238 protein-coding genes, 4 tRNA genes, 1 other RNA gene and 3 pseudogenes (2 of these 246 running past the window's edge) are annotated in these 216,061 nt (G+C 67.4%); 124 read left to right on the top strand and 122 right to left on the bottom strand.

Features of this window, described 5'->3' with window-relative positions; genetic code table 11:
• Positions 1-1,243, top strand: partial view of a polysaccharide deacetylase family protein gene (locus EOHIBHHM_RS08605; RefSeq protein ID WP_497256512.1) — the 3' portion only. It extends 56 nt beyond the left edge of the window; the window shows 1,243 of its 1,299 coding nt (coding positions 57-1,299); its start codon lies beyond the left edge, outside the window; the stop codon is at positions 1,241-1,243.
• Positions 1,244-1,252: 9 nt separating this feature from the next.
• On the opposite strand, the gene EOHIBHHM_RS08600 is transcribed toward EOHIBHHM_RS08605, so the two are convergent.
• From EOHIBHHM_RS08600 to sod, 3 genes are all read right to left on the bottom strand, one after another.
• Positions 1,253-2,071 (bottom strand): hypothetical protein, encoded by an 819-nt coding sequence (locus EOHIBHHM_RS08600; RefSeq protein WP_497256510.1) that lies wholly within the window; start codon positions 2,069-2,071, stop codon positions 1,253-1,255.
• An 81-nt stretch (positions 2,072-2,152) separates the two neighbouring features.
• Positions 2,153-2,281 carry a hypothetical protein gene (locus EOHIBHHM_RS08595; RefSeq protein ID WP_280141193.1) on the bottom strand — a complete coding sequence of 43 codons (129 nt, stop codon included), beginning with the start codon at positions 2,279-2,281 and terminating at the stop codon, positions 2,153-2,155.
• 175 nt (positions 2,282-2,456) lie between these two features.
• Positions 2,457-3,059, bottom strand: coding sequence for a superoxide dismutase [Mn] (gene sod, locus EOHIBHHM_RS08590; protein ID WP_497256508.1), 603 nt, complete (start codon positions 3,057-3,059; stop codon positions 2,457-2,459).
• Positions 3,060-3,257: 198 nt separating this feature from the next.
• Between sod and EOHIBHHM_RS08585 the strand changes: the two genes are divergently transcribed.
• From EOHIBHHM_RS08585 to EOHIBHHM_RS08575, 3 genes are all read left to right on the top strand, one after another.
• Entirely contained in the window at positions 3,258-3,758 is a 501-nt protein-coding gene (locus EOHIBHHM_RS08585; protein ID WP_497256506.1) for a DUF7282 domain-containing protein, read from the top strand.
• A gap of 174 nt (positions 3,759-3,932) precedes the next feature.
• Positions 3,933-4,541, top strand: coding sequence for a TetR/AcrR family transcriptional regulator (locus tag EOHIBHHM_RS08580; RefSeq protein ID WP_497256504.1), 609 nt, complete (start codon positions 3,933-3,935; stop codon positions 4,539-4,541).
• Positions 4,538-5,959, top strand: a complete 1,422-nt coding sequence (locus EOHIBHHM_RS08575; RefSeq protein WP_497256502.1) for an MATE family efflux transporter — start codon at positions 4,538-4,540, stop codon at positions 5,957-5,959. Before EOHIBHHM_RS08580 ends, EOHIBHHM_RS08575 begins: the two co-directional genes overlap by 4 nt.
• Before the next feature lie 7 nt (positions 5,960-5,966).
• On the opposite strand, the gene EOHIBHHM_RS08570 is transcribed toward EOHIBHHM_RS08575, so the two are convergent.
• Positions 5,967-6,278: a hypothetical protein gene (locus EOHIBHHM_RS08570; protein WP_497256500.1), complete on the bottom strand. Its 312-nt coding sequence runs from the start codon at positions 6,276-6,278 to the stop codon at positions 5,967-5,969.
• Positions 6,279-6,754: 476 nt separating this feature from the next.
• On the opposite strand from EOHIBHHM_RS08570, the gene EOHIBHHM_RS08565 reads away from it, so the two are divergent.
• Positions 6,755-7,096, top strand: a complete 342-nt coding sequence (locus tag EOHIBHHM_RS08565; protein ID WP_497256498.1) for a hypothetical protein — start codon at positions 6,755-6,757, stop codon at positions 7,094-7,096.
• A gap of 35 nt (positions 7,097-7,131) precedes the next feature.
• On the opposite strand, the gene EOHIBHHM_RS08560 is transcribed toward EOHIBHHM_RS08565, so the two are convergent.
• Positions 7,132-8,877, bottom strand: coding sequence for an ABC1 kinase family protein (locus tag EOHIBHHM_RS08560; RefSeq protein WP_497256496.1), 1,746 nt, complete (start codon positions 8,875-8,877; stop codon positions 7,132-7,134).
• A gap of 117 nt (positions 8,878-8,994) precedes the next feature.
• On the bottom strand, positions 8,995-9,429 hold the full coding sequence (locus EOHIBHHM_RS08555) for a response regulator (protein ID WP_497256494.1): 435 nt from the start codon (positions 9,427-9,429) through the stop codon (positions 8,995-8,997).
• 213 nt (positions 9,430-9,642) lie between these two features.
• Here EOHIBHHM_RS08555 and EOHIBHHM_RS08550 point away from each other — a divergent pair, with 213 nt between their 5' ends.
• From EOHIBHHM_RS08550 to EOHIBHHM_RS08530, 5 genes and pseudogenes are all read left to right on the top strand, one after another.
• Positions 9,643-10,680: an NADP-dependent oxidoreductase gene (locus tag EOHIBHHM_RS08550; RefSeq protein WP_497256492.1), complete on the top strand. Its 1,038-nt coding sequence runs from the start codon at positions 9,643-9,645 to the stop codon at positions 10,678-10,680.
• Positions 10,681-10,796: 116 nt separating this feature from the next.
• Positions 10,797-12,628 (top strand): annotated as a pseudogene (gene ggt / locus EOHIBHHM_RS08545) (gamma-glutamyltransferase).
• Positions 12,629-12,694: 66 nt separating this feature from the next.
• Positions 12,695-14,032, top strand: coding sequence for a M14 family zinc carboxypeptidase (locus EOHIBHHM_RS08540; protein WP_497256490.1), 1,338 nt, complete (start codon positions 12,695-12,697; stop codon positions 14,030-14,032).
• Positions 14,033-14,137: 105 nt separating this feature from the next.
• Positions 14,138-15,055 (top strand): DMT family transporter, encoded by a 918-nt coding sequence (locus EOHIBHHM_RS08535; RefSeq protein WP_497256488.1) that lies wholly within the window; start codon positions 14,138-14,140, stop codon positions 15,053-15,055.
• 131 nt (positions 15,056-15,186) lie between these two features.
• Positions 15,187-15,411, top strand: coding sequence for a DUF8147 domain-containing protein (locus EOHIBHHM_RS08530; protein ID WP_497256486.1), 225 nt, complete (start codon positions 15,187-15,189; stop codon positions 15,409-15,411).
• Here EOHIBHHM_RS08530 and EOHIBHHM_RS08525 read toward each other — a convergent pair.
• On the bottom strand, positions 15,354-15,962 hold the full coding sequence (locus EOHIBHHM_RS08525) for a SprT-like domain-containing protein (RefSeq protein ID WP_497256484.1): 609 nt from the start codon (positions 15,960-15,962) through the stop codon (positions 15,354-15,356). The genes EOHIBHHM_RS08530 and EOHIBHHM_RS08525 overlap by 58 nt on opposite strands.
• 101 nt (positions 15,963-16,063) lie before the next feature.
• Between EOHIBHHM_RS08525 and EOHIBHHM_RS08520 the strand changes: the two genes are divergently transcribed.
• Positions 16,064-16,357 carry a hypothetical protein gene (locus EOHIBHHM_RS08520; protein ID WP_497256482.1) on the top strand — a complete coding sequence of 98 codons (294 nt, stop codon included), beginning with the start codon at positions 16,064-16,066 and terminating at the stop codon, positions 16,355-16,357.
• A gap of 49 nt (positions 16,358-16,406) precedes the next feature.
• Here EOHIBHHM_RS08520 and EOHIBHHM_RS08515 read toward each other — a convergent pair.
• The 3 genes and pseudogenes from EOHIBHHM_RS08515 to EOHIBHHM_RS08505 all read right to left on the bottom strand — a co-directional run.
• A pseudogene (locus EOHIBHHM_RS08515) lies at positions 16,407-17,129 on the bottom strand (RNA-guided endonuclease TnpB family protein); the annotation flags it as partial.
• Between the two features lie 34 nt (positions 17,130-17,163).
• Positions 17,164-17,991, bottom strand: a complete 828-nt coding sequence (locus EOHIBHHM_RS08510) for an IS5 family transposase (RefSeq protein ID WP_497256480.1) — start codon at positions 17,989-17,991, stop codon at positions 17,164-17,166.
• A 78-nt stretch (positions 17,992-18,069) separates the two neighbouring features.
• Positions 18,070-18,690 (bottom strand): annotated as a pseudogene (locus EOHIBHHM_RS08505) (IS200/IS605 family transposon protein TnpB); the annotation flags it as partial.
• 53 nt (positions 18,691-18,743) lie between these two features.
• On the opposite strand from EOHIBHHM_RS08505, the gene EOHIBHHM_RS08500 reads away from it, so the two are divergent.
• Positions 18,744-18,881 (top strand): hypothetical protein, encoded by a 138-nt coding sequence (locus EOHIBHHM_RS08500; protein ID WP_497256478.1) that lies wholly within the window; start codon positions 18,744-18,746, stop codon positions 18,879-18,881.
• 187 nt (positions 18,882-19,068) lie between these two features.
• On the opposite strand, the gene EOHIBHHM_RS08495 is transcribed toward EOHIBHHM_RS08500, so the two are convergent.
• Positions 19,069-19,458 carry a hypothetical protein gene (locus EOHIBHHM_RS08495; protein ID WP_497256476.1) on the bottom strand — a complete coding sequence of 130 codons (390 nt, stop codon included), beginning with the start codon at positions 19,456-19,458 and terminating at the stop codon, positions 19,069-19,071.
• Positions 19,459-19,712: 254 nt separating this feature from the next.
• On the opposite strand from EOHIBHHM_RS08495, the gene EOHIBHHM_RS08490 reads away from it, so the two are divergent.
• Together EOHIBHHM_RS08490 and EOHIBHHM_RS08485 are read left to right on the top strand one after the other, a co-directional pair.
• Positions 19,713-21,809, top strand: coding sequence for a bacterio-opsin activator domain-containing protein (locus tag EOHIBHHM_RS08490; protein ID WP_497256474.1), 2,097 nt, complete (start codon positions 19,713-19,715; stop codon positions 21,807-21,809).
• Positions 21,810-22,096: 287 nt separating this feature from the next.
• Positions 22,097-22,243 carry a hypothetical protein gene (locus tag EOHIBHHM_RS08485; RefSeq protein ID WP_497256472.1) on the top strand — a complete coding sequence of 49 codons (147 nt, stop codon included), beginning with the start codon at positions 22,097-22,099 and terminating at the stop codon, positions 22,241-22,243.
• Between the two features lie 108 nt (positions 22,244-22,351).
• Here EOHIBHHM_RS08485 and EOHIBHHM_RS08480 read toward each other — a convergent pair whose 3' ends face one another.
• On the bottom strand, positions 22,352-22,651 hold the full coding sequence (locus EOHIBHHM_RS08480; RefSeq protein WP_497256470.1) for a hypothetical protein: 300 nt from the start codon (positions 22,649-22,651) through the stop codon (positions 22,352-22,354).
• A 17-nt stretch (positions 22,652-22,668) separates the two neighbouring features.
• Between EOHIBHHM_RS08480 and EOHIBHHM_RS08475 the strand changes: the two genes are divergently transcribed.
• Together EOHIBHHM_RS08475 and EOHIBHHM_RS08470 are read left to right on the top strand one after the other, a co-directional pair.
• Positions 22,669-22,812 carry a hypothetical protein gene (locus EOHIBHHM_RS08475; protein WP_497256468.1) on the top strand — a complete coding sequence of 48 codons (144 nt, stop codon included), beginning with the start codon at positions 22,669-22,671 and terminating at the stop codon, positions 22,810-22,812.
• 76 nt (positions 22,813-22,888) lie between these two features.
• Positions 22,889-23,341 carry a universal stress protein gene (locus EOHIBHHM_RS08470; protein ID WP_497256466.1) on the top strand — a complete coding sequence of 151 codons (453 nt, stop codon included), beginning with the start codon at positions 22,889-22,891 and terminating at the stop codon, positions 23,339-23,341.
• 30 nt (positions 23,342-23,371) lie between these two features.
• Here the strand turns inward: EOHIBHHM_RS08470 and nikR are convergent, their stop codons facing one another.
• The gene (gene nikR, locus EOHIBHHM_RS08465) at positions 23,372-23,782 is read right to left on the bottom strand and encodes a nickel-responsive transcriptional regulator NikR (protein WP_497256464.1); all 411 of its coding nucleotides are present in this window, start codon (positions 23,780-23,782) and stop codon (positions 23,372-23,374) included.
• Between the two features lie 112 nt (positions 23,783-23,894).
• Between nikR and EOHIBHHM_RS08460 the strand changes: the two genes are divergently transcribed.
• The 6 genes from EOHIBHHM_RS08460 to EOHIBHHM_RS08435 all read left to right on the top strand — a co-directional run bounded on the left by EOHIBHHM_RS08460 (position 23,895) and on the right by EOHIBHHM_RS08435 (position 27,828).
• The gene (locus tag EOHIBHHM_RS08460; protein ID WP_497256462.1) at positions 23,895-24,536 is read left to right on the top strand and encodes an energy-coupling factor ABC transporter permease; all 642 of its coding nucleotides are present in this window, start codon (positions 23,895-23,897) and stop codon (positions 24,534-24,536) included.
• Positions 24,533-24,844, top strand: coding sequence for a PDGLE domain-containing protein (locus EOHIBHHM_RS08455; protein ID WP_497256460.1), 312 nt, complete (start codon positions 24,533-24,535; stop codon positions 24,842-24,844). The genes EOHIBHHM_RS08460 and EOHIBHHM_RS08455 overlap by 4 nt, the downstream gene beginning before the upstream one ends.
• On the top strand, positions 24,841-25,662 hold the full coding sequence (gene cbiQ / locus EOHIBHHM_RS08450) for a cobalt ECF transporter T component CbiQ (RefSeq protein WP_497256458.1): 822 nt from the start codon (positions 24,841-24,843) through the stop codon (positions 25,660-25,662). Before EOHIBHHM_RS08455 ends, cbiQ begins: the two co-directional genes overlap by 4 nt.
• Entirely contained in the window at positions 25,659-26,480 is an 822-nt protein-coding gene (locus EOHIBHHM_RS08445; protein WP_497256456.1) for an energy-coupling factor ABC transporter ATP-binding protein, read from the top strand. Before cbiQ ends, EOHIBHHM_RS08445 begins: the two co-directional genes overlap by 4 nt.
• Positions 26,481-26,909: 429 nt before the next feature.
• Positions 26,910-27,614, top strand: coding sequence for a helix-turn-helix domain-containing protein (locus tag EOHIBHHM_RS08440; protein ID WP_497256454.1), 705 nt, complete (start codon positions 26,910-26,912; stop codon positions 27,612-27,614).
• A 52-nt stretch (positions 27,615-27,666) separates the two neighbouring features.
• Positions 27,667-27,828 carry an HVO_A0556 family zinc finger protein gene (locus EOHIBHHM_RS08435; RefSeq protein WP_497256452.1) on the top strand — a complete coding sequence of 54 codons (162 nt, stop codon included), beginning with the start codon at positions 27,667-27,669 and terminating at the stop codon, positions 27,826-27,828.
• Positions 27,829-27,894: 66 nt separating this feature from the next.
• Here the strand turns inward: EOHIBHHM_RS08435 and EOHIBHHM_RS08430 are convergent, their stop codons facing one another.
• Together EOHIBHHM_RS08430 and EOHIBHHM_RS08425 are read right to left on the bottom strand one after the other, a co-directional pair.
• Positions 27,895-28,218 (bottom strand): DUF8028 family protein, encoded by a 324-nt coding sequence (locus EOHIBHHM_RS08430; RefSeq protein WP_497256450.1) that lies wholly within the window; start codon positions 28,216-28,218, stop codon positions 27,895-27,897.
• 1 nt (position 28,219) lies between these two features.
• The gene (locus EOHIBHHM_RS08425) at positions 28,220-28,429 is read right to left on the bottom strand and encodes a hypothetical protein (RefSeq protein ID WP_497256448.1); all 210 of its coding nucleotides are present in this window, start codon (positions 28,427-28,429) and stop codon (positions 28,220-28,222) included.
• Positions 28,430-28,634: 205 nt separating this feature from the next.
• Here EOHIBHHM_RS08425 and EOHIBHHM_RS08420 point away from each other — a divergent pair, with 205 nt between their 5' ends.
• Positions 28,635-28,868 (top strand): DUF7120 family protein, encoded by a 234-nt coding sequence (locus EOHIBHHM_RS08420; RefSeq protein ID WP_089827511.1) that lies wholly within the window; start codon positions 28,635-28,637, stop codon positions 28,866-28,868.
• A gap of 1 nt (position 28,869) precedes the next feature.
• On the opposite strand, the gene EOHIBHHM_RS08415 is transcribed toward EOHIBHHM_RS08420, so the two are convergent.
• Positions 28,870-29,691 carry an undecaprenyl-diphosphate phosphatase gene (locus tag EOHIBHHM_RS08415; protein ID WP_497256446.1) on the bottom strand — a complete coding sequence of 274 codons (822 nt, stop codon included), beginning with the start codon at positions 29,689-29,691 and terminating at the stop codon, positions 28,870-28,872.
• Between the two features lie 20 nt (positions 29,692-29,711).
• Here EOHIBHHM_RS08415 and EOHIBHHM_RS08410 point away from each other — a divergent pair, with 20 nt between their 5' ends.
• Both EOHIBHHM_RS08410 and EOHIBHHM_RS08405 read left to right on the top strand, forming a co-directional pair.
• A complete protein-coding gene (locus tag EOHIBHHM_RS08410; RefSeq protein ID WP_497256444.1) occupies positions 29,712-30,485 on the top strand; it encodes a hypothetical protein in 774 nt (257 codons plus the stop codon).
• A 600-nt stretch (positions 30,486-31,085) separates the two neighbouring features.
• Positions 31,086-31,853 (top strand): DICT sensory domain-containing protein, encoded by a 768-nt coding sequence (locus EOHIBHHM_RS08405; protein ID WP_497256442.1) that lies wholly within the window; start codon positions 31,086-31,088, stop codon positions 31,851-31,853.
• Positions 31,854-32,101: 248 nt separating this feature from the next.
• Here EOHIBHHM_RS08405 and EOHIBHHM_RS08400 read toward each other — a convergent pair whose 3' ends face one another.
• Positions 32,102-33,061, bottom strand: a complete 960-nt coding sequence (locus EOHIBHHM_RS08400) for a transcription initiation factor IIB (RefSeq protein WP_497256440.1) — start codon at positions 33,059-33,061, stop codon at positions 32,102-32,104.
• Between the two features lie 145 nt (positions 33,062-33,206).
• Between EOHIBHHM_RS08400 and EOHIBHHM_RS08395 the strand changes: the two genes are divergently transcribed.
• Positions 33,207-33,992, top strand: a complete 786-nt coding sequence (locus EOHIBHHM_RS08395) for a DUF2270 domain-containing protein (protein ID WP_497256438.1) — start codon at positions 33,207-33,209, stop codon at positions 33,990-33,992.
• An 8-nt stretch (positions 33,993-34,000) separates the two neighbouring features.
• Here EOHIBHHM_RS08395 and EOHIBHHM_RS08390 read toward each other — a convergent pair whose 3' ends face one another.
• The gene (locus EOHIBHHM_RS08390) at positions 34,001-34,579 is read right to left on the bottom strand and encodes a histidine phosphatase family protein (protein ID WP_497256436.1); all 579 of its coding nucleotides are present in this window, start codon (positions 34,577-34,579) and stop codon (positions 34,001-34,003) included.
• Between EOHIBHHM_RS08390 and EOHIBHHM_RS08385 the strand changes: the two genes are divergently transcribed.
• Positions 34,572-34,703 (top strand): hypothetical protein, encoded by a 132-nt coding sequence (locus EOHIBHHM_RS08385; protein WP_497256434.1) that lies wholly within the window; start codon positions 34,572-34,574, stop codon positions 34,701-34,703. The genes EOHIBHHM_RS08390 and EOHIBHHM_RS08385 overlap by 8 nt on opposite strands.
• A 149-nt stretch (positions 34,704-34,852) precedes the next feature.
• Positions 34,853-35,041, top strand: a complete 189-nt coding sequence (locus EOHIBHHM_RS08380; protein ID WP_497256432.1) for a DUF7501 family protein — start codon at positions 34,853-34,855, stop codon at positions 35,039-35,041.
• A 63-nt stretch (positions 35,042-35,104) separates the two neighbouring features.
• Here EOHIBHHM_RS08380 and EOHIBHHM_RS08375 read toward each other — a convergent pair whose 3' ends face one another.
• Positions 35,105-35,890: an ABC transporter permease gene (locus EOHIBHHM_RS08375; protein ID WP_497256430.1), complete on the bottom strand. Its 786-nt coding sequence runs from the start codon at positions 35,888-35,890 to the stop codon at positions 35,105-35,107.
• Positions 35,887-36,837, bottom strand: coding sequence for an ABC transporter ATP-binding protein (locus tag EOHIBHHM_RS08370; RefSeq protein ID WP_497256428.1), 951 nt, complete (start codon positions 36,835-36,837; stop codon positions 35,887-35,889). The genes EOHIBHHM_RS08375 and EOHIBHHM_RS08370 overlap by 4 nt, the downstream gene beginning before the upstream one ends.
• A gap of 191 nt (positions 36,838-37,028) precedes the next feature.
• On the opposite strand from EOHIBHHM_RS08370, the gene EOHIBHHM_RS08365 reads away from it, so the two are divergent.
• Complete coding sequence (locus tag EOHIBHHM_RS08365) at positions 37,029-37,625, top strand: twin-arginine translocation signal domain-containing protein (RefSeq protein ID WP_497256426.1); 597 nt, start codon at positions 37,029-37,031, stop codon at positions 37,623-37,625.
• Positions 37,626-37,652: 27 nt separating this feature from the next.
• Here EOHIBHHM_RS08365 and EOHIBHHM_RS08360 read toward each other — a convergent pair whose 3' ends face one another.
• The 5 genes from EOHIBHHM_RS08360 to EOHIBHHM_RS08340 are packed head-to-tail and all read right to left on the bottom strand — an operon-like array spanning position 37,653 to position 43,433.
• A complete protein-coding gene (locus tag EOHIBHHM_RS08360; RefSeq protein ID WP_497256424.1) occupies positions 37,653-38,660 on the bottom strand; it encodes a hypothetical protein in 1,008 nt (335 codons plus the stop codon).
• Positions 38,661-38,666: 6 nt separating this feature from the next.
• The gene (gene pstB, locus EOHIBHHM_RS08355; RefSeq protein ID WP_497256422.1) at positions 38,667-39,578 is read right to left on the bottom strand and encodes a phosphate ABC transporter ATP-binding protein PstB; all 912 of its coding nucleotides are present in this window, start codon (positions 39,576-39,578) and stop codon (positions 38,667-38,669) included.
• The gene (pstA, locus tag EOHIBHHM_RS08350; protein ID WP_497256420.1) at positions 39,571-41,154 is read right to left on the bottom strand and encodes a phosphate ABC transporter permease PstA; all 1,584 of its coding nucleotides are present in this window, start codon (positions 41,152-41,154) and stop codon (positions 39,571-39,573) included. Before pstA ends, pstB begins: the two co-directional genes overlap by 8 nt.
• Positions 41,151-42,215: a phosphate ABC transporter permease subunit PstC gene (pstC, locus tag EOHIBHHM_RS08345; protein WP_497256418.1), complete on the bottom strand. Its 1,065-nt coding sequence runs from the start codon at positions 42,213-42,215 to the stop codon at positions 41,151-41,153. Before pstC ends, pstA begins: the two co-directional genes overlap by 4 nt.
• A gap of 60 nt (positions 42,216-42,275) precedes the next feature.
• Complete coding sequence (locus EOHIBHHM_RS08340) at positions 42,276-43,433, bottom strand: PstS family phosphate ABC transporter substrate-binding protein (protein ID WP_497256416.1); 1,158 nt, start codon at positions 43,431-43,433, stop codon at positions 42,276-42,278.
• A 335-nt stretch (positions 43,434-43,768) separates the two neighbouring features.
• Here EOHIBHHM_RS08340 and EOHIBHHM_RS08335 point away from each other — a divergent pair, with 335 nt between their 5' ends.
• From EOHIBHHM_RS08335 to EOHIBHHM_RS08325, 3 genes are all read left to right on the top strand, one after another.
• Entirely contained in the window at positions 43,769-43,906 is a 138-nt protein-coding gene (locus EOHIBHHM_RS08335; protein WP_170864908.1) for a hypothetical protein, read from the top strand.
• A 309-nt stretch (positions 43,907-44,215) separates the two neighbouring features.
• Entirely contained in the window at positions 44,216-44,527 is a 312-nt protein-coding gene (locus tag EOHIBHHM_RS08330) for a hypothetical protein (RefSeq protein ID WP_089827496.1), read from the top strand.
• Between the two features lie 114 nt (positions 44,528-44,641).
• Positions 44,642-44,836 carry a hypothetical protein gene (locus EOHIBHHM_RS08325; RefSeq protein WP_497256414.1) on the top strand — a complete coding sequence of 65 codons (195 nt, stop codon included), beginning with the start codon at positions 44,642-44,644 and terminating at the stop codon, positions 44,834-44,836.
• 40 nt (positions 44,837-44,876) lie between these two features.
• Here EOHIBHHM_RS08325 and EOHIBHHM_RS08320 read toward each other — a convergent pair whose 3' ends face one another.
• Entirely contained in the window at positions 44,877-45,926 is a 1,050-nt protein-coding gene (locus tag EOHIBHHM_RS08320) for a M48 family metalloprotease (protein ID WP_497256412.1), read from the bottom strand.
• A gap of 106 nt (positions 45,927-46,032) precedes the next feature.
• Between EOHIBHHM_RS08320 and EOHIBHHM_RS08315 the strand changes: the two genes are divergently transcribed.
• Positions 46,033-46,557 (top strand): DUF4112 domain-containing protein, encoded by a 525-nt coding sequence (locus EOHIBHHM_RS08315; RefSeq protein WP_497256410.1) that lies wholly within the window; start codon positions 46,033-46,035, stop codon positions 46,555-46,557.
• A gap of 1 nt (position 46,558) precedes the next feature.
• Here EOHIBHHM_RS08315 and EOHIBHHM_RS08310 read toward each other — a convergent pair whose 3' ends face one another.
• On the bottom strand, positions 46,559-47,602 hold the full coding sequence (locus tag EOHIBHHM_RS08310; RefSeq protein ID WP_497256408.1) for a DMT family transporter: 1,044 nt from the start codon (positions 47,600-47,602) through the stop codon (positions 46,559-46,561).
• Positions 47,603-47,778: 176 nt separating this feature from the next.
• On the bottom strand, positions 47,779-49,212 hold the full coding sequence (locus tag EOHIBHHM_RS08305; protein ID WP_497256406.1) for a PGF-pre-PGF domain-containing protein: 1,434 nt from the start codon (positions 49,210-49,212) through the stop codon (positions 47,779-47,781).
• 204 nt (positions 49,213-49,416) lie between these two features.
• On the opposite strand from EOHIBHHM_RS08305, the gene EOHIBHHM_RS08300 reads away from it, so the two are divergent.
• The 3 genes from EOHIBHHM_RS08300 to rnhB all read left to right on the top strand — a co-directional run bounded on the left by EOHIBHHM_RS08300 (position 49,417) and on the right by rnhB (position 51,646).
• Positions 49,417-50,703 carry a tRNA pseudouridine(54/55) synthase Pus10 gene (locus EOHIBHHM_RS08300; RefSeq protein WP_497256404.1) on the top strand — a complete coding sequence of 429 codons (1,287 nt, stop codon included), beginning with the start codon at positions 49,417-49,419 and terminating at the stop codon, positions 50,701-50,703.
• Positions 50,704-50,758: 55 nt separating this feature from the next.
• A complete protein-coding gene (locus EOHIBHHM_RS08295) occupies positions 50,759-50,881 on the top strand; it encodes a hypothetical protein (RefSeq protein ID WP_497256402.1) in 123 nt (40 codons plus the stop codon).
• 105 nt (positions 50,882-50,986) lie between these two features.
• Positions 50,987-51,646 carry a ribonuclease HII gene (gene rnhB / locus EOHIBHHM_RS08290; protein ID WP_497256400.1) on the top strand — a complete coding sequence of 220 codons (660 nt, stop codon included), beginning with the start codon at positions 50,987-50,989 and terminating at the stop codon, positions 51,644-51,646.
• Between the two features lies 1 nt (position 51,647).
• On the opposite strand, the gene EOHIBHHM_RS08285 is transcribed toward rnhB, so the two are convergent.
• From EOHIBHHM_RS08285 to secF, 5 genes are all read right to left on the bottom strand, one after another.
• On the bottom strand, positions 51,648-51,899 hold the full coding sequence (locus tag EOHIBHHM_RS08285) for a hypothetical protein (RefSeq protein ID WP_497256398.1): 252 nt from the start codon (positions 51,897-51,899) through the stop codon (positions 51,648-51,650).
• A gap of 80 nt (positions 51,900-51,979) precedes the next feature.
• Positions 51,980-52,219, bottom strand: a complete 240-nt coding sequence (locus tag EOHIBHHM_RS08280) for a DUF7511 domain-containing protein (protein ID WP_497256396.1) — start codon at positions 52,217-52,219, stop codon at positions 51,980-51,982.
• Between the two features lie 125 nt (positions 52,220-52,344).
• Entirely contained in the window at positions 52,345-52,632 is a 288-nt protein-coding gene (locus tag EOHIBHHM_RS08275) for a hypothetical protein (RefSeq protein ID WP_497256394.1), read from the bottom strand.
• 43 nt (positions 52,633-52,675) lie between these two features.
• Complete coding sequence (locus EOHIBHHM_RS08270) at positions 52,676-54,262, bottom strand: preprotein translocase subunit SecD (RefSeq protein ID WP_497256955.1); 1,587 nt, start codon at positions 54,260-54,262, stop codon at positions 52,676-52,678.
• Complete coding sequence (gene secF, locus EOHIBHHM_RS08265) at positions 54,262-55,167, bottom strand: protein translocase subunit SecF (protein ID WP_497256392.1); 906 nt, start codon at positions 55,165-55,167, stop codon at positions 54,262-54,264. Before secF ends, EOHIBHHM_RS08270 begins: the two co-directional genes overlap by 1 nt.
• A 187-nt stretch (positions 55,168-55,354) precedes the next feature.
• Between secF and EOHIBHHM_RS08260 the strand changes: the two genes are divergently transcribed.
• Positions 55,355-55,678 carry a DUF7968 family protein gene (locus EOHIBHHM_RS08260; protein WP_497256390.1) on the top strand — a complete coding sequence of 108 codons (324 nt, stop codon included), beginning with the start codon at positions 55,355-55,357 and terminating at the stop codon, positions 55,676-55,678.
• Positions 55,679-55,701: 23 nt separating this feature from the next.
• On the opposite strand, the gene EOHIBHHM_RS08255 is transcribed toward EOHIBHHM_RS08260, so the two are convergent.
• Positions 55,702-56,190 (bottom strand): DUF5812 family protein, encoded by a 489-nt coding sequence (locus EOHIBHHM_RS08255; protein WP_497256388.1) that lies wholly within the window; start codon positions 56,188-56,190, stop codon positions 55,702-55,704.
• A 141-nt stretch (positions 56,191-56,331) separates the two neighbouring features.
• Positions 56,332-56,874: a DUF8056 family protein gene (locus EOHIBHHM_RS08250; protein WP_497256386.1), complete on the bottom strand. Its 543-nt coding sequence runs from the start codon at positions 56,872-56,874 to the stop codon at positions 56,332-56,334.
• 142 nt (positions 56,875-57,016) lie between these two features.
• On the opposite strand from EOHIBHHM_RS08250, the gene EOHIBHHM_RS08245 reads away from it, so the two are divergent.
• Positions 57,017-58,303: a phosphoglucose isomerase-related protein gene (locus EOHIBHHM_RS08245; RefSeq protein WP_497256384.1), complete on the top strand. Its 1,287-nt coding sequence runs from the start codon at positions 57,017-57,019 to the stop codon at positions 58,301-58,303.
• Positions 58,304-58,347: 44 nt separating this feature from the next.
• On the opposite strand, the gene EOHIBHHM_RS08240 is transcribed toward EOHIBHHM_RS08245, so the two are convergent.
• Positions 58,348-58,635, bottom strand: coding sequence for a hypothetical protein (locus tag EOHIBHHM_RS08240; protein WP_497256382.1), 288 nt, complete (start codon positions 58,633-58,635; stop codon positions 58,348-58,350).
• A gap of 89 nt (positions 58,636-58,724) precedes the next feature.
• Positions 58,725-60,149 (bottom strand): FAD-binding oxidoreductase, encoded by a 1,425-nt coding sequence (locus tag EOHIBHHM_RS08235; RefSeq protein ID WP_497256953.1) that lies wholly within the window; start codon positions 60,147-60,149, stop codon positions 58,725-58,727.
• Positions 60,150-60,331: 182 nt separating this feature from the next.
• On the opposite strand from EOHIBHHM_RS08235, the gene EOHIBHHM_RS08230 reads away from it, so the two are divergent.
• On the top strand, positions 60,332-61,066 hold the full coding sequence (locus EOHIBHHM_RS08230) for a CPBP family intramembrane glutamic endopeptidase (protein ID WP_497256380.1): 735 nt from the start codon (positions 60,332-60,334) through the stop codon (positions 61,064-61,066).
• On the opposite strand, the gene EOHIBHHM_RS08225 is transcribed toward EOHIBHHM_RS08230, so the two are convergent.
• Genes EOHIBHHM_RS08225 through EOHIBHHM_RS08215 form a run of 3 tightly spaced genes read right to left on the bottom strand, consistent with a single transcriptional unit; the run spans position 61,063 to position 62,001 of the window.
• Positions 61,063-61,281, bottom strand: coding sequence for a hypothetical protein (locus EOHIBHHM_RS08225; protein ID WP_497256378.1), 219 nt, complete (start codon positions 61,279-61,281; stop codon positions 61,063-61,065). The genes EOHIBHHM_RS08230 and EOHIBHHM_RS08225 overlap by 4 nt on opposite strands.
• A gap of 7 nt (positions 61,282-61,288) precedes the next feature.
• Positions 61,289-61,747, bottom strand: a complete 459-nt coding sequence (locus tag EOHIBHHM_RS08220) for an NOB1 family endonuclease (protein ID WP_497256376.1) — start codon at positions 61,745-61,747, stop codon at positions 61,289-61,291.
• Positions 61,748-61,752: 5 nt separating this feature from the next.
• Positions 61,753-62,001, bottom strand: a complete 249-nt coding sequence (locus tag EOHIBHHM_RS08215; protein WP_497256374.1) for a PRC-barrel domain-containing protein — start codon at positions 61,999-62,001, stop codon at positions 61,753-61,755.
• A 167-nt stretch (positions 62,002-62,168) separates the two neighbouring features.
• Between EOHIBHHM_RS08215 and infB the strand changes: the two genes are divergently transcribed.
• Both infB and EOHIBHHM_RS08205 read left to right on the top strand, forming a co-directional pair.
• Positions 62,169-63,971 carry a translation initiation factor IF-2 gene (gene infB, locus EOHIBHHM_RS08210; RefSeq protein WP_497256372.1) on the top strand — a complete coding sequence of 601 codons (1,803 nt, stop codon included), beginning with the start codon at positions 62,169-62,171 and terminating at the stop codon, positions 63,969-63,971.
• Positions 63,972-64,131: 160 nt separating this feature from the next.
• A complete protein-coding gene (locus EOHIBHHM_RS08205) occupies positions 64,132-64,299 on the top strand; it encodes a DUF8015 family protein (protein WP_497256370.1) in 168 nt (55 codons plus the stop codon).
• A 134-nt stretch (positions 64,300-64,433) separates the two neighbouring features.
• On the opposite strand, the gene EOHIBHHM_RS08200 is transcribed toward EOHIBHHM_RS08205, so the two are convergent.
• From EOHIBHHM_RS08200 to EOHIBHHM_RS08185, 4 genes are all read right to left on the bottom strand, one after another.
• Entirely contained in the window at positions 64,434-64,817 is a 384-nt protein-coding gene (locus EOHIBHHM_RS08200) for a DUF5811 family protein (RefSeq protein ID WP_497256368.1), read from the bottom strand.
• Positions 64,818-64,894: 77 nt separating this feature from the next.
• Positions 64,895-65,365, bottom strand: coding sequence for a pyruvoyl-dependent arginine decarboxylase (locus EOHIBHHM_RS08195; protein ID WP_497256366.1), 471 nt, complete (start codon positions 65,363-65,365; stop codon positions 64,895-64,897).
• Positions 65,366-65,405: 40 nt separating this feature from the next.
• Positions 65,406-67,217, bottom strand: coding sequence for a site-2 protease family protein (locus EOHIBHHM_RS08190; RefSeq protein WP_497256364.1), 1,812 nt, complete (start codon positions 67,215-67,217; stop codon positions 65,406-65,408).
• A gap of 65 nt (positions 67,218-67,282) precedes the next feature.
• Positions 67,283-67,492, bottom strand: a complete 210-nt coding sequence (locus tag EOHIBHHM_RS08185; RefSeq protein WP_497256362.1) for a hypothetical protein — start codon at positions 67,490-67,492, stop codon at positions 67,283-67,285.
• A 159-nt stretch (positions 67,493-67,651) separates the two neighbouring features.
• Between EOHIBHHM_RS08185 and EOHIBHHM_RS08180 the strand changes: the two genes are divergently transcribed.
• Positions 67,652-68,203 (top strand): LURP-one-related family protein, encoded by a 552-nt coding sequence (locus EOHIBHHM_RS08180; RefSeq protein ID WP_497256360.1) that lies wholly within the window; start codon positions 67,652-67,654, stop codon positions 68,201-68,203.
• Between the two features lie 37 nt (positions 68,204-68,240).
• On the opposite strand, the gene lysS is transcribed toward EOHIBHHM_RS08180, so the two are convergent.
• Positions 68,241-69,929, bottom strand: a complete 1,689-nt coding sequence (lysS, locus tag EOHIBHHM_RS08175) for a lysine--tRNA ligase (protein WP_497256358.1) — start codon at positions 69,927-69,929, stop codon at positions 68,241-68,243.
• A complete protein-coding gene (gene pyrH, locus EOHIBHHM_RS08170) occupies positions 69,926-70,645 on the bottom strand; it encodes a UMP kinase (protein ID WP_497256356.1) in 720 nt (239 codons plus the stop codon). Before pyrH ends, lysS begins: the two co-directional genes overlap by 4 nt.
• Before the next feature lie 125 nt (positions 70,646-70,770).
• On the opposite strand from pyrH, the gene EOHIBHHM_RS08165 reads away from it, so the two are divergent.
• From EOHIBHHM_RS08165 to EOHIBHHM_RS08155, 3 genes are all read left to right on the top strand, one after another.
• Positions 70,771-71,565 carry a molybdopterin synthase gene (locus tag EOHIBHHM_RS08165; protein ID WP_497256354.1) on the top strand — a complete coding sequence of 265 codons (795 nt, stop codon included), beginning with the start codon at positions 70,771-70,773 and terminating at the stop codon, positions 71,563-71,565.
• Between the two features lie 328 nt (positions 71,566-71,893).
• On the top strand, positions 71,894-72,148 hold the full coding sequence (locus EOHIBHHM_RS08160; RefSeq protein WP_497256352.1) for a DUF7123 family protein: 255 nt from the start codon (positions 71,894-71,896) through the stop codon (positions 72,146-72,148).
• Positions 72,149-72,367: 219 nt separating this feature from the next.
• A complete protein-coding gene (locus EOHIBHHM_RS08155; protein ID WP_497256350.1) occupies positions 72,368-73,594 on the top strand; it encodes a site-2 protease family protein in 1,227 nt (408 codons plus the stop codon).
• On the opposite strand, the gene EOHIBHHM_RS08150 is transcribed toward EOHIBHHM_RS08155, so the two are convergent.
• Together EOHIBHHM_RS08150 and thiL are read right to left on the bottom strand one after the other, a co-directional pair.
• Positions 73,580-73,993: a hypothetical protein gene (locus EOHIBHHM_RS08150; RefSeq protein WP_497256348.1), complete on the bottom strand. Its 414-nt coding sequence runs from the start codon at positions 73,991-73,993 to the stop codon at positions 73,580-73,582. The two genes, EOHIBHHM_RS08155 and EOHIBHHM_RS08150, sit on opposite strands and share 15 nt — an antisense overlap.
• Positions 73,994-74,079: 86 nt before the next feature.
• Positions 74,080-74,970, bottom strand: a complete 891-nt coding sequence (gene thiL / locus EOHIBHHM_RS08145; protein WP_497256346.1) for a thiamine-phosphate kinase — start codon at positions 74,968-74,970, stop codon at positions 74,080-74,082.
• A gap of 139 nt (positions 74,971-75,109) precedes the next feature.
• Here thiL and EOHIBHHM_RS08140 point away from each other — a divergent pair, with 139 nt between their 5' ends.
• From EOHIBHHM_RS08140 to EOHIBHHM_RS08090, 11 genes are all read left to right on the top strand, one after another.
• Positions 75,110-76,147: a lysylphosphatidylglycerol synthase transmembrane domain-containing protein gene (locus tag EOHIBHHM_RS08140; RefSeq protein WP_497256344.1), complete on the top strand. Its 1,038-nt coding sequence runs from the start codon at positions 75,110-75,112 to the stop codon at positions 76,145-76,147.
• Positions 76,148-76,186: 39 nt separating this feature from the next.
• The gene (locus EOHIBHHM_RS08135; RefSeq protein ID WP_497256342.1) at positions 76,187-76,642 is read left to right on the top strand and encodes a 30S ribosomal protein S19e; all 456 of its coding nucleotides are present in this window, start codon (positions 76,187-76,189) and stop codon (positions 76,640-76,642) included.
• A gap of 96 nt (positions 76,643-76,738) precedes the next feature.
• Positions 76,739-77,092 carry a DNA-binding protein gene (locus tag EOHIBHHM_RS08130; RefSeq protein ID WP_497256340.1) on the top strand — a complete coding sequence of 118 codons (354 nt, stop codon included), beginning with the start codon at positions 76,739-76,741 and terminating at the stop codon, positions 77,090-77,092.
• A complete protein-coding gene (locus EOHIBHHM_RS08125) occupies positions 77,092-77,682 on the top strand; it encodes a DUF7411 family protein (RefSeq protein WP_497256338.1) in 591 nt (196 codons plus the stop codon). The genes EOHIBHHM_RS08130 and EOHIBHHM_RS08125 overlap by 1 nt, the downstream gene beginning before the upstream one ends.
• 120 nt (positions 77,683-77,802) lie before the next feature.
• Positions 77,803-78,684 (top strand): EamA family transporter, encoded by an 882-nt coding sequence (locus tag EOHIBHHM_RS08120; RefSeq protein ID WP_497256336.1) that lies wholly within the window; start codon positions 77,803-77,805, stop codon positions 78,682-78,684.
• Between the two features lie 156 nt (positions 78,685-78,840).
• The gene (hisS, locus tag EOHIBHHM_RS08115) at positions 78,841-80,139 is read left to right on the top strand and encodes a histidine--tRNA ligase (protein ID WP_497256334.1); all 1,299 of its coding nucleotides are present in this window, start codon (positions 78,841-78,843) and stop codon (positions 80,137-80,139) included.
• Between the two features lie 75 nt (positions 80,140-80,214).
• Positions 80,215-80,643, top strand: coding sequence for a universal stress protein (locus EOHIBHHM_RS08110; RefSeq protein WP_497256332.1), 429 nt, complete (start codon positions 80,215-80,217; stop codon positions 80,641-80,643).
• 48 nt (positions 80,644-80,691) lie between these two features.
• Complete coding sequence (locus tag EOHIBHHM_RS08105) at positions 80,692-81,129, top strand: universal stress protein (protein WP_497256330.1); 438 nt, start codon at positions 80,692-80,694, stop codon at positions 81,127-81,129.
• Between the two features lie 90 nt (positions 81,130-81,219).
• Positions 81,220-82,062 (top strand): tRNA pseudouridine(38-40) synthase TruA, encoded by an 843-nt coding sequence (gene truA / locus EOHIBHHM_RS08100; protein WP_497256328.1) that lies wholly within the window; start codon positions 81,220-81,222, stop codon positions 82,060-82,062.
• 269 nt (positions 82,063-82,331) lie between these two features.
• Positions 82,332-84,167: a hypothetical protein gene (locus EOHIBHHM_RS08095; protein ID WP_497256326.1), complete on the top strand. Its 1,836-nt coding sequence runs from the start codon at positions 82,332-82,334 to the stop codon at positions 84,165-84,167.
• Positions 84,168-84,615: 448 nt separating this feature from the next.
• Positions 84,616-86,616, top strand: a complete 2,001-nt coding sequence (locus tag EOHIBHHM_RS08090) for a hypothetical protein (protein ID WP_497256324.1) — start codon at positions 84,616-84,618, stop codon at positions 86,614-86,616.
• 81 nt (positions 86,617-86,697) lie between these two features.
• Here the strand turns inward: EOHIBHHM_RS08090 and EOHIBHHM_RS08085 are convergent, their stop codons facing one another.
• Entirely contained in the window at positions 86,698-88,047 is a 1,350-nt protein-coding gene (locus EOHIBHHM_RS08085; RefSeq protein ID WP_497256322.1) for a M20/M25/M40 family metallo-hydrolase, read from the bottom strand.
• A gap of 156 nt (positions 88,048-88,203) precedes the next feature.
• Here EOHIBHHM_RS08085 and pepF point away from each other — a divergent pair, with 156 nt between their 5' ends.
• The gene (gene pepF, locus EOHIBHHM_RS08080) at positions 88,204-90,006 is read left to right on the top strand and encodes an oligoendopeptidase F (protein WP_497256320.1); all 1,803 of its coding nucleotides are present in this window, start codon (positions 88,204-88,206) and stop codon (positions 90,004-90,006) included.
• A gap of 133 nt (positions 90,007-90,139) precedes the next feature.
• Positions 90,140-91,366, top strand: coding sequence for a proteasome-activating nucleotidase Pan2 (pan2, locus tag EOHIBHHM_RS08075; RefSeq protein WP_497256318.1), 1,227 nt, complete (start codon positions 90,140-90,142; stop codon positions 91,364-91,366).
• 21 nt (positions 91,367-91,387) lie between these two features.
• On the opposite strand, the gene EOHIBHHM_RS08070 is transcribed toward pan2, so the two are convergent.
• The 4 genes from EOHIBHHM_RS08070 to EOHIBHHM_RS08055 form a co-directional block, all read right to left on the bottom strand.
• Entirely contained in the window at positions 91,388-93,052 is a 1,665-nt protein-coding gene (locus EOHIBHHM_RS08070) for a bacterio-opsin activator domain-containing protein (protein ID WP_497256316.1), read from the bottom strand.
• Positions 93,053-93,202: 150 nt separating this feature from the next.
• On the bottom strand, positions 93,203-93,637 hold the full coding sequence (locus tag EOHIBHHM_RS08065; RefSeq protein WP_497256314.1) for a hypothetical protein: 435 nt from the start codon (positions 93,635-93,637) through the stop codon (positions 93,203-93,205).
• An 81-nt stretch (positions 93,638-93,718) separates the two neighbouring features.
• Entirely contained in the window at positions 93,719-94,240 is a 522-nt protein-coding gene (locus tag EOHIBHHM_RS08060) for a PadR family transcriptional regulator (RefSeq protein ID WP_497256312.1), read from the bottom strand.
• Between the two features lie 48 nt (positions 94,241-94,288).
• Positions 94,289-95,134, bottom strand: a complete 846-nt coding sequence (locus tag EOHIBHHM_RS08055; RefSeq protein ID WP_497256310.1) for a formate/nitrite transporter family protein — start codon at positions 95,132-95,134, stop codon at positions 94,289-94,291.
• A gap of 93 nt (positions 95,135-95,227) precedes the next feature.
• Here EOHIBHHM_RS08055 and EOHIBHHM_RS08050 point away from each other — a divergent pair, with 93 nt between their 5' ends.
• Complete coding sequence (locus tag EOHIBHHM_RS08050; protein ID WP_497256308.1) at positions 95,228-96,772, top strand: heme-binding protein; 1,545 nt, start codon at positions 95,228-95,230, stop codon at positions 96,770-96,772.
• A gap of 204 nt (positions 96,773-96,976) precedes the next feature.
• Positions 96,977-98,539 carry an outer membrane protein assembly factor BamB family protein gene (locus EOHIBHHM_RS08045; RefSeq protein WP_497256306.1) on the top strand — a complete coding sequence of 521 codons (1,563 nt, stop codon included), beginning with the start codon at positions 96,977-96,979 and terminating at the stop codon, positions 98,537-98,539.
• Here EOHIBHHM_RS08045 and EOHIBHHM_RS08040 read toward each other — a convergent pair whose 3' ends face one another.
• Together EOHIBHHM_RS08040 and EOHIBHHM_RS08035 are read right to left on the bottom strand one after the other, a co-directional pair.
• Complete coding sequence (locus tag EOHIBHHM_RS08040) at positions 98,540-98,728, bottom strand: hypothetical protein (protein ID WP_497256304.1); 189 nt, start codon at positions 98,726-98,728, stop codon at positions 98,540-98,542.
• Complete coding sequence (locus tag EOHIBHHM_RS08035) at positions 98,729-99,787, bottom strand: aldo/keto reductase (RefSeq protein WP_497256302.1); 1,059 nt, start codon at positions 99,785-99,787, stop codon at positions 98,729-98,731. It abuts the gene before it with no gap.
• Between the two features lie 178 nt (positions 99,788-99,965).
• Here EOHIBHHM_RS08035 and EOHIBHHM_RS08030 point away from each other — a divergent pair, with 178 nt between their 5' ends.
• The 4 genes from EOHIBHHM_RS08030 to EOHIBHHM_RS08015 all read left to right on the top strand — a co-directional run bounded on the left by EOHIBHHM_RS08030 (position 99,966) and on the right by EOHIBHHM_RS08015 (position 102,770).
• Positions 99,966-100,886, top strand: a complete 921-nt coding sequence (locus EOHIBHHM_RS08030; protein WP_497256300.1) for an acyltransferase — start codon at positions 99,966-99,968, stop codon at positions 100,884-100,886.
• Positions 100,887-101,037: 151 nt separating this feature from the next.
• Positions 101,038-101,352, top strand: a complete 315-nt coding sequence (locus EOHIBHHM_RS08025) for a zinc ribbon domain-containing protein (protein WP_497256298.1) — start codon at positions 101,038-101,040, stop codon at positions 101,350-101,352.
• Between the two features lie 54 nt (positions 101,353-101,406).
• Positions 101,407-102,135 (top strand): Nmad3 family putative nucleotide modification protein, encoded by a 729-nt coding sequence (locus EOHIBHHM_RS08020; protein ID WP_497256296.1) that lies wholly within the window; start codon positions 101,407-101,409, stop codon positions 102,133-102,135.
• A gap of 38 nt (positions 102,136-102,173) precedes the next feature.
• The gene (locus EOHIBHHM_RS08015) at positions 102,174-102,770 is read left to right on the top strand and encodes a hypothetical protein (RefSeq protein ID WP_497256294.1); all 597 of its coding nucleotides are present in this window, start codon (positions 102,174-102,176) and stop codon (positions 102,768-102,770) included.
• A 5-nt stretch (positions 102,771-102,775) separates the two neighbouring features.
• Here EOHIBHHM_RS08015 and EOHIBHHM_RS08010 read toward each other — a convergent pair whose 3' ends face one another.
• The 4 genes from EOHIBHHM_RS08010 to EOHIBHHM_RS07995 all read right to left on the bottom strand — a co-directional run bounded on the left by EOHIBHHM_RS08010 (position 102,776) and on the right by EOHIBHHM_RS07995 (position 104,383).
• Positions 102,776-103,324, bottom strand: a complete 549-nt coding sequence (locus EOHIBHHM_RS08010; protein WP_497256292.1) for a hypothetical protein — start codon at positions 103,322-103,324, stop codon at positions 102,776-102,778.
• Between the two features lie 45 nt (positions 103,325-103,369).
• A complete protein-coding gene (locus EOHIBHHM_RS08005) occupies positions 103,370-103,759 on the bottom strand; it encodes a secondary thiamine-phosphate synthase enzyme YjbQ (protein WP_497256290.1) in 390 nt (129 codons plus the stop codon).
• An 80-nt stretch (positions 103,760-103,839) separates the two neighbouring features.
• Positions 103,840-104,058 (bottom strand): hypothetical protein, encoded by a 219-nt coding sequence (locus EOHIBHHM_RS08000; RefSeq protein WP_497256288.1) that lies wholly within the window; start codon positions 104,056-104,058, stop codon positions 103,840-103,842.
• Between the two features lie 254 nt (positions 104,059-104,312).
• Positions 104,313-104,383: transfer RNA gene (locus EOHIBHHM_RS07995), tRNA-Gly, on the bottom strand.
• Between the two features lie 121 nt (positions 104,384-104,504).
• Here EOHIBHHM_RS07995 and EOHIBHHM_RS07990 point away from each other — a divergent pair.
• Complete coding sequence (locus EOHIBHHM_RS07990) at positions 104,505-105,338, top strand: NAD+ synthase (protein WP_497256286.1); 834 nt, start codon at positions 104,505-104,507, stop codon at positions 105,336-105,338.
• 14 nt (positions 105,339-105,352) lie between these two features.
• Here EOHIBHHM_RS07990 and EOHIBHHM_RS07985 read toward each other — a convergent pair whose 3' ends face one another.
• Complete coding sequence (locus EOHIBHHM_RS07985) at positions 105,353-106,051, bottom strand: enoyl-CoA hydratase/isomerase family protein (RefSeq protein ID WP_497256284.1); 699 nt, start codon at positions 106,049-106,051, stop codon at positions 105,353-105,355.
• A 60-nt stretch (positions 106,052-106,111) separates the two neighbouring features.
• Between EOHIBHHM_RS07985 and EOHIBHHM_RS07980 the strand changes: the two genes are divergently transcribed.
• A complete protein-coding gene (locus tag EOHIBHHM_RS07980; RefSeq protein WP_497256282.1) occupies positions 106,112-106,771 on the top strand; it encodes a DUF7114 family protein in 660 nt (219 codons plus the stop codon).
• Between the two features lie 170 nt (positions 106,772-106,941).
• A tRNA-Thr gene (locus EOHIBHHM_RS07975) sits at positions 106,942-107,013 on the top strand.
• Positions 107,014-107,104: 91 nt separating this feature from the next.
• Here EOHIBHHM_RS07975 and EOHIBHHM_RS07970 read toward each other — a convergent pair.
• Positions 107,105-107,500, bottom strand: coding sequence for a hypothetical protein (locus tag EOHIBHHM_RS07970; protein ID WP_497256280.1), 396 nt, complete (start codon positions 107,498-107,500; stop codon positions 107,105-107,107).
• 105 nt (positions 107,501-107,605) lie between these two features.
• Here EOHIBHHM_RS07970 and EOHIBHHM_RS07965 point away from each other — a divergent pair, with 105 nt between their 5' ends.
• The 4 genes from EOHIBHHM_RS07965 to EOHIBHHM_RS07950 all read left to right on the top strand — a co-directional run bounded on the left by EOHIBHHM_RS07965 (position 107,606) and on the right by EOHIBHHM_RS07950 (position 110,867).
• Positions 107,606-107,803 carry a DUF4177 domain-containing protein gene (locus tag EOHIBHHM_RS07965; protein ID WP_497256278.1) on the top strand — a complete coding sequence of 66 codons (198 nt, stop codon included), beginning with the start codon at positions 107,606-107,608 and terminating at the stop codon, positions 107,801-107,803.
• Positions 107,796-108,809 carry a DUF7972 family membrane protein gene (locus EOHIBHHM_RS07960; RefSeq protein ID WP_497256276.1) on the top strand — a complete coding sequence of 338 codons (1,014 nt, stop codon included), beginning with the start codon at positions 107,796-107,798 and terminating at the stop codon, positions 108,807-108,809. Before EOHIBHHM_RS07965 ends, EOHIBHHM_RS07960 begins: the two co-directional genes overlap by 8 nt.
• Before the next feature lie 89 nt (positions 108,810-108,898).
• On the top strand, positions 108,899-109,126 hold the full coding sequence (locus EOHIBHHM_RS07955) for a YgaP family membrane protein (RefSeq protein ID WP_497256274.1): 228 nt from the start codon (positions 108,899-108,901) through the stop codon (positions 109,124-109,126).
• A gap of 271 nt (positions 109,127-109,397) precedes the next feature.
• The gene (locus EOHIBHHM_RS07950) at positions 109,398-110,867 is read left to right on the top strand and encodes a sugar porter family MFS transporter (protein WP_497256272.1); all 1,470 of its coding nucleotides are present in this window, start codon (positions 109,398-109,400) and stop codon (positions 110,865-110,867) included.
• 71 nt (positions 110,868-110,938) lie between these two features.
• Here EOHIBHHM_RS07950 and EOHIBHHM_RS07945 read toward each other — a convergent pair whose 3' ends face one another.
• Entirely contained in the window at positions 110,939-111,550 is a 612-nt protein-coding gene (locus EOHIBHHM_RS07945) for a metal-dependent hydrolase (RefSeq protein WP_497256270.1), read from the bottom strand.
• 133 nt (positions 111,551-111,683) lie between these two features.
• Between EOHIBHHM_RS07945 and EOHIBHHM_RS07940 the strand changes: the two genes are divergently transcribed.
• The 3 genes from EOHIBHHM_RS07940 to EOHIBHHM_RS07930 all read left to right on the top strand — a co-directional run bounded on the left by EOHIBHHM_RS07940 (position 111,684) and on the right by EOHIBHHM_RS07930 (position 114,253).
• The gene (locus EOHIBHHM_RS07940) at positions 111,684-112,325 is read left to right on the top strand and encodes a DUF2238 domain-containing protein (RefSeq protein ID WP_497256268.1); all 642 of its coding nucleotides are present in this window, start codon (positions 111,684-111,686) and stop codon (positions 112,323-112,325) included.
• 68 nt (positions 112,326-112,393) lie between these two features.
• Entirely contained in the window at positions 112,394-113,050 is a 657-nt protein-coding gene (locus tag EOHIBHHM_RS07935; RefSeq protein ID WP_497256266.1) for a potassium channel family protein, read from the top strand.
• A gap of 345 nt (positions 113,051-113,395) precedes the next feature.
• A complete protein-coding gene (locus EOHIBHHM_RS07930; RefSeq protein ID WP_497256264.1) occupies positions 113,396-114,253 on the top strand; it encodes a dihydrodipicolinate synthase family protein in 858 nt (285 codons plus the stop codon).
• An 18-nt stretch (positions 114,254-114,271) separates the two neighbouring features.
• Here the strand turns inward: EOHIBHHM_RS07930 and EOHIBHHM_RS07925 are convergent, their stop codons facing one another.
• On the bottom strand, positions 114,272-114,961 hold the full coding sequence (locus EOHIBHHM_RS07925) for a TOBE domain-containing protein (protein ID WP_497256262.1): 690 nt from the start codon (positions 114,959-114,961) through the stop codon (positions 114,272-114,274).
• Between the two features lie 122 nt (positions 114,962-115,083).
• On the opposite strand from EOHIBHHM_RS07925, the gene EOHIBHHM_RS07920 reads away from it, so the two are divergent.
• The 5 genes from EOHIBHHM_RS07920 (at position 115,084) to EOHIBHHM_RS07900 (ending at position 119,345) form a co-directional block, all read left to right on the top strand.
• Entirely contained in the window at positions 115,084-116,199 is a 1,116-nt protein-coding gene (locus EOHIBHHM_RS07920) for an ABC transporter permease (protein ID WP_497256260.1), read from the top strand.
• Positions 116,196-117,200, top strand: a complete 1,005-nt coding sequence (locus tag EOHIBHHM_RS07915; protein WP_497256258.1) for an ABC transporter ATP-binding protein — start codon at positions 116,196-116,198, stop codon at positions 117,198-117,200. Before EOHIBHHM_RS07920 ends, EOHIBHHM_RS07915 begins: the two co-directional genes overlap by 4 nt.
• Positions 117,201-117,286: 86 nt before the next feature.
• The gene (locus EOHIBHHM_RS07910; RefSeq protein ID WP_497256256.1) at positions 117,287-118,369 is read left to right on the top strand and encodes a putative sulfate/molybdate transporter; all 1,083 of its coding nucleotides are present in this window, start codon (positions 117,287-117,289) and stop codon (positions 118,367-118,369) included.
• Between the two features lie 158 nt (positions 118,370-118,527).
• Positions 118,528-119,004, top strand: coding sequence for a PIN domain-containing protein (locus EOHIBHHM_RS07905; protein ID WP_497256254.1), 477 nt, complete (start codon positions 118,528-118,530; stop codon positions 119,002-119,004).
• A 170-nt stretch (positions 119,005-119,174) separates the two neighbouring features.
• A complete protein-coding gene (locus EOHIBHHM_RS07900) occupies positions 119,175-119,345 on the top strand; it encodes a hypothetical protein (protein ID WP_497256252.1) in 171 nt (56 codons plus the stop codon).
• 77 nt (positions 119,346-119,422) lie between these two features.
• Here the strand turns inward: EOHIBHHM_RS07900 and EOHIBHHM_RS07895 are convergent, their stop codons facing one another.
• From EOHIBHHM_RS07895 to EOHIBHHM_RS07855, 9 genes are all read right to left on the bottom strand, one after another.
• On the bottom strand, positions 119,423-120,052 hold the full coding sequence (locus EOHIBHHM_RS07895) for a non-canonical purine NTP pyrophosphatase (protein WP_497256250.1): 630 nt from the start codon (positions 120,050-120,052) through the stop codon (positions 119,423-119,425).
• 122 nt (positions 120,053-120,174) lie between these two features.
• On the bottom strand, positions 120,175-120,456 hold the full coding sequence (locus tag EOHIBHHM_RS07890; protein ID WP_497256248.1) for a DUF5808 domain-containing protein: 282 nt from the start codon (positions 120,454-120,456) through the stop codon (positions 120,175-120,177).
• A gap of 71 nt (positions 120,457-120,527) precedes the next feature.
• Positions 120,528-122,159 (bottom strand): bifunctional N(6)-L-threonylcarbamoyladenine synthase/serine/threonine protein kinase, encoded by a 1,632-nt coding sequence (locus tag EOHIBHHM_RS07885; protein WP_497256246.1) that lies wholly within the window; start codon positions 122,157-122,159, stop codon positions 120,528-120,530.
• 8 nt (positions 122,160-122,167) lie between these two features.
• Positions 122,168-122,488, bottom strand: coding sequence for a 30S ribosomal protein S24e (locus EOHIBHHM_RS07880; RefSeq protein WP_089825384.1), 321 nt, complete (start codon positions 122,486-122,488; stop codon positions 122,168-122,170).
• 233 nt (positions 122,489-122,721) lie between these two features.
• Entirely contained in the window at positions 122,722-123,255 is a 534-nt protein-coding gene (locus EOHIBHHM_RS07875) for a GTP-dependent dephospho-CoA kinase family protein (protein ID WP_497256244.1), read from the bottom strand.
• Positions 123,255-123,452 (bottom strand): transcription elongation factor subunit Spt4, encoded by a 198-nt coding sequence (spt4, locus tag EOHIBHHM_RS07870; RefSeq protein ID WP_497256242.1) that lies wholly within the window; start codon positions 123,450-123,452, stop codon positions 123,255-123,257. The genes EOHIBHHM_RS07875 and spt4 overlap by 1 nt, the downstream gene beginning before the upstream one ends.
• A 3-nt stretch (positions 123,453-123,455) precedes the next feature.
• Positions 123,456-124,025 carry a DNA-directed RNA polymerase gene (locus tag EOHIBHHM_RS07865; RefSeq protein ID WP_497256240.1) on the bottom strand — a complete coding sequence of 190 codons (570 nt, stop codon included), beginning with the start codon at positions 124,023-124,025 and terminating at the stop codon, positions 123,456-123,458.
• 9 nt (positions 124,026-124,034) lie between these two features.
• Positions 124,035-124,406, bottom strand: a complete 372-nt coding sequence (locus EOHIBHHM_RS07860) for a PIN domain-containing protein (protein ID WP_497256951.1) — start codon at positions 124,404-124,406, stop codon at positions 124,035-124,037.
• 15 nt (positions 124,407-124,421) lie between these two features.
• Positions 124,422-125,657, bottom strand: coding sequence for a translation initiation factor IF-2 subunit gamma (locus EOHIBHHM_RS07855; protein WP_497256238.1), 1,236 nt, complete (start codon positions 125,655-125,657; stop codon positions 124,422-124,424).
• Between the two features lie 250 nt (positions 125,658-125,907).
• Here EOHIBHHM_RS07855 and EOHIBHHM_RS07850 point away from each other — a divergent pair, with 250 nt between their 5' ends.
• Both EOHIBHHM_RS07850 and EOHIBHHM_RS07845 read left to right on the top strand, forming a co-directional pair.
• Positions 125,908-126,867, top strand: coding sequence for a DUF5787 family protein (locus EOHIBHHM_RS07850; RefSeq protein WP_497256236.1), 960 nt, complete (start codon positions 125,908-125,910; stop codon positions 126,865-126,867).
• A 66-nt stretch (positions 126,868-126,933) separates the two neighbouring features.
• On the top strand, positions 126,934-128,298 hold the full coding sequence (locus EOHIBHHM_RS07845; protein WP_497256234.1) for an aryl-sulfate sulfotransferase: 1,365 nt from the start codon (positions 126,934-126,936) through the stop codon (positions 128,296-128,298).
• A gap of 29 nt (positions 128,299-128,327) precedes the next feature.
• On the opposite strand, the gene EOHIBHHM_RS07840 is transcribed toward EOHIBHHM_RS07845, so the two are convergent.
• Positions 128,328-129,140 carry a manganese catalase family protein gene (locus tag EOHIBHHM_RS07840; RefSeq protein WP_497256232.1) on the bottom strand — a complete coding sequence of 271 codons (813 nt, stop codon included), beginning with the start codon at positions 129,138-129,140 and terminating at the stop codon, positions 128,328-128,330.
• A gap of 234 nt (positions 129,141-129,374) precedes the next feature.
• Between EOHIBHHM_RS07840 and EOHIBHHM_RS07835 the strand changes: the two genes are divergently transcribed.
• Positions 129,375-129,806 (top strand): hypothetical protein, encoded by a 432-nt coding sequence (locus EOHIBHHM_RS07835; RefSeq protein ID WP_497256230.1) that lies wholly within the window; start codon positions 129,375-129,377, stop codon positions 129,804-129,806.
• On the opposite strand, the gene EOHIBHHM_RS07830 is transcribed toward EOHIBHHM_RS07835, so the two are convergent.
• Positions 129,803-130,627 (bottom strand): MBL fold metallo-hydrolase, encoded by an 825-nt coding sequence (locus EOHIBHHM_RS07830; RefSeq protein WP_497256228.1) that lies wholly within the window; start codon positions 130,625-130,627, stop codon positions 129,803-129,805. The two genes, EOHIBHHM_RS07835 and EOHIBHHM_RS07830, sit on opposite strands and share 4 nt — an antisense overlap.
• Before the next feature lie 3 nt (positions 130,628-130,630).
• Positions 130,631-131,995 (bottom strand): ATP-binding protein, encoded by a 1,365-nt coding sequence (locus EOHIBHHM_RS07825; protein WP_497256226.1) that lies wholly within the window; start codon positions 131,993-131,995, stop codon positions 130,631-130,633.
• Between the two features lie 440 nt (positions 131,996-132,435).
• Here EOHIBHHM_RS07825 and nasA point away from each other — a divergent pair, with 440 nt between their 5' ends.
• The 7 genes from nasA (at position 132,436) to EOHIBHHM_RS07790 (ending at position 140,802) form a co-directional block, all read left to right on the top strand.
• Entirely contained in the window at positions 132,436-134,556 is a 2,121-nt protein-coding gene (nasA, locus tag EOHIBHHM_RS07820; protein ID WP_497256224.1) for an assimilatory nitrate reductase NasA, read from the top strand.
• A 2-nt stretch (positions 134,557-134,558) separates the two neighbouring features.
• Positions 134,559-135,857 carry an MFS transporter gene (locus EOHIBHHM_RS07815; protein ID WP_497256949.1) on the top strand — a complete coding sequence of 433 codons (1,299 nt, stop codon included), beginning with the start codon at positions 134,559-134,561 and terminating at the stop codon, positions 135,855-135,857.
• On the top strand, positions 135,850-136,482 hold the full coding sequence (gene mobA / locus EOHIBHHM_RS07810; RefSeq protein ID WP_497256222.1) for a molybdenum cofactor guanylyltransferase: 633 nt from the start codon (positions 135,850-135,852) through the stop codon (positions 136,480-136,482). Before EOHIBHHM_RS07815 ends, mobA begins: the two co-directional genes overlap by 8 nt.
• A gap of 387 nt (positions 136,483-136,869) precedes the next feature.
• Positions 136,870-138,627 (top strand): nitrite/sulfite reductase, encoded by a 1,758-nt coding sequence (locus EOHIBHHM_RS07805; RefSeq protein ID WP_497256220.1) that lies wholly within the window; start codon positions 136,870-136,872, stop codon positions 138,625-138,627.
• Positions 138,628-138,629: 2 nt separating this feature from the next.
• Positions 138,630-138,758, top strand: coding sequence for a hypothetical protein (locus tag EOHIBHHM_RS07800; RefSeq protein WP_497256218.1), 129 nt, complete (start codon positions 138,630-138,632; stop codon positions 138,756-138,758).
• 119 nt (positions 138,759-138,877) lie between these two features.
• Positions 138,878-140,011 (top strand): thiolase family protein, encoded by a 1,134-nt coding sequence (locus EOHIBHHM_RS07795; protein ID WP_497256216.1) that lies wholly within the window; start codon positions 138,878-138,880, stop codon positions 140,009-140,011.
• Between the two features lie 89 nt (positions 140,012-140,100).
• Positions 140,101-140,802 carry a hypothetical protein gene (locus EOHIBHHM_RS07790; RefSeq protein WP_497256214.1) on the top strand — a complete coding sequence of 234 codons (702 nt, stop codon included), beginning with the start codon at positions 140,101-140,103 and terminating at the stop codon, positions 140,800-140,802.
• 152 nt (positions 140,803-140,954) lie between these two features.
• Here EOHIBHHM_RS07790 and EOHIBHHM_RS07785 read toward each other — a convergent pair whose 3' ends face one another.
• The 4 genes from EOHIBHHM_RS07785 to EOHIBHHM_RS07770 all read right to left on the bottom strand — a co-directional run bounded on the left by EOHIBHHM_RS07785 (position 140,955) and on the right by EOHIBHHM_RS07770 (position 146,607).
• Positions 140,955-141,584: a cyclase family protein gene (locus EOHIBHHM_RS07785; protein WP_497256212.1), complete on the bottom strand. Its 630-nt coding sequence runs from the start codon at positions 141,582-141,584 to the stop codon at positions 140,955-140,957.
• Between the two features lie 46 nt (positions 141,585-141,630).
• On the bottom strand, positions 141,631-143,502 hold the full coding sequence (locus EOHIBHHM_RS07780) for a cation:proton antiporter domain-containing protein (RefSeq protein ID WP_497256210.1): 1,872 nt from the start codon (positions 143,500-143,502) through the stop codon (positions 141,631-141,633).
• A 135-nt stretch (positions 143,503-143,637) separates the two neighbouring features.
• A complete protein-coding gene (locus tag EOHIBHHM_RS07775) occupies positions 143,638-145,617 on the bottom strand; it encodes an AMP-dependent synthetase/ligase (protein WP_497256208.1) in 1,980 nt (659 codons plus the stop codon).
• A 72-nt stretch (positions 145,618-145,689) separates the two neighbouring features.
• Positions 145,690-146,607 (bottom strand): MBL fold metallo-hydrolase, encoded by a 918-nt coding sequence (locus EOHIBHHM_RS07770; protein ID WP_497256206.1) that lies wholly within the window; start codon positions 146,605-146,607, stop codon positions 145,690-145,692.
• A gap of 105 nt (positions 146,608-146,712) precedes the next feature.
• Between EOHIBHHM_RS07770 and EOHIBHHM_RS07765 the strand changes: the two genes are divergently transcribed.
• Complete coding sequence (locus EOHIBHHM_RS07765) at positions 146,713-146,958, top strand: DUF8599 family protein (protein WP_497256204.1); 246 nt, start codon at positions 146,713-146,715, stop codon at positions 146,956-146,958.
• Positions 146,959-147,070: 112 nt separating this feature from the next.
• Positions 147,071-148,657 (top strand): SLC13 family permease, encoded by a 1,587-nt coding sequence (locus EOHIBHHM_RS07760; protein WP_497256202.1) that lies wholly within the window; start codon positions 147,071-147,073, stop codon positions 148,655-148,657.
• A gap of 34 nt (positions 148,658-148,691) precedes the next feature.
• On the opposite strand, the gene EOHIBHHM_RS07755 is transcribed toward EOHIBHHM_RS07760, so the two are convergent.
• Entirely contained in the window at positions 148,692-149,534 is an 843-nt protein-coding gene (locus EOHIBHHM_RS07755) for an alpha/beta fold hydrolase (RefSeq protein ID WP_497256200.1), read from the bottom strand.
• A 107-nt stretch (positions 149,535-149,641) separates the two neighbouring features.
• Between EOHIBHHM_RS07755 and serS the strand changes: the two genes are divergently transcribed.
• Both serS and EOHIBHHM_RS07745 read left to right on the top strand, forming a co-directional pair.
• Complete coding sequence (gene serS / locus EOHIBHHM_RS07750; protein WP_497256198.1) at positions 149,642-151,024, top strand: serine--tRNA ligase; 1,383 nt, start codon at positions 149,642-149,644, stop codon at positions 151,022-151,024.
• Between the two features lie 76 nt (positions 151,025-151,100).
• Positions 151,101-151,469: a hypothetical protein gene (locus EOHIBHHM_RS07745; RefSeq protein WP_497256196.1), complete on the top strand. Its 369-nt coding sequence runs from the start codon at positions 151,101-151,103 to the stop codon at positions 151,467-151,469.
• Between the two features lie 4 nt (positions 151,470-151,473).
• On the opposite strand, the gene EOHIBHHM_RS07740 is transcribed toward EOHIBHHM_RS07745, so the two are convergent.
• A complete protein-coding gene (locus EOHIBHHM_RS07740; RefSeq protein WP_497256194.1) occupies positions 151,474-151,809 on the bottom strand; it encodes a nuclear transport factor 2 family protein in 336 nt (111 codons plus the stop codon).
• A gap of 80 nt (positions 151,810-151,889) precedes the next feature.
• Here EOHIBHHM_RS07740 and EOHIBHHM_RS07735 point away from each other — a divergent pair, with 80 nt between their 5' ends.
• Positions 151,890-152,384 (top strand): DUF367 family protein, encoded by a 495-nt coding sequence (locus EOHIBHHM_RS07735; protein WP_497256192.1) that lies wholly within the window; start codon positions 151,890-151,892, stop codon positions 152,382-152,384.
• Positions 152,385-152,386: 2 nt separating this feature from the next.
• Here EOHIBHHM_RS07735 and EOHIBHHM_RS07730 read toward each other — a convergent pair whose 3' ends face one another.
• Together EOHIBHHM_RS07730 and engB are read right to left on the bottom strand one after the other, a co-directional pair.
• Positions 152,387-152,749 carry a DUF5518 domain-containing protein gene (locus EOHIBHHM_RS07730; protein ID WP_497256190.1) on the bottom strand — a complete coding sequence of 121 codons (363 nt, stop codon included), beginning with the start codon at positions 152,747-152,749 and terminating at the stop codon, positions 152,387-152,389.
• 185 nt (positions 152,750-152,934) lie between these two features.
• The gene (gene engB, locus EOHIBHHM_RS07725) at positions 152,935-153,561 is read right to left on the bottom strand and encodes a GTP-binding protein EngB (RefSeq protein WP_497256188.1); all 627 of its coding nucleotides are present in this window, start codon (positions 153,559-153,561) and stop codon (positions 152,935-152,937) included.
• Positions 153,562-153,770: 209 nt separating this feature from the next.
• On the opposite strand from engB, the gene EOHIBHHM_RS07720 reads away from it, so the two are divergent.
• Together EOHIBHHM_RS07720 and EOHIBHHM_RS07715 are read left to right on the top strand one after the other, a co-directional pair.
• A complete protein-coding gene (locus EOHIBHHM_RS07720) occupies positions 153,771-154,487 on the top strand; it encodes a 5-formyltetrahydrofolate cyclo-ligase (RefSeq protein ID WP_497256186.1) in 717 nt (238 codons plus the stop codon).
• Between the two features lie 57 nt (positions 154,488-154,544).
• On the top strand, positions 154,545-155,849 hold the full coding sequence (locus EOHIBHHM_RS07715) for a TIGR00341 family protein (RefSeq protein WP_497256184.1): 1,305 nt from the start codon (positions 154,545-154,547) through the stop codon (positions 155,847-155,849).
• Positions 155,850-156,300: 451 nt separating this feature from the next.
• On the opposite strand, the gene EOHIBHHM_RS07710 is transcribed toward EOHIBHHM_RS07715, so the two are convergent.
• Positions 156,301-156,483, bottom strand: coding sequence for a hypothetical protein (locus EOHIBHHM_RS07710; RefSeq protein ID WP_497256182.1), 183 nt, complete (start codon positions 156,481-156,483; stop codon positions 156,301-156,303).
• A gap of 28 nt (positions 156,484-156,511) precedes the next feature.
• Here EOHIBHHM_RS07710 and EOHIBHHM_RS07705 point away from each other — a divergent pair, with 28 nt between their 5' ends.
• Complete coding sequence (locus EOHIBHHM_RS07705) at positions 156,512-157,273, top strand: SIMPL domain-containing protein (RefSeq protein WP_497256180.1); 762 nt, start codon at positions 156,512-156,514, stop codon at positions 157,271-157,273.
• A 158-nt stretch (positions 157,274-157,431) separates the two neighbouring features.
• Positions 157,432-157,611, top strand: coding sequence for a hypothetical protein (locus EOHIBHHM_RS07700; RefSeq protein ID WP_497256178.1), 180 nt, complete (start codon positions 157,432-157,434; stop codon positions 157,609-157,611).
• A gap of 4 nt (positions 157,612-157,615) precedes the next feature.
• Here the strand turns inward: EOHIBHHM_RS07700 and EOHIBHHM_RS07695 are convergent, their stop codons facing one another.
• The gene (locus EOHIBHHM_RS07695; RefSeq protein WP_497256176.1) at positions 157,616-158,590 is read right to left on the bottom strand and encodes an NOG1 family protein; all 975 of its coding nucleotides are present in this window, start codon (positions 158,588-158,590) and stop codon (positions 157,616-157,618) included.
• Between the two features lie 99 nt (positions 158,591-158,689).
• Complete coding sequence (gene ddh, locus EOHIBHHM_RS07690) at positions 158,690-159,616, bottom strand: D-2-hydroxyacid dehydrogenase (RefSeq protein WP_497256174.1); 927 nt, start codon at positions 159,614-159,616, stop codon at positions 158,690-158,692.
• A gap of 361 nt (positions 159,617-159,977) precedes the next feature.
• Here ddh and EOHIBHHM_RS07685 point away from each other — a divergent pair.
• Positions 159,978-160,066 (top strand) — tRNA-Gln (locus EOHIBHHM_RS07685).
• A 127-nt stretch (positions 160,067-160,193) separates the two neighbouring features.
• On the opposite strand, the gene EOHIBHHM_RS07680 is transcribed toward EOHIBHHM_RS07685, so the two are convergent.
• Positions 160,194-161,450, bottom strand: a complete 1,257-nt coding sequence (locus tag EOHIBHHM_RS07680; RefSeq protein WP_497256172.1) for an eIF2B alpha/beta/delta subunit family protein — start codon at positions 161,448-161,450, stop codon at positions 160,194-160,196.
• Positions 161,451-161,507: 57 nt separating this feature from the next.
• Here EOHIBHHM_RS07680 and EOHIBHHM_RS07675 point away from each other — a divergent pair, with 57 nt between their 5' ends.
• From EOHIBHHM_RS07675 to EOHIBHHM_RS07665, 3 genes are all read left to right on the top strand, one after another.
• Positions 161,508-162,002: a metallophosphoesterase family protein gene (locus EOHIBHHM_RS07675; protein ID WP_497256170.1), complete on the top strand. Its 495-nt coding sequence runs from the start codon at positions 161,508-161,510 to the stop codon at positions 162,000-162,002.
• 75 nt (positions 162,003-162,077) lie between these two features.
• Positions 162,078-162,833, top strand: a complete 756-nt coding sequence (locus EOHIBHHM_RS07670; protein WP_497256168.1) for a coenzyme F420-0:L-glutamate ligase — start codon at positions 162,078-162,080, stop codon at positions 162,831-162,833.
• Entirely contained in the window at positions 162,833-163,810 is a 978-nt protein-coding gene (locus EOHIBHHM_RS07665) for a 5,10-methylenetetrahydromethanopterin reductase (RefSeq protein ID WP_497256947.1), read from the top strand. Before EOHIBHHM_RS07670 ends, EOHIBHHM_RS07665 begins: the two co-directional genes overlap by 1 nt.
• Here EOHIBHHM_RS07665 and EOHIBHHM_RS07660 read toward each other — a convergent pair.
• Positions 163,773-164,012 (bottom strand): DUF8024 family protein, encoded by a 240-nt coding sequence (locus tag EOHIBHHM_RS07660; protein WP_497256166.1) that lies wholly within the window; start codon positions 164,010-164,012, stop codon positions 163,773-163,775. The two genes, EOHIBHHM_RS07665 and EOHIBHHM_RS07660, sit on opposite strands and share 38 nt — an antisense overlap.
• A gap of 148 nt (positions 164,013-164,160) precedes the next feature.
• Here EOHIBHHM_RS07660 and EOHIBHHM_RS07655 point away from each other — a divergent pair, with 148 nt between their 5' ends.
• Entirely contained in the window at positions 164,161-164,373 is a 213-nt protein-coding gene (locus EOHIBHHM_RS07655) for a DUF7573 domain-containing protein (protein ID WP_497256164.1), read from the top strand.
• On the opposite strand, the gene EOHIBHHM_RS07650 is transcribed toward EOHIBHHM_RS07655, so the two are convergent.
• From EOHIBHHM_RS07650 to mutS, 3 genes are all read right to left on the bottom strand, one after another.
• Positions 164,374-165,117, bottom strand: a complete 744-nt coding sequence (locus EOHIBHHM_RS07650) for a PspA/IM30 family protein (RefSeq protein ID WP_497256162.1) — start codon at positions 165,115-165,117, stop codon at positions 164,374-164,376.
• 68 nt (positions 165,118-165,185) lie between these two features.
• Entirely contained in the window at positions 165,186-166,838 is a 1,653-nt protein-coding gene (mutL, locus tag EOHIBHHM_RS07645) for a DNA mismatch repair endonuclease MutL (RefSeq protein WP_497256160.1), read from the bottom strand.
• Positions 166,828-169,602, bottom strand: coding sequence for a DNA mismatch repair protein MutS (mutS, locus tag EOHIBHHM_RS07640; protein WP_497256158.1), 2,775 nt, complete (start codon positions 169,600-169,602; stop codon positions 166,828-166,830). The genes mutL and mutS overlap by 11 nt, the downstream gene beginning before the upstream one ends.
• Before the next feature lie 224 nt (positions 169,603-169,826).
• Here mutS and EOHIBHHM_RS07635 point away from each other — a divergent pair, with 224 nt between their 5' ends.
• From EOHIBHHM_RS07635 to EOHIBHHM_RS07615, 5 genes are all read left to right on the top strand, one after another.
• A complete protein-coding gene (locus tag EOHIBHHM_RS07635) occupies positions 169,827-170,795 on the top strand; it encodes an AAA family ATPase (RefSeq protein WP_497256156.1) in 969 nt (322 codons plus the stop codon).
• Positions 170,792-171,802: a DUF58 domain-containing protein gene (locus EOHIBHHM_RS07630; RefSeq protein ID WP_497256154.1), complete on the top strand. Its 1,011-nt coding sequence runs from the start codon at positions 170,792-170,794 to the stop codon at positions 171,800-171,802. The genes EOHIBHHM_RS07635 and EOHIBHHM_RS07630 overlap by 4 nt, the downstream gene beginning before the upstream one ends.
• Entirely contained in the window at positions 171,799-174,075 is a 2,277-nt protein-coding gene (locus EOHIBHHM_RS07625) for a transglutaminase TgpA family protein (protein ID WP_497256152.1), read from the top strand. The genes EOHIBHHM_RS07630 and EOHIBHHM_RS07625 overlap by 4 nt, the downstream gene beginning before the upstream one ends.
• 88 nt (positions 174,076-174,163) lie before the next feature.
• The gene (gene yciH / locus EOHIBHHM_RS07620; protein WP_009733138.1) at positions 174,164-174,457 is read left to right on the top strand and encodes a stress response translation initiation inhibitor YciH; all 294 of its coding nucleotides are present in this window, start codon (positions 174,164-174,166) and stop codon (positions 174,455-174,457) included.
• 108 nt (positions 174,458-174,565) lie between these two features.
• A complete protein-coding gene (locus tag EOHIBHHM_RS07615; RefSeq protein WP_497256150.1) occupies positions 174,566-176,641 on the top strand; it encodes a glycyl aminopeptidase in 2,076 nt (691 codons plus the stop codon).
• 87 nt (positions 176,642-176,728) lie between these two features.
• Here EOHIBHHM_RS07615 and EOHIBHHM_RS07610 read toward each other — a convergent pair whose 3' ends face one another.
• The 3 genes from EOHIBHHM_RS07610 to EOHIBHHM_RS07600 are packed head-to-tail and all read right to left on the bottom strand — an operon-like array spanning position 176,729 to position 178,078.
• Entirely contained in the window at positions 176,729-177,088 is a 360-nt protein-coding gene (locus tag EOHIBHHM_RS07610; RefSeq protein WP_497256148.1) for a rhodanese-like domain-containing protein, read from the bottom strand.
• A 37-nt stretch (positions 177,089-177,125) separates the two neighbouring features.
• Positions 177,126-177,695: an NUDIX hydrolase gene (locus EOHIBHHM_RS07605; protein WP_497256146.1), complete on the bottom strand. Its 570-nt coding sequence runs from the start codon at positions 177,693-177,695 to the stop codon at positions 177,126-177,128.
• Positions 177,692-178,078 (bottom strand): hypothetical protein, encoded by a 387-nt coding sequence (locus EOHIBHHM_RS07600; protein ID WP_497256144.1) that lies wholly within the window; start codon positions 178,076-178,078, stop codon positions 177,692-177,694. The genes EOHIBHHM_RS07605 and EOHIBHHM_RS07600 overlap by 4 nt, the downstream gene beginning before the upstream one ends.
• A gap of 83 nt (positions 178,079-178,161) precedes the next feature.
• Here EOHIBHHM_RS07600 and EOHIBHHM_RS07595 point away from each other — a divergent pair, with 83 nt between their 5' ends.
• Entirely contained in the window at positions 178,162-178,317 is a 156-nt protein-coding gene (locus EOHIBHHM_RS07595) for a hypothetical protein (RefSeq protein ID WP_497256142.1), read from the top strand.
• Positions 178,318-178,391: 74 nt separating this feature from the next.
• Here EOHIBHHM_RS07595 and EOHIBHHM_RS07590 read toward each other — a convergent pair whose 3' ends face one another.
• From EOHIBHHM_RS07590 to rimI, 3 genes are read right to left on the bottom strand one after another with little or no spacing between them, the layout of a single operon-like run.
• Positions 178,392-178,814, bottom strand: a complete 423-nt coding sequence (locus EOHIBHHM_RS07590; RefSeq protein ID WP_497256140.1) for a DUF5809 family protein — start codon at positions 178,812-178,814, stop codon at positions 178,392-178,394.
• 54 nt (positions 178,815-178,868) lie between these two features.
• A complete protein-coding gene (locus EOHIBHHM_RS07585; RefSeq protein WP_497256138.1) occupies positions 178,869-179,267 on the bottom strand; it encodes a DUF5810 domain-containing protein in 399 nt (132 codons plus the stop codon).
• Positions 179,268-179,325: 58 nt separating this feature from the next.
• Complete coding sequence (rimI, locus tag EOHIBHHM_RS07580; protein WP_497256136.1) at positions 179,326-179,874, bottom strand: ribosomal protein S18-alanine N-acetyltransferase; 549 nt, start codon at positions 179,872-179,874, stop codon at positions 179,326-179,328.
• A 184-nt stretch (positions 179,875-180,058) separates the two neighbouring features.
• Here rimI and EOHIBHHM_RS07575 point away from each other — a divergent pair, with 184 nt between their 5' ends.
• A complete protein-coding gene (locus EOHIBHHM_RS07575; RefSeq protein WP_497256134.1) occupies positions 180,059-180,694 on the top strand; it encodes a DUF5828 family protein in 636 nt (211 codons plus the stop codon).
• Between the two features lie 72 nt (positions 180,695-180,766).
• Here the strand turns inward: EOHIBHHM_RS07575 and EOHIBHHM_RS07570 are convergent, their stop codons facing one another.
• Positions 180,767-182,740, bottom strand: coding sequence for an aconitate hydratase (locus EOHIBHHM_RS07570; RefSeq protein WP_497256132.1), 1,974 nt, complete (start codon positions 182,738-182,740; stop codon positions 180,767-180,769).
• Positions 182,741-182,899: 159 nt separating this feature from the next.
• Between EOHIBHHM_RS07570 and EOHIBHHM_RS07565 the strand changes: the two genes are divergently transcribed.
• From EOHIBHHM_RS07565 to EOHIBHHM_RS07555, 3 genes are all read left to right on the top strand, one after another.
• Entirely contained in the window at positions 182,900-183,397 is a 498-nt protein-coding gene (locus tag EOHIBHHM_RS07565; protein WP_497256130.1) for a deoxyuridine 5'-triphosphate nucleotidohydrolase, read from the top strand.
• Between the two features lie 126 nt (positions 183,398-183,523).
• The gene (locus tag EOHIBHHM_RS07560; protein ID WP_497256128.1) at positions 183,524-184,153 is read left to right on the top strand and encodes a DUF4397 domain-containing protein; all 630 of its coding nucleotides are present in this window, start codon (positions 183,524-183,526) and stop codon (positions 184,151-184,153) included.
• Between the two features lie 97 nt (positions 184,154-184,250).
• Entirely contained in the window at positions 184,251-184,430 is a 180-nt protein-coding gene (locus EOHIBHHM_RS07555) for a hypothetical protein (protein ID WP_497256126.1), read from the top strand.
• A 757-nt stretch (positions 184,431-185,187) separates the two neighbouring features.
• Here EOHIBHHM_RS07555 and EOHIBHHM_RS07550 read toward each other — a convergent pair.
• A tRNA-Lys gene (locus EOHIBHHM_RS07550) sits at positions 185,188-185,302 on the bottom strand.
• Positions 185,303-185,385: 83 nt separating this feature from the next.
• On the opposite strand from EOHIBHHM_RS07550, the gene EOHIBHHM_RS07545 reads away from it, so the two are divergent.
• Complete coding sequence (locus EOHIBHHM_RS07545; RefSeq protein WP_497256124.1) at positions 185,386-186,636, top strand: M20/M25/M40 family metallo-hydrolase; 1,251 nt, start codon at positions 185,386-185,388, stop codon at positions 186,634-186,636.
• On the opposite strand, the gene EOHIBHHM_RS07540 is transcribed toward EOHIBHHM_RS07545, so the two are convergent.
• Together EOHIBHHM_RS07540 and EOHIBHHM_RS07535 are read right to left on the bottom strand one after the other, a co-directional pair.
• Entirely contained in the window at positions 186,618-187,292 is a 675-nt protein-coding gene (locus EOHIBHHM_RS07540) for a DUF7119 family protein (RefSeq protein ID WP_497256122.1), read from the bottom strand. The two genes, EOHIBHHM_RS07545 and EOHIBHHM_RS07540, sit on opposite strands and share 19 nt — an antisense overlap.
• A 99-nt stretch (positions 187,293-187,391) precedes the next feature.
• On the bottom strand, positions 187,392-187,526 hold the full coding sequence (locus tag EOHIBHHM_RS07535; protein WP_497256120.1) for a DUF8595 family protein: 135 nt from the start codon (positions 187,524-187,526) through the stop codon (positions 187,392-187,394).
• A 312-nt stretch (positions 187,527-187,838) separates the two neighbouring features.
• Between EOHIBHHM_RS07535 and EOHIBHHM_RS07530 the strand changes: the two genes are divergently transcribed.
• Together EOHIBHHM_RS07530 and EOHIBHHM_RS07525 are read left to right on the top strand one after the other, a co-directional pair.
• Positions 187,839-188,162, top strand: a complete 324-nt coding sequence (locus EOHIBHHM_RS07530) for a DUF8134 family protein (protein ID WP_497256118.1) — start codon at positions 187,839-187,841, stop codon at positions 188,160-188,162.
• Between the two features lie 87 nt (positions 188,163-188,249).
• Positions 188,250-190,028 carry a nitrite/sulfite reductase gene (locus EOHIBHHM_RS07525; protein WP_497256116.1) on the top strand — a complete coding sequence of 593 codons (1,779 nt, stop codon included), beginning with the start codon at positions 188,250-188,252 and terminating at the stop codon, positions 190,026-190,028.
• A gap of 75 nt (positions 190,029-190,103) precedes the next feature.
• Here EOHIBHHM_RS07525 and EOHIBHHM_RS07520 read toward each other — a convergent pair whose 3' ends face one another.
• Both EOHIBHHM_RS07520 and EOHIBHHM_RS07515 read right to left on the bottom strand, forming a co-directional pair.
• On the bottom strand, positions 190,104-190,769 hold the full coding sequence (locus EOHIBHHM_RS07520) for a TIGR00266 family protein (protein WP_497256114.1): 666 nt from the start codon (positions 190,767-190,769) through the stop codon (positions 190,104-190,106).
• Positions 190,770-190,876: 107 nt separating this feature from the next.
• On the bottom strand, positions 190,877-191,179 hold the full coding sequence (locus tag EOHIBHHM_RS07515; protein ID WP_497256112.1) for a HalOD1 output domain-containing protein: 303 nt from the start codon (positions 191,177-191,179) through the stop codon (positions 190,877-190,879).
• A gap of 90 nt (positions 191,180-191,269) precedes the next feature.
• On the opposite strand from EOHIBHHM_RS07515, the gene EOHIBHHM_RS07510 reads away from it, so the two are divergent.
• A complete protein-coding gene (locus tag EOHIBHHM_RS07510; RefSeq protein WP_497256110.1) occupies positions 191,270-191,557 on the top strand; it encodes a DUF6360 family protein in 288 nt (95 codons plus the stop codon).
• 309 nt (positions 191,558-191,866) lie between these two features.
• Positions 191,867-192,814, top strand: a complete 948-nt coding sequence (locus EOHIBHHM_RS07505; protein WP_497256108.1) for a DMT family transporter — start codon at positions 191,867-191,869, stop codon at positions 192,812-192,814.
• A 41-nt stretch (positions 192,815-192,855) separates the two neighbouring features.
• On the opposite strand, the gene EOHIBHHM_RS07500 is transcribed toward EOHIBHHM_RS07505, so the two are convergent.
• The 7 genes from EOHIBHHM_RS07500 to EOHIBHHM_RS07470 all read right to left on the bottom strand — a co-directional run bounded on the left by EOHIBHHM_RS07500 (position 192,856) and on the right by EOHIBHHM_RS07470 (position 199,340).
• Complete coding sequence (locus EOHIBHHM_RS07500; protein ID WP_497256106.1) at positions 192,856-194,205, bottom strand: bifunctional metallophosphatase/5'-nucleotidase; 1,350 nt, start codon at positions 194,203-194,205, stop codon at positions 192,856-192,858.
• An 84-nt stretch (positions 194,206-194,289) separates the two neighbouring features.
• Positions 194,290-195,522 (bottom strand): MBL fold metallo-hydrolase, encoded by a 1,233-nt coding sequence (locus EOHIBHHM_RS07495; protein ID WP_497256104.1) that lies wholly within the window; start codon positions 195,520-195,522, stop codon positions 194,290-194,292.
• 58 nt (positions 195,523-195,580) lie between these two features.
• Positions 195,581-196,303, bottom strand: a complete 723-nt coding sequence (locus EOHIBHHM_RS07490; protein ID WP_497256102.1) for an SOUL family heme-binding protein — start codon at positions 196,301-196,303, stop codon at positions 195,581-195,583.
• Positions 196,304-196,340: 37 nt separating this feature from the next.
• Positions 196,341-196,637, bottom strand: a complete 297-nt coding sequence (locus tag EOHIBHHM_RS07485; protein ID WP_497256100.1) for a DUF8036 family membrane protein — start codon at positions 196,635-196,637, stop codon at positions 196,341-196,343.
• A 2-nt stretch (positions 196,638-196,639) separates the two neighbouring features.
• Positions 196,640-196,915, bottom strand: coding sequence for a winged helix-turn-helix domain-containing protein (locus EOHIBHHM_RS07480; protein WP_497256098.1), 276 nt, complete (start codon positions 196,913-196,915; stop codon positions 196,640-196,642).
• 43 nt (positions 196,916-196,958) lie between these two features.
• The gene (locus EOHIBHHM_RS07475; protein ID WP_497256096.1) at positions 196,959-198,488 is read right to left on the bottom strand and encodes a molybdopterin-dependent oxidoreductase; all 1,530 of its coding nucleotides are present in this window, start codon (positions 198,486-198,488) and stop codon (positions 196,959-196,961) included.
• Between the two features lie 9 nt (positions 198,489-198,497).
• A complete protein-coding gene (locus tag EOHIBHHM_RS07470) occupies positions 198,498-199,340 on the bottom strand; it encodes a spondin domain-containing protein (protein ID WP_497256094.1) in 843 nt (280 codons plus the stop codon).
• A gap of 148 nt (positions 199,341-199,488) precedes the next feature.
• Between EOHIBHHM_RS07470 and EOHIBHHM_RS07465 the strand changes: the two genes are divergently transcribed.
• Positions 199,489-199,788 (top strand): DUF8152 family protein, encoded by a 300-nt coding sequence (locus EOHIBHHM_RS07465; RefSeq protein ID WP_497256092.1) that lies wholly within the window; start codon positions 199,489-199,491, stop codon positions 199,786-199,788.
• A gap of 3 nt (positions 199,789-199,791) precedes the next feature.
• On the opposite strand, the gene EOHIBHHM_RS07460 is transcribed toward EOHIBHHM_RS07465, so the two are convergent.
• The 6 genes from EOHIBHHM_RS07460 to rnpB all read right to left on the bottom strand — a co-directional run bounded on the left by EOHIBHHM_RS07460 (position 199,792) and on the right by rnpB (position 206,379).
• Entirely contained in the window at positions 199,792-200,070 is a 279-nt protein-coding gene (locus tag EOHIBHHM_RS07460; RefSeq protein WP_497256945.1) for a WNWW family protein, read from the bottom strand.
• Between the two features lie 38 nt (positions 200,071-200,108).
• Positions 200,109-200,918, bottom strand: a complete 810-nt coding sequence (locus tag EOHIBHHM_RS07455; RefSeq protein ID WP_497256090.1) for a hypothetical protein — start codon at positions 200,916-200,918, stop codon at positions 200,109-200,111.
• A gap of 45 nt (positions 200,919-200,963) precedes the next feature.
• Complete coding sequence (locus EOHIBHHM_RS07450; protein ID WP_497256088.1) at positions 200,964-202,046, bottom strand: zinc metalloprotease; 1,083 nt, start codon at positions 202,044-202,046, stop codon at positions 200,964-200,966.
• Positions 202,047-202,136: 90 nt separating this feature from the next.
• Positions 202,137-203,093: a cation diffusion facilitator family transporter gene (locus tag EOHIBHHM_RS07445; protein ID WP_497256086.1), complete on the bottom strand. Its 957-nt coding sequence runs from the start codon at positions 203,091-203,093 to the stop codon at positions 202,137-202,139.
• A 9-nt stretch (positions 203,094-203,102) separates the two neighbouring features.
• Positions 203,103-205,832 carry a heavy metal translocating P-type ATPase gene (locus EOHIBHHM_RS07440; RefSeq protein WP_497256084.1) on the bottom strand — a complete coding sequence of 910 codons (2,730 nt, stop codon included), beginning with the start codon at positions 205,830-205,832 and terminating at the stop codon, positions 203,103-203,105.
• Positions 205,833-205,965: 133 nt separating this feature from the next.
• An RNA gene (gene rnpB / locus EOHIBHHM_RS07435) (RNase P RNA component) lies at positions 205,966-206,379 on the bottom strand.
• A gap of 123 nt (positions 206,380-206,502) precedes the next feature.
• Here rnpB and EOHIBHHM_RS07430 point away from each other — a divergent pair.
• Complete coding sequence (locus tag EOHIBHHM_RS07430) at positions 206,503-207,114, top strand: TIGR00296 family protein (RefSeq protein WP_497256082.1); 612 nt, start codon at positions 206,503-206,505, stop codon at positions 207,112-207,114.
• A gap of 74 nt (positions 207,115-207,188) precedes the next feature.
• Here the strand turns inward: EOHIBHHM_RS07430 and EOHIBHHM_RS07425 are convergent, their stop codons facing one another.
• From EOHIBHHM_RS07425 to EOHIBHHM_RS07410, 4 genes are all read right to left on the bottom strand, one after another.
• Positions 207,189-208,355 (bottom strand): nicotinate phosphoribosyltransferase, encoded by a 1,167-nt coding sequence (locus tag EOHIBHHM_RS07425; RefSeq protein ID WP_497256080.1) that lies wholly within the window; start codon positions 208,353-208,355, stop codon positions 207,189-207,191.
• Between the two features lie 101 nt (positions 208,356-208,456).
• Entirely contained in the window at positions 208,457-209,842 is a 1,386-nt protein-coding gene (locus EOHIBHHM_RS07420; protein WP_497256078.1) for an Hvo_1808 family surface protein, read from the bottom strand.
• 134 nt (positions 209,843-209,976) lie between these two features.
• On the bottom strand, positions 209,977-211,521 hold the full coding sequence (locus EOHIBHHM_RS07415) for an Hvo_1808 family surface protein (protein WP_497256076.1): 1,545 nt from the start codon (positions 211,519-211,521) through the stop codon (positions 209,977-209,979).
• A gap of 105 nt (positions 211,522-211,626) precedes the next feature.
• On the bottom strand, positions 211,627-213,147 hold the full coding sequence (locus tag EOHIBHHM_RS07410; RefSeq protein WP_497256074.1) for an Hvo_1808 family surface protein: 1,521 nt from the start codon (positions 213,145-213,147) through the stop codon (positions 211,627-211,629).
• Between the two features lie 153 nt (positions 213,148-213,300).
• Here EOHIBHHM_RS07410 and EOHIBHHM_RS07405 point away from each other — a divergent pair, with 153 nt between their 5' ends.
• Together EOHIBHHM_RS07405 and EOHIBHHM_RS07400 are read left to right on the top strand one after the other, a co-directional pair.
• Positions 213,301-213,687, top strand: coding sequence for a hypothetical protein (locus EOHIBHHM_RS07405; RefSeq protein ID WP_497256072.1), 387 nt, complete (start codon positions 213,301-213,303; stop codon positions 213,685-213,687).
• 45 nt (positions 213,688-213,732) lie between these two features.
• Positions 213,733-214,311: a cysteine hydrolase family protein gene (locus tag EOHIBHHM_RS07400; protein ID WP_497256070.1), complete on the top strand. Its 579-nt coding sequence runs from the start codon at positions 213,733-213,735 to the stop codon at positions 214,309-214,311.
• Here the strand turns inward: EOHIBHHM_RS07400 and EOHIBHHM_RS07395 are convergent.
• On the bottom strand, positions 214,308-214,775 hold the full coding sequence (locus EOHIBHHM_RS07395; RefSeq protein ID WP_497256068.1) for a PaaI family thioesterase: 468 nt from the start codon (positions 214,773-214,775) through the stop codon (positions 214,308-214,310). The two genes, EOHIBHHM_RS07400 and EOHIBHHM_RS07395, sit on opposite strands and share 4 nt — an antisense overlap.
• A gap of 139 nt (positions 214,776-214,914) precedes the next feature.
• Between EOHIBHHM_RS07395 and EOHIBHHM_RS07390 the strand changes: the two genes are divergently transcribed.
• Both EOHIBHHM_RS07390 and EOHIBHHM_RS07385 read left to right on the top strand, forming a co-directional pair.
• A complete protein-coding gene (locus EOHIBHHM_RS07390) occupies positions 214,915-215,202 on the top strand; it encodes a GYD domain-containing protein (protein WP_497256066.1) in 288 nt (95 codons plus the stop codon).
• Positions 215,203-215,241: 39 nt separating this feature from the next.
• On the top strand, positions 215,242-215,691 hold the full coding sequence (locus EOHIBHHM_RS07385; RefSeq protein WP_497256064.1) for a DUF4385 domain-containing protein: 450 nt from the start codon (positions 215,242-215,244) through the stop codon (positions 215,689-215,691).
• Here EOHIBHHM_RS07385 and EOHIBHHM_RS07380 read toward each other — a convergent pair.
• Positions 215,688-216,061 carry the 3' portion of a DUF8155 domain-containing protein gene (locus tag EOHIBHHM_RS07380; RefSeq protein ID WP_497256062.1) on the bottom strand. 475 nt of this gene lie beyond the right edge of the window, so 374 of the gene's 849 nt are visible here — the last part of the coding sequence; its start codon lies off the right edge, out of view; it ends in the stop codon at positions 215,688-215,690. The genes EOHIBHHM_RS07385 and EOHIBHHM_RS07380 overlap by 4 nt on opposite strands.

Genomic DNA, 216,061 nt, shown 5'->3' with positions numbered 1-216,061 from the left:
GACCGGCCTCGCCGGCTGTTCGGGAGAGGCGGAGCCAGCGACGAACGCGACGACGACGGCAGTCACCGAGGAGTCGACGTCGACGACAACGAGCACCGACGAGTCGACGCAGACGCCGGACTCCGGCGGTGTCGAGTCGTCGTTCGACCGCGGGACGGTCGTCGACGACTTCGAGCGTTTCGGCACCGACGACTCACGCTGGGGGAGGATCGGCGGAACCGTCGAAGCCGACACGGACGACGTCTACGCGGGGACGCAGTCGGTCCACATGACGAACGAGAACGGTGACGTCGCGGGGATCTTCAAGTCGTTCCCGGACGGGCTCGACCTCTCGAAACACGACCTGTCGCTTGCGGTCAAACTCGAGAAGCCCGTTCGCGGACGGATCGCCGCCGAATTCCTCGCCCCCGCCCGCAGCGACATGCTCACGAGCAAGCGGTTCATCCCGAAGGAGCTGAACGACTGGGTGCGGATCGACCTCGGCTACACTGGTCGGTCCGGCGACCCGGCGATGGAGTCGGTCCAGGAGCTCCGACTGATGGTGCTCACCGAGGAGGGGACGCCGATTGACGTCCACGTCGACGACCTCCGGAAGATCCCGAAACCCGACACCGGGAAGGTCGTCCTCCAGTTCGACGACAGTCGCATCTCGCACTACGAGGTCGCCTTCGAAGAACTGCAGGAGCGCGGCTGGGCGGGCGGGTCGGCGATCATCCCGAACGCGATAAACAGCCAAGGCTACCTGACGACCGGGCAGATGCGCGAGATGCGCGACGCCGGCTGGGACATGATGTCGCACCCGCAGGCGTCGCAACCGCTCCCGCAGTACTCCGAGACGAAACAACGGCAGTTGATCCGGGAGGCGTACGACTACCTCGACCTCAAGGGGTTCCCCGAGGGGGCACGCCACTTCGTCGCCCCGTACAACCGCGTCAGCAAGACGACGCTGGACATCGTCTCGGAGTTCCACGACGCGGGCTACATGTTCGGGGCGTGCCCGAACAACGCTCGACGGCCGAGCAACGTGCACACCATCTCCCGCGTGATGGGGAAAGATCCACGGGGAACGCGCCGCGTGCTCAACCTCGCCGACGCGTACAACCAACTGGTCGTCGTCAACTGGCACACCATCGGTCGGGGGCAGGATTACGAGACGTCGCCGGAGGACTTCCGAAACGTCCTCGATCACATCGAACAGACCGGGCTGGAGGTCGTCGCGCCCTCTGACCTCCTCGACGGATAGGGCAACCCCTCAGCGCAGTCGGCGAATCCGTTCGGCGACAGTAGAGCGGAACGCCCGACGGTCGAGATCGGCGAACCGCGAGGGAGGGAGTTCACGGAACACGCTCTCGAGCACCCGGTCGTAGACGGCGTCGAACGTGGCAGGGCGACCCTGTCGTTCGAGCGTTGCAACCACCCGCTGGACGCGCGACGTCGTCACGACCTCCGCGGCGAGTTCCTCGGCCGTCGTCGGGTCGAACGACGGGTTCTCGGCGACGTCGACGGCGCGGTTCTCGAGCGTCCCGCAGGCACCGCGTTTGTTCCGGACCACGACGCCCGCCGCGGGACCGTCGTACCAGGCCGACTGCGGGAACCCGTAGGACGAGGGGTCGAAGTCGACGGCTCTGAGCTCCTTCGCGAACGTGTTCACTGGGTCGAGACCGAGTCGCTCGAAGACGTGCTCGACTCGGTCGACGCCGAGAAACGCGTCTTTCTCACCGACCCAGACGTCCGTCCCGAGAAACGAGGGCGTCCGTTCCCAGTCGTAGTCGAGTCCCCGGTTGTGCATCGCCCGTCCGAAGAACACCACCGACTGGACGTCGTCGACCGCCGACCGAAGCGCACTCCAGTCACACGACTCGCGGACGTGTCGGACGGCGTGTCGATACGCTGGCGGGGCGTCTTCGGGGTCGTACTCCGCCTCGTCGTCACCGACGCGGAGCCGACCGGACGACTGGAGTTGGAACCGAAACGGTCCGCCGACGAGCAGCTCCTGAAGCCAGAGATGACCGCCGTCGAGCAGTCCATCGATGCCGGTCGAGACGGGAGGGAGATCGCGAAACGGGTGCATCGTCACGCAGGTCGTCGTCGAAGAACATGAATCCGTGGTCGTCCGCGACCACGGCCGAAGTCACACGAGCAGGCGCGCGCGTCAGACAGCCGACGGCGACGGCGAACGGTCGTCACCACCGTGCAGGATGCGGTCGACGATCTCCTCTAAGTCCGGTGCACCTGTTGGACTGTCCGGTTCGTCCGAGGGGTAGTGTGGTACTGCTGGCATGCTTCGGAACCTCCCATTCCACACAGAACAACCCACTACAGAATCATAACGATTGTGCATCCTCTCGTCTCGCTGACGAGTGACTTCGCCGGCTGAAGAATCAGTGGTCGCGCCGAGACGGGACGCCGGTCGACCCGAGCGTCCCGAGTGCTTACGGGTCCGGGGAAGGACCGCGTTACTCGAAGAGTTCGAGAGCCTGCTGGTAGCGGCTGGCGGGCTCTTCCCAGTCGACGACGTTGAAGAACGCGTCGACGAACTCGCCGCGGTCCGGGCCGTAGTCGTAGTAGTACGAGTGTTCCCAGACGTCGAGTGCGAGGATGGGATGGCTGCCCCAGAGTGCACCCTGGTCGTGCTTGTCGACGACGACGTTGCGCAGTTGGTTCGAGAAGCTGTCGTAGACCAACAGCGCCCAGCCGCCGGCGTTGCCTGCGGCGGCCTCGAACTCGCCCTTCCAGGCGTCGTAGGAGCCGAAGTCCTCCTCGATGCGGTCGGCGAGGTCACCAGCGGGCTCCTCGCCACCCTCCGGGGACATGTTCTGCCAGAACAGGTCGTGGAGGATGTGGCCACAGCCGTTGTGGGTGACGTTGCGGATCGCACCGGGCGAGGAACCGAACTCGCCGCTCTCGCGGTTCTCCTCGAGCGTCTCCTCGGCGCTGTTCCAGCCGTTGACGTAGCCCTGATGGTGGGTGTCGTGGTGCCACGTCAGCACCTGCTCGGAGATGTCCGGTTCCAGCGCGTCGTACTCGTACGGCAGTGGGTCCAGTTCGTACTGAGACATATACGGACGAACGATGGCCGGCCACCGCTGTAAGCGTTCCCTGAACGCCGATTTAGTAAGCAGATAGACACTTCTAACAGGCGGAGCCCCGGCTCCCTGATCTACTGCAATAACCTTGGCTAGGGAACATATTCAGTTAGAACAACTATAAATTCGGCCACAAGATACATTCCTCATCCCCGAGCTATGGGATACGAGATGGATTCTCACACCGCTCCGGGCACCCCCTCCAGACGACAGACGCTGAAGCTGTTCGGTTCCGGCCTCGCCGCGGTCGGCCTCGGCACGTCGACCGGGCTCGCAGAGAGCGACACGGAGTCGACGACCGAATCGGAGGCGACTGCAGCGACCGAGTCGACGGCCGAGGCGACAGTGACGCTCGAAGACCAGTCGCCGCACTACCGGACTGTGACCGTCGCGACGGTGACGCTCCCGGACGACGGGTTCGTCGCCGTCCACGACGCGTCGTTCTTCACCGAGGGGCCGGTACTGGGCGTCTCCGCACCGCTGTCTTCGGGGACGTACCACAAGCTCCCGATCGTCCTCGACGAACTGCCCGACGGTCAACTCACCGTCGCCGCGATCCCGCACCAAGATACGCCCTCCGACGGCGTGTTCAGCTACCCCGAAGACGGCGACGCGCCGTACGTCGGTGAGAACGGCGTCGTCCACGACTACGCGACGCTGCAGCCGGAGTAGCGACGTCCCACCGACGCGACGGCGACGCAGCCACGACGGGCCGGAACGCCTCGGGTCGTCGGCCGAGTGACGCGACCGACTCCCGTGAGACACCGAGCCAGCCCGTTCGTCGTTCAGAACGTTTTTGACTGACTAGTCAGTAAAGTAGTGTACGATTACTCTCGCCTCTCGCCAATGACACAGGAGCCAGCAGACGACATCGTGGACGCCACGTACTGCGCACTCTGTAAGCACGGGTACGCCGAGCTGACGATGCAGGACATCGCCGACGAGTGCGACAAGAGCAAGGCCGCACTCCACTACCACTTCGACAGCAAGCAGGCGCTCTTGGAGACGTTTCTCGACGGACTGCTCGACGACTTCGAGGCGCGGATCGCCGACCTCGACGGCGACGACCCGGTCGAGCGACTGTTCGACCTCGTCGACACGGCGTTGACACCGCCGACCGACGACGACGAGTCGCCCGACGCGGAGTTCAAGACGGCCGTCCTCGAACTGAAGGCACAGGCCCCGTACGAACCGGTCTATCGGGACCGACTCGCCGCGTTCGATCAGCGACTGCAGGCCCGCATCGAGTCGCTCGTCGCCGAGGGCATCGAAGACGGGCTGATCGTCGCCGAACGTGACCCCGGCGACGTCGCGACCTTCGTCAAGACGTATCTCACCGGTGCCCAGACGCGGTTCGTCGCCACCGGCGCGTCGTTCGAGGAGAGTCGGCGGCTGTTGCACGAGTACGTCCGGACGGAACTCCTCGTCGACGGGGAGGCGGAGGTCCCGGCGTGAGCCTCCGCGGGCGACTCGGATCGCTGTTCAAGGGCCGCGACGAGGTGAACCTGACCGAGGGCGGCATCGCAAAGCCGCTGTTCTACCTCTCGCTGCCCATCGTCGTCACGAACCTGCTGCAGACGGCGTACAACCTCGCCGACACGTTCTGGCTCGGCCAGTACGGCACCGAGGAACTCGCCGCCATCAGTTTCGCGTTCCCGATGGTGTTCCTGCTCATCGCACTCGGGATGGGGCTGTCGGTCGCGGGGAGCGTCCTCGTCGCCCAGCACACCGGCGCCGGCGAGGAGGAACGCGCCGAGTACGCGGCCTCCCAGACCGTGACGTTCTCGCTCCTGGCGGCCGTCCTACTCGGCGGTGTCGGCTTCCTCTTCGTCGAGCAGTTCCTCGGACTGCTCGGTGCGTCGGCGGACGTGCTACCGCTGGCGACGGACTACATGGAGGTCATCTCGCTGGGGCTCGTCTTCATGTTCGGCTTCTTCGTCTTCGTCTCGCTGATGCGGGGCTACGGCGACACCATCACCCCGATGCTCGTGATGTTCGGGTCGGTGACGCTCAACATCGCCCTCGACCCGTTTCTCATCTTCGGCTGGGGGCCGTTCCCCGAGCTCGGGATCCAGGGGGCCGCCGTCGCCACCGTCTTCTCGCGAGCGCTCGCTCTGATCGTCGGCCTCTATCTCATGTTCGAGGGGAGTCGCGGCGTCCAGATCAGCCTCTCCGAGATGCGGCCGGACTTCTCGTACGCGAGAAAGCTGCTCGCCATCGGCGTCCCCGCCTCCATCGAGGGGACCGGCCGGGCGCTGTCGGTCAACCTCCTCTTGATCATCGTTGCGCTGTTCCCCGATACGGTCGTCGCGGGCTACGGTATCGGCGTCCGCGTCTTCTCGGTCATCTTCCTGCCGGCCATCGCCGTCGCCCGCGGCGTCGAGACGATGACCGGCCAGAACATCGGTGCGGGGAAACCCGACCGCGCGGCCGGGGCGGCCAACTTCGCCGCGAAGGTGATGTTCGTCGTCCTCTCTCTCTTGGGCGTCGTCGCCTTCGTCGCCGCCCGCCCCATCACGGCGCTTTTCACCACCGACGCCGCCGTCGTCGACGTCGGCGCGTCGTTCCTCCGGTGGGTCGCCCCCACCTTCGGGTTCATCGGCATCATGCGCGCCTACACCGGCAGTTTCCGCGGTGCGGGCAAGACGCTGATCGCCGCCGTCGTCGCCATCACGATGCTCGGGCTCATCCGCCTGCCGGCCGCGTGGGTCGGCGCACAGCAGTTGGGCGAGAACGGCATCTGGCTGGCGTTCTCGATCTCCAACGTCGCCGGCGCGCTCATCGCCTACACGTGGTACAGACGCGGGACGTGGCGCGACGCCGACGCGACCCGCGGCCCCGAGGCCGACGTCACCCCGGCGGCCGACGACTGATCGTCTCTCAGTTGCCGACGACTTTCGCCGCACCGACGAAACAGCCGACGGCGAGGAGGACGGGAACGAGCGAACTCGCGATGCCGTTGCAGCCGTCCGACCAGTAGAACGCCAGATCGGCGAGTCCGAGCCCGGTCGGGTTCACGACCGGCAGCGACAGACCAGGGGCGGGCGACCAAGTGGTGACGTCGGAACCACACGCGACCGTCGTACTACTGATGGGAAACGCGAACGTCGCGACGACGAGCAGTGCACCGAAGGCAAGGAGGAGAGACGCGAGACCGAGTCGACGGCGACGGGACGTGAGCAAGGAGGACATACGTCTGAACGGACAGAGATGGCGTCGTCGGAAGTGTCTTTCTTCCGAACGAACGCGACACAGTTCGACTCCCCGCTTCGGATTTGGTACGGCGCTCGAACGCGCCGGTAGAAACACAACGGTCAAATCACCGGGCTGAAAATTCTCCGTGTCCTCGGTGTGCGAATCCGGAGCGACGTCGGAGGCACCCCCACACCCTCGCTGACGCGACGAGTCGCGCCGGGGACACCTCCGTGCAGTCTCCGTTCTGAGCGTAGTACGGTCACGACGTCGAGCGTACGCCGTCCGTCACAGGGCGACCGCGCCGCCGACGGGAACGGCTGACCCGTGAAACAGACGAACCGAACAGTGGAGCGTCAGATAGGCTTTTCAGCTCTGCACTCATTCAGGGAGTCGCTACCGCCGGTCGCGGTGCATTTCTCGACAGTAGCGGCGGCGACGTATCGGAGACGACGCGGAGCGGAGAGTAGCCGAAGATGACGACGATAGACGGGCACACAGTCGGTGAGGAGACGCAGACGACGTACACGGTGACGCTCCAGAGCTATCTGGTCGACTTCGTGACGGATCGGCTGGCAGTAGAGGTGGTAGTCGATCCGCCGGGTCGACCCGTCGACACGCTGTGGGTCGTCGACGGCGACGTCGTCCGTCCGCTGTGGCGACCGTCGCAGCGGTACTCCGACGAGCAGCTGTCGGCCGCACTCGTCGGCGCCGGGGAGTTCGTCAGGCGCTCGACGAACCTCCAGTACCTCGTGGGGCCACTCCCACCCGAGTGTCTCCCGGTCGAGACGCGCGTGGAGTTACCGTCCGTCGACTGACCTCGTCGCGAGTGCGACGCGGTCGTCGCGCACGCTCACTCGCGCCGTCGCTGGCGGAGCTCCTGTCGGGTGAACTGCGGCGTGATGCGCGTCCCGCGCCGACCACGGAACGACCGGACGAACAACAGGCCAACGAGGGCTGTCCCGACGCCGGCGGCAACCGAGACGTGGTCGCCGGTCGTCGCCACGAGCAGGAGCGTCGTGAAGACGCCCGTGCCGAACAGGATGCCGTAGGTCAGTCGGCGGGCGAACGCGTCGTACGGCTCTTCGCGCCCGCCGGCCAACACGATAGCCGCCCGCAGGTCCTCGCGTTCGGCCCGCGAGAGCACTCGGTCGAGCTTCGGCGGCACTCGGACCAGCGACTGTGCGGACGCCTGGAACTGATCCGCCACCGACTCGACCACCCGCCGAGCGCCCTCCTCGGCGAACCCCTGTTCGCGGACGTACTCGGTGATGAGCGCGATGACGTCGAACTCGGGGTCGAGCGTCTGGGCGACGCCGTCGAGCACAGTCGTCACCCGGACGATGAGCGCGACGTTCTGCGGTAATCGGAGGGGAAACTCGTAGATGTTCGCCTGGAACTCGCCGACGAGCCGTTGGATCCGGTACTCGTCGAGGTTCTGCCCTCGGAAGTTGTCGATGGCGATCTCGAACACCTCGCGCATCAGCTCCCGGTCGGCCGCCGGGTCGAGCGCGTCCATCGCGACGAACGCGTCGATGACGGCGTCGATGTCGTCCCGTGCGATGCCGATGTAGAAGTCGACGATGTGACTCTGGAGTTCGGCAGAGACCTGTCCGGTCATCCCGAAGTCGTAGAAGACGATGCTGCCGTCGGGCTTGACCGCGAGGTTCCCCGGATGCGGGTCGGCGTGGAAGACGCCGTCCTCGATGATCATCTTGATGTACGCCTCCTCGAGGCGTCGGATGAGCGCCGTCCGGTCGACGCCGGCCGCCTCGAGCGCCTCGAGGTCGTCGATCTTGATGCCGTCGACGTACTCCATCGTGAGCACTCGCGAAGAGGAGTGCGAGTCGAGGACGGCCGGCACGACGACGTCGTCGGCGTCCGCGAAGTTCCCGCGGATCTCTCGGAGCATCGCCGCCTCGTGGGCGTAGTCCATCTCCTCGCGGATGGTCTCGGTGAACTCCCGTGCGAGGTTCTCGAGCGTGTAGGCCTGCCCCTCCGGCGCGGATGCGACGAGCAGGGGGCGGAGCACGTTGATGACGCGCAGGTCGGCCTCGACGCGCGGGCGGATGTTCGGCCGGAGCACCTTCACCGCGACCGTCTGGTCGCCGACGCGGGCGACGTAGACCTGTCCGAGACTCGCCCCGCTGATCGGGTCGGTGTCGAACTCGTCGAACGCCTCGTCGACGGGGTCGAGGTCGTCCTCGACGACGGTCCGTACCGCCTCCCAGTCGGACGGGGGGACGCGGTCCTGCAGTCGCGAGAGCACCTCGATGTACGCGCCGGGCAGGGCGTCGGGTCGCGTCGACAGCACCTGCCCGAGTTTGATGAACGTCGGCCCGAGCGAGACCAGACTCTCCAGCAACCGCTCCGCACGGGCGGTCTGCTGGGCGACGGTGACCTGTCGCGGCCGCCCGAAGAGGAGAAACCGGCGCCGGTCGCGGAGGTAGGTGACGACGAGCGGGAGGAACTCGTAGACGACGACCCAGATGCGTGCGAGCGCACGGAGGCGAATCCAGCGTGCGTCCGCGGTCTCGACGTCGGCGGCCGGCTGCTCCCTAGAGGCGGTCTGCGACGGGTCGGTGGCTGTGGCGTCCATCCTGAGCGGTCTGGTTCGACTACCGCACGCCGACGACAAGAACCCCACGTCCGCGGCGGTCGACGAGTCGAAACCGAGGCTTGCCGACTCGGGGCCACGACGAGTCGAGACCGACGCTTACCGACTCGGAAATTCGACGCGCTGGAGCCAAAACGAGCGGAGTTCCTCGAGCAGCGTCAGCAGGTCGTCGTAGCTCTCGGGTTTCGCGAGGTAGGCGTTCGCGCCGAGGTCGTACGCGCGGTCGATCGTCGCCTGCTCCGTCGACGTCGAGAGCATCAACACCGGGATCCGCCGTAACGGGGCCGAACTCGACTTGAGTTCTTCGAGCACGTCGAGTCCGGTCAAGTCGGGGAGGTGGACGTCGAGGACGATCAGATCCGGATACGTGTGCTCGGGGTCGTCGTCCCCCGCAGTGAGCATCGAGAGCGCCTCGCGACCCGTCGTCGCCACCTCGAGCGTCGCGATGCGGGATTCGGTCATCGCCTCCTCGAACAGTCGCAGCGCCGCCGGGTCGTCTTCGACGAGTAAGATCCGCCGTTCGACAGAACTCATTAGAGGTGAGAAGTTTACACTCGGGCCGTCTTGGGCGTTACTTATTACCCAACGACACGTACTGGCGGAATTATTCTCGAACGTAGTGTCTTTTATTCGGGAACGAACCGGATATATGTCGTCGACGTATCACGCCGAGCGCAGTCGTCCGGTAGAGGCAAGGCCGCCGCCCAGCGGAACGTCCTTTGGTCTACTCGGCGAACGAAGGGGTACATGGTCGACTCCTCCGACGCGACAGCAACCAACCGACAGTACCACTTGGCGAAGCGACCGACCGGCGAACCCGACCACGACACCTTCGAACTGGTCGAAGCCGAGGTCCCCGAACCAGGACCGAACGAGGTACTGGTGAAGACGCTCTATCTCTCAGTCGACCCGTACATGCGCGGCCGGATGCGCGACGCCGAGTCCTACGCTGAACCGTGGGACGTCGGCGACCCCATGCGCGCCGGCGTCGTCGGCGAGGTGGTCGAGTCGAACCACGCCGACTTCGAGGCGGGCGACGTCGTCGTCGGCAACCTCCTGTGGGCGGAGTACGCCGCCGTCGACGGCGGCGAACTGACGGCCGTCGACCCGGACGTCGCGCCCGTCTCGACGGCGCTCGGCGTCGTCGGGATGCCCGGCCGGACGGCGTACTTCGGCCTGCTCGACGTCGCGGGGCCGAAACCCGGCGACACCGTCGTCGTCTCGGGAGCGGCGGGCGCGGTCGGGTCCGTCGTCGGCCAACTCGCCCGCGAGGCCGGCTGTCGCGTCGTCGGCTTCGCCGGGTCGGACACGAAGACGGAGTGGCTGACCGACGAACTGGGGTTCGACGCGGCGATCAACTACGAGACGACTGACGACCTCGGCGACGCACTCGCGGAGGCCGCACCCGACGGCGTGGACGTCTACTTCGACAACGTCGGCGGCGAGATTACCGACACCGTCTTCGCGCAGTTGAACGTCGACGCCCGCGTCGCCGTCTGCGGGCAGATCTCCCAGTACAACGCGACAGAACTGCCCACTGGTCCCCGAAAACTCGGGACGCTCATCGAGAAGCGCGCCCGTGTCGAGGGATTCCTCGTCGCCGACTTCGCCCCCCGGTTCGAGGAGGCGACGTCGCGACTCGCTCGGTGGGTCGACGACGGGACGCTCCAGTACCGCGAGACGGTGACCGACGGGTTCGAGAACGCACCGGAGGCGTTCCTCGGACTGTTCGAGGGCGAGAACGTCGGCAAGCAGTTGGTGAAGGTCGCAGAGCGGTCGCACTGACCGACGCGTCGCTCGTCGTCTCGCGCGTGAACGTCGTCGGTACGTCGATATGTGCCGATAATAGTTATGGTTTTCCGCCGAAAGGTTAAGGGGCGACGGCGAGTCCCAAAAGTCGTATGTCAGAGAACCCCACACAGGGAGAGTCGAGCGAGAGCGACGGTAGTTCCGGGCCACGGACGGACAGGCGGACGTTCCTGAAAGGGTCGGCGGCGGCACTCGGCGCGAGCGCCGTCTCGGCCGAGTCGGTTCGTGGACGCGAGGAGCGCGGTCCGACCGCGGGCGACGTTCCCACCGCACGGAGTTCGAAGGGGATGGTGTCGAGCGTCCACCCGCAGGCGACCGAGATCGGTGCGGAGGTGCTCCGGGACGGCGGCAACGCCGTCGACGCCGCCGTCGCGGTCCAGTTCGCACTGAACGTCGTCCAACCGCACGCCTCGGGCATCGGCGGTGGCGGGTTCATGGTCGTCTACGACGCCGAGGAGGACGAGCTCTACAGTATCGACAACCGCGAGCGAGCGCCGTTCGGGGCGACGCCGGAGATGTTCCTCGACGCCGACGGCGAGCCGATCCCGTTCCAGCAGCGCCGTGCGAGCGGGAACGCCGTCGGCGTCCCCGGGACGCTGCGGGCCGCGGACGTCGCGCTCAAACGGTTCGGGTCGCGGGAGCTCTCGTCGCTGATCGATCCGGCGGTCGGGCTAGCGGCGACGTCCGGCCCCGAAGTGACCGTCGACGCGCCGCTGGCGGAGGCGATTGCGGGCAACGCACAGGTGTTCAACGACGCCGCGCAGTCGGTGTTCGCACCCGGCGGAGAGCCGCTGGAGGAGGGAGACCGACTCGTCCAGCCCGACCTCGCAGACACCTTCCGGACGATCCGCGACGAGGGGATCGGCGCGTTCTACAAGGGTCCCATCGGCGAGGCGATGGCCGAGACGGTGCAGGACGCCGGCGGGAGCATGCGACCGTCTGACGTCGGCCGGTACAACGTCACGATCGACCACCCCGAGCACGCCGAGTTCCGCGACGTCACCGTCCGGACGCAGTCGCTGCCGAGCTCCGGCGGGTTGACGATCGGACAGATCCTCAAACTCGTCGAACCGCTCGACCTCTGTCGCTACGGCCGCCAGTCGCCGGAGACGTACGAGATACTGCTCGAAGCGTACGGACACGCCTACGCCGACCGCGGGGCGTACATGGGGGACAAGGCGTTCGTCGACGCGCCGTGGCAGGGGCTGTTCGACGGGGACTACCTCGACAGCCGTCGGGAAGGTATCGCCGCGAACGGGGAGGCGAACGCCTCGCCCGGACCCGGCAACCCCTGGGACTACCAGCCGGGGGAACCCTACCAGATCGACGCGCTGGGACGCGACGAACTGGCCGGCGGCGGGCGCGCCAGAGACCGCGGGCAGACGACCCACTTCACGACGGCCGACAGCGAGGGGAACTGGTCTCGTGGACCAGCACCATCGAGCAGTTTTTCGGGTCGGGGCTGATGGTGCCCGACCACGGCTTCATGCTCAACAACGAGCTCACCGACTTCGACGCCGTCCCCGGCGGGCCGAACGAGGTCCAACCCTGGAAGCGGCCGCTCAGCAGCACGAGTCCGACGATCGTCTTCAAGGACGGCGACCCCTACATGACCGTCGGCTCGCCGGGCGGGAAGACGATCATCACGACGGTCGCCCAGATCGTCCTGAACGTCGTCGAGTTCGACATGGGTCTCGCGCAGGCGATCGCCGCACCGCGCGTCTACAAGGACACCGACCCGGAGATCATCTGGGAACGAGGAGTCCCGCGTGGCGTCCGGAGACAGTTGGCCGAGGCCGGATTCGAGTTCGCCGACGAACCGTCGCAGCTCGGCAACGCACAGGCGATCCTCGTCGACCCCGACTCCGGCGAGTACGTCGGGGCGGCAGACCCCCGGCGCGACGGATCGGTCGTCGGGCTCTGACCGACAGACGTCTCAGTTTTCTTTAGATACACATATCCTTAATCGAGCGAACGACTCGAGTGAAGTATGAGACGACGACGCTTCCTCAGAACTGTCGGTGCGGCGACCGCCGGACTCTCGGCCGTCGGGACGGCGAGCGCGGACGAGCACTCGCCGCGACGCGAGAACTACCGTCCGGGCGGTCCGTGGCCCGGCGACGAACACGCCCAACCGATGGACGGCTTCCACACCAACGAGCAGTTAGCGCAGACGCTCCGGACGCTCGACTCGCAGAGCGATCGTCTCTCGCTCCGCGAGATCGGTCGTTCGGCGGGGTTGAACGACCCCATCTGGGAGGCGACCGTCGGCGACGGGTCGACGAGCGTCCACCTCATCACGCAGATCCACGGCGACGAGGCGGTCGGCACCGAAGTCGCGGTGAAACTGCTACGGCAACTCGCCCAGAGCAACAGTCGACAGGTCGAGACGATTCTCGACGAACTGACGCTGACGGTCGTCCCTCGGGTCAACCCCGACGGGGCGATGTTCGAGTACGACGTCGACGACGACGGAACCGACGAGTGGGTCGGCCGCCGGACGAACACACAGGCGTGGTCGAGCGACGACTCGCGGTACGAACCGTACTACCACTACCGGTCGCCGGCCGACGCGCCGCCCGGCTACGACATGAACCGCGACTTCAACGTCCTGCCGCCGGGGGAGTTCGACGCCGGCGACACCACCGAGGACCAGTGGTACGTCTCCGAGGACGGCGAGGCGTATCTCGACCTGGAGTACGAGGGGTACACGCTGGCGAGCAGCGGGCTCCGACTCGCCCCCGAGGTTCGAGCGGTCACTCGGTCGTACCTCGACGCCGACCCCGACTACGCCATCACCCACCACCACCAGGGACAGTATCTCGTCCCCGGTTCCGGCGACGGCAACAAGCCGGCGAAGCAGACCGAGTTGAGCGTCATGCCGGCCTACGGCCCCGCCTACCGCGACCGGTCGCCGTTCGACGACCCCGAGGCGTCCGTCGAAGAGGTCGTCGACCCGTTCATCGACGAGGCGACCAGTACGGAGTCGATCCAGATGAACGCGCTCGTCGCCAACGCGCTCGCCGAACGCGGCGACAGCGTCTTCGACAGCGTCACTCGGTACGGCTACTACCCGCTGTGGGGGTCGTACCTCGACACGGTGTGTCCGACCACGGGTGCGGCGGGGATGCTCTACGAGACGTCCTACCAGACTGACGTCCGTGGCCAGCAGGCGCTCGGCCGGATGATGCAGTCGACGGTCGTCGGGTTCACGACGACGCTAGAGGCGATCGCCGAAGACACCCTCGGCGACGTCGACGTCGACGACTACTTCGACCTGCCGCTGCACGGCGAGTATCTGACGAACCCCCACCAGTCGGGTCGGTAGTCGGTCGTCGGACAACTCCGTCGACGATCTCGGCGGTAGTGAGTCGGAACGGTCGCAGCGTGCCGCAACCGTGAGCACTATTCGGCCGTGTCGGCTACGCGGTACGTGGACAACCGATTCGTCACGATCGGCCTCTTCGCGCTGCTGGCGACGCTCTGGGGCTTCTCGTTTCCCGCCATCGACGTCGGACTGGAGTCACTCGAACCGGTCCTGTTCGCCGCGTTTCGTTACGACGTTGCCGCGGTGCTCCTCCTCGCGTACGCCGTCGTTCGGACGAGTCAGTGGCGACCGACCGACGGGGCGAACCTCGCGGCCGTGCTCGCCGGCGGCGTCTTCCTCGTCGCCGGCAACGCGCTGCTGTTCGTCGGTCAACAGACGGTTCCGAGCAGCGTCGCGGCGATCATGCAGAGTCTCGTCCCGATCGTGACGAGTCTGTGGGCGCTCGGCATCCTCCCGGAGGAACGCGTCTCGCCGGTCGGCGCGGTCGGCATCCTGCTCGGCTTTCTCGGCGTCGGCCTCATCGTCAGACCGGACCCGTCGAACCTGCTCGGGGCGGACGGCATCGGCCGACTGCTGGTGCTCGGCCAGGTGGTGAGCGTCTCGCTCGGCGGCGTCCTCGTCCAGCGGGCCGAACCGACGCTCGACAGGGCCGCCCTCTCGGGGTGGTCGATGCTGGTCGGCGGTCTCCTCCTCCACGCGGGGAGTCTCGCGGTCGGCGAGTCGCTGGCGTTGCCCGCGACCGTCCGCGCACAGGTCGCAGTGGGTTATCTCGGCGTGTTCGCGACGGCGGTCGCCTTCTTCATCTACTTCACGCTGCTCGAGGTTCGCGGCGCGCTGGAGACGTCGCTCGTCGCCTACCTCGTCCCCGTCGTCGCGACGGTCGCCGGCGTCTTCCTCCTCGACGAGTCGATCACGCCGCTCACCGTCGTCGGGTTCCTCGTCGTGTTCGCCGGGTTCGTCGTCCTGAAACGACGGGAGCTCGCCGACCTCGTCGCCGACGTCCGACGACCGACGCGAGGATAGGGGCGTTCACAGTTCGGCGTCGTACCGTCGCGGCGACCGGCGTCGCTACCGGCGGCCGTCGGACTGGAGCGTCGCGACAGGTCGCGCTCGTCGGCAACGCCGTTATCCCCGCGGGCGACGTCTCCGCGAGCATGTCCTCGCGAACCCGCCCACCCGCCGTCGCCGCCCTGCTCGGACTGGCGACGCTGTTCGCCGTCGGGTTCGGCGTCACCGCGCTGCTCGACCCGTACGTCTGGCCGTCGCTCCTGGTCGGCATCCCGGCGGGCGTCGTCGCAGGCGTGCTCGTCACCGCCTCGACCTACTGGTTCTTGACGCGCTCACAGCGGAGCGCCGCGGCACAGCAGGACGACCGATAGCGCTCGTGCTCGCGGACGAGTTTGCAGTCGCGGTAGCGGCGGGCGACGACCTCCCCGCAGTCGGCACACCGGAGGCGGTACTTCGGCGTCGCGAACCGCCGACACCGGACCGGCGCGTCGAGTTCCGCAGCGCGACGCTCGAAGCGCGGACCGTGGTCGGTCGTCCCGTACCGCTGAAACTGCTCGACGTGGATCAGTTCGTGGCGGAGCGTCGCCGTCCACTCCGCGCGGGAGAACGCCGCTGCGGCCTCCCACGTCAGCGAGACGGTACAGCGCCGGACCGTCTCGGGCGACTCGGCGGCCGCCGCGACGCTGTCCCAGTCGACCGGGTTCCCGACTTCCGTCCCGGGGATTCTCGGTCGTTTGACCGCCGCCGCACGTCGCTTCGCGCGGGTCGACACCGCCCAGTCGACGAGCGACAGGTCGACGCTGAGTTCGTCGCCGTCGGCGACGCTCCGGGCGTACCCCCGGGACCACGCGACGAGGTCGTCGTGCGTCGACACGGACCCGAACGCCGCCGGCGTGGGCGACGCGTTCTCTTCGGCCGTCACGGTGTCTTCCCGTGGCGGGAGACGACGCTTCAGTGGTTCGGTTCCCCTGCTCTCGGCCGGAACGACGAACGTTCATACCGACGGCGGGCGACCGTCCAGCTATGAAGGTGAAGTACCGAACTCGCGGAGAGTCGGGAGTGGACCCGTCGGGCGAACATGACCCGACGTACGAGGCCGTCGAGACGGTGCCGTGCTGCGAGGAGTGTCTGACCGCGTGGGAGCGCGACACGTTCAGCTTCGAGGCCGGCGTCGACGTCGACACCGACGAGTCGGTGCCGCTGGTCTGCGTCGTCGCCTACGAGCGAACCGACGACGGCGAGTTCGAGAGCGCCATCCCCATCAACTACTGTCCGTTCTGCGGGACGGGCATCCTCTGTGCCGAGGTCGACGAATGACATCCTCCTCGCCGTAAACGGCGAGGTTTCCTCGCGTTGGGGGTATCGCTTACCGACCCACGGAGGCAACTTGCGGGTTCGTATGCTCCTCGTTGGGAACTGAGCGTGATGACTCCAACCATTCGTGGTTGTCCCACTTGAGGCATACAGGCCGTGCCATCGACCGTGTTGCCGTCGTCTGCCGTTGACGAGACACTCCGTGTCTCGTTCGCCAATCAGAACTCTCTGAGTTCTGATGACGTCTCAAGAACGTCTCTGACGCCGTGAGGTCAGCGTGCTCCTCGAAGCCACACGGACACGTCAGCGTGTCTCTGTGGCGTGTCGTATCCTCTGTCGAACCACAGTTCGGACACTCCTGACTCGTCCACGCCTCAGACCGAATCTCGACCGACATACCGTATTCTTCGGCGGTACACGCCAGTCGATTCACGAACGCTCTGAACGCCCAGAAGTTGTGCGTTTTCGCGTTCGTCTCCACCGACCAGTGCGTGTCAAGCACATCCGTCAACGCCCCGACGTACACCGTCGAAACGCCTTCATCGTAGAGGCGTTCGATGAGGTCACGAGCGAGTGCGTCTTGGGCGTGGTCACGTCGCTTAGTACGCCGGTCGTACAGGCGTCGAATACGGTGACTACTGTACCGACCGTCCTCCAAGAGCGATTGGAGCCGGGAAATTTCTCGCGTGGTTTCACGGAATCGCTCGAACAGATCGCGTCCTTCGTACAGGTATTGCTTGCCGGTTGTGGTTGTACAGGCGACGAGGTTGTTCGCACGGCTCTGGTGAATCGCCATACGGCGGTTGATTTCACTGTGTTGCGGCACGCTTGATGTTGTGAACGACACATTTCACGACGAGTTCACGAAATTCTCGGTACCACGTTCGCGCTCGCACGGCGTCGCCGTGCGTGCGCTTGATCGACGAGAAGACGGTCTCACACATCGATCGTTGGCGGTAGCGAGGCCCATCGACCCGCGCGTTGTGCGCGTGGTCGATGGGCCGGAAGATACGATGCTTAATCAGCGGTCTGACGTCCTCTTCCCGCAGTTTCTCGCGTAAATCCATCCAGTCGTAGCCTTTGTCAGCGGCGAGGCTGTGCAGGTCGCCTGCGTTGCGGCAGGCGACCTGCCAGCCGAGCTGTGTGTCGTGCGTTTTCTCGGTCGTACAGTGAACGTCGAGAATCGCTTGAGTGTCTGTGTCGACGAGAGCGGTCGCTTTCAGTGTTTGAACGCGATAATTCGTCCGGCGGCAGTAGTGCTTGCTGGCGTTTTCGCGGTCGAAAAACGTGGCATCGATGGCGGCGTGACCCGAGGGGTCGTGCAGCTCCGACGAGAGTCGGAGCAGCACTCGCCAAACCTTCATCTCAAACCTATCAAACGCCTTAACCAGCGTCGAGTGGTCAGGGAGATCGCCCTCTTCGAGGCCGATCTCCCCGAGAATATGCGGCATCTCGCTCAGCAGATCGAGTGCGTTGCGGTACGATTCATCGAGGTAAACCCGCAGACAGTGCAGCGACACGAGGGCGTAGTCGGCGAAGCCGCCACCCCCTTCGGGGGCGGCGACTTCGCCTCGACCACCAACAGCGTTTTTAGCTAACGTGACTGCTTTGCTCGTGAAGCGGGAGATCTTCGACATAGAGCATCGCCGGTTTCCCGCTTCATCTTCCAAATTCTACCGGTCGAAACCGACGCCGTCTAGTGATTCACCAGAGCCGTTCGCACCAATATCCAGAGCGGATTCTTCCGAACCCAGTGGTTGTGCCAGTCGAGAATGGTCTTCGCTGATTGTGACTGGCTGAAAGGCCCTGAACGATTGTGCTTGCTCGTCGTAGAACAACTCCAACCGACCTTGTTTTTCGTACTCCTTCCAGTTCGGGTCGCCCCGAATTTCGAGCCGGAGGCGTTCGCGGTATCCAAGACCATACTCGTCTTTCAGGTCTTTGCCGACGAGAATTTCGAGCCGGGAGTATTCGCCCCACTCGACAGAGTACGACGTGTTGCGGATATACGTGCGGAGTTCTCGTCCGTCTTCTGAGTTGCCCCAGAAGCCGGGTTTGCCGTTGGCTTCACCCTTTTTCTTGAGGCTGAAGAACGACTTCCACGCTTCACGGTTCTTGCGTTCAATTTGCTGAACCGTGGACGCACCGAGAATACCGCCGTAACGACCGCGATACTCACTGATTTCCCATACATCGCCGTCTGGATCTGCGTAGTTCTCGCGACGCTCGTAGTTAATCTCGTTCCAGAGAGCAGCAGAAGCGTCCAACAGGCGTCGAAGCAACTCCTCGTCCTCGTCGGACTGCGGAATCACGTCGAACGTGTTGGCTCGCTTCATCGACTACTGCTTGTATCGTAACGCACATAATTGTTCCGTTCGTGTGATACTATATGGTTGCAATTCGCATCGAATTTGACGACGAGGAACAGTACGAGCGGTTGAAGGAACTGAAGAAGCACTGTGGATTGACATGGAAGGGACTGCTACTCGAAGGCGAGAAGAAAGTCAGGGAGGATACCCCGGAGTAAGCGTAGAACGTGGGTTGTGCAGTAGAGTGTCGGATTCACGCTCGCCCTAAAGGGCGGGACTCTCTCCTTGAATCAGGTAGCACCGCAGATCGAAGGGAGTCGACAAGAGCCAAACAGACGTGACAGCGGAGTCGAGCGTGATCGGACGGCGAGCGGTCGTCGATGAGAATGGAACCGCGAGCGGTCGTCAGTCGGTCTCGTCCGCGTCGGCGGTGGACGCGGCGTCGGCGTTCCCCTCGTCCGCGTCGGTGGGAGTCGCCTCGTCTCTCCGAGAGAACGACACGAAAAGCGAGTGGCAGGCGACGACGACGACGGTGAACAGGGCGACGCCGAGACTGGTCAGACTCCACGCGACGCTGGTCGGAAGTCCGAACAGGACGTCGAGCGGCAAGAGCGGAGCGGGGCGAACGGTCTGTGGCAGCGACTGGAACATCGAGTTGAGGCCGCGTCGGATGCCGAGCGCGATGAGCGCGTAGACGCCGAAGTAGGTCACGATGCCGACGTGCTTCAGTCGGCGCGTGTTCAGCGACTGCAGTTCGGCGACCACCGAGCGCCAGTCGTTCGTATCTTGGAACATCGGTCGGGACTACCTCACGGAAGCGGTCGTCTGCCCCTCTCACGGAGAGTGATGTATCCCTTTTGATTGCCCCTCGTTCGAGTCGACAAATGTGAATCAGATAACAAATTTAACAGATCTGATTCAGTTAATACAGTGGTTACGTCTCGTTGACAACTGTGATCCGTCGGAGAGAACTGTCAGGACACCGTACGTTTCCTTCATAAGTACGCCGTACCAACAGTGGTGACGGGAAACGTGGGTAAGGAACTCAGATGGATAAGACACACCACCAACCATACAGCGACATCCTCGACAGCGACGCGCAGTTGTGGTCGCTGATCAACAACACGCCGGTCGTGCTGTTCGCACTCGACGCCGACGGGACGTTTCTGCTCTCGGAGGGGAAGGGGCTGGAGACGCTCGGACTGGAGCCGGGGGAAGTCGTGGGGAGCTCCGTGTTCGAGATCTACGACGACCCCGACGTCGTTCGCGACGTTCGGCGGGCGCTCGCGGGAGCGTCGTTCACGTCGACGATCAAGTTCGAGGGAGGAACGTTCGAGTGTCGATATCGACCGGTGCTCGACGACGAGAAGAACGTCGAGCGGGTGCTCGCGGTCGCCGTCGACGTCACGGAGCGGACGCAGTATCAGGAGATGCTGACGACGCTTCACACCTCGACGCGCGACCTGCTGGACGCCGAGACCAAACAGGCGGTCGCCGACCGCATCGTCGAGGGCGCGACGGAGGTGCTCAACCTCACCGGCGTCGTAGTGTTTCTCTTCGACGAGTCGTCGAACCGACTGCAGCCGGTCGCGTTCTCCCCCGACGTCCCCCCGTTCGTCGGCGTCCCGCCGTCGTATCGGCCGGGCAGCAGTATCACGTGGCACGTGTTCGCCGAGGGAGAGAGCAAGGTGTTCGGAGACGTCCGCAAGTCGGAGTACGTCGACAACCCGGACACGCAGGTCAGAAGCGGGCTGTACATCCCGCTCGGTAGTCAGGGCGTCCTAGTCGCCATCTCACCGGAGCCCGACGCGTTCAGCGAGCAGACCGTCGAGCTCGTCGATCTCTTCGCGACGAACGCCGAGGTCGCACTCGACCGCGTCGACCGCGAGAACGAGCTGCGGGAGCGCGACCGAGAGCTCCAACGGCAGAACGAACAGCTCGGCCAACTCAACGAGCTCAACGGCACCATCCGGGAACTCGTTCAGCGGCTGGTCCGGGCGACCACGCGCGAGGAGATCGAACGAGCCGTCTGTGAACGGCTGACGACGGTCGATCGCTACGGCTTCGCGTGGGTTGGCGACCCCGACATCACTCGCGACGAACTCGTTCCGCGGACGTGGGGCGGCAGCGACCACAGCTATCTCGACAGCGTCTCGCTGTCGCTGTCGGGCGACGAACCTCCCGAGCCGGCGTGTACGGCGGCACAGCGACGCGAGTTGGTCGTCGTCGACAACGTCGCCGACGACCTCAGAACCGCCGCGTGGCGGAAGGAGGCGCTCTCGCGGGACTACCAGTCGATCCTCGCGGTGCCGCTCGTCTACGAGGAGTTCCTCTACGGCGTGTTGACCGTCTACGCACAGCGACTGGACGCCTTCGACGACACCACGAGAGCCGTCTTCGCCGAACTCGGCGAGACGATCGGCTACGCCATCAACGCCGTCGAGACCAAACGCGGCGTGTTGACCGACGGGACGCTCGAACTCGACCTCCGACTGTCGGAGACCGACGACCTGCTCGCGCGGGTGGCCGAACAGACGTCCTGTCGACTCGAACTGGAGGGCGTCGTCCCCGAACCCGATTCGGCGGTGCTGTTCGTCACCGTCAGCGACGCCGACGTCCAGTCCGTCCTCGGGGCGTTCGAGGAGTTGGTCGCCGTCCGTGCCGTCCGACTCGTCACCGAACGTGACGACGGATCGCTCGTCGAGGTCGTCACGACCGGCGAGACGCTGGCGGGGACGTTCACCAAACACGGCGCCGTCCCGAAGTCGATCGTCGCGACGCCGGAAGAGCTCACGGCCATCGTCCAGGTCGCCTACGACACCGACGTCCGGGCGTTCATCGAGATGCTCCGGACGAACTACCCCGACGCCGAACTCGTCGCACGCCGCGACCGGACCCAGACGAGCGACTCCGAACAGACGTTCGCGGCCAAGTTGTCCGAACGACTCACCGACAGACAGGCGGAGGTGATGCGGGCGGCGTATCTCGGCGGGTTCTTCGAGTCGCCCCGTGCGAGCACGGGCGAGGAGATCGGCGCCTCGCTGGACATCACCCAACCGACGTTCAACCACCACCTCCGGACCGGACAGCGCAAGCTCTTCGAGCTGCTGTACGGGGACGACGCGACCACCCCTCTAGATAGATAGCCCCCTCCCGTCGAGGGTGTCGTTCTATGAAGCGACTATCGCTTTGCGGTAGACGCTGGTACACAGTGACGTGAACGCGAGACGGGCACCGGCGAACCGAACCCACCTTTCGAGCGGAAACCGTTCACCGGGTCGCGCTGTCACCGAACTCCGGGCACAGCACAGAGGCACCCATCGCGTCGGTCGGTCTCGTCCGGTCGACGCCGACAGTCGCGACCCGTCGACACGGTCTCGGCCACGACGTGGCCGCGGGCCGTGTCCGTAGCGCCGGACCACCGCAACGAACCATGAACGACGAGCAACAGACATCTCCGTCGAGCGCCGTAGAGTACACCGAGTTCACGCTGGGAAAGAAGACGATCAGTCTCATCTCCGATCCGGACAACCCACGAGCGTGGCTCAAATCCGACGTGACGACGACGGTCGAACAGTAGGTTCCCCCACCCACCCGATTCTCCGGACCGAACCGGCCCAGCGGACGCGCCGTCGACGGGTCGGTCACCGTCTCCTGTCGGCCGGGTGACTCCTGCCGCCGTCGCGCTCTAGATGAATAGAGTTCCGTCCCAGTGGAGTCGTTCTACGTAGATGGAACCCATATCACGGATGGACGTGTACTGGAGTGTGTGAGCAACGGGCAGAAGGCGGATGACCGCCTTCGGCTGCACGCGCTTGTTCACAGTCCAACTGCCATGCGGATCGTATCCGACCGTGGACGCACGTACCCCATCCATCCCTTCCCACAACTCCCTCGTGCGACCCACGGCCGTTTCGTCGACGACCGACGAGCGTCGGATGCGAGCACCGACGACGGTGTCTGTCCCACACCACTCCGTCGTCGCCACACCACCCTCTCCGTCCAATGACTACACAGCCTCCGAAACCTCACAGTTCCGTAGAGTACACCGAGTTCACGGTCGAGGGAGAGACCATCGCCCTCGTCTCCGATCCGAACCGCGCACACGCGTGGATTCGGTCGGACCACACCCTCCCCGTCCGCGAGTGAGCCGTCGACGACCGGCGTCGGCTCGCGTCCTCCGGCGAGACTGACGTTTTACGTCGGTGTAGCGTGAACGAGTACCATGTACCACACAGTGTTGGTAGCTACCGACGGGAGTTGGTGCTCCGAAGCGGCGGGCGACCACGCGATCGACCTCGCACGGGAGTACGACGCCAGCCTCCGCGTCGTCTCGGTCATCGAGATGGACGTCGCCTTCTCCGAGTCGATCAGCGAACAGATGCTCGCAGACCTCGAACAGCGAAGCGAGAAGGCGGTCGAGACGATCGCGACCCGCGCGCGAGATCGAGGCGTCACCGACGTCGAGACGGCAGTCGTCCGCGGCACGGCGCATCGCGCGATCCTCGAAGACGCACGCGAACACGACGTCGACCTCGTCGTCGTCGGCACGCACGGCCGTCGCGGACTGGACCGACTGCTCCTCGGCAGCGTCGCCGAGCGCGTCCTCAGGACGGCCGACCTCCCCGTCCTGATCGTCCACGACGAGGAGCGCGAGGAGTCTGACGAGGCGACGTGAGCGTTCGAGCACCCAGCGTCGAGACGACTCTCACTCGTCGACGACGACCACCTTCACCTGTCGGACGCCGCGCATCGACCGCAGTCGGTTCGACAGTTCGGTGAGGTCGGCGGTGTCGCCGTCGACGGCCAGCGTCTCCATACAGCGGTCGTGCGAGAGGTGGATGTGTTGGACGGAGATGATCGCGTCGGCGAACTCGTGTTGGACCCGCTGGAGGCGGTCGGCGATGCCCTCGGCGTGGTGGTCGTGCGTGACGACGATGGTGCCGTAGTGGCGGCCGTCGCTGTCGGCGTCCCACTCGTAGGTGACGAAGAAGTCTCGAAGCGCGTCGCGGATGGCCTTCGAACGACTGTCGTACTCCCAGTCGTCGACGATGGCGTCGAGCCGAGAGACCATCCCTCGCGGGAGGGTGAGACTGATCCGGTCGAACTCGTCGGTCATGGCTCCGTCTTTGCCAGGTCTCTCCATCAACCTTCGCTTGGTGGCGCTCCTCGAACCTCCGTAATACTGTCCATGGAGAAAGTATTACTTGAGCCGCGACAGACGCGACGGTATGCATATCCCGGACGGGTTTCTCGACCTTCCCCTCGCCGCGGGCTGTCTCGTCCTCGCGGGAGCGGTGCTCGCGTTCGCCGCTCGCCGGGCGGAGGAGACGCTCGACGACGTTCGAGTGCCGCTGCTCGGCGTCGTCTCGGCGGGGATCTTCGCCGCACAGCTTCTCAACTGGCCGATCCCCGGCGGGACGAGCGCGCACTTCGTCGGCGGCGCGTTCGCGGCGATCGTGCTCGGACCCCACCTCGGCGCGCTGTCGGTCGCCTCGGTCGTCGTCATCCAGAGTCTCGTCTTCGGCGACGGCGGGCTGACCGCCATCGGCGCGAACGTGCTCAACATGGCCGTCGTCGAGGTGTACGCCGGCTACGCCGTCTACCGCGCGCTCCGCGACGTCGACGAGTCGCTGGCCGTCTTCGCCGCCGGGTGGCTGGGTATCACGCTCGGCGCACTCGCCGCCGCCGTCGAACTCGGCCTCTCCTCGGCGTTCGCCTACCAACTCGGGACGACGGTGACCATCATGGGCGTCGGTCACCTCGTCTTGGGACTCGTCGAGGGAGCCATCACGCTCGTCGTCTACCGCTACATCGTCCGGGCGCGCCCCGACGTGCTCGCGACCACTCCCGACGCGGAGGTGACCGCATGAGCGAGCAGGACGACGGCCTCCTCGGCCGACCGTGGGTGCGTCGCGCGCTGGGCGTCGTCTTCGTGCTCGTCGTGCTCGCCCCCGCATTCGGGTGGGCGTCGGGGGCCGTCGGTTACGCCGAACCGCTCGAGAACGCCGCCGAGGCGACCGGCGCGACGGAGCACGCGGAGACGTTCAACGCGGGCGTCCTCCCCGACTACACGGTTCCGGGTGTGGACCCCCACCTCGGCACGTTCGTCGCCGGACTGGTCGGAACGGCGCTCACGCTCGGCGTGACGCTCGGACTCGGCCGCGTCCTCGACGGATGACGCGCGGCCGCATCCTCGACCGAACGGCCGCCGAACTCGGTGCACACGTCCGACTGCTGTTGCTCGGCGAGTCGTACCCCGCTCGCGACGGCTTCCTCCAGCGCGTCGATCCAACGCTGAAACTCCTCGGCGTGACCGCCGTCGTCGTCGCCGCCGTCGCGACGCGCGAGACGGGGGCGCTGCTCGCGCTGCTGGTCGCGGCGTTCGGACTGGGGCGACTCTCGGCGGTCCCGTTCCGGACGCTCTTCGCTCGCGTCTGGCTCCCGCCGACGCTCTCCGCCGTCGTCGTCGCGCCGCGAGTCGTCCTCACCCCGGGGACGCCGCTTGTCGCGCTCGGACCGCTGTCGCCGACCGACGCGGGCGTCGCCTACGTCGTTACGTTCGTCGTCCGCGTCGCCGCCTGCGTCGCGCTGCTCTCGCTCGTCCTCCTGACGACCCGCTTCACCGACCTGCTGGCCGCGCTCCGGCGACTCCGCGTCCCGACGCTGTTCGTCGGCATCGTCGCCGTCACCTACCGCTACCTGCTCGTGTTCCTCCGCGAACTGCAGCGACTGGTCGTGGCTCGCCGCGCGCGGACGATCGGCGGCCGTCGACTCTCGCTCCGCGAGTCGTGGCGCGAGTCGGGGAGCCTCCTCGGGACGTTCTTCGTCCGCACGCTCGAACGCAGCGAGCGAGTCCAGGCGGCGGCGGTCGCTCGCGGCGGCGGACGACGGGCGATCGACGTCGGCGGCCGTCACCGGACGACGTCGAGTCGGCGCTCGGACGTCGCGTTCGCGGCGCTCGTCCTCGTCGGCGTCGCCGGGGTGGTGGTCGCGTGACCGACCCCGTCGTCGACGCCCGCGACGTGACCTACCGCCACCCCGACGGTACCGTCGCCGTCGACGGCGCGAGCCTCCGCGTCGACTCGGGGACGCGCGTCGCCCTTCTCGGGGCCAACGGGGCGGGCAAGAGCACGCTGCTGCAGCTGCTCGGCGGCCTCCACGACCCGGACGAGGGCTCCGTCCGCTGGTTCGGCGACCGCGACGCCGACGCGGTCCGGGACCGACTCGCCGTCCTCCTGCAGGACGCCGACGACTACCTGTTCAACCCGACGGTGCGCGAGGACCTCAAGTACGGCCCGCGACAGCTCCGCCTGTCGACGGCCGAGATCGACGCCCGAGTGAGGGAGTTGGCGGCGCAGTTCGACCTCGGGGGCCTCCTCGACCGACCGCCGTTCCGGCTGAGCGGCGGCGAGAAGCGCCGCGCCGCGTTCGCCGCGGCGCTCTCGACGGAGCCGGACGCCCTCTTGCTCGACGAACCGGTGAGCCACCTCGACGCGCAGAACCGCCGTCGCATCCTCGACGCGCTCGACGAGCTCGCGGCCGACGGCGTGACGACGGTCGTCGCCACGCCCGACCCGGATCTCGTGCCGGCGGTCGCAGACCGCGTCTGTCTGCTCGGCTCGAACGGCCGTGTCGTCGCCGACGGGACGCCCCGCGAGGTGCTGACCGACCGCGAGCGGTTGCGCACCGCGGGACTGCGCCCGCCGACGCTCGTCAGACTCTTCGACGATCTCGACGGCGTCGACGCCGACGACGTCCCGGTGTCGATGCCGGAGGCGAGAGCGATGCTCCGCGCGCGGGACGGGCGAGAGTGAGCGTCCGTACCGACGTGGCGTCGATGCACCACAGACGGGCGAGCAGTGGCCGTTCGCGAGCGGAGGCGGACGTCTGCCGTCCGGCGACGCTCCGTCCGGTCCGCCGGCGCAGTCGTCGACCGCTGCGACGCCGAGAAAGGGACGACCCTGAATGACCAAGCTCACGGTCTATCTCCGTCGAGAGACTCTCTTCTCTCGCAGGCTCGCGAACGAGCCAGCTGGGGTCGACCTGCCTCTGACACTGTTCGTCGACCTTTCGGCACGCGCCGACCCACGATAGTAGCTCGTGCAACTGTCTCCACACCCGACCGCACGACAACGGCTGGTCGAGTGTGGGACGACGTGCACTCTACTATAGTTCTCTCCGACGAGCTACGACAGACCGACACACAGTACGTTCATAGTGACAGCTCGCCATCTACTCGCATCGTGATCGCCGAGTTTTACCTCGAAGCCGAGGTGCTCCGGAACAGCCTCCGGGCCGCCCCGGACGTCACCGTCGAACTCGAACAGCTGTACAGCACGCCCGACGACCCGCTGCGAAACGTCTTCTGGGCGACGGGGGCGGGCGTCGACGCCTTCGAGGCGGCACTCCCCGACGACGACAGCATCACCGACTGGGTCCGGCTGGAGACGACGGAGATCGGACGGCTGTACCGCATCACCTACGCGCCCCACATCCTCGATCTCCAACTGTACCGGATCGCGGGCGAGGTCGACGCGCTCGTGTTGGACGCCACCGCCAGCGACGGGGTGTACGAGCTCCGGATGCGCTTTCCGAACCGGGCGGCGTTCGACGACTTCTGGACGCGTGGGACGGCGCTCGGTGCCGCGTTCGACCTGCAGGCGATCTACGCACCGCAGCCCGGCGTCGGCGCCGACGGCTGCGTCCTCACCGACGCGCAGCGCGAGACGTTGCTCGCCGCGTTCGAGCGCGGCTACTACGACATCCCGCGCGGCGTGTCGCTCGCCGAGCTCGCCACGCAGTTCGGCATCTCCGATCAGGCGGTCTCAGAACGGCTCCGGCGGGCGACCCGTGCGCTCGTCGCCGAGACGCTCGTCTACGAGGCGAGCGGCGGCTCGACCCACCGACGGCTGTCGAGCGGTGTCGAAGAGACACGGCCTCGGCAGTGACGTGACCGCCAACAGATTCTTGTGTGCGACGTTCAGACCAAGAGGTAGAGCCATGAGCCAGGCAAGCCCAGCCGGTCGGAACGCGCTCGTCGAGAAACTCCGCGAACGCAACTGTGAGTACTGCGACGACGGGACGCTGGTGGAGGGGACGTACAAGGACAACGAGGCGGTCGTCTGCGACGAGTGCGAGACGCCTGCACTCCAGCTCTGGTGACGGAGACGACCGAACCGAACCCGACTCAGTCGGCGACGACCGGATCCGACGCCTGCTTTTTCCGGCTTACCGTATGAAGCGCCCAGTGGCGACCGACGGCGAACGGTGGTTGTGTCCGACGACGAACGCCGAACAGTCGAAGAGCACCGTCGCCACGAACAGCGGAGCCTCGGCGGCCGAGAGACCGCCGAACAGGAGCCAGATCGCGTAGCACGGGAGCATCACGGCGACCCAGAACGCGATCAGTCGGACCGCGCGAACACAGCGGACGAGCGACGACGTCCCGAGTCCACGCCGGGAGACGACGTAGCCGGACGTCCGTGAGACGCTCGCTGCGCCCGCCGCATCCGACGTGGTGGACGTTCCGACCGGCGTGGACGAGTCGCTCATCTCACCGGACCTCGTCGAGCGAGACGTACGACCCGCGTTCGGCGGATAGCCACCGCGTCGCGGTCATCCCTCGCTCGCGGTCGAACAGGACCACCTCGTCGGGGGCGAACTCGCCGACGACGCCGTCGAGGTCGGGGTTGAACGTGTAGTCGATAGTGAAGTCGGGCCACTCGCCGGTCGTCGGTCGGAGACGGGGCTGTGCTTCACTCACGCCGGGTCACCTCCGCGGCCGACACCGCAGGACGCCCGCTGGAAGACGAACTCGCCTGATGGGTCGAGGTTCCGTGTATCATCACTCGGTGATAGCCCACGCTCCTATATGAAAGCAAGATAACAGAGGTGTAACTCGCGACGCTTACCCGGTAGTAAGCCGCGGATTCCAAGCGTTCTTACGGCCAGCGAACGAACGGAGGCGCATGCCAAAGGTCGAAGTCAACCTATCGGATGACGTTCACTTCAGGTTCGAACGGATGGTCGACGAGGAGTTCGTCACCGAAGAGCAGGCGGTCGAAGAACTGCTGACCGCAGGTCTCGAGGCGTACAACGCAGGTACCGGTCCGGCCGACGACCGAAGCGGGTTCGAGGAGGGGATCGAGGGGAACCTCTTCGACACCGACGAGGGCGACCCGAGCGAGCGGGACACGCTGTAGGTCACAGCACGGTCACGCCGAGTCCGCCGACGGCGGCGAGTCCGCCGAGACCGACGCAGATCCCCCAGAACGGGACTCTTCTCACCAGTCGCATCAGCGCGCCGATAGTCACGTAGCCGACGAGCGCGGCGACGGCGAGCGAGACGACCGCGGCCTCCGGCGTGATGCCGGGCAGTCCGCCGCTGTCGGCGAGTGCGAGGACGCCACCGCCGAGTGCGGCGGGGATCGAGAGCAGAAACGAGAGCCGGAACGAGGCCGGGCCGTCGTGACCGCGCAGGAGCAGTGCGCTCGCGGTCGTCCCCGAGCGGGAGACGCCCGGCAACACCGCGATCCCCTGCAGCGCACCGACGAGGACGGCGTCGACGGCGTCCGGCCGGGTGCGGTCGCCGAGCGCCAGCGTGCCGGCGAACCGCTGGAGCAGTCCGGTGAGCACGAGGAGCCCGCCGACGAGCGCGACGAACGCGCCGCCGGTGAGCGCCGAGACGAGGTCCTTCAGCGCCGTGTAGGCGGCCATCGCGACGACGCCCGAGACGACGGTGGCGACCGCGAGAAACGAGAGCGTCGCCGTCTCGCCGTCGAAGGCGTCGCCGGGTCGCCACGCCGGCAGTCGAGCGAGTTCGGTACGGAGTTCGTCGTGGTAGTAGACGGTCGCCGAGAGCGCCGTCCCGGCGTGGAGGAAGAGCGCGAACGAGACGGCCGTCTCCGGCGACGACCCGAGCGCGGTCAGCGCGATGGCGATGTTGCCCTCGCTGGAGACGGGGAGCCACTCGAAGACGCCCTGCAGCACCCCGACGACCAACGCGACAACCAACGGACGGTCCATATCTTCGCCAGCGTGAGGGAGTGATAAAAGCGGTTCGGGACGCAGAGCAGGGCGAACCGGTAGAGGAGTGGTCAGACCCGGCCGGCCTCGGCGAGCACGTCCCAGACGAGATCCGAGAGCAGGTGGGCGTAGAGGACGACCGCGGTGAAGACCGCGAGGAAGACGTCGACGACGAGCAGTCCGGCGACGGCGACACCGCCGATGACGACGTGGCTCAGGAGTCGCCGGAGCGTGCCGACGTCGCCCTCCTCGAAGATGGCGTTCTGTTCGGCGAAGACGATCCGCGGGTCACGGAGACAGCGCCGGACCGCCGTCCACTCGCCGGTGTTCAGGCGGGCGACGAGGAAGTGGTCGAAGTCGATACCGACGCCGACGACGGCGGCGTAACCGACGAGGAACCACCAGGGGTAGCTGGCAGTGACGTCTGCGAGGGCGACGGCGGCGCCGACGACGACCGAGATGAGGAAGTGTTGGTTCGAGTAGATGGGCGTTCACCGTCCGACTCCAGAGCGGCCACCGCTATCAAACCGACGGCGCGGGCTCAGAGTCGCTCTTTGCTCGAGCTGGACCGCGACGAGCGAGAGCGCGAACGGGACCGAGCGGAGCTGCTCCGTCGACTCGACCGCGAGGACCGTCCGGATCCCGACTGCAGTCCGCCGACCCGTTCGGCCACGCCGCCGCGCACGCCGTCGAGCAGTCCGCCCGTGTCGCCCGCGAAGCGACGGGCGAGCCGTGGGATCGACAACACGAGGTGGAACAGCCCGACCAGAAGCGGGTCCGGCGCGACCAGGTAGACGAAGACGCCGGTGAGGAGCAGTCTGATCCCCAGCATGAGCAACAGTCCGTTGACGAACTCGTGGGTGATGAGCGGCCCCTGATGCGACCGACGGCCGTCGTCCCCGCCGAGCGAGGAGAGTGCAGTTACACAGCGCTCACGGAGCGAGTCGTTCGACGGTGACCGTCGTCGGGTGCCACCCAGACCAGGCATGGAGAGTCGTTTCTGCTCCGGGGGTAAGAAAACCCGTCATCCGGCCGTCAGACGCTGTTCTGAGATGTGAGAGGTCAAGATAGTGGTACGACCCGTCCCACAGCCGAGCGGAGTCACTCTGCGAGGAGGGGTTCGGAGAATCGTCGAAGAGTCGCGCCGGGGCTATGGCTCACACCCGGTGCGAATCCGGAATGCCACAATTCGAATGTCTCCGGGCAAGGAGTTCGAATTGCAACTCGTCCTACGTCCGTATGGATGAATAAGGTACTGGTTAGATACTGAACGCCGATCGGCGAGTAGTGTTATATGTATAACCCCGTGGAGAACGGCGGCCGTCGCCGGCCGTCACTCCTCGCCGAGGTATGCAAACACACAAGTGCGTGTCACCCCTTCGAACTGCAAGCGAATGTCGCTCTCGGAACTGATTGCGGGCGTCGAAGACCACGAGAAGACACTCACCGTCGTCAACGCCGACACCGAAGTTGCGGACAGCCTCCGCGAGCACTTCGTCGATCGGAACGTCCGGGTCGTCGAGGAGCACTCCGACTCCACCCCCGCCGAGTACGCCGTGCTGGGCGAGCAAGACAGGTTTCTCACCGCCGCGAGCGTCGCCGAACTCTTGGAGGAGGAGACGCGGACCGAACCGGGGTTCACCGACGCGTCGTACCGACCGATCCTCGACGCGATGGACGAGACGATGTTCACCTCGTTCGACACCGGTCGGATGGTCGCCGCCTCCCGAGAGATCGAGGATCGCGCCTGGCGAACCGGCCGAGGCCAACTCCACGCCGGCTTCCAGACGCTGTCGACGTTCACGGCACAACGCGACGTGTACGAACGCCTCGGGACGCGAGGCGAACTCGACGTCCACGTCTATGCGACCCCCGACACGGAGACTCCCGCCGACAGCGGCGTCCGTCTCCACCTCGCGGACACCACCGAGATCGCACGGTCGTGGTTCGTCGTCTACGACGGCGGTGGCGTCGACGCGAACAAGTGCGCACTCGTCGCCGAGGAGCGCGAGCCAGGTTCGTTCTACGGCTTCTGGACGTACGGAGCCGACACCGTCGACTACATCCTCGACCATCTGACGAGCACCTACGCGTTCGCCGAGACCGATGGCGGCGACGACTGCGAAGGCTCCCGCTCCGGACGTCGGCTCGACTCTCGGTGAAGTGTCGCCAGAAACTGACCCCGTCTGTCGGCCGTCGAACGGAGGGCCGACGTCGTGGGGGTCCAACGAGCGAGCCGGGCAAACTCGCCCTCGGATCGCTGTCAGAGGTACGCACCGACACGGAGACGGGCACATCCCGCGCGGTGACGGGTAACAGTAGTTTCGCCGGCCCCCTTGTCTTTGTCCCTGCACTATCAGGCCTTTATATATTCGGAGGTGGCTGGTCGACGAACGGAACGGTCGGCGGATCAGAGCCCCATCGCTTCGATCTGTTCCTGATAGCGGTTGCGGATGGTGACCTCGGTGACCTGCGCGACGTCGGCGACCTCGCGTTGGGTCTTCTTCTCGTTGCAGAGCAGCGAAGCGGCGTAGATGGCGGCTGCGGCGAACCCCGTCGGTGACTTCCCCGACAGCAGCCCTTTCTCCGCGGAGACGTCGATGATCTCGTTGGCCTTCGACTGCACCTCCTTGCTGAGTTCGAGTTCGCTCGCGAACCGCGGGACGAACTGTTTGGGGTCGACGGGTTTGAGTTCGAGCCCGAGCTCCTGGGAGACGTACCGATACGTCCGGCCGATCTCCTTCTGGGAGACGCGCGAGACTTCGGCGACCTCGTCGAGGCTCCGCGGGATCCCCTCCTGTCGACAGGCGGCGTAGAGCGCGCTCGTGGCGACGCCCTCGATGGAGCGTCCGCGGATGAGGTCCTCGTTGAGTGCCCGTCGGTAGATGACGGAGGCGACCTCCCGGACGGAGTCGGGGACGCCGAGCGCGGAGGCCATCCGATCCATCTCGCTGAGTGCGAACTGGAGGTTGCGCTCGCCGGCGTCCTTCGTCCGGATGCGCTCCTGCCACTTCCGCAGGCGGTGCATCTGGCTTCGCTTCTCCGAGGAGAGCGACCGCCCGTAGGCGTCTTTGTTCTGCCAGTCGATGGTCGTCGTCAGCCCCTTGTCGTGCATCGTCTTCGTCGTCGGCGCGCCGACCCGGGACTTCGACTGCCGTTCGGAGTGGTTGAACGCGCGCCACTCCGGCCCACGGTCGATGTTGCTCTCGTCGACGACGAGTCCGCAGTCGTCGCAGACCAGTTCGCCCTCACTGTGGACCAGGTGGTCGGAGTTACACTCCGGACACGTCTGTTCCCCCCGTTCGGACTCGGTGTCGGTCTCGCGCTCGCGCTCACGTTCGCGCTGTCGGCCACGAAACGAGTCTGTCATCGGGAACAACTCACTTGTCCCGTGTTTAACTGTCTGTCGGACGATGACACGGGACACTGGTCGCTCGGACGGTCTCGCCGAATAGTTTGTGTGGTTGTGGAGTTGACGCACAATACTTTTTGCCTTCAGTCGGCTACCGTGCTGTATGGACGAACAGCAGTCGACCGGAGACGACCCCGCCGACCGGTCGGCGTCGGAGTCACCCTCCGGCGACACGGACCACGCCACGTCGGATGCGACGTTCGACCCGACCGACGAACGTGCGCGGACGATGGGGCGAGGGTTCTTCGAGGAGACGAGTTCGCCGGGGTCGGCGATGGCACATCTCTACCGGGGAGAGATCCATCGGATGAAGATGTGGCGCGAGCGACTGGACCACACTAGCAACTGGGCAGTGACGGTGATGGCTGCCATCCTGACGTGGGCGTTCGCCGACTCGAGGAACCCACACTACGTCATCCTCGTCGGCGCGGTGATGGTCGGCATCTTCCTCGTCATCGAGGCCCGCCGCTACCGCGGCTACGACATCTGGCGCTCGCGTGTCCGACTCCTCCAGAAGAACGTCTTCGCGTACTCGCTGGACCCCTCACAGGGGATCGACGACGAGGACTGGCGGCCGAAACTGAGCCGTGACTACCACAAGCCGACGACGAAGATCTCCTACGAGGAGGCCGTCGCCCACCGACTCCGTCGGGTCTATCTCCCGCTGTTCACCGTCTTGGGCGCTGCGTGGCTGTTCCGCGTCTCGATGATGGGCGTGACCGACTGGCCCGCCGGTGCCGCGATCGGGATGGTCCCCGGAACCGTCGTGACGGGGACAGTCGTGCTCGTCTACCTGGGACTCGCGTGGATCACCTTCCGGCCGCGTCGCTGGCAAGCACAGGGCGAACTCCGGAACCACGACATCGGCGCGTGGGACGAGATGGAGTGACCCGCCGCTCACGTCGTCGGTAGGGGTCGCCGTTCGACGTCGACCATCGCTCGATCGGCGAACTCGGCTTCGTACACGTCCGGCGTCTCCAGTTCGTCGCGCCAGAAGGTCGCGTCGAACCGATCGTCGTAGTGGTTCAGAACCGCCGTGAGCAGCTGACCGTGCGTACCGACGACGACGGTGCCGTCCTCGTACCGCGACAACACCCGGTCGAGCGCAGCGAGTCCGCGTCGCTGTGCGGCGAGACTCGACTCGCCGTCGGGCCACGCGAACGACCAGTCTTCCCACACCGCGGCGACGGCGCTCTCGAACGTCTCGCCGATCGTCTCGACGGGGCCGTCCGTCAGCCGTCGCTCGCGGAACCCGGCGTCGACGTCGACGCCGAGCCCGTGACGGTCGGCGACGGGTTCGACCGTCTCGTACGCGCGCCGGTAGGGACTCGACACGACGGCGTCGATCGACTCGTCTGCGAGGAGCGTCGCGACGCGATCGGCGGCGTCCCGCCCCTCCGCCGAGAGCGGTCGCTCGGCCTCACGATTGGGAACCCACGGCGACTGGGCGTGTCGGACGAAGTAGACGGTGGTCATTCCGGAGACGACTCCCGACAGCGCCAAAGCGGTTCCGTTCGCCGCAGACGCCACCGAGTCCGACGACAGTAGTCGACAGCGCGCGCGAGAACCGAGCGGCAACTCGGCGCGTCGGACGGCGTGACCTTTCGGACGAACGGTCAGTTCTCCGGCGGCATCACGTTCTGTTTCGGCCAAACGACCATCGGATTTGTCGCTTCTATGGTCCTATTCCGAGGATAGGATTACGATCACCAATAGATTGATTACCTTCGACGACATTCGACCAGTTGTATGAGCGCAGGAACGACAACCACACGAAACTGGGAGAGTCCCGAGACGTGCCCGTTCTGTGGTGGCGAACTGACGGACGGCGGCGCGGGGTTCATCGACCACATCGACGACCACCCTAGCTGTCAAAACGAGTTCCGCGACTGGCGCTCGATGGTCGCCTCCGACATGAGCGGCGAGTGGGGTGGCTGACGGTCACGATTATCCACTCCCGAACCTCGATGTCACGGCCCGCGCCGGCCGAAACGGTGCCTCTCAGTCGGTGAGTCCGTACCCCTTCTTGAACAGATAGACGTCCAGCGTGGCGACGAGCACCGTCAAGAGGAGCAACACCGCAAGCGACGCGTTCGGGTCGACCTCTGCACGGCCGATGAAGCCGTAGCGGACGCCGTTGACCATGTAGATCATCGGGTTCAACAGCGAGACGTCACGGAGCATCGGCGGGATGTCCGACAGCGAGTAGAAGACGCCGCCGAAGAACACCAACGGACGAAGAATGAACTGGTTCATCATCGTCAGGTCGTCGAAGTCCTCCGCCCAGAGGCCGCCGGCGACGCCGAAACTCGCGAACAGCAGCGTGATGACGAGCATGAACGCGACCAGGTAGAGCGGCTGGGCGACGCCGACGCTGGCGGCGTACAGCGGGTTGATGATGGCGAGGCCGAGCAGGGCGACGAGCACGCCGACGATGACGCCACGGGTCGCACTGGAGACGATGTAGGCCCAGACCATCTGCCCGTAGGAGAGCGGCGAGGTGAGCGTCTCGTGGATGTACTCGTTCCATCGGCCGTGGAAGATACTGAACGAGGCGTTCTCGAAGGCGTTGGAGACGGCCCCGAGCACGATGAGCCCCGGCAGGATGAACACGATGTAGGGCACCCCCGCGATGTCGCGGATGCGCTCGCCGAGGATGAGCCCGAACACCGAGAAGTACAGCACGTTCGTGATGAACGGCGGTGCGAACGTGTTGCGCGGGCGGCGGACGAACCGGAGGATCTCCCGGCGGACGAGCGTCTTGAACCCCGTCGGAAGCAGGCTCACTGCGTCTCACCTCCGATGGTCGCCGACTGTCCCTGCGTCATCTCGACGAACACCTCCTCCAGCGAGGTCCGCGAGATGTCGAGGTCGACGATTTCGTGGCCGGCACGGTCGAGTTCGCGGACGATGTCGGGAGCGACGACGCCACCCTGTCGCGCGGTGACGACGAGACGGCCGTCGACGAGGTCGACGTCGTCGATGTGGCCGTTTCCAGCTGTGAGCTCGGGTATCGACGTCGGCGACTCGCGGAACGTGATGGTGATCTTGTCGGCACCGCGGTCCATCAGGTCGTCGGGGCTGGCGACCTCGACGACGCTCCCCGAGTCGAGGATAGCCACCTCGTCGCAGAGCCGTTCGGCCTCCTCGATGTAGTGGGTCGTCAGTAGGATGGTCGTCCCGTTGTCGTTCAGTTCGGTGATGAGGGTCCAGAGGTCACGGCGGAGCTGGACGTCGACCCCGGCGGTCGGTTCGTCGAGGATGAGCAGGTCGGGGTCGGTGATGAGCGCGCGCGCGAGCATGAACCGGCGTTTCATCCCCCCGGAGAGCCAGTCGAAGCGCGTGTCGCGTTTCTCGTAGATGCCGACGCGTCGCAGGACCTCGTCGGCGCGGTCGCGTGCCTCGTCGGCGGGGATGCCGTGGTAGCCCGCCTTGTGTTCGAGCACCTCCTTGATGGGGAAGAAGCGGTCGACGTTGAACTCCTGGGGGGCGAGTCCGATCGCGTCGCGCGCCGCCTGGTAGTCGGACTCGACGTCGTGCCCGAACACCCGCGCCTCGCCGCCGGACTTACGGACGAGTCCGACGAGGACGTTGATGAACGTCGTCTTGCCCGCCCCGTTGGGGCCGAGGAGTCCGAAGAAAGAGCCCTCGGGGACGGTGAGCGACGCCCCGTCGAGCGCCTGCACGTCGCCGTATCGCTTGTGGAGATCTGAGACCTCGATCGCAGCAGTCATTCGTCTCACAGTCGACGACACAGCGCATTAAGCGGCGTGACCGACGGCAGTCTTGCCTGAGAACCACACACCGGCAACGGAGGCCGGAACCGAGAGACAGTAGCGTGGTGCGCACAGCCGTGGGCTGGGGCATCACCCGACATAGATGTATACTGGAAGACATTTATATCATCCGCTCAAACGGCCGAGATATGCAGCGACGAACTGTCATCGCAAGCCTCGGTACCCTGCTCGTGGCCGGTTGTTCCGGCGCACCCTCCAACGATTCGTCGAACAACTCGACCGGCAACGGATCGGCGTCCGGCGACGCCCCCGCCCCGGAGTTCACGTTCCGCTCGATGGGGCCGGAGACGACGCGCGTCACCCACATGGACGGCGACCGGATCACGGACGACGCGACGAAGGAGGTCTACGTCACCGTCGGCGGCGAGCGCGCCGTCACCTGGGTCTCCGACTCCGCGGAGGAGACGGCCGGCTCTTACCCCATCTCGGTCGGCAACTACGTCGAAGTCGAGACGACCAACGGCGACGAGGTGGCCGTCGTCTGGGTGAGCCAGGACGGGGGCGAGGAGACGCTCGCGACGCACACCGTCGAAGTCGAGAGTACGGCGACGCCGACGTCGACACCGTCGGGTAACGAGTCGACCGGCAACGAGACGACGAGCAACGAAACCGTGACCGGTAACGAGACGACTACCGGTAACGAGACGACTACCGGCAACGAGACGACTACCGGTAACGAGACGACTACCGGCAACGAGACGACTACCGGCAACGAGTCGGCGTAACGCCGCACTCGTCACCGGCGTCGACCGTCATTTTTTGTCGGGGCATAACGCTCTGAGCCTCGCCGCCGTCGCGCGAGCAGCGATGGCGTCGCCGTGTTGGACGACGCGACGAAGAGTGTCGACGGCCTGCCCGAAGAGGAACGCGTCCGCTCGACCGCTCTCGTAGAGCGCACGGTCGAACTCGTCGAGGTCGTCCAGGAGTCGACCACCCGACTCGCGAAGGTCGGAAAGCGTCGTTCTGTCGTCTCCGTCGAGCAGCGCGGCGACGGCGTCTTCGGTGTGCGTTCGTGCGCGGCGTGCGTAGGAGGCCGTCGAGTCGAGCCACTCGTCCGGCGGCGACTCGTCGACTCGACCGGCGGCCGGCGCGAGTTCCGCAGCCTGCACCGCGATGCGGCCGAGTCGGTCGGCCGCCACCCGGTAGTCGAACAGCGCCGGTCGACCGAATCCGAGCGTGTTCAGCGTCTTCTGGTCGGTCAGCGTCCGCTCGAAGTAACGCTCGACGACGGCCGCCCGGCGTTCGGCGTCGCGGCGACGTTCAGTGACGTGGGACGCGAGTTCCTCGTCGGCCGTGGTCAACGCGGTCACTGCGTCGGTCTGCATCGAGAGCGCGACGTACTGGAGCTGCATCACCGTACGGTCGATAGACACCGTCTCCGTATCGAGCAGACAGCCGACGGTGACCGCGTCGCCGGTGTCGGCGACGATCTGGAAGCCGGTTCGACCGTTGACCGCTGTGGTGACCGCACGCCGCTGGGCGGGCGAGAGACCGTCGCCGACGAACCGGACTCGGTCGTAGCCGAGACCGTAACACCGTTCGACGGTCCGGCGGACCGCCGTCGGCGACTCGTCTGCGACGTCGACGGTCGACGTGCCGCCGTCGGCCGTCTGGTCCGCGCCGATGACGAGCGATCCGTCCGCTCCGGGACAGAGCGCGAGCTGCATCCCCGGTTCGATGCCGTGGTCACAGGCCCACTGCTTCGGTAGCGAGATGGTGTAGGTCGAGCTTCCGGTCTGCTGGACCTTCCGACGCTCCATCTCCGGTCACCCGAACTTGCCGGTGATGTAGTCTCCGACCCGCTGGCTCTCGGGGTCGGTGAATATCTTCTCCGTGTCGTCGTACTCGACGAGTTGGCCGCCGGTGAGAAAGACGGCCGTCTGATCCGAGATACGTTGGGCCTGCTGCATGTTGTGTGTGACGACGACGACGGTGTAATCCTCGGCGAGGTCGGCGATGAGATCCTCGATGCGGGAGGTGGCGATGGGGTCCAGCGCCGACGCCGGTTCGTCCATCAGGATGACCTCGGGGTCCGTCGCGAGACAGCGAGCGATGCAAAGCCGTTGTTGCTGGCCACCCGACAACTCCAGCGCGTTGTCGTCGAGGCGATCCTGCACCTCGTCCCAGAGCGCCGCGTTCCGTAGTGACTGTTCGACGAGCGCGTCCGCTTTCTCCGTGGTAGCGGTACCGAGCAGTTTCGCGAGCACACCAGAGTTGAGATCGCCGTGTTTCCGCGGTCCGTACGTGACGTTGTCGCGGATCGACTTCGGGAACGGGTTCGGCGACTGGAACACCATCCCGACGCGCTTGCGCAGTTCGACGAGGTTGACGCCGTCCTGGTAGATCTCGTCACCGTCGAACGTGACGGAGCCGTCGACTTCGGCGGCGGCGATCCGGTCGTTCATCCGGTTGAGACACCGGAGGTACGTCGACTTTCCACAGCCCGACGGCCCGATGAGTGCGGTCACGCTCTCTTCGGGGATGTCCATCGAGACGCTCTCGAGCGCGTGGTCGTCACCGTAGTAGACGTCGAGGTCCTCGACCGAGAGCTTCGCCTCGCCCTCGAACCGGTAGTCGGTCCACTCCTCGCGGACCGCCTCGTCCGTCTCGCCGACCGTGGTGGTGCCGGTGTTCGTGCTCGTGTGCTGTTCGTCCGTGCGTGGTTTCGCGTTACTCATGGTACAGTTTCCTCCGGAAGTAGAGTCGACTACCGATACCGATCGCGTACAGCCCCAGGACGACGAGCAGCAGGACGAGCGCCGTCCCCCATCCGAACTCCTGGACGGAGAAGGGAGCGCCCTGTCCGGGGAGCCGTCCGCTCGTAATCGACGTGTACAGTTGATACGGGAGCGCGCTGCCCGCGGTCATCAGTGCCTCGTTCGTCACGAACGGCGGCGCAAGCGAGAACTCGAACGAACCGAGCACGTTCGGCGTCGAGTTGGCGAACGGGGGGCCGCCGAACGTTAAGAGCAGCGGCGCAGTCTCGCCAGCGATACGACCGACACCGAGGATGACGCCCGTGATGACGCCGGGCATCGCCGCCGGGAGGACGACGCTCTTGATGGTCTGCCACTTCGTGACGCCGAGTGCGGCGCTCGCGTCGCGGTACTCGGCGGGAACCGCCTTGATCGACTCCCTGCTCGTGATGACCACGAGCGGAAGGAGCATGAATCCGAGCACGAGCTGGCCGCCGAGCAGCGACTTGCTCCCGTTGCTGACGCGGGGGAGCAGGAACGCGAGCCCGAACAGCCCGAAGACGATGCTCGGCGTGCTCCAGAGCCCGTTCGTCGCGATCTCGACGAGCTGGGTGAACCGGCCGTCCTCGGCGTACTCGGTGAGGAACACCGCAGCACCGATACCGAGCGGGACCGCGAACACCATCGCCCCGACGACGAGCCAGAGCGTCCCCACGATGGCCGGGAGGACGCCCGGGACGTCGACGTACAGGCTCTGACTGACGTTCATCAGGAACGGAATCGAGACGAGACCACTCCCGCCGACGGTCGCGTCGGTCAGCAGCGTGTCGAGCCCGTTGACGACGATGAACCCGACCAACAGCGTGAGGACGGCGAGCATCCCGAAGACGCTCACGCCGACGAGCAGGAACGCCCCGCTCTGTCGACCGCGCGCGCCGAACCCCGCTCGGGCCTTCGCGGCACTCCAGACACCGACGAGCGAACCGACGATGGCCAGTGCCGGGACGACGACCGGGGCGGTGAGTGTGAGAGAGAGCGTCTCCGGCGACCACGACCAGCCGGTGCCGACGAGACCGGTCGCGAACACGGTTCCGACGAGGAGCAGGAACGCGCCTGCCGGTACCGTCGACCCGATATCTTCGTCCGGAAGCACCGACACCGCCGCAGCGATGGTACCGACGACGAAGCCACCGAGCGCCCAGCCGACACCGCCGAGACCGAGCAGTTGCGACGTGAGCACCCCGCCTGTGACGAGTCCGAGCGACCCGACCAGGACCCCGGTCACCAGACCGGCGGTGTGGGTCGGGTCCGTCTCTATCGCGCCGGTCGTCGACGCGACACCGAGCCCGAGGATACCGACGGCCATCAAGACGAGACACAGCCCGAGCGCCTGGAACAGCGAGACGCCGAGGACGTCAGTGCCGGGGGTGACCCACCGGAACAGCAGCAGCCAACTCGCCACGAAGGCGAGCACACCGAGCCCGATGGTGCCGGAGGCGACGCGGTTACCGAGGCTGGAACCGTCGGTGACGAGCGACGTCTGTCGGACGTTGCTCACTGTGCACCCCCCAGCTTCTCTCTCGTGCGCGATTCGATGTACTGCGCGCCGACGCTCATCGCGAAGACAGTGACGAAGAGGATGACGCCGCCCGCGAAGAGGGCGCTCAGGTGGACGCCCGACGCGTTGCCCGCCTCGAAGGCGATGACGGTTGTGAGCGTCTCCCCGTGTGAGCCGAAGACGTCGTACAGCGGCGTCGGGAAGCCGGATTTGTTGTGAGTGATCATCACCGTCGCGGCCATCGTCTCCCCCATCGCGCGGCCGACGCCGAGGATGACCGCAGCGGAGACGCCGGAGAACGCCGCCGGGACGGTGACGCTCTTCATCGTCTGCCAGTCGGTCGACCCCATCGCCAGCGAGCCGCTCTTCATCGACTCGGGGACCGTCGAGAGGGCGTCCTCGGCGACGGTGACGATGGTGGGCAACGCCATGATGCCGATCATCGTGCCGACGGTGAACAGGTTCCCGATGGTCGGCGTCGACAGCTCGGAGTAGAAGTAGTCGTTGACGATGACGAATCCGATGAACCCGTACGTGATAGAGGGGATACCGGCCATCATCTCGATACCCGGTTTGACGAACTCACGGACGGTTCCGGGAGCGATTTCACTCAAGAACAACGCGCCCGCGATGCCGAGCGGGGCCGAGACGAGCGTCGCGATGGTGGTCGTCACGAGCGTCCCGAAGATCATCGGCGTCAGCGAGTACGTCCCGCTCCCCCACAGCGGCTTGTCCGTCTTCGTGAGCAGGTCCAGCCCCATCGCTCGGAACGCCGGAATCGCCTCGAGGAAGATGAACGCGATGATGAGTCCGAGGATGGCGACTGTCAGGATCGTGGCTAAGAACGTGAGTCCGCGTGCAGTTTCCGGTTGATACGCGTACCAGCCGACTGCAGCTAGCACGACGAAAGCGAAGAACGGGACGGCAGTCCAGCGTGACCCGGTCATGAACAGGACGAACGTCACGAGCAGGATCGCCGCGCCGATCCCCCACAGCGTCACTGCGCCGTCGTCGTACCGTGAGCGGTAGTCCGCGGTAGTGGTCGACAGTGCGTCTAACATTGTTACGAACGTGATGGAAAGTAATCGTGGTGGTCGAAACGCGAACGACGGTCGCCGCGATCAGTTGTAGTTGCCGGGCTTGACCTTCTCGCGCTGCTTCTTCAGGCGCTCCTCGGGGAGCTTGAAGTAGTTGTTCGCTTCGACGAAGTTCTTCTGTCCGAAGTCACTGAGAACGAAGTTGAGGAACGCGGCCTCCTGCTTCGACGTGTCTTCCCACGTGTAGGCGTGGAGGTCACGCGAGAGCGGGTACTCCTTCGAGCCGAGGTTCTTGCCGTACTCGTAGAGCGTCCCGTCGATCTCGAGGCCGATGGGCGGGACCTGTCCGTCGGGCTGGACGAACGCCAGTGCGATGTAGGCGATGGCGTTGTCGGCCTGCGAGACGGCCTGCTGGAGCTGCTGGTTCTTCCCGTAGCGCTGGTCCGGACTGATGGATGCCTCGGGGTCGCCGTAGACGTTGCTGCGGAACGCGGTGTCCGTCCCGGAGCCTTCGGCGCGACCGAGCGCGAGGATCTCCTTGTCCGGACCGCCGACGGCACTCCAGTTCGTGAGTTCGCCCTTGTAGATCTGCTTCAGCTGGTCGAGGGTGATCTGTTCGACGCCAGCGTCGACGATCTCTTTCGAGGCGACGATGGGCTGTCCGTCGACGCCGACGACGTGGTCGACGAACTTGTCGAGTTCCGACTGGGAGACGTCCTTGCCGCTGAGTTCCGCCTTCGCCGACGCACTGGCGTCACCGATGTCGACGCGACCGTCCATCACGCCTTCGATGCCGGTTCCGGAGTGGCTGAGCGCGACGTTCACGAGGTACGGCGGGTTACTCCGTTCACCCGTCGCCTCGTACCCGTACAGGCCGGCGAAGTAGTCGGCGAGTCGCTTGTCGGTGTCGTACGTCTCGGCGGCCCACTGCTCCGGCCAGTAGTCCTCGTCGCCCGGCTCGGGGTTCGAGTTCCAGTAGCTCGCACCGGTGTTGGTGATGGGGAACACCGTCGAGGAGCCGTCGGCCGTCAGCGGCTGGGTCGACCCGGCGCTCTCGCTTTGGGTCTCCGTCCCGCCGCTCGCGGCCTGCTCGCCGGAGTCGGTGTCAGTGGAGCTGCCGTTGCCGCTCGTCCCACCGTTGCCAGAACAACCGGCGAGCGCAGCGACGCCGGCTGCGCCGGATGCAACGAGGAACTTGCGCCGCGATGCCGAGGTGGCCTGCCGCTCTGAGTCACGCGTCATCACCAGCACATCCCCGGTTCAAACGTAAGAGGGCTGCTAATACCCGAATACAGTAGTCCCACACACTACTGGTTGCACGGTAGCAGTCAGCGGAGCAACTGACGAATATATAGACCTATTTGTGGGTCGGTACGTTCCGCTGGTTGATAATATCTCGTCGTTTCAATTTAATTGTTGCGTCTCGTATGATTCAATCTATGGAAGCGAGTGCGACAGTCACCCCTGATCGCAGACACTGACACGACGTGTCACACCAGAACAACGTTTATGGTGTTGGGAATAATCGTGTCAAACACGCCAATCGCGTGGCAGTCACGCCGCGCGAGGTGACTCCCATGACCACTCCGACCCACACCATCCCGACGCTTGCTCGCTATGGCGAGACCGTCGGGAAGATTCGTCGCACGAACTGCGACGGAGGGGTCGGCGTGGACTCTCACCCGCGCACTCGGTTCGACCTCGTCGTCGCGTAACGCAGGACGCGGCGGTCGTCGGTCCGCTTCTCTGAACCCTCTCGGAGAGCAGGGCCGACGCTGTCGGTCGACCCGAGCGCGGGTCCACCCTTCTCCGCCGCATCCTCACACCGACGACAGTCGCCGGACTGTCACCGGTGGTCGACTCGATCCGACCGGCCTCGTCGGCTGACGCCCACGACCGACGAGCGGTCGTCGGTCGTCGACTCGACCGCCACCCGACCGGAGAGAGGCATCGCTACCCCTGCGGGCACCGCCCGTGGAGCGCGCCTTCGCGGCGCGTCGCGTTCGAACCGCGACAGGGGCCTCATGTCAGTCCAGAAGAGACCCGACGTGACGGTTCGCGCCGAACTGACCGTCCTGGTGTCGCGGCACGCCCGCGGCGACCTCCACGACGGCGTCCGCGACCGTCTCCGCAAGATCGACGGCGTCCAGGCGATCGAGACGGTCGACATCCGCGGCCTCCAGCCGGGGTTGAACGACCTCACCGTGGAGGTGGAGACGACGCTCCGCCTCCGTCCGGACGCCCCCGACGACGAGAGCGTCGCGGCACAGCTCGCCGACGGCTTCGGCATCAAGCGCGCCGTCGCGACGGTCGACTCGCACACCGGCGTCGGTTGACGGACCGTCGTGTCCGTCCGCCGTCGTCGGTGACGCGAGTTCGGCGCTCCCACCCCGCGACGCTCGTCGGCCCCCCGAACCGCTCGACGACTACATCCGAACTCACAGCCCCCGATGAAACGACATCGCGTCGCCCGACACGACAACGCACGACCCTACGACCACCGACCCGCACCCCCGGCGCTCGTCTCGCTGGCGCTCGCCCTCGTCACGCCCGCCGCCGTGTTCGCGGTCGCCCACCCGCTGCTCGCGGCCCTCCTCGCCGTGGTCGCAGCCGTCGGTCTCGTCGGCTTCCGTCGACGAGAGTGAACAGGTCGAGCGGCATCGAACGCCGCAAGACTGAGTCCGGTCAGTTCGTCGCTCGCAGTCGCTCGATGCGACGGCGGGTTCGCGGATGCGACCGCACCGGAAACGGAATCGGTTCTTCACCCGCTTCTTTCGACTCGTTTCGTCGCCTCAGCGGCTGCTCTTCGTACATCGCCTCGACGGCCGCCGGGTCGGTCCAGTCGATGTCGGCGTTCGAGTCGACCGTCTCGCGCTCACGGTGTTCGAACGGGTACGGCAGGAACGACACCGCCTTCACGCTACTGTCGTGTGCGCGGAGGTCACGCGACGGAATCGCCCGTGCTCGGTCGTCGAGCGTCGCGAGTGCGCTCGCCAACGCTACCGGGTTCCCGGTGAGTCGTGCCGCCGCACGGTCGGCGGCGTACTCCCGCTGGACGGCGAAGAGGCGGAAGACCGCCTCGCTGACGACGCCGAAGACGAGTCCGACGGCGATACCGACGAGAGCACTCAGGAAGTTGTTCTCGCCGAGACCGACGAACCCTCGTTCGTCCGTTCGGTCGACGTCACGACTCAGTCGCTCGGACTGCCAGACGAGGTACCGGTGTGCGACGATTGCGGGTGCTGCCGCGAACACCACCGCCAACCGGTCGCGGTTCACCACGTGGGCCAGTTCGTGTGCGAGGACGGCGGCGAGTTCCTCCGCGTCGAGTGCGTCGAGGAGTCCCGTGGTCACGACGACCACAGGGTTACCCGGACGGCCAGCGACGACACTGTTCGGGACGGGTGAGTCGGCGACGGCGAGCCCCGGTTTCGGAACGTCGGCCTGGCGGCAAAGACGATCCAGTAGTGCGTGGAGGTCCGGTTCCTCCTCGGCGGTGACCGTCTGCGGTGAAACCGACCCGAGCGTTCGCCAGTAGGCGTAGGCCGCTTGAAGGGCGACGACAAGCGGCGTTCCGACGGCGGTCGCGAAGAGTGCGTCTCGGAGCCCAACGGTCGGGAGAGTGTACGCAACGAACCCTGCCGGGCCGAACACGAGAAGCGCGTCGAAGCCGAGGACGACGAGGACGGCTCCTACAAGTCGAACCCGGAGCCAGTGGTCGGGACGGAGCGACATCAGCAGGGGTTCGGCGGTCGAACGGGAAAAACCACCGGGGAAGGTGGGGGAACCGACCGGCGCTGTCGCCGGGAGAGTCAAGCCGATTGCCGCCCTCCCGAGTCGTGTGAGCGAACAGTCGTCCGGAGAGTCGTCGTGGCTCCCGCCAGCCGAGAACCTCGACGAGGCGGAGGTTCGAGAGACGCTCGACCGACTCCACGGTCTCGGCTACCTCCTCGACGACGCCGTCCGAGTGCCGGGAACGAACTACCGGATCGGACTCGACCCGCTTCTCGGTCTCCTCCCCGTCGTCGGCGACGCGCCGGGGGCCGTGCTCGCGGCGTACATCGTCGTCGAGGCCGCGTATCTCGGCGTGCCGCGAGAGACGCTGCTGCGGATGTTGTTCAACCTCGTCGTCGACGCCACCGTCGGGTCGCTGCCCGTCGTCGGTGACGTGTTCGACGCGGTCTGGAAGGCCAACGCACGCAACGTCCGACTGGCGGAGGCGCGCCGCGTCGACCCCGATGGCGGGGCCGCAGACCGTCGGTTCCTGCTCGTCGCGACAGCAGGGTTGTTCGGCTTCCTGCTTGCACTCGGCGCAGCGTCGACACTCCTCGCCGTGTGGCTCCTCGGAGAACTCGGACTGGTGTAGCTCAGTCGTCGCCGGGGTAGGCGTGACCGGTCGACTGGCTCTGCGTGTGGCTCTCGGTCCGCGTCTGTGCCGGGGAGTCGGGAACGTAGACGTTCTCCGGGAGGAATCCGCGGCCGAGCCGAGCCTGGAGTCGAACCACGCGGGGGAAGACGGCGTCCCACTTCATCAGGGCGAACCCGAAGCAGATGAGTGCGAACCCACCGACGGTGGCGGCGGTGATCGACTCGCCGAGCAGCGCCCAGCCAGCCAGTGCCGCGAACACCGGCACCGCGTAGTTGACGAGGCTGATCTCGGTCGGGCCGAGTCGGTCCAGGAGGTGGAAGTAGATCAGGAACCCACCCGCACCGGCGGCGACCCCGAGGTACGCGAGCGAGAGGAGGACGTCTCCCGACCACCGGACGGTCGTGACCGACGGCTCACCGAGCGCGACGTGCAGGACGTGCAGGAGTCCGGCACCGACCAGCATCGTCCACGCCTGCGCCGTCGACAGCGGGAGTCGCGCCGGGAGACGGTCGGTCAGGACCGCTCCGAACGCGAAGCTCGCGGCCGAGAGGAACATGAGCGCGACGCCGGTGAACTGTCCACCCAGCGCCGTGGGGTCGGGGTCGGCGACGACGACCACGCCCGCGAGGCCGAACAGCACGCCCAGCATCCCGGGGAGGCCGATGCGCTCGTCCGGCAGCAGAAACCACGCGAAAAGCGGCGTCAGCATCGGCGTGGTACTCATAATGATCGCGCCGGTCGCGCTCGTCACGTACTGTTGGCCGGTGAACAGCAGGCCGAAGTGTAGTCCGATGACGAGGACGCCGCCGACGCCGACGAGAATCCACTCGTCACGTCCGCGCGGGAACCAGCGGTCGGTTCGCGACAGCGCGACGGCGAAGAGCAGCAGGCCGGCGACGTCGTAGCGCAGCGCCGCAAAGAGGATCGGAGGGAGTTCCGCGAGACCGGATTTGATGGCCATGAAGGAGGTACCCCAGACGAACGCAAGCGCGACGAACAGCAGTGCATCACGGTGTTTAGTCAGATTCCATATAGATTTCATCGTATCGTGTATCCCAGTCGGGGAACCAACGTAATAGCCCCGGGCACATGAATATTCTCGAACCCTCGATAACACGCGACACGGGTGTGACGCCCTCTCAACTCCAGGATCTTACACGATTGTTGACCCCGTTGGTACGGGGCGGTGGATACCTCGAATAAAGTCGAGCGATCCCGTCAGCGCCGTCGGGCGATCAGCGCGAACCCGGCGAGTGCGAACAGCACTGTGAGAACACCGAAACCGGGTGACTCCGTCTGCGTCGTCGACGGGGAGTCGGGACGCTCGGTGTTCGTCGACGTCGGCGTCGCGTTCGTCTGGGACGTGGCCGTCGAGCGGTTCGACGAGTCGGATTGAGTACTGGAGACGTCGTCGCCACCGTCGTCCGAGAGACCGATAGCGAACGTGGAGAACCCGGGCGACGTCGCGAGATACGTCGTCCCGCGTTTGTGTTCGGTGTCGAGCGCCTGCCACTCGCCGTCGTGGTATCGGTACAGAACCACGTCTGCAGCGGCGGCGTCACCCGAGATCACACCGTCGTCGACGGTGAACTTGATCGTCGCCGACTCGATCTCCCCGTCTTTCACCCCGTCCGTCTCGACGTCGAAGAATTCGACGGGCGTGTGACCGTCGAGCGCTCGACTGTCCGCGGGCTGGTCCGTGTTGTCGGCGACAGAGAGATCGAAGCCGTAGCCGAACACCGGCGTCACCGCGACGCGGTCGACCGTGGCGTCACCTGCGTCGACGCCGTCGCCGAGCGGTGCGCGGATGAGTTCGCCTCGCTCTTCGGGCTCGAACGAGACGTGTGCGACCCCGTCCGTGACGGTGACTTTGGCGGGCGTGTCTTGGCCAGCACTTCCACCGCCGCTACTACCGCCACTGCTTCCGCCGTCGACACTCGTGTCGACCTCGAACTCTACGTGACGGTCCTCGGTGAGAGTCACCTCCGTCTCCTCGACGGAGCTCTCGAACCCACACTCGTGGACGTCACTCCCGTCGTCGAGACCCTCCTGCACGTCGACCGAGATCTGGACGTTGCCGGCGGCCTCGATGCCGGCGTCTTCGTTGTCGTAGTTCACTAACTGACCGTTCTCGTTCGTCTCCATACACCACCCGGCGACGGAACCGTCGTCCGAACGGTGAGTTACCGTGACGTCCGCCCCGTGGACCGGATCTCCGGTCTCGTCGACGACCGAGACCGTCAACAGGTTAGCTTCGGGAAGCGTCGTCGTCCCGAGGTCGGTCTCGCCGTCCACGTCGACGGTACCGAGCGAGTAGACGTCCGGGACGCCGTCTCGTGCGAACGTTTCGTCGCCGTTCTCGCCCTCTTCGTACTGGAGGTAGCCCAGGTCGTACGTCTCACCCTGGTGGGCGGAGAGTTCGAAGTTCCCGCTCGCGCCGAGCGGAAGATACTCGACGTGTTCCCACTCCTCGGTCGCCGCGTGGACGAGTCCGTCTACAGGTTCGTTGCCCGCAGACTCGACGGACCCCGTCACCGGAACGTTGCCAGCGGTGTTCCCTGCGGCCGCGACACTCAACGGGGCGGTTCCGACGACCGCTGTGAGGACGAGCAGCGTCGTGACGGTCAGAGTGGTGAGCTTTCGGGACGTCACGCCGACCTCCGACGAGACAGTCGATGATGTTCAGCGCGCATACTGTCGGTGAGAAATAGTTTGTACAAAGGAGTGTCGGGCGAGTTATCAATCTCGAGAATCGGGGCAAGCAGGTGACGGAGGGGGGCGACCAGCGCGACCGCGAACCCGATGCGGCCAGCGACAAACGGTAAGACAGTTACCGCTGCTCCGGTTGGTACACGTATGAGCATCCTCGACGACGCCCGCGCACTCGCCGAGAGCGGGCCTCTCTGCGACGCCTGTCTGGGGCGCGTCTTCGCCGACCGGAGTTTCGGGCTGACGAACGCCGACCGCGGACACAGTCTCCGAGTCGCGGTCGCTCTCGACGCCGACGAACCGTTCGAACCGGTCGAGACGGACGACTGCTGGGTCTGTGAAGGCCGTTGCGCGGAGTTCGACGAGTGGGCCGAACGCTGCGCGGAGAGCGTCGACGGCGTGGAGTTCGCGACGTACCAGGTCGGGACCCGGACGCCGCCGCTCGTCGAGGAGAACGAACTCCTCCTGCGCGAGGGGGCCGGACTGCCCGAAGACGCCGGCGAACTGTTCAAATCGGAGTTCAACCGCGAGGTGGGCAAGCGGGTCGGCCGACTCACCGGGACGGAGGTCGACTTCGACCGCCCGGACGTCCAGTTCACGCTCGACCTCGAGGGCGACGACGTCGAGACGCGCGTCCACTCGGCGTTCGTCTACGGCCGCTACCGGAAGCTCGAACGCGACATCCCGCAGACCGAGTGGCCCTGTCGCGAGTGCAACGGCAGCGGCTATCAGGGCAAACAGCCCTGCGACTACTGTGGCGGGTCGGGCTACCTCTACGACGAGAGCGTCGAACAGCTCACCGCGCCCGTCGTCCGCGACGTGATGGACGGCGTCGAGGCGCTGTTCCACGGTGCCGGCCGCGAGGACGTCGACGCGCTGATGCTCGGGACGGGTCGCCCCTTCGTCGTCGAGGTGAAAGAGCCCCGCCGCCGCACCGTCGACGTCGAGCAGTTGGAGGGCGACATCAACGCCTTCGCCGAGGGGAAAGTCGAGGTCGAGGGGCTCCGCCTCGCAACCTACGACATGGTCGAGCGCGTGAAGGAACTCGACGCGAACAAGACGTATCGCGCGGAGGTGGAGTTCGGCGACGACGTCACCGAGGAGGGGCTGGCGGAGGCGCTCGCCGAACTCGACGGCGCGACCATCGAACAGTACACGCCGAACCGCGTCGACCACCGCCGCGCCAACCTCACGCGCACGCGAGACGTCTACAGCGCGACCGGCGAACTCCACGACCCCCGACACGCCACGGTCGACGTCCACGGTGCGGGCGGGCTCTACATCAAAGAACTCGTCTCCGGCGACGAGGGGCGGACGAACCCCAGTCTCGCGGGTATCCTGGGCGTCGACGCCGTGGTGACGGCGCTCGACGTCGTCGCCGTCGAGGGCGAGGAGGAGTCCTTCGAGGACGAGGCGTTCTTCCGCGACGAATAGCGACGGACAACACCACACTTTTCTGAGAGGAAAGAGACGTCCGGGTCGAACGCCCATGGGTGAGAATCACGCCGACTGGGAGGCGCTGCGCGAGGAACTCGACTGGGACGACGCCGAGACCGAACCCGACGAGATCACCGTGGACGAACCGCGGCTGGCGGTGACGCCGAACCCCTGAGACCCCCGTCGGCGACGGGGACGCAACTGTTCTGTCGTACCGAACGCCGAGTGACGACCACACGAGAGGAAAACCGCTTTGTCGTCGCCCGGAGACCCACCGAGCATGACACGCGTGGGCGCGGACGAGGCGGGGAAGGGGCCCGTCCTCGGACCGATGGTCGCGGCGGCGGTGCGCGCGGAGCCGACGACGCTCCCCGACGGCATCGACGACTCGAAACGCGTCTCGCCGCGTCGACGCGAGGCCATCGCCGCCGACCTCCGTGCACGCGACGACGTCACCGTCGGCGTTGGCGTGATCTCGACCGACCGCATCGACGACCCCGAGACGGACATGAACTCGCTGACGGTCGCCGCACAGGTCGAGGCGGTCGCCGCCGTCGCCCGCGGCGGCGACACGGTCGTCGTCGACGCCGGCGACGTGAGCGAGGCGCGGTTCGGCCGACGGATCCGCGAGGGCGTCGCAGCGGCGGGCGCCGACGTCAACGTCGTCTCCGAACACGGCGCAGACGAGAGCCACGAGATCGTCGGCGCGGCCAGCATCGTTGCGAAAGTCGAACGAGACGCGAGGGTCGACGCTATCGCTCAAAAGTACGCCGTGTACGGCGACGTCGGCAGCGGCTACCCGAGCGATCCGACGACGCGCGAGTTTCTGCGAACCTACGTCGCCGAACAGGGAGAGTTGCCCGACTGCGCCCGCCGGTCGTGGTCGACCTGCGCGGACCTGCTGGCGGCGAACGAGCAGTCGTCGCTGGCGGAGTTCTGAACTAGCTCGGATCGTCTCCGGGTTCGCCAGGAGTGGGGAGCCGAAACTGCTCGACGAGTACGGCCGCACCGACGACACCGACGGCGACGCCGAAACCACCGGCCGAGAAGCCGCCGAGCAACGCGTGAACGCCGGTAAACAGCGCGAGCCCGCCGAGGATCGTCGTCTGTAGCTGGCGTATCGCACCGGAGAGTTCGTCGCGGACGACGCGTCGCATCAGTTCTTCGGAGGGTTCCGAACCGTCGGTTGACATGGCCGTCGAGTCAGGTGGTCGGAGCAAAAACGTTCCGTCCGAGACGCTCTGGTCATCGCACAGCCGTCGCTGGCGGAGTTCTAGCGCATCTCTTCGAGGCCGACGTAGGAGCCCTCTCGGGCCGTGATCCAGCGCGTCATCAGCTCCCACTCCTGTGCGTCGGCCGGATAGACGGTACACTCGTCCGGCGCGTCGTCGTACTCGACGATCTCGGCCCGGTACTCCGCCGCCGGATGCGGGAAGCTGTCGGGAGCGGGTCGTCTGTGGCCGTCGGTCGTCGTACCGTTCGAGTCGTCCGGAAGGGGAGAGGATGCTGCCATGAGTGATCTGATGCCGTCGATAGCCGGCGGGGTCGGGTGGTCGCAGTTCGCTACAGCTGCTGCTTCTCACGCCGGTAGTATAGATAAGGACAGTCGTTCCCAGTCGCTGGGAACGAGCCGTCGGGTCAGTCGCTACGGGACGTCCGCGTCTCGACGCGCTGTGCTCGCCGCTCCGTGAACGACTGCTGTCCTACTAGCGAGACCAGCCCGAACAGTGCGAGCAGTCCGCCGAGAGCGACGGCGTAGAGGGGGAGCCCCAGCAGCGCGACGCCGACCACCAGGAGTTGCCCGCCGCAGAAGAGCGCGAGACCGCCGAACAGCGTCTTCCGCTGGTGGCGGAGCGCGGCATCGGTCTCCTCGCGGACGATGTGTCGTACTTCTCGATGTGTCAGACTGGCGTCGTCGGAGGGCATACTTCGCGAATCCGTCGGTCGAAAGAAAAGCGTTCCGCGTCGGTCAGCGGTTCTCGGTCAGCAGTGCGCGCAGGATGTCACCGTAGGCGGGTCGCGTCAGCAGTACGCCGGCGACGACGCCGAGGATGGTGAAGATGGCGAACCCCTGCAGGTCACCCAGCGAGAGCACCGCCAGCGGACTCATCGCGATGATGGTCGTCGCGGCGGCCGCGCCGATGACCCAGAACGCCTTGCGGAACCTCGACTGGAAGATCTTCCGCGAGCGGACGTCGCCCTCCTGCATCACCTCGTCGGCGATGATGATGAGGTCGTCCACCCCCGTCCCGATGACGGCGATGAACCCCGCGATCACCGAGAGGTCGATCGGGTAGCCGATCGCCGCGGCGAACCCCAGCAGGATGACCACCTCCGAGAGCGCGGTGACGATCATCGGCAGCGCCACCTTCGCCTCGCGGTAGCGGAGGAAGACGACGCCGCTGACGGCGAAGACGGAGATGATGCCCGTGATGAGCGAGTCGACCTTGAAGCTCTCACCCTGCGAGGGCGAGATGAACGAGGAGGTCCCCTCGCCGCCGTCGCCGATGTCGAGTTCGGCCGGGAGCGCACCGGCGCGGAGGTTGATGGCGAGATCCTGCGCCTCAGAGAAGTTCTGCGTGCCGAGGATGAACTGCGGGTCCTGCGTCCACTCGCCGCTCAGCATGCTCGAGGCGAGCGACGGCGACATCCCGGCCGCGTAGACGACCTCGCCGTCGACCTTCGTCACCAGACACGGGTCGGTGCTGTTCGGTGCTTCCTGATACCGACAGGTCGTCCCGCCGGGTTGGGCGACGCCGGTCTCGACGACGTCCTGCCGGAACGGTTCGGCCTGCTCGTCGCTGATGACGACCGGGACGTGCGGTCCCTGGCCGCCCTCACCCTGCTCGGCCGCGCCGATGCGGCGGAAGTCGCCCTGTTCGAGGACGGCCTCGCGGGTCGTGTACGACCCGTTCTCCGTCCGGTAGTAGATGTCGATGCGGACGCTCCCGCGGTCGTCGACGAGGTCGATGACGTCCGAGCGGTCCTCGCCGGGCACCTCGATGAGGATGAAGTGCTCGCCCGTCGAGGTGGTCACCTGCTGGACCGTCCCGCCGCTGAGGCCGGCCTCGTTGATCTTGCTCTCGAGGACGGCGACGGTCTGTTGACGGGTGATCTCGGTGACGCCCTCGCGGACGTTGCCGTACTCGTAGCCCGCCGCGTCGAGCGCGCTCGCGAGCTGCTGCGTGCTCACGTTCTCGGAGGTCACCTCGACGGCGTTCGACCCCTGCTCCTCGCCGGCGGGTCGGGCCGTCACGTCGGTGACCGGCACGCCGTCGAGTTCGGCGGCGACGTTGTCCTCGACGGTCGAGAGGCTCTCGTTGCGGAAGTCGACCTCCTCGGCGGTGACGCCGACCAGCGGCGCGCGGATGCGCGTCCCGCCGGAGAGTTCGAGGCCGAACTGGAGGTTGGTCGGTCCCTCTCGTGCGGCGTCGTCACCGGCCGCCGGTGAGTCGCCCCCGGCGGTCACCGACGGCGGTGCGAACAGCGCGAACGTGCTGGCGAGCAGCACGACGATCAGGACGACGACGCGCCAGTTGTCGCGAAGGACGCCCATCAGCGGGCCACCCCCTCGAACTTCCACCAGCGAAGCAGGCTCAGGTTGAGCAGGTAGGTGTTCATCAGGTCGGCCGTCAGTCCGAACACCAGGATGATGCCGATGGACGACAGCAGCTGGATGCCGAACAGCGTCGCCGTGATGGTCATGACCACCATCGCCGCCAGCGACGTGAGCGTCATCGTCACACCGGTCCGCATCGCGCTGCCGACGGAGGTGTAGAAGTCACCGCTGCGCCGCAGGACGTGGTTGTTCAGGAGGATGTCCGAGTCGACGGAGTACCCGATGATCATCAGGAGAGCGGCGACGGTCCCGAGCGAGAGTTCGATCCCCAACAGGTTCATCAGCGCCACCGGGATGACGATGTCGGAGAACGCCGAGATGACGACGGCGATGGAGGGGACGAACGTCCGAAACATCGCGAACACGAGGAGGCTCATCCCGAGGAAGGCGATGGCGACGCCGCCGATCGCGAGCAGCTGCGTGTCGGCACCGAAGCTCGGTCCGACCGCGTCGATAGAGCGGATCTCGAACCCGGCCTGTCGGGCCTGGTTCTCCAGTTGAGTGGTGCTCGGGGCGTCACCCTGGTTCGCCTGGAACGTGACGATGTAAGTGTTGTCCGCCGCGGCCACGGAGCGGATCGACTCCGGGGTCGTCGAGAACGCCGACTGGATCTGCTCGCGGGCCGCACCGTCGTTCGGGGCGTCGACCGCGACGCGGAGCTCCGTCCCGCCGGTGAACTCGACGCCGGGGTCGACCGGCGTCCCCGTCAGCGCGAACGTCCCCGCGATGACGACGAGTGAGACCGCGAGCACCGCCAGCGGGACGGCCGCGAGTTGGCGATTCGAGTACCGCGTGTAGTCGACCTCGAAGAGGTCGAACGGGAGGCTGATCTGTCCCGACACGGGGTCAGGCCACCTCCGGTACTGCGAACAGAGTCATGAGTTCGGGTCGTTCTGGACGCCGAATAAGCCTTCTTCTTTCCAGACCGACACACGGCCGACGAATGCGGCCGACGCGGACCGAGCGACGGCCGCGTCGTCCGCCGCCCGCGACGAGAGACATTTGGGCGTGGGAGGCCAACGTCTCGACATGAGCACGAACACCGGCACGGCCACGCGCGTCGTCCTCTCCTACCCCGCCGAACTGAGCCGGTGGGGTCGCGACCAGGTGACGAGCAGTCGTTACGTCAACTATCTGCGCAAGACGGTCGGCGACGTCTCCGTCGGCACGGAGTTCGAGGAGTTCGCCGACGTCGGCTGCTGCGGCAACACGCTCGACGTCCCGTTCCGCGTCGAGGCCGTCGACGGCGGCGACGAGATGGGACCGGACACCGAGATCGAGTTCGTCGAGCGCGACGCGAAGATGGAAGGCGGGTGGCGAGTTCAGAGCGCCGCTGGTCCCGAGGAGCGCTGAAGACGACCCGCCTCACCGACGGTTCAGGGCATGTAGCGGACGCTCACCACGCCGGGAGCCCACCGGATCTCGACGCGGTTCACGCCGAGGCGGGCGGCTCGGCTGAGCGTCGATTCGACGTCGTCCGCGACGTCGTCGACGGCCTGCTCAGTCTGCTCCTCGGGGACCGTCAGGACGTGAATCTCGCCCGTCCCCGCCCGTTCCTCCCGGTGGAGGCTGCCGGTCTCCTGGGCGGCGGCGAGCTCTTTGACGTGGGCGGTCGGCGACTCGTCGTTCCGCTCGATGGCGATCGTCCAGCGACGCTCGATCTCGATCAGTTGCCACGAGACGTTCATCGGCGGGTCGGGTGCGACCGTCCCCGTGACGGCGTCGTGGACCTCGACGCCGGGGTTCGTCGACAGCGTGTGGACCTGCCCGTCGTGGACGTCGCGGAGGACGGCCGACTCGTCGTCGGCCGCCGTGACGAGGAACGTGCTCTCCTTCCGTTCGTCTTCCGTCGGCTCGTCGGTCATTGGACGCTCTACTCCGTCTGTCCTTTTGCCGGTTTCGTCGCGCGGGCGGTGCGGGAGACGCTCACACGGGGCGTCGCGACGGGGTGTATCGACGACGCTCGGTTGACGTGCGGTCGAGGTTAGGTCGACGTGCGGTCGACCTCACTCGCCGACCGTGCGGTGGACGAGCCAGATGAGTCCTCCCGCGAGCGCCGGCGGGAGGACGGCGGCCGCCTGCGGGAGCGCGTAGAGCACCGAGACGACGGGCGCGAACAGCCCGGTCGGCTGGCCGCGACACACCTGCTCGCCGTCGAGCGTGAAACACTCCGGCACCGAGACGACGAGGCCGACGTACAGCGAGGCGATGAACACGTAGCCGGCGACGGCGAGCAGCTGGTCGTAGCGCGCCCCGGCGTCGGCCGCCAACGCTCGGCGGTGGCGACGTGCGACCAAGAGGACGGGCGCGACGGCCGGCGCGACGAGAAACAGGCCGACGACGGCGTAGAAGGAGCGCGAGAGCGTCAACGACCCGCCCTGGATGCTCGCGGTCTGCCCGATGAGGACGACCAGGCTGAGCGCGACGAAGAGCGAGAGCAGCGCCGCGGCGAGACCCCCGACGAGCACGTACGACTTGAACAGCCGGGAGTCGGTCCGCCCGAACGCGTAGGGGAACGCCCCGAACAGTCCCCGATAGCCGTCTGCCATTGGTCGAGGTTGGGGCTTGGTGTGATTAAACTGCCCGATTCGGGCGTTCGAACGCGGTGTCGGCAGGCGACTGACGACGACAGCTCCCCTCCGACGGGCGACAGGGACAACGCCTTTACTCCCACCCTGCGCGCGTTCATCCATGTACGTCGACCTCGGCAACGCGCTCGGTACGACACCCGGCGTCTCCCGCGAGGCGCTGGAGCGACTGGACGGCCGCGTCGCCGACGCCCACGAACGCATCGAGCAGGGTCGCGCCGACAGCGAGCACGGCTACGCCGCGCTCAATCTGCCGGAGACGACCGACCCCGACGAGATCCGGAACGCGGTCTCGCGGTTCGAAGACCCCGAGGCCGTCCTGACGGTCGGCATCGGTGGCAGCGCGCTCGGTGCGGCGACGATCTCCGAGGCGCTCGACTCCGACGTCGACGCCTACTACCTCGACAACGTCGACCCCGAGTGGGTCTCTGGGCTTCTCGCCGACCTCCCGCTGGACGACACCGTCGTCAACGTCGTCTCGCGGTCGGGGACGACCGCCGAGACGCTCGCGAACTTCCTCGTCGTCCGCGACGCCATGGACTCGGCGGGCGTCGACTGGACCGACCGCACCTTCGTCACGACGGGCGAGGAGGGGAACCTCCGCGACCTCGCGAACAAACACGACCTGCCGGCGCTTCCCGTCCCGGACGGCGTCCCGGGGCGCTTCTCGGCGCTGTCGACGGTCGGGATGGCCGTCGCCGCCATCCAGGGTCACGACCTCGACGCCCTCCTGGCGGGCGCCGCCGACGAGGCCGACCGCCTCTCGGAGTCGCTGTTCGAGTCGCCCGCCTACGCCTACGGCGCGACGACCTACGCGCTCGACCGCCGTGGCGCCTCGATCAACGCGATGATGCCCTACGCCGAGTCCTTAGAGTACTTCGCCGAGTGGTTCGCCCAACTGTGGGCCGAGAGCCTCGGGAAGGACGGCGTCGGTCAGACGCCCGCCCGTGCACTCGGCGCGACCGACCAGCACTCACAGCTCCAGCTGTACCGCGCCGGCCCGCGCGACAAACTCGTGACGCTCGTCCGACCGCGAGAGAAAGAGGACACGCCGATTCCCGAGACGGACCTCGACGGTCTCTCGTATCTCGGCGGGTCGTCGCTCGGCGACCTGCTCGACGCCGAGTTCGAGGCGACGGAGGCCTCGCTCGCCGCGGCCGACTGTCCGAACGTCCGCGTCGAGATCGACCGCGTCGACGAGCGGGGTCTCGGCGAACTGCTCTACGGGATGGAGGCCGCCTGCGTGCTCTACGGCGAACTCGACACCGTCTCGACGTTCACCCAACCCGCCGTCGAGTGGGGGAAGAAGGCCGCCCGCGGCCTGCTCGGCGGCGGCGACTTCGAGGAGGCCGACGCCGTCAGCGACAAGCGCCGGTTGGAGATCGAGTAGTCGCGTCACGTCGGCGACACGGCGTCACAGCGACGAGACGGTCGCTACGCGGCGTCGGCGTCGAGTTCGGTACCGACGTGCGCGCCGTCCAGACTGTCGTCCTCCGCTTCGCCACCTCCGCCACCGTTCTCTCCTTCGCCGCCCTCGCCTTCTCCACCTTCGCCGTCCTCGCCTTCTCCACCTTCGCCACCCTCTCCGTCCTCTCCCTCTTCGCCGCCCTCGCCACCTTCACCGGGCGAGGCACAGCCGGCCAGCGGGATCGTCACGGCCGTCCCGCCGACTAGCGCGAGCAGTCGTCGTCGGTCGAGCGTCTCTGTCTCGGGGTGTGCCATCGTGTGTCGCGTTCGGCGAGCGGACGTATAGCCGCTGTGGCAGGTTCGGTCTGGTCGTCTCGCGCCGACCGCGAGCGCTCAGACCCCGACTACGTCGACGGTTTGACGTTCTGGTTCGACCGGAACAGGTTCTCCGGGTCGTACCGGGCTTTCACGGCGGCGAGCCGCTCGTAGTTGTCGCCGTAGGCCGCCCGCACGAGGTCGTCGCCCTCCTCGCCGAAGCCGGGGAAGTTGACGTACAGCCCACCGGGCGAGTACGCCTGCATCGCCGACCAGAGCGTCCGCGCCCACTCGACGTTTGCCTCGTCGTCGGCCGGGTCGTCCCAGTTCGCCTCGATACCGAGCATGTGGGGCACGTCGCGCCAGCCGATGGCGGTCGCGTCGTCGTCGACGCGGGAGATGGCTCCGCCGAGCTGCCAGACGTCGACCGTCGAGAGCTTCGACGGTGCCCGTCGGGCGGCGTCGACGATGGTCTCGATCGCCTCGTCGGTGAGCCCCGAGAGGTACAGCGACTTCCAGTAGTAGCGGCGACCGTCCGGGTAGTCCTCGTCGAGCATCTGCTGTAGCTCGGTGAAGGGCATCACGCCGCTGAAGTCCGCGAGCGGCGTGTCGAACGCGCGGACAGGTTCGAACGCCTCCTCCCCCTCGTCGGTGGGACCGACGTACGATCCGAGGAAGCCGACGCCGGGTTTACCGCGGGCGTCCTCGGGGAACAGCTCGTCGTCCGGAATCCACATCGTGAACGCGAGCAGGCCGACCTCGTCGGGGGCGTCCGCACAGAACGTCCGGTACTTGCGGAACAGCTCCGGCGCGTTCTCGGCGGGGTGGACGACGAAGCACGCCATCACCTCGGGACCCACCGGGTACGCCTCGAACTCGAAACTCGTCACGACGCCGAAGTTGCCGCCGCCCCCGCGGAGCGCCCAGAACAGGTCGGGATGCTCCTCGGCGCTCGCAGTCAGGACGTCGCCGTCTGCGGTGACGACGTCCGCCGACCGGAGCGCGTCACACGACAGCCCGTAGGACCGACTGAGGTGGCCGAACCCGCCGCCGAGCGTCAGTCCCGCGACGCCCGTGTCGGAGACGACCCCGAGCGGGACCGCGAGGCCGAACAGTTGGGTCTCGCGGTCGACGTCCGCCAGCGTCGCACCCGCCTGGACCCTGACGCGTCGAGCGTCGGAATCGACCCAGACGCCGCGCATCGCAGCGCAGTCGACGACGATCCCGTCGTCGCAGACCGCCGTCCCCGCGACGTTGTGACCGCCGCCGCGGACCGCGATGGGCGCTCCGTGTTCGCGAGCGACGTCGACGCAGGCGACGACGTCGGCGGTGCCGGTACACCGGACGATCGCGGCCGGGTGACGGTCGATCAGACCGTTCCAGACGGATCGTGCCTCGTCGTACTCGGCGTCGCCGGGGCGGACGAGTTGCCCCGCGACCCGTCCCTCGAGACTGTCGGCGAGGGACCCTCCTCGTTCACCGGGCGTTGCTCCTCTCTCTCCCGATTCGTCGATAGACACGCCAAATCACCGTGAGGAGCTACGTCGGCCGGAGAGATAATCACGCGTTCTTCGGCGGCAGAACGTCCCGTTCGCCACCTCGAACGTTCCGGCAGACCGAGCGGTCGTCTCCGTCCCTGAGTCGTCTCCGTAATCGGTGCATCTATTCGCCGGGGACGTCTATCTCCGCCGAGTCAATGGGAACTGACGTCTCCTCGGCTGGGTGGCGCCTCCACCTCCAGACCGTCGGTGCGGTCGTGAGCGCCGTCGCCGGCGCGTATCTGGTCGCGGTGCTCTCCGTCTCGCTGGGTGTCGAACTGCTCCGATCGCTCGGGTTCGTGCTGACCGAACCGGGGCCGCGCGCGATGCGCAGCGCCTTCCAGTTCGTCGGCTTCGGCATCGCCGTCGCGGCCTATCTCGCGCTCCGCGACGACTGGGAACTCATCCGCTGGCGCGTCCCCACGTTGCGGGACGTCGGGTGGATGGTCGGCGGGCTCGTGACGCTCTTCGGGACGCTCTACGTGCTCAGCGTCGTCAGCAGTCTGCTCGGTGTCAGTACGGCCGAGAGCCAGATCGTCGCGAACGGGCGACAGAACCCCGCCTACCTGCTGTATCTCGTCCCCGTCACCATCCTCCTCGTCGGCCCGACCGAGGAGCTCATCTTCCGGGGTATCGTCCAGGGGACGATCCGCCGCGCCTACGGCCCCGTCGTCGGCATCGTCGGTGCGAGTCTCATCTTCGCGTCCATCCATCTGCCGTCACTGCTCGGCGACGGACAGTTCACGACGATCGCCATCATCTTCGCGCTCGGGGCGCTGCTCGGCGCGCTCTACGAGCTGACCGACAACATCGTCGTCCCCATCGTGGTCCACGGCCTGTTCAACGCGGTGCAGTTCGTCTCGCAGTACGCGACGCTGACCGGCGTGCTCTAGTTCCGGTCGCGGCGCCGCGTCTGGAAGAGTCGGTACCACCCCCAGACGAGACAGCCCAGTCCGACGAGCGAGAACAGCCCGTCGACGAGTCCCGGGAGCGAGACGAGGTAGGGGATGCCGACGAGCACCATCCCGAGACCCGCGATGCGCCAGCCGGTGAGTGCATCGCTCTCCGAGTGGCCGTCGTCCCCCTCGACCGGCTCGTCGGCGTCCATCGAGTGGTCAGGCCGGGTTCTTCCGCGAGAGGTCGCTCCCGCAGATGGGACACCGCTCCTTCTGGTCGTCGAACTCGCGACCACAGCCGGAACACTGGAACTTCCAGTCGCGCTGTTCGCTGATGCCGTCCTGTGCGATGGCCTCGACGGTGACGCCGAGGTGGTTCGCGACGTTCTGCATCGCGTAGTCGTCGGTGACGAGCGTCCCCGAGAGTTCGAAGGCGGCGGCGACGAGACGGATGTCGGTGTCGGAGAGCACGTCGGCGTCGCCGGTCTCGCCCGCGGCGCGGACGACCTTCTCGACGGTTCCCTCGGCGGGGATGTGGATGTGCATCCCGGCACCTTCCATCGCGTCGAAGCGGAAGGCGTGTTCGCCTTCGAGCTCCGACTGGACCATCGGGATCGACGCCGTCTCGTTGTTGGTGTGATACTCGTGGATGAACGCGGAAGAATCGAGAACGTGCATCTACCTTAGCGCTGGACGACGATGTAATCCTTGACTGCCTGCACGCGACCGACGGGGACGCGGAAGTGCCCGTCTTCGTCGGTGTCGAACGAGGACTGACTCGGTGCGAGCTCTCCCTCGTGCGGTTCGACCACGAGATCGCGGAGTTCGCCTGACTTCAGGTTCATCGTGATGTTGTACAGCATCCCCAGCTCGGTGCCGTCAGAGCCCATGACGGCCTTACCGGAGAGGTTCTCGGCGAGTATGTCGGCCATGCTTCGGTATTCGTGTGGCCTCACATAAACGCCACGGGGCGCGTCTGACGGTCGTCCGCCGGTCGACGGCGCTGCGACCGCCCCCGACGTGCTCCCGCCGAGTTGAAAGACTTAACTACAATCCACCGCTCAACTCACACAAGAGAACTTCTCCCGGGTGATTTTCGATGTCGGACACAGATACACACGACCAAACAGGAACGTTACGCACACCCATCGTCGCCGTCCTCGGCCACGTCGACCACGGGAAGACCACACTGCTCGACAAGATCCGCGGCTCGGCCGTCAGCGAGGGCGAGGCCGGTGCCATCACACAACACATCGGCGCGACCGCAGTGCCGCTCGACACCGTCTCGCAGATGGCGGGGAGTCTCGTCGACCCCGACGACTTCGACCTGCCCGGACTGCTGTTCATCGACACGCCGGGGCACCACTCCTTCACGACGCTCCGCTCGCGCGGCGGGGCGCTCGCGGACATCGCCGTCCTCGTCGTCGACGTCAACGACGGCTTCCAGCCACAGACGCTGGAAGCCATCGACATCCTCAAGCGGACGGGGACGCCGTTCATCGTCGCCGCGAACAAGATCGACACGACGCCGGGGTGGAACCCACAGGAGGGCGAACCGATCCAGCAGACCTACGAGGCACAGAGCAAACAGGCCCGCCAGCGCCTCGACGAGAACCTCTACGAGATCATCGGCAACCTCTCCGACGAGGGGTTCTCGGCGGACCTCTACTGGCGCGTCCAGAACTTCACGAAGAACATCGGCGTCGTCCCCCTCTCGGCGATGACCGGCGAGGGGATTCCGGACCTGCTGGCCGTCCTGATGGGGCTCTCCCAGCGCTACATGAAAGCGGAGATGGAGATCGACGTCGCCGGCCCCGGCAAGGGGACGGTGCTCGAGGTGAAGGAGGAACGCGGGTTCGGGGCGACGCTCGACGTCGTCCTCTACGACGGGACGGTCCGAGAGGACGAGACCATCGTCGTCGGCGGCGCGAACGGCCCCATCGTGACGGAGGTCCGAGCGCTGCTCCAACCCCGACCGAACGCCGAGATCCGGACGGAGAAGCGGTTCGACCGCGTCGATCAGGTGTCGGCGGCGACGGGGATCAAGATCGCCGCCCCCGACCTCGAAGACGCAATGGCCGGCGCGCCGGTCCGCGTCGTCCGCGACCGCGACGTCGACGCGGTGATCGAGGAGGTCGAAGCCGAACTCGCCGGCATCGAGGTCGACACCGAAGAGCAGGGCGTCGTCGTCAAGGCCGACACGCTCGGGTCGCTGGAGGCGATGGCCAACGCGTTGCAGGAGGCCGAGGTGCCGATCCTCCGTGCGGAGGTCGGCGACGTCGCCCCGCGTGACGTCTCCATCGCGGGGACGGCCCGCGAGGACGAACACAAGGTGATCCTCGGGTTCAACGTCGACGTGCTCCCCGACGCCGAGGAGGACCTCGAGCACTCCGACGTCCGCCTGTTCAGCCACGACGTCATCTACCAGCTCATCGACGACTACGACGAGTTCGTCACGGAGCGCAAGCGCGCCCAGCAGGAGACCGTCCTCGACAAGATCGTCCGGCCGTGCCGGTTCCGCATCCTCGAGGATCACGTCTTCCGGCAGAACAACCCCGCCGTCGTCGGCGTCGAGGTGCTCGCGGGGACGCTCAAAAACAACCAGTACGTCGTCAAGTGGGAGGGGAACGAACCGACGCGCGTCGGCCAACTCAACGGCATCCAAGAGCAGGGCGAGGACGTCAAGCAGGCCCGCGCCGGCAAGCGCGTCAGCGTCGCCATCGACGGGCCGACCGTCGGTCGACAGATCGAGGAGGGCGACGAACTCTGGATCGACCTCCCCGAGAAACACGCGAAGATCCTCGAACAGGAGCTCTCGGGGGAGATCCCGGGCGACGAACTCGAGGCGCTGCAGAGCTACCTCGACAAACACCGCCGCCGCGACCCCTTCTGGGGGAAGTGACCTCGGTCCACGAGAGTCGCCCACGGCAGTAATCCATTTTACCGATCGTCGAGTAGCGATGGCCGGAGGAACGCACAGATGAGCGTGCGGGACGCGTTCTCGACCGGTCGCACAGACCCCGAAACCGTCTCGCGGTACGATCTCATGTTAGGTGCTCCCGGTGCCACTCGCGGTCGGCGCCGTGGGCGGGTTGCTGACGTCGGTGCCGACGGCCATCGGCGCCGGTGCCGGTGGGCTCCCGTCCGCACTCGTCGTCGGCTACGGGCTGTTCGTCGACACGCCGGAGACGCTCGACGAATCCGGGCGAGAACGTGACGACGCGCCGTAGTCGCGACGGACACTCCTTCGCTCGACTCGCCGTACACGCACGTCAGCAAGCGACGGCGCCGTCGACGCTGTCGACAGCGGTCGCTGGCCGGTCGTAGAAAATCGTGAGACGAACGGGTCGGGGAGGAACCCCGTCTAGCGGGCGGTCTGTGCGACGCCGTCGCCGACGGCGTTCATCACCTGCAGCGCCGCGCTGGCGGCGAGTCCGCGGGCGACCTCGCGGCGGTCGTCGTCGTCGAGACCCGACTCGAGATCGTCGAGGTCCGGCGTGAAGCCGGCGCTGACAGGGTGACCCGCCGGCGGGTGGACCGCGACAGTCGCCTCCGGCCCGTTCGACCCGTAAGAGAGCTCAGAGCCGATAGCGTAGCTATCGGGGAGATAGGTCCGGGTCTGGGCGACGATGCCGGCGACGGCGCGACGAAGCATCCGTTTCTGGTCGAGCGTGAGTTCGACGTCCTGCGACGGTTGACCGGCCTCGACGACACCCGGGGCACCCGCATACGGATTGTTTCCATTCATAAGGAGATGCTACCAGCACTATGCGAACGGCGTGTATAAACCCGTCGGAGGACGTTGAAATCGCCGCTGTTCGACCGTCAGAGGATCGGCTCGCTCTGCCCGTAGGCGGCGATCGTGAGCGCGGTGGTGTACCCCTCGCCGTCGGCGTCTGCGGTCGTCACGGCGACCGTCTCGTCGTCGAACGACCACTCTCTGAGGTCGCGACCGGCGTCGAGCCCCTCGCGGACGGCGGACTCGACGGCCTCGGGGTCGGTGCCGCTGGCCTCGTAGAACAGCCCCGGCCCGTCACCGGTCGTCCAGCCGAGCCCCGCGCTGACGGTCCCCGCCTCGCCCGTCGTCGCTCGTGCCTCGACGACGGTCAGGCGGTTGCCCGCGGGGCCGAGGTCGGGGGCGGAGCCGACCGCCTCGACCGTCGCGTCGGCCGGGATCACCGACGAGACGGCGACCAGGTTGTAGTTGTGGATATTCGCCGCCGCGAGCGCGGCGTCGTAGGAAGCCATCGCCGTGGGAGCCGTGGCCGACCCACTGACGACGTAGATGGTGCTCATTACTGGAGAACGGAGGCGGGGACAAGAAGCGGTTACGGATTCAGGCCAACAGCTGCGGCCCGAACACCATCAGGACGAGCGCCGCCAGCATCGTCACGCCGATAGAGGTGGTGATGGTGCGGACGATGGGGTAGGGGTCGCTGACGGGGAGCCGCGAGACGATCGCCTCCACGCTGGTCCGCATGATCCGACCGCCGTCGAGCGGGTAGCCGGGGATGCAGTTGAACAGCCCGAGTTGGAGGTTGATCCAGGCGGTCCAGAACAGCAGGTTCGCCGCGAGGAACACCCCACCGCCGAGCGCGGCGAGCGGCCCCTCGACCACGAAGAAGTTCATCACCTCGGGGGTGAAGCCGGGGAAGTTGTACGGGAGGCCGAAGACGCTCGCCAGCGGGAGGATGAGCGCGACGAACGCGAGCCCGCGGAACGTGTCGATCGTCGAGGTGAGCGGCCCGGAGAGGGCGTCCGCCTCGGTGTCACCGCCCAACAGCGCGAGATACGTCGAGGCGGGGTAGCTCTGGATGCCCAGATCGGTCAACGAGAGGCCGCTCGTCCCCGAGAAGAGGTTCACTCCCAGGAACGCGTCCTCGCGCTCCGAGTCGAACGTCACGGTGTACGTCCGGCGTTCGCCGTCGACGACCGCCTCGACGTCGACCGTGTCACCGCCCGAGTACCCCTCGAGGACGCGACTCAGATCCTCCGACGAGGTGACCCGTTCACCGCCGATTCGGGTGACGACGAAACTCCCGTTGGGGTCGTCGCCCTCGGCGCCCATCGCCTCGGCCATCGGCTGGTTCTCCTGTGTGCCCGTCACGTACGCGCCGACGGGGATGACCTGCGTCCCGCGCGACGTCTCGATGCGAGCGAACGTGTCGTTGCCGACCGCCTCGCGGAACGCTGCCTCCGTCGACACCTGCGTTCCGTTGACCGACCGGACCGTCACGGGGTCGTCGTTCTGGTCGATAGTGAGGTTCGCCGGGTTGCCGCCGATGGTGCCGACGATCACGAGCGAGCGTTCGACGGTCACCTCCCGGGTCTCTCCCTCGGAACCGGCGACCGAGAGCGTCACCGACTGCCCCTCGGCCTCCGCCCAGGCGGCGTCGAACGCCGACTCGTTTTCGACTTCCTGTCCGCCGACGCCGACGATTCGGTCGCCGCCGCCGATGCCGGCCTCCGAAGCGGGCGACCCCTCGTAGGAACCGGCCACGGCGACGCCCGGGGCGACGCCGATGGCGCCGACGACCGGGCCGAACAGGAGCGCGAACGCGAGGATGGTGACGACGAAGTTGTTGGTCACGCCCGCCGCGAACATCCGCGTGCGGGCACCGCGGTTGGCCTTTCGTTGGCTCTCTTCGTCCGGTTCGACGAACGCGCCGATCGGCAGGATCGTCAAGAGAACGACGCCCATCGACTCGATGTCGATGTTCTCGACGCGACAGAGCAACCCGTGGCCACCCTCGTGGACGACGAGGCCGACGAGCAGCCCGAAGACGATCTCGGGAGCCATCGACAGCGGGAGGAAGTCGTTGACGCCGGGGATGACGAGGAAGTTCCGCGGTTGGTTGATCGCCGTCGGCTGGGGGCTCCGGACGGTCTGGATGGCCGCCTGCAGGAAGAGGAAGAACGACCCGACCATGACGACGAGCGCGACGCCGACGCCGACGTTGCTCCACGCGCGCCAGAAGCGTCTCGGCCGTGCGAGCCAATCGAGGAACGCCCGGCCACGCTTCGTGTGGATCGTCGTGAGCGGTCCCTGGATGCGGACGGAGTTCGGAATCAACCCACGAGACTGCAGCGAGACTGCGACGACTGAGTACAGAAGGACACCTGCGAGTACCCAGAGCAGCGGATTCATTGGGCGAATTGAGGGCTCGGTGCGCAAAAGGCGTTCGGGTTACGAGAGTTCGGCGACGCCGGACGTCAGCGTCCCGGCGTCGCCGGTTCGTCTCTGATCTCGATGGTGACCATCTCCCGTTCGTCGCGGCGACGTCGTCGCCGACGACGTGCGAGCGCGGCGACTGCGAGCACGGCACCGCCGACGAGGAGATACCGGCCGCGTCGACGACCGGGGGTCGTCTCGGCCTCGCGCTCCTCGTCGGACGACTGTCGGATGTAGTGAGTGAGTTGCATGACGGTCTCGTGGTCGGCTGCCGCGCGTCGTGGTGGCGCGTGGTTCGACCCGCCCTGTCAGGCCCCGCTGACCTGAACAGGCGTAGTAAGGGAGACGCCGACATAAAACTACGCCGTGTGCCCAAAGCAGCTATGTTCGACTGCCAGCAACGACAGCGTGTGTTCGACGCCAACCGATACGAGGTCCGTCAGAAACTCCGCATCGGCGACAAGTACAACGTGTACGAGGAGGGGACCGACGACCCGATCCTCGAGTCCGCACAGAAGAAGTTCCGACTGAAGGAGGACTTCCGGTTCGACGACCCCGAAACCGGCGAGGAGCGCTTCCGCGTGAAGGCCGACAGCGTCATCGACGTCGCCGCCAGCTACGACGTCGTCGACAGTCGGACGGGCGACCGCATCGGGTCGGTCAAGCGCAGCGTCAAGTCCTTCTTCAAACACGAGTACGCCCTCGTCGACCCCGACGGGACCGTGGTCGCGACGGTCAAAGAGGACAGTTGGCTCCGGGCAGTTCTCCGCCGGAACGTCACGACGCTCATCCCCTTCTCCTACGACGTCGAAGGACCGAACGGCGAACGACTCGGGACGATCTCCGAGCAGTTCACCCCCGTTCGCGACCGATACACGATCGACCTGAGCGGCGACGGTGAGTTGGACCCTCGACTCGCCGTCATCGGTACGGTCGTCATCGACGCCATCGAGGAGAACTGAGACGCGGCGAGAGGGCGAGAGCGCAGTCGGAGGTCGTCTACTCCTCGCGGCGCAGTCGCTTCACGACGAACGCGGAGTCGAGTTCGCCGAGGAACGTGCCGAGTCGCGGCCCCTGCGTCGCGTCGAAGAACAGCCGGTAGCCGGCCTGGAAGAAGTCGCCGGTGGCGACGTCGTGTCGCTTCGCCGTCTCGTAGATCTCGCCCTGGATCTCCTCGCCGGAGTGACCGTCGGCGACGAAGTCGGCGAGTTCGTCGAGCGCGGCCGCGACGTCGTCGTCGAAGTCAGTGTGCGGAAGGTCGACCTGCAGGCGGTAGTTGTACTCGTTGTCGAGGCGTTCGGCCCAGTTGCGGGCCTTCTCGACACGCTTCATCGCCTCTTCGATGGCCCACTCGGGGGTGTCGTCGGTGATGTGCCCCTCGTTTCGCGCCATCTGCTCGCGGAGGTCCTCGTCGTCGGTCATCCCGAGGACGGCCGCGAACGTGTAGGGGAGTCGGACGCGGTCCTCGCGGACGTCGTCGACCGTGAAGGGGTACGCGCGGTCGGCCAGCGGCTTCAGGCTCTCGTCGGCGACCTCGCCGAAGTGGATGGCCTCGAAGCGGTCGAACTCGTCGACCAACTGGTCCAGCCGCGAGACGTCGAAGTCCTTGGCCTTCTTCGGATTGCGGACGAAGAAGTAGCGCAGCACCTCCGGCTCCAAGAGCTCCAGCACCTCGTGGACGGTGACGACGTTGCCAGACGACGAGGAGAGCGCCTCCCCGTTGAGCGTGAACCACTCGTAGGTCATCGGGACGGGCGCACGGATGTGCAGGAAGTTCTCGGCGATGTCCTTCCCCGAGGGCCACGACCCCTCGGCGTGGTCCTTGCCGAACGGTTCGAAGTCGACGCCGAGCACCTGCCACTGGCCGGGCCACTCGAAGCGCCACGGCAGTTTCCCCTCGCGGAACGTCGCCGTCCCCTCGTGACCGCAGCCGTCGATCTGCTGGCCACCCGCTTCGAGGCCTTCACAGACGTAGTCGACCGTCTCCGCCTCGAGGTCGACGCCCGTGATGTTCGTCGTCAGGACGCCGCACTCCGAACACTGCGCCTGGAACGGGACGTAGTCCTCGTCGATCCCGTCTTGGTAGTTCGCGAGCAGTTCGCGGGCCTCCTGGCGGTGTTCGAGGACGTACCGGACGACCTCGTCGAACGTCCCGTCGGCGTAGAGGTCGGTGTTCGACAGCATCTCGACGGGGACGTCGAGCATCTCCGCGCTCTGGTGGAGCAGGTCGGTGAAGTGGGCACCGTAGGAGTCGTGATCGCCGAAGGGGTCCGGGATGTCGGTGTAGGGTTTCCCGAGGTTGCGCCCGAGTGCACCGGCGTCGACGTCGCCGAGGCCGACGATGTTCCAGTCGGCGTCGGCGAGCTGTCGGGGCACCTTCCGGAGTGCGTCCTTGTCGTCGCTCGTGAACACCTGTCGGACCTCGTAGCCGCGCTCGCGCAGCACCTCCGCGACGAAGAAGCCGCGGAGGATCTCGTTGAAGTGCCCGAGATGCGGGATGCCGGAGGGAGAGACGCCACCCTTGACGACGATCGGCTCCTCGGGGTCGCGCGCCTCGATCCGGTCGGCCATCTCGTCGGCCCAGAAGACGCGGTGGTCGTCGCCGCCCTCGTTGGGGTCGACGGTGTCGGCACCGGTCGTCTGCGCACGGTTCGTATCGGTCGACTGGGGGCTGTCCTCGGCGCTCATCGCTGGGCCCAGTAGCTCGGTTCGGCACCGCTCCCCTCGGGGATGACGTCGGTACCGTCGTGCTCACCGTGGAGCACCGCGGCCTCGACGCGACTCGGATCGTTGCCGTCGAGGACGATGGTCCGCATCCCCGCGCGTTCGATGAGCTTCGTCGCCAGCAGGTCGACCGGCGCGGACGACCCCGCGTCGCGGCTCATCGGCACCACGATGTCGACCAGTTCGGTCGGCGTCATCTCGTCGAACTTCACGGCCTCGGGGTTGGTGTTCGGGTCGGCGTCGTAGACGCCGTTTGCCCCTGTCGCGTAGACGAGCAGGTCGGCGCTGACGTACTCGGCGAGCGCGGCGGCGACCGCGTCGGTCGTCTGGCCGGGCATCACGCCACCCATCACGCTGACGTCGCCGCGACGGATGGCGTCGCCAGCGGCCTCGTAGTTCTCTGCGACCTTCGGGTCGACGCCCGACCCGAGCGCGGCGATGAGCAACCGCGCGTTGATGCGGGTGACGTCGATTCCGATCTGGTCGAGTTGGACCTCGTTGGCACCGAGTTCGCGGGCGGCCCCGATGTACTCGCGGGCGACGCCGCCGCCGCCGACGACGACGCCGAGTTCACAGCCTTCGCGAGCGAGCGACTCGACGACGGCCGCGTGGCCCTCGACGCGGCCGGGGTCGAGCTCCGGCGCGAGCACACTGCCACCGATAGAAATCACGACTCTCATTGCACCGGAGTTGCCGGGATTCGGGCTTAAGAGTTATCAAGTCGAGGAAGTCGTGTGGTTGGCTGACAGGCTGACCGACTCGAGCCGAGGCAACACTAAAGCCCCTCCGTCGCCGCCTTCGACACATGCAGACACTCTCCATCGTCGGGCCGGCGGCCGACCGGCTCGCAGAGCGCCTGGCCCCGCGACTCGACGGACGTGTAGCGACGGTCGAACGCCTCCCCGAGCGGAGGGACGGGGCGGACGCCGACGGCGTCGACGGCTCGTTCGGCCTCGGCGACGACGGCGCGTGGGTCGGTGCGGGCGAGCACCGCTCGCTCGGCGACCTGCTCGACGCGCTCGCAGTCGAGTACGACTACGCGCTCCTCTCGGGGTTCCCCGAGGCGCGCGCGCCGGCCGTCGTCGTCGGCGACGAGGGGACCGAAGTCCGCGGCGACGTGGTCGAAACCGTCGACTCGGTCGACGGCGCCGACCTCGACGCGCTGGCCCGCCACGCGGACGACGCTGAACCGTACGTCACCCTCGAGACGCTCGTCGAGCAGGTGAAACAGTCGCCGCGCGCGGACCGCGCCGGTGCCATCGCGACGTTCACCGGGCGCGTGCGTGCGAAGGAGAACGACGACGACTCGCGGACGACGCACCTCGCCTTCGAGAAGTACGAGGGCGTCGCCGAAGACAGGATGGCGACCATCAGCGAGGAACTGACCGCCCGCGAGGGCGTCGAGGAGGTCGTCATGCACCACCGGACCGGCGTCATCGAGGACGGCGAGGACATCGTCTTCGTCGTCGTGCTCGCGGGGCACCGAACCGAGTCGTTCCGCGCGGTCGAGGACGGCATCAACCGGTTGAAGGACGAGGTCCCCATCTTCAAGAAGGAGACGACGGTCGACGAGGAGTTCTGGGTCCACGACCGCCAGTAGTCACCGCCGTCCGGCCGCAAGACACTCGTCAGACGCGTTCGACCGAACTGCCGTGCGCGTGGGTCGCCCAACCCCCGATCGGGGGCTCGCTCTGGCGGTATCATCGCTGATTCTGCGGTCAAACCCGCCGGGAGATGCGTTCTGAACATCTCGACACTCGGGTAGAAAAGAAAGTCTGAGATCTGTCTGTAAACTTTCTAAGGGAATCTAGAAGCGTTCTGAAAGGTATACTTTCTGCATTTTTCGGCTGAAAGAAGGCGAAGTCCCACTAACGTTCCTCCGTTTATATGGTGTCAACTGTGCTTACCTCGAATCGAGGAAACACGCAATGAGCGCAACTGCACACCCCTCCACCGAAGCCCCGTCCAAGGAAGAGCGTCTGAAGCAGTTCCTCCTGCAGAAGGCCCAGAACGGAGAGCTCTACTTCAAGAGCAAGTTCATCGCCGAGGAAGTCGGCCTGTCCCCGAAGGAGATCGGCGCGCTGATGGTCAAACTCCGCGACTCCGCGACCGAGCTGTCCGTCGAGAAGTGGTCGTACACGAGTGCGACCACGTGGCGTATCGAGGCGGCCGACGTCGCGTAAGACACAGATCCCCCACACGCTGCACGCGACTTCCCCCGACGCGCGGTCCCCGGACGGTCCCCGTCCTCGACCACGAACCCTCCGTGACCACGTCGTCGTGGCGGTCACGCGACCGCCGAGGCGACCTCCCCCTTTCGTTTCGCTGACGACGAGCGACCGCAGTCGGACTCGTTCCGTCGTCACGGCCTTTATACAGCCGCGACACGTACCGCTCGAACAATGGAATCGGTCGACCCGTCGGACGCCGCTCCACCGACGGACGCGCTGTCCGCCGTGTTTCACCTCTACGAGGTCCGTCGCGACGGCGACCGGCTGCTCTACTACGGCGACGCACTCGTCCCCGAACGGATGCTCCTCCGAGAGGTCTGGCCCGCCTTCCGCGAGGCAGGCTACGAGGTACAGATCGCTCGAACGAACGGCCCACAGGACGTGCTCGTCGCCCGACCCCTGGACAACAGCGTCGACGGCGTTCCGTGGAAGAACCTGCTCTTGCTCCTCCTGACCGTCTGTTCGACGCTGTTCGTGGGCGCGAACGCCTGGTACTACGTCCCCGTCTCGGAGATCACCGCGAACCCGCTGGCGGTGTTGCAGGCGTGGCCTTTCACGGCCGCGGTGCTCGGCGTGCTGCTCGTCCACGAACTCGGCCACTACGCGATGGCGCGCTACCACGACGTCGACGTCTCGCTGCCCTACGTCATCCCCTTCATCCTCCCGTTCGGGACGATGGGGGCGATCATCCGGATGCGCGGACAGATGCCCGACCGGAAGGCGCTGTTCGACATCGGCGTCGCCGGCCCGCTGGCGGGGCTCGCAGCGACGATCGTCGTCACGGTGATCGGCCTCTCGCTCGACCCGATGCCGATCCCCGACAACGTCCTCGCCAGCGGCGGCGAAATCATCGTGTTCAACAACCCGCCGTTGCTCGACATCATCGCGACGCTCATCAACCAACCCGTCGCCTACGGAACGGCCGCCTCGCCGCCGGCTGACGTCCCGCTGAACCCGCTCGGGTCGGCCATCTTAGACGTCATCGGCGACCCACCGGTCAGCTCGCAGTCCGGCGTCACCATCCACCCGGTCATCATCGGCGGCTGGGTCGGGATGTTCTTCACGGTGCTCAACCTGCTACCCGTCGGCCAACTCGACGGCGGACACATGCTCCGAGCGATGATCGGCGAACGGCAGGAGACGGTCGCCGCGATGGTGCCGCTCGTCCTGTTCGGCCTGTCGGCGTATCTCTACTACGGCCGCGGACTCAGCATCAACGAGTCTGTCGGGCTGTGGGCGTTCTGGGGGCTGTTCTCGACGTTCATCGCGTTCAACGGCCCCGCGAACCCCATCGACGAGAAGGGGCTCGACCGCCGCCGACTCGCCGTCGGCGCGCTCACGTTCTTCCTCGGCCTGCTGTGTTTCATGCTCGTGCCGATCCAGCTACTGACCGTCTGAGTCGGTACGACTGGGGGCGTGTGCGTCCGACGTCTCGCCGACGAAGCCGTCGGCGGCAGCCTCGGACGCGAACTCGATCGCGAGCGCCGCGCTGGCGACGCCGACGGCGAGGACGAGGAAGCCGACCGCGAGACGAACGTCGAGCGGAACCGGGAGACTCTGACCGGCCAGCATCGACGCGGCGGTGACGAACCCGACCAGCGCACCGGACCACGCGTTGCCGCTCGCCCCCCAGAGCGTCCACCGTCGCGCCACCGACCAGCCGCCGACGCCGACCGCGACGGCGAAGACGACCGCGAAGACGGGGCCGGTCGGAAAGCCGACGACGGCGACGGTGCCGGCGAGGGACGCGGCGACGACGAAGGCGAGGCGAGGACGACGGTCGTTGGCGGCGTTCACGACTCGAAACGGGCGGGCAAACGACAAGTAGCTTCGGTGGGCGTTGAAGTGCAGGGAGCGTAACGAGAGATCAGGGTAGCGACGGCTCAGGACTCCTCGCTCGCGTGTGTGAACCCGCGGTCCGGCAGCGGGTCGCCGTCGGCGACGACGCCCGAACCGGACGCGGTCACCGTTCCGACCCGTGTGACCTCGACGTCGACGGCCGAGCGGACGGCCTCGAGAGCGTCCGCTGGGACGGTGAACACGAGTTCGAAGTCCTCGCCGAAGTGGAGTGCACACTCCCGACGGTCGGCGTCGTCGCGGGCGACCTCGTCGACGCTGGAGTCGACGGGGACGCGGGCGACGTCGAGGTCGAACCCACAGTCGCTGGCCTCGGCGAGCTGGTGGAGCGACCGGGCGAGGCCGTCGCTGGAGTCCATCATCGCCGTGGCGTGGTCGCGGAGCGTCTCGCCGGCGGCGACGCGGGGTGTGAACCGAAAGAGCGCGTTGCCGCGCTCCGCGTCGCCGTCCTCGAAGAAGCGGATCGCGGCGGCGGTTCGGCCGAGCGTCCCAGTGACGCAGACGGCGTCGCCGGGAGTCGCACCGGATCGACGGACGGGGGCGTCCGTCTCGCCGACGGCCGTCGTCGCGACCGTGAACTCCTGGTGGCCGTCGAGATCGCCGCCGACGTACTCGGCGTCGACGGCCGCACAGACGTCGCAAGCGCCGTCGACGAACGACCGGAGTTCGGTCTCGTCGAACTCGGGGGCAGCGTAGACCGCGACCGCCGCCGTCGCCGTCGCCCCCATGGCGGCGACGTCCGAGAGCGACGCGCCGACGGCACGCCAGCCGGCGGTGTATCGGGTGGTTCCGGCCGGGAAGTCTGTCGTCTCGTGGAGCATGTCGGTCGTGATGACCGTCCCGTCGACGACGGCGGCGTCGTCGCCGGCGCCCGAGAGGTCCGCAGCGAGCAGCCGCAGCGCCGTACGCTCGTCCATGCACGAGGCAGACTCTCCGGTGTCGTAAACCCACCGAGACGGTGACAGACGAGAACTGTCGGAAGCGTGTTCGGTCGGTGTTCCGTCACCAGGAGGCGGTTTCGGTGGGTTAAAGCAGTCACTCGTCGACCCTCCGGACATGGCAGGTGAGCGACTGCGGACGACCGTACTGGGGTTCGCAGTGACCGTTCTCGTCTTCGCTGCGCTCTTCTACTTCGCCGGAACCGACCAGTTGGTCGCCCAACTGGAGATGGCCGACACCCGTCTCGTCGTCGTCGTCGTCGGCGTGACGCTGCTGTGGCTGATGGCGTGGAGCCTCGCGTTGCGGACCGTCCTGGGCGTCCTCGGCGTCGACATCACGCCGGTGAAGTCGTTTCTCGTCTTCTCGGGGGCGATGTTCTCGAACAACATCACCCCGTTCGGACAGGCCGGCGGCGAACCGGTGACGGCGCTGCTCATCTCGCGGACGGCAGACGCCGAGTACGAGACCGGGCTGGCGGCGATCGCGAGCGTCGACACGCTCAACTTCGTCCCGTCGATCACCATCGCGCTGTTCGGCGCGGGCTACTTCGTCACCGAGACGACGCTCGTCCGGAACAACTCGCGCATCGAGATGGCCGTCGTCGCCATCGTGGCACTCGCCGTCGCCGTCCCCGGGCTGTTCTACCTCGGCTGGCAGAAGCGCTACGAACTCGAACACCGGGTGATAAACCGGATCACTCCGTTCATCCAGTGGCTGACGGAGCTGTTGCCGCGGCTGTCGGTCCCCACCGCCGAAAGCATCGAGGCGCGTGTGAGTCGGTTCTTCGAGGCCATCGAGCGCGTGGCGACGAACCAGCGGGGACTCGCGCTGGCGCTCGGGCTCTCCGCGCTCGGCTGGTTCTTCCAAATGGTCGGCCTCTGGTTGGCGTTCCAGGCCATCGGCGTCCCCATCAAGCTCTCTCTTGCGATGTTCGTCGTCCCGATCGGCGCCATCGCGGGTGTGACGCCGCTCCCCGGTGGCGCTGGCGGCATCGAGTGGGTGTTGGCGACGCTGTTGGCGGCGGCGACCGGACCGGCCATCGGGTTCGCGACTGCGACGGCGGCGGTCATCATCTATCGCGGGGCCGTCTACTGGGTGCCGACGCTCATCGGCGGGGCCGTGATGGGCGTTCTCAGCGTCCGCGGACGGGCCTAATACGATGGCTTTTTACAGCGATACCATGAAAAGCAGGACATGGTAACCCTCTACGACGTTCCGGCGGACGAGCTCATCGGGGAGCTCGCCGACCGACTCGAGGACCGCATCGAAGCACCGGAGTGGGCGAACTTCACGAAGACGGGATCCGGCAAGGAGCTGCCGCCGCAGGACGACGACTTCTGGTTCGTGCGTGCGGGCAGCCTCCTGCGCAAGGTCGCCACGAAGGGCCCCATCGGCATGGAGAGCCTCGCCGTCGAGTACGGCGGGAAGAAGCGCGGCTCGAACCGCTACCGCGTCGCCAAGGCGAAGACCTCGACCGGTTCGAAGAAGATCAACCGCGTCATCCTCCAGCAGCTCGAAGAGGAGGGACTCGTCGAGACGGCGCAGGGTGAGGGCCGTCGCATCACCGACGAGGGTCGGAGCTTCCTCGACGACGCCGCCAACGACGTGTTCGAACGGCTCGACCGTCCCGAGCTCGAACGCTACGCGTAGAGTTTTACGTCCGCAACCGTTTTCTTCGAGCCAGTACCGCGAGCCGCGGCACCCCCGTCCGTAATCGTTTTCCTGCAGAAGCGGAAACTATCACCTATGAGTGGCAACCCCGACGACGAACGACTCGAAGAGCTTCGACAGAAGAAGATGCAGGAGCTCCAAGAACAGGCCGACCAGCAACAGGGAGGCGGCGAGGCCGAGGAGGCCGCCCGCCAGCAGGCGGAGGCCCAGAAGGACGCACTCCTCCGGCAGTATCTCACCGACGGCGCGCGTCAGCGGCTCAACGCCGTCCAGATGTCGAAACCCGACTTCGCCGAGCAGGTCGAACAGCAGATCGTCGCGCTGGCGCAGAGCGGACGCATCCAGGGCCAGATCGACGAAGACCAGATGAAGAGCCTGCTGAAGGAACTCAAGCCCGACTCGAAGAGCTTCGATATCCGTCGCCGGTGATGGAGCTCGCGCTCCTCTACAGCGGGGGGAAGGACTCCTCGCTCGCCGCCCTCCTGCTCGATTCCTTCTACGACGTCAGCCTCGTCACCGCCCACTTCGGCGTCACGGAGGACTGGCAGCACGCCGCCCGGGCGGCGGAGACGCTCGAGTTCCCGTTCGAGACGGTCGAACTCGACCGCGAGGTCGCCGTCTCGGCCGCCGAGACGATGTACGACGACGGCTATCCACGTAACGGTATCCAGGCCGTCCACGAGCACGCGCTGGAGACCGTCGCCGCGTGGGACGTCGACGCCGTCGCCGACGGCACCCGCCGCGACGACCGCGTCCCGACCATCTCGCGGGCGCAGGCACAGAGCCTCGAAGACCGCCACGGCGTCGACTACCTCGCGCCGCTGTCGGGGTTCGGTCGCCACGCCGTCGACCGACTGGTCGAGACGGCGCTCGACGTCGAGTCGGGTCCGAGCGAGGAGATCCCCCGAGCGGACTACGAGGGCGAACTCCGGACGCTCGTCGCAGATCGGTTCGGACGCGACGCCGTCGGCGAGGTGTTCCCCGACCACACACAGACGTACGTACACGGTCGACAGTGAGGCGTCGACCCCGACCACCGTCCACGGTCGGTAGTACATCACCGACCGTGACCACCGTCCGCGGTCGGCAGGAAACGACGAAGTCGAACCGCTCTTACCCTGTGGCAGTAACCCCTACCTGTGGATCCGGGAATCCTCTACTCGCTCGTCGCCGCACTCCTGTGGGGCCTCCAGATCGTCGCGCTGAAGCGGTACTTCGACGGCTACTCGGCGTTCGCGTTGCCGGTTCTGATCAACGCCTTCGCCGCACTCGCCTTCACGCCGTTCGCAGTCGCGACGACGTCGCCAGCGGAACTGCCGTCGCTCGCGACGTTCACGCCGGTCGCACTCGGCGCGATCCTCCTCACGGTGCTCGCGATCGGGGCCGCGTTCATCCTCTTTCTGCAGGCTCTGGAGGCGGGTGAGGTCTCCTACGTCGCCCCGATCAACAAGCTCGCACCGGTGTTCGTGTTGCCGATCGAGATCGCCTTGCTGGGTGCGCATCTCGGTCCGCTCCAACTGGCGGGCGTGCTCGCGGCGACGCTCGCCGTCTACGTCGCCAACTACGAACCGGGGGAGCTGATCGAACCGATCAAGCGGGCAGCCTACTCGCGACCCGCCCAGTTGGCGCTCTTGAGTGCCGCGGGCTGGGGGGTCGGCGACGTGGGCAAGCGGGTCGCCCTTCAGGAGCTGGCGCTGCCGCCACAGCTCTGGGTACCGCTGCTCGAGGTCAGCGTCGTACTCGTCCTCCTGCCGGTCGCGTTCCACACGCTCCCCTCCGTCTCCCGACTCCGCGGCGACCTCCCGAAGTTCGTCGGCCTCGGCGTGCTCGTCGCCACCGCCGAGTACGTCACGTCCCTGGCGTTCCAACTCGTCCCGGCCAGCATCGCCTCGCCAGTGATCAACACGCAGGCGGTCGTCGCGGTCGTGCTCGGCGGACTCCTGCTCGGCGAGGAGAACCTCGGCATCCGCCTCGTCGCGGCGCTGCTCGCCGTCGTCGGGGTCGGTCTCATCGCCCTCTAGTCCGGTTGCACCGTCTCGTCGCCGACGGTAGGCTCCCCGTACCGAGCGACGGCGACGCCGCGGTGCGCCGAGAGCCCGAGTCGTGACGAGACGTCACGTCGTGTACGACGCCACGAAAGGGCAGGCTTGAAGCGCACAGTCGCCGAAGCCTCGTCCATGTACGACCGACTCAAGGGCTTCCGCGACTTCTACCCCGAGGAGATGGGGTCGCGTCGGCAGATGTTCGACGCGATGGAGGAGACGGCGGCCCGCTACGGCTTCCGCGAGATCGAGACGCCGCGACTGGAGCGCACGCAGATGTACGTCGACAAGTCGGGCGAGGAGATCGTCGACGAACTGTACGCCTTCACCGACAAAGGTGGCCGCGAAGTGACGCTCACGCCCGAACTGACGCCGACGGTCGCCCGGATGTTCGTCGCCCGCCAGCAGGCGCTGTCGAAGCCAGTCAAGTGGGTCTCTACGCGACCGTTCTGGCGCTACGAACAGGTCCAACAGGGCCGGTTCCGCGAGTTCTACCAGACCAACGTCGACATCTTCGGCTCCAGCGAACCCGAGGCCGACGCGGAGATCCTCGCGTTCGCCGCCGACACGCTGTTCGGACTCGGTCTCACCGCCGACGACTTCGAGTTCCGCGTCAGCCACCGCGACATCCTCTCTGGTCTGCTCTCCGCCTTCGACGCCGACGTCGACACCCGCGACGCCATCCGCGCGGTCGACAAACGAGCGAAGGTCGAGGAGGTCGAGTACTTCGGGCTGCTCGAAGACGCCGGGCTCGGTGCCGCAGAGGCCCAGCAGTTCGACGACCTCATCACGGCGGGCGACCTCGACGCCATCGCCGACTTCGGCGACGAGGAACTGGCCGCCGCTGTCGACAACCTCCGAGACGTGCTCGCCGCCGCCGACGACTTCGGCGCGGGCGACGTCTGCAGCCTGTCGCTGACGACGGCCCGCGGGCTGGACTACTACACCGGCGTCGTCTTCGAGTGTTTCGACACCACCGGCGAGGTCTCCCGCGCCGTCTTCGGCGGCGGCCGATACGACGACCTCATCGAGGACTTCGGCGGCCAGCCGACGCCGGCCGTCGGCGTCGCCCTCGGCGACGCGACGCTCCAACTCCTGCTCGAACGCGCCGACGCGTGGCCCGAGGAGTCGCTCACGACCGACTACTACGTCCTGCAGGTGGGCGACACCCGCGAGACCGCCGCCCGGGTCGCCCGCGACCTCCGAGAGCGCGGCAACGTCGTCGAGACCGACGTCGCCGGACGGAGTTTCGGCGCACAGATGGGCTACGCCGACAGCATCAACGCCGGGACGGTCGTCATCGTCGGCGAGCAGGACCTCGCGAACGGCGAGGTGACGGTGAAGGATATGGCGTCGGGCGAGCAGACCACCGCGCCGGTCGACGAGTTCCCCGGTCCGCTCGACGCACCGACCTACGACGACTTCGCCGAGTGAGGAGCTCGGTTCCCGACCCGTGAGAATCGACACCGACGCTTAACCGCTCTCCGACCGTCCCTTCGAGTGACTATCATGTACGACAGGATTCTGGTGCCGACGGACGGAAGCGAGACTGCGACGCGAGCGGTCGACCACGCGGTCGACCTCGCCGCCCAGTACGGCGCGACGCTCCACGTACTCTCGGTCGTCGACCCGACGCGGTTCAGCACCGTCGACGTCGACCCGAGCAGCGTGCTCGAAGCCGTCGAGAAGAGTTCCCGCGAGGCGGTCGAGGCGGTCGAAACCACCGCGGCGGACGCCGGTGTCGCGGTCGAGACGACGGTCGTCCGCGGCGCCCCCGCCCGGACGATCACCGAGTACGCGACGGACAACGATATCGACCTCGTGGTGATGGGAACACACGGTCGAACGGGACTCGACCGTTACCTGCTGGGAAGCGTGACGGAGCGGGTCGTCCGGACCGCTCCCGTCCCCGTCCTCACGGTCCGTCTCGACGAGTGAGCGCCGAGTGGGTGAGCGTTTTATCCTGTTTTCCGACGTAGGCACGGTATGCGTACAGAGTACGAGCGGATCCTGGTACCGACCGACGGGAGTCCGGAGGCGGAGGCTGCAGTCGTCCACGCGGTCGAGCTCGCCGCCCGATACGACGCGACGCTGCACGCGCTCTCGGTCGCGGACGTGAGTCACTTTCACGGACTCGACGTCGACACCAGCGTCATCGTCGAGGGGTTCGAGGAGGAGGCGCGGACGGCGGTCGACCACGTCGTCGACGCCGGAGCGGCGGCGGGGGTGACGGTGGAGACGGCCGTCGAACAGGGGCCGGTCTCGGAGACGATCCTGGCGTACGTCGACGACAACGACGTCGACCTCGTCGTCGTCGGGACGCGCGGCCACCACGGATTGGAGCAGTTCCTCCTCGGGAGTGTCGCCGACCGTCTCGTGCGCCGCGCGGCCGTCCCCGTCCTGACGGTCCCGCCCGCCGACTGAGAGCAGTCGTGCACTCCGAGGGACGCCACTGCGCTCGCAATCGCTCTCTCCTTCCGTCGCGGTTAAGCCCGACGACGGCCATCCCCGACTATGCGCGCCTTCCGCGTCGCCTACGACGGCCGTCCCTTCTACGGGTTTCAGCGTCAGCCCTCGGTTCCGACCGTCGAGGACAGCCTCTTCGACGCGCTGCGTCGTCTCGGCGTCCTCGACGAGACGGCAGCCAAGCCGACGGGGTACGCCGCGGCCGGTCGGACCGACGCTGGGGTCTCCGCCGTCGCCCAGACGATCGCCTTCGACTGCCCGGAGTGGTGTACGCCGCGCGCGCTGAACAGTGAACTCCCGAGTCACGTCCGCGCGTGGGCCGCAGCGGACGTCCCCGCGGACTTCCACGCGACCCACCACGCGGTCCGACGACGGTACAGTTACCACCTCTACGCCCCGACGCCGGAGTCCGACTCGCTCGACGGTCGAAGTCACGTCGACGACGACCACGCCCGGACCGCACTCGACGCGCTCTGCGGCGAACACGACTTCCACAACCTGACGCCCGACGACACGGGGACCGTCCGCGAGTTGAGCGGCGACCTGACGCGAGACGGTGAGTTCCTCGTCGTCCGCGTCGAGTCGGGCGGGTTCGCCCGTGAACTCGTCCGACGACTCGTCTCGCTCGTGCAGGCCGTCGGGAGCGGGGCCGCACCAGTCGAGAAGATCGAGCGCGTGTTGGGTTCGGAGCCGATCGACGGGCCCGAAGGCGTCCCACCGGCACCCCCGACGCCGCTCGTGTTGACCGGCGTCGACTACTCCGGCGTCGCGTTCGAGTGCGACGAGACGGCGGTCGCGTCGACGCGGAGCGTGTTCGGCGAGCGCGCCGTCGAGGGTCGCGTCCGCAGTCGCGTCGCCGACACGGTGTTGGCGGCCGTCGCCCCCGAGTAGTCGGTCGGCCGACTCGTGTCGACCGTTCGGCGTTCCAGACTGACGTTCGGAGCGAACGGTAAGTGTCGGTTATCAGCGTTTAATCCCGTCGTGCGCGTCGAATTCGGCGTTTACGAGTCCGGAGGGTGGCCCCAGGGGGTGGGAGAAGAGTATGGTTCCCCACGACACGACGGCGTCGACTCGCAAGCCGACCGTACCAGGAACGACGAGCGTGACAACCGGCGTCTAACTAACGAGTCGAGTCTCGTTACGTCCTCTCGGAAGGAATCATGCGTAAAAACAACGGTGGAAACAGCAGGTCGTCGCTCCGCACGGACGGAGGGACGGAGACGAACGTGTTCGCGCAGAGCCTCGTTCTGCCCTCGATCTTGACCGTCGTCGTCTTGGGAGGACTGATCGCCGTGCTCCTCGGCGGCGGCGGGATCCTCGGTGCCCCCCAAGATCTCGCGGCTGCGGACTGCATCGGCGGCTGTGGAGCCGACGTCGACCAGGAACCGAAAGCGAGCGCACCCGCCGCGCTCTCTGACCCGGTACTCGACGCCGACGACGACGAGACGGTGACGCCAGCCGTCGACGATTCGAAGTCGACCCCCGAGTCGGAGAAGAACGTCGAGAAGTCGAAGAAGAAGGACCGCGACCGCGACGACAGAGACGCCGGACGGGACGACTCCGAGAAGGACCGCTCCGACGAAGACGACTCAGAGAAGGACCGCTCCGACGAAGACGACTCAGAGAAGGACCGCTCCGACGAAGACGACTCAGAGAAGGACCGCTCCGACGAAGACGACTCAGAGAAGGACCGCTCCGACGAAGACGACTCAGAGAAGGACCGCTCCGACGAAGACGACTCAGAGAAGGACCGCTCCGACGAAGACGACTCAGAGAAGGACCGCTCCGACGAAGACGACTCAGAGAAGGACCGCTCCGACGAAGACGACTCCGACGACGACTCCGAAACGGGCGGGGACGACCGTTCGGCCGCTGGGTCGACGCAGGATCAGACACAGGGACAGTCGACCAACCAGTCGCAGGCACAGACCGGCGAGAACAACGACCAAGACCAGGATCAGCAGTTAGACCAGACACAGGGACAGGGGCAATCCGGCGAGGACAACGCCCAGGAGCAGCACCAGGACAGCGAGCTGGATCAAGAACAGGCTCAGTCCGGCGAGGACAACGAGCAGGAACAGAGCCAAGACAACGACCAGGAGCAGACGGAAGCTCAGACCGGCGAAGACAACGAGCAGGGTCAAGAGCAGACGAACGACCAGGAGCAGAGTCAGGAACAGTCCGGCGAAGACAACGACCAGGACCAAGAGCAGTCGAACGACCAGGAGCAGAGCCAAGAACAGTCCGGCGAGGACAACGACCAGGACCAAGAACAGTCTGCCGACCAGACGCAGGGACAGACACAGGAGGGCGAACAGAACGACCAGGAACAGAGCCAGACGAACGAACAGACGCAGGACCAAGAGCAGTCCGGTGAGGGCAACGACCAAGAGCAGAGCCAGAACACGGACCAGTCGCAGTACCAACACCAGAGCGACGACGGGGCGGACCAGACACAGACGCAGAGCAGCGACCAGTCGCAGGACCAGAGCCAGTCGGGGGAGGGTAACAGCCAGAGTCAGAGCCAAGAGCAGAGCCAGACGCAGGTACAGATCGGCGGCGAGAACCAGCAGCAAGCGCTCGCCGTACAGCAGGTGCTCGTGCAGGCCGACGGCGACGTGACCGTCGTCCTCCACATCGTCATCAACCAGTACATGACCGACGGCGTCGACAGCAGCCAAGTGCAGGCTCAGGGCGCCCAGCAGGTCGAAGTGCAGAGCAACGGCGACGTCGTCGTCGAAGAGGAGATCGTCATCAACCAGGGATCCGCCGAAGAGTTCCTCGCGTCGTTAGAGGCGGACACAGAGTCAGAGGAGAGCAGCGACGGTACGTCGGATGACGACGGACACGACCACGACTCTGACCACCACGACTCTGATCACCACGAGTCCGACGAGAGCGAGACGACAGAAGACATGAGCGAGACGACAGAAGACATCGACACTCCGGAAGAGACCGAGTCGATCTCGACGGCCGCCGTCGAGGCGACCGCGTAACCGTCTCGTCGAGAGACGAATCGAGAGTGGCCGACAGGGCAGATCTCCCGCGATCTCGTTTTGACTCGGGCGTGTCGCACTCGACGACGGCGACTCTGCCGTCACCTACGTCGAGGTGTCGACCTCGGCCTACCGGCGGTGTGAGAGATGGATCGGCCGCGAGTGACCACCTCATTCGACTCTCACCGCATCGCCAGGTGTCTCCGCGTGCAGCCGCGGTGAGGACCGTCGTCGCCCGTTCGAAGAGCGACTGGACAGTGACGCGTGTCTCGGGGAACGAGGCGGTGATAACGGGTCGTTCAACGCCGGTTCGGCGAGCGTACTCAGGGACCGGAACTGTCCTAACTGGTGTTAATCGCGTTCTAGAACCCCAACAACGGGGTCATACCCAAACCGTCTCTCACGAGATAGGATGGTGACGTTAAGCGAAAGTCAAACGTCCCCAACAATGTCAGACAAGAAACAACAAGGCGAGACCGGACGCAGTTCCGGAAGCCGACGGATGCGCGTCGTCTCTCGGCTGTTCGTCGTCGCGATCACGATGATCGTCGTCTCCGGCAGCATCGTCGGCGCCGCCGGCGCGACGTCCGTCTCGTTCGAGAACTCCCAATCGCAAGTCCAAGAGTTCATCCAACACCTCACGGAGAACCAGGACGGGAAGTACAACGACAAAGACACCGACCAACAGCTCGACCAGCGTCAGGGCCAGGGCCAGTTCGAGACCCGCCACAGTAGCCAGGAGCAGAAACAGCGCTCCTCGCAGACGGGGAAGGCTGACCAGTACGGTGTGCACAACTGGCAGGACGTCGCGGAGGACGTCTTCCAGTACGGCATCAACGCCCAGGCGGGCGTCCACAACGCCCAGGAACAGGTCCAGGATGCGATGCAGAAGCGTCTCGCGGGCCAGGACGGTAAGCGCAACGACCAGTCCTCCGAACAGGACCTCCGACAGCGCGCCACCTCCCAACAGGACAGCTACAAGAGCGCCCAGGGGCAGTTCCAGAACGCCGAGCAGTTCAGCGAGGGCTACCAGGTCGGCTACAACAACGACCAGACGCAGGACCAGGACGTCCACCAGGAGGCGACCCAGAAGCAGCACTCCAAGCGCAGCCTCCAGAGCCAGGCACAGGACGCGACCCAGAGTCAGTCCGGCGGCCAGCTCTACTCGAAGGACGGCAAGCAGAGCCAGACCCAGGAGATCGACTCCGAACAGCGGCAGTCCCAGAAGAGCTACCGCGGCGTCCAGCAGCAGACTGAGAGCTCCGCGCAGGACCAGCTCGCCGGTCAGACCGGTGAAGACCACACCCAGCGACAGAAGCAGGCCGCCGACAAGGACCAGACCCAGCGACAGAAGGGTGCCTACGTCGACCAGCGCCAGAACGCCGACTCCGAGCAGGCGCAGTCCGCCTACGTCGAGGGTGAGGACAACGACCAGGTCCAGACCGAGTCCGCACGACAGAAGCAGAACCAGAAGCAGGACGCCAAGAAGAGCGACCAAGAACAGAACGCCGACGCCGACCAGTCGCAGACCCAACAGCAGTTCGGCGAAGACAACGACCAGAAGCAGCGCTCGCAGTCCGTCCAGGACCAGAACCAGAAGCAGAGCGGCACCAACCACGACCAGTCGCAGGACGCCGACTCCGAACAGGACGCGTTCCAGAGCCAGGACGGCGAGGATAGCGAGCAGGAACAGCGACAGAGCATCAAGCAGAACGAAGATCAAGAGCAGGACGGCGACCGCCACGACCAGGAACAGAGCCAGGACGCCTCCGAGTCTGCCGAGCAGATCGCCGCCGGTGACGACACCGAACAGGAGCAGTCCCAGGGCGTGACGCAGGACGCAGAACAGGAGACCGAGGGCCACCACAACAACCAGACGCAGACCCAGGACGCGTCGGCAGACGCCAGCCAGGCTGCGCACGGTGACGACATCGAACAGGATCAAGAACAGGACATCGACCAGGACGCAGAACAGGACCAGGAAGGCAAGCACAACGACCAGAGCCAGGAACAGAACGCCGAGGCGACGGCCGGACAGCACGCTCGCGGTGACGACATCGAACAGAGCCAAGAGCAGAGCATCGAGCAGTCCGCCGAACAGTCACAGGACGGCGAGGACAACGACCAGAGCCAGACGCAGGACGCGTCCGCGACCCAGGTTCAGGTCAGCTTCAGCGGCGTCGGTGGCATGGGGATGCAGGGAACCTCTGTGACCCACGACGCGACCGACGGCTCCTCCTCGGAGGGTGCCCACACCGCCGCATCGGGGATGTGCACGGACACGAAGTGCACCGACAGCGAGGCCTCGATGTCGGGTTCGAGCAGCGACAAGAGCTCCGACTCCGACTCCGAGACCAACTCCGGTGACGGCTCCAGCGAGATGGAACAGGAAGTCAGCGTCAACGGCGGCGACGCCGACACCAAGGTGGAGCAGAAGCAGGAGCGCTGACGGCAGCGCCTCCAACTACCTCGTAGCAACGACCGACGACCACCTTTTTATCGGACGTAGCACCGAGAGCGACAGCACTCCTCACCAGTCGTCGGGCCAGAGGTCGGCCGCACGCATCCCGCGTTCGAAGTCGGCGTCGCGGAACGCCGCGGCGAGGTCGTCGCGGTCGAGTCGCGGCACGTCGCGACCGGCGAGCTCCAGAACCGAGAGCGCCGTCAGCATCGCGTGTTCGCGGAGGTTCCGACGGTCGACCTTCTCGCGTGTGTCGGCCGACGTGTGCGCCCACCCGCGGCCGCGTTCGCCGCTGTCGCTGTGCAGTTGGAGCGCGGGGACGCCCTCCCGGACGAACGGCCACTGGTCGCTGAACGGATGTGGCTCCGGAACGACGCGGATCGGGCGTCCGGTCTCGTCGGCGACCGTCTCGGCGACGTCGGTCGTCGCCTCGGAGGTGTGCGTCATCGCGACGAGGTCGCGGAACCGCCCCGCGCCGTCGACGTTGACGACGGCGGCGAGGTCGTCGTGGTCGACGACGCTCGCGAGATGCTCCGATCCGACGAGCCCCGTCTCCTCGCAGCCGACCGCCGCGACCCGGACGTCGCGGTCGAGACGGGGAGAGAGTTCGGCGAGGATCCGAGCGGCGGCGACGACGACGGCGACGCCACAGCCGTTGTCGAGCGCACCCTCGCCGACGTCGTGGGCGTCGTAGTGAGCGACGAGGAGGAGGTCGCCGTCCGTGTCGTCGACTTCGTCGCCGTCGGTCCCACCCTCCGACGTGACTCGCCCCACGACGTTCTGACTCTCCGCCGGCTCGGTTCGGGCGTCGACCCAGAGGCGGACCCGACCGCCGCGTTCGGCGTACTCCGTGAGCCACGCGCCCGTCTCCTTCGAGACGCCGACGGCGACGGCGTCGGCCTCCTCGTCGAACCGGAGTGCGCCCGTCGGCGGCAGTTGGCCGGGGACGTGGTTGACGAAGACGAAGCCGACGGCACCCGCGTCGACGGCGTGTGCGAACTTCTCCATCCGGTGGACGAACCGCCCGCCGTCGGGCGTGGTCGTGCTCGCGACGGCGACCGTCCCGGCGACGTCGCGGTCGTCGACCTCGCTCGGGGTGCCGTGACCGACGTCGACGAGGTCGGCCTCGACCTCACCAGCGGGGCAGTACGGGAGCGCGAGCGCCTCGAACGACCGATCGTCGGGCGCGAGGAGGTCGAGCGTCGCCGACCCGCGCGTCCAGCGGTTCGTCTCGAACGACTGGAGACGGACGTCGTCGACGCCGGCGGCGCGGAGGGCGTCGGCGACGCGGTCGGCGGCGCGTCGTTCGCCGTCGCTGCCGCCCATCCGACTGTCGATGGTGGTCAGGTCGGTCAGCAGGTCCCATCCGGCGTCGTCGAGCCACGTCCGCCCGAGCGCGGCGTGGAGCGTGTCGTCCATGGGCCGCGTTCACGCGGCGAGGACAAAGGCACGGTGGGCGGTCGAGTCGAGAGGGGCGTCGAACGGCCGAGTCGAGAAGGTGACGGAGCGCTGTGCTGTCGGGGCTGTGCGACCGGTTTGGCAAGACTTACCACCACGACGACCTACCCTCCGTCTATGAGTTCGGTTCCCGAGCGGAGCGAGATCGACGAGGAGTACAAGTGGGACCTCGAGAGCATCTACGCCGACGACGAGGAGTGGGAGACGGCCTTCGAGGACGTCGAGAGTCGGGTCGACGACGTCCGGGAGTACGAGGGGCGGCTCACGGAGGACGCCGAGACGCTGCGCTCGGCGCTCGAACTCGAGGAGTCGCTGATGCGCGACGTCGCGACGGTGGCGTCGTACGCCCGTCTGCGGAGTAGCGAGGACACGCGGAACCAGGAGTATCAGGCGCTGTCGACGCGTGCACAGTCGCTGGCGTCGAAGGCACAGAGCGCGACGAGTTTCATCGAACCCGAACTCCAGCAGAACCTCGACGAGGCGGACGTCGCCTCGTTCGTCGACGACGAACCCGCTCTCGCCGAGTACGAACACTACTTCGACGACGTGTTGCGGATGAAGCCGCACACGCGCTCGGCGGAGGTCGAGGAACTGCTCGCCGAACTGTCGGAGGTGACGGGCGCACCCAGCGACATCTACACCATGCTGTCGAACGCGGACATGACGTTCCCGACCGTCGAGAACCCCGAAGGCGAGGCCGTCGAGATCTCGCAAGGGAACTTCACGAAACTGCTGAAGCATCCCGACCGCGAGTTCCGACAGACGGTCCACGAAGAGTTCTACGAGGAGTGGGCGGACGTCCGCAACTCGGTCGGAACGGCGCTGAAGAACAGCGTGAAGACGGACGTGAAACTCGCCCGAGCGCGGAACTACGAGACCGCTCGCGAGGCGGCGCTCGACGGGCCGAACGTCCCGGTGGAGGTGTACGACAACCTGCTCGGCACGGTCCGCGACAACCTCGATCACCTCCACCGTCACGCCGACCTGAAGCGACAGGCGCTCGACGTCGACGACCTCCAGATGTGGGATCTCTACATGTCGCTGACGGGTGACGAGGGGCCGGCGGTACCCTACGAGCAGGCCAAAGAGTACATCGTCGAGGCGGTCGCGCCGCTCGGCGAGGACTACCAGCAGCGCGTCGCACAGGGGCTGGAGGACCGCTGGGTCGACGTCTACGAGAACCGCGGGAAGCAGTCGGGCGCTTACTCCTCGGGGACCTACGACACCCAGCCGTTCATCATGATGAACTACCAGGACGACATCACGTCGATGTTTACCCTGGCACACGAACTCGGCCACTCGCTGCACTCCGAGCTGGCGAAGGAGGCCCAGCCGTGGCAGTACTCCGGCTACGAGATCTTCGTCGCCGAGGTCGCCTCGACGGTCAACGAGACGCTTCTCACGCACTATCTCCTGGAGAACGCCGAGAGCGACGAGCTCCGGACGCACGTGCTCGACGAGTACCTCGAACGCGTCCGCTCGACGCTCTACCGGCAGACGATGTTCGCCGACTTCGAACAGCAGATCCACGAGATCGCCGAGGACGGCGGCGCGCTGACGCCCGACAGATTCGACCAGATCTACGGCGACCTGAAGGAGGAGTTCTACGAACCCGCCGTCGTCGACGACGCCATCCGCCGCGAGTGGATGCGCATCCCGCACTTCTACTACTCCTACTACGTCTACCAGTACTCGACGGGGATCAGCGCGGCCGTCTCCATCGTCGAGCGCATCTTCGACGAGGGCGACGACGCGGCCGACGACTACCTCGAGGCGCTGGAGATGGGCGGCTGTGCCTACCCGATGGAGATCCTGTCGACCGCCGGCGTCGACATGACCTCGCCGGAACCGATCGAGCAGGCGCTCTCGGTCTACGGCGACTACCTCGACCGGATGGCCGACCTGCTGGATCTCGAGTAGTCGACCCGTCGTGCGGCCGTCAGTGCCCGGAGACGCGTCGTCGTGACTCGAGGGGTTTCAGCCTGTCGCAACCTCCAACCACTCTCGCGACCCAAAGGCACATTTACGCGGATACCAAACGTGGACCTAACGAATGTCACATAGTCCGTCTCTTCCCGACCGCCCACGGCTCGACCTCGATCCCGACATGTCGGACGCCGAGCGGTTGGACGCGATGCGAAAGCACTACGCACGCATCGTGCAGGTCAACGACGAACTGGACGAGCGACTGACGGAGGCAGACGACCGACGTGAGGGTCTCCAAGAGGAGGTCGACCACCTCAAGCGGCGCAACGAGGTACTGAAGACCTCGTCGCTCTACATCGCGAGCGTCGAGGAGGTGACCGACGACGGCGTCGTCATCAAACAGCACGGCAACAACCAGGAGGTGCTCACGGACGTCTCGCCGCAGCTCCAGGACGACCTCGAACCCGGCGACCGCGTCGCCATCAACGACTCCTTCGCCGTCCAGCGGCTGCTCGACGACGAGACCGACGCCCGCGCACAGGCGATGGAGGTCGACGAGTCGCCCGAGGTCCGCTACGAGGACATCGGCGGCATCGACGAACAGGTACGCGAGGTGCGCGAGGCCGTCGAGGACCCGCTCGTCAGCCCCGAACAGTTCGAGACGGTCGGCGTCGAACCGCCGTCGGGCGTCCTGCTCCACGGCCCGCCGGGCACCGGGAAGACGATGCTCGCGAAGGCCGTCGCCAACGAGACCGACGCCACCTTCATCAAGATGGCCGGCTCCGAGTTGGTGCGAAAGTTCATCGGCGAAGGGTCGCGGCTCGTCCGCGACCTGTTCGAGCTGGCCGCCGAGCGGGAACCGGCGGTCATCTTCATCGACGAGATCGACGCCGTCGCCGCCAAGCGCACCGACTCGAAGACCTCCGGCGACGCCGAGGTCCAGCGGACGATGATGCAGCTACTCTCGGAGATGGACGGCTTCGAGGACCGCGGCGAGATCCGCATCATCGCCGCGACCAACCGCTTCGACATGCTCGACGAGGCGATCCTCCGGCCGGGTCGCTTCGATCGCCTCATCGAGGTGCCCAAGCCCGGCGTCGAGGGTCGTGCCCAGATCCTCCGCATCCACACGCAGGATATGAACGTCGCAGACGACCTCGACTTCGAGGAGCTCGCCGATGAACTCGACGACTACAGCGGTGCCGACATCGCCTCGCTGGCGACCGAGGCGGGGATGTACGCCATCCGCGACGAGCGGACGGAGGTCACACACGAGGACTTCGAGCAGGCCAGAGAGAAGATGGAGGCAGCCGAGGAGTCGGCGGACCGCTCGGCCCGAAGCTACCAGTACTGAACCGTCGGTCCTCTTTTCGGCTCAGCGTCGGCCGTCGTCGAATGCGAGGCCGGCCAGTTTGTTCAGCCCGGCCTGGAGATGTTGGTGGAACGTCGGGCCGGCGATGCCGAACGTCTCGGCGAGTTCGCCGCCGGAGCTCTCGCGCGGTCGTCTGAAGTAGCCGCCGCGGTAGGCGGCCTCGACCGTCTGGCGCTGTCTGTCGGTGAGCGTCGTCTCGAGCTGTTCGCGGAACCCCTCGACCGACTGGATCGTCCGGTCGGTCTCCCGCTTCGCGACGAGTTCGGCCGTCGGGAACGACGCCACGAGCCCCTCGACGAGCGTCCGGATCTCCGTCTCGGGCGGGACGACCGCGGTGAGTCGGAGCGACCCGGCCGTGGCGGTCGCCGCCGCGACCGTCGCACCCGCGTCCAAGAACGTTCGAAGCGGCGACGACGAGAGGGTGCACTCGACGGTGCCGCCGCCGACGCCGTCTTCGAGCACGCGCGCCTGCTCGACGCCGGTCGTCCCGCTCGCGTCCTCGACGACGTCGACCGGAGCAGCCCCCCGGACGCGGAGGTAGCAGTGGACGCCCTCCGTCGCCGGGATGACGCCGTCGATCTCGAACGTACAGTCGGCGGTCGCCGCGAGCCCGGCGAGCACCGAGTCCTCGCCGACAGTCAACTCCAGTTCCGTCAGCGTGTCCGCGAAGAGCAGCCGTCGGTTCTCGACGGCGTTGATGGCGTAGCCGATGGTTTCGCCGAGCACCTCGAACGCGTGCGTCTCGTTGTCGCCGAACGCCTCGGGTCGGAGCGCGTTGACGACGAGGACGCCGTAGGTGTGGCCGAGATACGAGATGGGGACGAGTGCGAACGAGCGGTAGCCGCCGTCGAGGGCGACGTCCTTCAGCGCGCCCGGGACGGTCGACGAGTCGTGCAGATACTGGACGGCCTCGACGGTGCCGTCGTCGAGCGCGGCGGCGAGTTCGGGCAGCGCCGTCCGGCCGCCGTCGAGGGCGTCGACCCACGTCGCTCCGTCCACGTTCGACGCTTCGCGGACGGTGAGCGCGTCGCCGTCGAGGGCGGGAGCGACGACGAGTGCCGACCCGTACAGGTGGGAACTCGCCAGTCGGTCGCAGACGGTCGCCTCGATCTCGTCGCGTCTCACCCCTTCGAGAAGCGAGTCGACGACGTCGTGGACGATGGTGTTGACCTGGTTGTACGTCTCGATCTCGTCGTTCTGGGCGGCGACGCGGAGCTCCGACTGCTTTCGGTCGGTGATGTTCAGGTGGGAGACGAGCACGTACTCCCTGCCGTCGAACGGGAATCGGGTGGCGCGCATGGTGAACCAGCGCTGTTGGTCCGGCCCGTGACAGGGGTACTCGAAGGCGAACTCGTCGCGGTCGTTCTCGAGGACGTCGCGGACCCCCTCTGCGGCAGTCGCGGCGTGGTCGTCGGTGGCGGCGTCGCACACCGACAGATAGTCGACGCCGATAGTGTGTGCGGGCCCCTGAAACCCGTTTTCCTCGCCGAACCGTCGCCACGCCCGGTTCGTGTAGACGATCTCGGCGTCGGTGTTCAGAATCGCGACCTGCGTGGGAAGCGCGTCGAACCCCGCCTCGGTGAGCGACCCCACGCGGGCCGAGTCGTCGACCTCGGTGGAACCGTCGCGCTCACGGGCGGGAGCGTGATTGTCGTGTGGGAGAGTCATGGCATTCCGGCCGTCGGAGAGATGGCGCTCGGCAGTATAAACGGTGGGGAGGGGCGGACGGTCTCCGACGAGTCGGCTGCAGCGGGGGCGAGGGAACGCCGAGCGGGCAGGGAGACGGGAACGGAGAGAGCGGTGTCGAGAGGATGCCGTCTACGGGGCGACGGTCGGGAGCGAGCGGATCTCCTGGGCGAGCGTCGTCCGTTCGACCGGTTTCTGGTGAGCGGTGAGTCGCGGCGTCTGCCGGAGTCGCGTCGCGAACGTCGCGGAGAGATGCGACGTCAGGAGGAGAACGGGGACGTCGTGGTCGTCGAGTCGGCGGCAGAGTCGACGGACGCGGTCGGTGACGGATCTGACGTCGACGACGGCCAGCGACGCCGACTGCGGCTCCGCGAGGACGCCTTCGAGTTCCGCGCTCGAGGAGACCGACTCGAACAGGCAGTCGAGCGACTGGACGGTCTCTTCGATCAGGTCGGCGTTGCCGGCGGCCGTCCCGATGGCGACGACGCGTTTCGTCGAACGATCCGGAAGCGTCGGAGCGGCGGGGGCCGTCTCCGCGGAGGTGGGGAACATCGTGAATGAAGCCAAACTCCCCTCGGGGTTAGTTCGACTACCTCATGAGACAGGTATCCCCTGTCTGACAGAGATGGGCAGGGGCGGCGTGCCGACTCAGTCCGCGTCGTCGACGCCACACCGTTCGTAGAACTCGGCGGGCGTGTCGTCGATGCGTTCGAAGGGGCCGAAGTCGCGTTCGTGGTGGCGGATGATCTGTTCGGCGATCCAGGAGCTGAACCGTTCGTCGAAACACCAGTCGTCGTCCGGACAGTCGACCGCGAAGCGGTCGTCGGTCGCGAAAGCGACGTAGACGTGATAGAAGCCGAGGACGACCTCGGCGAACTCGCGGGCCTGGGTACCACACTCGCCGCGTTTGGCCTGTAGCTCCTCGGCGCCCGCATCGGTGAGCGCGAAGTACTTCCGGTCGGGTTCGTCCTCGCGGTCGACGCGTTCGGTCCAGCCCTCCTCCTCGAACTTGTAGAGGATGGGGTAGACGGAGCCGTACGACGGCTCCCAGTGACCGCCGCTCAGCTCCTGGATCTCCTTGAGGATCTCGTAGCCGTATCGGGGGCGGTCCTCCAGAAGTTCGAGTACGAGATACGAGATGAGTCCCTTCGGCGGACCACTTTTCCGCATTGCCCGTCGGTTGCTGTGGCGCTCGTGAAAGGGTTTCGATTGCGCGTCTCAGGCGTCCGGCTCCTCGTCGACCGACGATTCGAACTCGACGTCGACCGCCTCGCCGGCGAGTCTGATGTGGCCGTAGTTGACGAGCGCGACGAGGACGCTCCCGCCGAGCGCGTTACCGATCGTCGTCCACAGGAGGAAGTGGCCGTAGTCGGCGACGGTGACGAGCGGGCTGAGGAGCAGCCCCGTCAGTACCTCCGTCGTCCCGAGAAGTGCGTGGTGGAACGGGGCGAGGCCGATGGTCGCGGCGACGATGATGATGATGAGCACCCGAGAGACGGTGTCTCGCGTCGCGGCGACGAGCCACGTCATCAACCCCATGAGCCACCCGGCGACGACGCCGCTCAGGAGGATCACCCACCACGGATGGCGGACGAGCGCCGTCGCGAGCGACTCGGCGGCCGCCGGCGTGACGATTCCGAACGCGGGGCCGAAGCCGGCGACGAACACGGCGAACGCCCCGCAGCCGATGAGATTCGAGACGTAGACGTTCCCCCAGAGACGACCGACTTCGCGGACGCTCGTCCGTCCGTCGAGCAACGGGAGGACCGCCATCGTCGTGTGGGCGGTGAACAGTTCGGTCTGGCCGAGGACGACGAACAGGAAACCGATGGACGACAGCAGTGCGAGCGTCACCTGCTTCACGAGCGGGGAGGGAAAACTCGGCGAGAACGTCAGCGCCATCCCCATGAACAGCGCGCCGAAACTGACGTTGAGGCCGGCCGCGATCCCCGAGAGGAACACTCCCTTCGGCGGCCGTTTTATCTCACGGAGCGCGTTCTCCAGCTCCCGCTCGAGGATCTTGTTGTACGAGAGGCTCGCGCCCTGTGGTTCGTCGCTCGGCATCTGGAGAGGGGTTCAGCCCCGGGAAGAAAAACCGCTGTGGCCGACGGGGACGAACACGCAAACCCCTTTACCGAAGGGTCCTAAGGGTCGCTCATGCCGAACGCACCCCAGACGGACGAGGGCTGGTACGTGCTACACGACTTCCGCAGCGTCGACTGGGACGCCTGGCGCGACGCGCCCGAGCGCGAGCGGGAGTTGGCCGTCGAGGAGGGCGTCGCCTACCTCGAGGAGCACGAGGCCGTCGCCGACGCCGACGAGGGAGCCTCCGCCGTCTTCTCCGTGCTCGGCCACAAGGCCGACCTGCTGGTCGTCCACTTCCGACCGACGCTCGACGCGCTGTCGACCGCCGAGCGCCGCTTCGAGCGGACGGCACTGGCCGGATACACCGACCAGACGACCTCCTACGTCTCGGTCACCGAGGTCTCCGGCTACGTCTCCGACGACTGGTTCGAAGGGAACAGAGAGGAGATCGACGCCGGACTCCGCCGCTACATCGAGGGGAAGCTGAAGCCCGAGATCCCCGACGACGAGTACGTCTCGTTCTACCCGATGAGCAAGCGTCGCGGCGAGGAGGACAACTGGTACGACCTCTCGTTCGACGAGCGCGCCGAACTGATGGCCGGCCACGGCGAGGTCGGCAAGGAGTACGCCGGGAAGATCAAACAGGTGATCGCCTCCTCGGTCGGCTTCGACGACCACGAGTGGGGCGTGACGCTGTTCGCCGACGACCCCGCACACATCAAAGACATCGTCTACGAGATGCGCTTCGACGAGGCCTCCTCACGGTACGGCGAGTTCGGCCAGTTCTACGTCGGCCGTCGCTTCCCGCCCGAAGACCTCGGTGCGTACCTCGACGGCGAGTCGGTGCCGACCAGCGAACACGGTGGCGGGAGCCACCACGGGCACGGCCACGGCGAGGACAGCCCGCACCCCCACGGCGGCGAGGGCGAGCAGCACGGCCACGGTGGAGACGGCCACCACGGCGAGGGTGGCCATCACGACGACGCGGCTGGTCGTCCCCACGACGGCGAAGACGCCGGGAGCGAGTCGGACGACGCCGACATCCGCGGAGAGCTCGAAGAGCTGAACATCTACGCGGGGAAGCCGCACGGCGAGGACGTCTACGCGACCGTGCTCTACTCCGAGGCCGACCCGGAGGAGCTGTTCGAGGAGGTCGACGGGCTGCGCAAGAACTTCGACCACTACGGGTCGCACGTCAAGACCGCCGTCTACGAGGCCAACGAGCGCGACCGCAGCGCGGTCGTGAGCGTCTGGCAGACGGCGAGCGCCGCCGACACCGCCGCGGGGTTCCTCTCGGAGCTGCCCGGCATCGTCGAGCGCGCAGGCGAGGAGTCCGGCTTCGGCACGATGGGGATGTTCTACACCGTCAAGCCCGACTACCGCGAGGAGTTCGTCGAGAAGTTCGACGTCGTCGGTGGCGTCCTCGAAGACATCGACGGACACTACGAGACGGACCTGATGGTCAACCGCGAAAACGAGAACGACATGTTCATCGCGAGTCAGTGGCGCTCGAAGGAGGACGCGATGGGGTTCTTCCGATCGGACGCCTTCCGCGATACGGTCCAGTGGGGCCGCGACGTGCTCGCGGACCGCCCGCGACACGTCTTCCTCGCCTGAATCGTTCCGCGAGCGAACACAGTGAGCGAGCGGCTTTTTGATCCACATTTTTCAAGGAGTGGTTCGCGAGCGGAGCGAGCGAACCCGACGCAGAAAAAGGTGGGTTGTGACGTGCTCGCGGACCGCCCGCGACACGTCTTCCTGGCCTGAGTAGAGAGGAGGGCATCCGAACGACTTTTTTGCGGCGTCGACCACCGGAGAGTCGTGCCCTCCCGCGACTCGAACTACTCCCGTCGTACAGTTCTCGCTCTCTTCGGAGCTGCGCTGACCGGCGCAGAGACCGTGCGAGCGAGCCAGGCGTCGACGACGACACCGGCGCCGTCGGCAAACGAGACGACCCCGACGAACGCGACTCCGACGACTCCCACGGCGACGCCGCCGACATCCGTCGGTGACTATCCGACGTTCGGTGTCGACCCCGCGCGGACGGGCTACGACCCCGACGAGCGCGGTCCGGGTGAGGCTGTCTCGCCGTGGTGGTGTGCCAGCCTCGACGGAAACGGGCTCACACCGATAGCACTCGTCGAGGGACATCTCTACGTAGGTAGTTCGAGCGACGGTCTTCGCGCACTCGACGCCGCGACGGGTGAGACGGTGTGGCGGACGCGGTTGGAGCACTCTCCTGGCGCACCGACCGTCGTCGGCGACCGGCTGTTCACGAGCGACGACGCACACGTCTACGCGCTCGGTTCCGAGAGCGGCCGGGAGCTGTGGTCGAAACAGTTCGACGCACGGCTCTGGACCTCGGTGCTCGTCACCGACGACGGCTCCAACGGGCCGGCGCTGTTCGTCGTCAGAGACAGCATCGACGAACCGAACGACGACAGCAACGACGACCGAGAAGCGGACGACGCCCGACTGTTCGCGCTCGACGGTGCTGACGGGACGGTTCGCTGGGACACCGCACTCGACGGTTCGATGTACGGGTCGCTCGCCGCGTACGGTGATCTCGTCTATGGCGGTGGGAAGCACGGATTCAGTGCGTTTGACGCGACCACCGGTGAACGCCGCTGGCACGCCGACATCGGGCGGGCGACCAACCCCGCCGTCGGCAACGGCTCTGTCTTCGTCGGAACCCACGCCGCAACCGTCCACGCGCTCAATCCGCGAGACGGAAGCGAGCGCTGGGCGGTCGAGCTACCGAACGCCCGGAGTGAAGAGAAGCAGGTCGAAGTGCGGGCCTCACCGGCTATCGCCGATGGATCCGTCTACGTCGCCGTGACCGACGGGAACCTGTACGCACTCGACGTAGACACAGGAACACGGCAGTGGACGTTCGACGGTGGGGCGTGGCTCTCCCTCTCTCCGACGGTCGTCGATACGGGAGACGACGCCGTCGTCTACGTCGGAAGCAGGCAGGGCAACGTCTTCGCCGTCGACGCAGCTAACGGATCACTCGATTGGTCACACCAACTGACTGGCTCCGTCGAGACGTCACCCGTGGTCGTCGACGGCGTGGTCTTCGTCGGCGACGACGAGGGACTGGTTCACGCGCTCGTTGGCGAGTCAGTTAGCAAGGATACAACGGGTTGTCGCGCTACCGAAGAGACGCCCACACCACGGCCACCGACCGAGGATAGCGACGGCGACGGCGTCACCGACGGACAGGACTACGCCCCGCGAGACAGCAGTGTCCAGCGACGAAGCGACCTCACGAGCGAGAGAGGTGAGGGCGGAGGCTTTCTCCCCGGGGTCGGGGTCGGTGCGGCCGTCTCGGCGTTCGGCGCTGGCGTCGGCTGGTGGCTCGGGACGCGAAACGGGGAGTAGTCAGTCGTCGGCGCGGACGTAGCCAGCGACGCCGAACAGCCCACCGAAGAGCGTCGCCAGCGCCCACTTCGCGCCGTCGTCGCGGCCGGTGTAGCGGGCGTGTGCGACGAGCAGCGTCGCCAAGGCGAGGTGGACGACGAGCGTGACGGCGGCGAACGCGCCGAGCAGTCGACGGAGCGTGCGGTCCATCTAGTCGTCGGCGGCCTGCTTGTCGACGCCGGCGTTCCGGATGTCGTCGCCGCCGACCGACGAGCGGAGGCTGTCCATCCCGTCGTCGCGGTCGACGCCGAAGTTCGTCTGATACAATTCTTCGACGCGCTCGACCTCCTCGTCGGAGAGCGGCGGCGTCTCGGAGGCGGCGGCCCACTCGCGGATGTCGTCGGCGGTGTAGAACGTCGGCGTGACGGAGGCGACGGCGTCGTGGCTGAGCAGCCACTGGATGGCGGCCTGTCCCATCGTGCGCTCGCCGTCACGTTCGAGGAAGCGTAGCGTCTCGAGTTTCTCCCAGCCCGTCTCGTACCACGCGTCGGGGCGGAAGCCGCGGTGGTCGCCGTCTTCGAGTTCGGTGTCGGGGCGGACGTGCTCGTTCAGGAGCCCCGAGGAGTGCGGGACACGGGCGATAACCGAGGTGTCCGCGCCCGTCTGCTCGATACGGTCGAGAGCGTGTCGACCGGGCGTTTGCTCGAAGACGTTGAACACGGTCTGGAGGCCGTCGAACTCGAGGTCGACGGCGCGTTCGTGTTCGGCGAGCCAGCCGATGGAGGGACCCATCGCCCAGCCGAGCGCGTCGACGACGCCCTCCTCTCGCAACTGTTCGAGCGTCTCCAGCACGTTGGGCGTCACCTCGTCGGCGTTGGCGTTGTGCAGTTGGAGGTACTCGACGTGGTCCGTGTCGAGTCGGTCGAGGCTGCGCTCGACGCAGGTGCGGATCCAGTCGGGGTCGAGGTTCTTCGGGATCTCGCCGTGACCGGCCTGCGGGTTGTTGTAGAAGTCGTAGCCGATCTTCGTCCCGAGCGTGATCTCGTCGCGGTGCTCGCCGAGCGCGCGGGCGAGCAGTTTCTCGCTCTCGCCGTGACCGTAGACGTCACCCGTGTCGAAGTAGGTGATGCCCTGATCGAGCGCGAGTTGGACCATCTCGATGGTCTCCTCGTCGCTGCGGTCTCCCCACCAGTCGGTTCCGACGACCCACGCACCGAACCCGACTTCGCTCACTTCGACGCCGGAGTCACCGAGAGTGCGGTAGTGCATACGCGGGTGATGGGGTGCGGCGCACTTAGCCGGACCGGTTCGACCGAGTCGTCTTCGCCCGTCGAACGGGATCGACTGCGACCGCGCCGAGTGCGAGAGAACCACACGCCTGCAGCGGGGTCTGACGTGCTTTTCACACACCCGAATCCATTTGAACGGTCCCGCCGAACGAGGTGTCATGACCAAGCGACACGTCTCCCTGCCGGTAGAGGCCGAGTCCGGCCTGCAGGCGTTCCTCGAAACGGTCGACGAACGTCTCTCTTCCGACGAGAGCACATGTGAAGTCGTGCAGGACACGCTCGTCGACCTCTTCGGCGACCGCGACGCCTACGAACGCTGGCAGGCGGGCGAGGAGGTCACGCCCGCCGAGCGCGTCCGACTCCAGGGGTACGACCCCTGTAACTCGACGCTCGAGTCGGAGTACTACGCCGAGAAGGACGAAGAGACGTATCGGCGATCGAAGCATCTCCAGTGGCTGTGGCGGCAGTTCGACGCGACGCCGATGGCCGACAACGTCGAGTTCGCGCTTCGGTTCCGCCAGATGCTCGCCAACCACCTCTTCGAGGAGGCGGGCGACAACCTCCGCATCTTCAAGGGCGTCAGTTTCTCCTACGGACACAACATCAGCGTCGGCGACAACACCGTCATCCACGACGACGTCCACCTCGACGACCGCGGTAAGCTGACCATCGGTGACCGGGTGTCGATCTCCGACGACGCGCACCTCTACACGCACGACCACGACGTCGTCGATCAGACCGAGGTCCGGAACTTCCACACGGTCGTCGAAGACGACGTCCGCATCACGTACGACGCGGTGATCCGTGCCGGGACTCACGTCGGCGAGAACTCCATCGTCGGGTCGCGAGCGAACGTCCAGGGCGACGTTCCCGCCCACCACATCGTCGTCGGCGCGCCGGCGAAGAGCGTGAAGATCAAACCCGGCTTCGAAGACGAGGCCGAGGCGATCGACGACGGAAGACTCGAGAACCATCAGGACGAACGCGAGCTCCCCTACGAACTCCCCGAGGACCTCGACGTCTTCGACGAGTTCCAGCGCGACGTCGGCGGTCCCATCAAGCCACACAAGCGACCCTGAGACGGCAGTCGGTTTCTCCGTTCGTGTCAGCTCTCTCGCTCTGTCACGCTCCCTCGCGTAGCGACGCGTCTCCCGGCGTCCAACCGTTAGCACACGGTATATAAATGGAACGACCGAAGCAACAAAGTCCCTTGACAACATAGTGCACGGTATGGACTGGCTGGCCTGGATCTTCCTCTACGCGGTGGCCCTCGTGGTCTTCCAGGTACTCGTCTACCGGTACCTGTGGACGCGGGAAGAGCCGTTCGAGCGGACGACCCCACAGGCCCGACCGAACGGCGACGGCGACGCCGTCGACGACTCCGGTCGACGCGACCGCGTGCGGACCGACGCCTCCACGGGCCTCTGGGTCAACCCGCAGTCGGTGTCGACGCTGAGCGAGCGGCACTGCCCCCACTGCGGCGAGGAGAACGAACCCGACGCCGCGTACACGTTCTGCTGGAACTGTGCCGGACGGTTGGCGTGACCACCACGTAGCGCGAGAGACGACGTTTTTACCCCGGTGGACGTAGCGACTCGCATGTCACGACGCCCGCGCAGCATCGCCATCAACGTCGGCGCGAACACCAACCTCCCCGGCGTCCGTGGCCCCGTCTATCCGGACGGTCGGTTCGAGTATCTCCCCATCCCCGAGGAACAGCCGACACGGCGGCCGGTGCCGACCTACGGCGACCTCGCGGTCGACGTCGACCTCCCGGAGGGCGTCCGCGACACGCCCGTCCACCTCGACCCGGAGTTCGCCGAGTATCCGACCTGCGAACGCTACAGCTACGGCGACGACCACGGCGTCAAAGCCGGGCCGCTGTCCGAACTCGAAGCCGGCGACTTCCTGCTGTTCTACGCGACGCTGACGTTCCACGGCGACCCCGAGGAGGCAGCTGACTGGATCGCACCCGACTGGGGGGCGTATCTCGTCGGCGAGTTCCGCGTCGCCCGCGCGATCACCGGCGAGACCTACGCGACGCTCTCGGCGGACGAACGGGCAGCCTTCGACAACAACGCCCACGTGAAGCGCGACCCCGTCGACGCGAAGGTGTTAGTCGAGGGCGACGACTCCTCTCGCCTCTACGAGTACGCGGTTCCGCTGTCGAGTCCCGACGCCGGGGCGACGGCGAATCACCTCGTCACGGCGTTGTCAAACGACTCGGGGAAGGGACCGTGGTGGCGACGACGACTGTGGTACGACGCCGACGCGACGGCAGAGCTTCGCGACGTCGTCGAGCGGTGGCCGAACTGTTCGCTCGGGTGACAGACGGTGTTATTCCCCTTGCGCGCTACTGTCTAGCTATGTCCGCAGCAGGGAGAGACCGATCGACGAACGTCGCACACCGGACGATTCAGGGTCAGGAGACGCTGGTGCGCGAGCTACCCGACGAGCTCTACATCGAGTGGCGACCGGGGCGACCGGTGTACTTCGGCGTGAAGGTCGGCGACCGGATCAAGGACGCCGACCGCGACGTCGAGTCGGCCCACATCACCGAGTGGGAGGTCGTCGAGATCACGCCCGAACGCGTCGTCGGTGAGAACGTGACGACTGGCGAGCGAACCGAGTGGGACCGCCGTGACCTGGAGGCGGCGCTCGTGCTGCATCGCTACGCGACGAACCTCTCGGAGTTCGCGACGCTGACGATCCACCCCATCGGCAGTTGGACGGAGTACGATTCGGGGACCATCGCCCACGAACCGTACCTCCACGTCGTCGTCTTCGGCAACAACGGCGAACGGTACGGTCGACGGTACCGTTTCGTCGAACAGGGAGAGACCACCGAGATCGAACTGTCGGATCAGGACGCGAGCATCGACCGGCTCCCGGCTGATCTCCAGCGACGACTCGACGAGCGAGTTCGACGTGCGCTGGAGGAGGACGGTTACGTGGTTCAGTGAGTCGGCTACTCGCGGTCCGCGACGGCGACCGACGACGCCGATCCGCCGGCGAACAGCCCGCCGACCACCGCCGCGAGCAGCCCACCGACGACCACGCCAGCGACAGTGCCGACGAGCAACGAGACGAGCGCCCCGCCGACGCTCAGTTGGATGACGCCCAGCGCGAGCAGCGTCACAGCGAGCGCGAGGAGCGCGACGGTCAAGTCGTCGGTTGTCGGTCGCCCGTGCGTCGCGAGATAGTGTCGCTGGAGTACGTAACCCGTCGCGACGCCGACCGCAGTCACGAGAAGTGGGAGCGACGTGAGCGCGCCGAAGCCGGCGACGCCGAACGCGAGTAACCCGGCGACGAGCGCGACGACCACGCGAGCGAGGTCGACGAGCAGCGAGACGGTCGCGTCGTCGACGCCCTGCCGACGTGCGACGGCAGCGACCAGCCGAGGGGCGAGGAGACGGCCGAGGCCGTAGAGGACGGCGAACGCGACGAGCGCGACGACGAACGGGCCGACGAGTCGGAGGAGGGGGTGTACCGTGTTCTGTGCCTGAAGCGGAACCATCTCGTCTCCCGTTCGGACAGCGCGTTGATAAGTGTGGTCGTCGGCTCAGACGACGCGAACGGAGAGCCGTCGCGTCCGCGGCCCGTCGCACTCGACGAACAGGAGCGACTGCCACGTCCCGAGGTCGAGTTCGCCGTCGGAGACGGGGACCGTGACGCTGTTGCCGACGAGGAGTGCTCGGAGATGCGAGTCGGCGTTGCCGTCGAGTTCGTCGTGGGCCCACCCCTCGTCGGCGACGGTCTCCGAGAGGAACCGTTCGATGTCGTCGACGAGGCGACCCTCGTTCTCCTGGAGACAGACGCCCGCGGTGGTGTGTCGGACGAAGACGGTACAGAGACCGCCGGCGTCGGCCGGGATCGCGTCCGCGACGCGGTCGGTGACGTCGACGACACAGAGGCGTCGCTCCGTCTCGACGGTGAGGTCGGAGGTGCTCATACCGGGGAGAGGCGGCGAGCGGGGAAAAGAATGGCCGTGAGCCGGTCGAAAGATCAGAGTCCGAGCGTAGAGTCGTCAGATCAGGCCAGGAACTCCTCGTACGCTCGGAGGAGTTCCTCGGTCAGGTCGCTCTTGCTGTGGGTCGTCATCAGGTGGACGCGGAGGTCCGTGCGTTCACCGTGTGCCAGTCCACAGAGCGGGCAAGTCGACAGTTCGTCGACCCCCGCCGTTCGGTCGTCGGTCACCACCTCTCGTCTCTCTCTCGCGAGTTCACCACCGAGCATGGTTGTCAGTACCATCGACACAGAGCACGATATAATTTCGCACACCACCTCCTGAATTGAGCAGTATTCGAATCGTGAAGCTCTCGCGGTGATTTTGGAGACGAACGGCGAAGAGCACGACGAACCGGTCGACGTGTGAGAGAGGAGTGGACGGAGAACTGCGCTGTTCGGAGAATGCGCCGTCCGGGAATTGAACCACGGTCGCTCACGCTGTTCGCTCTCTGATTCAATTCCCGTTGGCGGTCTCGCCTCACTCCGTTCGGCAGAAATGCGCCGTCCGGGAATTGAACCCGGGCTAGTGGCTTGGGAAGCCACTGTCCTACCACTGGACCAACGGCGCTCGCACACGGGACTACTGTGCGACCCCACTTGAACGTTGGCGTTTTTGCGTACTGGACGTGCGTCCACCGAACGCGGGCTGGAGGGTGGCTATTAGTCCCCTGGTTCCGTACGACTGCTCGATGAGCAACGAGAGCTCCGTTCTTTCCGACACGGCTCCGCTCGACCTCCGACTCTCGGAGACCGAACTCGAAGCGACTCGCGAGCACGTCACGACGTTCATCCGCGAGACCGTCGAGACCGCGGGAGCCGAGGGTGCGGTGCTCGGTCTCTCCGGCGGCATCGACAGCACGCTCACCGCCTATCTGGCGGTAGAGGCGCTGGGCGAGGACGGTCTCCACGGACTCGTGTTACCCAGCGAGGTCAACACGGAGGACAACATGAGCGACGCCGAACGCGTCGCCCGGGAGCTCGGGATCGAGTACGACGTCGTCGAGATCAACCCTCTCGTGGAGTCGTTCTTCGACGCCTACCCGGAAGGGGCGGACGACCAGATGGCCGCCGGCAACGTCCGCGTCCGCGTCCGCGGCGTCCTCAACTACTTCGTCGCCAACCACGAGAATCGGCTCGTCCTCGGCACCGGCAACCGCAGCGAGGCGATGACGGGCTACTTCACGAAGTACGGCGATCAGGCGGTCGACTGCAACCCGATCGGTAACCTCTACAAACAGCAGGTCCGCCAACTCGCCGACCACGTCGGCGTCCCCGCGGATCTCGTGACGAAGACGCCCTCCGCCGAGATGTGGCTGGGGCAGACCGACGAGGAGGAGATGGGGCTCACGTACGACACGCTCGACGCCGTCCTCGCGCTGCACGTCGACGGACCCCTCTCGACCGCCGCGACCGTCCGGTGTCTCGACGTCACCGAAGAACAGATCGCCCGCGTCGTCGAACTCGTCGAGAGAAGCGAACACAAGCGTCACATGCCGCCCGCACCCGCCGCACTCGACCTGTAGACGGACCGGCCGGTTCACTCCTTCTCGCGGTCGGCCGCGATGTCCGCGGCGTGGGCGCGTACCAGCCGGTCGAACGCCGCGGCCTCGGCGCGCTCCTGCTGCTCCCGAGTCGCGTCGTCGCGCAGCCGCGCTTTGACGACGGCGAGCGCGTCGGGTTCGTTGGCGGCGACTTCTTCGGCGACCCCGCGGGGGTCGTCGACGACGCGCGAGACGAGACCGATCCGCTTCGCCTCGGCGGCGTCGACGACGCGACCCGAGAGCGCGAAGTCCAAGGCGTCGCCCTCGCGGAGCACCCGCGGGAGGCGGACGGTGCCACCCCAGGCGCCGAACAGCCCGAACTGGACGCCGGGTTCGGCGAACGTCGCTTCGGGCGTCGCGACCCGGAGGTCGCAGGCGAGTGCGAGCTCCACCCCACCGCCGCGGGCGGCCCCGTCGACGCCGGCGACGACGACGCTCTCGGCGGTCTCGATGGCGTCGGCGACGCGCTGGCCGTGACGCGCGAACGCCGCCGGATCCTCGAGGTCGGCGACGACGTCGAGATCCGCCCCCGCACAGAAGGCGTCGCCGGCGCCGTGGAGGTAGACGACGGCTGCGTCGGTGTCGGCGACGGCGGCTTCGAGGTCGTCGAGGTCGGCGGGTCGGAGTGCGTTGCGTCGGGACGGACGGTCGACGGTGACGACCCGGAGCGACCCCGCATCTGTCGTGTGAATCATGGAGCCACCTGTCGCTGGCTTTCCAAAGGTCTTTGCCCTTGCCGTCGCTAGAGCGGGTCAATGGAAGACGCCGTGCGGGTCCGTGATGCCGCGCGCGAGGCACTCGTCGATATCGAACCCCCCCAGTTACACGAGGCGCTCGACGACCGGTTGGTCGACGCCTCCATGTCGCCCGGCGTGCTCGTCCTCACGAGCGCTCGGGCGCTCGACTCGGGGGTCGACCTCGACGGGATCGCCGAGCGGGCCGCCGGAGTGCAGTTGATCTACGAGGGACTCCGACTGACGCGGACGCTGGCCCACGACGAGCCGTGGGTCGGTGAGGCGAACAGCGACATCGACGCCGACCTCGACATCCTCGCCGCCGACGTGCTGGTCTCCCGTGGGTTCTATCTCCTGGCACGGACCGAGGCCGCCGGTCGCGCCGTCGAGACGGTCCGGGCGTTCGGCCGCGACCAGACGCGCCAGATGACTGCACAACGTCCCGCCGAGGGCGACGACCGGAACCTCGAAGCCGACGTGTTCGAACTCGCCGTCGTCGCCGGGACGACCGCCGTCGGCACCGAAGCACCGTCTGCGCTGTTGGAGTACGTCGCGAGTCTCGCACACGAACACGACGGCGATCTCCCGCCCGCGACGGTAGCGCTCCCGGAGACCACCGCCGAACAGATCGCCTCGCTCTCCGGCGACGACCGAGTCACCTCCTCGGCGACCGACCGATAGCGGCCGTCGCCGACCGCCGTTCTCCGCCCTCTCCCGCCGAGTATAGCCGCTACGAGACGGTATCGTGGTACGCCACCGCACGGCATCCGAGACGCGTTTCACCACATATATATACGGTACTGCAGTACGTTTGGATGCAGAAGGCGGTACGCGGGAATAACGCCCGACGCGCCTGGGTAGCTTAGCGGTAAAGCGCGTCCTTGGTAAGGACGAGAGCCCGGGTTCAAATCCCGGCCTAGGCTCTTCATCTCGTCTTCTCTCTCGAGAACCTGAATCCGGAGAAACGTCACCTCTTCTGTCGTCACCCGACGTCCACAGCTCCGTCCCGCAGTGTTACGGAATCCGCGTCCCACCAGTCCGGACGGTGAGATTCTCGATCAGCGTCGAGTTGACGCTGTTGCTCGCGACGAGCGTGACGTTCTGTCCGGCAGGAACGGCGAAGACGACCGTCGACTGTCCGGGGTCGACGGTCGTCGACTGGAACGTCCGTCCGTCCTCGCGGACGACGGTGATGGTGGTGACGTTCGACGCCTCGGGAGTCGATCGAAGCGTCGCCTCCACCCGAATCCCCGAAGCGGCCCACGACTCGGTGGGTGAGAGACGTTCGAAGACGGTCGAGTTGTCGACGTCGGCGGTGACCGTCGGGCCGACCGTGAGACAGCCACCGAGTGAGACCGCACAGACGACGGCGAGCGCCACCGACAGCCGTCTACCGAGAGAGTGGTCCATGAACACTCCACACGGGCGTCGCGAAAAACGGTTCTGGCGTCGCGAGCGACGACGCGCCGTCGGTCGGTAACGTCTCTTAAGTGTGAGATAGCCGATAGTGTGGACATGTCGCCCGAAGACCGACCGACGTGGGAGTACAAGACGATCGAACCGCCGAAGGGGCTCACCAAGCGGGAGGTCGTCGACCCGACCGACGAGCTCAACCGACTCGGAGCCGAGGGGTGGGAGCTCGTCGGACCGCTCGACTACGACAAAGGGGGGACGAAGCTGCTGATCTTGAAACGCCGGGTCGCCGATGAGTGACCGGACGGAGAACAGCGACCTCTCCGCACCCAGTCGACTCCGTGAGCGGACGGAAGTGAACCAGACGCTGTTCTGGCTCCTCCTGAGCGTCGACCGCAGGGTCGTCGTCGCTGGATTGGGACTCGCCGTGTTCGGGACGTTCATGCTGTTCGGGATCCTCAAACCGACGCTCCTGCGGACGGCGATGGAGACGAGCGACATGGTCGAGACCGTGTTCTCGGGGCTGGTCGGCGCGATCATCACCAGTACGACGCTCGTGGTGTCGATCAACCAGCTCGTACTCTCTCAGGAGATCGGGTCGCTCGGCACTCAACGGAGTCGGATGGATACGACGATGGACTTCTACCAGAACACCGACGAGTTACTGGGAACGACGACGCCGTCCGAGCCGGCGACACTGCTGCGGAAGCTCATCGAGCGGACCGAAGAGCGAGCAGTCAGCCTTCGTGACGCAGTCTCTGAGAACAGCAACGAGGTCCTCCGTGAACGGGTCGACGCGTACGTCGAGGACCTGCGTGACAACGCTGAGACGGTGTACGGTGAGCTGGACGACGCCGACTTCGGCACGTTCACCGTCGTCTCGCCGGGGTTAGACTTCAACTACGCGAAGAAGATGAACGACATTCGGCAGCTCGGCGAACGATACGACGACGACCTCGACCGCGGGGAACGGAGAGCGTTCAGGGAGATGCTCGAGGCGGTGACGATGTTCGGTCCCGTCCGCGAGTACATCAAGGTGCTGTACATCCAGTGGGCACTGGTCAAGCTCTCGCGTGGGATTCTGTACACGTCAGTTCCGGCGCTGGTCGTCGCCGGTGGCATGGTCGTCTTCGTCGACGCGGGGACGTTCACCGGAACCGTCCTCGGTCTCGAGACGGTGCTGTGGGTGGTCAGCGCCGCCTTCGTCGTCTCGATCACTCCCTTCCTGGTGTTCATCGCCTACGTGCTCCGACTCGCGACGCTCGCGAAGCAGACGCTGACCGTCGGACCGCTCATCCTCAGCTGAGCGCGAGTGTCGTCGGAGTCGGTCGCGAACGAAAGCGGATCGGTAGCTCGACCCACACTTACTTAGTGTATCCGACACGAGTTCGAGACATGGTCCCGTCCAAGAACGTCGGCGGTGCCGACAGAGTGCTCAGAGGCGTCCTCGGAATCTGGCTGGTCGTGGTCGCGGTCGCCGCCTATCTCGACGACCAGCGACTGACGGCCGTGACAGCGGCAGTCGCCGGCGCGGGACTGCTCCAGAACGCCGTAACGGGGTTCTGCGGTGGGAACGCGCTGTTCGGTGTCGACACGACCGACGACGCCTGCTCGCTCGATTGAGTCGGCGGCGGCGACCCGTCCCGTCCCTTTTTCGCGGGTCGAGGAACCGAGCGTCGACCACTATCGACGGACGGCATCGGCCTCCTGCGTCGAGAACGCGGCCCATGTCGAGATCGCCCACGTGAGAGCGCTACGGCGGCGAACGGCGACGTCGGGTGGGGTAGGTGATAGCCGCTAGATATGACGAGTGACTACGATAACGGTAGTTTATTTCAAAATAACCGACGCCTTTGTAAATATTCATCCAGAAACGAGTAACGACAGATAACCTATGTCAAACGAACATACGAGCCAGCCCGCGGGCGGGGCAAGCGACACGTTCATCTACGTGGCTGCCGCGCTGGCGGCGCTGAACGGACTCCTGTTCGGCTTCGATACGGGAGTCATCTCCGGCGCGTTCCTGTACATCCAAGAGACGTTCACGATGTCGTCGTTCGTCGAGAGCGTCGTCGTCAGCGGCGCACTCGTCGGCGCCGTCTTCGGCGCGGCCGTCGGCGGGCGTCTCGCGGATCGGATCGGACGACGACGACTCATCCTAGTGGGGGCAGCGGTGTTCTTCGTCGGGTCGTTCATCATGGCCGTCGCACCGACCGTCGAGATACTCATCGTCGGGCGCATCGTCGACGGCGTCGCCATCGGCTTCGCGTCGATGGTCGGCCCGCTGTACATCTCCGAGATCTCGCCGCCGAAGATCCGGGGGTCGCTCGTCTCGCTCAACCAACTGGCGGTGACGATGGGGATTCTCGTCTCCTACTTCGTCAACTACGCGTTCGCCGACGGGCCGATCCTCGCGCTCGCACAGGACGTCCTCGGTGCGGCCGGGTGGCGCTGGATGCTCGGTGCCGGGATGGTGCCCGCGCTGATCCTGGGCGTCGCGATGCTGTGGATGCCCGAGAGCCCGCGGTGGCTCGTCGAAAAGGGGCGTGAACAGGAGGCGCGGAGCGTCCTCTCACGGACGCGCAGCGAGCAGCAGATCGGCGACGAGATCGACGAGATCAAAGAGACAGCCCGCAAGCAGTCCGGAACGGGGCTGTCGGATCTCACGAAGTCGTGGCTCCGTCCGGCGCTCGTCGTCGGCGTCGGCCTCGCCGCGTTCCAGCAGGTGACCGGTATCAACACCGTCATCTACTACGCGCCGACCATCTTGGAGTCGACTGGCTTCAACAACTCCGCGTCCATCCTCGCGACGGTCGGCATCGGCGTCGTCAACGTCGGGATGACGGTCGTCGCCGTCCTCCTGATGGACCGTCTGGGTCGCCGTCCGCTGCTTCTCACCGGACTGGCCGGCATGTCGCTGACGCTGATCGCCCTCGGCGTGGCGTTCTTCCTGCCGGGGCTCTCGGGCGTCGTCGGCTGGGTCGCCCTCGCGAGTCTGATGTTCTACGTGGCGTTCTTCGCCATCGGGCTCGGGCCGGTGTTCTGGCTGATGATCTCCGAGATCTACCCGCTGAAGGTCCGTGGGACGGCGATGGGCGTCGTCACCGTCGTCAACTGGGCGGCGAACCTGCTCGTCGCACTGACGTTCCTCCAGCTGATCGACGTGCTGGGACAGTCGTGGACGTTCTGGCTCTACGCGGGGCTGAGCGTCGCCGCACTGGTGTTCACGTACTATCTCGTCCCCGAGACGAAGGGGCGCTCGCTGGAGGACATCGAGGCCGACCTCCGGCAGAGTGCACTCGGAGACGAGACGACCGGCGGCGCGTTCGGGAGCGGAAGCGGGTCGTCGAACGACGACGACTGAGACGAGAGGGCAGAGAACAGAGACGAACGAAGACGCGACCGCGATCGACTTTTTAGCCGAGATCGACGTCTTTAGCTGAAGTCCTCGATGAAGCGGTCGGGGACGTAGCCGAGCACCGTCGTCGGCAGCGCGGCGACGAGTCGTTCGGCGACGACGACGAGCGGTTTCCGGAGCAGCACGTACGTCGCCGACACGGCGAGGGCGACGCCGACTCCGATCTCGACCGGGCCATCGAAGACGACGATCGGCGGGACGGCGAAGACGGCGGCGAGCAGCAGATCCTCGGGTGCACCGTCGTACCGGATCCACCGCTTCGGCGGGAGCCACCGGCCGCGGAAGTGGTCGTAGACGGCCCGCTCGGACGTCGCCTCCCACGGTTTCAGTTCGAGGCCGCCGCCGAAGGCGTCCATCACGGAGTGGGTCGCCGCCGCGAGCAGGAACAGCGCGAGCGACAGCGAGGCGACAGTCGGCACCGCGAACGCGAGGACGGTCGCCGGCACCGCCACAAGCGAGAAGTACACGGGGAAGTGCAGCGTCTTTCGGTGACCTGCATACAGGTCGAAGTCCGGGAACAGTCCGCCGAGTGCCGCGGCGGCGACCGGGACGGTTCCGACGTCGGGCGCGACGAGAAACACGAGTGTGCCGAGCACGACCCCAGCGAGGGCGTGCGTGGTGGCCATCATCGATGCCGGCTAGGCGAGCGGGTTACATATGACTGTCGTGTCAGTCGGTGACACAGGTCCGCGGGCGGCCGGAGGCGAGCGTCGGCCGGAAACGCCCGACGGGCACTTAGTCTCCCCACCCGATAGGGACGGTATGGTCCTCCGCCGTCTCTCGCCGTGGACGACGCGGGCAGCGACCCGCAGTATGCAGGCCGCGATCGGTGGCATCCTCCTCGTGGGGCTGTGGACCCGAAACGTCGCCGTCGTCGTCAACGCCGTGTTGGCGCTGGCCGTGACGTTCCTCCCGGCCGTCCTCGAGCGCGACTGGGATCTCCCCCTCGATGCAGGCCTGACGCTGTGGATCACGACCGCCGTCCTCCTCCACACCGTCGGCATGTTGGGGCTGTACGGCACCGTCTGGTGGTGGGACCATCTGACCCACACCCTCTCGGCGACCATCGTCGCCGGCGTCGGCTACGCGACGGCACGGGCGATCGACGAACACACCGACGCGGTCGCCTTCCCGCCCCGGTTCCTGTTCGTCTACGTGCTCCTCTTCACGCTCGCGCTCGGTGTGCTCTGGGAGGTGCTGGAGTTCGCCGTTCACGAGCTGAGCGACGCTGTCGGCGTCGACGCCGTGCTCGTCCAGTACAGCCTCGAGGACACGATCGTCGACCTCGTCTTCGATCTCGTCGGTGCGATCCTCGTCGCCCTGTTCGGGACGACGACGCTCCGGTCGGTCGTCGACACGCTCACCGCTCGTCTCGCCGGCGGGTCGTCGGACGAACTCCAGTGACCACTCGCCGACGGTCGACGACGTCGCTCGGGACCTACCTTTTTGTGTCGGGTGACGTATGGTGGGCCATGCGATTCGTTATCGTTGGCTACGGACGCGTGGGTGCACGCACCGCCCGCATCCTCACGGAGGAGGGCCACGAGGTCGTCCTCGTCGAGAACGACCGTGACAAGGTCGAGCGGGCGCGGAAAGCCGGGTTCGAGGTCGTCGAAGGCGACGGCAGCAACGAGTCGGTCCTACAGAAGGCGGGGCTCGACGACGCCGACGCCATCGGCGGACTGACCGGCGACCCCAACGTCAACTTCGCGGCCTGCATGATCGGCAAGGAGCACGGCTGTCGGTCGGTGCTCCGCATCGACGAGGACTACCGCAAGGAGATCTACGAGCAGTACGCCGAGGACGTCGACGAGATTATCTACCCCGAGCGACTCGGCGCGGCAGGGGCGAAAACCGCCCTCCTCGGCGGGAACTTCAACGCCATCGGTGACCTCACCGAGCGACTCCAGCTCTCGACGGTGACGATCCCCGACGGATCGCCGGTCGTCGGCCAGCGCGTCAACGACGTCGATCTCCCACAGACGGCGCGCATCTACGCCCACGGCCGAGGTCGCGAACCGATGACGATCCCGCTCCCCGGCACGCAGATCGAGGCGGGCGACCAGGTCGCGCTCCTCGTCGAACGGGACACCGTCGAGACGGTGCGGAAGACGCTACTCGGAGACTGAGAGCGACAGTGTCGTCGCCGACCGAAGCCTGATGCTCGTCGGCTACTCCCGAGGAGTCGATTCTCGTGGAGGAATCGACGAGCTTCTGCGGACTCTGGGCAGTGGAGAGTGAGTGAGAGGGAGAGACCGACACGACAGACCGTCTCGGGGGAACGGACGGGGCTGACGTGCCGGCCAGATGTCGAACGGGTGGGGGGGTGTGCCCGGGCGCGCAGGGTGAGAGGATGGGAACTGAGGCCGTCAACGCGCGCCCACCTGAGGCGTCTTCTGGGTTCCTCTTAAATCCGCGTCAGACGTCCGACCGACGGACGGAAGCTACTTTTCACAGGAGTGTGTGTGTCGACCATGCACGGCATCGGTCCACCGCTCGTCACTCCGTTCACCGAGACAGGCGACGTCGACGACGACGCCCTACGAGAGCTCGTCCACTGGGTCGAAGCGCGCGGCGTCGACTTCCTCGTCCCCTGTGGGTCGACCAGCGAGGCAGAGTTGATGACGACCGAGGAGCGCGCTCGCGTCGTCGAGATCGTCGTCGAGGAGGCCTCGGTCCCGGTGCTCGCCGGGACGGGCCACCCCGGCCTCCGCGAGACGCTCCAGCAGACGGCGCGGGCCGCCGAGGCCGGCGCCGACGCGGCGCTCGTCGTCACCCCGTTCTACTTCCCGCACGACGACGCCGCGCTGGAGGCGTACTACGAGCGCGTCGCCGACGAGTCGGAGATCCCCGTCTACCTCTACAGCGTCCCCATGTTCACTCACGTCGCGCTCGATCCCGACGTCGCCGGGCGACTCGCCGCCCACGAGAACGTCCACGGGATGAAAGACTCCAGCGGCGACGTCGAGGCGTTCGTCCGTACCCACCACCGCGTCGACGACGAGTTCGACCTCCTCGTCGGCAGCGGCGGCGTGCTCGCCAGCGCCCTCGACGCCGGGGCGGCCGGCGGCGTGCTCGCGCTCGCGAACGTCGCCCCCGAGGCGACGGTCGAAGTGTACGACCGACATCGCGAGGGCGACCGGCAGGGCGCACGCGGATTGAGCGCCGACCTCGTCGAGTTGAACCGCGCCGTCACCACGCGGTTCGGCATCTCGGGGCTGAAGGCGGCGATGCGGGCCCGCGGCGCACCGGCGGGCTACGCGCGAAGCCCACACCGACCGGTCGACGACGCGGCGCTCGACGAACTCGAGTCGCTCGTCGCCGAGCTCTGAGGACGGTCCACCGACCGCTCACACCGTCGTCGCCCGCGTCGCCGTCGCCTTGAACGAGGCGACGACGTCGTCGCCGACGGCGAGTCCGAGGCGGTCGACGCTGTCGACGGTCACCAGCGCCGCCAGCGGCGACGCCGTCTCGACGTCGAGTGCGACGCGCACGACGGCCGCCCCGGCGTCCAGTCCGACGACGGTCCCCGCGAGTCGGTTGCGGGCGCTCGTCGCGCCGCCAGAGGGGGCCTCGTCGGGGGCGTGGAGCGTCACCGCGTCGGCGCGGACGCTCACCTGCACCGTCGACCCCGCCGTCGCGTCCTCGTCGACCAGCGCGCGGAGCGTCCCGGCCGCCGTCTCGACGAGCGCGAGCTCGCCCGTCCGTTCGATCACCTCGCCCTCGAACACCGTCTCGTCGACGCCCGCGGTCCCCGCCAGCGCCGTCCGGAGGCGGTCGAACCGCGCCAGCAGGTCGTCGCCGTCGTCCGTCAACTGGCTTCCGCCCCCGCCCGATCCGCCGCGTCGACGGTCGACCAGCGACCCGAACGCCGACTCCAGTCGCTCGAGCCGCGTCAGGGCTCGCGACCGCGAGCGACCCAGTTCGGTCGCTGCGGCGCTGACCGACCCGTGGGTGGCGATCGCCCGCAGGAGGGCCGCGTCGTCGGCTCCGAACGACACGTCGTCCGCGTGCAACTGTGCTTCGACCCCAGCGTCCATGGTGCAGACGGCGGGTGGAGCGACCAAAACGGTTCGCACTCCGCTCTCGATCCCGACGCCGACGCGCGAGGCGACCCCGGAGCGAAACGGGTTTCAGCCGCCGTCACGACCGACACACTCGAATGAGTACGACGACCGGCGGCTCGTCGACGTTCGTCGACGGGTCGTTCGGCCGCGGCGCGGTCGTCCTCGCCGTCGTGACCGTCCAGGTCGTCGCGTTCGCGGCGGCCGTCGCCATCGAGCGCCCGACGCTGTACGCGCTGTTCGCGCTCGGCAGCGCCGCCGCGCTCGTCGCCGCGTCGGGCGGTGGCTGGCGGGGCGTCGCGGCCGCGCTCGTCGGCAGCCTCGCACTGGCGGGCGTGCTCTGGGTCGTCGGCAGTCTCTGGATGCTGGTGCTGACACCGCCGCTTCTCACGCTCGCCGTCGGGCTCGGCGGCGACGGCGCCCAGTGGGCCGGCGTCGCCGCGGCGACGCTCGGCACGGTGCTGCTCGTCGCACTCGGGCTGCCGCTGGCGCTCTTCTTCGTCCAGCAGGACGTCGCACTCGTCGCCGAAAAGGCAGCCGACCCCGAGGTCCACCGGATGCTCGTCCTGTCGGTGTACGCCCCGCTGCTGGCGGCGCTTCTGGCGCTCGTCTGTGGCGTCCCGCTCGCGTACCTGCTCCGCGAGGGGTTCCCCGGCCAGTCCGCCGTCGAGAGCCTCGTCGATCTCCCGCTCGTCGTCCCGCACTCTGTGGCCGGTCTCGTCGTCCTGTTCGGCTTCGGTCGCGGGGCGGCGTTCCCCGAGGTTCGCGTGCTCGGCACGCTGACGGGGATGGTGCTCGCGCTGACGTTCGTCAGCGCGCCGTTCGCCGTCAACGCCGCCCGCGAGGCGTTCGAGACGGTCGACCGACGGCTGGAGTTCGCCGCCCGCGCCCACGGCGCGAGTCGCTTCTCGTCGTTCCTCCGGGTGACGCTCCCGCTGTCGGCACGCGGGATCGTGACCGGCGGCGTGATGGCCTGGGCGCGCGCCGTCTCGGAGTTCGGCGCGGTCGCCGTCGTCGCCTACACGGTGCAGTACGTCTCGCCGCTCACGCTCCGGGAGACGACGGCCCAGCACGCGCCCGTCTACATCTTCAACACCTACACCAGTCAGGGACTGCCCGAGAGCGGAGCGGTGGCTACGCTGCTGCTCGGCCTCTCGGCGGGCATCTTCCTGCTCGTGCGCTGGCTCGCCTTCGACGACGGGGGTGCGCTGTGAGTCCCGGACGCCTCGACGTCGACGTCCGCGCGCGGTTCACCGCCGACGGCACCGACCCGTTCGTCGTCGACGTGGACCTCTCGGTCGCCGAGGGCGAGACGCTCGTCGTCCTCGGCCCGAGCGGCAGCGGGAAGAGCCTCCTCCTCGAGACGGTCGCCGGCTTCCACTCCCACGAGGGGGTCGTCGTCCACGACGGTCGCGACCTGACCGGCACACCCCCCGAGCAGCGGGAGTTCGGCTTCGTCTTCCAGGACTACGCGCTCTTTCCGCATCTGACCGTCCGCGAGAACGTCGACTTCGGGAGTCGCTACCACGCCGAGACGGCCGACCCCGACGAGCTGCTGGCGGAGCTGGGCGTCGCCGACCTCACCGACCGGACGCCGACGACGCTCTCCGGCGGCGAACGACAGCGCGTCGCGCTCGCCCGGTCGCTGGCCATCCACCCCACGGCGCTCCTGCTCGACGAACCGCTCTCGGCGCTGGACGTGCCGACGCGACAGACGCTGCGGGCGGATCTGCTCGACCTGCTCGACGACGTGACGGCGCTCTACGTCACTCACAACCGGTCGACCGCCCGCGCGCTCGGGGACCGCGTCGCCGTGATGCACGACGGCGAACTCCTCCAGATCGGCACGTCCGAGGAGGTGTTCGAGTCACCCGCTTCGCCGTTCGTCGCGCGCTTCACCGGCGCGAACGTGCTCCCGGCGACCGTCTGCTCGCCCGGCGACGGTGTCGGCGGCGACCGTGAGAGCGCGGCGTCGGTCACGATCCGGCCGGAGCACGTCGTCCTCGACCCCGCGACCGCCGCGACCCTCGACTGCGAGGCGACCGTCGAACGCGTCGTCCGCGAAGACGCCGCGTTCCGCGTGTCGCTCTCGAGTGCGACCCGGACCCGCAGCGAGCGAGTCGCGTTCGACGCGTTCTGCGACGACCCGCCGGCCGTCGGCGACACGGTCGGTGTCGGCCTCCCGACCGAACACGTCACTCGCTTTCGGGAGTAACTGAATCAGGTTACGTCGATCGGGAACGGACACTCGTTTCGGTTGCTGACAAGGTTGATGTGAACCGGGGGCAAAGGGCGTCTTACATGGCGATTTCGGTGGGAGAGTACGGCGACCGGGAGCTGCAGTTCTCCGTCGGCGAGCTGACCGGCGCGCTGGGAGATTCGGTTACAGTGCTCCCGCTCGTCGTCGCGCTCGGGGCGCTGACGCCGGTGTCGCTGCCGCACGTGTTGCTCCTGTTCGGCGTCTTCCAGGTCGTGTGGGGAGTCGTCTACGGGTTGCCGCTGTCGGTCGAGCCGATGAAGGCACTCGTCGGGCTGGCCATCGCCGGCACCATCTCCTATCCGGAACTCGTCGCCGCCGGGTTGCTGGCGGGCGGCGTGCTCCTCCTCACTGGAACGGCCGGGGTGCTCGCCCACATCGAGCGGTACGTCGGAACGCCCGTCGTCCGGGGCGTGCAGTTGGCCGTCGCGTTACTGCTCGCGCAGGCCGGTCTGGAACTCGGCGTCGGCGACCCAGCGCTCGCCGGACTGGCACTCGTCCTGACGCTCGCCGTCGCCGCCCTCGGCTACCGACAGTCGGCGACGCTCGTCGTCCTCGGCGTCGGCGTCGCGCTCGCCGCCGTCTCCGCCGGCGTCCCCTCCCCCTCGCTCCCCCCGCTGACGCTGTTCCCCGCCGGCGCACCGCGGTTCACCACGGCGGCGGTCGAGGCCTCGCTGGGCCAACTCGCCATGACCGTCGGCAACGCCGCCGTCGCCACCTCGCTGCTCTGTGCGGACCTGTTCGACGCCGACGTCCAGACCGACGACCTCGCGACGAGTATGGGGTCGATGAGCCTCCTCGCCGTCCCGCTGGGCGGCCTCCCGATGTGTCACGGCAGCGGCGGGCTCGCCGGGAAGTACGCCTTCGGCGCGCGGACCGGCGGCGCGAACCTGATTCTGGGCGCGCTCTACCTCCTCGCCGCGCTCGTGGCAGGACTCGTGACAGCGTTTCCGCTGGCGGTGCTCGGCGTCCTCCTCGTCGTCGTCGCGGTCCAGCTAGCCCGGAGTGCCACGGAGACGACGTCGCTCCCGCTGACCGTCGCGGTGGGTTTGACGGGACTGCTCGTGAACGTCGGCGTGGCGTTCGTCGGCGGCGTCGTCGCCCACCAACTGCTCTCGCGGCGGTGAGCCGAACGCGGCGGCGACGTCGAGACCGACGGCGACCGACAACTGTCTTGTGGGTTCCGCGTCACTCCACGATATGACCTGGACAGACCTGTTCGACCGCGCCGCCGACTACGACGTCGACGAGACGGCCGTCGTCGACGCGCTGGAGGAGCACCGCGATGCCCGAGACTGAGCCGAGTCCCGCCCGCGTCGTCGCCGACGCGGACGTGCTCGCCGCGGATCTGTTCGTCGACGGCGACGCTCGCCGGGCGCTCGACGTCGTCCGCCAGCACTCCTGGCTGACGCTCGTCGCCAGCGACCGCCTGCTCGACGACGCCGAGGCCGTCGTCGCGTCGCTCGGCGACGCCGCCCTCGCGAACGACTGGCGCGAGAAGATCGAGGAGTTGCGCGAACCAATCGACCACCCCGACGGCGACCACCCCGGTCTCGCCTCCGCCTACCGGGGCGGCGCGATGCATCTCCTGTCGTTCGACGAGCGCCTCGGGAGCGTCCAGGCCGGCGCGAACCTCAAGGGTCGCGTTCCGCTGAGTATCCGCCACCCGAAGGCGTTCGCCACGCTGTTCGACGCCGAGAGCCTGTACCGGGAGGTTGTCGGCGGCGACTATCCGGGTCCGGACAGGGATCCGCGAAGGTAAGAGGACGCAGGCAGCGTTCGTCCGCGCGACTACTCGTCGTGGGAGTAATGTCTCTCTGAGAGTGAGAAGGGAGGAGAAGTGGGTAGTGACGTGGCTGCGAGCGGAGGGGACGACGGAAGCTGTCACTGGCGACCAGAACCGTCATACCGCACGGACCTGTCTGCCCAGTTATGTCAGGATACGTAACGAACCCGGGAGTGTGGACGGCGGCCATCGTCATCGTCGTCGCCGTCTCGATCTGGCTCGCCAACTACGTCGGGTCGTCACTGCTGATCGCGGGAACGCTCCTGACGCTACTTTTCGTCGGCATCGCGTATCGTTCCTACCGACAGACGGTGTGAGCGTTGGCCCTTCGCCTCGCTAGCGCTCGGCGAACTTCCGATAGGTTCGCTACGCTCGTCTATCGAGGTTTGCTTCGCTACCGCTCAGCAAACCACTCCCCAAATTTGGCCAACGCCCGTCCGCGGTGGGAGACGGCGTTCTTCTCGTCCGTCGTCATCTCGGCCATCGTCTTCCCGTCGTGCTCGAAGATCGGGTCGTAGCCGAACCCACCCTCGCCGCGGGGCGCGACGAGGCGGCCGCGGACGACGCCCTCGAACAGTTTGACCGGGAGCGGATCCTGTTCCTCGGCGTTCTCGTCTGCGCCGGCGGCCGCCGCGGCGACGCGGTCGTCGCGGTCGACGGGGTCGGGACTGGCGCGGAACTCCTCGCCGTCGCAGTACGCGAGCACGCACCGGAACTCCGCACGCCGGTTCTCCTCGCGTTCGCCCAGGTTCCAGACGCGCTCGACGCCGACGGTGTCCTCGACGTACGAGGAGTACGGGCCGGGGAACCCGTCGAAGGCGTCGACGAACAGGCCGGCGTCGTCGACGAGGACGGGTTCGCCGACGTGACGGTAGGCCTCGCGGGCACCGTGAGCCGCGATGGGGCCGAGTTCGGAGCTCTGGACCTCCGTGTAGTCGAAGTCGAACTGCTGGACGTCGTCGGTACCCAGATAGTCGACTGCCTCCCGGACCTTCCCGGGGTTCGTCGTCACGTAGTTGAGCATGTCCGACGGTGTGGCGGCGACGGCGAAAGAGCCACCGGTTGCGCGCTCCGAGGCGGTCGCGCCGCTCCGAGACGACGCAGACGGCGGGCGGACGAACTACCGCGAGAACCGAGGTCGGTCGGTTAGTCGTCGTCGACGACGACTTCGACGGGGTCGGTGTCCTCCTCGTCGGCGACTGCGCCCGTCTGGCCGCGACGTTCGAGGAAGAGCATCGCACCGGCCACCAGCAGGACGACCCACGAGTGCCAGTTGGCGAGGTTGAGCGTGTAGCCGACGCCGAACGGCTTCTCGACGAGCATACCCTTCCCTGGCTGCCAGTACGAGGAGAGCAGGCGGCCGATGCTCGGTCGTTCGAAGTTGTACGGGATTCCGAGAATCTCGCCGGACTGCGGTTTGTCTGCCATACGTGACCCGTACTCCCGGGCGGGATAAAGCGTTTTGGCTGTGTCGCCGACCGTGGGGTGGTGGCCGTCGTCTACGACTGGTAGCGACCGCGCCCCTCGACCGTCCGGAGGCGTGCGAGCACCTCGTCGTCGCCGACGGCCGCGTACCCAGCCTCGAACGCCTCCCGGAGCGGGTCGGGGTCGTCCGCCGTCCCCTCGACGCTCTGCTCGAAGACGTGGAGGTCCATCGCGTGGTCCTCGAGGTGGCCGGTGTGGAAACCGAGGCCGAAGTCTATCAAGTAGACGAACTCGCCGTCGACGCGGACGTTCCGCGTCGTCGGGTCGCCGTGGACGATGCCGGCGGCGTGCAGTCGACCGAGCTGTTCGCCGACGTCGCGGACGGCGTCGACGGAGAGCTCCTCGGCGAGGTCACGCCGGCCGACGCACTGGAAGGAGATCGTCGCCTCCCGGACGTCGACGTCGTAAACCAGCGGCGTCGGGACGCCCGCACGACGCGCCTCGCTCGTGAGTCGTGCCTCCGCGACCGTCCGCTCCCTGCGGAGTCGGGCGTCGAGGGCGGGATGCCGGTAGGTCTTGGGGAGGCGACGTTTGACGACCGTCTCGCCCTCGAACGAGACGGTCGCCTCCGCGCCTCGAACGTCTCCCGTCTCCGTCACCGCGCGAGCGACCGACTCCTCGTCGCCACGCCACGTCACGGGCACCTGGTCGGGGCGGTAGTTCGGGTCGATCGAGGACTCCGCGATAGGCAGCGTGTCGCCAGCCTCGTACATCTTCGCACCGAGGACGGCGATCATCCCCGCGTTGTCACGCAGGAACCGCGGGTCGGGCGCGTAGAACGCCGCGCCGCGGGCCTCGCACATCTCCGCGAGCATCTCGCGGAGTCGCTGGTTCTGCCCGACGCCGCCGCCGAGGACGAGCTCGTCGGTCCCGGTGAGCGACAGCGCACGCTCGGCGACCTCGGTGAGCATCCCGAAGATCGTCTCCTGCAGTCCGCAGCAGATGTCTGCGACGTCTTCACCGTCGTCCGCAGAACTCTCCGGATTCTGATCGTCGTACGCCTGCTTCGCGGCGCTCATGATGCCGGAGAAGGAGAAGTCCATCCCTTTGACGACGTACGGCAGATCGACGTATTCGCCGTCTTTCGCGGCCTGCTCGACCTTCGGTCCGCCGGGGTGGGTCCAGCCGACGTGGCGGGTGAACTTGTCGATGGCGTTGCCGACGCCGGTGTCCATCGTCTCGCCGAGCACGCGGTAGCGACCGTTGTGATACCCGAGCAGGTGAGCGTTCGCTCCCGAGGCGTTCAGACAGACCGGCGAGTCGAACCCCGACTGGTGGCGGCCGATCTCGAGATGTGCCACCATGTGGTTGACGCCGACGAGCGGGACGTCGAGCGTCCCCGCCAGTGACCGAGCGGCGGTACCGACGATGCGGAGACACGGACCGAGACCCGGACCGCGGGAGAAGGCAACGGCGTCGACGTCGGGGCCACCGGTGTCGCTCGTCGCGACGGCGTGTTCCAACACGCTGTCGATCACGGCCGGGATCGCGTCGGCCATGTGCTCTGCGGCCTCACGCGGATGAATGCCGCCGCTGTCCGGCTGGTAGGGGTCAGAGTCGATGAAAATCGAGTCGTCCTCGGCCTCCGTGTCGAACAGTGCGGCGCTTGCGGCCCACGCGGTTCCTTCGATGCCGAGAACGCGCATTCAGTCGATTATGCTTCTTCGGCTTCGGCGTCCGCCTCGCCCTCTTCGTCGGCCGTGATCTTGTTGCGCTCGAGCATGTGCTCCTGCTCGACGTCGCGGGCGAAGTCGGCCGTCTCGTAGACCTTCGCGTAGCCGACCGTCTTGCGCATGCCGAACTTCGTGTCCAGCTTGTGGACGACGACCTCGTCCGAACCCTTGTCGAGTTTGGCCGCGAGACTGTCGCGGACCTGCAGACGGGAGGGGGTCGCGTCGTCGTGGACGATCTCGAATCGGACGTCGGTACGGTGCAACATGGGGTTCTCCTCCTCGGAGATGATGTCGATGTCCATGGTTCAGTTGCTACAAACTCCTCTCGAAACAAGTAAAAGGATTTCGACCTCGTGACGCGGAGATCGACGGGGTTCTCGCGCCGTTCGCCCGGTGGTGATCCCCACTCGGTGCCGTCGAAAGTCGTCGCGAGAACAGTCGTAGGGGGTATCGTAGAATCTCATAGATTTCTCCATGAGATCGAACCCCGTGGTTCGCCGGGCGTCTCTGAGCTTCTAGTTGGCTACGATAACCCCTAGTCCAACCGAGCCAGCGCCGCCTCGACGTCACCCTCGAACTGCGAGAGCAGCTCGCGGGCCTCGGCTTTCGTCTCCTCGTCGACGGGGACGTGGACCATCCCCTCGTCGGGTTGGCCGTAGACGACGCTCGCGCCGATCGGCGCGGCGACGATGGCCGGCAGCGTCGCGAGGTCTTCCTCGCCGTCGACGAAGACGACGGTCGGCTCGTCGGCGTCGAGCGCCGTCACGAGCGCGTCGAGCAGCGCCTCGGAGATGGTCGCCGGGGGGTTCTCCACCCCGATGCGCGCCGAATCGCCGTCGAGCACCTCGGCGACCGCCTCGTCGACGGCGTCGCGTTTCGTCTTGCCGTCGATGACGGCGACGTCCGGGTCGCGGTCGGCCTGTCGGAGATGGAAGGTGACGACGTCGCCGACGGCGACGATCGGTCCTTCCGTCTGGTCGGCGTCCCGAAGCAGGTCCACGGGGTCGGTGTAGACACGACCCATCGGCTCTTTGAACGCGCCACGGAGGTCTGCGGGGAGTCGAAGCATCACCGAACCTTGAGCGCGTAGCCGCCGGGTTCACTGACGTTCATCTCGGTGGCGACCTCGCTCTTCTCGGGGTGAGTGATGACGACGTAGCCCGCCCAGTCTTCCGTCAGACTCGACGACCCGCAGTTGTCGCACGTCTGGGCGTCGGGGTCGTTGATGTAGTGACACTCACGACAGGCCTTCCGCTTCTTGGCCATCGCTTACCCCTCCGTACTGGCCTGGCGCTCCTCGCGCTTCTCCTGGAGCCAGCCGTGCTTGCCGAGACCGGGCTGTTTGGCCGTGAGCCCGATCTTGGAGTCTCGCGGGTTGCGCTCGTCGATGCTCTTCGTGACGATACGCACGCGGACGGCGTCGTCGACGCCGAGCGTGTCGTTCGAGTCCGTCGATGCGAGCTGTTGGTTCTCGCCGTCGTAGGCGAGATACTCGTCGGAGATCTGCGAGACGTGGAGCAGGCCGTCCACCGGGCCGATGCCGACGAACGCACCGAACTCGACGACCTCGACGACCGTCCCGTCGACGACCTCCTGCATCTGCGGGTCGTAGGTGATGGCGTCGAACTCCGCCTCGTAGTAGACACCGGGACGGTTCGGGAGCACCGACCCCTCGCCGATGTCGTGTACGTTGACGACGCTGACGACGCTGCCTACGTCCTCGTCCATGCGACCTTCGAGTTTGTCCTGGAGCAGTCGCTTGACTCGCTGGGGAGTCACGTCCGCCAGATCTCGTGGCGGCACCTCGACCGTGTCCTTGAGTCGTACCTTCTTATACATATCCTCGTGTTATGGCTCTGTTACCGCGAGTGTGTTTCGCCCTCTGACCCCGACGACTCGAACGCCGCGTTCGAGCAGTCGGTCCTGCAGGGGGCGGTCGTTCGTGACGACGCAGTCGCACTCGCCGCGGTCGGCGAGTTCGACGATGGCGTCGTCGGCGTACGATGCGTCCGTCTCGACCACGCGACAGTGACGAGTCGCCAGGTCCGAACCGACGCCGGCGGCGACGCCCTCCTGACCGTTCGACCCCGCGGCGAGTTTCTCGAGTTCGTCGAGCACCGCACGCGGGGTGACGAGGTCGGGCGTGCCGAACAGCCGGTCGAGTTCGTCGAACACCCGCACGTCGAGTTCGACCGGCATCATCAGCGCGTTCGTGTCCATGGCGACCGTGACCATCTACTCTTTCAGCGTCCCGATCCCGATGAGTCGCCAGCGCGCGCCGACGCGGCGGTTGATGGCGATCTTCGCACCGACCGGGGCACAGACCGGGCGCTTGAGTTTGACCTCACACTCGCCCTCGCGGGCACTGGTGACCGCGCCGACAGTCGTCGCCGTCCCGACGGTGAGCATGAGCGGTTCGCCCGTCGAGATCTCCTCGATCTCGTCGTCGCCGCCGACGACCCGCTCGAGCAGGTCGACGTCCATCTCGAAGGAGTGCCACGTCGGGGGAAGCGTGCCGGGTTTGCCGGCGACCTGTCCCGCGAGCGCGTCACCCTTGGTCAGGCTGGGGTCGAGTCCGGTGCCGACACCGAGCAGGCCACCGGGACGAACCTCGTCGACCTGCTTGCCGCCGGCCTGCAGCGACCGGACGCTGGTCGTGATCGGTCGCCACTCGGACTGGCCGCCCTCTTCGACCTCGCGGCCGGGGCGGAGTTCGATCTCGTCGCCCTTCGTGAGCTTGCCCTGGACGAGCGACCCGCCGACGACACCGCCCGTGAGGTCCTCCCACGTGGTGCCGGGGCGGTTGATGTCGAAACTGCGCGCAGCGTACATCATGGGGTCCTCCGACTCGTCGCGGTCGGGCGTCGGGATCTCCTCCTCGATGGCCTCGATGAGGAGGTCCATGTTGACGTCCTGCTGGGCGCTGATCGGGACGATGGGCGCGTCCTCGGCGACCGTTCCCTTCACGAACTCCTTGATCTGTTCGTAGTTGTCGACCGCGCGCTCGCGGTCGACGAGGTCGACCTTGTTCTGGGCGATGACGATGTTCTCGATGCCGATGATGTCGAGCGCCATCAGATGCTCCTCGGTCTGCGCCTGCGGGACGTCCTCCGTCGCAGACACGACGAGCACGGCCCCGTCCATCAGGGCGGCACCCGAGAGCATCGTCGCCATCAGCGTCTCGTGGCCGGGCGCGTCGACGAACGACACCGTCCGCAGCACGTCCGTCTCGACACCGTGTTCTTCGCACGTTTCGTCTACTGTGAAGCATTCGGGCTCGTCCGCCTCTGGACAGCGGCGGAACGTCGCGTCCGCGTAACCCAGTCGGATGGAGATACCGCGCTTCATCTCCTCCGAGTGCTGGTCGGTCCACGACCCACTGAGCGCCTGGACCAGCGTCGTCTTCCCGTGGTCGACGTGGCCGACGAGTCCGATGTTCACCTCCGGTTGTTGGGGATTTTCCGTCACCATTTACCTCCTGAGAGTAATCTTGGGGAAGTTTCGCCCCGAACGCGTGATAAAGTTGCTGTTCTCGTATCGGTCACGGCCTCGTCGCGTCGCGTCACACGGTGACAGATCCCGCTCTCGACGTCGCTTCCGCGGACTCGAACGACACGGACTGGCACGATACAGTCGAACACACTCCGAGGCGGTATCAGCGTACCGGCGTTCGGGTCGCCGGCAGCGCGAGGCTTTTCCTCCGCCCGGCCCAACGGCCGCCGTGTCCGAGTTCGGGTTCGAACTGGCGCTCTGCACGCGACTCGAGACGACGACCGACGCGGTCGTCGCCCGCCAACTCGGCGGCAGCGTCGCCGACCCCGGGAGTCGCATCGTCGACGTCGTCCTCGTCGGACGCGGCCCGGCGTTCGACGCCCGAACCCGCATCACCGACCGCCGGATCCCGACGCTCGCCGTCGAGAGCGACGTCGGCGTCGGCAGCGCAGTCTACTGGAAAGACGCCTTCGACTGCCACCCCGAGCGGGCGAGAGAGCTCACCGACTGGGCGCTCTCGGTCGGCTTCTTCGAGCGCGAACGCCGCGGCGGCCGCGAGTACGTCCGGCAGACGACGCGCTACCCCGACTGGTTCTCGACGCTCACCGCCGTCGAGAACAAACCCGACCTCGGGACGCCGGGCGACCTCGAACGACAGCTCCGGACCGACGTGAGCCTCGGTCTGTTCGACGAGGTGGTGTTGGCCACCGAGAGCTACGTCACCCGCGCCCACCTCAACCGGATCCCCGACGAGGTCGGCGTCTGGCGGTTCGACCCAGAGACGGGCGACCGGGAGGTCGTCCGCGAGGCGGCGCCGCTCGCCGTCGAGTCGACCGGCGTCGAACTCGGCGAGCGCCACTCGCTCCGGACGGACGTCGCCTTCGTCGACGCCGAAGCGAAGGCGCGGGCGCGCCGCCGCCTCGCCGAGAAGGCCTACGGGAAGGGGTGGCGGAGCTACGACCTCCCGGCCTGTGCGCACGCGACGGCGACGGCCGACGGTCGCCCCTACTGCGGCCAGTTCGACCGCGTCGTCGACCCCGGCGCGGAGTGTGGCGCGGCGTGCACGGCCCACGTTCCGGCTGACCCGCCTGCGGTCGACCTCGAAGCGCTCCGGGACGAACGGTCGCCGTGGGTCGCCGACCCGGCGGGCGTGGCACGTCGCCAGTCGGGACTGGACCGGTTCCAGTGAGACGGCGCGAGGGACGGACGACGTCGAGTCACAAAACTCATATCTCGACCACCGAACCGGAGTGACATGCGAACCCGCCTCTCGGTCCTCTGTTTCGTACTCCTCCTCGTCGGCACCGTCGCGCTCCCCGCGGTGACGGCGCAGTCCGACGACGCCGACGCGTCCGGCATCTGCCGGGCGACGGCGACGGAGTCGCCCGAGACGATGACCGTCGTGAGCGTCCAAGGTGCGAAGTTCGACGGCGAAGACGCCGGGAAGAAGCCCGCACGCCTCGTCGGCGTCGGTGCCGACGGCGCGGTGAAGTGGGTCCAGCAGTCGGGGGCCAACCAGGGTGTCACCTGGGGGTACGACGTCGACCCGCTGGAGAACGGCAACGTGTTCGTCACCGCGACGATGAACAAGGGGACGGTCGTCTACGAACTCGACCCGCAGACGGGTGAGACGCTGTGGTCCGAGCAGCTCGACACCCACGACACCCACGACGTCGACCTGCTCGACAACGGCAACCTCGTCGTCGCAGACATGCGCAATTACAACGAGAGCACCGAGGAGAACGAAGACCGCGTCTTCGTCTACAACCGCACGACCGACGAGGTGGTCTGGGAGTGGCAGTTCGACGACCACTACGGCCCCGAGGTCGGCGGCAACTACTCCGACGACTGGACCCACGTCAACGACGTCGACCCCGTCGGCGACGACCAGTATCTCCTCTCGCCGCGGAACTTCGATCAGGTGATCCTCGTCAACCGAACGACCGGGAACATCGACATGAAACTCGGCAGTTACGGGAACCACGGCGTCCTCCGGAAACAGCACAACCCCGACTATCTCGAGTCGGAGGACGGCACGCCCACGTTCCTCGTCGCCGACAGCGAGAACGACCGCATCGTCGAGTACGAGAAGACGGCGGACGGCTGGAACCGCACCTGGCGCGTCGGCAACTCCTCGGTGTTCGACTGGCCGCGCGACGCCGACCGCCTCGAGAACGGCAACACGCTCGTCACCGACTCCAAGAACCACCGCGTCGTCGAGGTGACGCCCGAGGGCGAGGTCGTCTGGGAGTTCTACTCGCCGTGGCTCGTCTACGACGCGGCCCGCCTGCAGGTGCCGGAGTCCGGCGGGCCGACGATGGCCGACCTGAACGCCAGCGAGCGCGTCACCCTGAAGAACGGGACGCCGCGCGAGAACGACGAGTTGACCGACTGCGACGAGGCGCTGACGAACTTCGAGAACAGCTACTGGCAGGAGAACCGCGAGAACGCAACCACGGCGACGGACGACGGTGACGCGGCCGACGACGTCTCCACCAGCATCGTCGACGACGAGGACGACGGGATCACGGGCGTCGTCAGCGACCTCGACTCGTTCGTCGTCGGTGCGGCGGCGCTCCTGCTCGGCCTCGGTGTGGCGGCGCTCCGCGTTCGCGACTGACGGGGGACGCTCCGCCCGACGCGACTACCTCACTTGACCTCGTTGTACATCTCGTCGATCATCTCGTCGAGGTCCGGGTTGCCGCCGCCGGGCTGTTGTGGCGTGTAGCTGAACTCGCCCTTCCCGTCGGGTGCCTCGCCCGTCGTCCACGGCTGCTGGGGGTCCTCGCGCTCCTCGTGGGCGGTGGACATGAACGTGTAGTTGTACTCCTGGTTCTCCTTCTCCTGGTCGAAGCTGTTGGGGACGGGACGGTGCTCGCCGAGCGCCTCCAGGGCGGCGTGCCACTGGTTCTGGTGCATCGTGTCCCGGGCGATGAGGTACTCGAGCATGTCTTTCATGCCGGGGTCGTCGGTGAACTCGTACAGTCGGGTCGCGAGCAGTCGGCCGGTGGACTCGGCCATCACGTTAGCGTACATGTCGGCGGCGAGGTTGCCGGAGGCGACCACGTAGTTACCCGTGAACGGGACGCCGTTGCTGTCGACGGGCATCGCGTGCAGTCCGGCCGAGAGCGCCTGTCGGGGCTGGCCCGACCGCATCATCTCGTCGATCACCGCGTCCTCGCGTGCCGCCTCGCGAGCCTCGTCGGACGCGCCCTCGAGGTTCTTCGAGACGGCGGTCGCGAGCATCTCGATGTGACCCAGCTCCTCGGTGGCCGTCTCCATCAGGAACTGTCGGATCTCCTGTTTCTCCGCGGGGACGGCGAACGCCTGGAACATGTACTGCAGGGCGACGCGCATCTCGCCCTCCGCACCGCCGATCGCCTGCTGCAGCATCTTCGCGAACCGGGGGTTCGGCTCCTCGACCTCGACCTCGAACTGGAGCTCGTCGTCGTGGTAGAACATTCGGTCGACGAGACGACCGCCACGTCAATAGCGGTGTGCGAACCAGTAGCACCACCCGGTTGAGATACAGTTTTCGGCGTCCGGACGTGCAAAAACGGTCTGGCTGCATTTCCCTGCAGTTCTCTCTCGACCGCCACGTCTCCGCCGCCGACTGCGCGTCGACCGGCGTCGACTCCACCGGACACGGGTCGCGACGACCCAACGTTGATGACACCCACTCGAGAAGTGCTGGTCGTGTCCCGTCGACTGCCCTCCCCGACCGTCGCCGTCCCCGTCCTCCTCGCTACCCTCCTGCACACGGTCGCCGCAGGAACTCTCTGGACGCTGTTCGACTTCGACACGAGCGTCGCTGGCGACGAACTGTTCTTCGCGTACGTCGCCGTCGGCGCGGTCCTCCTCGGTGCGTTCCCGGCGGTCGCCGTCGCGACGAGGCGACTGCGCGCTCCCGCGCTCGTCGTCGCGGCGGCGTTCACGCTCTCGGCGTCCGGAACGTGGTCGATCGTCGCCTCGGGGCTGACCCCCGTCGATCCGACGCCGTTCGGCTGGTATCTGCTCGGGTGGCCGCTCGTCGCCGTCGTCGCGCTGCTCGTCGGTGGCGTGGAGTACGGGCTCCGGTGGGTTCGGGGCGCCGACGATCCGACGACCGACGAAGAGGCGACTCCTTAGAGCTCGTACTGCTCGCCGTCGACGGCGAGCGGTTCCTCGAACGCCTCCTCGACTGGGTAGAAGTGGGCGGTGTGGACTAGCCGTGTCGTTGCCGCGTCCAACTCGTCGGCCAACTCCAGCGCACCCTCTCGGGTCATATGTTTCGTGCCGAACGTCCGCGGGACGCCTTCGTCGTTCTCGTGGCGGCCGCCGATCGGGTGGTACTCGCAGAGCGACGCCGGGACGATGCCGTCTGCGAGGAAGAGATCCGGGTCCCGCAGGGCGTCGCGTGACTCCGCGGGGACGTCGTAGCTCGTGTCGCCCGACAGCGACAGTTTCGCGCCGGTCTCTGGGTCCTCGACGACCAGACCGTAACAGACCAGCGGCGGGTGGTCGACGGGGACGAGCGTCACGTCCAGTCCACAGATCCGCCGGGTCTCGAACGGCGCGACGTCGTGGACCGTGATGCGGTCGAGATAGTCGTACTTCGTCCGGATCGTGTCGGCGACGCTCTCGTCCGTCACGGGGTCGACCTCGTCGGCCGCGTAGACTGGCAGGTCGTCGAACACGCGGTAGGCGTTGCCGAGACCGTCGAGATGGTCGAAGTGGATGTGCGAGACGACGATCGCGTCCGGCAGCGACACCTCCTGTGTCAGAAACTGGTGACGGAAGTCGGGGCTGGCGTCGACGAGCAGCGACTCGCCCGTCCGCTCGTTCTCGACGTGGACGGAGAACCGCGAGCGCTCGACGCCGCGGCGACGCGCCTCCGCGCAGGTCTCACAGTCACAGCCGACGGTCGGCGTCCCCGTCGTGTCGCCGGTTCCGAGGAGGGTGACCCGCATCGGTCAGTGGTCGTGGTCGTCGTGATCGTGATCGTGGTCGTCGTGGTCGTGGTCGTCGGAACCCCCACGACCGTCGCCGGCGACCTTCGCGCCTTCGCCGTCGATCATGTCCATGTTCTTGAGGTTGTCGCGTTCCTCGAAGTCTTCGACGGCGTCGAGGATGTCCTGTTGGGTCAGCTCCATCCGTCCCTCGGTGAGCGCCTCGAGGACGGCCTCTCGGAGCACCATCCGGAGGTCGCTGCCGGTGAGTCCCTCCGTGCGCTCGGCGACCCCCTCGGGGTCGAAGTCGGCGATCTCCATCTGCCGAGTGATCACCCGCAGGATGTCCGCGCGCATCTGCCAGTCGGGTTTCGGGAAGTTGACGATCTCGTCGAAGCGTCGCCACGCCGCCGCATCCAGTTGATCGGGGTGGTTGGTCGCGCCGATGAGCAACACGTCGTCGCGGATGAGCGAGATGTCGTCGATAGACTTCAACAGCGTGTTGACCGCGCGCTTCAGCGCCGCGTGTTCGTCGCTGCGGCGGGTCTTCGCGACGGAGTCGAACTCGTCGATGAAGAGGATACACGGTGAGAGTCGCTTGGCCACCTCGAACGTCTTCTCGACGTTCTTGGCCGTCTCGCCGAGATACTGGCTCGTGATCATCGAGAGTTTCACCTCGACGAACGGCATCCCGAGTTCGTGGGCCAGCGCCCGCGAGATGGTCGTCTTCCCCGTCCCCGGCGGGCCGACGAACAGCAGTTTGCCGATCTCGCGCAGGCCGATCTGTGCGAGGTAGTCGCGGTGCTCGATGGCGGTGACGATCTTCCGTATCTCGCCCTCCTGGTCCTCGGTCAACACGAGGTCCTCGAGCGTCATCTCGATCTCCTCGGGAGCGCGGACGTGGACGAGATCGAGCATCTCCGCGTCGCCCTCCTCGTCGGTGTCGAAGTACTCCTCGAGCAGCGAGTCGATCCAGACGCGGTCGGCCTGGATCGGGCGGTTCTGGTCGCGCGCGTCCTCGTGGGTCACGTCGACGTCGTCGCGGTGTTCGACCGTGGCGGCGAGCGTCGGGTTCGCGGCGATGTCGTCGTCGTCTGCACGGTCGAGGAACCAGTCGAGCGCCATCTCGGGTTGCGTGAGCGAGAGCTTGCCGGAGAACTCGGTCTTCTGCGTGAAGAGCAGATCGGACACCGCCTCCCACGGGTGTTCGACACCCGTCGCGGTCCGCGCCGTCTCCTCGGTCGCCGACAGCGGTCGCTCGATGGCACCGTCCTTCCAGAACACCTGCCGGTAGCGGGGCGGCAGGTCGTTCTCGTCCAGGTCCCGGTTTTCCGTGTAGAGGTGAGTGGTCAGAAGAAACTCGACTACCTCGAAGGCCGGGTCAGTCATCCGTGCAAACTTCCGGCCACAGAATCTTAAGACCGTCGAAGCGACGGAGACGTGACGCGACCCGAAGACGACACCACGGTCGGTCGACGCGAGACGACCGGCGTGCATCACGAGCGAACGAGCGATCGCTCGCCGGGGCCCGCGCACCGGCACCGCTCTGACCGCAGTACTCGGTTACGGAATCCGCAAATCGAGTGGACGAACGGGCAGAAAGCCGTGGGGAAAGCGGACAGAGTAGGTGGGTTAACTCCTTAAATATCCTTGTAAACCGGACACACAGTCGCAGACCCGGCGTCGAATTTTGTTTCTTCAACGATTAGCGTTTTATTACTCGATTCGGTCGAGTTATATCGTGAGAAGACGCACAATCAGATTTGCTCGGCGCAGATTATCGCACACTTGTCACAGAATCTGTCACGGTCGTTCAGGAGTGGTCGCCGGTGGGTGACCCGGTCGAGACGACCTGCATGCGGTGTGCGGTCGGCTGCGGACACGTCCACCGGGGTGCAGATATCGGTCACGGACTGGACCTCGTCCGCGGCGACGCCGCGCACCCGGTCAACCGGGGGCTCGCCTGTGGACGGGGCATTCAGGAGACGGCCGACCCGGGGGGCGAGTGGCTCACCCGCCCGCTCGTCCGCAAGGACGGCGACCTCGTCCGCGCGACGTGGGAGGACGCGCTCGACCGCGTCGCCGACGCCGTCGGGAGTGTCGACGACCCCGACGACGTCGCCGTCCTCGGCAGCGGTCAGCAGACGAACGAAGCGGCCTACGCGCTCGGCAAACTCGCACGCGGCGGCGTCGGCACGCGCAACTACGACGCCAACACGACGCTGTGCATGGCGAGCGCGGTGACGGCCTACTACGACGCCTTCGGCAGCGACGCGCCGCCGCCGACCTACGACGACATTCCCGAGGCGCGGACGCACGTCGTCTGGGGGGCGAACCCCGCGGTCGCCCACCCCGTGCTGTTCCGCTGGATCGCGGACTCGGCCCGCGACGACGACAGTCGCCTCCTCGTCGTCGACCCCGTCGAGAGCGAGACGGCCGAGGCCGCAGCCCACCACGTCCAACTCGCGCCGGGCGGCGACTTCGCACTCGCTCGGGCCGTGCTCGCCCGTCTCGTCGAGAACGGGGGAGTGGACGACGAGTTCGTCGACGCCAACACGGACGGGTTCGCCACCCTCCGGAAGTCGCTCCCGTCGGTCGAGGCGGCCGCCGCGGCGGCCGGCGTCGACGTCGAGACGGTCGACCTCCTGGCGACGGCGTTCGACGACCCGACGCTCGTCTACTGGGGGATGGGCGTCAACCAGAGCGTCCGCGGCACCGCGACGTCGCGGGCGCTCGTCGACTGCTGTCTGGCCTCCGGCAACGTGGGCCCCGGCGCGGGACCGTTCTCGCTCACGGGCCAGGCGAACTCGATGGGGACGCGCGTCTGCTCCTCGAAGGGGTCGTGGCCCGGCCACCGGGCGTTCACCGACCCCGACCACCGTCGTCGCGTCGCCGAGACGTGGGGGGTTCCGGTGTCCGACCTCCCGGACGACGCCGGACCCGGCCCCGTCGGCATCGTCGACAGCGACCCCTCGGTGGTCTGGACCGTCGCGACCAACCCCCTCGCCGGGTTGCCGGACGCCGCGACCGCCCGCGAGGCGTTCGAGGACGCCTTCCTCGTCGTCCAGGACGCGTTCCGCACCGAGACGGTCGGACTCGCCGACGTCGTCCTTCCGGCGGCGACGTGGGGCGAGTCCGACGGCACCGCGATGAACATGGAGCGAACAGTGTCACGAATCCGCCCGGCGACGGGCCTCCCCTCGGGCGTCCGCACCGACCTCGACGTCGTCGCCGGCGTCGGCGCCCGCGTCGCGCCCGACCTCTTCCCAGAGCCGACGCTCGACCCCGAGGCGGTCTTCGACGAGTTCGCCCGACTCACTGCAGGCACCGACGCCGACTGCTCGGGCATCAGTTACGACCGTCTCGACGAGGAGCTGGCCGTCCGCTGGCCCGCACCCGACGCCGAGTCCAGCGGCGGCTACCGCTACTACGACCCCGAGACGGAGGCGTGGCAGTTCCCCACGCCGACGGGGCGGGCGCAGTTCTCCGACTACCGGAGCGAGGAGACGCTCGACCTCCCCGAAGCGACGAGCGACGACTATCCGCTCACCCTGACGACGGCCCGCGAGGCAGACGGCTACAACACCGGCGTCCGCTCCCGCGACGTCGACGACCCCGGCCCGGTTCCGGCGCGGGTCAACCCCGAGACCGTCGAGACGTACAGCGACCAGCTAACCGACGACCGGACCGTCCTCGAATCGCCGCGGGCGAGCGTCCCGGCGGCCGTCGAGGCCGACGACGCCGTCCCGGCCGGGATGGTCTGGTCGCCGATCCACCATCCGATGACCAACCACCTCACCGTCGCCGCAGTCGACCCCGAGTCCGACGAACCGAACTACAAACAGTGTGCCGTCCGCCTCGTCGCACCCGACGCTGATCGAGGGACGGGGACGGGAGACGACACGCCCGCTCCGACCGACGACCCGCTCACCCGGGAGGTGGGCCGATGAAGATGACCAAGTGGCGGACGTTACTGCTCGCGACGACAGCGTTCAACCTCTCGTTTCTCATCTGGTTCTCCTTCGCTCCCTTCACCGGACCGATCGCCGACGAGTTCGGCCTCTCGCTCACCGACCTCGGCATCCTCGCCAGCGCCGCCATCTGGAGCGCGCCGCCCGGTCGCATGCTGACGGGGTGGCTCTCCGACCGCTACGGCGCGTCGTCGGTGTTCGCCATCGTCCTCGCCTACGTCGGCGTGTTCAGCATGGCGAGCGCCTTCGCCACCAGCTACGAGGTGTTCTTCGTCGAACGGCTGATCGTCGCCTCGGCGGGCATCACCTTCGTCGTCGGCATCCAGCACGTCGCCCAGTGGTTCCCCGAGGAGCAGTTGGGGACCGCAGAGGGCATCTACGCGGGCGTCGGCAACGCCGGTGCCGCGGGCGGGGCGCTCGTCCTCCCACGGGTGTTCGACCAGTGGAACGGCCCGCTGTTCGACGTCGGGTGGCGCGCCGCGTTCTTCTACACCGGCGTCGTCGCGCTCCTGATGGCCGTCACCTACTACGTGGTCGGCCAGGACGCCGTCACGGAGACGAAGGCCGCGGAGACCAGCGACTCGGCGACGCTCGCCTCGTGGGTCCACGTCGCGACCCGCTACGGCGTCGTCGCGCTCGCACTCGGCTACGTGATGAGCTTCGGCCTCGAGATCTCGATGAACGGCTGGCTGCCGACGTACTTCCGCGAAGGGTTCGGCTCGAACCTCGTCGTCGCCTCGACGTTCGCGGCGACGTTCTCGCTGGCGGCCGGCCTCCTCAGACCGATCGGCGGCTACGTCAGCGACTGGGTCGTCCGGACGGAGACGAACATCCTCCCCGTCTTCACCGGTCGCTACCGCGAGCAGTGGACCGTCCTCTGCATGGGGTTCATCGTCACGGCGATGGCGGGACTGACGCTCGCCGGGCAGACCGGGAGCGTCCTTCTCACCGTCGCCGTCGGCTTCCTCGTCGGAACCGCCTGTGCGTTCACCGAGGGAGCCATCTTCGCGCAGGTGCCGGCGATGTTCCCCGAGCGGTCCGGCGCGGCGGCGGGCGTCGTCGGCGGCATCGGCACGTTCGGCGGCATCGGTTTCCCGCTCGTCTACTCGTACGCCGCAGAGGTGGGAGCCATCCACAGCGGCTACGTCGCCGTCGCCGCCATCATGGTGCCCATCGTCCTCCTGAACGCCTACGTCGCCCGGCCGGAGATCGCCGAACGCGCCCACGTCGACGGCTTCTTCGGCGAGAGCAGTGGCTCCTACAGCCCGAGCGATGACTGAGGACGGACGGCTGAGACCGGACACCGGCCGTGCCGGCGTCATCGTCGCCGGCGGTCGGTCGACCCGGTTCGGCGGCGTCGACAAGGCGACCGTCCGTCTCGACGGCGTCCCCCTGCTGCGACGCGTCGCCGAGACGCTCGATCCCGCCGTCGACGAGCTCGTCGTCAACTGTCGGCGCAAACAGCGACCCACCTTCGAGACGGTCCTCTCGGGACTCGACGTCGGGTTCGCCGAGGACCCCATCCTCGACCGCGGTCCGGTCGCCGGGTTACGAACCGGTCTGCAGGCGACGACGGCCGAGTACGCGGCGGTCGTCGCCTGCGACATGCCGTTCGTACCGACGGCGTTTCTCGACCACCTGTTCGCCGCAGCGCGCACGGACGCCGGAGCCGTCCCGGAGGTCGACGGCGAGCGCCAGCCGTTCCCCGCCGTCGTCCACGTCCGGGCGGCACAGACCGCCTGCACCGACGCCTTCGTCCACCGCGCGGGACGACTGTACGACGTGTTCGACCTGCTCGGCCCCGTCGTCGTCCCCGAACGAACCGTCGCCGCCTACGCCGACCCGGCGGCGTTCCGGAACATCAACACCCGTGCCGACCTCCGCGACGCTCGCGTGAGCGTGTGAGCGGTCGCGACCGCTGTTTCTTCCCGCCGTCTCGCCGTGGACTGCTCCCGTCCCACCGGTCGTTCGCTTCCGAACCGACCTCTACCGTCTCTCACGCGCGACGTCCCGCAGCGACGACTCGAAGAACCGACCACTCGATTCTGTAATAACGTACAGAAACGAAACGCACGTCGAAACGAACGACAGATCTTTGGACGGAGTACGTCCTTATATTCCTCCAATTCGCTATTAAACTGACTGTCCAAAGAAGTATTGGGGATATTTTTTGAACAATTCAACGATTACCATTATAAGGTTCTGTCGAGTATACTTCTACCGTGAATTACGACATGTACGTTTCGGTTATCGGTTCAAACGTAGACAAACGTAGAGGAGTGTTCGCAGACGATGGCGCATAAGAAAGAGACGTACAAAGCGGAGTTGTACGGCGACGCGGTCCGGGAGAAGCTCCTGGAGTTCGCAGAGGAGGGGTTCGACTCGATCCCCGAGGACGAACACGACGAGTGGTTCACGCGGTTCAAGTTCTGGGGCGTCTTCCACCAGCGGAGCGGCCAGGAGGGCTACTTCATGATGCGGTTGACGAACGCGAACGGGCGTCTGAAGCCGGGACAGCTCCGGGCCATCGGCGAGGTCGCCCGCGACTACTGTACCGGCCCCGCCGACAACCCCGAGTTCGGCAACGGGTTCGTCGACCTGACGACGCGGCAGTCGATTCAGCTCCACTGGGTGCGGTTGGAGGACGTCCCCGCCATCTGGGAAAAGCTCGAAGCCGCCGGCGTCACCACGCGGTCGGCCGGCGGCGACACGATGCGCAACATCTCGGGCTGTCCGGTCGCCGGCCGCGACAAACACGAGCTCGTCGACACCCGACCGTTGCTCGAACGGTTCCGCGAGGAGCTCCGCGGCGACGACACGCTCGCCAACATGCCCCGGAAGTTCAACATCAGCGTCACGGGCTGTCGCGAGGGCTGTGCGCAGGACGCCATCAACGACGTCGGGGTCGAGCCGGCGTTCGAGATGGTCGACGGGGAGGCGACGCTCGGGTTCAACGTCCGCGTCGGCGGCGGTCTCGGCGGGAAGAAGCCGCGGACGGCGCGGTCGCTCGACGTCTTCGTCACGCCCGAGGAGGCGTACGACGTCGTCCGCGGCTTCGTCGAGCTCTACCACGACCACGGCGACCGCGACGTCCGCTCGAAGAACCGCGCCCGGTTCTTCGTCGACGACTGGGGGACCGAGAAGATCCGCGACCGTCTCCAGGAGGAGTACGTCGACTTCGAACTCAGGACCGCCGGGACCGACGTCCGCGAGGAGTACAGCTACAACGCGGGGCGGCCGCCCACCGAGGGGAAGGCCGACCACGTCGGCGTCCACGAGCAGAAGGACGGCGACTACTACGTCGGGCTCTCGGTCGCCGTCGGCCGCCTGACCGCCGCGGACGCCGTCGAACTGGCCGACCTCGCCGACGAGTACGGCTCCGGGGAGGTGCGGCTGACTCGGCGGCAGAACCCGCTGCTGGTCGACGTCCCCGAGTCGAGACTGGACGACCTGCTCGCCGAACCGCTGCTCTCGAAGCACACCCCCGAACCGAACCCGTTCCAGCGCGGCGCGATCGCCTGTACGGGGACGGAGTTCTGCTCGCTGGCGCTGACGGAGACGAAGGCGCGGACCGCCCGGATGCTGCGGTGGCTCCGCGACAACGTCGACCTCCCCGACGACGTCGAGAACGTCCACCTCCACTACTCGGGCTGTACGGCCGACTGCGGGCAGGCCAACACCGCCGACATCGGGCTGCTCGGGATGCGCGCCCGCAAGGACGGCGAGATGGTCGAAGCGATGGACGTCGGCGTCGGCGGCGGCGTCGGCGAGGAGCCGAGTTTCGTCGAGTGGGTGCGCCAGCGCGTCCCCGCCGACGAGGTGCCGGGTGCGATCAAGAACCTCGTCGAGGCGTTCGCCGCCCACCGCGACGACGGACAGACGTTCCGCGAGTGGGTCGACGCAACTGGCTCAGAAGCGCTCGTCGAACTCTGCGAACCCGAGGAGACGACGTACGACGACCCGTATCTGACCGACGCCAAACAGTCGTGGTACCCCTTCGAGGGCGACGAGAGCGCGACGGAGGCGACCGAGACGCCCGCGGACGACTGACCGTGCACGGTTCCAGCGACTCCACGCCGCCCGAATCGAGCGAGCCGACACGCGACGACACCGCTGCGTCGGTCGAGCCGTCGACGCAACACGCCTCGGCCGACGTCGCCCCGGAGCTGTTCGAACCGTAAGCAGGCGTGGTCGCCTCCGCGGTCGGGTCGGCGGTTCGGCGTCCGATAAACGATAAACTGTTTTCGGTGGGTTTCCGGTTCTCTGTGGGTTTATCATGCTAGACCTCCGAGGGGGAGATATGCCAACGCCAGTCATCGCGAAAGCGTACCGAACCCCGCAAGGGAGAGGCGGCGGCGTCTTCGAGGACGTTCGCAGCGAGGACCTCTCTATCGCCCTCATCAACGAGATCCTCGCCGAGACCGGCCTCGACAGCGACGACGTCGACGACCTGATGTGGGGCGTCGCCCAGCAGCGCGGAGAGCAGGACAACAACGTCGCCCGCGTCATCGCCCTCCTCTCGGATCTCGGCGAAGGGGTGCCGGCGACGAGCATCAACCGCTGGTGTGCCTCCTCGATGCAGGCGATCATCAGCGCCTCCGACGCGATCGCGGCGGGGAACCGCGACTGCGTCATCGCCGGTGGCGTCGAGAACATGTCGCGCGTCCCGATGGACGGCGACTCCTACCAGCATCTCCACCCGCAACTCTCCGAGGCGTACAACGTCTTCCAACTCCAGATGGGGATGACCGCCGAGAAGGTCGCCTCCGAGTACGAGGTGAGCCGCGAGGCCCAAGACGAGTACGCCCTCCGCAGCCACCAGCGGGCCGCCGCCGCGACCGACGAGGGTCGCTTCGACGACCAGATCGTCCCCATCGAGACCGAAGAGGGGACCGTCAGCGAGGACGAGGGGATCCGTCGCGACACGTCGATGGACGTGCTCTCGGACCTGTCGCCGGCGTTCACCGGCGACGGCTCCGTCACCGCGGGCAACTCCTCGCAGATCTCCGACGGCGCGGCCGCGGTGCTCGTCACGAGCGAGTCGTTCGCGGAGGAACACGACCTCGAGATCATGGCGAAGGTCGGGACGAACAACGTCGCCGGCGTCGACCCGACGGTGATGGGGATCGGTCCGGTGCCGGCCACGGAAGGCCTGCTGGAGCGAGCAGGACGCTCCATCGACGACTACGACCTCGTCGAACTGAACGAGGCGTTCGCCAGTCAGTGCGTCTACTCGCGGCGCGAACTCGGCATCGACGAGGAGAAGTTCAACGTCAACGGCGGTGCCATCGCCCTCGGTCACCCGCTGGGTGCCTCCGGTGCACGCCTTCCGGTGACGCTCGTCCACGAGATGATCCAGCGCGACGCCGAGCGTGGGCTCGCGACGCTCTGCGTCGGCTTCGGGCAGGGCGCGGCCATCGAGTTCTACCGATAGCGGTTCCGCGTCACCCCCAATGGAGGGGTGACGCATCTTCCGTCGGCGGCCACGACGCATTAGTGTCGTTCGGCTGTACTTCACGATAGATGTCTCACAGCACGGACGAGTCCCAGCGAGCGACGGCGACGGACGGCGTCTCGCGGCGACGGCTGCTTCGGGCCGGTGGTGCCGCCGTCGCAGGCGTTCCAGCCCTCTCGGGGCTGGCGGGTGCCCAATCCGACGGCGAAGACGAAGAGCACGACGACGTCTACACGAACGGCGTGCTCTCGAACTCGACGCCGAAGTTCGGCAACAGCGACTTCACCGGACTGTACCTCCTCGTCGAGGACCCGCAGAACGACCCCGACACGACGGGCGTGAGTTCCTGCGACGTCATCGAGTCCGACGACCGAATCGCGGCGTACAACGCCACCATCTCGGAGAAGGTGGACGTCGGCGCGGAGTCGGAGGCCGAGGAGACGACGCTCTACGTTCCGGCCCAGGATTCGACGGTCGAGACCGGCAACCAGTACGTCGTCAACAGTCAGACCGACTGCCCCGGCGGACACAGCTCGGTCAAACTCGAACAGGTCGGGTCGAGTTCCATCGAGACCGCCGCGACGAACGAGACGGGTGAGACGACCACCGCGGCCGGCACCGCCGGGACGACGGACGACGGTCCCGTCACGGACGAACCGGAGTCCGAGACGACAGCCGCGTCGAGTCCGGGGTTCTCGGCACTGACGGGAGTGCTCGGGGTCGGCGCTGCGGGGCTCGCCGCGCTGAAGCGGGCTGGCGACGGCGAGTAGTCGCTCGGTCGGTCGCGAGTCAGTCGGCGGCGGGTGCGACGTCCCGGTCTGCGAGGACGGTGTCGTCGGTTCAGTGCGCACCGCGTCGTCCCCGGAGAGCGCGTCCCCGAAGCGGGGGTCCCGTAGAAGCCCGTCCTCAGAGTCACAGACGGTCACCCGGAGGCGTCGCCGTCCACCGCTTCGGCGACCGCCCGTACGGGCGCTCCGTCGGCGTCGGCGAGTGCGAGCGGAAACGCCGAGAGTCGGACCCGTTCGGGGAGGTCCGCGAGGCCGGTCAGGTTCTCCAACAGGAGGCAGTCGGCTCGAAGGAGTCTCCGGTGTGCCGGAAACGACTCGGCACCGGTCGGGTCGGGGCCGGCGGTGTCGAAGCCGACGTCGTACCCCCGGTCGGCACACCACCGGGCGGCGTCTGCTGCGAGAGACGGGTGGTCGTCGTACCGGTCGGTTCCCCAGTGGCGGTCCCACCCGGTGTGGAGGAGGAGCAGCTCACAGTCGGGGTCCGGCAGGTCGCTCGCCCGAACTGTCTCGCCGGCGTCGAGTCCGGTACAGTCGACGACGCGAGCGTCGAAGACGAACCGCTCGACCGGATAGTCGTCGAGCGTCCGGCCGTCGGTCAGGAGGTGGGCGGGTGCGTCGAGGTGTGTCCCGGCGTGGCTGTTCAGGCGGACGTCGCTGACACGGTAGCCGTCTGCCTCGTGCGTCGCCGCCGGTTCGACGCCGACCGGCGGGTCGCCAGGGTAGACGGGCGTGTCGCTGGTGAGGGGGTGCGTGAGGTCGTACACGGAGTAAGCGTTCGAACGGACGAGACAAGAACGCTCGTCTCTCCGGCTACTCCTTCTCGGGGTGGCAGAACTGCATCGCGTCGCGGACGGCCTCTCGTCGCCCGAGGAGCGTGATCCGATCGCCCTTCTGGAGCGTGTAGTCGGCGTCCGGCACCTCGATGGTGCCGTCGCGGGCGACGAGTGCGACGAGACAGCCACCGGGGAGTTCGGGGCCGATCTCTCTGATCGTCCGGCCGACGAGCTCCTCGGAGGTCACTTCGATCTCCTGGACGTCGCCGGAACGACCGAGTTCGCCCATCCAGTTGGCCAGCGCCGGCCGCTCGATGTAGTTGTCGATCGCCTGCGCCGTCGCCAGCGTCGTCGAGATCGTGCGGACCCCGAGCTCCTCGAACGCCTCGACGTTGTCGGGGTTGTTGGCGCGGGCGATGATCGTCTCCGGTTCGAACTTCGAGGCAGCCAACTGTGAGACCAGCAGGTTCACGTCGTCGTCCCCGGTCGCGGCGACGACGACCTTGGCGTTCTCGCCGCCGGCCGAGCGCAACACCTCCGTATCGGTGCCGTCGCCGTGGTGGACGGTGAACCCGTTGTTTCGAGCAGTCTCGACGATACTCACGTCGTCTTCGATGATGACGACGTTCTCTCCACGTTCTTCGAGGCGTTCGGCGAGCACGCGGCCCACCTTACCGCCTCCGATGACGAGTACACGCATTGGTATCACATCTAGGAACTCCGCGATCCGACGGGCGAAGCCGGCTTCGAACACGACGGTCACCAGGATGACGAGGAAGACGGTGCCGACGAGCACGTCGGCGGCCTCCTGTAACCCCTGGGCTCGCAGTTCGATGGCGAACAGCGTCGCGACCGACGCGGGGATGATGCCGCGCGGGCCGACGAAACTCATGAACAGTTTCTCCTCGCGGGTGAAGCGGTCGCCGACCGTCGAGACGAAGACGAGGAACGGTCGGATGAGGAGGGCGACGGCGACGACGACGCCGATACCGCCCAGCCCCAACTGCTGGAGGTTTCCGAAGTCCAGCAGCGCTGCGAGCGCGATGAAGACGAACGAGAGGACGAGCAGGGTGATGTCGCCTTTGAACGCCGAGATCTCCTCCTCGTAGGGGACGTCCAGATTTCCGAGGATGATCCCCGCCGTCGCGACGGCGGCGATGCCGGCCTCGGTGGCGACGAGTTCCGCCCCGCCGTAGGCGACGAGCGCCCCCGCGAGGACGAGCAGTCGGGCGTTCTGCGGCGCGTTGCCGGGCGAGAGGTCGACGTATCGGAGCGCGACGAAGATGACGGCGGCGACGACGCCGCCGACGATGACGCCGACGCCGAGTCGCTGGGTGAAGTGCGTCAGGAACGCCCCGGGCTCGGCGATGCCGGCCACGAGGGCCTCGAAGATGACGACGGCGAGGATGGCGGCGGTGACGTCGTTGACGATTCCCTCCGTCTCCAGCGCCGTCTCGACGCGGTCGCGTGCCGGGACGACCTCCAGGATCGGCGCGATCACCGTCGGGCCGGTGGCGACGAGCAGCGCGCCGATGAGGAACGACACCAGCCAGTCGACCGACAGCAGGAAGTGGACCGCGATGGCGGTCCCGACCAGCGAGATGGCCGCACCGACCGTGACGAGGCGCACTGTCGCCGCGGGTGCCTCTCTGAGGTTCTCGATGCGGAGGTGGAACGCTCCCTCGAAGACGATGATGGCGACCGAGAGACCGACGATGGCCGGCAGCGCGTTGCCGAACGAGTCGGGCGTGACGACGCCGAGCACCTCCGGTCCGAGGAGGATACCCGCCGTGATGAGGAAGATGATACTCGGCACCTGCAGTCGGTCGGCGAGCACCTGCGAGACGACGCCGATAGCGATGATGGCGGCGACGAGGGGGATGAGGTTCCCCGCTGCTTCGGCGGCCACTAGCGTCCCTCCATGTGCCTTTCGTGTCGACTGGCGCTTTTATAAACCTCCCCATCCCGGGTGGGTTTTTCCGGGGGAGAGCGACCGATCGTCGCCGACGGGCCTGCCTCGGCGAGGACCCAGTCGGCGATCGTGTCACTCCGGCGTCGGCGACTCCGCCTCGTAGAGCATCGCCACGTCGTCGGCGTAGCGGTCGAGGATGTGACGGCGCTTCTTCTTCATCGTCGGCGTCAACAGGCCGTTCTCCTCGGTGAACTCCTCGGGGACGACCCGGAACTGCTTGATCTGCTCGTAGGACTCGAAGTTCTCGTTGACGCGGTCGACCTCCTGCTGGAGTCGCTCGCGGACGCGCTCGTCGCGGCACAGCGCCCGACGATCGTCGGGAAGGTCGACCCCCTCGCGGTCGGCCCACTCTCTGATCCCCTCGACGTTCGGGACGAGCAGCGCGCTGACGAACTTCTTGCCGTCGCCGAGCACCAGACACTGCTCGACGAGTTGGTTCGAGGCGAACGCGTCCTCGATGGGGCCGGGGGCGACGTTCTTCCCCGTCGAGAGCACGAGGAGCTGTTTGGCCCGTTCGCGGAACTCGATGTAGTCGTCGGGGCGGCGGTGGACGATGTCGCCGGTTCGGAACCAACCCTCGGTGAAGGACTGCTCGGTCTCTTCGGGCCGGTTCCAGTAGCCCGACGTGACGTTCGGTCCCTTCACGAGGAGTTCGCCAACCTGTCCGACCGCCTCGCGGCGCTGTACCTCACCGACGACGCTCTCGTCGATCTTGACGTCGACGTCGACGACGGGCGGGCCGATGGTGCCGATCTTCGGTGCGTCCGGCGGGTTCGCGGAGATGACGGGGGCGGTCTCGGTGAGTCCGTACCCTTCCAAGATGGGGAGCCCCATCCCGTGGTAGAGCGCACAGAGGTCCGCCGAGAGGCTGCCGCCGCCGCTGATGAAGAGTTCGAGACGGCCGCCGATAGCCTCCCGAACCTGCGAGAAGACGAGGCGGTCGGCGAGTCGGTGTTGGAGCGTCAGCGCCGTCCCCGGGTCGTCGGTCTCGTGGTACGTCTGACCGACGCCGACGGCCCACTCGAAGATACGTTCTCTGACGGGGGACTCGGCGGCCTGTGCCCGGATGGCGTCGTACAGTTTCTCGTACACCCGCGGGACACTGGTAGCGGTCGTCGGCCTGACGAGTTGGAAGTCCTCTCGAAGCGTGTCGGGACTCTCGGCGTAGGCGACGGTGGCTCCCGCAGCGAACATCATGTAGTGGCCGGCGAGTCGCTCGAAGACGTGTGCGAGCGGGAGAAACGACAGCGTCGTCGACTCCGAAGAGATGGACGGTCGGTCGGGGGCGTCCGGCCGTGGGCCGAACCGCCGGTAACACTGGTTCACGTTGGCCCGGAAGTTCCGGTGGGTGAGTTCGACGCCCTTCGGCTGGCCGGTCGTCCCCGAGGTGTAGATGAGACTCGCGAGGTCGTCCACGTCGGGGTCGTCGATCCACGACTCGTAGGCGTCGGGGTCGTAGGCGTCGACGCCGAGTGCGTGGACGTCGGCCAGCGAGTGGATGTCGTCTCGGTCGCGGACCGCCCCGGACATCCCGCTGCCGTCGGGGATCTCGTCGAGGACGACGACGAACTCGAGGTCGAGGTCGTCCTCGACGGCGAGCACCCGCCGGAGACAGTCGGCGTTCTCGACGACGACGCCCGACGCCTCGGGGTCGCCGAGGAGGTACTTCACCTGGCGTTCCGACGAGGAGGTGTAGACGGTGGTGACGACGCCGCCGGCGGCGAGCAGCGCGAAGTCGCACTGTGCCCACTCCATCCGGGTGTGCGAGAAGAGTCCGACGCGGGTGCCGTCGGCGACGCCGAGTTCGCGAAAGCCGGCCGCGAGTCGACGGACGAGCGTCCGCATCTCGTCGTAGGTGAGGTCGGCGTAGTCGCCCGTCGGTGCCGCGGGGACGACGTCGGCGGCGACGAGCGAGCGGTCGTAGACGCCGCCCTTGTACCGCTGGGCGACCCGGTCGGCGTTCCGCTCGACGCTCTCCTCGAACAGCCGAGCGAGCGTCGTCTCCCCGAGCACCTCGCTTTCGTACTCCGTTTCCGCATCCCGCCAGTCCATACCACGGCGCTACGGCGGTCGATTATAAAAAACCGGTCAGAATCGGAGACTCGTTGCCACGAGTTGATCGGGTTACTGGCCCTCTTCCGCCCGGTAGTCCAGATAGCCGAGGACGCCCTTGACGTTCAGTCGCTCCTCGTCACGCGCCTTCCGTTCGCCCCAGACGTCGACCATGTCGGTGTGGTTCCGGAAGTACTCGACGACGGCCCCGTCGTCGCCGAGTTCCTCGCGCTTCTGGCGGACCGCTTCGACCCACTCGACGAGCGTCCGCTTGTACTCGCTCATCAGTCCCTCGTCGAACTCGCGGGGGCCGAAGTGGCCGAAGCAGAGCACGTCGGGGTCGCGGTCGACGATGGTGGAGACGTCGTCGAGACACTGTTCGAGGTCGAACTGCGAGGGCGGGGTGGTCTGGCGGACCGTCCGCTCGCTGGGAACCCAGATCCCCGCGGCGTCGCCCGTGAACAACACGTCGTCGCCGGTGTCGTGGAACATCACCTGGTGGGGGGCGTGGCCGGGCGCGGCGACGACGTCCAACTCCCGGTCGCCGAGGTCGATCGTCTCGCCGCCGTCGACGCCCTCGATGCGGTCCTCGGGGACCGGTCTCGGCTCGGCGTAGAACTCCCACTGGTCGTCGACGGCGGCCTTCGTCCCGGCGACGAGTCGCGAGGGGTCGACGAGATGCGGGACGCCGAGTTCGTGGGTCACGACCGTCGCGTTCGGGTACGCCTCCGCGAGGAAGCCAGCGCCGCCCGCGTGGTCGAGGTGGACGTGCGTCGGGAGGACGTACGCGAGGTCCTCTTCGCCGATGCCGACTTCGTCGAGCGCGTCGAACAGGAGCTCGCGGTTCGTCCCGATGCCGGTGTCGACGACGGCGGGGCGCTCGGCGTCGAGAACGTAGACCGACCCGTACGCCTCGGTGTCGTACATCCCCGTGTCGAGATAGTAGAGGTCGGTACAGTCCGGGACAGATTCGAGGTCGCCGATAGCCATGCGCAGGGAAGCGTCGCGGGCGACGAAAAACGTTCGGGCGACGGCCGACCGTCGGGCGTCGACGACCAGACGTTATTTGTACTCGGCATCGTGAGATGCGACCGCATGCCCGGAGCGGAGGAGGTCGACGTCGCCGACGTGTCGCCGATGGCGTGGCGACTGCTCCGAACTGCCGCCGGGTACGAACAGCGCGAGGTGGAACGCGCACTCGACGACGTCATCCAGGCGCACGTCTCGATGCTAGAGAACGACCGTCGCGGCCTCTCCCGGTCGCGCCGCGAAGCGCTGTTCACCCTCTACACGAGCGAACTCACCGACGAACAGGTGCGTGCACTCGTCGACGCGTTCTGACGCACGCGCCGACCGTCGGTCGGCTTCCGTGACGACCGAAGAACTGTAACGATAATCCCAACCGATGTAAAAACCATTAAGTACGAGAATCGTCCACACTCCCCGTGTATCAATGATACGGGGACTCAGAGAGACGACGCAGGGTCGGCTGCTCGTCTTCGCGGTCGCACTACTCGGCGCGTTGGCCGTCGGTTTCGGCCCCTCACCCGAGGGGCTGTCGCTGAAGGGACAGTACGCACTCGCAACGATGTTCTTCGCGGCGGTGCTGTGGGTGACGGGAGTTATCCCACTCGCGGTGACGGCACTTTCGATACCAGTTCTTTTGACCGCATTCGGCGTCTACAGCGGTATCGATCCGGCGCTGGCCGGGTTCGCGGACCACCTCATCTTCCTGTTCATCGCGGGGTTCATGCTCGCGAACGCGCTGCAGAAGTACGACATCGACCGCCGCATCGCGCTGTGGATCATGAGCACGATGGGCGCGTCGCCCCGGCTGCTCATCCTCTCGATCATGCTGGCGACGGCGATCCTCTCGATGTGGGTGTCGAACACGGCGACGACGGCGATGATGACGCCCATCGCGCTCGGCGTGCTCGCACAGGTGCTCGGCCGCGACGAGGTGAAGTCGGAGGGCGCAGACAAGGAAGCCTTCTCCAACATGCAGATCTCGACGCTGCTCGGCACCGCGTACGCCGCCAGCGTCGGCGGCGTCGGGACGCTCATCGGGACGCCGCCGAACGCGGTCGTCGCGACCCAACTGTCGGCGATGCTCGGCTACGAGATCGGCTTCGCGGAGTGGCTGCTGGTCGGCATGCCGATCGTCGTCATCACGCTCCCGCTGGTGTGGTACGCGCTGACGTTCGTCTTCTTCCCGCCGGAGATCGACGACGTGAGCGGCGCACGACAGGAGGCGCGTCGCTACCTCGAAGAGGAGGGCGACCTCAGTCCGCGCGGCAAGCGCGTGGCGTACATCTTCACCGCGACGGCGGCGCTGTGGGTGCTCGGCGGCCTCGACGGCCTGTTCGAGTGGCTGGCCGGCCTCGCCGGACTGAACGTCCCCGAGACGGTCTGGACGACGCTGTTCGGCGGCGAGGGGCCGACCGTCACCGGCGTCGAGGGCCACCAGGGGCTGCTCTACTACGTGATGGTCGGGCTGTACGCCATTCCGGCGCTCGTCCTCGCCGACACGGTGGAGTGGGAGGACCTCGTCGACATCGACTGGGGGACCATCCTATTGTTCGGCGGCGGTATCTCGCTGGCCGACGCGTTCGCGACGACCGGCGCGACCGAGTGGATCGCGACGACGGTCTTCGGGTCGCTCACCGGCGCACCCATCGTGCTCGTCGTCGCCGCAGTCGTCCTCTTGGTGATCTTCCTGACCGAGATGACCTCGAACACGGCGACGGCGACGATCATCGTCCCCGTGCTCATCGGGATCGGCAGCGTCTTCGCGTCGACGCTCGGCATCTCGGAGGTCGGCTCCGCGGTGTTCCTCTCGGTCAGTGGGGCCATCGCCGCGAGTTTCGCCTTCGCCCTGCCGGTGGCGACGCCGCCGAACGCCATCGTCTTCGGCAGCGGCCACCTGAAGCAAGAGCACATGATGAAAGTCGGCGTCGCGTTGAACCTCGTGATGACGGCCATCCTCACCGGCCTCATCTGGGTGCTGTTCCAGTTCGTCTGGCCGATGTTCCTCTGGTAACTGGTCGTCCGCCCGCCGACGCTCTCCGCTCGACTCAGACGACGGCGTCGAGGATCCGTTCTCCGTGGTTCACCAGCGGTGAGAGGTGACCCTCACCCTCGAAGACCGTGAGGTCGCTCCTCGGCGTCGCTGCGGCGAACCGCTCGACGCTCGCGACGGGGACCGACCCGTCCTGCGCCCCGTGCCAGAACGTCACCGGTGCGTCGAGCGTCGCGGGGCCGAACCCCCACGGCCGGTGCAGAATCGCCCCGTCGTGGGCGGGGCCGCGAGTCCCCTCTCGGAGCGACTCCCGCACTCCGGCGAGCAGCGTCTCCCACACCTCGTCGTCGTCGAGCGCGGAGTCGTCGCCGGCGGCCATCTGTCGGCGCATCCCGGCTCTGAGCGACGCCGGGCGGTGCGCCGCCTGCCAACCGACGAACGCGAACCCCGGCCGAGCGAGCGCCGGGAACCGCGAGAGCGCACCGAACGCGACGCGGCCGAGCGGCCCCCTGTCGGCGAACGAGGGCGGGACCGACGAGTCGACGAGCGCGACGCCAGTCAGCCTGTCGTCGAGCGCGTGAGCGCAGGCCGCCGCGTGGGGGCCGCCCGCGGAGAAGCCGACGACGCCGAACCGCTCGAAGCCGAGGTCGTCGGCGACGGCGACGACGTCGGCGGGCCAGTCGAGCAGTCGGCGGGTCGGCTGGAACGTCGACAGTCCGAACCCGGGGCGGTCGAGCGCGACGAGGCGGACGTTCGCCCGCGCCGCGGCGTCTGCGAGGAGTTCACCGTCCGTGCGTGCACCCGGGAGGCCGTGGAAGAAGAACGCCGGATCGCCGTCGGGAACGCCGAACGTCTCGTAGCCGAGTCGACGACCGTCGGGGAGCGTCGTAGTAGCCATCTGTCACGTCGACGTTCGTCCGGGTGGGTCAAATAGCCACCCACGGCCCGAGACACCGACACACGGATGCGATACGGTTTTCCCGCATCCGACTGAACTTCGAGCAAATGCTACACCGACGATATCTCCGCGAACACCCCGAGGAGGTCCGCGAGAGCCTCGCGAACCGCGGCTACGACGACGTCGACCTCGATCAGATCGTCGCCGTCGACGAGGAGTGGCGGGAGCTGAAGGCGAAAGGTGACGACCTGCGCCACGAGCGCAACCAGGTGTCGAGCGAGATCGGCCAGCTGAAGGCCGACGGGAAGGACGAGGAGGCCGAAGCGGCCATCGCCCGCTCGCAGGAGCTGAAAGAGGACCTGCAGGCGGTCGAGGAGCGCGCCGACGAACTCGAATCGAAACTGGAGGAGGCGCTGTTGGAGATTCCGAACGTCCCCCACGAGAGCGTCCCCGTCGGGGCCGACGAGAGCGACAACGAGGAGCTTCGCCGCGTCGGCTTCGACGACCTGCGCGAGTTGCCCGAGGAGGTCACGCCGCACTACGAGCTGGGCGAGGAGCTCGACATCATCGACGAGGCCCGTGGCGCGAAGACGACGGGGTCGGGCTTCTACTTCCTGAAGGGAGAGGGCGCGATGCTGGAGCACGCGCTCGTGCAGTTCATGCTCGACGTCCACCGCGAGCAGGAGTACGTCGACCTGTTCCCGCCGATCCCGGTGAAGACGACGTCGATGGTCGGCACCGGCCAGCTACCCAAGTTCGCCGAGGACGCCTACCGCATCGGCGGCAGCGAGACCGAGGAGTACGAGGACGACGACCTCTGGCTCTGTCCGACCGCGGAGGTGCCGGTGACGAACATGTACGCCGACGACATCCTGCTGAAGGAGGACCTCCCCCTCAAACACCAGGCGTACACGCCGAACTTCCGGCGCGAGGCGGGCGAACACGGCACCGAGACGCGCGGTATCGTCCGCGTCCACCAGTTCAACAAGGTCGAACTCGTCAACTTCGTCGAACCCGAGGAGAGCTACGACCGCCTCGAGGCGCTGCTCGAAGAGGCGACCGAGGTGCTCGACCGACTCGGCCTCCCCTACCGGATCCTCGACCTCTGTACGGGCGATCTGACGTTCGCGTCGGCGAAGACCTACGACATCGAGGTGTGGGCACCCGGAACGGAGTCGGACGAGGGTCCCGACCGGGGCGGCCGCTGGCTCGAGGTGTCGTCGGCGTCGAACTTCGAGGACTTCCAGGCGCGTCGCGCCGGCCTCCGCTACCGGCCGGAGCGCCACGAGTCCGCGGAGTACCTCCACACGCTCAACGCGTCGGGAACCGCCGTCGGCCGTGTGATGGTCGCGGTCCTCGAGTACTACCAGAACGAGGACGGCACCGTCGACGTCCCGGAGGCGCTCCGGCCGTACATGGGCGGCCGCGAGGTCATCGAGGGCCACGAACCCGTCGGCGAGGCAGCCGTCGGCGCAGGCAAGAAAGAGTAGCCGAGGAGTCCCCGCTCGGAGTACTGCCGACTCCGTTTCGTCTCTCACTGACTGAGAACGAGCAGTCGACTGTACGTTGCTCGACGCCGTAGGGGTCGCTACGAGCACGAGAGTCGACGCACTCGAAGCGACGGTCGCGGTCGTCGTCGGAAGTCTCCTCCTCGTCACCGTCCTCGCGGGCGTCGTCGGAGCGATGTGGCGCATGACATTCTGGGGGTCGATGCACGGGACGGGAGCGACCGGACACTACGGAGACGAACTCGTCGGCCCGGGGTTCGAACTCGGCTTCGGCGTCCCCCTCCTGACCGTCGTCGGCTGGGCGACCCTGGTCGCACTCGCCCTCGGCGGGAGCTACTTCGTCTACCACGAACTGGTGGTGAGACGGCGAGACGAGGCGACTGCCCTCGACGACGACGTCGGTGAAAAGAGACGTCGACCGCTGTGAGCGGTCAGTCGGTGTACGTGCGTAGCTCGGTGATGCGGCCGTCGTCGAACTGGAAGACGTCGACGAAGCCGAACAGTTCGGCCCCACCGTTGGTACACAGCCGCCCACGAACGGCGAGTTCGTCGCTCTCGTCGTCGTCGCGGTAGATCACGTCGACTGCGTGTGAGGTGTCCTCGTGGGGGCGGTCCTCCTCCATGAAGTCGATGAACGACCGACGACTCGTGAACGACTGGTCCGGGCGCGTCTGTTCGAACGATGGCGCGAGGACGACGAGGAGCGCGTCGTAATCCCCCTCGTCGAGCGCGTCGTAGTACGAACGAACGGCTTCGAGGTGACCCATGAGGAAACCCACGCGGCCATCCCCCTTGATTGTCACCCACGAACGGACCGCTTTTGTCGCCTCACCGCCTCCTGACCGACGTGGACCTGCACATCCGCTACGAGGGCGACGACGACCCCGAGAAGTGCACGGCGCGTCGCCTCACGAAGTTCGACCTCGCCGAACTCCACGAGTCGCACCGCGCGACGCCCTACGGGGTCGTGTTGAACCCCCACGCCGAGCGGGCGCTGTCGCCGGCGGACGACACGGAGACGCTCGTCGCACTCGACTGCTCGTGGGAGTCGGCCGGCGAGGCACGGTTCTCGTTACCCGGCGACCACCGGGCGCTCCCGTACCTCGTCGCCGCCAACCCCGTCAACTTCGGGCGACCGATGAAACTCACGACGGTCGAGGCGATGGCCGCCGCGCTCGCCATCTTCGGCGAGTGGGAGCACGCCGAGGAACTCCTCTCGAAGTTCAGCTGGGGACACACCTTCCTCGAACTGAACGAGGAACCGTTGCGACGCTACTCGGAGTGTGAGGACTCGACGGAGGTCGTCGCGGTCCAGCAGGAGTATCTCGACCGCGGAGAGTAGTCTCAGCCCTTTATCCAGCCACCCAACGCGCCAGCGACGGCGCTGTCGATCGCGAACAGCAGCGTCACGAAGACGCCGACGACCAACACGCCCGCGCCGCCGAGGAACCCGCCGATCGGACCGGCGCCGAGCCCGAGCGCGCCACCGAGCAGCGCGAGGACGAGCGTCAGCACGATGCCCGTGATAGAGCCCGCGAGCAGGCCGTGCCACGCACCGTTGCCGATCCCGCCACCGGCGAGGTAGCCTGCGGCGAATCCGCCGAGCAGTCCCGCGCCGATCTGGCCGACGAGCGGGAGTTGGAGGCCGATCGCGCCGACGACGAGCAGTACCACGAAGCCGACGCCGACCGCACGCCAGTCTGTCATGGCTGGACGTAGGCGACGAACCCGAATAAATCGTGTGGCGCGATAGGAAACTGCCGTGGCGCGAGCGTTCGGGCCGGTTCCGGAGTCACGGACGGAAGCGACACGAAACACGTTGGGTTCGGGATGGTTCGCAGTTGAGCGACCTACCGCGCGAGGGACGCTCGGCGTTCACACCGGAACGGAGATCACTTCACGAACTTCAGCAGGTCGTCGCGCTTCGCCTCGTGGAAGTGGTGTCGCAGCGTCTCCTTCAGCGGCTCTATCCGGCCCTTCTTGGCGACGATGGGCGCGATGGTGTCGTCCTGCCACTGCTTCCAGGGTGGGTAGAGCCCGAGTCGGTCACAGAGGTCGTTCAGCCGTTCGTCCTTGTCGTCGACCTTGTCCATCTTGTTGACGGCGACGACGGTCGGAATCCCCAGTTCTTCGAGGAAGTAGAACAGCTCGACGTCGTGAGGGATCTCGTCCTCGCCGGAGTGGCGGTCGATGATGTCGACGACGCTCTTGCCGTCGACGACGAGCACGCCCACGAGGATCTCCTCGGCGTGCTCCTCGATGTAGCGGACGATCTCGGTCTTGATCGCCTCGCGGTGCTCCTCCTCGACGCCGGACATGAAGCCGAACCCCGGCAGGTCGGTGAACATGAAGCTCTCGCCGGCCCAGTCGAAGTGGTTGGGTTGCCGGGTGACGCCGGGTTTCTTCCCCGTGTTGAACGTGTCGTGGCCGGTCAACTCGCGCATCAGCGTCGACTTGCCGACGTTGGAGCGCCCGACGAAGACGACCTCCGCATCCCTGTTCGGGCGGTCTTCGAACATACCCTCGCTACTCCGTGAGGCGGGATAAGGGCCGCGGGACGCGACGCCGCCGCTCGACGGCGTCCCGAGCAGTCCCGGCCCGACGAACACGCCGCAGCTATAGTAGCTCGTGCAACTGTCCACTCGCCCGACCGCACGCTGTCGTGCGGTCGGGTGAGTGATGACTTGCACTCGTTACTATATTTGTGCGAGAGCGCGTGACTCCGCGTATGGACAAACAGGCGCTCCGCGAGCGCATCTGGGACGAGTTGGAGGAGAGCGGCGAGGCACGGTTCCCGTTTCCGCCCCACGGACGCATCCCGAACTTCGCCGGCGCGAGCGAGGCGGCCGACCGGCTCGCCGACACCGACGCGTGGCGGGCCGCCGCGGTGCTCAAGGCGAACCCCGACGCGCCGCAGCTGCCCGTCCGCCGTCGCGCGCTCCACGAGGGGAAGGTGGTCTACATGGCCCAGCCGCGGCTCCGCGACGAGAAGCCGTTCATGAAGCTCGACCCCGCGAACATCGACGCGGAGAGTCTCGACGACGCGGCCACCGTCTCGAAGATGGACGGCTACGCCGAACCGGTCGGGCCGGACGAGATGCCGCACGTCGACCTCGTCGTCTCCGGCAGCGTCGCCGTCACGGAGCGGGGGGCGCGCGTCGGCAAGGGCGAGGGGTACAGCGACCTCGAGTTCGCCGTCCTCGCGGAACTCGGCGCTGTCGACGTCGAGACGACCGTAGCGACGTCTGTTCACGAGCGACAGGTCGTGGCCGAAGCCGACGCGCCGGCCCCCGAGGCTCACGACGTGCCGATGGATCTCGTCGTCACGCCGGAGCGACTCGTCCGCACCGACTCGCCGTCCTCGCGACCGACCGGAATCGACTGGGACCTGCTCGACGCGGAGCGGCGTGAGGAGATCCCCGTCCTCGCACAGTTCGTACCGTAGGTCGGAGACGGCACGTCCATCCAGAGGAACTTTCCCCTCGCCGGATGAGGAGAGAGTGTGCGACTCGTTGAAGTGATGATCCCGGCGGGCAAGCGCGAGACGGTTCTCGACGTCCTCGACGACGAAGAGATCGACTACGCGCTCACCGACGAGGACAGCGGACGAAAGTACACCGCAGTCGTCCGATTTCCGCTCCCCGTCGGTGCGGTCGAACCCGTGCTGGAGAAACTCCGTGAGGCGGGCATCGAACGCGACGCGTACACGGTCATCATCGACGCCGAGACGGTGGTCTCGAAGCGGTTCGAGCGACTCGCCGAACGGTACGAGGAGTCCGACGAGGGGAACGGCGACCGCATCGCCCGCGAGGAGCTCGTCGCCCGCGCGGAGGACCTCGCGCCGAGACGGTGGACGTTCATCATCATGACGTCGATCAGCTCGATCGTCGCCACTGCGGGGCTGCTGTTGGACTCGCCGGCCGTCGTCGTCGGGTCGATGGTCATCGCGCCGCTCATCGGTCCGGCGATGGCGACGAGCGTCGGGTCGGTGCTCGACGAGGACGAACTGTTCGTCCGTGGGGTCCGACTACAGGTGCTCGGGGGCGTGCTCGCGGTCGCCGCCGCCGCCGTCTTTTCGTGGCTACTCAAGTTCAGCGGGGCGATCCCGCTGACGGCGGGGGAGGTGTTCGCCATCGGCGAGGTGCGCGAGCGCCTCGCGCCCGACGTGCTCTCGCTGGCCGTCGCCCTCGGTGCGGGCGTCGCGGGCGCGCTCAGCCTCTCCTCGGGGGTCTCGGCGGCCCTCGTGGGCGTGATGATCGCGGCCGCCCTCGTCCCGCCGACGGCCGTCGTCGGCATCGGACTCGCGTGGGGGGAGCCACAGACCGTACTGGGCGCGGCCGTCCTCGTGCTCGTGAACTTCCTGTCGGTCAACTTCGCCGCACTCGCCGTCCTCAGCTACCAGGGCTACCGTCCGTTCCAGTGGTTCCGACAGGACGAGGCGACCGAGTCGACGTGGCGACGCATCGCCAGCATCGGCGTCGTCCTGCTCGTGCTCTCGGCGTTCCTCGGCGGCGTGACGTTCACCACCCTCCAGACCTCGCAGTTCGAAGACGACACACGCGACGCCATCCAGAACGTCACTTCGGGGGCCGACGTTCGACTGCTCTCTATCGACTACGTCTACGGCGACTTCCCGGTTCGCCACCCACAGCAGGTGACCGTCACGGTAGGCTACCCACCGACTGAGACGCCGCCGTCGCTCAAGTCGGAACTCGAACGCCGGATCAACGCCGCCTACGAACCGCCGTTCGGCCTCGACGGAGACCACCACGTCGAGGTCGAAGTCCGCTACGTCGCCGTCGAGTGAGGCCAGACGGCGTGTGGCGTGGCGAGCCGAGACAGAAGACATCTGTGATCACTCTCGAGCCGTGAAACGATGTCGACCGACAGGTCCTCGCGTCGCGGGTTCCTCGCACTCGTCGGGAGTGCGGCGGCCGCCGGCTGTGCGACGCTCCCCTCCTCCGACGACTCGACGGCGACGACGTCACCACCGACGAGCGCACCGCTCGGCGACGCTCCGCCGGCGGGGTCGTGGCCGACGCTCGGTCGCGACGCCGCCCGGACCGGGTTCGACCCGACAACGCGACCTCGAGTCGGGGCAGCGAGTGTGGGGGACCGAACTCTACGACGAGGTCGACGGGAGCGGACGCCCCACCCTCGTCGACGGCGCGTTTCTGGTCTGCTACGTCGTCGACGGGCGCGTGACCCTCACCGCGCTGGACACCGAGTCGGGCGACCGCCGCTTGGCGACTCGCGCGTCACGCCGTCGGCGCAGGCGGGCCGGTCTCCTCGAACGGGTGGCTCACGTTCGTCACGCGGACGACGGAGCGCGGCGGCGACCGCTGGACGGACGAACCCGCCGAGACGACGAGTTCGCTGTACGGGTTCTCGGCGTCGGCCACGGACGATACGTGAAACCGATCTTTGCGCTTAGCGCGCATTGAATATCGCGGCCGTCGAATAGTTCTCATGCGACCGTTACTTCCCGTCGTGTTCGCCGCGATGCTCCTCCTGGCAGGCTGTGTCGCTCCACTACAGACAGACGGCGGCGTCTCCGCCGGTTCAGACGACTCGGAGACACCTCCGAGCATCTCCGTCTCGGGGACCGGAACCGCCGCCGCCGACGCCGACCTCGCGGTCGTCTCGGTGTCCGTGACCGCCCTCGAGGCCGACGCGGAGTCCGCCCGCGCCCGCGTCGCCGAGGACTCTCGAGCGCTGTTCGAGGCGCTGACGGACGCCGGCGTCGACACCGACGAGGCGGTGCGGACCACCGCGTTCCGCATCTCGCCGGAGTACGACTTCCGCGAGGGCGGCCGTGAACTGCTCGGCTACCGCGCCGTCCACGCCTACGAGATAGAGGTCTCACCCGACCAGGCTGGCACGGTCGTCGACGCCGCGGTCGGTGCGGTCTCCGGCGACGGTGAGGGTGACGCCGAGGACGGCATCGTCGTCGACGGCGTCCAGTACACGCTGACCGAGGAGACCCGCGCCGAGGTTCGCGCCGAGGCGCTCGAGAAGGCCGTCGACGCCGCCCGTGCCGACGCCGACACCGTCGCCGGCGCGGCAGGTGTGAGCGTCGGCGACGTCCGCACCATCTCGGTCGGTGCCGACTTCGACCCGTTCCCGCAACCGCGCTTCGCCGCGGAGGCCGCCGACAGCGGGTCGACGGTGCTGCAACCCGGTCCGGTCGAGGTGACCGCGACGGTCACCATCAGCTACGACGTCGAGTAGGCGCACGACCGCCGTCGACACTCGCTCCCGCTGACACTCGCTGGCTCTCCACGTTCGTCACCCGGTCGGTGACCGACCCATCCGAACGGACTCACGGGTCGCGAGACCGGCGATCCATCGGTCCTCTTTTGTTAGGTTGCTGACTCCCTGTACACGATATGCAGATAGGAACGGACACCCTCCTCTTCGCGCTGCTCGTGATGCTGTTCGGCGGGTTCGGTCAGTTGAGCAATACCGGGCTGTTCGACGGAGACACCGGTCTCTACGTGATGGTCGTCGGGCTGTTCGTCGGTCTCCTCGGCTTCTGGCAGTCTGCGAGAGAAGTAGTCAGCGAGTAACCGGTTACGCCTGTCGCGACGGCGGGATGTCCGGTTCGAAGCCGACCGCCTCGACCGCGAGATCCAACACGCCGTCGACGTTCTCGCCTTCGGTGACGCTCATGTAGGCGTCGGCGTCGACGTCGCGGGAGCGGTCGCTCTTGTTGCAGACGGTGAGCACGGGGATGTCGCGCTCGGCGAACCGCTTCTCGACGGCGTCGCGGAGTTCGAGCTGTGCCGCAAGCGGGTAGCCGCAGTCGCCGCTCGGGTCGACGAAGAACAGCACCGTGTCGGCGAGATGCTCGATGGCGCTGACGGCCTGTCGCTCGATGTCGTTGCGGTCCTCCTCGGGCCGGTCGAGCAGCCCCGGCGTGTCGATGATCTGATAGCGGATGCGGTCGCGCTCGAAGTGACCGATCTGGACGCCCTTCGTCGTGAAGGGGTACTCGGCGATCTCGTTCGACGCGCGGGTGACCGCGTTGACGAACGAGGACTTGCCGACGTTCGGGTAGCCGGCGACGACGATGGCCGGTTCGTCCGGGCGGATGTCGGGCAGGTTCTTCAGCGCGTCGCGCGCCTCGCCGATGCGGAGCAGGTCGTCTTCGACCTCCTCGACGACGTCTGCCATCCGGGCGAACGCCTGTTTGCGGTGTTTGCGACCCGTCTCGAGGTTGGCGTTGCGGAGTTTCGACTGGTACTCGCTGCGGAGTTCCGATATCTGTCGGCTCGCCCACATCACCTCGGAGAGGCTCCGGCGCAGGTCGTCGACGTCGACGATGGCGTCGGCCAGTTCGTAGTAGAACTGGTCGACGAGACTGAAGTCCGGCCACGCGACCGCGACGTTCTCGAGGTTGTCCGAGAGGATGTTCGACGCAGTGATCAGCATCGACTCCTGGGCCTCGAGACCGCTCTTGGCTCGTCCGGCCCGCGACGCCCGCGAGAACGCCTTGTCGATGAGCTCCTCCGACCGGGGCGTGGTCGGCAGGTTCTCGAAAATCATATACACCAGTTCGTCGTCCGAGCGTAAAAGCCCGTTCGTTTGTCGACGCGCCCGATTTCGTGTGGAAGAGGCTGTCACACGAGGGTCGGCGCGACGCGGCTACACCACCAAGTTGACGGGTTCCTCGCGACGCCGGAACCGCTCGACGTTCGTCCGCACCAACTCGGCGACGTCGCGGTGGTAGTCCCGCGTCTGTGCGCCGGCGTGCGGTGTCACGACGACCTCCTCGCGGTCCCACAGCGGCGACTCCGAACGCAGGGGTTCGGACTCGAAGACGTCCAGCGCCGCACCCGCGATCGCAGACGCATCGAGCGCGTCGATCAGCGCCGACTCGTCGACGACGGCCCCGCGCGCGACGTTGACGAGGTAGGCGTCCTCGCGCATCGTCTCGAACTCCGGCGCGCCGAACAGCCCCTCGGTCTCCGGGGTGAGCGGCGTCGCCAGCGCGACGAACCGGGCGTCTTCGATGGCCTCGTGGAGGTTCTCGGTGGCGTAGACTTCCCGGACGCCCGGCACCGGGTCGGCCGAGCGGCGGACGCCGACGACGTCCATCCCGAGCGCGTCGGCCCGCTCGGCGATCCCGCGGCCGAGCGTCCCGAGCCCGACCACACAGAGGCGCTCACCGTCGAGCGTGAACGGTTCCTCGTAGGGGAGGTTGCGCCACTCGTGGTCGGTCTGTGCGTCGCGGTAGACGTGGAGGCGACGCGCGAACGAGAGCAGGTAGCCGGCGACCGTCTCGCCGATGGCCGTCCCGTGGATGCCGGTGCTGTTGGTCAGCGTCACGCTCGCCGACTCGTAGGCGTCGAGGTCGAACTCGTCGTAGCCCGCCCGGATGCAGTGGACCCAGTCGGCGTCGCGGAACCCCGGTCCGGGACCGAACGCGACGACGCCGTCGCCGGGGCCGAACGTCGTCTCGTCGTCGGCGACCTCGACCGCGACGTCGAGGTCGGCCAGTTCGTCGAGCAGGAGCTGTGGCGGGAAGACGATGCCGACGGAGTCGTGGACGAGCAGTCGATCGAGCTGCATGCGAGTCGATGCGGGGAGCCACCTCAAGGAGATTGCGACTCCGGGGTGGAGCGTCGGACGCGCGGCTCACGAGTGTCGAGAGGGCGGCTCGGGAAAGTCCATCGTCACAAGGGGCTCGGTGGGGGTAACTGTCGTCACGGCCGCCCTAGAGGGGCTACTGCGCGGCGGCTTTTGACGGTTGCCATCGCCGGTCGACCGGTTCCGTCGAGAGCGACGAAAGCGTTCGGACAGTCGATTCGTCTCCTCTCGGTGGGTTGTCAGAATCGGCGTGCTGAATAGAGAGGGTATCTACAGCAAAGTAGTAACCTGACAATACATAATACAGTTCCGACAAATGAATGTACTGTGGTTGACTCTACGTGAAAGGGTCGCTCAGCCTGGCCAGAGCGCCCACCATTGCGGTGGGTGGCCTGAAAGATGGCCACGATGGTTCAAATCCATCCCCTTTCGTTCTGTTTCCCCTTCTGAACTTCGTTAGTGTAAAGAAGAAGCTCAGTGACCGACTTGCGCGCTCTCTCAACACACCGACTTCGAAAGCTAAACGACGTGTGGCGTCGGAAAAGTACGGAAACTTGCGCTAATTACTGTCGAGGTTGCTGTCGTCCCACGTCGCCATCCGCCGGTGCTCGGCGGCGATCTCGGCCACTTCGTCGGCGTCGAGCACGCCCGACTCGGTGACGACGCCGGCGACGAGGTCGCCCGGCGTCCGGTCGAAGGTGGGGTTGCAGACGTCGACGTCGCGGTCGCCCGCGTACACCTCGTCGTCGGCGCCGAACTCGGGGTGGAAGTCGTCGCCGGAGCTGATCTTGTCGCGGGCGGTGACGACGTAGAGAGGGACGTCCGCCCGCGCCGCGGCCAGCGCGAGCAATCGCGTGCCGACCTTGTTGGCGACGGTCGCGTCGGCGAAGACGGTGTCCGCGCCGACGACCGCCGCGTCGACGGACCCCTCGGCGAGCACGTAGCCAATCGCGGCGTCGGTGGTGAGCGTCACGTCGACTCCGGCACGGGCGAGTTCGTCGGCGACGTCGACGCCCTCACGGGCGGGGCGGGACTCGGCGACGACGACGCGGTCGGGTCGCGCCGAGAGCAGCGCGTCGAGCACCGTCCCCGAGCGCGACAGCGTGAGGACGGTCCCCGAGAGCGACTCTGCGGCGTTCGCGGCCGCCTGCTCGTCGGCGCGAACGGCGTCGTCGACGGCGGCCTGCGCCCGGTCGCGCACCGCCTCGGGGGTGTGACTCGCTTCGGTCGCCTCGCTCATCACCCGGTTGACCCGGTTGGCGAGGGCGGCCATGCTCGGGCGAGCGTCCCGGAGGTCGCGGGCGACGGTCGCCACGGCCGCCCAGTCGTCGGCGACGGCCGCCCGGTCGCGGAGCACTTCGAGTGCCCGCACAGAGACGTACGCCGACCCGTGGGTCTCGTCGTCCCGGACGTCGTCGTCGACGGTCGGCGCGACGGCCTCGTACGCCGCCCAGAGCGCGGGGACCGTCTCCCGGGCGAGGACGGCCGGCGGGTGGACCCACTCCGCCTCGATCAGTTCGTCGTTCAGCGTGAGTTCGCCCTCGCCGCTCCACTCGAAGAGGAGGGGGTGGACCGTCCACTCGCGGTCGCCGTCGACCACGCCGAGAGGGTCGCCCGTCCGGACGAGCGTCGCGTCGAGCACGCCGATCTCCTCGGCGAGTTCGCGTCGGGCGTCGGCCAGTGCGTCGTCCGGATCGCCCTCGACGTAGCCGGAGACCCCACCCCAACGACCGGGGTACGTCCCGACTGCGTCGCTCCGGCGGACGAGGAGGACGCGACCCCGGTGGCGGAGAAAGGCGGTGACGACGTCGACCATGGCCCTCCTTGGCCGCCGGGCACAACGACTTTTGCGGTGCTGAGCGGAGACCGGAGTATGGAACTGGCGCTCATCAGCGACACGCACGTCCCGGGTCGAGCCACCGAGATACCCGACTGGGTACGTCGGCGAGTCGAGGCCGCGGACCACACCGTCCACGCCGGCGACTTCGACTCGCCGGAGACGGTCGAACTGGTCGAGTCGCTCGCCGACGGGAACCTGACCGCCGTCGGCGGCAACGTCGACGGCGGCGACGTCGACCTCCCGGAGGTCGCGACGCTCACCGTCGAGGGGGTCACGTTCGTCGTCACCCACGGCACCGGATCGCGAGCGGGGTACGCGAAGCGCGTCGCCGGCATCGTCCGCAGCAAAGCCGGGCCGGACGCCGTCGGCGTCGCCGGCCACACCCACGAACCGATGGACGACGTCGTCGAGGACGTCAGACTGCTGAACCCGGGGACGGCGACGGCTGCGAACCCGGACGACGAGGCGACGATGATGACGCTCGGCGTCGACGACGGCGCGTTCACCGTCCACCTCCACCGCGAGTGAGCGTCCGGCGACGTCGACACCGGTTCCCTTCGCCACCTTCGGCGGCCTTTTGAGCGCACGTCACACATCCTCGGTATGGAACTGTTCGCCGTCCCGGACCTCCCGGAGATCCGCCCGGGAGACGACCTCGGGGCACTCATCCGCGAGCGGGTCGACCTCCGCGCCGACGACGTGGTCTGCGTCGCCTCCACCGTCGTCTCGAAGGCCGAGGGTCGACAGGCAGATCTCGACGATTTCCCGGCAGGGCCGCGGGCGACGGAGGTCGCTGCTCGCCTCGGCGAGATCGCCGGCGAGGAGAAAGACCCCCGGTTCGCACAGGCAGTGCTCGAAGAGAGTACCGAGCTCATCATGGAGGCACCGTTCCTCCTGACCGAGAGCAGGTTCGGCCACGTCGGCGTCAACGCGGGGATCGACCGCTCGAACGTCCCGGACGCCGATCTCCTCTTGCTCCCGAAGCGACCGACCCGGAGCGCCGACCGCATCCGACAGGAGCTCCCGGCCGACAGCGTCGTCGTCACCGACACCTGCGGTCGGCCGTTCCGTCACGGCCAGCGCGGCGTCGCGATCGGGTGGGCGGGGATCTCGGCGAGTCGCGACTGGCGCGGCGAGACCGACCGCGACGGGCGGGAACTCGGCGTCACCGTCCAGAACGTCGTCGACGAACTCGCCGCCGCGGCCAACCTCGTCGCCGGCGAGGGAGCGGGCGGGACACCCGTCGTCGTCGTCCGCGACTTCGAGTTCGGCGAGCACGCCGGCAGCGACAACCACTTCCGCGACGTCGAGAGCGACTTCGTCCGACAGGCACTGCGCGAGTGGGAGTACGAGGGATGATGTTCGGCGTCGAACTCACCCCCGAACATCCCGTCTCGCGGCTGACCGACCTCGGCGTGCGGGCCGAGGAGGAGGGGTACGACGCACTGTTCACGAGCTGTCACTACAACAACCGCGACCCCTTCGCCGCCCTGACGAGCATCGCCGCAGCGACCGACGAGATCCGACTCGGGCCGGGCGTCGCAAACCCCTACGAGACCCACCCGGTGACGCTCGCCTCGAAGGTCGCGACGCTCGCGGAGACGAGCGACGGGCGGGCCGTCTTCGGCATCGGTCCCGGCGACCCCTCGACGCTCCGGAACCTCGGGTTAGAGGACCAGCGCGGCCTCCGACCGGTCATCGAGGCGTTCAAGACGGCCCGGAAGCTCTGGGCGGGCGAGCGCGTCGACGTCGACGGGACGTTCACTGCCCGTGACGCCGGACTCAACTACGACCCGCCGGGCGAGATCCCGGTCTACGTCGGCGGCGAGGGACCGCACATGTGCCGGATGGCCGGCAAGCACGCCGACGGCCTGCTGTTCAACGGGTCGCACCCCGACGACCTCGCGTGGGCACGCGAGCAGGTCGAACAGGGGAAAGAAGACCGTCTCGACCACTTAGGCGAGTTCGACCTCGCCGCCTACGCCTCGGTCAGCGTCGCCGAAGACGGCGAGGCCGCCCGCGAGGCCGCCCGGCCACCGGTGGCGTTCATCGCCGCGGGTGCCGCCCCGCCCGTGCTCGCCCGTCACGGTATCGACGAGGACCTGGCGAGCGACATCGGCGAGAAGATCAGCGCGGGCGACTTCTCGGAAGCGTTCGGCCTCGTGACGCCCGCGATGGTCGACGCGTTCTGTATTGCCGGCACTGTCGAGGAGGTCGGCGAGAGAATGGCGGCGGTGCGAGAACACGCAGACAGTCTCGTGGTCGGGTCGCCGCTCGGCCCCGACCTCGAAGAGGCCGTTACTCTTGCTGCGGCGGCTTCCCGGCTTCGAAGCTGACGACGCCGCCGAACAGTTCGGCGACCGCGCCGAGCACGAGGTAGCCGAAGAAGGCGACCGAGATGCCGACGAGGATACTGCCGGAGACGAACGCGAAGATGGACAGCGGGTCGCCGCCGGCGACGACGTCGAACAGGAAGATCCGAACGAGGTCGACCACGCTCGTCAGCAACTGTGCGATGAACTCCGTGACTGAGACCATGTCTGGCCCTTTGCAGTAGGGGTACTTGTGTGTTCGTGGTTGACGTGGACACTGAAGGGCTTGACCGAATGGCGAGACAGTAAGTGCCGTTTGGTGAGGGCCTACCGTCCTACGTAACTGCTAAACCCAGACGCCGACAGGACGAACTATGGACGAGGACCGGTCGCTGGACGACTTCGTGGAGAGCGACGCCGACGAAACCGGAGAGGACGAGAGCGAGAAGCAGTCACAGACCGAACCGGCCACGCCGACCTACCGCTTCGCGCCGGACGGCGTCGCCTGCGACGCCTGTGACGCCACGGTGCAGAAGCGCTGGCAGGACGACGGGCGGTTCGTCTGCGCCGACTGCAAGGAGTGGTAGCTACTCCGAGTCGTCGAGGTCGTCCGCGTCGTCCCGCCGCCTCTCACCGGCGTCCGTCGTCCGCTCGTCTCTCCCCATCTCCTTGCGAATCGTCGACAGCTCGTCCTCGATCTCGTCGTCCGTCCGCAACTGCGCGAGTTCCGCCTCGAGGTCCTCGTCGTCGTCGAAGACGCCGCGCTCCTCTAACTCTTCGAGCGCCGCGGCGCGAGCCTCGCGCTCGTCGATCTCCTCGGCGGCGGCGTCGGCGTAGCGACCGGCCTCGCCGCCGACGTCGCCGACGCCGCCCTTCGCCGCGAGGTCGGCGCAAGCGGCCGTCTCGCGGGCCGCAGTCCGAGCACGTTCGGCGCGGTAGTGGTCGACCCGACGTTCCAGCTCCTCGCTCCGCTCGACGAGTTCCTCCTGGGCGTCGGCGAGGTCGGCGATCTGTTCCTCGAGGTCCTCCAGGTCGCTCAACTCGCGCTGTTTCTTCCGGAGCAGCTCGCGGGCGAGGTCGTCGCGGCCCGCGGCGACCGCCTCGCGGGCCTGCTCGTTTCGCTCCTCGATCCGCTCCTGCAGTCGGTCGCGCCGCTGCTCCAGTCGTTTCTTCTCGGTGACGAGGTCGAGGATCGCCTCCTTGACGCGCCGCAGTTCGTCGCGGAGGCGTTCGACGGCGTAGTCTGCGCTCTCGGCGTCGTCTTCGAGGCGGTCGAGGAGGGCGTTCACGCGGGTGTTCAACAGGTCGGTGGTCCGGTCGGTGAGACCCATGCTTCGAGATAGCCGTCGCAGAACTTAGCAGTTGTCCGAGACGTGGAGCGCGCGAGGCGGAGAGCGGGTCATCCGAGGCGCGTCTCACCGCGGCCGAACCCCGTCGCCAGCGTCTCCTCCTCGATAGAGAGCACCGTCGGCCGCCCGTGCGGACAGGCGAACGGCTGTTCGCACTCGCCGAGGCGGCCCAGGAGGTCGGCCGCCGTCTCGCCGTCGAGCGTGTCGCCGGCCTTCAGCGACGGGTGACAGGCGAGGTCCTTCAGCAACTCGTCGCGGGCGTCCTCGGGGTCGTCGCCGGCGCGGAGGGCGTCGACGGCGTCCCGGAACGCCGAGACGTCGGCCACGCGACCGAGCGGGGCCGGGAGCCCCGTCACTCGATGCGTCCCGCCGCCGAACGTCGAGAACTCGAAGCCGAGTCGCGCGAGCGTCTCGCGTTCGTCGTCGGCGACGGCAGCCTCGGCGGGTGACAGCGAGACGGTCTCGGCGGGGTCGACGAGCGCCGAGTCGACCGGCGAGTCCGCCAGCGCGGCCTGCAGACGTTCGTAGTTGATGCGCTCGTGGGCCGCGTGCTGGTCGACCACGAGCAGGTCGTCGTCGGCCTCACAGAGCAGGTAGAGCGTCCGAAATTGGCCGATGACGGTTACCTCGTCGAACAGCGAATCACCCTCCACACGTTCGAGCGTCGCCTCGAGATCCATCGCCACCTCGCCGCTCTGCCGGAGGTCGGCTGTCGTCAGCGCCTCGTGGACCGCTTCCTCGACGGCAGACTCGACTGCGTCGCCGTCGACGAACGCCACCTCGTCCTTCGAGGGGTGGACGTTGGCGTCGACCAGGGTGGGCGAGAGCGACACCGAGACGACGGCGATCGGTTCGCGGCCCGAGGGGAGCAGCGTCCCGTACCCCGAGACGACGGCGCGCTTCAGCCCCGCGTTGCCGACGACCCTCCCGTTGACGGCGGCGTGGACGTGGTCGCGTCGGGAGCGCGTCACCGAGGGGTAGACGAGCAGTCCCAACACGGAGAGCGAGCGCACTTCGCCGTCGATCTCGACGTCTTCCTCGCGGTCGAACGTCGTGCTCTGGCCGGCGACGGTGCGGTCGTAGACGCCGAGGACGGCGTCGGTGTAGCTCCCGGATCCGGGCGTAGAGAACACGTCGCGGCCGTCGTGACGCAGCCGGAACCGGACGTCGGGGCGGACGAGCGCGTACCGGGAGACGACGTCGCTGATTCGGCCGAACTCGGTGTTCGAAAGCGACTTCCGGCGGGCGGGCCGGTTGTGGAACAGCGCTCGGACCTCGACGGTCGTCCCCGTCGCCCGGCCCGCGGGCGACGTGGTCGTCTCACCGTTCTCGACGACGACTCGCGTCCCGCGCGGGCCGCCGTCGTTCGTCGTCACGTCGAGCGTCGCGACGGCAGCGACGCTCGGCAGCGCCTCGCCCCGGAAGCCGAGCGTCGAGACGCGCTCGATGTCGTCGCTCCCGCTCAGCTTGCTCGTCGTGTGGTGGTCGACGGCGAGTTCGGCGTCCGCCTCGGACATCCCGTGACCGTCGTCGGCGACTTTCAGCCGCTCGGTGCCGTCGCCGTCGACCTCGACGGTGACGCTCCCCGCGCCGGCGTCGAGGCTGTTCTCGACGAGTTCCTTCACGACGCTCGCCGGGCGGGTGACCACCTCGCCCGCGGCGATGCGTTCGACCGTCTCGCTGTCGAGTCTCCTAACTGTCATCGAGTATGTTCTTGAGGTCGTTCAGCGTGGTGAGCGCCTCCAGCGGCGTCGTCTGGGCGACGTCGACGGCGTCGAGTTCGGCGACGACCGCTTCGAGGACCGCCTCGCGTCCGTGTCGCGGTGTCTCGGCCCCGTCGCCGTTGCCCCCACCGGCGCCGTTCGTCAGCGTCGTCTGCCGCCCGGCCTCTTGGGCACCCACCTCGCGTCCGTTCGACCGTGGTTGGGGCCGCGGCGACTTGCCGGTTTCGTCCGGCGAACCCTCGTCGTCGGCCGGCGCGTCCTCCTCGTCGCTGCCTTCCGTATCGGTTCTGCCGTCCGCATCGCTCCCCCCGCTCTCGCTCTCGACCAGTTGCTGTGAGCGAGCGACGACTCGGTCGGGGACGCCCGCCATCCGTGCGACCTCGACGCCGTACGACGAGGAGGACGCGCCGGGTTCGACGCGGTGGAGGAACGTCACGTCGTCGCCGTCGCTCTCCGCCGTGAAGTGGAGGTTGAACACGTCCTCGCGCTCGTCGGCGACGGCCGTGAGCTCGTGGTAGTGGGTCGCAAACAGCGTGTACGCGCCGACCTCGTCGTCGACGAACTCCGTCGTCGCGCGGGCGATGGCCCGACCGTCCGCCGTCGAGGTGCCGCGACCGACCTCGTCCAGGAGGACCAGCGAGTGCTCGGTCGCGCCGTGGAGGATGTCGGTCAGTTCGGCCATCTCGCGCATGAACGTCGACTGGCCGCCCGCGATGTCGTCGCTCGCGCCGACGCGGGTGAACACGCGGTCGACGACCGGGAGCCGTGCGGCGTCGGCCGGGACGAAACTCCCGGTCTGCGCCAGCACGACGATCAGCGCGACCTGCCGCATGTACGTCGACTTCCCGGACATGTTCGGGCCGGTGACGACGGCGACGTCCCCCGCGTCGCCGCCGAGTCGGGTGTCGTTCGGGACGAACTCCGACTGCGTGCGCTCGACGACGGGGTGGCGACCACCCTCGACGTGGATGCCGCGCTCTCCCTCCGCGTGGAACGTCGGGCGGACGTAGTCGTTGTCGACGGCGACGGCCGCGAGCGTCGCGAGCACGTCCAACTCGGCGAGTGCGGCGGCGACCGCCTGCACCCGGTCGGCCTCGGCGGCGACGTCGCTCCGGACGTCGGTGAACAGCTCGTACTCCAACTTGTCGGCGCGCTCTGCGGCCCCCAGGATCTCGTCCTCCCGCCGTTTGAGTTCGGGCGTGTAGAACCGCTCGGAGTTCTTCAGCGTCTGCCGACGCTGGTAGTCGTCCGGGACCCGATCGAGGTTGGGGTTCGTCACCTCGATGTAGTAGCCGTGGACCTGGTTGTAGCCGACGTCTAACGAGTCGATCCCCGTCCGCTCGCGCTCGCTCGCCTCCAGGTCGGCGACCCACTCGCGACCCTCCCGTTCCGTCCGCCGGAGGTCGTCCAGTTCGTCGTCGAACCCCTTGCGGACGACGCCGCCCTCCGTGATCTCGACGGGCGGGTCCTCGGCGACGGCGCGGTCGATCAGCTCGCGGACGTCCGCGAGTTCGTCGAGCGCGTCGCGGAGTTCGCGGAGTCGCTCGGCGTCGACGTCGTTCAGTTCGGCTCTGAGCTCGGGGACGACGTCGAGCGTCGTCTTCAGCGAGCGCAGGTCGCGGGCGTTCGCCCGACCGCGGGAGACCCGCGCGACGAGTCGCTCGACGTCGTAGACGTCTTTGAGCCGGTCGTGGACCGCCTCGCGGACGAGCGGCGTCTCGACGAACGCCGCGACGGCGTCGTGCCGCGCCGCGATACGGTCGCGGTCAACGAGCGGCCGGCGGAGCCACTGGGTCAGTTCCCGACGACCGAGCGCACAGGCGGTGTCGTCCAGCACGTCGACGAGCGCGTGGCCCGAACTCGCGCCACGGGTCTCGAACAGTTCGAGACTCCGCAGCGCCGTCGCGTCGAGCCGGAGCGACTCTCGCGGGTCGTAGCGCGTCACCCGCGAGACGTAGTCCAGCCGTTCGTCGCCCTGGGTGTACTCGGCGTAGGCGAGCAGACCGCCGCACGCCCGGAGTTCGGCGTCGTTGGCGACGACGGCCGCCGGGGAGGGGACGTACCCGGCGAGCGTGTCGCGAGCAGAGTCACGGGCGAAGGAGTCGGCGTCGAAGTCGGTCACCATCGCCCCGGCGGCGACGGCGTCGGGGTCGAAGGCGTCGGCGTCGACGTCAGGCCCGAAGAGCAGCTCGGCGGGGGCGACGCGTTCGAGTTCCTCCGCGATCCGCGTTCGGTCGCCGCTCGTGACGAGACACTCGCCGGTGGAGACGTCGACTGCCGCGAGAGAGAACAGGTCGTCCTCCGGCTCTCGCGTGAGCGCCGCGACGTAGTTCGTCGTCCCCGCCGACAGCAGTTCCTCGTCGACGACGGTTCCCGGCGTGACGATCCGAGTCACCGCCCGGTCGACGAGACCCGACGCCTCCTCGGCGTCCTCCACCTGGTCGGCGACGGCGACGCGGTAGCCGGCGTCCAGGAGGCGTTCGACGTAGGAGGCGGCGTTGTCGATGGGGACGCCCGCCATCGGGTAGGTGCCCGTCGAGTCCTCGCGTTTGGTGAGCGTCACCTCGCAGATGCGTGCGACGGCCGCCGCCGCGTCGCAGAACGCCTCGTAGAAGTCGCCCACCTGGAAGAGCACGAGCGACTCCTCGTACTCCTCACAGAGAGCGAGATACTGCGACATCATCGGGGTGAGGTCCTCGCGGACGGCGACCATCTTCTCGGGTGGGCCGGTCACCGAAGTCATGTCCGAACGGGGGTGACGAACGGGCTTAAGCGACCGGGAAACGAGTCGACCGCCGGCGACCAAGTCGGTCGATGAGACCGCGTCGTTTCCCGGCAGAGTTAGGTGGTTTCCGTGACAAGAGCACCTGTGAATCGTGTGCACGGACCACGACCAGAGGGCCACAGTCCGGCACAAGAGACTTATCAACTGCCGGAGCAGTGTTCGGCGGGTCCCCAAGTATACAAATGACCGACGCAGAGACGACCGAGGCCGAAGTCAGCGACCGTACCGCACTCCCAGTGTCCGAGGCCGCCGACCTGAGCGCGCGCATCACCGAGAACGTCGAGCGGGTCATCGTCGGCCACCACGACGCCATCGAGCACATCCTCATCGCCACGCTCGCCCGTGGCCACCTCCTCTTGGAGGACGTGCCGGGCGTCGGCAAGACGATGCTCGCACGCTCGCTGGCGCGGTCCGTCGACGGGAGTTTCAAGCGGGTGCAGTTCACGCCCGACCTCCTGCCGTCGGACGTGACCGGCGTGAACGTCTTCAACCAGAAGACGCGGGAGTTCGAGTTCCAGCCCGGTCCCGTGTTCGCGAACCTGGTGCTCGGCGACGAGATCAACCGCGCGCCGCCGAAGACCCAGTCGTCGCTCTTGGAGGCGATGGAGGAGGGGCAAGTGACCGTCGACGGCGTGACGCGCGAACTCCCCGACCCCTTCACCGTCGTCGCGACGCAGAACGACGTCGAACAGGGACGGACGTACGACCTGCCGGTCGCCGAGATCGACCGCTTCATGAAGAAACTGCGGCTCGGCTACCCGGACGAGGCCGCCGAGACGGACATGTTGGGTCGGATCGCCGGACGACACCCCATCGAGTCGCTGGAACCCGTCGCGACGGTCGAGGAACTCCGACGGGCACGCGCGACCGTCGCCGAGGTCGAGGTGTCGGAGCCGGTGCGGAGCTACGTCAGTCGACTCGCGGGCTACACCCGAACCCACGCGGAGTTGGGCGTCAGCCCCCGCGGGAGCATCGCCCTGCTCCGGGCCGCCCAGGCGCGAGCGGTGCTCAGCGAACGCGACTACGTCGTCCCGGACGACGTCCAGACGGAGGCGCCGACCGTCCTCAGCCACCGCATCGTCACGCAGTCGGCGACGGAGACCGGAGGGGCGGTCGTCGAGGACGCCCTCGACGCCGTCGCGGTCGAATGAAACTCACCCGCCGCGGGAAGGCGCTCGTCGCCGTCTGCGTCGGCGGGTTCGCCCTCGCCGGTCTGTTCGGTGCACGCGCGCTGAACGCCGTCGTCCTCCCCGGCGTCGTCGCGCTCGTCGCCGGCGCGCTCCAGGTCCGGAGTCTCGACCCGCCGACCGTCGACCGCGACGTCCCTCGGGACGACTTCGTCGGCTCGACACACGAGGTGACCCTCCGGTTCCGCGACGTCGGCCGCCCGTTCGTGGGCACCGTCACCGACGAGGTCGGCGAGGGGCTGACGAGCGAACAGCCGGCGACGACGACCACCGTCGGCGACGGGCCGATCAGCTACTCGGTCACCTACGAGACCCGCGGCGAGCACCGACTCGGCCCGACCCACGTCGTCGGTCGGGACGTGTTCGGCCTGTTCGAGCGAGAGCTCCGCTGTTCCGGCGACGACTCGCTTCTGGCGTATCCGACGGTCTACGGCGTCGCCGGGGCGGTCCGACGTGACCTCCTCGCCCTCCACGAGACCGACAGCGCCGACGAGCGCGCGGAGTTCGACACCCTCCGGGAGTACGTCCGCGGCGACGCGCTCAGAGACGTCCACTGGAAGTCCAGCGCCAAGCGCGACGACCTCGTCGTCCAGGAGTTTACCGCCGACCGCGACGTCGTCGACGTCACCATCGCCGGCGGTACGACGGCCGCGGCGGCCGACCAGTTTGCCGAGGCGGTCGCGAGTCTCGCCGTGGCGCTCAACGACGCGGACGTCCCGGTGGCGCTGGCGCTCCCGAACGGGCGCGTCGAGGCCGACGCCGACCGCGTCGGACGGACGCGCCTCCTCGAACACTGCGCGCGAGTCGTCGACGGACCGGTGCCGACCGACGAGGCGGACGTCGTCGTCGAGGCAGGCGACTCGGGCGTCGAGATCCGACTCCGGGACCGACGGCTGTCGTTCGACGACGTGCAACGGCGCGAGACGCTGTCGGCGACGGCGGGTGAACCGCCGAGGGGGACGACCGCGTGACGACGGCGGCTTCCGGCGACGGTGATGGGGGCGGGGGCAGGGGCAGAAACAGGAGCGAGAGTGGCTTCGACCTCCGCCAACCGGCGCTGCTCGGCGTGGTCGCTCTGACGCTCTCGTATCTGAGCGTGCTCTATCACGTCACGGACGTCGTCGGCGGCAGCACGACGCTGCTGCTCGTCGTCGGCGCGACGGTCGCGCTGGCGACGGTGCTCGGTCGGTTCCTCCGCGTGCGGAGCGCGCTCGTCCTCACCGCGCTCATCCTCGGGGGCGGGCTGGCCGCGTACTTCTTCTCGGTCCCGGCGAGCAACCGGGCGCTGTTCACCGTCGAGCGGGTCGTCTCCGACACGGTCGCCCTCCTGACCGGGCTCTCCGTGCTCCGACTGACGAAAGCCGGGACGTGGGCGCTCGCCATCGCCCCCGGACCGGTGTTTCTCTCGTGGTACCTCGCCGTCCGACGGAAGTACGTCTGGTCGGTCGTCGTCGGCGGCGGCGCACTCGTCTTCTTCGTGCTGACAGGTGACGCCGGGACGACGACGACGCTGTTCGGCGTCGTCGGCGCGGCGGCCGCCGTCGGCCTCGCGACGCTCGGCGACCGCAGTGCGTGGGCCGCACAGCTCGACACGCTCGCGCTCGTGTTGGCGGCGATGGTCGTGCTGTCGGCGACGCTCTCGGTCGTCCCGGGCGGCGCGGCTCAACCGCTCCTACAGGACCGGGGGTCGCCGACCGTCGAGTCGAGTCTCGTCTCCTCGAACGACCAGGTGAACATCCTCGGAAGCATCCGCCTGTCGCCGGAGGTCCGCTTCGAGGTCAGAAGCGACTCCCGGGAGTACTGGCAGACCGCCGCGTACGACCGCTACACGGGCGACGGCTGGGTGCGCTCCGGCGAAGACGAGACGTACTCGGGGCGACTCGGCGGGCCGCCGGGGAGTTCGCGAACCGTCGTCCAGAACGTGGAGGCGAAGACGCGGATGTCGGCGCTCCCGGCGGCGTGGAAGCCCGTGAAGGTCGACGGGATCGCGGAGTCCTCGCTTCGAGTCACCCACCAGGGGAGCGTCGTGACGACGGAGACGCTGGAGACGAACGACAGTTTCCGGATCCGCTCGGAGGTGCCGCGCTACACCCGCGAACAGCTCCGCCGCTCCGGCGACGACTACCCCGATCGCGTCACGGAGAACTACCTCCAACTGCCGGGCACCACCTCGGATCGCGTCCGCGAGCAGGCCGTGGAGGTCGCCGGCAACGAGACCAACGCCTACGACAAGGCGCGGGCCATCGAGCGGTATCTCGAGTCGAGCAAGGAGTACTCGCTGACGGTCCAGCGACCCGACGGCGACATCACCGAGTCGTTCCTCTTCGAGATGGACGCGGGGTACTGTACCTACTACGCGACGTCGATGGTCGTCATGCTCCGGTCACAGGGCGTCCCGGCGCGGTTCGTCACCGGCTACACGTCGGGCCAGCAGGTCGCCGACGACAAGTACGTCGTCCGCGGGCTCGACTCCCACGCCTGGGTTCAGGTTTACTTCCCCGAGGTGGGGTGGGTCGACTTCGACCCGACGCCCGGCGAGCCGCGGGAGAACGCCGAGAACGCCCGACTGGAGGAGGCGCGGCAGAACGAGGAGGAGGGCGTCGACACCGACGAGTCGACGCCGGAGACGCCGACGCCCGGCGAGGACACCGAGACGCCGACGCCCGACGAGGACACCGAGACGCCGACGCCCGACGAGGAGAACGCGACGAACCAGTCGACGACGAACCGCTCGACGCTGAACCCGAACCGCATCCTCAGCGACGAGTCCCGAGGCGGGGGGTCGTCGGCCGCGACGAGTCCCGTGACGACGACGCCCGACTCGAGCGGCGGACTGCCGTCGCTGCCGTCGCGCGAGACGCTCGGGGTGGGGCTGGCGCTGATGGTCGGACTCGCCGCCGGAGCGCGACGGACCGGCGCGACGACGCGGGTCGCGCGCTTCGTCTGGATGTACTCCCAGGGGGCACGACGGGACCCCACGGCCGACACCGAACGGGCGTTCGCTCGGCTGGAGTACCTGCTCGAACGGCAGTACCGACCGCGTCGACCGCGCGAGACGCCGCGGAGCTATCTCACGGCGCTGTCGAAGGTCGGCCTCGACGAGCGGGCGACGGAGGTCGGGCGACTCTACGAACGGGCCCACTACGGACCGGGGGTCTCACGCGACGAGGCGGACCGCGCGATCGAACTCGTCGACGAGTTAGTCCGCGAGCGGTTGCCGGTCGTCGGCCGACTCCGGAACTGATCGCGAACAGTCGCCGTCGCCGTCTTTTCGGCCGGTGTGCAAAGTCCCGATACTGTTTAATATCCCCATCGTGTAGATTGGAACTGTAATGTCGGAAGTCTGCTCGACGTGCGGGCTGCCCCAGGAACTCTGCGTCTGCGAGGACGTGGCAAAAGAGTCCCAGGAGATCAGCATCCGCATCGACGAGCGCCGCTACGGAAAAGAGGTAACGATCATCGAGGGGTTCGACCCGAAAGACGTCGACATGGACAGTCTCTCCTCGGACCTGAAGTCGAAGTTCGCCTGCGGAGGGACGGTCGAGGACGGCTCTATCGAGCTCCAAGGCAACCACACCGGCCGCGTGGAGGACTTCCTCCGCGACAAGGGCTTCAACGTCGCGTGATCGTACTGTAACGCCGGCGCGTCGAGCGATCTTTTTCAGAACCGTACCGAGAGCGACCGCATCGTGTGCGGGGACAACCGTCATTAACCCGACCAGCGAACGCCCCGCATGGTCCGTGCCGTCGTCGCCCTCCTGGTCGTCCTCGCGACACTCGCGGGTTCCGCCGCGCCGGTCGTCGGCACCGCGCCGGTCGCCGGCACCGCATCGGGCGACGTCGACGCCGACCGGACGGCACGGCTGGCGCAGTCGTCGACGGCCGAGACGCTCGACCTGACGACGACGTTCCGACTGACGCCGAAGCGACCGGGGGAGGTGACCGTGGCACTCGAGTACGACGTTCCGAGTCGCGTCACCCGAGTCGAGACGCGCCTCCCGGCGAACGCGACGGTCGTCTCCAGCGACGGGTTCACACGCCAGTCGACGGGCCGATACCGCTGGCGGGGCGGCACCGACCAACCGACGCTCACCTACCGGCTGTCGGTGAACGAGACGGCGAACGGCCGACTTCCGCTGGCCAGCGACGGGAGCTACCTCTTCGCCGACGTCGGCCCGTGGGCGCTGTTCCGCCGTCCCACGGCGGGGACGCGCTGGGCGTGGCACGGGAGCGAGGTGTCGCTCACGCAGTCGTCGGCCGTCGACGGCGAGGGCGTCGTCGGCAGAGAGCTCGTCTTCCTCGGTGAGTACACCGACCACCGACGCGAGGCCGACGGCCAGCGGTTCCGACTCGTCGTCCCCGAGGCGGCACGGCTGTCGGCGGAGCCGTCTGCGATCCTCGACAGCTACGCCGACGCCTCCGGACGACTCCGCGTCGGCGAGCGCGACGAGCGGGTGTTGGTCGTCGCGGCACCGACGGAGGGGATCGAGTGGGGCGTCCGGGGGCTCCACACCGGCGAGTCGGACATCTGGGTCCGAGACAGCGAGTCGCTGTCGACGCCGAACAACGTCTGGCTGCACGAGTACGTCCACAGCCGGCAGTCGTATCGGCCGGCAAAGGAGATCCGGTGGCTCACCGAAGGGAGCGCAACCTACTACGCGGCCGCGCTGACGCTCCGGCAAGGTCGCATCGGCTACGGCGAGTTCTCGAAGTGGCTCGCGCTCGGCGGGAGGGATCCCTACGCCGAGACGGTGCTCGCGACGCCCGCGACGTGGGGGCGAGAGGGCCACTACCACAAGGGAGCGCTCGTCGCGGGCTACCTCGACTACCGCATCCGCGTCGCCTCCGACAGTGAGGCGTCGCTCGACACGGTGCTCGCAGAGACGAACGACCACCGAGGGACGGTCACCACCGATCGGTTCTGGGGATTCGTCGGCGACGCGGGCGACGCGTCGGTCCGCGAGGAGGGAGTGCGGTACGCGACGACGCGAAACGCCCCGTCGACGTGGAGGCTCCCCCAGCACGTCGAGGCGTTCGGCTCGTTCTCGCCGCACGTCGACGCGCGGTTCGCGGTCGACCCGTCGACGCCGGCACGCGTGACCGGTCCGTATCGGAACGGAACCGTGGCCGGGACCGCCGGCGTCGTCATCGTGCCGAACGAGACGCTCGAACTCCCGGTCGAGGTGACCAACGACGGCGGCAGTCGGGGGTCGTACGACGTGGCGGTTCGCACCGAGGGGCGAGTCGTCGAGCGCCTCGCGGGCGAGCTCGACTCGGGCGAGACGGCGACCCGGACCGTCCGCCGGACGTTCGAGACGACGGGGACTTACACGCTCACGGTCGGCGAGGAGCGGTACACCGTGTTCGTCCGTGACCCTGCCGAGGCACAGGTCGTCGACCTGTCGGCGACGCCGCTCCGGGTCCGTGCGGGCGAGCAGGTGACCGTGCGAGCGACGGTGGCGAACCCCGAGTCGCGTCCGGGGGCGGCGACGGTGACGTTCCGACTCGACGAGGAGGTCGTCTCCCGTCAGCGGGTGCGCGTCGACGTCGAGAGCGAGACGACCGTGTCGACGACGGTGACGCCGTCGATCCCGGGAACGTACCGACTCGACGCGGGTGGACCGACGACGGTACTCGTCGACGTCGTCGCCACGACCGACGAGACGGCGACTGCCGTCGACGAGAGAGCGACCTCGGCGGCGGGCGAGTCGTCGACGACGGCGCCCGGGTTCGGGTGGGTCCTCACGCTACTCGCGGTGGTCGTCGTCAGCGTCCTGACTCTCCTCGCGACGAGGTGGCGCACGCGGTGAGTTCGGGGTGCGAACCGGAGAACAGCGGGTGGGAAGCGAAAAGCGAGACTCGAGACGTGAACGCGAGAGGAGAGTGCGGAAGACGGCTCAGAACGGCGAGTCGGGTCCCTCGTCGGCCGTCGCCTGTTCGACGTCGGTTTCGAGGCCGCCCGACCAGGCGTCGAGCCCGCCGGCCATGCTGTCGACGCGGGCCTCGCCGGTGCCCTCGTAGGACTTGATGAGTCGGGCGGCCTGCACGCTCGCCTGTCCGTGGGGGCAGACGGTGACGATGTGGTCTGCGCCCTCGAGCGACGCGATGCGGTCGGGGAGTTCGTTGAAGGGGACGTTCTCGCTGCCGGGGATGTGTCCCCGAGAGAACGACGCCGGTTGGCGGATGTCGACGATTCGGGGCGGGGCGTCGCTGCGAAGGAGTTCTTCGACCTCCTCGGGGGAGATTTCGCCGTCCATACAGGCACCAAACGACCGAGGTGGATAAGTGCCTCGCCTACAGCAACCCTTCGTCCTGGGCGAGCAGGATCCCCTCGACCGTCGCGTCGTTTGTCGGCGACGCGCGAGCGACGTCGAGCGCCTCGTCGATCGGGATCGACCGCGGCGCGAGGAACTCGTTGGCGTCGAGTTCGCGCTCGCCGAGTTCGAGCCCCTCGGCGAAGACGAAGCCGCGACGGTGCCGGAGCAACCCGGTCGAACACCAGAACTCCTGCAGCAGCGACGTGCTCGACGGGGCGAAGCCGGTCTCCTCGCGGAGTTCGCGCGCTGCGGCCTGCGTGAACGATTCGCCGTCGTCGACGATGCCGGCAGGGAGTTCCAGCTGTGTCTCGCGGATCGTCGGGCGGTACTGTTCGACGAAGAGTACCTGCCCGTCGGTGACGGCGACGACGACGACCGCCGTCGCGAGTTCGGCCCAGTAGTACCTCTTCTGACTCCCGTCGGGCTGTTCGACGAGGTCGTAACCGCCGGTGAACCAGCCCGTCTCGTACTCGATTTGCGAGTCAAGGACGGGCCACTCGGGGTCGGGGAGTCGTTCGTGTCGGCGGCCGTCGGTGTGCTCACTCATGGGTGGACGACTTCGACACGGTAGCGCTCGCCCTTATACTCCACGAGGACGGCGTCGCCGTCGCGGGCGTCGGGGTTCTGGACGACGAGCGAGTCGAACTCGTCGAACGGCGAGTGGGTGAACGACCCCTTCAGGCCGAGCGGCCCCTTCCGGTAGCCCTCCGAGCGGCCGTCTTCGAGCGCCCCCGTCAGGTAGGGGTAGCGTCGCGCCGAGACGTTGCTGACGTCGACCGCCTCGGCCGACTCGTTCGTCCCGTCTGCCGTCTCGGCGGTCAGATAGTACGGGTCGCCCGTCCCGAGATAGCTCGGCAGCGCGCCGAGCGCCAGCAGGGCGACGACGACGAGGCCGATTCCGACGAGGAGATTTCGCGTTACGCGTCGCACGGGGGGAGTTGGGGAGCCGTGGGTATGGTGGTTTCGACGTCGCACCGGACACGTTATGACAGAGCGACGTAACGGAGTCGACGATGGTCCTCGAACTCGTCTTACCCGTGCTGTTCGCGTTCGTGTTCCTGATGATCGCAGCGTACGCTGGAACGTTGCGCGCGTTGGAGGTCTACTTCGACCCCGCGCGTGACAGCATCTTCCTCTCGAACGACGTCGATCTACCGCGTCGACGCTAGTTCACGAGTACAGGAGACCGACCGGGACTGAGCGGAACCGACCGGGACTGAGCGGAACCGACGACCGACCTCGGTCACTCCTCGAACGCCGGTCGATAGATCCGCCCGAACGCCTGTCGACGGAGCGTCCCCACGGCGGCGTCGCGCTCCTCTTGGTAGGTCGCGGCCACGGCCGTCTCCGCGAAGGGGGCAGCGTGCCAGACGACGTTGTCGACGTTCTCGCTCCCCGTCTCGTGGACCTCGTAGTCGGGGTGGCGCTCCCGCCACTCGTCGAACGCCGCTCGGTCGCCGACGTGGACCGACAAGAGCGAGGCGAAAAGCGCGTCGCGGGCCGTCTCGACGACGTCGCTCGTCACGCGGTCGCGGTACTCCTCGCGGTCGAACTCCATCGCTCGGACCGTCTCGCGGACGACGACCTGTGCGGCGGGACCGGCGTCTTCGTACGCGTCGCTCGCCTCCTCGATCGTCTCGGGTGCGTAGACCCCCTCTGTCTCCATAGCCGAGTGGTCTCGCGCCCGACGCTTACGCCTTTCCGTCTCTCGGTTCGAGACTCACTCGTCGTCGTCGGCCGCGTCTGTCTCGGCGGCGTCCTCGTCGCCCGCCATCATCTGCTCGGTGAGCTCCCGTGCCTCGCGGAGCACCTGCTGTGTCTCGCCGTCGAGATCCCCCCCTTGCCGGATGGCCGGATCGCCGTGACCGCCGGCGTGTTCGTGTGGGTGGTCGTGTCCGTCGGTCGTGTCCTCGAACACTTCCTCGAAGTCCCGCTCGTCGGCGTGGTCGACGACGCGGTCGGCGAGTTCGGGAGCGTTCAGCTCGCTCCAGCCGTCGACATGGTCGTCGAGCCACGTCTCGTGGTTCTCGTGGCGGAGCAGCGCCGTGAACGCCAGATGGTTGGCGAGATGCTTCCCGTCGCGCTGTGGCACGTCGCAGACCGGGCAGGCGTATCCCATACGCGCCGTTCGACACCGAGAGACAAAAGGAGCGCGCACTCCGCGCCCGTCGGCGGCGTCACCCGTCGTCGAGGGGGTCACCCGTCGAGTCGACGGCGACGTCGAGATCCGGGCCGGCCGGCGTCCCCGTCGCCCACTCGTCCAGATCGAGCACCATCACGAGCGCCGCCTCGCCGTCCTGGTAGTAGCGGGGGACGCGTCGCATCGGTTCGAACCCCTCGTCGCGGTAGAGCGCGAGCGCCGGGTCGTTGCTCTCGCGGACCTCCAGTTTGACGAGGCCGACGTCGTCGACGAACAGGTCCGTGAGCGCCCGCTGCAGCAGCGTTCGGCCGACACCCTGTCCGCGGTACTCCGGGTGGACCGCGAGGTCCTTGATGTGGCCGATGTCCCGGCCGTAGTTCGGGACGACGTCGGCGACGGTGTAGCCGAGGACGACGCCGTCGCGTTCGGCGAGCAGAAACCCTGCCTCACCGAGGAACTGCTCGAATGCGGCGTAGGGCCACGGCTGGGAGAAGCATCGCTTCTCGATGCGGAAGACGTCCAGCAGATCCGCGCGATCGACCTGCCGGATCGACAGGGACCGACTGTCCGCGGGAGCAGTTGTCACGGGGCGACGTTAGCACTTCACCGCTAAAAGCGGTGCGGCTAGTCCGGTCGACGCCCGCTCCGTGGTAGCCTCGACCTACCGGCGGTATGGAGTGTGTACGCCACGCACAGTCACTCCAGAGTTATGCCGGATACCGTCGTCGTCTCCGAACGAGACTGGTCGCCGACCCGCACTCACCGCCCACATGCCCTCCACACTGCGAGAGACAGCAACTGGATTCGCCCGCACCGGAGACTGGCTCGACGTCGTCGAACACGGCGAACACGTCTCCTGTGCGCTCGTCGAACTGGACGCGATTCGAGACGACTTCGCCGACTCCGTCGCCGCGTGGGAACGCTGGCGGCCGAAGGCAGACGAACGACTCCGTCGCGACGTCGGCGTCCGCACCGCCGACCACACGAGCGGCCACGGTGACGACACCGACCGGGACCCCCGCTGGCGACGGGGACTCCGTCGCGTCGAGCGGTTCCTCTACCTCCACGTCATGACGCTCGTCTCGCCGTACTACTTCGACACGCCACACCTCCACGCCAGCATCGACTGTCACCGGTCACTGGGTCGCGGCCGACGGTACCACCTCGACGTCTCCATCGCCGACGACCACCTCCGAGAGCGGATGCGCGAGGTGCTCGCCGAGTACGAGACGTCGGTTCCCCGGTGGCATCTCGCCGCCGCGAAGACGACCGAGACGGTTGTCGCCGCGGAGGGGCACGACCTCTCGGCGAGAGAGGAGACGGACGCGGTCGACGCACCGCTCCAACACGCGGTCAACCTCTCGCAGCTCCGACGGGTGAACGCATCGCCGCCGGCCGACGACTGAGCGCGGAAGAGGGCGAACGCTGACGCTCACAGTGCAGCGTCGAAAAAATGGGACGATCAGTGGGTGTGCAGCTCAGTCGTCTGCGGGTGCAGCGCCGGAGTCGGACTCGTACTGCTGTTTCGTCCACGAGAGCTTGCCACCGGCGGCGAGGATCTTGCGCTCGCGTTCGGAGGCCTTCAGCGTGGCCGTCGCCTCCCAGTCGTCGTTCACGCGGACCGTGAACTCCTCCTGGCCGGACTCGACGGCGTCGGCGACGTCGTCGACGATCTCGACGTCGTCACCCTGCTCGATCTTCTCGTACGTCTCCTCGTCGATGGTGAGGGGGACGATACCGAAGTTGAACAGGTTCGCCTTGTGGATGCGGGCGAACGACTGTGCGAGGACGCCCTCGATGCCGAGATACATCGGACACATCGCGGCGTGCTCGCGGGAGGAACCCTGCCCGTAGTTCTCGCCGGCGACGAGGAAGCCGCCGTCGGCGTCCGCGGCGCGCTGGGCGAACGTCTCGTCGACGCGCGAGAGCGTGAACTCCGAGAGCCGCTCGATGTTCGAGCGGAACTTGAGGATGTCCGACGTGGCCGGGATGATGTGGTCCGTCGTGATGTTGTCCTCCATCTTCAGCAGCGCCTCACCCTCGATGTCGGCGGCGAGCGGGTCCTTCAGCGGGACGTTGCCGATGTTGGGGCCCTTGATGAGGTCGTCGTCGATTGCCTCGTCGGGCGTGATGATGTCGGACTTCGACCCGTCGTACTTCTCGGGGAGCTCCATGCCGGGAGCCTCGAGGTCGCCGAGTTCGTCGGCGAGGTCACGCGGGTCGACGATCTCGCCCTTGATGGCGGCAGCAGCCGCGACTTCCGGCGAGCAGAGGAACACGGAGTCGTCCTCGATGCCGGAGCGACCCTCGAAGTTGCGGTTGAACGTGCGCAGCGAGACGGAGTCGGAGGCGGGGACGTGACCGATACCGATACACGGCCCACACGTCGCCTCGGAGACGTTGACGCCTGCGGCCATCATCTCGGCGGTCCAGCCCTGGCGGGCGAGCATCTCGCTGGCCTGCTTCGAACCGGGTGCGACGATCATCTCGATGTGCTTCGCGACTTCGCGGTCCTTGACCATCTTCGCGGCCGGGAGGACGTCCTCGTAGCCGCCGTTGGTACAGGAACCGACGATGACCTGCTCGACGCGCTCGCCCTCGACTTCGCGGACGGGGACGACGTTGTCCGGCATCGACGGCTTGGCGATGAGCGGTTCGAGGTCGGCGAGGTCGATGACGACCTCGTCGGCGTACTCCGCGTCCTCGTCGGCCGAGAGTTCGACGTACTCGTCGCCGCGGCCCTGGCGCTCCAGGTAGTCTTTCGTCTTCTCGTCGGTCTCGAAGAGAGAGGACGTCGCGCCGAGTTCGGTCCCCATGTTGGTGATGGTGGTCCGCTCGGGGACGGTGAGCGACTCCGCACCCTCGCCGGTGTACTCGAAGACCTTGCCGACGCCGCCCTTCACGCTGAGGCGACGGAGCATCTCGAGGACGATGTCCTTGGCGGTCGCCCACTCGGGGAGCTCGCCTTCGAGTTTGACGTTGACGACTTCCGGCATCTCGACGTAGTACGCGCCGCCACCCATGGCGACGGCGATGTCGAGCCCACCCGCACCGATCGCGAGTTCGCCGAGGCCACCGGGCGTCGGCGTGTGGGAGTCCGACCCGAGCAGCGTCTTGCCGGGGGCGGCGAAGTTCTCCTTGTGGACGTTGTGACAGATACCGTTGCCCGGACGGGAGAAGTAGGCACCGTACGTGCCGGCCGCCGAGCGGAGGAAGCGGTGGTCGTCCGTGTTCTTGAAGTCGAACTGGTAAGTCTGGTGGTCACAGTACTGCGCGGCGAGTTCCGTCTGGACTTCGTCGAGGTCGAGCGCCTCGAACTGCAGCCAGACCATCGTCCCGGTCGTGTCCTGCGCGAGTACCTGGTCGATCTCGATACCGATCTCCTCACCCGGCGTGAGGTCTCCCTCGACGAGATGATCGTCGAGGATCTTCTCTGTGAGCGTCTGTCCCATAACGTCCGTGGGTCGTTCCTCTGCGGATATAAATCCCGCGTGTTTCCGTTCCAATTACCGTGTGAAATAAGCGCTGTCCGGCAATTTTCGCGCGAGGTCCTAAACTAACTCGCCTCTGAGTTGTAATCCTCTGCAACGAGTCAGCAGTTTTTTCGTCGGGTGAGTGAACGAACGACCATGTACAAAGCCGGGTCGTTCGTCGCAGAGCACGTCAGTCCGCTCACCGAAGCGCAGATCCAGCCCAACGGCGTCGACCTCACGCTCGACGCCGTCTTCGAGCAGCGCGACCCCGGCCGTATCGGCGTCGACGGGAAGGAGATCGGCGAGCGGCAGGCCGTCGAACGGGAGGAACGGGACGAAGGAACCGACTCGTACTACCTGCCGGCGGGCGGCTACATCGTCCGTTACGTGGAGACGGTCCACATCCCCGAGGGTCACGTCGGATTCATCTACCCGCGGTCGTCGCTGATGCGCAACTCCTGTATGCTCAACACCGCCGTCTGGGACGCCGGCTACGAGGGACGCGGGGAAGGGCTGCTCCAGGTCCACCACGACGTCGAGCTCGAACGCGACGCTCGCATCGCGCAGTTGGTGCTCGCCGAGGGGAGCCACGACGACGCCTACGACGGGAGCTATCAGGGCGAGAACCTCGAGTAGTCGACGTCTCTGCACGGCGAGACTGTCGCCTCGGTCGATCACGTCCCGAAGACATCTCTTTCCGGACAGTCTAGCCACAATCAAGCCCTCAGCGAGCGATAGCTCTCTTCGGAGGAGGGAGACACAATGGTAGAGACAACACAGGTACGAATCGGGCACTGCTGTCCAGACGCGTCGGGCGTGGACATCTATCTGAACGACGACCGGGCGTTCGACAACGTCAAATTCGGGAACGTCGGCGAGTACGCCTCGCTGCAACCGGGCGAGTACGAGGTCGCGGTCGTGCCGAAGGGTGAGGACCGTTCGGAGGCACTCATCGACGAGACGCTGACGCTGAAGCGGGGACAGGACTACACCGTCCTCGCGACAGGGTTCTCGGACGACATCCAGCCGCTCGTCCTGACCGACGAGAACGGGGACGTCCCGCAGGGGAAGTGTCACGCGCGCTTCGTCCACTGTTCGCCGGACGCGCCGAAGCTAGACGTCCGAACGACCGACGGACAGACGCTCTTCGAGAACGTCGGGTTCCGGAAGGCGAGCAACTACGAGCCGATCGACGCCGGGACGTACGACCTCGAACTGTGCCGCGCCGGCACCGACGAGATCGTCCTCGAACTGCCGGACTGCCAGTTCGAGGGTGGCGAGACCTGTACGGTGTTCGGCATCGACACCGCCTCGTCGCTGGAGGCGATTATCACCCGCGACGCCGGGTCGCCGGCGGCGAAGGGTGCCGGGAAGCGCGGTCGGGCGTACTGACGACTCCGTCGACAGTGTACGCCACAGAGTCGGTTTTTTCGATTCGGGAACTGACGAGCGCAGAACGACTTATCTCTGTTGCCGACAGCTACGTGTCGTGAATACAGGAGACGTTGGAACTCTCGGTCTCGGCGTCGTCTTCGGAGTCGTCGGTTGGTTGTTGTTGAGTCCGCTGGGTGCAGTCCCCGCATTTCTCGTCGGCACGTGGGTCGGTGGAAGACTGGCGACGCTGAGCGAGCAGATCGAGTCGTTGGAAGCGCGGGTTGTAGAACTATAGTAACGAGTGCAAGTCATCACTCATCCGACCGCATGACGGCGTGCGGTCGGATGAGTGACCAGTTGCACAAGCTACTATAGAAGCGGAGCGGCAGGGCTGAGACGAGTTCGTCGAAACACTGAGCAGCCGTCGTGGCGCGTGGCTTCGCGGCCTCCGTGTGCCGCGAGCCACTCGTGCGAGGTCTTCACGAGCGTGAGCGAGTGGGGGGGTAGCGAGAGCTTCGCTCTCGCAAGGGATGAGTGAACGAGCCGCGCGGGACTGGAGGTCCCGCTGGAAGCCAGCGCACCGCGCCGGCGACACCGCGAGTGAGTGAATCGGCTGGGGAGGGGGTGGCTATGTTGTCGGGTGGACAGAAAGGGGCGAGGCGCTGGAGGAAGGACGGCGACGTAAGCACTGCAGCGAACGGAGTGAGCGAAGCGCGCAACGAACGCCCGAGTCCAGCGCCTCGGGGCTTTCAAGACGGAAACCTACACAGTTCACGAAGTAAAACTTGAGGATGGAAGCGGGCCGGGAGGGACTTGAACCACGCCCAGACGTGCTCGCTCCGCTGCGCGCGACTGGTCTACTTCAAGTCCCTCGTAACCACACACCGCAACAAGCGAGTGGCGAGCACACGAGGTGCTCGCTGGCGTGTAGGTTCCGTAGAAGCGGGCCGGGAGGGACTTGAACCACGGTCGTTCCGCTTACGCTTCACTCCCTGATTCGAGTCCTCCCGCGTTCGTACGACACCGCTCGCTGTCGCTCGCGGAGTTAGATACGGGCCGGGAGGGACTTGAACCCCCGACCGTCTGGTGTCTCCCGCAACCACGCGCAAAACCGCTCGCGTAGTCACGATAAAAGCCAGACGCTCTGCCGAACTGAGCTACCGGCCCTCACTCACACCTTACTGCACTACCGTATAAGCGTTTACGATTATCTCGAAGCCCTTACGCACTCTTTCCACCTCGAAACGACCATGACCGATCTCCGGGCATTCACCGAGGAACTCCTCCGGTTCGACACCACCGGCGGCGACGAGGCCGCCGCGCAGGCGTGGGTTCGACACCGGTTCGACGAACTCGGGTTCGAGACCTACGAGTGGACCGCCGACGCCGACCGACTCGCCGAGCACTCCTCCTTCCCCGACGACCCCGGCGACATCGACGTGGCGGACCGTCCGAGCGTCGGTGGCGTTCTGGAGTTCGGAGCCCCCGATGCGGGCAAGACGCTCGTCCTGAACGGCCACGTCGACGTGGTGCCGGTCGAACGCGACCTCTGGAGCAGCGACCCGTTCGAACCGACGTGGAGCGAAGACGGGGAGACCCTCCGAGCACGCGGCGCGGCGGACATGAAGTCCGGACTCGCGGCGTGCGTCTTCGCAGCGCTGGCGCTACGGAGAGAACACGACGAGCACGAGTCCCTCGACGGCCGCGTCGTCGTCGAGTCCGTCGTCGGCGAAGAGGAGGGTGGCATCGGTGCGGCGGCCGCGGCGCTCGACAACCCCTATCCCTTCGAGCGGGACGCCGCGCTCGTCGCCGAGCCGACTGATTTGCGGGTCGTGACGGCGACGGAAGGGAGCGTGATGAAGCGACTCCACCTCACCGGTCGGTCCGCGCACGCCGCGACGCGGTGGGTCGGCGAGTCCGTACTGCCACACTTCGAGACGGTTCGCCACGCCTTCGAGGAGCTGGAGCAGCAACGAAGCGAGTCGGTGACACATCCGCTGTACGACGAGTTCCCGATTCCGTGGCCGGTCGTCTTCGGAACCGTGCAGGCCGGGTCGTGGGCGTCGACGGTCCCGGCGGAGTTGACGGCCGAGGTCCGCATCGGCGTCGCGCCGGGCGAGACCGTCGACGAGGTCGAAACACAGTTCGAGGAGCGACTGGCCGAGGTCGTCGCCGACAGCGAGTGGCTCTCGGCACACCCGCCGAAGTTCGAGCGGTTCTCCGTCCAGTTCGAGGCGGGTGAGACCGCTCCCGACGAGTCGGTCGTCGCGGCGCTCCGAGGCGGGATGCGAGAGGTGGGACTCGACGACACCGACCCGCGAGGTGCAACCTACGGGGCGGACTCGCGACACTACGTCGCCGCCGGGATCCCGACGGTGCTCTTCGGACCGGGAACGATAGAACAGGCGCACTACCCCGACGAGACGGTCCGTTGGTCGGACGTCGAACGAGCGCGCGAGACGATCACCGCAAGCGCACGGCGTTATCTCTCCGCGAAGTAGTCGTCGAGGGCGTCGGCGACGACGTCGCCGGGCGTCCGGTTCTGTACCGACGCACGGCGGCGGAGTTCGTTGTACAGCTCCGGCGGCAGGTCGAGACCGATCCGGCCCGGTCTGACGCCGTGGCTGCGGAGCGCGTCGGCCGGATCGGCGCCGTCGTTGACCTCGCTGGCGATGGCGCGCACCTCGCGGACCGTCAGGTCGCCGTCGATGGTCGCCCACGCGAGGGTGAACCGTGCCTCGCCGGGGACGCGAGCGATGTGTTTCGCCGCCGTCGGCGCGATGTGACCGCGGGCGACGTGTCGCCGGATCGACTGCGGGAGGTCGTGCACTCGCGCCCACTTGCGGATGAAGGCGATCGAGGCGACGCCCTCGGTTCGTTCTGCGGCGGCCTTGTAGGAGCCGACGCCGCGGACGAGCGCCGCACACGCCGCCGCCCCGCGGAGCATGTAGACGTTGTCCTCGGCACCGACGGTGTTCTGCGCGAACGCGCTGACCGTCTCGGCGGCCTCGGCGACGCTCTCGGGGTCGTCGGGGTCGAAGCCGACCGCCTCCGAAGCCCGTTCGCCGGTGACGGCCGGGTCCGCACGCACGACGGGCTCGCCGACCGGTTCTTCGCGGTCGGCCGGCAGTCTCGTCCGCGGCGACTCGTCTGTCATACAGTGTCCGATTGTGTGGTTGCTACCAAAAGCATCTCGCTGTCGCGTAAGATTTGCACAGGCGGGTCAGTTCGTGGTGCGTCAGTTGGTGAGAAGTGGCTACTCGTTCGCTTCCTCCCGGCGCTCCGAGAGATGTTCCCAGATCTCGGTACAGCCGGACCCGTCTTCGAGGTCGTTCAGATGGGCGTCGTGTCGCTCGTCGGCGTCGTCGAGTTCGGCTGCGGACTCACTCATCGGTCCGCACCCCCTGTGAGGGTTCGTACAGTTCCGGGGCGACGTCTGCGGAGACGTGGTGGCGGACGTCACGGTCAGGTTCGTGGCTACTCATCATCACCTCGTTAGACGAGAACGTCTATAAGGCCGCCTCTAGGCGTAACCTTCACCCGTGCTCCCGCGTTCCAGACTGTGTTGCCGGTATCTCTGACGGACGATTTCGTCGAAACCGCACGACGGGTTCGGTACCTACACGAACCTTCCCGTCGCGAACTCGCCGCAGGGTTTGCAGTCGCCGACTGCTACAGGAGGGTGGGGGGCCAAAGAGAGGGTATGTCCGTCGCCCTTCGCATCCTCGACGACGGTGCCTGGATCTCCGTCAACGACCACAGAGAGGTCAGCGTCAGCGAACTCTGGCGGTTCGCCGACCCGGAGTTCTGCGCCTGCACCCTTCCGGACGTGGTCGTCGAGAACTTCATCGAGGTCGGTGTCGACGGCCGCACCGTCGAGGTTCGCGTCTACGGCCAGTGTATCGCCTGCGGAGCGAAGGAGACGACTCAGTGGCTTCCCGTCGGGCGAATCCGCGACGGCGAGTTCCGCGACCTCGACCGCGAGAGCGTCCTCGCACCGACTGGCGTGACAGCGCGGCGAGAATGAGCAACATTCTCCGGTGTATGGGAGCACCGGGAAGGGTTGACGGCATGCGCGCCCCCTTACGTGTGTCTCCGTAAGGGAGGCACAGAGATGCCTACGGACGTCGAGAACTGGAAGTCGGAGGTGTACGGCAACGAGATTCGAGAGCACCTCCTCGAATTTGCCGAGAAGGGGTGGGACTCGATTCCCGAAGACGAACACGACGCCTGGTTCGAGCGCTTCAAGTGGTGGGGTCTGTACCACCAGCGCAACGGCCAGGAGAGCTACTTCATGATGCGGATCGGGACGCCGAACGGCGTACTGACGCCGGGACAGACCGAAGTCGTCGCCGAAGTGGCAGACGAGTACGCCCGCGGCCCCGCCGACAACCCCATCTTCGGCGACGGCTACGTCGACTGGACGACCCGCCAGTCGATCCAGCTGCACTGGATCAAACTGGAGGACATCCCGGAGATCTTCGAGAAGCTCGAATCCGTCGGGCTGTCGACCCAGCAGGCCTGTGGTGACTCCTGGCGCAACATCGTGGGCTGCCCCGTCGCCGGGAAGGACAAACACGAACACGTCGAGGCGCTCCCCGTCGCGATGGAGCTCAACGAGGAGTACAAGGGGAACGACGACCACTCGAACCTCCCCCGGAAGTGGAAGGTCTCGATCACCGGCTGCCGCGAAGGCTGTGGCCAGGGCGACATCAACGACCTCGCGCTCGAACCCGCCACGAAGGAGATCGACGGCGAGGACGTCAAAGGGTTCAACGTCCGCGTCGGCGGCGGCCTCTCGCGGAACGAACCGCGACTCGCCCGCGACATCGACGTCTTCGTCACGCCCGAGCAGGCCTCGGAGGTCTCCGGTGCGATCTCCGCGCTCTTCCGCGACAACGGCGACCGCGAGAACCGCTACAACGCCCGCATCAAGTTCCTGATGGACGAGTGGGGACCGGAGAAGTTCCGCACCGTCCTCCAGGAGGAGTACGTCGACTACGAACTGGAGACTGCGGGCGACGACCTGCGTTCGGAGTACTCCTACAACTCCGGCTACGCCAACGGCGGTCACTCCGACCACGTCGGCATCCACGAGCAGGCCGACGGCAACTACTACGTCGGACTCGACGTCCTCGTCGGTCGGATGGGCGTCGACGACACGAAGGAGCTCGCCCGTCTCGCAGACGAGTACGGCTCCGGCGAGATCCGCATCACCCAGCGCCAGAACGTCATCGTCACCGACGTCCCCGAGGAGAAGCTCGACGCGCTGAAGAGCGAAGAGCTACTGGAACACTACTCGCCGGACCCGCATCCGTTCATGCGCGGTTCGGTCGCCTGTACGGGCACCGAGTTCTGTTCGCTCTCCATCGTCGAGACGAAGAACCGCCAGGTGCGCTACGCCCGCTGGCTGAAGGAGAACGTCGATCTCCCCGAGGGCGTCGAGGACTTCCACATCCACCTCTCGGGCTGTACGGCCTCCTGCGCCCAGCCGCAGATCGCCGACGTCTCCCTGCGCGGGATGAAGACCCGCAAGGACGGCGAGCCGGTCGAGGCGCTCGACATCGGCCTCGGCGGCGGCCTCGGCGAGAACCCGCACTTCGCCGACTGGGTCGCCCAGCGCATCCCCGTCGACGAGGTGCCCGGTGCCATCAAGAACCTGCTCGCGAACTTCGAAGAGCGCCGTGAAGGTGAGGAGACGTTCCGGGAGTTCGTCGAGCGCACCGACGAGGAGAGCCTCGCCGACCTGATCGAACCCGAGGAGACCAGCTACGACGACCCGATGATGCACAACACGAAGATGACGTGGTACCCCTACGCGGACGACGACTCGATGGACGCGAGTCCCGCGCCGACGGACGGCGAGGGCAACACGCTGCCCGCGGACGACTGAGCGGCCTGCCGCAGCCCGTCGCTTTCTTCTCTCCTCGCCCGACGAGCGACCGGAGTCGACAGCACCGCAGGTGGTTCAGTTGCCGCCGCCACCGCCGTACAGCACCATCGGGTCGCGCGTCTGCACCCAGACGCGACCGTCGCCTTCCAGCCGTGTGACGAACCCCTCGCCGCCGAGCAGCGAGGATTTGATGCTCGAATCCTTCGTGCGCGAGACGGAGAGGCCGTCCGTCCACGCGAGCAGGTGGTCCTCGTCGACGACGAGCGGGTCGTCGGGAGTGACAGTCTCCTCGCGCACCGCGCCGAACGCCGAGACGAATGCGGTGCCGGAGCCGCCGAGTCGCAGGACGGTGAGTTCACCCGACGAGAAGAAGTTACCCGCCTCGTTGGCGGCGGTGCCGCGGTCGACGTCTGTCGTCCACGCGAGCAACCCCCCGGATTGGACCTTCACGGGGCCGGTCTCGTCGACGTCCAGTCGAGTGATGTCGCCGAGGTAGTCCGGGGCGAGAACAGTCTGTGACCCGTCAGCCTCGGCTTCGAGGAACGTCGTGAGCACGTCGAGTTCGTCGGAGATGGCGCGTTTGAACATCCCGCCGAGACCGCCCTCGCCCGCGTTCGTCTCCGAGCGGATGGCGTCGCTCCGCGTCACCATCGAACCGGGGTCGACGCCGATGCGGTCACCGGCGTCCATCGTCACTTCCAGCGTCGCGTAGCTCCGTCCGTCGGCAATCTCGAACTTCATACTCGCGAGTATCTCGGCCTCGTATAAAGTATTGGTGAGGTGAGATGTGGGAGCGACGAACGTGGCGACTGCCGAGTTCCGACCGTGGGGCGACGTCGGAGGAGACGCTACGGCGCGCGATAGACGCTGATGACGCCGTCGTTCTCGACGACGACGCGGAACTGGTCGACGTCGAACTCGAACCGCCAGTGTCCGCCGGTGACGTCGCTGTACCGGTCGAACAGCGCGTCGAGCGCGCTCGGGTCGACGTACTCCGCGAGCGTCCACCCCGTCGCCGTCGGTTCGGCGTCGTCTGCCGCCGCCACGGCCGACGCGACCGCCGTGCTGAGCGGTTCGCCGCTCTCGTGAGCGTGCCGCGTCATGTGAACCAAGGACTGCTCGGAGGGGACAGTCACTTGCGTTCGTGCCATTGTACCAGAATGTTTTCGAGAGAACATAACTGTTCCCCCGCTCGACTCCGTGGCGACAGTCGTTTGTACGCGAGGGTCCCACGAGTTCCCATGCCCGACCGACTGCTGCGCATCAACGCCTACACCACGTTCGACATGCTCGACGGCACCGCCACGGGACACGAGTTCGAAGAGGAGGCCTTCGCGGTGCTCAACGTCACGGCACCCCGCGAGAACCCCGACCACGTGAAACTCGAACTGGAACTCGACAACGCGCAGCTGGACCGACTCCCCGCGCACGCCGACCGCGTCACGCTCTCTGCGGACCAGGCGCGGACGCTCGCCGGCGAGTTAGAGAAGTACGCGGACCGCGTCGACGCCGCCCGAGACGAGGAGTAGCGTCGTCCGTCGACTCGCAGTCGTCGACCTCCACCGACTCTCACGCTCCGTCTCCGACGACCGTCGAATCGACACCGCCTCGGCTAGAGAGTGACTACCGTGTCCTCTTCTGACGGGCGCGAGTGACTTATTGTCACGCTAATCGACCTCCCAACGAAAATAAGTAGTAGCGAACACAGCGTTTAGTTGAGGAACCCAACACATGGGCCATCAATCTCTCGACGTGCGTTCCCGTATCGCCTCGACGACTCCCGGTTTCGGTGCCCGCAATACAGCCAATGCGGGCGTCCCGAAACCGGGGGTGCGGCGATGAGTTCCCGCGGAACGCTCACTCTCTTCGGTGCGGCGTCGGTGTGTCTCGGCACCTCCTTCGTGGCGATCAAAGCCGGACTCGCGACGGTGCCGCCGGTGCTGTTCGCCGCCTTCCGGTTCGACGTCGCCGCCGTCCTCCTCCTGGCGTTCGTCGCCGTCGCGTACGACTCGTGGCTCCCGCGGACGCGAGCAGACGTCCTCGGCGTCGTCGCCAGCGCCGTCTTCGTCGTCGGCGTCAACAACGCGCTGCTGTTCGTCGGCCAGCAGTACACCGCCAGCGGCGCGGCAGCCGTCATGTACAGCCTGATGCCGGTCGTTTCGCCGGTGTTCGCCTATCTCGCGCTCGGCGACCGGGTCGCACGCTGGGACGTCGCCGGCATCCTCCTCGGCCTGCTCGGCGTCGTCGTCATCGTCCAACCCTCACCCGACCAACTCGGCTCGGGGACGTTCGGCCAGTCGCTCGTGCTCGTCGCCGCACTCAGCGTCTCGCTCGGGAGCGTCCTGCTCCAGCGCGCCCGGCCGCAGTTGGCGACGTTGCCGCTGTCGGCGTGGGCGATGCTCGTCGGCGCGGTCGGCCTCCACGCCGCCAGTCTCGCCGTCGGCGAGTCGATGGCGACGATACCGTGGACGGCCGAGACGCTCGCCGCCGTCGGCTACGTGGGCGTCCCCGGGACGGCCGTCGCCTACGGCGCGTACTTCCTGCTCATCGCGGAGGCGGGACCGGTCCGCGCCAACCTCGTCTCCTACGCCGTCCCCGCGGTGGCGTCGGTGACGGCGTGGCTCCTGCTCGGGGAGCAACTCGCGGCGACCACGCTGGTCGGCTTCGGCGTCGTCCTCGTCGGTTTCGCGGTGCTCCAGCGCGACCAACTCCACGCGGAGGTCGACCGCCTCGTCGTGACCGTCGAACGCGACGCGAGACGGCTCGACGCCGACCGCGACGACTGAGCGTCCCCCTTCTCCCGCTCTCTCTTCCGAACTCGCCGTCATCAGACGTCCCGGAGTCGTCCCTCCAGTTCGACGTCCAGCCCCCGCTCACGGGCGTAGGCGACGATGGCGTCGTACTGGACGCCGTGGTCGGCGACGACGTCCTCTCGCGTCGGAGCCGGGAACTGCTCGGCGACGACGACGAACCCGTTGGTCGCGAGCGTGTACGTCGCCGCCGGGTCCACCGGGTCACCCTCGTGAGTCAGTTCGACGAGTTCCATCGCCTCGCGATCCCAGACGACCTCTAGCCCCGCGACGTGGCCGAACCAGCGCTTGCCGTCCAGGTCCGCCGGGAGCGTGGCCGCCCGCTCGACGAGCGCACGCAGGTCGTCCCCGCGGACGTCGGCCGTCCGGAGTCGCCCCGCGAACGGCGAGAGGCCGACGAGGTCGGCGACGGTCACCTCGCCGTCGAGCGGCGGCCCGTCGCGCAGGCCGCCCGTGTTGGTGAAGGCGACGTCCGCGTCGGTCGCCCAGCGGTAGGCGTCGGCGACGAGGTTGCCGACGCGACACTCCCCGCCGAACCGCCGCTCGCGGTCGCGGACGATGGGGTCGGACGCGACGGCGACGACCTCCGAGAGCCCCGTCGCGTCCATCAGCGTCCGGAGGCGGTCGGCGACGGCGGCGTCGACGGTCGTCTCGGCGACGTCGTGGCGGGTCGCCCTCGCCTCCGTTCCGTCGAGTTCGACCTCCCACAGCACCGCCCCGTTCGGGCCGGGGCGGGTCAGGAGCGTCCCCGCGACGCGGTCGCGGCGTTCGCTGTGGAGGTGGCCGCCGAGGATCACGTCGACGTCGACGGCGCGGGCCAGTTCGTCGTCGCCGCGGCCCAGATGCGAGAGGACGACGACGTGGTCGACGCCGCGGGCGCGCAGGTCGGCGACGGTCTCGCGGGCCGCCTCGATCGGGTCGGCGAACACGAGGTCGGCGGCGGGGGGACACATCTCCGTAGTCTCGGGGTCGGTGAGACCGAGCAGTCCGATCGAGGTCCCGTCGCGTTCGACCACCATCCCGGGAGCGACGTCGGCGAACCGTCGCTCGCCGTCGGGGTCGTAGACGTTCGCGCTCAGCCACGGCTGCGGGGAATCGGCGACGACGTCTCGGGTGTTCGCGGGACCGAAGTCGAAGTCGTGGTTGCCGAACGTCTCAGCGTCCGGGGCGACGGCGTCGAAGAACTCCAGCGCCTGCCGCCCCTCCATCTCGAGAGCGAGCACACCGGGCGCGGTGTTGTCGCCGGTGCCGACGACGAGCGTCCGGTCGTCGCGTCGGGCGTCGATGGTCGCGGCGAGGCGACCGATCCGGGTCGGGTCGTCGTAGGCGTTCTCGAGATCGGAGTAGTGGAGGAGGCGAAGAGCCATACGACCGAAACTGTATACTGAGTGAAAAATCTTCAGGCTACGAGTGACCGGAATCGGCGGGGGTTACGTCGTCGGGACCCCGACTCACACCTCGACGACCTGACCCACCTCGGGTGCGCTGGCCTCGTAGTCGTCTTCGAGCAACTCCGCGGCGAAGCTCTCGCAGTCGTCGCCGTGGTTGACGAGCACTTGCGCGTCCTCGTACGCGGAGAGGAACTCACGGAGGCCGTCGTGGTCGGCGTGCGCGGAGAAGTCGTAGGACTCCGCTCGCGCCGCGATCGGCATGATCCGCCCGTCGATCTCGGCGCGGCCGCGTTCGAGCAGTTCGCGGCCGGGCGTCCCCTCGACCTGGTAGCCCGTCATCGTGATCTTGTTCGTCGGGTCGCCGCGAACCGCGGGGATGTACGTCATCGCCGGCCCGCCCGAGAGCATCCCGCTCGTGGTGACGACGACGGTGTTCTGCTTCGCGATGCGCTTGCGTTGGCCGTCACGTCCGGTGACGAACCGAGCGTGGGACGTCGCCCGGCGGAGCGCGTCGGCGTCGCGGACGAACTCGGGGTGGTTCCGCAGCATCCGGGTGACGTCCTTCCCCATCCCGTCGACGTAGCACTCGAGGTCGTGGGCGTCGCAGACCAGCAGCATCTCCTGGGTGCGACCGATGGCGAACGCCGGGACGACGACGGTGCCGCCCTCCCACATCGTCGTCTGGAGGCTCTCGGCGAACCGCCGTTCGACCGCCTCGCGCGGATCGTGGTCGACGCCGGCGTAGGTGCTCTCGCAGACGACGACGTCGGCGTCGGGCCGCGCGGTCGTCCCCGAGACCAGTCGCTGGTTCTCGGTGTGGAAGTCGGCCGTGTAGAACAGTCGCGTGTCGCCGTCGTCGACGAGGACGTGCGCGCTACCGGGGATGTGGCCGGCGTTGTAGAGCGTCACCTCGTGGCCCGCCGCCTCGAACGTCTCGCCGTAGCCGTGAGGGTTCGACACCTGCGTCATCCGCTGGACGTGCGTCTCGGTGAACGGGCAGTCGTAGGTGCCGCCGTGCAGCTTGAGCGTGTCGCGGGCGAGCGTCAGCGCGAGTTCCTGCGTCGGCGGCGTCCAGTGGACGGGCGGACGGCGGTCGCCCGAGAGGAGCGTCGGCACCGCGCCGACGTGGTCGAGATGACCGTGAGAGACGACGACGGCTTCGGGGTCCGGGGAGACGACGGGGTACTGCGGCGGGTTACCGGTCAGCATCCCGTAGTCCAAGAGCAGGGCGTCGTTGACGAGGATGGCGCTGCGGCCAACCTCGCGTGCCCCGCCGAGGAACTGGAGTTTCATTGTCGGGGAGTAGCGACTCGCCCCCTATTCGTTCGTCGGTTCGCGACGAGCGTGGATGCTACTGTGGCTCCTCGTACTCGACTGCCACGGCGACCTCGTTGCGTCGCATGAACGGCGGTGTGAAGGGGTCGTTGTACTGCAGGAGGAACGGGTCGCCGCGGCGGTCGACACCGTTCTCAGCGAGCGTGTCGAGGAGCGCAGACCGCTGTCGGGCGACCCGCCCGTCCGTCGCGTACCACGAGAACGACTTCACCGCGAGCGTCTGCGGTGGCTGGACGACGAGTCGAACGCGCGAGTCGGTCGGCGTCGGTGCCGTCGCCGGCGTGTACTCTGCGGGGAGGTAGAACGACATCGTCACGTCGTCCCGACTCTCGTCGCTCGTGCGGACCGGCGCGGTCATCGACACCGCCTCGCTCTCGCCGGCCGCCCGATCCGCCCGGTCCGCCCGTTCGGTCCGGACGGGGGCCGTCATCGACACCGACTCGCCGTCGCTCGCTTCGTCGGCGTCGTTGGCGACGGGGGCGGTCATCTCGACGTCCTCGCTCGACTCGTTCGCGCCGGAGATGTACCGGAACAGGCGACGGAACGCCTCTTCGTCACTGTCGGCCGTCGTCTCGGCGAGCACCGTCCGCGGGTAGCGCCGGATCTCGACGTCGCCGACGGTGGCGACCGACTCGGACGGGACGCGTTCGGTCGTCCGATTCACGTACAGTCCCCACCCGATCCAGCAGGCGAGCGCGCCGCCGCCGACCGCGAGCAGTCCGTTCGAGAAGTTTCGCATAGGGGAACAAGGCGCGCGAGCGACAAAACCTGTCTGCTCACTTCACCGTGACGTAGGTCAGAAACGCGATGGCGACGAGTTGGAGGCTCCGGAGCGCGAGGATGGCCGTCTGGACGACCGGATCGCCCGAGTAGAGCATCGTCGTACTGAAGAAGAAGTAGATGGCCAGCGCGTTCTCCAAGAGCATCGCCGCGCCGAAAGCGATGAGTCCGAGCGTCAGCGTCGACTCGAACGTCCGGTAGTTACGCACCCATACGGCCGTCAGCACGGTCAGAAGCAGGATGCTCAAACCGGACAGCGCAGTCGCAATCGTCAGCGTCGTACTCATTGCCATGGTTAGTCCATCTTCGTCAGGATCTCCTCGAACTGCGCGCGGTGTTGTTCGAAGCGGTCGGTGAGAAAGTACATCGTCCCGTAGGACTCTTCGCCCTTCTCGACGATGTCGTGCTCGACGAGCAGGTCGAGGTGGTAGCGGACAGTGTTGTACTCGACACCGAGCAGATCGGAGAGTTGGTTCGCGTTTCGAGGGCGCTCCGAGAGGGCACGGATGATGCGCGCACGGTTCTCACCGCCGCGCATTCCAGCCAAAAGATACCAGAGCGCCTTCTCCATCCGTGTTCACCCCTAGTATCTGAGAGAAGCAGCATATAGGTAGTCATCGCCCGGAGACCGTTCTCGACACCCACCCCGACGGTCCGTTGGGGAAGGGGGAGGCAACCTCCTTCGACTGGCGGGTTCCGGTGCCGTCGATGGCGCGGACGACCACCTCGTGGTCGCCCGCCGGTGGGTCGTAGCTGTAGACCCACTGCCGCCAGACGTCGGTACCGGGTAGCGGGTCGGAGAGCGTCGCCTCGGCCCACGTCTTGCCCCCGTCGGTCGATGCCTCCACGCGCTCGATGCCGCGTGTCCCGGCGTAAGCGTGTCCCGCGACCTGCTTCCGGCCGTCGTCGAGGTCGTTGACGACGTGGAGTTTCGCGACCGTGTTCACGGGACCGGTGCCGTGCCAGCCGCGCTTCTCCCAGTAGCCGTCCGCCGGTCGGTCGAGGATTTCGATCTCGGTGAGCCACTTGACGTTAATCTCGCCCCAGTGGCCGGGGACGAGCGCTCGTGCGGGGTAGCCGTGGCCGGTGGGAAGGACATCGCCGTTCATCCCGAAGGCGAGAAAGCCGTCTCGGAGGGCCGACAGCGGGAACTCTTCGTAGAAACCGTCGGCGGCGCGGAACATCACACAGCAGCCGTCGGGGAGGCCAGCGGGTTCGACGAGGTTCATGATGGGAACACCGGTCCACAGCGCGTTGTCCAGTTTCTTGCCGTTGAGCGACTCGCCGACACATCGTAGCGAGACGAACCGATGTTTCGGTTCCCTCGTCGCGATGTCCTCGTAGCTGTAGCTCACTTCGCGGTCGACTGCACCGGTGACCGTCAGTGACCACTCCGCCGCGTCGAGCGTCGGGTCCGTCGAGTTGATGTCGACTTCGTAGAAGTCGTCACTGACGAGGGGTTCCAGCCCCTCGACGGCGAGGGACTTCTCGGTCGCTTCCGCGAGGAGCGCGTCGACGTCGGAACCGACCCACGGCGTGCCCACGTCGAGTGGCGTCCCGGTCGACGAGGCGTCCGGTCGACTGCGCGACCCGAGGACGTAGCCACCGACGACGAGCGGGAGCGCCGCCGAAATCGCTCCGAGGACGCGTCGCCGCTCGGGCGAACTACCGGAGACACGCGGGTCGAACGCAGTCAGAAGACCACGGGATGCGGCGAAGTCAGCAATCGCGGCGACGACACCAGTCGAGAGACCGGCCGCCACCGACGCAGTCGGTGCACCCGTGACGACTAGTGCAACGACGGTCGTCGCCGCCGCCGCGACGGGGCCAGCGAGAGGACCGTCAGCTCGGCGGGCAGCCGCGAAGCCGACCACTGCCGCGCCAGCGAACAGGGTCGTCGCGAGCACGAGCGCGACGAAGACGTTGAGTTGGTCGCCGAGGTCACCCAAGACGACGATGCCGAAGGTGACGACCGGCCCGGGAAGTCGTCGAGCGAGAAAGCCCGCGATAGGGCCAGCGACGAACGCGGGCGTGAAGGAGGCGGCGGCGAACGACCCGGAAACACCTGCCAGCCCCGCGAGTAACGCTGCGAGCACGTACCCGAGCGGCGGAAGACGGTCGACGAGGTCGGTTCGGGATGGCACGAGTGGTGCTCACCCGTCCATCGTCTCACCGGGCGTGACGGTGAGTTTGACGACCGACGCCGTGTCGGGGTAGTCGTAGCCGTCGTCGACGTCGCCGATGCGGCGGACCGTCTCCTCCTCGTCCGGTCCCGTGTTCGGCCCAGACTGCCGCGGGGCCTGATTCGGACCGGTACCCGGTTCCTCGTTCACCTCGGTTCCGGCGTCCCACAGGAGGAGTCGGTCGGTCACGTCGCCGTCCAGTGGCGCTTCGCCGTCGAACAGCGGGATTCCCGCCGGTTCGGGCGCGTAGAACAGGTCGTTCGACTGGACGAACATCGTCGCCAACGAGAGACGCTGGCCCGCGTGGGCCTCGACGGTGAACGTGTACGCGCCACCAGAACCGATGGGAACTGCCTCGTCACCGCCTTCGGGAACTGCCACTGCGTCGGCCGTCTCCACGCTCGTCGAGAGCTCCTCGGCCAGCTTCGCCGGGTCGCCGTCCTCGGCGAGTGCCTCCAGTCCAGGGCTAGCAGCCTCGCTCTCGGTGAACAGCGACACGTCTTCGCCGTGGACCGCGTAGACGAGCGGCGAGAGCGGGACCGCCGTCGCACCCTCCATCGTCTGGAGCGTCTCCGCCGTCGAGACGTTCTCGACGCGGACGGTGAACGTCGTCGCGGTCATCCCGTCGGCGGATTCAGTCGTCGTCTCGCTCGTGCCTTCGTCAGTCATCCCGCTGTCGGTCATCTCGCCGGTCTGCGTGGACTCGGCTCCACCCGCACCGCTGTCACCACCGCCGGTGCAGCCGGCGAGTGCAACCGTTCCAACCGTACCGACACCGAGGAGGAATGTTCGCCGCGTCGTCTGTCGTGACATTACGACAGAGTAGAGGACGTCTCGGGGGATATCGATTTTTCAAAGTCGGACTCAACTCGACAAGAAGTCTCTCGAAACTCTCTCTAGAGTTCGTGTGGCTCGTCGGACGTGACGGTGGACTCATCCCATTCGACGGTCAACACTCCACATGGTCGACACCCACGTCCGGACTCGCCTCTCGGAACTGGCCGCTCACCTCGAAGCGACCGCGGAGCGCCCGATGCGGCCCGACGTGACCCACTGGGTCGCCGAGGCGGAGGCCGTCGCCAGCGACGTCGCCGAGTCGGAGCTCCCGGCAGCGGTGGTCAGAGAGCGCGTGGGGCACGTCCGCGACCTCTTGGCGAACGTCGACGACACCGGCGACGAGGCCGCCGACGATCACGTCGCGGCCGCCCGAACGCTCGCCGACGAGGTGCTGGCGGAACTCGACGGCGACGGCGACGACTGAGAGCTACTCCCGCGGGACGCGTTCGACCTGGAACTCCCGGTAGCCGCCGTAGGCGACGTCGAGCGCGCCGAGCCACCAGTTCCAGCGCGACGGGAGAGCGGTCCCTGCGGGCGCGTCCGCGAGGTTGTCGATCACCTCCCCGACCGTCAGCGGGCGGCCACGGTCGGCCTCGTGTTTCCCGGAGTCCGAGAGGTCGCGAGCCTGCCGGGCGACGACGCGTCGCTCCGCGTCGGTGCCGCCGAACGCCGATTCGAGAGCCGCTTCGAGTTCCTCGGAGTCCACGTCGGCGACGAGGCGGTCGACGTACGTGAGTGTTGGCCCTACGCGACCCACGCCAGCAGGACGAACAGCGCCCCCCACGCGGCGAGCACCCAGCCGACGCCGCCCGTCTGCGTGGCGAACTCGAGCACCGCCGCGACGGCGACGAACAACAGCCCGATCCCGACGAGGATCGCCCGGTCGGCGGTCAGCGTCGGCTCGCTGGCCTCGTTTCGTTCGCTCAACTGTACCAGCGCAGGGCGAACCTCGTCGAAGGCGTCCGCGGGGACGACGAGCCCGAACGGTGCGTCGAGCGCGTTCCCCTGTGTGTGACGGAGCGCACAGACGACGTACGGGCCGAGTCGGAACGAGCGAAACGACTTGAGCCCGCCGAGGTCGTGTTCGAGTCGTCGGTCGTCGTGTTCGCGGACGAGCACCCCCGTCTCGGTGTCGAGCGTCCCACCCTTCGACCCGGTGGTCGCGACGGTCCACGCGAAGAGGCCGACCCCCGTGTAGACGAGAATCAGCCACGGGGCCGCCCCGAGGCTCAAGAAGAGCGCGAACCCGACCGGCGTCGCGAACGCGAGCCACCGGAGTTCGAGCTCCGGGAGGTGATCACGGAGCGTCCGTTTCTCCTCGTCCTCGCCGTAGCGCAACGCGTACCAGAGGTAGAGCAGCGAGAACGGCCCGCCAACGACGAGGACGACGGCGACGAGGAGGACGAACTCCAGCGACCCGCCGAGCGCCACTGCGACGATAGCGAACGCGAGCGAGAGCGCGACTGCGAGGTAGACGCCGGCACCGACGTGCCGGACGACCGCGGCGAGTCGTCCCGGTGGACGACCCGACCACTCGACCGTGGAGGGGACCATGTGGTCGACTACTTCGCTCCCCGACAAAAGACTGTGGTCGAGCGGTCAGTTCCACCACTCGCTTCGCCGCTCGCGGTAGCTGGCGTCCCGGAACGGGTCGGGTCGCTCGGCGGCGTCCTCCATCCCGAGCCCGTAGGCCAGCCAGTTGCCGACGTGCCAGCCCACGGCGGGCGTGTCGAGGTCGACGAGCGTGATGCGGAGCGTCGAGTAGGTCTCGATGGCGCCGTCGCCGTCGGGGTCCGGGCCGAGCGTCTGGAAGCACGACCCCGCGCCCTGTCCGCAGGGAGAGGTCTCGCTGAACTGGACGACGACGTCCGCCCGCTCGGGCGAGTCGACGAACCGGAACGAGAGGTTGTCGGGGACGCGGTCGCTGCCGCCGGCGCCCTCCTCGTAGTACGTCAGCGCGTGCTGGACCTGCTCGCGCGTCGCTCCAGGGTCCGAAACGTTCCGCTCGTCGACGTAGACGGTGAACTCGGGGTCGGGCCACGGGAAGTCGCGGTCGGTCGCGTTCGGCTGCTTCGGGGTGTAGAGCACCGACTCGGCGCGCATCACGTCTTGTGGGGCGTCGTCGTGGCGAAGCCCGAGCGTGTGTCCGAGTTCGTGTTTCAACACGAGCGTCGTCGACTCCGTGGAGAGACCAGTCTTCACGTAGACCTGTTCGGGACGGTCGAGCTGGCCGGCGTCGGTGACGAGCGGGGCACAGCCGACGGCGTCGTGAGTGTCGCCGCAGGCGGGGACGTCGTCGACGAAGTTCACGACGAGGTCCGGGCTCTCGGCGTCGGGGTCGACCCGGTAGTCGACGTCGAAACCGGCGTACTGTCTCGCCCGTTGCTCCCAGTAGGCGGTCGCCGCCTCGACGACGTCGACGTACCCCCGGTCGGCGGGCCCCTCGACGCCGACGACGAGCGAGTCGTCGCCCCACGGGTTCGGCTTCGACGGCACGGCCGTCCCGTCGGCGGCGGTCGTGTTCGTCGACGCACCCACGGGCGTCCCGGTCGCGGTCGCCGTCTCCCCGCTGTCTGCCAGCGGGTCGTCGGTCGCCGGCGGAGCGTCGTCGAACGTCACGCCGAGACAGCCGGAGACGACCACCAGACAGACGAGAGCGAGTGTGAGCGCCGCGTTCCGCATTGTTTCGTTCTCCGTCGGACGAACGTAAGAGCGTTGCGGCGTGGGTCGGGCCGTCGGTGTGGTTGCCGACGCCACGCCGGTCAGTCGCCGTCAGTCGCCGTCAGTCGGTCGGTGGCAGTCGAACGCGGCGGTCTCGACGTGTGCGCCCTCCAACTGGAGCGTGGCGTGGTCGACCCCGAACCGGTCGCCGAGCAGTCGCTGGGCCTGCCCGAGTATCGCGTCGCCGTCGGCCTCGGCGGTGGTGACGAGGTGACCGCTCAGCGCGACCCGCTGTGAGTCGAGTGCCCAGACGTGGAGGTGGTGGACGTCGGCGACGCCGTCGACGGCAGCCAGCGCCGCGCGTATCTCGTCGACGTCGAGGCCGCGAGGCGTCCCCTGCAGGAGGATGTTGAGGCTGTCGCGGAGCAGGTCCCACACCGAGTAGCAGACGAGCGCGGCGACGACGAGCGCGAAGGCCGGGTCGAGCACGTACCAGTCGGTGACGAGGAGAGCGAGACCGAGAACGACGGCAGCGACGCTGCCGGCGGCGTCGGCCAGCAGGTGGAGAAACGCCCCCTCGACGTTCAGCGAGTCGCGGTGCCCCGAGAGCACCCACGCGGCGACGAGATTGGCGACGAGACCGACGACGCCCACGGCGACGACGAGCGGCGCGTCGACCGGCCGCGGGTCGCCGAACCGCCCGAGCGCGTCGTAGACGACGTAGCCGACGACACCGAGGAGGAACAGCCCGTTGACGAGCGCGCCGAGCACCTCCGCGCGGTGGTAGCCGTAGGTGCGCCGAGCGTCCGCCGGGCGGGTCGACACCCACGCGGCGAACAGCGCCAGGAGGAGACTGGCGCTGTCGGTGAGCATGTGCGTCGCGTCGGCGAGCAGCGTCACCGAGTCCGCCAGCAACGCCCCGACCAGTTCGACGACGAAGAATGCGGTGTTGACCGCGAGTGCGACGAGGAGTGCTCTGCGACCGGCGGCCGCGTGGTCGTGACCGTCGTCGTGGCCAGCGTGACCGGCGTGCCCCGTCTCCTCGTCGTGGGTGGGGTCGCCGGACATCCGATCACCTCAGTCGTGGTCGGTGTGGTCGGTGTGGTTGACGTGGTCGTGATCGACGTGGTCCTCGTTGCCAGCGTCGCCGTGCTCCCACCCGTTCGACTCGGGGGAGACGCCGGCGAGTCGCATCGCGTTGCCCGTGACGCCGAGGCTCATCCCCATGTCGCCGACGACGACGGCGACGATGACGGAGACGAAACCGAGCGGCGCACCGACCGCGAGGACGGCCTTCACGCCGAGCGACGCCCAGATGTTCTGCCGGATGACGCTGTTGGCCTGCGAGGCGAGGTCGTAGAGGTACGGCATCCGCGTGAGGTCGTCGGCCATCAGCGCGACGTCGGCCGTCTCGAGCGCCGTGTCGGTGCCGGCCGCACCCATCGCGATGCCGACCGTCGCCGTCGCCAGGGCGGGCGCGTCGTTGACGCCGTCGCCGACCATCGCGACGCCACCGTCGTACTGCTCGCGTAGGCGTTCGACGGCCTCGACCTTCTGTTCTGGCAGCAGATCCGCCCGGATCTCGTCGACGCCGACCTGCTGGGCGATGGCCCGCGCGGTCCGCTCGTTGTCGCCGGTGAGCATCACGACGTGTTCGACGCCGAGTTCGCGCAGTCGCGAGACGGCCCACTTCGCCTCCGGCCGGACCGTGTCGGCGATGGCGACGACGCCCTCCAGTTCGTCCTCGGTGCCGACGAGGATCACCGACTTCCCCTCGGCCTGGAGTCTGGGGATCGTCTCGTTGACGAGGTCGAGGTACGTGCCGTGTTCGCAGTCGCGGAGGTCGGCGGCGTCGCCGTCGTCGCCGGCGACGATCGGACCACTACCCGTCGCCGCGCCGCCGTCCGTAGCGTCGCGGCCGTCCGTCGCCGCGCCGCCGTCTGTCCGAACGTGCGTGTGCTCCAACTCGAAGCCGAGGTCGGCGAACAGCCCGGGCTTACCCGCGTAGTGGGTCGTCCCGTCGAGGTCGGCCTTCACGCCCTTGCCGGTGATCGCCTCGAAGTGCGTGATCTCGCGGTCGGGGACGCTGTGGCGCTCGGCGTGGTCGACGATGGCGGCGGCGATGGGGTGTTCGCTGCGCTGTTCCAGTGCGCGGGCACAGCGCAGGAGGTCCGACTCGGACGTGCCGTTGAGCGTGATGACGTCCGTCACGGCGAGTTCGCCGGTCGTGAGCGTCCCCGTCTTGTCGAAGGCGACGGCGTCGACCTCACCCATCGCCTCGAGATGGTTGCCGCCCTTGATGAGCACGCCGTTTCGAGCGGCACTGGTGATGCCCGAGACGACCGAGACGGGCGTCGAGATGACGAACGCACAGGGGCAGGCGATGACCAAGAGAGTCAGCCCGCGGACGAACGCCTCGGTCCACGTGACGCCGAAGACGGTCGGCGAGAGCAGCGTCGTCGCGACCGCGAGGGCGACGATCACCGGCGTGTAGTAGCGCGCGAAGCGGTCGACGAACTGCTCGGACTCCGTCTGGTTGGACTGGGCGTCCTCGACCATCTCGATGACGCGCGAGAGCGTCGAGTCCGCCGAGGTCGTCGTCACCTCGATCTCCAAATATCCTCCCTCGACGATGCTGCCGGCGTACACCTCGTCGCCGGCGGCTTTGTCGGCCGGGACGCTCTCGCCGGTGATCGGCGACTCGTCGATCGGACTCGACCCCTCGCGGACGACGCCGTCGATCGGTACCTTGTCGCCGGGGCGGACGACGACCGTCTCGCCGACGGCGACGTCCTCGACGGCGACGGTCGTCTCCTCGCCGTCGCGCAGCACCGTCGCGGTGTCCGGCGACAGCTCCATCAGTTCCCGCATGGAGTTGCGCGCCCGGTCCATCGAGAACCGCTCGAGCAGTTCGGCCACGCTGAACAGCACGGCCAGCGTCGCCGCCTCGAACGGCAGGTCGACGAGCAGCGCGCCGACGATCCCCGTTGCCATCAGGAAGTCGATGTCGAGGTTGCGGTTCTTCGCCGAGTAGTAGCCGTTGCGGACGATGGCCTGCCCGGCGGCGAGGACGGCGGCGAGGTAGAACGCCCACGCGACGGTGACCTCGCGGCTGAAGACGGTGACGAGCGTCACGTTGACGCCGGTGAGCAAGTACTCGACGACGATCCCGAGGAGCAGGAACACGGCACCCGCACCCGTCTTCAGCGCGCGGGGACTCCGCCAGACGTCGCTCGTGGAGTCGTCGGTGTCGCCGGACTCGACGGCGTAGCCAGCGCCCTCGATGGCGGCGACGACCGCCCCGCGACTCGTGCGAGCGGGGTCGTACGTGACGAGGACGCGCCCCGTCGTCGGCTGCGTCTCGTACTCGACGACGCCGTCGACGGCGGCCAGCGCGTTCTCGACTTTCCCGGCACAGGAGCCGCAGTCCATCTCCGGCACGTCGAACGCCTCCTGTTCGCTGTCGGCGACGGCGTACCCCGCACGCTCGACGCGTTCTTTGATCTGTTCCAGACCGGTCGTGTCGGGATCGTAGCCGACGACGAGCGTCCCCGTCGTCGGCCGCGGATCGACCGTACGGAGCCCCTCGAGACCCGCCAGCGCGTTCTCGACTTTCCCGGCACAGGAGCCACAGTCCATCTCCGGGACGGACAGCTGGGCCGTCTCGCCGCTCTCGGCCGTCGTCGTGTCCGTCGTCGGCTTCGACGCGGTGTCGTGTGCGTGACTCGCATCGGGGTCAGCGTGACCCGCCTCGTGGTCACACCCACACGCTCCGCCGCCGCAGCTGTTCTCCGTCTCGTCGGTCATTGGCTGGACCTAGTAATCGCGGAAGTATTAATCTCCCTGCCACTGCTACATGAGTAGTTAATACGTATTAACAACTCTACGTAGATTTTTTAATAACTTCGCGACGATAGACGTCGCTCTCGGCGTGTGACGTGGCTGAGAGGAGTAAGCCCCCTTCTGTTCCTCCCGACATTCGGCTGAGCGTCCGCGTCCGTCGTCCGGACTACCTTCGAGCGGCCGACGACACACGAATCGTGTCCTCGGCCGCCGCGTGGCGCGGACTTGCACCGGTGAGGATTCGCCGTTCCATCCGTTCTCGGCCGTCGGCAGCGGGCGTGACGCCCGCACACGGGGAGATGCCGATCGGCACCTCGCGACCCTCGACGGGTTAACTCCCCTCCCTCGCGGTCGGGTTCGCACGTCTCATCGGTCGGGCCGAGTGGTCTCGTTTCTGTTCCAGAGCCAGTCGTCTCCGACTCCGGGCTTGCGCCCGGTCACCTGTCCGGACGGTGGGGGGACTTTCCTCATGCCCCGCAGAACGGGGCACGGGGGTCGGGCTCTCTCTGCCGACTGGACCTAGCTTGGCCACTTAAATAAGCCGTTCGATACCGTTAACCGTCACCTAATATTCCTCATGATTCATCTTGTCCGAAGGGAAGCGTTCAAGTCTCTCGGTACCTAGTGTGCGGGTATGTCCGAGGCGCAGACCGTACGCCTCTCCTACGAGGATGGGGCTCGGGCGGTCGAACTAGCGCGGGAATCGGTCGAATCGTACGTTCTTCACGGGCAACGTGAGCAACCCGGTAGCATGCGGGACGCCTTCTACAACCGCACCGGCGCGTTCGTCCGGATAACCTCGACGCGCGGTCGGGGTCGCGTGCGCGGCTGTGCGGGCACCTATCGAGGGAAGAACCAACTCGGCCACGCCATCGTCGACGCGGCCATCCAGGCCGCCTCCGGCGACTCCTGTGGCTCCGAGATCGAACCACCCGAACTCCAGAACCTCAATATCTCGGTCTGCATCGTCTCGAACCACATCCTCACCAACGATCCGCTCGCCGACCTCGAACTCGGCAAACACGGCGTCGCCGTCGACAACGGCGGCAACCACGGCTGGCTCTACCCCACGATCCCCGTCGAGAACAACTGGAGCGAGGAGAAGTACCTCAGTCGCGTCTGCCGCAAGGCGAAACTGTCGCCGCTAGCGTGGCAGGACGACGATACGATGGTGACGCTCATCGAGGGACAGGTGTTCCGCGAGCGTCCCGACGGCGGCAGCGTCCAAGAGCTGCAGATCCGGTAACGCCGCCTCTTCTCACTCGTTCACCGGACCGACGACGCGCCTCTTCGAAGACGGACAGCCGCGACGACGAGTGGCTACGCTCCGGTCTCGGCCCCGAACCCCGTCAGCGCCGCGTCGTCGGCCGCCCGTTCGGCCGCCGCGTCGAGGTCGAAGGCGTCCTCGGCGACGAGTTCGCCGTCGCGGAGTAGTGGCTCCAGCAACGACTCGGCGTCCGTCGGCGCCTCCCGCCCGCGGAGTCCGACGTGGTGGCCGCCGTCGGCCGTCCGGTAGACCTCCTTCACACCCGAGAGCTTCCCGCGTTTGGCCGCCGGTTCGCCCTCGATTTCGACGATGTCGAGCGCGAAGTCTACCGGGTCGGCGTTCGAGACGTAGCCGCCGACGCCGAACCCGTCGACGACGTCGCGGAGTCGTCGCAGATCTGCCGGGCCGAGCCCGCCGCTGACGAAGATGTCGACGTCGTCTTTCCCGCGGGCCTCGAGTTCCCAGCGCACCTCCCGGCAGATGTGCCGGAAGTCGCCGCGGCGCGAACTCGTCGTGTCGAGGCGGACCCCCGAGAGGCGGTCGCCGAGCGCCTCGACGGCCCGGACGACCTCGTCTTTCTCGTCGGAGTAGGTGTCACAGAGCGCGATTCGGGGGACGTCCTCGTCGACGGCCTCGTCGAACGCCAGCCACGCCTCCTCTTGGTTGCCGCGGCCGAACGCGATCAGCAGCGCGTGCGGCATCGTCCCGCCCGCCTCCCGACCGAGGACGTCGCCCGCGGCGACGTGCGAGAACCCGTCGAGTCCCCCCAGCAGCGCGCTGCGTTCGACCATCGCCGCAATCGACGGGTGGACGTGGCGCGCACCGAACGACAGCACCTGCGAGTCGGGTGCCGCCCGGCGAGTCTCGAGGGCGGCGGTCGCGACGCCCGACGCGTGCGAGAGGAAACCCAGAAGAGAGGTCTCCAGACGGCCGAACTCCAGATACGGCCCCTCGATGCGCATCACCGGGCCGCCGTCGAACAGTCGCCCCTCGGGGACGGCGTCGACGTCGACGGCGTGCCCCTCCAGGAGGTGCGCGGCGTCTTTCAGCCCCGCGAGAAGTTCGAACCCGCCGTCGGGGAACTGGTCGGCGGTGACTTCGGCGACGACGTGGGGGTTCTTCCCCGCGTGGCGGAGCGTCGTCTCCGTGCGGTCGAAGTAGGCGTCGGTGGCGCGACCCGACAGGATAGCCTCCTCGTCGACGATGTCGAACGCGGTCATTGGCCCCCCTTCTTTCGGGAAATTGAAAAAGACACCCGTTCGGTCGGCGACGTCGAAGAGAATCCGTCTTCGGTGTCGGTTCCGGTGCTCGGTTCGAGTGCTCAGCTCCGCCGGTGGACGGCGTCGAGTTCCGCCACCGACGGCGCGTTGACGATCGTGACGCGACTGCCCCGGTGCGTCACGCGGAAGGCGTCACCGAACGGTCGATCCTCGGGGACGCGGTAGACGCCCGATTCGACGCGTTCGCCGCCCAGTTCGTCGACGAGGATGCTCTCGTAGGCGGACACGAACTGACGGGCGTCCCGTTCGGTGTCCCACTCGAGCGCCCAGACGTAGCCGTACTCGCCCTGGCCGCTCTCGTACGGGACGACGCTGTCGCCGCCCCATCCGGCGCTCGCGGGGTGGGTGTAGTTGTACGCGGAGTAGTCGCTCTCGTCCTGCCGGAACGACGCCCGGTCGACGTAGCCGTTCTGCCACAGCGTGGCGTACAGCGACGCCTCGCCGACGGTGTCGCCCTGTGGGTTCAGGTCGAACCGGGACCAGTTCCCCGCAGAGCGATCCGGGACCGCCACGTCGACGGGAACCTCGTCGGGGTACGTCTCGGGATGGATGAGCTGCTCCGTGCTCGCCGGAGGGTTCTCGTAGACGGCGTCGACGGCGTCCCAGCCGCCGCGTCGGTACAGCCGGTCGACCAGTGCGGGGCCCTCGCTGTAGGGCGTGTAGATCGTGACGAAGACGCCGGGGACCGAGAGGTCGCTCGCGCCGCCGCCCGTTCCCGACTCGGGCGTCGCGACGCAGTCGAACGCCCCGCGCTCACACCGCTTTTCGTACAGATACTCGACGTACCGCGCGTCGCCCTCGACGATCCCGCTGTGGGCGAGTCGGCCGTCCTGCGTCCGGGCGTCGGTTCCGAGGCCGAACTGCTGGTCCTGGAGCGCGTGGACGAGTTCGTGTGCCAGCGTCGCGCGGTCGATCTGCGGCGTCTCCGAGTCGCTGACGACGACGATGCGCTCGCGACTCGGCGAGTAGAACCCCGCGACCGACCCGCCGTACAGCTCCTCCAGCACGTCGCTCACTGCGCGGTCCTCGCCGACGAGGAGCAGCGCCTCCCAGACCTGGTCGTTCCACGCCCGGTACTCGGCGTTGCGGTCGCCGTGTGTGGACCGACTCCGTCGACTCTGTCGGTACTGCTCGCGGCTGACGACGTCGACGGAGACCGGTCGGTCGAACTCCAGTCCGCGGACGTGTTCGACGCGGGCCGCCGTCCGTGCGACGAGCGCCTCGCGTTCGTCTGCGTCGAGTCCGTCCGACTGGTCGACGTCGATCGACTCGTTGTACCAGTAACCGTCCTCCCAGCCGAGACGGTCGCTGGGCGGGTCGTCGGGCCACTCCCAGTTCGGGTCGGCGGCCGTCGGTGGCGTCACCGGCGCCGCACACCCGGCGAGCACGACGAGGAAGACCGCGAGCGCGGCGAGTTGTCGAGACACGTCGACTCTCGGGCGGCCGCCGACAAAGGTGGTTCGCTGGTGGCAGCACGGTGGACCGCGGGGTCGACGGCTCCGCCAGTGCGACGACTCCGCCAGTGCGAGGGGGACTCGCTGCCCGTCCGGCCCGCTCCCCGTCAGTCGTCGGTTGGGGGCGCGTGGACCCGCGAGAGGTCGCCGACGGTCGGTGCGTTCGTCACGACGACGGTGTCGCCGCGCTGGACGACGCGGAACGCGTCGCCGAACCCGTTGGGGTCGTCCTCGGCGATGCGGTAGACCGTCCCCGGACTGTCGGCGTCGGCGACCTCGCTGGCGTTGCGGTGGTCGAGCAGTTGCCCGTAGCCGTCACGGAACTCGCTGGCCGACGACTCGTTCTCGAACTGGATCGTCCAGACGTACCCCGTCTCGTCGTCGGCGTTCACGTAGGGGACGAGTCGGTCGCCCGCGAAGCCGTCGGTGTACGGGGTGTCGTAGCTCAGCGGGTCGAACTGTCGCGGGTCGCCGCTCTCGTTCGTGTTGAGCCACTGCTCCGGCGAGACGATGCGTGCGCCCGGTTTCTCGTACAGCGGCGTGACGAGCATGCTGGCGAGTCCCGCCTCGCCGACCTCAGCGTAGTTCGCCCGGCCGTCGACGTCGATGCGCTCCCACGACCCCGACGTCCGGTCTGCGACGGTCGGTTCCGTCGGGTCGTCGTCCGGGTACTGCTCGGGGTGGATGACCTGCGACGTCGACGCCGGCGGGTTCTCGTAGACGGCGTCGACGGCGTCCCACCCGCCCTCCTGGTACGTCGCGTAGACGAACGCCGGTCCGTCGGAGTACGGCTGGTACTTCAGGAGGTACGGGCCGATGGCGGAGAGGCCGCCGGAGTCGGAACCGCTGTCGCTCGCGTTCGCGCCGCTTCCCTGTCCGGCCTGACCGCTCTCGCCGCCCCCGGTCCGACCGTCGCTCAGACAGGACCACTCGTCGCCACACCGCTGGCCGTACAGGTAGTCGACGAGGTTGCCGTCGCCCTCGACGATGCCGTCGACGGCGTTGTGGTCCTCGCGGGTCGACTGCTCGTACGAGGCGATGTCGAACTGCTGGTCCTGCAGCGCGTGGAACAGCTCCTGGGAGAGCGTCACCTCCGAGAGCTTCGGCGACTCGGAGTTCTCGCTGACGAGGACGATCCGTCCCTCGCGCGGCGAGTAGTAACCGCCGATGGCGGCCTGTCGGTTCTGCGTCTGGACGGCCAGCGAGTCGGTCGACTCGTTGATCATGAACAGCGCCTCGAACTTCGCGTTGTCGAAGCGACTGCGGTTGGGCGAGGTGCTGTTGTTGTTGCTGGGCGTCGAGAACTCGTCGCGGCCGACGACGTCGACGGGGACCGACCGCTCGAACTCCAGTCCGCGGATGTACTCGACGCGGGCCATCGATCGGTTGGTGACGGCGGCGAGCTCCGAGTCGTTCAGTCCGTCCGACTGGTCGACGTCGATCGACTCGTTGTACCAGTACCCACCTTCCCAGCCGAGACGGTCCTCGCTGGGGTCCGAGAGGTCGGCCGGTGCGGGTTCGACGTCGGCGTGGACGTCGTCGTCGGGGACGACGGTGTCCGACGCGCTGCCGGAGTCGGCGAACGGGACCGACCCGACACAGCCAGCGAGCAGTACGAGAACGACGGTAGCGAGAGCAGGGAGGCGACGCACGTCTGTGCCGACGTTGGGAACCGAGACGCAAAGGTCTGCTGTCCGAGCGTCTCTCGGACGTCCACACAGTTACGTAAGGCGAGCGATCGAGGTGGTGACGTCGCGTCAGCGACGGCCGACCGCAGCGGCGATCGCGACGAGTGCGACTGCGAGCGCCACCAGGGCCGCGAGAACGCCGAACCCGGGCACAGTCGTCGACGTCTCCGGCGCGGTCGTCTCGTGCTGTCCACGCGGGCGGACGTCGGCGAGGTCGTCGGCCGTCGGCGCGTTGACGACGGTGACCGTGGTCCCCTGGCGGGTGACTCGGAACGCGTCGGCGAACTCGCCGTCCTCGACGACGTAGACGTCGGACCCCTGGGACTCGGCCCCGTTCGCCCGAAGCATCGAGAGGTACGTACTGCGGAACTCGCGGGCGTCCTCGGGCGTGTCCCACTCCAGCAGCCAGACGTAGCCGTACTCGGCGTCGTCACCGCTCCCCTTGGCGTACGGGAACACTCTGTCGTTCGCCCACCCCTCGGTCGGCGTCGACTGGTAGTTGTAGCGGTCGTACTGGCCCTGTCTGTCGGCGATGCGCTGCCACTCGAAGCCGTCGAACCCCTCGGTGCCGATGCGGTCTTGATACCAGAACATGGCGAACAGCGACGCCTCGCCGACGGTGTCCGACCCGTTCTGCCCCTCCTCGAACAGCGACCAGCCGTCGCGGGCGCGGTCAGTGTAGTCGATGGAAACCGGTCGCTCGTCGGTCCGGTGGATCACCTGTTCAGTGGAAACCGGCGGGTTCGCGAACCGTTCGTCGACGGCGTCCCAGCCGCCGCCCTGTCGCAGGTCGTGGACGTACGGCGGGCCGTCGGAGTACGGCTGGAAGATGGTCAGGAAGATACCGAGGTTGACGTCGCTGTCGCCGGCACCGCTCCCGCCCGAACGGGGCGTCTCGACGCACTCCCACTCGCCGCCACACCGCTCCGTGTAGAGGTGCTCGATGTAGTTGGCTTCGCCCTCGACGACGCCGGAGACCGCGAGGTCGCCGTCCTGCGTCTTCCCGGTGTAGGTGTCGCTGGAGAGGTTGTGGTACTGGTCCTGCATCGCGTGGACGAGTTCGTGGTGCAGCGTCGCGTTGTCGACGACCGGTTCGTCGGGCGAGTCGGTGACGATCTTGATCTCACCGTCCTTCGGCGAGTAGAAGCCCGCGACCGACGACCCGAGCGTCGACCCGAGCTCGCGCTGGACGTTCTTCTTCTCGCCGGTGACGAACAGCGCCTCCCACACCTGGTTGTTCCACGCCTCGAAGGAGGCGTTGGTCTTCGACTGATTCGCGGAGCGCTGTCTGTACTGCTCGCGGGAGACGACCGACACCGGCACCTCCTCTTCGAACTCTCGGTCTCTCAGCTGCTCGACGCGAGCCATCGACCGGGCGACGTACGCCTCCAGTTCGGCGTCCGAGAGGCCGTCGGACTGGTCGACGTCGATCGACTCGTCGTGCCAGTAGCCGTTCTCCCAGCCGACGACGTCGCTGTCGGGGTCCGGCGGCGCGTCGGTCTGCTGGGCGGCGGCGTCTGCGGTCGCGACCGGCACGAGACCGGCGGAGACGACGAGCGAGACGAGACAGAGGGCGAGGAACCGTCGCATAGGTGCGAGTGGGGCCGGTGGGTGAAGTAGCTTGCCCGCGTACGGCGGTTCTACGAGTTCGGGTCCAGTCGTCTCGGCGGCACTTCGAGTGTGCGCCGAACCGACGTTGTCCTGGTCCTTGTGTTTATTCCAGCTCCGGCAAAACAATCACACGTGAGAACAGGTCCCAGAGCGAAAGTCGTCCTCCTCGACGCGTTCCTCGCCGCCTCCACGTTTCTCCAGTACTGGTTGACTCGACAGTTCACGACGAACGGAGACTGGTGGGTCGCTGGCGTCGTTGCGCTCGTTACGTTCGTGCTGTTCGTGTTCGCCGACAGGAGTCGAGCCGGCGTCTGGGTGCTGGTCGGAGTGGGTCTCGTCGTCATGGGCGCACTCGTCTGGACGACGGTGACCGGAACGTACCAGACGGACACAGTCGGATGGTTGTTTCTCGGTATCGCCGTCGCGATAGCCGTGAATCGCTTCGTGTTCGGCGTCGTTCGCCCCGTTCCGGAGGCACGTCGCCGCCGCATGGACCCGTCGGGCTGGGTGAACGAGTAGCGAACCGAGCCAACCGTTTTGCACTTCTCGCCCGAACCGACAGCTATGAGCTTCGACCCCGACCGCACCGCCGTCGTCGTCGTCGACATGCAGAACGGCTTCTGTCATCCCGACGGGAGTCTCTACGCGCCCGGCAGCGAGGAGGCGATCGACCCCGTCACCGACGTCGTCGCGACCGCTCGCGAGGCCGGCGCGTCGATCGTCTACACGCGTGACGTCCACCCGCCCGAACAGTTCGAGGGGAACCACTACTACGACGAGTTCGACCGCTGGGGCGAACACGTCGTCGAGGGCTCCTGGGAGGCCGAACTGGTCGGCGACCTCGACGTCCGCGAGGCGGACCACGTCGTCGTCAAACACACCTACGACGCCTTCCACCAAACGGAGTTGGAGGGGTGGCTCGACGCCCACGGGATCGACGACCTGCTGATCTGCGGGACGCTCGCGAACGTCTGCGTGCTCCACACCGCCGGGAGTGCCGGTCTCAGAGACTATCGTCCGGTGCTCGTCGAGGACGCGCTGGGGTTCATCGAGGAGGACCACAGAGAGTACGCCGTCGACCACGCCGACTGGCTGTTCGGCGAGGTGACGACGCGCGACGAACTCGGCTTCGACGGTGACTAGCGGAACAGTCGGTACGCCGCCTGTCCCGTCGCGACCGTCTCGGTGCCGCCCTCGGGCGTCGGACTCTCGACGGTGACGGTGCTGACGCCGACAGAGCCGCCGGCCCGGACGACGTCGGCCGTCGCGGTCAGGTCGCCCGACGCGCGCCGCAGATAGTTCACGTTGAGGTTGATCGTCACCACGCCGCCGTCCAGCGGGTCGTCGAACGTCGTCCGCTGGGCGACGCCACCAGCCGTGTCGATCAGCGTCGCGGCGACGCCGCCGTGCATCCCCAGCGAGTCGGCGTCGACCTCTCCGGCGGGGGGTTTGTTCGTGAGTTTCTCGTCGAACGGGACGGACATCACGACGCGTCCGTAGTCGATGGCGTCGACGGTCGTGTTCAGCCACGCGAGGAAGTCGTGACGGTCCTCGATGTACTCTTGGACCCAGCGAGCGGCGTCCGCGGGGAACTCGTCTGTCGGCATACCGCCACCACGCGGAACGCGGGTTTGTAGTCGTCGGTCGGCGGCGGCGACCGCCAAACCCGACGGGAATCGGGGGAGTGCGGGGAGTTGTGACGCGTCGGCCAAAACGCGTTACTGTCGGAGACACCACCGCCCGAACATGAGCACGTACACCGCACTCGTCGACGTCGCAGAGGCCAACGTCCAGAACGTCCAGGAGTTCGCCTCCGTCTGGGGCGACATCAGACAGGACATCGAGGGCTGTGGCGGCGAACTGCAGGACGCCTACGCCATCCTCGGCGAGCACGACTTCCTCGTGCTGTTCGAGGCCGAAGACCAGCAGGCGGCGCTGCAGATCGCCCTCTCGATGGAGCGGTACGGACTCGACACCCAGACGATGGAGATCATCCCCGTCGAACGGTTCGGCGAACTCGTCGAGGACATCTAGACCGACAGAGCGAGGTGACCGGCCGTCGAAGGGGACCCCGTGACCGGAGACGACGGCCCCGAGTACGACACTGATTTTCGCGACCGCCCCGAGGAGTACCGCGTCGGTCGCGGCGAGGAGGACGTGTTCAAGGTCGAACCCTACAAGAGCGAACTGCTCCCGCTGTGGGGGTACGCCGACCGCGAGACGGCCGACGAGGGGGGCGAAGCCATCTACGAGCGCTTCTGCGAGTACCGCGAGAACGACGAGTTCGTCGGGATGGATGTGGCGCGGAAGTACCTCCAGATGGGCTACACCCGGGCGATGCGCTACGCGCGGTATCCAGGAGGGCAGAAGTACGACGACGACGGGACCGAACGCGACCCCGAACGCTGGGCCGACCACGACAAGCGCGAGGCGGCGCTGGTGTACGAGGTCTGGTGGAACCGCGTCGAGGACGACGAGGCCTACCAGCGGGCGAAGGCGGCCCACCGCGAACGCGTCGACTAACCGAGTCGGACCGGGTCGTCGGTCGGTCGAACCGTCAGTTCGACCGCGTCACCGACCGAAAAGTCGTGGTCGAAGGCGACGAGTTTCGCGCCGAACGCGGCGTCCTGCGCGGCGAAAAGCGAGAGTCCAACGATGCGCTCGCCGTTCGCGAGCAGTTCGACGTCGTCCCACGCCACGTCGCGCCCGTCGGCGACGCCGACCGGCGTGCCGAGAAACGAGAGCGGACCCTGCGTCGCCGACGGCGTCAGCACGCCGCCACCGCCGTAGTGGGTGAGTCCGCCGTCGAGCACCGCGCCGTCGTCCGCTGCGATGCCGACGAACGACTCGCCGGGCGCCGGATGGGTCGGCGCGTCGAGCACCGCGTAGGTCT

Source organism: Halogranum roseipondis (genome assembly GCF_059695585.1).
This window is presented reverse-complemented; position numbering and strand designations above follow the sequence as displayed.

Excerpts from the sequence above, each read along its gene's own strand:
- EOHIBHHM_RS07525 (WP_497256116.1), top strand. The coding sequence starts at position 188,250 with ATGCCTACGGACGTCGAGAACTGGAAGTCGGAGGTGTACGGCAACGAG.
- EOHIBHHM_RS07605 (WP_497256146.1), bottom strand. The coding sequence starts at position 177,695 with ATGAGTGAGCACACCGACGGCCGCCGACACGAACGACTCCCCGACCCC.
- EOHIBHHM_RS08405 (WP_497256442.1), top strand. The coding sequence starts at position 31,086 with ATGTCGCTCTCGGAACTGATTGCGGGCGTCGAAGACCACGAGAAGACA.
- EOHIBHHM_RS07955 (WP_497256274.1), top strand. The coding sequence starts at position 108,899 with ATGGTCCCGTCCAAGAACGTCGGCGGTGCCGACAGAGTGCTCAGAGGC.
- EOHIBHHM_RS07830 (WP_497256228.1), bottom strand. The coding sequence starts at position 130,627 with ATGCGGGTCACCCTCCTCGGAACCGGCGACACGACGGGGACGCCGACC.
- EOHIBHHM_RS07675 (WP_497256170.1), top strand. The coding sequence starts at position 161,508 with ATGGAACTGGCGCTCATCAGCGACACGCACGTCCCGGGTCGAGCCACC.
- EOHIBHHM_RS07940 (WP_497256268.1), top strand. The coding sequence starts at position 111,684 with ATGGTCCTCCGCCGTCTCTCGCCGTGGACGACGCGGGCAGCGACCCGC.
- EOHIBHHM_RS08165 (WP_497256354.1), top strand. The coding sequence starts at position 70,771 with ATGCAGACACTCTCCATCGTCGGGCCGGCGGCCGACCGGCTCGCAGAG.
- EOHIBHHM_RS08335 (WP_170864908.1), top strand. The coding sequence starts at position 43,769 with ATGACCACTCCGACCCACACCATCCCGACGCTTGCTCGCTATGGCGAG.
- lysS (WP_497256358.1), bottom strand. The coding sequence starts at position 69,929 with ATGAGCGCCGAGGACAGCCCCCAGTCGACCGATACGAACCGTGCGCAG.
- EOHIBHHM_RS07670 (WP_497256168.1), top strand. The coding sequence starts at position 162,078 with ATGGAACTGTTCGCCGTCCCGGACCTCCCGGAGATCCGCCCGGGAGAC.
- EOHIBHHM_RS07585 (WP_497256138.1), bottom strand. The coding sequence starts at position 179,267 with ATGGGATACGCCTGCCCGGTCTGCGACGTGCCACAGCGCGACGGGAAG.
- EOHIBHHM_RS08360 (WP_497256424.1), bottom strand. The coding sequence starts at position 38,660 with ATGGAGCGTCGGAAGGTCCAGCAGACCGGAAGCTCGACCTACACCATC.
- EOHIBHHM_RS08225 (WP_497256378.1), bottom strand. The coding sequence starts at position 61,281 with ATGGACGCCGACGAGCCGGTCGAGGGGGACGACGGCCACTCGGAGAGC.
- EOHIBHHM_RS08365 (WP_497256426.1), top strand. The coding sequence starts at position 37,029 with ATGCAGCGACGAACTGTCATCGCAAGCCTCGGTACCCTGCTCGTGGCC.
- EOHIBHHM_RS07875 (WP_497256244.1), bottom strand. The coding sequence starts at position 123,255 with ATGCTTCGACTCCCCGCAGACCTCCGTGGCGCGTTCAAAGAGCCGATG.
- EOHIBHHM_RS07505 (WP_497256108.1), top strand. The coding sequence starts at position 191,867 with ATGAGTTCCCGCGGAACGCTCACTCTCTTCGGTGCGGCGTCGGTGTGT.
- EOHIBHHM_RS08540 (WP_497256490.1), top strand. The coding sequence starts at position 12,695 with ATGAGACGACGACGCTTCCTCAGAACTGTCGGTGCGGCGACCGCCGGA.
- EOHIBHHM_RS07760 (WP_497256202.1), top strand. The coding sequence starts at position 147,071 with ATGATACGGGGACTCAGAGAGACGACGCAGGGTCGGCTGCTCGTCTTC.
- truA (WP_497256328.1), top strand. The coding sequence starts at position 81,220 with ATGCGCGCCTTCCGCGTCGCCTACGACGGCCGTCCCTTCTACGGGTTT.
- EOHIBHHM_RS08060 (WP_497256312.1), bottom strand. The coding sequence starts at position 94,240 with ATGCGGAAAAGTGGTCCGCCGAAGGGACTCATCTCGTATCTCGTACTC.
- EOHIBHHM_RS07665 (WP_497256947.1), top strand. The coding sequence starts at position 162,833 with ATGTTCGGCGTCGAACTCACCCCCGAACATCCCGTCTCGCGGCTGACC.
- EOHIBHHM_RS07655 (WP_497256164.1), top strand. The coding sequence starts at position 164,161 with ATGGACGAGGACCGGTCGCTGGACGACTTCGTGGAGAGCGACGCCGAC.
- EOHIBHHM_RS08455 (WP_497256460.1), top strand. The coding sequence starts at position 24,533 with ATGAGCGAGCAGGACGACGGCCTCCTCGGCCGACCGTGGGTGCGTCGC.
- EOHIBHHM_RS08495 (WP_497256476.1), bottom strand. The coding sequence starts at position 19,458 with ATGTTCCAAGATACGAACGACTGGCGCTCGGTGGTCGCCGAACTGCAG.
- EOHIBHHM_RS08095 (WP_497256326.1), top strand. The coding sequence starts at position 82,332 with ATGCGTAAAAACAACGGTGGAAACAGCAGGTCGTCGCTCCGCACGGAC.
- EOHIBHHM_RS08280 (WP_497256396.1), bottom strand. The coding sequence starts at position 52,219 with ATGGCAGCATCCTCTCCCCTTCCGGACGACTCGAACGGTACGACGACC.
- EOHIBHHM_RS07710 (WP_497256182.1), bottom strand. The coding sequence starts at position 156,483 with ATGCGCGCTAAGCGCAAAGATCGGTTTCACGTATCGTCCGTGGCCGAC.
- pstC (WP_497256418.1), bottom strand. The coding sequence starts at position 42,215 with ATGTTAGACGCACTGTCGACCACTACCGCGGACTACCGCTCACGGTAC.
- serS (WP_497256198.1), top strand. The coding sequence starts at position 149,642 with ATGCTACACCGACGATATCTCCGCGAACACCCCGAGGAGGTCCGCGAG.
- EOHIBHHM_RS08320 (WP_497256412.1), bottom strand. The coding sequence starts at position 45,926 with ATGTCGCTCCGTCCCGACCACTGGCTCCGGGTTCGACTTGTAGGAGCC.
- EOHIBHHM_RS08580 (WP_497256504.1), top strand. The coding sequence starts at position 3,933 with ATGACACAGGAGCCAGCAGACGACATCGTGGACGCCACGTACTGCGCA.
- EOHIBHHM_RS08185 (WP_497256362.1), bottom strand. The coding sequence starts at position 67,492 with ATGCAACTCACTCACTACATCCGACAGTCGTCCGACGAGGAGCGCGAG.
- infB (WP_497256372.1), top strand. The coding sequence starts at position 62,169 with ATGTCGGACACAGATACACACGACCAAACAGGAACGTTACGCACACCC.
- EOHIBHHM_RS08070 (WP_497256316.1), bottom strand. The coding sequence starts at position 93,052 with ATGACTCTCCCACACGACAATCACGCTCCCGCCCGTGAGCGCGACGGT.
- EOHIBHHM_RS08390 (WP_497256436.1), bottom strand. The coding sequence starts at position 34,579 with ATGACCACCGTCTACTTCGTCCGACACGCCCAGTCGCCGTGGGTTCCC.
- EOHIBHHM_RS07775 (WP_497256208.1), bottom strand. The coding sequence starts at position 145,617 with ATGGACTGGCGGGATGCGGAAACGGAGTACGAAAGCGAGGTGCTCGGG.
- EOHIBHHM_RS07425 (WP_497256080.1), bottom strand. The coding sequence starts at position 208,355 with ATGACCGCGTTCGACATCGTCGACGAGGAGGCTATCCTGTCGGGTCGC.
- EOHIBHHM_RS07840 (WP_497256232.1), bottom strand. The coding sequence starts at position 129,140 with ATGTTCTACCACGACGACGAGCTCCAGTTCGAGGTCGAGGTCGAGGAG.
- EOHIBHHM_RS07950 (WP_497256272.1), top strand. The coding sequence starts at position 109,398 with ATGTCAAACGAACATACGAGCCAGCCCGCGGGCGGGGCAAGCGACACG.
- EOHIBHHM_RS07695 (WP_497256176.1), bottom strand. The coding sequence starts at position 158,590 with ATGATTTTCGAGAACCTGCCGACCACGCCCCGGTCGGAGGAGCTCATC.
- EOHIBHHM_RS07770 (WP_497256206.1), bottom strand. The coding sequence starts at position 146,607 with ATGGCTATCGGCGACCTCGAATCTGTCCCGGACTGTACCGACCTCTAC.
- EOHIBHHM_RS07470 (WP_497256094.1), bottom strand. The coding sequence starts at position 199,340 with ATGTCACGACAGACGACGCGGCGAACATTCCTCCTCGGTGTCGGTACG.
- EOHIBHHM_RS08435 (WP_497256452.1), top strand. The coding sequence starts at position 27,667 with ATGAGCCAGGCAAGCCCAGCCGGTCGGAACGCGCTCGTCGAGAAACTC.
- pepF (WP_497256320.1), top strand. The coding sequence starts at position 88,204 with ATGAGTTCGGTTCCCGAGCGGAGCGAGATCGACGAGGAGTACAAGTGG.
- EOHIBHHM_RS07930 (WP_497256264.1), top strand. The coding sequence starts at position 113,396 with ATGCACGGCATCGGTCCACCGCTCGTCACTCCGTTCACCGAGACAGGC.
- EOHIBHHM_RS07490 (WP_497256102.1), bottom strand. The coding sequence starts at position 196,303 with ATGCGAAACTTCTCGAACGGACTGCTCGCGGTCGGCGGCGGCGCGCTC.
- EOHIBHHM_RS07985 (WP_497256284.1), bottom strand. The coding sequence starts at position 106,051 with ATGATTCACACGACAGATGCGGGGTCGCTCCGGGTCGTCACCGTCGAC.
- EOHIBHHM_RS08200 (WP_497256368.1), bottom strand. The coding sequence starts at position 64,817 with ATGAATGGAAACAATCCGTATGCGGGTGCCCCGGGTGTCGTCGAGGCC.
- EOHIBHHM_RS07825 (WP_497256226.1), bottom strand. The coding sequence starts at position 131,995 with ATGACTGACCCGGCCTTCGAGGTAGTCGAGTTTCTTCTGACCACTCAC.
- EOHIBHHM_RS07575 (WP_497256134.1), top strand. The coding sequence starts at position 180,059 with ATGCCCTCCACACTGCGAGAGACAGCAACTGGATTCGCCCGCACCGGA.
- EOHIBHHM_RS08155 (WP_497256350.1), top strand. The coding sequence starts at position 72,368 with ATGGAATCGGTCGACCCGTCGGACGCCGCTCCACCGACGGACGCGCTG.
- EOHIBHHM_RS07795 (WP_497256216.1), top strand. The coding sequence starts at position 138,878 with ATGCCAACGCCAGTCATCGCGAAAGCGTACCGAACCCCGCAAGGGAGA.
- EOHIBHHM_RS07720 (WP_497256186.1), top strand. The coding sequence starts at position 153,771 with ATGGACAAACAGGCGCTCCGCGAGCGCATCTGGGACGAGTTGGAGGAG.
- EOHIBHHM_RS07545 (WP_497256124.1), top strand. The coding sequence starts at position 185,386 with ATGACCGATCTCCGGGCATTCACCGAGGAACTCCTCCGGTTCGACACC.
- EOHIBHHM_RS08560 (WP_497256496.1), bottom strand. The coding sequence starts at position 8,877 with ATGGACGCCACAGCCACCGACCCGTCGCAGACCGCCTCTAGGGAGCAG.
- EOHIBHHM_RS08310 (WP_497256408.1), bottom strand. The coding sequence starts at position 47,602 with ATGAAATCTATATGGAATCTGACTAAACACCGTGATGCACTGCTGTTC.
- EOHIBHHM_RS08050 (WP_497256308.1), top strand. The coding sequence starts at position 95,228 with ATGCCGAACGCACCCCAGACGGACGAGGGCTGGTACGTGCTACACGAC.
- EOHIBHHM_RS07570 (WP_497256132.1), bottom strand. The coding sequence starts at position 182,740 with ATGGGACAGACGCTCACAGAGAAGATCCTCGACGATCATCTCGTCGAG.
- EOHIBHHM_RS08485 (WP_497256472.1), top strand. The coding sequence starts at position 22,097 with ATGAACGACGAGCAACAGACATCTCCGTCGAGCGCCGTAGAGTACACC.
- EOHIBHHM_RS07660 (WP_497256166.1), bottom strand. The coding sequence starts at position 164,012 with ATGGTCTCAGTCACGGAGTTCATCGCACAGTTGCTGACGAGCGTGGTC.
- hisS (WP_497256334.1), top strand. The coding sequence starts at position 78,841 with ATGTACGACCGACTCAAGGGCTTCCGCGACTTCTACCCCGAGGAGATG.
- cbiQ (WP_497256458.1), top strand. The coding sequence starts at position 24,841 with ATGACGCGCGGCCGCATCCTCGACCGAACGGCCGCCGAACTCGGTGCA.
- yciH (WP_009733138.1), top strand. The coding sequence starts at position 174,164 with ATGTCGGAAGTCTGCTCGACGTGCGGGCTGCCCCAGGAACTCTGCGTC.
- EOHIBHHM_RS07895 (WP_497256250.1), bottom strand. The coding sequence starts at position 120,052 with ATGCTCAACTACGTGACGACGAACCCCGGGAAGGTCCGGGAGGCAGTC.
- EOHIBHHM_RS07705 (WP_497256180.1), top strand. The coding sequence starts at position 156,512 with ATGCGACCGTTACTTCCCGTCGTGTTCGCCGCGATGCTCCTCCTGGCA.
- EOHIBHHM_RS07535 (WP_497256120.1), bottom strand. The coding sequence starts at position 187,526 with ATGAGTGAGTCCGCAGCCGAACTCGACGACGCCGACGAGCGACACGAC.
- ddh (WP_497256174.1), bottom strand. The coding sequence starts at position 159,616 with ATGCAGCTCGATCGACTGCTCGTCCACGACTCCGTCGGCATCGTCTTC.
- EOHIBHHM_RS08595 (WP_280141193.1), bottom strand. The coding sequence starts at position 2,281 with ATGCCAGCAGTACCACACTACCCCTCGGACGAACCGGACAGTCCAACA.
- EOHIBHHM_RS08030 (WP_497256300.1), top strand. The coding sequence starts at position 99,966 with ATGACCAAGCGACACGTCTCCCTGCCGGTAGAGGCCGAGTCCGGCCTG.
- EOHIBHHM_RS08550 (WP_497256492.1), top strand. The coding sequence starts at position 9,643 with ATGGTCGACTCCTCCGACGCGACAGCAACCAACCGACAGTACCACTTG.
- EOHIBHHM_RS08000 (WP_497256288.1), bottom strand. The coding sequence starts at position 104,058 with ATGGTACTGACAACCATGCTCGGTGGTGAACTCGCGAGAGAGAGACGA.
- EOHIBHHM_RS08460 (WP_497256462.1), top strand. The coding sequence starts at position 23,895 with ATGCATATCCCGGACGGGTTTCTCGACCTTCCCCTCGCCGCGGGCTGT.
- EOHIBHHM_RS07455 (WP_497256090.1), bottom strand. The coding sequence starts at position 200,918 with ATGGTCCCCTCCACGGTCGAGTGGTCGGGTCGTCCACCGGGACGACTC.
- EOHIBHHM_RS08140 (WP_497256344.1), top strand. The coding sequence starts at position 75,110 with ATGGCAGGTGAGCGACTGCGGACGACCGTACTGGGGTTCGCAGTGACC.
- EOHIBHHM_RS07855 (WP_497256238.1), bottom strand. The coding sequence starts at position 125,657 with ATGGTGACGGAAAATCCCCAACAACCGGAGGTGAACATCGGACTCGTC.
- EOHIBHHM_RS08300 (WP_497256404.1), top strand. The coding sequence starts at position 49,417 with ATGAGCATCCTCGACGACGCCCGCGCACTCGCCGAGAGCGGGCCTCTC.
- EOHIBHHM_RS07450 (WP_497256088.1), bottom strand. The coding sequence starts at position 202,046 with ATGCGGAACGCGGCGCTCACACTCGCTCTCGTCTGTCTGGTGGTCGTC.
- EOHIBHHM_RS07925 (WP_497256262.1), bottom strand. The coding sequence starts at position 114,961 with ATGGACGCTGGGGTCGAAGCACAGTTGCACGCGGACGACGTGTCGTTC.
- EOHIBHHM_RS07865 (WP_497256240.1), bottom strand. The coding sequence starts at position 124,025 with ATGTATAAGAAGGTACGACTCAAGGACACGGTCGAGGTGCCGCCACGA.
- EOHIBHHM_RS08025 (WP_497256298.1), top strand. The coding sequence starts at position 101,038 with ATGGACTGGCTGGCCTGGATCTTCCTCTACGCGGTGGCCCTCGTGGTC.
- EOHIBHHM_RS07900 (WP_497256252.1), top strand. The coding sequence starts at position 119,175 with ATGTCAGGATACGTAACGAACCCGGGAGTGTGGACGGCGGCCATCGTC.
- EOHIBHHM_RS07650 (WP_497256162.1), bottom strand. The coding sequence starts at position 165,117 with ATGGGTCTCACCGACCGGACCACCGACCTGTTGAACACCCGCGTGAAC.
- EOHIBHHM_RS07990 (WP_497256286.1), top strand. The coding sequence starts at position 104,505 with ATGAGCAACGAGAGCTCCGTTCTTTCCGACACGGCTCCGCTCGACCTC.
- EOHIBHHM_RS07595 (WP_497256142.1), top strand. The coding sequence starts at position 178,162 with ATGGTCCTCGAACTCGTCTTACCCGTGCTGTTCGCGTTCGTGTTCCTG.
- spt4 (WP_497256242.1), bottom strand. The coding sequence starts at position 123,452 with ATGGCCAAGAAGCGGAAGGCCTGTCGTGAGTGTCACTACATCAACGAC.
- EOHIBHHM_RS07945 (WP_497256270.1), bottom strand. The coding sequence starts at position 111,550 with ATGATGGCCACCACGCACGCCCTCGCTGGGGTCGTGCTCGGCACACTC.
- EOHIBHHM_RS08190 (WP_497256364.1), bottom strand. The coding sequence starts at position 67,217 with ATGAATCCGCTGCTCTGGGTACTCGCAGGTGTCCTTCTGTACTCAGTC.
- EOHIBHHM_RS08430 (WP_497256450.1), bottom strand. The coding sequence starts at position 28,218 with ATGAGCGACTCGTCCACGCCGGTCGGAACGTCCACCACGTCGGATGCG.
- EOHIBHHM_RS07500 (WP_497256106.1), bottom strand. The coding sequence starts at position 194,205 with ATGGCTCTTCGCCTCCTCCACTACTCCGATCTCGAGAACGCCTACGAC.
- EOHIBHHM_RS07520 (WP_497256114.1), bottom strand. The coding sequence starts at position 190,769 with ATGAAGTTCGAGATTGCCGACGGACGGAGCTACGCGACGCTGGAAGTG.
- EOHIBHHM_RS07485 (WP_497256100.1), bottom strand. The coding sequence starts at position 196,637 with ATGGCAATGAGTACGACGCTGACGATTGCGACTGCGCTGTCCGGTTTG.
- EOHIBHHM_RS07465 (WP_497256092.1), top strand. The coding sequence starts at position 199,489 with ATGGTCGACACCCACGTCCGGACTCGCCTCTCGGAACTGGCCGCTCAC.
- EOHIBHHM_RS07765 (WP_497256204.1), top strand. The coding sequence starts at position 146,713 with ATGCCCGGAGCGGAGGAGGTCGACGTCGCCGACGTGTCGCCGATGGCG.
- EOHIBHHM_RS08105 (WP_497256330.1), top strand. The coding sequence starts at position 80,692 with ATGCGTACAGAGTACGAGCGGATCCTGGTACCGACCGACGGGAGTCCG.
- EOHIBHHM_RS07890 (WP_497256248.1), bottom strand. The coding sequence starts at position 120,456 with ATGGCAGACAAACCGCAGTCCGGCGAGATTCTCGGAATCCCGTACAAC.
- EOHIBHHM_RS07440 (WP_497256084.1), bottom strand. The coding sequence starts at position 205,832 with ATGACCGACGAGACGGAGAACAGCTGCGGCGGCGGAGCGTGTGGGTGT.
- EOHIBHHM_RS08380 (WP_497256432.1), top strand. The coding sequence starts at position 34,853 with ATGAGCGCAGGAACGACAACCACACGAAACTGGGAGAGTCCCGAGACG.
- EOHIBHHM_RS08510 (WP_497256480.1), bottom strand. The coding sequence starts at position 17,991 with ATGTCGAAGATCTCCCGCTTCACGAGCAAAGCAGTCACGTTAGCTAAA.
- EOHIBHHM_RS07515 (WP_497256112.1), bottom strand. The coding sequence starts at position 191,179 with ATGGCACGAACGCAAGTGACTGTCCCCTCCGAGCAGTCCTTGGTTCAC.
- EOHIBHHM_RS08330 (WP_089827496.1), top strand. The coding sequence starts at position 44,216 with ATGTCAGTCCAGAAGAGACCCGACGTGACGGTTCGCGCCGAACTGACC.
- pstB (WP_497256422.1), bottom strand. The coding sequence starts at position 39,578 with ATGAGTAACGCGAAACCACGCACGGACGAACAGCACACGAGCACGAAC.
- EOHIBHHM_RS08245 (WP_497256384.1), top strand. The coding sequence starts at position 57,017 with ATGTACGTCGACCTCGGCAACGCGCTCGGTACGACACCCGGCGTCTCC.
- EOHIBHHM_RS07680 (WP_497256172.1), bottom strand. The coding sequence starts at position 161,450 with ATGGTCGACGTCGTCACCGCCTTTCTCCGCCACCGGGGTCGCGTCCTC.
- EOHIBHHM_RS07560 (WP_497256128.1), top strand. The coding sequence starts at position 183,524 with ATGGTAGAGACAACACAGGTACGAATCGGGCACTGCTGTCCAGACGCG.
- EOHIBHHM_RS07980 (WP_497256282.1), top strand. The coding sequence starts at position 106,112 with ATGGAAGACGCCGTGCGGGTCCGTGATGCCGCGCGCGAGGCACTCGTC.
- EOHIBHHM_RS07805 (WP_497256220.1), top strand. The coding sequence starts at position 136,870 with ATGGCGCATAAGAAAGAGACGTACAAAGCGGAGTTGTACGGCGACGCG.
- EOHIBHHM_RS08520 (WP_497256482.1), top strand. The coding sequence starts at position 16,064 with ATGAAGGTGAAGTACCGAACTCGCGGAGAGTCGGGAGTGGACCCGTCG.
- EOHIBHHM_RS08035 (WP_497256302.1), bottom strand. The coding sequence starts at position 99,787 with ATGCACTACCGCACTCTCGGTGACTCCGGCGTCGAAGTGAGCGAAGTC.
- EOHIBHHM_RS08340 (WP_497256416.1), bottom strand. The coding sequence starts at position 43,433 with ATGACGCGTGACTCAGAGCGGCAGGCCACCTCGGCATCGCGGCGCAAG.
- EOHIBHHM_RS08125 (WP_497256338.1), top strand. The coding sequence starts at position 77,092 with ATGGAGCTCGCGCTCCTCTACAGCGGGGGGAAGGACTCCTCGCTCGCC.
- EOHIBHHM_RS07390 (WP_497256066.1), top strand. The coding sequence starts at position 214,915 with ATGAGCACGTACACCGCACTCGTCGACGTCGCAGAGGCCAACGTCCAG.
- EOHIBHHM_RS08230 (WP_497256380.1), top strand. The coding sequence starts at position 60,332 with ATGGGAACTGACGTCTCCTCGGCTGGGTGGCGCCTCCACCTCCAGACC.
- EOHIBHHM_RS07755 (WP_497256200.1), bottom strand. The coding sequence starts at position 149,534 with ATGGCTACTACGACGCTCCCCGACGGTCGTCGACTCGGCTACGAGACG.
- EOHIBHHM_RS07395 (WP_497256068.1), bottom strand. The coding sequence starts at position 214,775 with ATGCCGACAGACGAGTTCCCCGCGGACGCCGCTCGCTGGGTCCAAGAG.
- EOHIBHHM_RS08475 (WP_497256468.1), top strand. The coding sequence starts at position 22,669 with ATGACTACACAGCCTCCGAAACCTCACAGTTCCGTAGAGTACACCGAG.
- EOHIBHHM_RS08055 (WP_497256310.1), bottom strand. The coding sequence starts at position 95,134 with ATGCCGAGCGACGAACCACAGGGCGCGAGCCTCTCGTACAACAAGATC.
- EOHIBHHM_RS08585 (WP_497256506.1), top strand. The coding sequence starts at position 3,258 with ATGGATTCTCACACCGCTCCGGGCACCCCCTCCAGACGACAGACGCTG.
- EOHIBHHM_RS07530 (WP_497256118.1), top strand. The coding sequence starts at position 187,839 with ATGTCCGTCGCCCTTCGCATCCTCGACGACGGTGCCTGGATCTCCGTC.
- sod (WP_497256508.1), bottom strand. The coding sequence starts at position 3,059 with ATGTCTCAGTACGAACTGGACCCACTGCCGTACGAGTACGACGCGCTG.
- EOHIBHHM_RS07905 (WP_497256254.1), top strand. The coding sequence starts at position 118,528 with ATGCCCGAGACTGAGCCGAGTCCCGCCCGCGTCGTCGCCGACGCGGAC.
- EOHIBHHM_RS07610 (WP_497256148.1), bottom strand. The coding sequence starts at position 177,088 with ATGGACGGCGAAATCTCCCCCGAGGAGGTCGAAGAACTCCTTCGCAGC.
- mutS (WP_497256158.1), bottom strand. The coding sequence starts at position 169,602 with ATGACTTCGGTGACCGGCCCACCCGAGAAGATGGTCGCCGTCCGCGAG.
- EOHIBHHM_RS08250 (WP_497256386.1), bottom strand. The coding sequence starts at position 56,874 with ATGGCAGACGGCTATCGGGGACTGTTCGGGGCGTTCCCCTACGCGTTC.
- nikR (WP_497256464.1), bottom strand. The coding sequence starts at position 23,782 with ATGACCGACGAGTTCGACCGGATCAGTCTCACCCTCCCGCGAGGGATG.
- EOHIBHHM_RS07885 (WP_497256246.1), bottom strand. The coding sequence starts at position 122,159 with ATGCGCGTTCTCGGCATCGAAGGAACCGCGTGGGCCGCAAGCGCCGCA.
- mutL (WP_497256160.1), bottom strand. The coding sequence starts at position 166,838 with ATGACAGTTAGGAGACTCGACAGCGAGACGGTCGAACGCATCGCCGCG.
- EOHIBHHM_RS08420 (WP_089827511.1), top strand. The coding sequence starts at position 28,635 with ATGCCAAAGGTCGAAGTCAACCTATCGGATGACGTTCACTTCAGGTTC.
- EOHIBHHM_RS07965 (WP_497256278.1), top strand. The coding sequence starts at position 107,606 with ATGTCGCCCGAAGACCGACCGACGTGGGAGTACAAGACGATCGAACCG.
- rnhB (WP_497256400.1), top strand. The coding sequence starts at position 50,987 with ATGACACGCGTGGGCGCGGACGAGGCGGGGAAGGGGCCCGTCCTCGGA.
- EOHIBHHM_RS08020 (WP_497256296.1), top strand. The coding sequence starts at position 101,407 with ATGTCACGACGCCCGCGCAGCATCGCCATCAACGTCGGCGCGAACACC.
- EOHIBHHM_RS07790 (WP_497256214.1), top strand. The coding sequence starts at position 140,101 with ATGTCTCACAGCACGGACGAGTCCCAGCGAGCGACGGCGACGGACGGC.
- EOHIBHHM_RS08285 (WP_497256398.1), bottom strand. The coding sequence starts at position 51,899 with ATGTCAACCGACGGTTCGGAACCCTCCGAAGAACTGATGCGACGCGTC.
- EOHIBHHM_RS08090 (WP_497256324.1), top strand. The coding sequence starts at position 84,616 with ATGTCAGACAAGAAACAACAAGGCGAGACCGGACGCAGTTCCGGAAGC.
- EOHIBHHM_RS08530 (WP_497256486.1), top strand. The coding sequence starts at position 15,187 with ATGTCCTCGCGAACCCGCCCACCCGCCGTCGCCGCCCTGCTCGGACTG.
- EOHIBHHM_RS08010 (WP_497256292.1), bottom strand. The coding sequence starts at position 103,324 with ATGGTTCCGCTTCAGGCACAGAACACGGTACACCCCCTCCTCCGACTC.
- EOHIBHHM_RS07495 (WP_497256104.1), bottom strand. The coding sequence starts at position 195,522 with ATGAAACTCCAGTTCCTCGGCGGGGCACGCGAGGTTGGCCGCAGCGCC.
- EOHIBHHM_RS07730 (WP_497256190.1), bottom strand. The coding sequence starts at position 152,749 with ATGACAGACTGGCGTGCGGTCGGCGTCGGCTTCGTGGTACTGCTCGTC.
- EOHIBHHM_RS07860 (WP_497256951.1), bottom strand. The coding sequence starts at position 124,406 with ATGGACACGAACGCGCTGATGATGCCGGTCGAACTCGACGTGCGGGTG.
- EOHIBHHM_RS08255 (WP_497256388.1), bottom strand. The coding sequence starts at position 56,190 with ATGACCGACGAGCCGACGGAAGACGAACGGAAGGAGAGCACGTTCCTC.
- EOHIBHHM_RS08600 (WP_497256510.1), bottom strand. The coding sequence starts at position 2,071 with ATGCACCCGTTTCGCGATCTCCCTCCCGTCTCGACCGGCATCGATGGA.
- EOHIBHHM_RS08400 (WP_497256440.1), bottom strand. The coding sequence starts at position 33,061 with ATGACAGACTCGTTTCGTGGCCGACAGCGCGAACGTGAGCGCGAGCGC.
- EOHIBHHM_RS08555 (WP_497256494.1), bottom strand. The coding sequence starts at position 9,429 with ATGAGTTCTGTCGAACGGCGGATCTTACTCGTCGAAGACGACCCGGCG.
- EOHIBHHM_RS08215 (WP_497256374.1), bottom strand. The coding sequence starts at position 62,001 with ATGGCCGACATACTCGCCGAGAACCTCTCCGGTAAGGCCGTCATGGGC.
- pan2 (WP_497256318.1), top strand. The coding sequence starts at position 90,140 with ATGTCACATAGTCCGTCTCTTCCCGACCGCCCACGGCTCGACCTCGAT.
- EOHIBHHM_RS07970 (WP_497256280.1), bottom strand. The coding sequence starts at position 107,500 with ATGGACCACTCTCTCGGTAGACGGCTGTCGGTGGCGCTCGCCGTCGTC.
- EOHIBHHM_RS08395 (WP_497256438.1), top strand. The coding sequence starts at position 33,207 with ATGGACGAACAGCAGTCGACCGGAGACGACCCCGCCGACCGGTCGGCG.
- EOHIBHHM_RS08135 (WP_497256342.1), top strand. The coding sequence starts at position 76,187 with ATGGTAACCCTCTACGACGTTCCGGCGGACGAGCTCATCGGGGAGCTC.
- EOHIBHHM_RS07815 (WP_497256949.1), top strand. The coding sequence starts at position 134,559 with ATGACCAAGTGGCGGACGTTACTGCTCGCGACGACAGCGTTCAACCTC.
- EOHIBHHM_RS07480 (WP_497256098.1), bottom strand. The coding sequence starts at position 196,915 with ATGGAGAAGGCGCTCTGGTATCTTTTGGCTGGAATGCGCGGCGGTGAG.
- EOHIBHHM_RS08220 (WP_497256376.1), bottom strand. The coding sequence starts at position 61,747 with ATGCACGTTCTCGATTCTTCCGCGTTCATCCACGAGTATCACACCAAC.
- EOHIBHHM_RS08040 (WP_497256304.1), bottom strand. The coding sequence starts at position 98,728 with ATGGACCGCACGCTCCGTCGACTGCTCGGCGCGTTCGCCGCCGTCACG.
- EOHIBHHM_RS07510 (WP_497256110.1), top strand. The coding sequence starts at position 191,270 with ATGCCCGACCGACTGCTGCGCATCAACGCCTACACCACGTTCGACATG.
- EOHIBHHM_RS08415 (WP_497256446.1), bottom strand. The coding sequence starts at position 29,691 with ATGGACCGTCCGTTGGTTGTCGCGTTGGTCGTCGGGGTGCTGCAGGGC.
- EOHIBHHM_RS08270 (WP_497256955.1), bottom strand. The coding sequence starts at position 54,262 with ATGGGCGTCCTTCGCGACAACTGGCGCGTCGTCGTCCTGATCGTCGTG.
- EOHIBHHM_RS07400 (WP_497256070.1), top strand. The coding sequence starts at position 213,733 with ATGAGCTTCGACCCCGACCGCACCGCCGTCGTCGTCGTCGACATGCAG.
- EOHIBHHM_RS08500 (WP_497256478.1), top strand. The coding sequence starts at position 18,744 with ATGGTTGCAATTCGCATCGAATTTGACGACGAGGAACAGTACGAGCGG.
- EOHIBHHM_RS07635 (WP_497256156.1), top strand. The coding sequence starts at position 169,827 with ATGACCGACGCAGAGACGACCGAGGCCGAAGTCAGCGACCGTACCGCA.
- EOHIBHHM_RS07630 (WP_497256154.1), top strand. The coding sequence starts at position 170,792 with ATGAAACTCACCCGCCGCGGGAAGGCGCTCGTCGCCGTCTGCGTCGGC.
- pyrH (WP_497256356.1), bottom strand. The coding sequence starts at position 70,645 with ATGAGAGTCGTGATTTCTATCGGTGGCAGTGTGCTCGCGCCGGAGCTC.
- EOHIBHHM_RS07590 (WP_497256140.1), bottom strand. The coding sequence starts at position 178,814 with ATGGAGACAGAGGGGGTCTACGCACCCGAGACGATCGAGGAGGCGAGC.
- EOHIBHHM_RS07540 (WP_497256122.1), bottom strand. The coding sequence starts at position 187,292 with ATGACAGACGAGTCGCCGCGGACGAGACTGCCGGCCGACCGCGAAGAA.
- EOHIBHHM_RS08015 (WP_497256294.1), top strand. The coding sequence starts at position 102,174 with ATGTCCGCAGCAGGGAGAGACCGATCGACGAACGTCGCACACCGGACG.
- EOHIBHHM_RS08110 (WP_497256332.1), top strand. The coding sequence starts at position 80,215 with ATGTACGACAGGATTCTGGTGCCGACGGACGGAAGCGAGACTGCGACG.
- engB (WP_497256188.1), bottom strand. The coding sequence starts at position 153,561 with ATGTTCGAAGACCGCCCGAACAGGGATGCGGAGGTCGTCTTCGTCGGG.
- EOHIBHHM_RS08005 (WP_497256290.1), bottom strand. The coding sequence starts at position 103,759 with ATGAGCACCTCCGACCTCACCGTCGAGACGGAGCGACGCCTCTGTGTC.
- EOHIBHHM_RS08260 (WP_497256390.1), top strand. The coding sequence starts at position 55,355 with ATGAGCACGAACACCGGCACGGCCACGCGCGTCGTCCTCTCCTACCCC.
- EOHIBHHM_RS07920 (WP_497256260.1), top strand. The coding sequence starts at position 115,084 with ATGAGTACGACGACCGGCGGCTCGTCGACGTTCGTCGACGGGTCGTTC.
- EOHIBHHM_RS07910 (WP_497256256.1), top strand. The coding sequence starts at position 117,287 with ATGGCGATTTCGGTGGGAGAGTACGGCGACCGGGAGCTGCAGTTCTCC.
- EOHIBHHM_RS08160 (WP_497256352.1), top strand. The coding sequence starts at position 71,894 with ATGAGCGCAACTGCACACCCCTCCACCGAAGCCCCGTCCAAGGAAGAG.
- EOHIBHHM_RS08295 (WP_497256402.1), top strand. The coding sequence starts at position 50,759 with ATGGGTGAGAATCACGCCGACTGGGAGGCGCTGCGCGAGGAACTCGAC.
- EOHIBHHM_RS08130 (WP_497256340.1), top strand. The coding sequence starts at position 76,739 with ATGAGTGGCAACCCCGACGACGAACGACTCGAAGAGCTTCGACAGAAG.
- mobA (WP_497256222.1), top strand. The coding sequence starts at position 135,850 with ATGACTGAGGACGGACGGCTGAGACCGGACACCGGCCGTGCCGGCGTC.
- EOHIBHHM_RS07935 (WP_497256266.1), top strand. The coding sequence starts at position 112,394 with ATGCGATTCGTTATCGTTGGCTACGGACGCGTGGGTGCACGCACCGCC.
- EOHIBHHM_RS08570 (WP_497256500.1), bottom strand. The coding sequence starts at position 6,278 with ATGTCCTCCTTGCTCACGTCCCGTCGCCGTCGACTCGGTCTCGCGTCT.
- EOHIBHHM_RS07410 (WP_497256074.1), bottom strand. The coding sequence starts at position 213,147 with ATGCGACGGTTCCTCGCCCTCTGTCTCGTCTCGCTCGTCGTCTCCGCC.
- EOHIBHHM_RS08240 (WP_497256382.1), bottom strand. The coding sequence starts at position 58,635 with ATGGCACACCCCGAGACAGAGACGCTCGACCGACGACGACTGCTCGCG.
- EOHIBHHM_RS08490 (WP_497256474.1), top strand. The coding sequence starts at position 19,713 with ATGGATAAGACACACCACCAACCATACAGCGACATCCTCGACAGCGAC.
- EOHIBHHM_RS08275 (WP_497256394.1), bottom strand. The coding sequence starts at position 52,632 with ATGCCCTCCGACGACGCCAGTCTGACACATCGAGAAGTACGACACATC.
- EOHIBHHM_RS07700 (WP_497256178.1), top strand. The coding sequence starts at position 157,432 with ATGCAGATAGGAACGGACACCCTCCTCTTCGCGCTGCTCGTGATGCTG.
- thiL (WP_497256346.1), bottom strand. The coding sequence starts at position 74,970 with ATGGACGAGCGTACGGCGCTGCGGCTGCTCGCTGCGGACCTCTCGGGC.
- EOHIBHHM_RS08085 (WP_497256322.1), bottom strand. The coding sequence starts at position 88,047 with ATGGACGACACGCTCCACGCCGCGCTCGGGCGGACGTGGCTCGACGAC.
- EOHIBHHM_RS08370 (WP_497256428.1), bottom strand. The coding sequence starts at position 36,837 with ATGACTGCTGCGATCGAGGTCTCAGATCTCCACAAGCGATACGGCGAC.
- EOHIBHHM_RS07445 (WP_497256086.1), bottom strand. The coding sequence starts at position 203,093 with ATGTCCGGCGACCCCACCCACGACGAGGAGACGGGGCACGCCGGTCAC.
- EOHIBHHM_RS08325 (WP_497256414.1), top strand. The coding sequence starts at position 44,642 with ATGAAACGACATCGCGTCGCCCGACACGACAACGCACGACCCTACGAC.
- EOHIBHHM_RS07880 (WP_089825384.1), bottom strand. The coding sequence starts at position 122,488 with ATGGACATCGACATCATCTCCGAGGAGGAGAACCCCATGTTGCACCGT.
- EOHIBHHM_RS08565 (WP_497256498.1), top strand. The coding sequence starts at position 6,755 with ATGACGACGATAGACGGGCACACAGTCGGTGAGGAGACGCAGACGACG.
- EOHIBHHM_RS07960 (WP_497256276.1), top strand. The coding sequence starts at position 107,796 with ATGAGTGACCGGACGGAGAACAGCGACCTCTCCGCACCCAGTCGACTC.
- EOHIBHHM_RS08470 (WP_497256466.1), top strand. The coding sequence starts at position 22,889 with ATGTACCACACAGTGTTGGTAGCTACCGACGGGAGTTGGTGCTCCGAA.
- EOHIBHHM_RS07430 (WP_497256082.1), top strand. The coding sequence starts at position 206,503 with ATGTCCGAGGCGCAGACCGTACGCCTCTCCTACGAGGATGGGGCTCGG.
- EOHIBHHM_RS08195 (WP_497256366.1), bottom strand. The coding sequence starts at position 65,365 with ATGAGCACCATCTACGTCGTCAGTGGGTCGGCCACGGCTCCCACGGCG.
- EOHIBHHM_RS07615 (WP_497256150.1), top strand. The coding sequence starts at position 174,566 with ATGGTCCGTGCCGTCGTCGCCCTCCTGGTCGTCCTCGCGACACTCGCG.
- EOHIBHHM_RS07845 (WP_497256234.1), top strand. The coding sequence starts at position 126,934 with ATGCGAACCCGCCTCTCGGTCCTCTGTTTCGTACTCCTCCTCGTCGGC.
- EOHIBHHM_RS07740 (WP_497256194.1), bottom strand. The coding sequence starts at position 151,809 with ATGGGTCACCTCGAAGCCGTTCGTTCGTACTACGACGCGCTCGACGAG.